At 60.3% G+C, this 230,686-nt stretch carries 199 protein-coding genes and 8 tRNA genes (2 of these 207 only partly in view); 85 read left to right on the forward strand and 122 right to left on the reverse strand.

The features are described from left to right. The 4 genes in view from hisC to ISP18_RS02350 are tightly spaced (at most 10 nt apart) and all read right to left on the reverse strand, a layout consistent with a single transcriptional unit that may run on beyond the window. Nucleotides 1–939, reverse strand: the 5' portion of a protein-coding gene (gene hisC, locus ISP18_RS02335; RefSeq protein ID WP_380016627.1) for a histidinol-phosphate transaminase. 138 nt of this gene lie to the left of the window's left edge; the window shows 939 of its 1,077 coding nt (coding positions 1–939); the start codon lies at nt 937–939; its stop codon lies off the left edge, out of view. Continuing rightward, a complete protein-coding gene (gene hisD, locus ISP18_RS02340) occupies nt 936–2,243 on the reverse strand; it encodes a histidinol dehydrogenase (protein ID WP_380016629.1) in 1,308 nt (435 codons plus the stop codon). Before hisD ends, hisC begins: the two co-directional genes overlap by 4 nt. 10 nt (nt 2,244–2,253) lie before the next feature. Further along, nucleotides 2,254–3,147 (reverse strand): ATP phosphoribosyltransferase, encoded by an 894-nt coding sequence (gene hisG, locus ISP18_RS02345; RefSeq protein WP_380016631.1) that lies wholly within the window; start codon nt 3,145–3,147, stop codon nt 2,254–2,256. Continuing rightward, nucleotides 3,144–3,479: a YerC/YecD family TrpR-related protein gene (locus ISP18_RS02350; protein WP_380016633.1), complete on the reverse strand. Its 336-nt coding sequence runs from the start codon at nt 3,477–3,479 to the stop codon at nt 3,144–3,146. Before ISP18_RS02350 ends, hisG begins: the two co-directional genes overlap by 4 nt. A 160-nt stretch (nt 3,480–3,639) precedes the next feature. Between ISP18_RS02350 and ISP18_RS02355 the strand changes: the two genes are divergently transcribed. Beyond that, on the forward strand, nt 3,640–4,275 hold the full coding sequence (locus ISP18_RS02355; RefSeq protein WP_380016635.1) for a DUF998 domain-containing protein: 636 nt from the start codon (nt 3,640–3,642) through the stop codon (nt 4,273–4,275). On the opposite strand, the gene ISP18_RS02360 is transcribed toward ISP18_RS02355, so the two are convergent. From ISP18_RS02360 to hisS, 3 genes are all read right to left on the reverse strand, one after another. After that, nucleotides 4,272–6,164, reverse strand: a complete 1,893-nt coding sequence (locus tag ISP18_RS02360) for an HAL/PAL/TAL family ammonia-lyase (protein ID WP_380016637.1) — start codon at nt 6,162–6,164, stop codon at nt 4,272–4,274. The genes ISP18_RS02355 and ISP18_RS02360 overlap by 4 nt on opposite strands. A gap of 47 nt (nt 6,165–6,211) precedes the next feature. After that, on the reverse strand, nt 6,212–6,508 hold the full coding sequence (locus ISP18_RS02365; RefSeq protein ID WP_380016639.1) for a GIY-YIG nuclease family protein: 297 nt from the start codon (nt 6,506–6,508) through the stop codon (nt 6,212–6,214). 175 nt (nt 6,509–6,683) lie between these two features. Next, nucleotides 6,684–8,057 (reverse strand): histidine--tRNA ligase, encoded by a 1,374-nt coding sequence (gene hisS, locus ISP18_RS02370; RefSeq protein ID WP_380016641.1) that lies wholly within the window; start codon nt 8,055–8,057, stop codon nt 6,684–6,686. 162 nt (nt 8,058–8,219) lie between these two features. Here hisS and ISP18_RS02375 point away from each other — a divergent pair. Then, nucleotides 8,220–8,296: transfer RNA gene (locus tag ISP18_RS02375), tRNA-Pro, on the forward strand. Nucleotides 8,297–8,468: 172 nt separating this feature from the next. Here ISP18_RS02375 and ISP18_RS02380 read toward each other — a convergent pair. Together ISP18_RS02380 and pdxR are read right to left on the reverse strand one after the other, a co-directional pair. Next, complete coding sequence (locus ISP18_RS02380) at nt 8,469–9,443, reverse strand: hypothetical protein (protein ID WP_380016643.1); 975 nt, start codon at nt 9,441–9,443, stop codon at nt 8,469–8,471. A gap of 372 nt (nt 9,444–9,815) precedes the next feature. Further along, entirely contained in the window at nt 9,816–11,294 is a 1,479-nt protein-coding gene (pdxR, locus tag ISP18_RS02385; protein WP_380016645.1) for a MocR-like pyridoxine biosynthesis transcription factor PdxR, read from the reverse strand. Between the two features lie 131 nt (nt 11,295–11,425). Between pdxR and ISP18_RS02390 the strand changes: the two genes are divergently transcribed. From ISP18_RS02390 to ISP18_RS02400, 3 genes are read left to right on the forward strand one after another with little or no spacing between them, the layout of a single operon-like run. Next, nucleotides 11,426–11,632 (forward strand): hypothetical protein, encoded by a 207-nt coding sequence (locus ISP18_RS02390; protein ID WP_380016647.1) that lies wholly within the window; start codon nt 11,426–11,428, stop codon nt 11,630–11,632. A 50-nt stretch (nt 11,633–11,682) separates the two neighbouring features. Further along, complete coding sequence (locus ISP18_RS02395; protein WP_380016649.1) at nt 11,683–12,621, forward strand: transporter family protein; 939 nt, start codon at nt 11,683–11,685, stop codon at nt 12,619–12,621. Between the two features lie 36 nt (nt 12,622–12,657). After that, nucleotides 12,658–13,419, forward strand: coding sequence for a class I SAM-dependent methyltransferase (locus ISP18_RS02400; RefSeq protein WP_380016651.1), 762 nt, complete (start codon nt 12,658–12,660; stop codon nt 13,417–13,419). A gap of 239 nt (nt 13,420–13,658) precedes the next feature. On the opposite strand, the gene ISP18_RS02405 is transcribed toward ISP18_RS02400, so the two are convergent. The 11 genes from ISP18_RS02405 to ISP18_RS02455 all read right to left on the reverse strand — a co-directional run bounded on the left by ISP18_RS02405 (nt 13,659) and on the right by ISP18_RS02455 (nt 24,730). After that, nucleotides 13,659–14,471, reverse strand: coding sequence for a ferritin-like domain-containing protein (locus tag ISP18_RS02405; protein WP_380016653.1), 813 nt, complete (start codon nt 14,469–14,471; stop codon nt 13,659–13,661). 205 nt (nt 14,472–14,676) lie between these two features. Next, nucleotides 14,677–16,152, reverse strand: a complete 1,476-nt coding sequence (purF, locus tag ISP18_RS02410; protein WP_380016655.1) for an amidophosphoribosyltransferase — start codon at nt 16,150–16,152, stop codon at nt 14,677–14,679. Nucleotides 16,153–16,159: 7 nt separating this feature from the next. Then, a complete protein-coding gene (locus tag ISP18_RS02415; protein WP_380016657.1) occupies nt 16,160–16,762 on the reverse strand; it encodes a CvpA family protein in 603 nt (200 codons plus the stop codon). Between the two features lie 25 nt (nt 16,763–16,787). Continuing rightward, entirely contained in the window at nt 16,788–17,732 is a 945-nt protein-coding gene (locus ISP18_RS02420; RefSeq protein WP_380016659.1) for an SPOR domain-containing protein, read from the reverse strand. A 172-nt stretch (nt 17,733–17,904) separates the two neighbouring features. Further along, nucleotides 17,905–19,173 carry a bifunctional tetrahydrofolate synthase/dihydrofolate synthase gene (gene folC, locus ISP18_RS02425; protein WP_380016661.1) on the reverse strand — a complete coding sequence of 423 codons (1,269 nt, stop codon included), beginning with the start codon at nt 19,171–19,173 and terminating at the stop codon, nt 17,905–17,907. A 252-nt stretch (nt 19,174–19,425) separates the two neighbouring features. Beyond that, complete coding sequence (locus tag ISP18_RS02430) at nt 19,426–19,575, reverse strand: hypothetical protein (protein WP_380016663.1); 150 nt, start codon at nt 19,573–19,575, stop codon at nt 19,426–19,428. 220 nt (nt 19,576–19,795) lie between these two features. Continuing rightward, on the reverse strand, nt 19,796–20,545 hold the full coding sequence (locus tag ISP18_RS02435; RefSeq protein ID WP_380016664.1) for a slipin family protein: 750 nt from the start codon (nt 20,543–20,545) through the stop codon (nt 19,796–19,798). Then, nucleotides 20,542–21,945: an NfeD family protein gene (locus ISP18_RS02440; RefSeq protein ID WP_380016666.1), complete on the reverse strand. Its 1,404-nt coding sequence runs from the start codon at nt 21,943–21,945 to the stop codon at nt 20,542–20,544. Before ISP18_RS02440 ends, ISP18_RS02435 begins: the two co-directional genes overlap by 4 nt. Before the next feature lie 198 nt (nt 21,946–22,143). After that, complete coding sequence (locus ISP18_RS02445) at nt 22,144–23,805, reverse strand: PQQ-dependent sugar dehydrogenase (RefSeq protein ID WP_380016668.1); 1,662 nt, start codon at nt 23,803–23,805, stop codon at nt 22,144–22,146. A 206-nt stretch (nt 23,806–24,011) separates the two neighbouring features. Continuing rightward, nucleotides 24,012–24,236, reverse strand: a complete 225-nt coding sequence (locus ISP18_RS02450; protein ID WP_380016670.1) for a hypothetical protein — start codon at nt 24,234–24,236, stop codon at nt 24,012–24,014. 68 nt (nt 24,237–24,304) lie between these two features. After that, nucleotides 24,305–24,730, reverse strand: a complete 426-nt coding sequence (locus ISP18_RS02455; RefSeq protein ID WP_380016672.1) for a hypothetical protein — start codon at nt 24,728–24,730, stop codon at nt 24,305–24,307. 181 nt (nt 24,731–24,911) lie between these two features. Between ISP18_RS02455 and ISP18_RS02460 the strand changes: the two genes are divergently transcribed. Beyond that, the gene (locus tag ISP18_RS02460) at nt 24,912–25,100 is read left to right on the forward strand and encodes a hypothetical protein (RefSeq protein ID WP_380016674.1); all 189 of its coding nucleotides are present in this window, start codon (nt 24,912–24,914) and stop codon (nt 25,098–25,100) included. Between the two features lie 173 nt (nt 25,101–25,273). Here ISP18_RS02460 and ISP18_RS02465 read toward each other — a convergent pair whose 3' ends face one another. The 7 genes from ISP18_RS02465 to ISP18_RS02495 form a co-directional block, all read right to left on the reverse strand. Next, entirely contained in the window at nt 25,274–27,640 is a 2,367-nt protein-coding gene (locus ISP18_RS02465; protein ID WP_380016676.1) for a winged helix-turn-helix domain-containing protein, read from the reverse strand. 82 nt (nt 27,641–27,722) lie between these two features. Next, nucleotides 27,723–30,074 carry a winged helix-turn-helix domain-containing protein gene (locus tag ISP18_RS02470; RefSeq protein WP_380016678.1) on the reverse strand — a complete coding sequence of 784 codons (2,352 nt, stop codon included), beginning with the start codon at nt 30,072–30,074 and terminating at the stop codon, nt 27,723–27,725. Nucleotides 30,075–30,174: 100 nt separating this feature from the next. Next, entirely contained in the window at nt 30,175–32,376 is a 2,202-nt protein-coding gene (locus tag ISP18_RS02475) for a hypothetical protein (RefSeq protein ID WP_380016680.1), read from the reverse strand. 8 nt (nt 32,377–32,384) lie between these two features. After that, nucleotides 32,385–33,287 (reverse strand): PilW family protein, encoded by a 903-nt coding sequence (locus ISP18_RS02480; protein WP_380016682.1) that lies wholly within the window; start codon nt 33,285–33,287, stop codon nt 32,385–32,387. Further along, the gene (locus ISP18_RS02485) at nt 33,278–33,718 is read right to left on the reverse strand and encodes a hypothetical protein (RefSeq protein WP_380016684.1); all 441 of its coding nucleotides are present in this window, start codon (nt 33,716–33,718) and stop codon (nt 33,278–33,280) included. The genes ISP18_RS02480 and ISP18_RS02485 overlap by 10 nt, the downstream gene beginning before the upstream one ends. Next, nucleotides 33,702–34,196 (reverse strand): pilus assembly FimT family protein, encoded by a 495-nt coding sequence (locus ISP18_RS02490; RefSeq protein ID WP_380016686.1) that lies wholly within the window; start codon nt 34,194–34,196, stop codon nt 33,702–33,704. Before ISP18_RS02490 ends, ISP18_RS02485 begins: the two co-directional genes overlap by 17 nt. Before the next feature lie 3 nt (nt 34,197–34,199). Further along, nucleotides 34,200–34,616 (reverse strand): prepilin-type N-terminal cleavage/methylation domain-containing protein, encoded by a 417-nt coding sequence (locus ISP18_RS02495; protein ID WP_380016688.1) that lies wholly within the window; start codon nt 34,614–34,616, stop codon nt 34,200–34,202. Nucleotides 34,617–35,059: 443 nt separating this feature from the next. On the opposite strand from ISP18_RS02495, the gene ISP18_RS02500 reads away from it, so the two are divergent. From ISP18_RS02500 to ISP18_RS02515, 4 genes are read left to right on the forward strand one after another with little or no spacing between them, the layout of a single operon-like run. Further along, nucleotides 35,060–35,530, forward strand: coding sequence for a roadblock/LC7 domain-containing protein (locus ISP18_RS02500; protein WP_380016690.1), 471 nt, complete (start codon nt 35,060–35,062; stop codon nt 35,528–35,530). A 42-nt stretch (nt 35,531–35,572) separates the two neighbouring features. After that, on the forward strand, nt 35,573–35,932 hold the full coding sequence (locus ISP18_RS02505; protein WP_380016692.1) for a roadblock/LC7 domain-containing protein: 360 nt from the start codon (nt 35,573–35,575) through the stop codon (nt 35,930–35,932). Nucleotides 35,933–35,941: 9 nt separating this feature from the next. Then, nucleotides 35,942–36,889 (forward strand): hypothetical protein, encoded by a 948-nt coding sequence (locus ISP18_RS02510; protein ID WP_380016694.1) that lies wholly within the window; start codon nt 35,942–35,944, stop codon nt 36,887–36,889. Continuing rightward, on the forward strand, nt 36,882–37,412 hold the full coding sequence (locus ISP18_RS02515) for a GTP-binding protein (RefSeq protein WP_380016696.1): 531 nt from the start codon (nt 36,882–36,884) through the stop codon (nt 37,410–37,412). The genes ISP18_RS02510 and ISP18_RS02515 overlap by 8 nt, the downstream gene beginning before the upstream one ends. 379 nt (nt 37,413–37,791) lie before the next feature. Here the strand turns inward: ISP18_RS02515 and ISP18_RS02520 are convergent, their stop codons facing one another. Then, nucleotides 37,792–38,841: an AraC family transcriptional regulator gene (locus ISP18_RS02520; RefSeq protein ID WP_380016698.1), complete on the reverse strand. Its 1,050-nt coding sequence runs from the start codon at nt 38,839–38,841 to the stop codon at nt 37,792–37,794. A gap of 998 nt (nt 38,842–39,839) precedes the next feature. Then, nucleotides 39,840–41,477 carry a glycoside hydrolase family 28 protein gene (locus tag ISP18_RS02525; protein ID WP_380016700.1) on the reverse strand — a complete coding sequence of 546 codons (1,638 nt, stop codon included), beginning with the start codon at nt 41,475–41,477 and terminating at the stop codon, nt 39,840–39,842. Between the two features lie 596 nt (nt 41,478–42,073). Here ISP18_RS02525 and ISP18_RS02530 point away from each other — a divergent pair. Both ISP18_RS02530 and ISP18_RS02535 read left to right on the forward strand, forming a co-directional pair. Continuing rightward, nucleotides 42,074–43,300 carry an SGNH/GDSL hydrolase family protein gene (locus ISP18_RS02530; RefSeq protein ID WP_380016702.1) on the forward strand — a complete coding sequence of 409 codons (1,227 nt, stop codon included), beginning with the start codon at nt 42,074–42,076 and terminating at the stop codon, nt 43,298–43,300. A gap of 547 nt (nt 43,301–43,847) precedes the next feature. Next, nucleotides 43,848–44,777, forward strand: a complete 930-nt coding sequence (locus ISP18_RS02535; protein ID WP_380016704.1) for a hypothetical protein — start codon at nt 43,848–43,850, stop codon at nt 44,775–44,777. 267 nt (nt 44,778–45,044) lie between these two features. Here ISP18_RS02535 and ISP18_RS02540 read toward each other — a convergent pair whose 3' ends face one another. From ISP18_RS02540 to ISP18_RS02560, 5 genes are all read right to left on the reverse strand, one after another. Next, on the reverse strand, nt 45,045–45,740 hold the full coding sequence (locus ISP18_RS02540; protein WP_380016706.1) for a DUF3313 domain-containing protein: 696 nt from the start codon (nt 45,738–45,740) through the stop codon (nt 45,045–45,047). Between the two features lie 285 nt (nt 45,741–46,025). Continuing rightward, entirely contained in the window at nt 46,026–46,751 is a 726-nt protein-coding gene (locus ISP18_RS02545; RefSeq protein ID WP_380016708.1) for a nucleotidyl transferase AbiEii/AbiGii toxin family protein, read from the reverse strand. Continuing rightward, nucleotides 46,748–47,053 (reverse strand): hypothetical protein, encoded by a 306-nt coding sequence (locus ISP18_RS02550; RefSeq protein ID WP_380016710.1) that lies wholly within the window; start codon nt 47,051–47,053, stop codon nt 46,748–46,750. Before ISP18_RS02550 ends, ISP18_RS02545 begins: the two co-directional genes overlap by 4 nt. Nucleotides 47,054–47,148: 95 nt before the next feature. After that, on the reverse strand, nt 47,149–47,745 hold the full coding sequence (locus tag ISP18_RS02555; protein ID WP_380016712.1) for a TetR/AcrR family transcriptional regulator: 597 nt from the start codon (nt 47,743–47,745) through the stop codon (nt 47,149–47,151). A gap of 157 nt (nt 47,746–47,902) precedes the next feature. After that, nucleotides 47,903–49,609 carry a S53 family peptidase gene (locus tag ISP18_RS02560; protein ID WP_380016714.1) on the reverse strand — a complete coding sequence of 569 codons (1,707 nt, stop codon included), beginning with the start codon at nt 49,607–49,609 and terminating at the stop codon, nt 47,903–47,905. Between the two features lie 389 nt (nt 49,610–49,998). On the opposite strand from ISP18_RS02560, the gene ISP18_RS02565 reads away from it, so the two are divergent. Beyond that, nucleotides 49,999–52,011, forward strand: a complete 2,013-nt coding sequence (locus tag ISP18_RS02565) for a sulfotransferase (protein WP_380016716.1) — start codon at nt 49,999–50,001, stop codon at nt 52,009–52,011. A 227-nt stretch (nt 52,012–52,238) separates the two neighbouring features. Here the strand turns inward: ISP18_RS02565 and ISP18_RS02570 are convergent, their stop codons facing one another. Beyond that, the gene (locus ISP18_RS02570) at nt 52,239–52,517 is read right to left on the reverse strand and encodes a DUF1161 domain-containing protein (protein ID WP_380016717.1); all 279 of its coding nucleotides are present in this window, start codon (nt 52,515–52,517) and stop codon (nt 52,239–52,241) included. A gap of 56 nt (nt 52,518–52,573) precedes the next feature. Then, nucleotides 52,574–55,069 (reverse strand): YadA family autotransporter adhesin, encoded by a 2,496-nt coding sequence (locus tag ISP18_RS02575; RefSeq protein WP_380016719.1) that lies wholly within the window; start codon nt 55,067–55,069, stop codon nt 52,574–52,576. Nucleotides 55,070–55,721: 652 nt separating this feature from the next. On the opposite strand from ISP18_RS02575, the gene ISP18_RS02580 reads away from it, so the two are divergent. Continuing rightward, nucleotides 55,722–56,972, forward strand: a complete 1,251-nt coding sequence (locus ISP18_RS02580; RefSeq protein WP_380016721.1) for an alginate lyase family protein — start codon at nt 55,722–55,724, stop codon at nt 56,970–56,972. Nucleotides 56,973–57,116: 144 nt separating this feature from the next. Here ISP18_RS02580 and ISP18_RS02585 read toward each other — a convergent pair whose 3' ends face one another. The 6 genes from ISP18_RS02585 to ISP18_RS02610 form a co-directional block, all read right to left on the reverse strand. After that, nucleotides 57,117–57,986 carry an SGNH/GDSL hydrolase family protein gene (locus tag ISP18_RS02585; protein ID WP_380016723.1) on the reverse strand — a complete coding sequence of 290 codons (870 nt, stop codon included), beginning with the start codon at nt 57,984–57,986 and terminating at the stop codon, nt 57,117–57,119. Nucleotides 57,987–58,167: 181 nt separating this feature from the next. Further along, nucleotides 58,168–58,917 carry a 3-keto-disaccharide hydrolase gene (locus tag ISP18_RS02590; protein ID WP_380016725.1) on the reverse strand — a complete coding sequence of 250 codons (750 nt, stop codon included), beginning with the start codon at nt 58,915–58,917 and terminating at the stop codon, nt 58,168–58,170. Between the two features lie 58 nt (nt 58,918–58,975). After that, nucleotides 58,976–61,780 (reverse strand): TonB-dependent receptor domain-containing protein, encoded by a 2,805-nt coding sequence (locus ISP18_RS02595; RefSeq protein ID WP_380016727.1) that lies wholly within the window; start codon nt 61,778–61,780, stop codon nt 58,976–58,978. A 199-nt stretch (nt 61,781–61,979) separates the two neighbouring features. Further along, nucleotides 61,980–64,367, reverse strand: coding sequence for a GH92 family glycosyl hydrolase (locus ISP18_RS02600; RefSeq protein ID WP_380016729.1), 2,388 nt, complete (start codon nt 64,365–64,367; stop codon nt 61,980–61,982). A gap of 417 nt (nt 64,368–64,784) precedes the next feature. Next, nucleotides 64,785–65,162 (reverse strand): DoxX family protein, encoded by a 378-nt coding sequence (locus tag ISP18_RS02605; RefSeq protein WP_380016731.1) that lies wholly within the window; start codon nt 65,160–65,162, stop codon nt 64,785–64,787. A 125-nt stretch (nt 65,163–65,287) separates the two neighbouring features. Continuing rightward, entirely contained in the window at nt 65,288–66,160 is an 873-nt protein-coding gene (locus ISP18_RS02610) for an NmrA family NAD(P)-binding protein (protein WP_380016733.1), read from the reverse strand. A gap of 314 nt (nt 66,161–66,474) precedes the next feature. Here ISP18_RS02610 and ISP18_RS02615 point away from each other — a divergent pair, with 314 nt between their 5' ends. Then, entirely contained in the window at nt 66,475–66,939 is a 465-nt protein-coding gene (locus tag ISP18_RS02615) for a winged helix-turn-helix transcriptional regulator (RefSeq protein ID WP_380016735.1), read from the forward strand. A 101-nt stretch (nt 66,940–67,040) separates the two neighbouring features. Here the strand turns inward: ISP18_RS02615 and ISP18_RS02620 are convergent, their stop codons facing one another. The 5 genes from ISP18_RS02620 to ISP18_RS02640 all read right to left on the reverse strand — a co-directional run bounded on the left by ISP18_RS02620 (nt 67,041) and on the right by ISP18_RS02640 (nt 75,094). Further along, complete coding sequence (locus ISP18_RS02620) at nt 67,041–68,183, reverse strand: hypothetical protein (RefSeq protein ID WP_380016737.1); 1,143 nt, start codon at nt 68,181–68,183, stop codon at nt 67,041–67,043. 170 nt (nt 68,184–68,353) lie between these two features. Further along, the gene (locus ISP18_RS02625) at nt 68,354–69,076 is read right to left on the reverse strand and encodes an AraC family transcriptional regulator (protein ID WP_380016739.1); all 723 of its coding nucleotides are present in this window, start codon (nt 69,074–69,076) and stop codon (nt 68,354–68,356) included. 189 nt (nt 69,077–69,265) lie between these two features. Further along, nucleotides 69,266–70,714: an efflux transporter outer membrane subunit gene (locus ISP18_RS02630; protein ID WP_380016741.1), complete on the reverse strand. Its 1,449-nt coding sequence runs from the start codon at nt 70,712–70,714 to the stop codon at nt 69,266–69,268. A gap of 19 nt (nt 70,715–70,733) precedes the next feature. Further along, nucleotides 70,734–71,876, reverse strand: coding sequence for an efflux RND transporter periplasmic adaptor subunit (locus ISP18_RS02635; protein WP_380016743.1), 1,143 nt, complete (start codon nt 71,874–71,876; stop codon nt 70,734–70,736). A gap of 14 nt (nt 71,877–71,890) precedes the next feature. Continuing rightward, entirely contained in the window at nt 71,891–75,094 is a 3,204-nt protein-coding gene (locus ISP18_RS02640; RefSeq protein ID WP_380016745.1) for an efflux RND transporter permease subunit, read from the reverse strand. Between the two features lie 157 nt (nt 75,095–75,251). On the opposite strand from ISP18_RS02640, the gene ISP18_RS02645 reads away from it, so the two are divergent. Next, entirely contained in the window at nt 75,252–75,932 is a 681-nt protein-coding gene (locus ISP18_RS02645) for a heavy metal response regulator transcription factor (RefSeq protein ID WP_380016747.1), read from the forward strand. After that, nucleotides 75,933–77,330: a heavy metal sensor histidine kinase gene (locus ISP18_RS02650; RefSeq protein ID WP_380016749.1), complete on the forward strand. Its 1,398-nt coding sequence runs from the start codon at nt 75,933–75,935 to the stop codon at nt 77,328–77,330. Between the two features lie 42 nt (nt 77,331–77,372). Here ISP18_RS02650 and ISP18_RS02655 read toward each other — a convergent pair whose 3' ends face one another. Together ISP18_RS02655 and ISP18_RS02660 are read right to left on the reverse strand one after the other, a co-directional pair. After that, nucleotides 77,373–77,822, reverse strand: a complete 450-nt coding sequence (locus tag ISP18_RS02655; protein WP_380016751.1) for a cupin domain-containing protein — start codon at nt 77,820–77,822, stop codon at nt 77,373–77,375. A gap of 114 nt (nt 77,823–77,936) precedes the next feature. After that, the gene (locus ISP18_RS02660; RefSeq protein ID WP_380016753.1) at nt 77,937–78,551 is read right to left on the reverse strand and encodes a TetR/AcrR family transcriptional regulator; all 615 of its coding nucleotides are present in this window, start codon (nt 78,549–78,551) and stop codon (nt 77,937–77,939) included. Between the two features lie 111 nt (nt 78,552–78,662). Between ISP18_RS02660 and ISP18_RS02665 the strand changes: the two genes are divergently transcribed. After that, on the forward strand, nt 78,663–79,634 hold the full coding sequence (locus ISP18_RS02665; protein WP_380016755.1) for an SDR family NAD(P)-dependent oxidoreductase: 972 nt from the start codon (nt 78,663–78,665) through the stop codon (nt 79,632–79,634). A 374-nt stretch (nt 79,635–80,008) separates the two neighbouring features. Here ISP18_RS02665 and ISP18_RS02670 read toward each other — a convergent pair whose 3' ends face one another. Further along, nucleotides 80,009–80,920, reverse strand: a complete 912-nt coding sequence (locus ISP18_RS02670; RefSeq protein ID WP_380016757.1) for a LysR family transcriptional regulator — start codon at nt 80,918–80,920, stop codon at nt 80,009–80,011. Nucleotides 80,921–81,129: 209 nt separating this feature from the next. Between ISP18_RS02670 and ISP18_RS02675 the strand changes: the two genes are divergently transcribed. From ISP18_RS02675 to ISP18_RS02685, 3 genes are read left to right on the forward strand one after another with little or no spacing between them, the layout of a single operon-like run. Continuing rightward, the gene (locus tag ISP18_RS02675) at nt 81,130–81,708 is read left to right on the forward strand and encodes a YceI family protein (RefSeq protein WP_380016759.1); all 579 of its coding nucleotides are present in this window, start codon (nt 81,130–81,132) and stop codon (nt 81,706–81,708) included. Nucleotides 81,709–81,729: 21 nt separating this feature from the next. Then, on the forward strand, nt 81,730–82,335 hold the full coding sequence (locus ISP18_RS02680; protein ID WP_380016761.1) for an FMN-dependent NADH-azoreductase: 606 nt from the start codon (nt 81,730–81,732) through the stop codon (nt 82,333–82,335). Between the two features lie 39 nt (nt 82,336–82,374). After that, nucleotides 82,375–83,280 carry an NmrA/HSCARG family protein gene (locus ISP18_RS02685; RefSeq protein ID WP_380016763.1) on the forward strand — a complete coding sequence of 302 codons (906 nt, stop codon included), beginning with the start codon at nt 82,375–82,377 and terminating at the stop codon, nt 83,278–83,280. A 527-nt stretch (nt 83,281–83,807) separates the two neighbouring features. On the opposite strand, the gene ISP18_RS02690 is transcribed toward ISP18_RS02685, so the two are convergent. The 3 genes from ISP18_RS02690 to ISP18_RS02700 all read right to left on the reverse strand — a co-directional run bounded on the left by ISP18_RS02690 (nt 83,808) and on the right by ISP18_RS02700 (nt 86,544). Then, nucleotides 83,808–84,929, reverse strand: a complete 1,122-nt coding sequence (locus ISP18_RS02690; RefSeq protein ID WP_380016765.1) for a serine/threonine-protein kinase — start codon at nt 84,927–84,929, stop codon at nt 83,808–83,810. A 527-nt stretch (nt 84,930–85,456) separates the two neighbouring features. Continuing rightward, nucleotides 85,457–85,786, reverse strand: coding sequence for a hypothetical protein (locus ISP18_RS02695; RefSeq protein ID WP_380016767.1), 330 nt, complete (start codon nt 85,784–85,786; stop codon nt 85,457–85,459). Between the two features lie 74 nt (nt 85,787–85,860). Beyond that, entirely contained in the window at nt 85,861–86,544 is a 684-nt protein-coding gene (locus tag ISP18_RS02700; protein WP_380016769.1) for a hypothetical protein, read from the reverse strand. Nucleotides 86,545–86,857: 313 nt separating this feature from the next. On the opposite strand from ISP18_RS02700, the gene ISP18_RS02705 reads away from it, so the two are divergent. The 4 genes from ISP18_RS02705 (at nt 86,858) to ISP18_RS02720 (ending at nt 89,364) form a co-directional block, all read left to right on the forward strand. Further along, the gene (locus tag ISP18_RS02705) at nt 86,858–87,346 is read left to right on the forward strand and encodes a DUF417 family protein (RefSeq protein ID WP_380016771.1); all 489 of its coding nucleotides are present in this window, start codon (nt 86,858–86,860) and stop codon (nt 87,344–87,346) included. A 92-nt stretch (nt 87,347–87,438) separates the two neighbouring features. Beyond that, nucleotides 87,439–88,191, forward strand: a complete 753-nt coding sequence (locus ISP18_RS02710; protein ID WP_380016773.1) for a GntR family transcriptional regulator — start codon at nt 87,439–87,441, stop codon at nt 88,189–88,191. 1 nt (nt 88,192) lies between these two features. Next, entirely contained in the window at nt 88,193–89,053 is an 861-nt protein-coding gene (locus tag ISP18_RS02715; RefSeq protein ID WP_380016775.1) for a sulfite exporter TauE/SafE family protein, read from the forward strand. Further along, nucleotides 89,050–89,364, forward strand: coding sequence for a DUF1634 domain-containing protein (locus ISP18_RS02720; protein ID WP_380016777.1), 315 nt, complete (start codon nt 89,050–89,052; stop codon nt 89,362–89,364). The genes ISP18_RS02715 and ISP18_RS02720 overlap by 4 nt, the downstream gene beginning before the upstream one ends. A gap of 89 nt (nt 89,365–89,453) precedes the next feature. Here ISP18_RS02720 and ISP18_RS02725 read toward each other — a convergent pair whose 3' ends face one another. From ISP18_RS02725 to tpiA, 4 genes are all read right to left on the reverse strand, one after another. Continuing rightward, nucleotides 89,454–90,812, reverse strand: coding sequence for a glycoside hydrolase family 2 (locus ISP18_RS02725; protein ID WP_380016779.1), 1,359 nt, complete (start codon nt 90,810–90,812; stop codon nt 89,454–89,456). 374 nt (nt 90,813–91,186) lie between these two features. Continuing rightward, nucleotides 91,187–91,271: transfer RNA gene (locus ISP18_RS02730), tRNA-Leu, on the reverse strand. A gap of 16 nt (nt 91,272–91,287) precedes the next feature. Beyond that, nucleotides 91,288–91,767 (reverse strand): preprotein translocase subunit SecG, encoded by a 480-nt coding sequence (gene secG / locus ISP18_RS02735; RefSeq protein ID WP_380016781.1) that lies wholly within the window; start codon nt 91,765–91,767, stop codon nt 91,288–91,290. A 26-nt stretch (nt 91,768–91,793) separates the two neighbouring features. Next, the gene (gene tpiA / locus ISP18_RS02740) at nt 91,794–92,546 is read right to left on the reverse strand and encodes a triose-phosphate isomerase (RefSeq protein WP_380016783.1); all 753 of its coding nucleotides are present in this window, start codon (nt 92,544–92,546) and stop codon (nt 91,794–91,796) included. 113 nt (nt 92,547–92,659) lie between these two features. On the opposite strand from tpiA, the gene ISP18_RS02745 reads away from it, so the two are divergent. Then, nucleotides 92,660–93,475 carry an SDR family NAD(P)-dependent oxidoreductase gene (locus ISP18_RS02745; protein WP_380016785.1) on the forward strand — a complete coding sequence of 272 codons (816 nt, stop codon included), beginning with the start codon at nt 92,660–92,662 and terminating at the stop codon, nt 93,473–93,475. A 253-nt stretch (nt 93,476–93,728) separates the two neighbouring features. Here ISP18_RS02745 and ISP18_RS02750 read toward each other — a convergent pair whose 3' ends face one another. The 5 genes from ISP18_RS02750 to orn all read right to left on the reverse strand — a co-directional run bounded on the left by ISP18_RS02750 (nt 93,729) and on the right by orn (nt 99,101). Further along, complete coding sequence (locus tag ISP18_RS02750) at nt 93,729–94,439, reverse strand: VIT1/CCC1 transporter family protein (RefSeq protein ID WP_380016787.1); 711 nt, start codon at nt 94,437–94,439, stop codon at nt 93,729–93,731. A 387-nt stretch (nt 94,440–94,826) separates the two neighbouring features. Next, entirely contained in the window at nt 94,827–95,786 is a 960-nt protein-coding gene (locus tag ISP18_RS02755; RefSeq protein WP_380016789.1) for an isopenicillin N synthase family dioxygenase, read from the reverse strand. A gap of 159 nt (nt 95,787–95,945) precedes the next feature. Beyond that, nucleotides 95,946–97,304 (reverse strand): phosphoglucosamine mutase, encoded by a 1,359-nt coding sequence (gene glmM / locus ISP18_RS02760; RefSeq protein ID WP_380016791.1) that lies wholly within the window; start codon nt 97,302–97,304, stop codon nt 95,946–95,948. A 325-nt stretch (nt 97,305–97,629) separates the two neighbouring features. Next, the gene (gene folP / locus ISP18_RS02765; RefSeq protein WP_380016793.1) at nt 97,630–98,535 is read right to left on the reverse strand and encodes a dihydropteroate synthase; all 906 of its coding nucleotides are present in this window, start codon (nt 98,533–98,535) and stop codon (nt 97,630–97,632) included. Further along, a complete protein-coding gene (orn, locus tag ISP18_RS02770; protein WP_380016795.1) occupies nt 98,532–99,101 on the reverse strand; it encodes an oligoribonuclease in 570 nt (189 codons plus the stop codon). The genes folP and orn overlap by 4 nt, the downstream gene beginning before the upstream one ends. Before the next feature lie 194 nt (nt 99,102–99,295). Between orn and sbcB the strand changes: the two genes are divergently transcribed. Further along, nucleotides 99,296–100,744 carry an exodeoxyribonuclease I gene (sbcB, locus tag ISP18_RS02775; RefSeq protein WP_380016797.1) on the forward strand — a complete coding sequence of 483 codons (1,449 nt, stop codon included), beginning with the start codon at nt 99,296–99,298 and terminating at the stop codon, nt 100,742–100,744. A 194-nt stretch (nt 100,745–100,938) separates the two neighbouring features. Further along, nucleotides 100,939–101,625, forward strand: a complete 687-nt coding sequence (locus ISP18_RS02780) for a DUF2461 domain-containing protein (protein ID WP_380016799.1) — start codon at nt 100,939–100,941, stop codon at nt 101,623–101,625. Nucleotides 101,626–101,854: 229 nt separating this feature from the next. On the opposite strand, the gene ISP18_RS02785 is transcribed toward ISP18_RS02780, so the two are convergent. After that, nucleotides 101,855–102,751 carry a LysR family transcriptional regulator gene (locus ISP18_RS02785; RefSeq protein ID WP_380016801.1) on the reverse strand — a complete coding sequence of 299 codons (897 nt, stop codon included), beginning with the start codon at nt 102,749–102,751 and terminating at the stop codon, nt 101,855–101,857. Between the two features lie 101 nt (nt 102,752–102,852). On the opposite strand from ISP18_RS02785, the gene kdgD reads away from it, so the two are divergent. The 8 genes from kdgD to ISP18_RS02825 all read left to right on the forward strand — a co-directional run bounded on the left by kdgD (nt 102,853) and on the right by ISP18_RS02825 (nt 113,752). After that, nucleotides 102,853–103,785 (forward strand): 5-dehydro-4-deoxyglucarate dehydratase, encoded by a 933-nt coding sequence (gene kdgD, locus ISP18_RS02790; protein WP_380016803.1) that lies wholly within the window; start codon nt 102,853–102,855, stop codon nt 103,783–103,785. 2 nt (nt 103,786–103,787) lie between these two features. Then, nucleotides 103,788–105,356, forward strand: a complete 1,569-nt coding sequence (locus ISP18_RS02795; protein ID WP_380016805.1) for an aldehyde dehydrogenase (NADP(+)) — start codon at nt 103,788–103,790, stop codon at nt 105,354–105,356. 48 nt (nt 105,357–105,404) lie between these two features. Next, the gene (gudD, locus tag ISP18_RS02800) at nt 105,405–106,757 is read left to right on the forward strand and encodes a glucarate dehydratase (RefSeq protein ID WP_380016807.1); all 1,353 of its coding nucleotides are present in this window, start codon (nt 105,405–105,407) and stop codon (nt 106,755–106,757) included. 42 nt (nt 106,758–106,799) lie between these two features. Next, a complete protein-coding gene (locus ISP18_RS02805) occupies nt 106,800–108,098 on the forward strand; it encodes an MFS transporter (RefSeq protein WP_380016809.1) in 1,299 nt (432 codons plus the stop codon). A gap of 10 nt (nt 108,099–108,108) precedes the next feature. Continuing rightward, entirely contained in the window at nt 108,109–110,520 is a 2,412-nt protein-coding gene (locus ISP18_RS02810; RefSeq protein ID WP_380016811.1) for a glycoside hydrolase family 31 protein, read from the forward strand. Between the two features lie 191 nt (nt 110,521–110,711). Further along, nucleotides 110,712–111,920: a porin gene (locus ISP18_RS02815; RefSeq protein WP_380016813.1), complete on the forward strand. Its 1,209-nt coding sequence runs from the start codon at nt 110,712–110,714 to the stop codon at nt 111,918–111,920. Nucleotides 111,921–111,931: 11 nt separating this feature from the next. Then, nucleotides 111,932–112,858: an SMP-30/gluconolactonase/LRE family protein gene (locus ISP18_RS02820; protein WP_380016815.1), complete on the forward strand. Its 927-nt coding sequence runs from the start codon at nt 111,932–111,934 to the stop codon at nt 112,856–112,858. Between the two features lie 66 nt (nt 112,859–112,924). Then, nucleotides 112,925–113,752, forward strand: a complete 828-nt coding sequence (locus ISP18_RS02825) for an NAD-dependent epimerase/dehydratase family protein (RefSeq protein ID WP_380016817.1) — start codon at nt 112,925–112,927, stop codon at nt 113,750–113,752. 274 nt (nt 113,753–114,026) lie between these two features. On the opposite strand, the gene lysS is transcribed toward ISP18_RS02825, so the two are convergent. The 4 genes from lysS to asnB all read right to left on the reverse strand — a co-directional run bounded on the left by lysS (nt 114,027) and on the right by asnB (nt 119,078). Then, entirely contained in the window at nt 114,027–115,547 is a 1,521-nt protein-coding gene (gene lysS, locus ISP18_RS02830) for a lysine--tRNA ligase (RefSeq protein ID WP_380016819.1), read from the reverse strand. Nucleotides 115,548–115,651: 104 nt separating this feature from the next. After that, nucleotides 115,652–115,966, reverse strand: a complete 315-nt coding sequence (locus tag ISP18_RS02835; RefSeq protein ID WP_380016821.1) for a hypothetical protein — start codon at nt 115,964–115,966, stop codon at nt 115,652–115,654. 38 nt (nt 115,967–116,004) lie between these two features. After that, nucleotides 116,005–117,130, reverse strand: a protein-coding gene (prfB, locus tag ISP18_RS02840; protein ID WP_380016823.1) for a peptide chain release factor 2 whose coding sequence is annotated in 2 segments (ribosomal slippage) — nt 116,005–117,054 and nt 117,056–117,130 — 1,125 coding nt in all. Because the reading frame shifts where the segments join, the coding sequence is not laid out codon by codon here. Between the two features lie 277 nt (nt 117,131–117,407). Then, nucleotides 117,408–119,078 (reverse strand): asparagine synthase B, encoded by a 1,671-nt coding sequence (gene asnB, locus ISP18_RS02845; protein WP_380016825.1) that lies wholly within the window; start codon nt 119,076–119,078, stop codon nt 117,408–117,410. Nucleotides 119,079–119,497: 419 nt separating this feature from the next. Here asnB and ISP18_RS02850 point away from each other — a divergent pair, with 419 nt between their 5' ends. Further along, nucleotides 119,498–120,985 carry a DcaP family trimeric outer membrane transporter gene (locus tag ISP18_RS02850; protein ID WP_380016827.1) on the forward strand — a complete coding sequence of 496 codons (1,488 nt, stop codon included), beginning with the start codon at nt 119,498–119,500 and terminating at the stop codon, nt 120,983–120,985. 22 nt (nt 120,986–121,007) lie between these two features. On the opposite strand, the gene ISP18_RS02855 is transcribed toward ISP18_RS02850, so the two are convergent. From ISP18_RS02855 to abc-f, 4 genes are all read right to left on the reverse strand, one after another. Further along, entirely contained in the window at nt 121,008–121,373 is a 366-nt protein-coding gene (locus tag ISP18_RS02855; RefSeq protein ID WP_380016829.1) for a SpoIIAA family protein, read from the reverse strand. A 115-nt stretch (nt 121,374–121,488) separates the two neighbouring features. Next, nucleotides 121,489–123,210: a single-stranded-DNA-specific exonuclease RecJ gene (gene recJ, locus ISP18_RS02860; RefSeq protein WP_380016831.1), complete on the reverse strand. Its 1,722-nt coding sequence runs from the start codon at nt 123,208–123,210 to the stop codon at nt 121,489–121,491. Next, the gene (locus tag ISP18_RS02865) at nt 123,207–124,124 is read right to left on the reverse strand and encodes a phosphoglycerate mutase (protein WP_380016833.1); all 918 of its coding nucleotides are present in this window, start codon (nt 124,122–124,124) and stop codon (nt 123,207–123,209) included. The genes recJ and ISP18_RS02865 overlap by 4 nt, the downstream gene beginning before the upstream one ends. A gap of 1 nt (nt 124,125) precedes the next feature. Continuing rightward, entirely contained in the window at nt 124,126–126,024 is a 1,899-nt protein-coding gene (abc-f, locus tag ISP18_RS02870; RefSeq protein WP_380016835.1) for a ribosomal protection-like ABC-F family protein, read from the reverse strand. Between the two features lie 306 nt (nt 126,025–126,330). Here abc-f and ISP18_RS02875 point away from each other — a divergent pair, with 306 nt between their 5' ends. The 9 genes from ISP18_RS02875 (at nt 126,331) to ISP18_RS02915 (ending at nt 134,049) form a co-directional block, all read left to right on the forward strand. Further along, nucleotides 126,331–126,672, forward strand: a complete 342-nt coding sequence (locus ISP18_RS02875) for a hypothetical protein (protein ID WP_380016837.1) — start codon at nt 126,331–126,333, stop codon at nt 126,670–126,672. 299 nt (nt 126,673–126,971) lie between these two features. Next, the gene (locus ISP18_RS02880) at nt 126,972–128,009 is read left to right on the forward strand and encodes an agmatine deiminase family protein (RefSeq protein ID WP_380016839.1); all 1,038 of its coding nucleotides are present in this window, start codon (nt 126,972–126,974) and stop codon (nt 128,007–128,009) included. A gap of 10 nt (nt 128,010–128,019) precedes the next feature. Beyond that, the gene (locus tag ISP18_RS02885) at nt 128,020–128,769 is read left to right on the forward strand and encodes a helix-turn-helix transcriptional regulator (protein WP_380016841.1); all 750 of its coding nucleotides are present in this window, start codon (nt 128,020–128,022) and stop codon (nt 128,767–128,769) included. Nucleotides 128,770–128,843: 74 nt separating this feature from the next. Next, complete coding sequence (locus ISP18_RS02890; protein ID WP_380016843.1) at nt 128,844–130,187, forward strand: dicarboxylate/amino acid:cation symporter; 1,344 nt, start codon at nt 128,844–128,846, stop codon at nt 130,185–130,187. Between the two features lie 74 nt (nt 130,188–130,261). Beyond that, on the forward strand, nt 130,262–130,789 hold the full coding sequence (locus ISP18_RS02895; RefSeq protein WP_380016845.1) for a YbhB/YbcL family Raf kinase inhibitor-like protein: 528 nt from the start codon (nt 130,262–130,264) through the stop codon (nt 130,787–130,789). A 196-nt stretch (nt 130,790–130,985) separates the two neighbouring features. After that, the gene (locus tag ISP18_RS02900; RefSeq protein WP_380016846.1) at nt 130,986–131,876 is read left to right on the forward strand and encodes a carbon-nitrogen hydrolase; all 891 of its coding nucleotides are present in this window, start codon (nt 130,986–130,988) and stop codon (nt 131,874–131,876) included. A 94-nt stretch (nt 131,877–131,970) separates the two neighbouring features. Next, nucleotides 131,971–133,203, forward strand: coding sequence for a TraB/GumN family protein (locus ISP18_RS02905; RefSeq protein WP_380016848.1), 1,233 nt, complete (start codon nt 131,971–131,973; stop codon nt 133,201–133,203). Nucleotides 133,204–133,344: 141 nt separating this feature from the next. Next, entirely contained in the window at nt 133,345–133,677 is a 333-nt protein-coding gene (locus ISP18_RS02910; RefSeq protein ID WP_380016850.1) for a c-type cytochrome, read from the forward strand. A 21-nt stretch (nt 133,678–133,698) separates the two neighbouring features. Further along, entirely contained in the window at nt 133,699–134,049 is a 351-nt protein-coding gene (locus ISP18_RS02915; protein WP_380016852.1) for a c-type cytochrome, read from the forward strand. 51 nt (nt 134,050–134,100) lie between these two features. Here the strand turns inward: ISP18_RS02915 and ISP18_RS02920 are convergent, their stop codons facing one another. Next, entirely contained in the window at nt 134,101–134,709 is a 609-nt protein-coding gene (locus ISP18_RS02920; protein ID WP_380016854.1) for an NfuA family Fe-S biogenesis protein, read from the reverse strand. A gap of 141 nt (nt 134,710–134,850) precedes the next feature. On the opposite strand from ISP18_RS02920, the gene ISP18_RS02925 reads away from it, so the two are divergent. Together ISP18_RS02925 and ISP18_RS02930 are read left to right on the forward strand one after the other, a co-directional pair. Continuing rightward, on the forward strand, nt 134,851–135,192 hold the full coding sequence (locus ISP18_RS02925; RefSeq protein ID WP_380016856.1) for a 4a-hydroxytetrahydrobiopterin dehydratase: 342 nt from the start codon (nt 134,851–134,853) through the stop codon (nt 135,190–135,192). Then, nucleotides 135,189–136,694, forward strand: coding sequence for a CPBP family intramembrane glutamic endopeptidase (locus ISP18_RS02930; protein ID WP_380016858.1), 1,506 nt, complete (start codon nt 135,189–135,191; stop codon nt 136,692–136,694). Before ISP18_RS02925 ends, ISP18_RS02930 begins: the two co-directional genes overlap by 4 nt. On the opposite strand, the gene ISP18_RS02935 is transcribed toward ISP18_RS02930, so the two are convergent. Next, nucleotides 136,672–137,640 (reverse strand): RluA family pseudouridine synthase, encoded by a 969-nt coding sequence (locus ISP18_RS02935; protein ID WP_380016860.1) that lies wholly within the window; start codon nt 137,638–137,640, stop codon nt 136,672–136,674. The two genes, ISP18_RS02930 and ISP18_RS02935, sit on opposite strands and share 23 nt — an antisense overlap. 337 nt (nt 137,641–137,977) lie before the next feature. On the opposite strand from ISP18_RS02935, the gene rne reads away from it, so the two are divergent. Then, the gene (gene rne / locus ISP18_RS02940) at nt 137,978–141,109 is read left to right on the forward strand and encodes a ribonuclease E (protein WP_380016862.1); all 3,132 of its coding nucleotides are present in this window, start codon (nt 137,978–137,980) and stop codon (nt 141,107–141,109) included. 83 nt (nt 141,110–141,192) lie between these two features. Here the strand turns inward: rne and ISP18_RS02945 are convergent, their stop codons facing one another. Then, a complete protein-coding gene (locus tag ISP18_RS02945) occupies nt 141,193–141,843 on the reverse strand; it encodes a response regulator (protein ID WP_380016864.1) in 651 nt (216 codons plus the stop codon). 245 nt (nt 141,844–142,088) lie between these two features. Between ISP18_RS02945 and ISP18_RS02950 the strand changes: the two genes are divergently transcribed. From ISP18_RS02950 to ISP18_RS02960, 3 genes are all read left to right on the forward strand, one after another. After that, nucleotides 142,089–142,328: a hypothetical protein gene (locus ISP18_RS02950; RefSeq protein ID WP_380016866.1), complete on the forward strand. Its 240-nt coding sequence runs from the start codon at nt 142,089–142,091 to the stop codon at nt 142,326–142,328. Nucleotides 142,329–142,425: 97 nt separating this feature from the next. Then, nucleotides 142,426–142,512: transfer RNA gene (locus ISP18_RS02955), tRNA-Leu, on the forward strand. A 225-nt stretch (nt 142,513–142,737) separates the two neighbouring features. Continuing rightward, the gene (locus tag ISP18_RS02960) at nt 142,738–143,769 is read left to right on the forward strand and encodes a YncE family protein (RefSeq protein WP_380016868.1); all 1,032 of its coding nucleotides are present in this window, start codon (nt 142,738–142,740) and stop codon (nt 143,767–143,769) included. A 273-nt stretch (nt 143,770–144,042) separates the two neighbouring features. Here the strand turns inward: ISP18_RS02960 and ISP18_RS02965 are convergent, their stop codons facing one another. Next, nucleotides 144,043–145,431, reverse strand: a complete 1,389-nt coding sequence (locus tag ISP18_RS02965; RefSeq protein ID WP_380016870.1) for an ATP-binding protein — start codon at nt 145,429–145,431, stop codon at nt 144,043–144,045. Further along, nucleotides 145,428–146,093: a response regulator gene (locus ISP18_RS02970; RefSeq protein ID WP_380016872.1), complete on the reverse strand. Its 666-nt coding sequence runs from the start codon at nt 146,091–146,093 to the stop codon at nt 145,428–145,430. The genes ISP18_RS02965 and ISP18_RS02970 overlap by 4 nt, the downstream gene beginning before the upstream one ends. Before the next feature lie 139 nt (nt 146,094–146,232). Between ISP18_RS02970 and ISP18_RS02975 the strand changes: the two genes are divergently transcribed. After that, the gene (locus tag ISP18_RS02975; protein WP_380016874.1) at nt 146,233–147,201 is read left to right on the forward strand and encodes a quinone oxidoreductase family protein; all 969 of its coding nucleotides are present in this window, start codon (nt 146,233–146,235) and stop codon (nt 147,199–147,201) included. A gap of 32 nt (nt 147,202–147,233) precedes the next feature. On the opposite strand, the gene ISP18_RS02980 is transcribed toward ISP18_RS02975, so the two are convergent. After that, nucleotides 147,234–147,584: a 2-hydroxyacyl-CoA dehydratase gene (locus tag ISP18_RS02980; protein WP_380016876.1), complete on the reverse strand. Its 351-nt coding sequence runs from the start codon at nt 147,582–147,584 to the stop codon at nt 147,234–147,236. A 408-nt stretch (nt 147,585–147,992) separates the two neighbouring features. Between ISP18_RS02980 and ISP18_RS02985 the strand changes: the two genes are divergently transcribed. Further along, nucleotides 147,993–149,651 (forward strand): MASE1 domain-containing protein, encoded by a 1,659-nt coding sequence (locus tag ISP18_RS02985; RefSeq protein WP_380016878.1) that lies wholly within the window; start codon nt 147,993–147,995, stop codon nt 149,649–149,651. Between the two features lie 18 nt (nt 149,652–149,669). Here the strand turns inward: ISP18_RS02985 and ISP18_RS02990 are convergent, their stop codons facing one another. Further along, the gene (locus ISP18_RS02990) at nt 149,670–150,164 is read right to left on the reverse strand and encodes a hypothetical protein (protein ID WP_380016880.1); all 495 of its coding nucleotides are present in this window, start codon (nt 150,162–150,164) and stop codon (nt 149,670–149,672) included. 337 nt (nt 150,165–150,501) lie between these two features. Between ISP18_RS02990 and ISP18_RS02995 the strand changes: the two genes are divergently transcribed. Beyond that, nucleotides 150,502–150,909: an H-NS histone family protein gene (locus ISP18_RS02995; protein WP_380016882.1), complete on the forward strand. Its 408-nt coding sequence runs from the start codon at nt 150,502–150,504 to the stop codon at nt 150,907–150,909. Nucleotides 150,910–151,238: 329 nt separating this feature from the next. On the opposite strand, the gene ISP18_RS03000 is transcribed toward ISP18_RS02995, so the two are convergent. Then, nucleotides 151,239–152,531, reverse strand: coding sequence for a pectate lyase family protein (locus tag ISP18_RS03000; RefSeq protein WP_380016884.1), 1,293 nt, complete (start codon nt 152,529–152,531; stop codon nt 151,239–151,241). 299 nt (nt 152,532–152,830) lie between these two features. Between ISP18_RS03000 and ISP18_RS03005 the strand changes: the two genes are divergently transcribed. Continuing rightward, nucleotides 152,831–153,421, forward strand: a complete 591-nt coding sequence (locus ISP18_RS03005) for a dihydrofolate reductase family protein (protein ID WP_380016886.1) — start codon at nt 152,831–152,833, stop codon at nt 153,419–153,421. A gap of 166 nt (nt 153,422–153,587) precedes the next feature. Here ISP18_RS03005 and ISP18_RS03010 read toward each other — a convergent pair whose 3' ends face one another. The 4 genes from ISP18_RS03010 to ISP18_RS03025 form a co-directional block, all read right to left on the reverse strand. Further along, nucleotides 153,588–154,538, reverse strand: a complete 951-nt coding sequence (locus tag ISP18_RS03010; RefSeq protein ID WP_380016888.1) for a hypothetical protein — start codon at nt 154,536–154,538, stop codon at nt 153,588–153,590. A gap of 183 nt (nt 154,539–154,721) precedes the next feature. Further along, entirely contained in the window at nt 154,722–156,377 is a 1,656-nt protein-coding gene (locus tag ISP18_RS03015) for a hypothetical protein (RefSeq protein ID WP_380016890.1), read from the reverse strand. A 182-nt stretch (nt 156,378–156,559) separates the two neighbouring features. Further along, the gene (locus tag ISP18_RS03020) at nt 156,560–157,795 is read right to left on the reverse strand and encodes an argonaute/piwi family protein (protein WP_380016892.1); all 1,236 of its coding nucleotides are present in this window, start codon (nt 157,793–157,795) and stop codon (nt 156,560–156,562) included. A gap of 221 nt (nt 157,796–158,016) precedes the next feature. Beyond that, entirely contained in the window at nt 158,017–159,927 is a 1,911-nt protein-coding gene (locus tag ISP18_RS03025) for an SIR2 family NAD-dependent protein deacylase (protein WP_380016894.1), read from the reverse strand. 106 nt (nt 159,928–160,033) lie between these two features. Between ISP18_RS03025 and ISP18_RS03030 the strand changes: the two genes are divergently transcribed. Then, entirely contained in the window at nt 160,034–160,486 is a 453-nt protein-coding gene (locus ISP18_RS03030; protein ID WP_380016896.1) for a hypothetical protein, read from the forward strand. Between the two features lie 194 nt (nt 160,487–160,680). On the opposite strand, the gene ISP18_RS03035 is transcribed toward ISP18_RS03030, so the two are convergent. From ISP18_RS03035 to ISP18_RS03055, 5 genes are all read right to left on the reverse strand, one after another. Next, nucleotides 160,681–160,770: transfer RNA gene (locus ISP18_RS03035), tRNA-Ser, on the reverse strand. Nucleotides 160,771–160,888: 118 nt separating this feature from the next. Further along, complete coding sequence (locus ISP18_RS03040; RefSeq protein ID WP_380016898.1) at nt 160,889–161,266, reverse strand: LrgA; 378 nt, start codon at nt 161,264–161,266, stop codon at nt 160,889–160,891. Continuing rightward, the gene (gene serS / locus ISP18_RS03045; protein ID WP_380016900.1) at nt 161,263–162,543 is read right to left on the reverse strand and encodes a serine--tRNA ligase; all 1,281 of its coding nucleotides are present in this window, start codon (nt 162,541–162,543) and stop codon (nt 161,263–161,265) included. The genes ISP18_RS03040 and serS overlap by 4 nt, the downstream gene beginning before the upstream one ends. 92 nt (nt 162,544–162,635) lie before the next feature. After that, on the reverse strand, nt 162,636–163,211 hold the full coding sequence (locus ISP18_RS03050) for a hypothetical protein (RefSeq protein ID WP_380016902.1): 576 nt from the start codon (nt 163,209–163,211) through the stop codon (nt 162,636–162,638). Nucleotides 163,212–163,527: 316 nt separating this feature from the next. Further along, a complete protein-coding gene (locus ISP18_RS03055) occupies nt 163,528–164,868 on the reverse strand; it encodes a replication-associated recombination protein A (protein ID WP_380016904.1) in 1,341 nt (446 codons plus the stop codon). A 307-nt stretch (nt 164,869–165,175) separates the two neighbouring features. On the opposite strand from ISP18_RS03055, the gene ISP18_RS03060 reads away from it, so the two are divergent. The 3 genes from ISP18_RS03060 to ISP18_RS03070 all read left to right on the forward strand — a co-directional run bounded on the left by ISP18_RS03060 (nt 165,176) and on the right by ISP18_RS03070 (nt 169,140). Continuing rightward, nucleotides 165,176–167,428, forward strand: a complete 2,253-nt coding sequence (locus tag ISP18_RS03060; protein ID WP_380016906.1) for a TonB-dependent receptor — start codon at nt 165,176–165,178, stop codon at nt 167,426–167,428. Then, nucleotides 167,428–168,153, forward strand: a complete 726-nt coding sequence (locus ISP18_RS03065) for an acid phosphatase (protein ID WP_380016907.1) — start codon at nt 167,428–167,430, stop codon at nt 168,151–168,153. Before ISP18_RS03060 ends, ISP18_RS03065 begins: the two co-directional genes overlap by 1 nt. A gap of 90 nt (nt 168,154–168,243) precedes the next feature. Beyond that, nucleotides 168,244–169,140 (forward strand): LysR family transcriptional regulator, encoded by an 897-nt coding sequence (locus ISP18_RS03070; protein ID WP_380016909.1) that lies wholly within the window; start codon nt 168,244–168,246, stop codon nt 169,138–169,140. Between the two features lie 256 nt (nt 169,141–169,396). On the opposite strand, the gene ISP18_RS03075 is transcribed toward ISP18_RS03070, so the two are convergent. Next, nucleotides 169,397–170,065 carry a peroxiredoxin-like family protein gene (locus tag ISP18_RS03075; RefSeq protein ID WP_380016911.1) on the reverse strand — a complete coding sequence of 223 codons (669 nt, stop codon included), beginning with the start codon at nt 170,063–170,065 and terminating at the stop codon, nt 169,397–169,399. Between the two features lie 216 nt (nt 170,066–170,281). On the opposite strand from ISP18_RS03075, the gene ISP18_RS03080 reads away from it, so the two are divergent. Beyond that, entirely contained in the window at nt 170,282–171,031 is a 750-nt protein-coding gene (locus ISP18_RS03080; protein ID WP_380016913.1) for an SDR family NAD(P)-dependent oxidoreductase, read from the forward strand. A 45-nt stretch (nt 171,032–171,076) separates the two neighbouring features. After that, a complete protein-coding gene (locus tag ISP18_RS03085; protein ID WP_380016915.1) occupies nt 171,077–171,616 on the forward strand; it encodes a carboxymuconolactone decarboxylase family protein in 540 nt (179 codons plus the stop codon). A gap of 247 nt (nt 171,617–171,863) precedes the next feature. Here ISP18_RS03085 and ISP18_RS03090 read toward each other — a convergent pair whose 3' ends face one another. The 3 genes from ISP18_RS03090 to ISP18_RS03100 all read right to left on the reverse strand — a co-directional run bounded on the left by ISP18_RS03090 (nt 171,864) and on the right by ISP18_RS03100 (nt 175,786). After that, nucleotides 171,864–172,544, reverse strand: coding sequence for a YoaK family protein (locus ISP18_RS03090; protein ID WP_380016917.1), 681 nt, complete (start codon nt 172,542–172,544; stop codon nt 171,864–171,866). 9 nt (nt 172,545–172,553) lie between these two features. Further along, entirely contained in the window at nt 172,554–173,219 is a 666-nt protein-coding gene (gene lolA / locus ISP18_RS03095) for an outer membrane lipoprotein chaperone LolA (protein ID WP_380016919.1), read from the reverse strand. Nucleotides 173,220–173,452: 233 nt separating this feature from the next. Continuing rightward, nucleotides 173,453–175,786, reverse strand: coding sequence for a DNA translocase FtsK (locus tag ISP18_RS03100; protein WP_380016921.1), 2,334 nt, complete (start codon nt 175,784–175,786; stop codon nt 173,453–173,455). 248 nt (nt 175,787–176,034) lie between these two features. On the opposite strand from ISP18_RS03100, the gene trxB reads away from it, so the two are divergent. The 3 genes from trxB to aat all read left to right on the forward strand — a co-directional run bounded on the left by trxB (nt 176,035) and on the right by aat (nt 179,128). Continuing rightward, a complete protein-coding gene (trxB, locus tag ISP18_RS03105) occupies nt 176,035–176,994 on the forward strand; it encodes a thioredoxin-disulfide reductase (protein WP_380016923.1) in 960 nt (319 codons plus the stop codon). Between the two features lie 257 nt (nt 176,995–177,251). Next, on the forward strand, nt 177,252–178,391 hold the full coding sequence (locus ISP18_RS03110) for a GNAT family N-acetyltransferase (RefSeq protein WP_380016925.1): 1,140 nt from the start codon (nt 177,252–177,254) through the stop codon (nt 178,389–178,391). Next, nucleotides 178,388–179,128, forward strand: a complete 741-nt coding sequence (aat, locus tag ISP18_RS03115; protein ID WP_380016927.1) for a leucyl/phenylalanyl-tRNA--protein transferase — start codon at nt 178,388–178,390, stop codon at nt 179,126–179,128. The genes ISP18_RS03110 and aat overlap by 4 nt, the downstream gene beginning before the upstream one ends. Nucleotides 179,129–179,168: 40 nt before the next feature. Here the strand turns inward: aat and ISP18_RS03120 are convergent, their stop codons facing one another. Both ISP18_RS03120 and ISP18_RS03125 read right to left on the reverse strand, forming a co-directional pair. After that, nucleotides 179,169–179,978 (reverse strand): HD-GYP domain-containing protein, encoded by an 810-nt coding sequence (locus ISP18_RS03120; protein WP_380016929.1) that lies wholly within the window; start codon nt 179,976–179,978, stop codon nt 179,169–179,171. A 261-nt stretch (nt 179,979–180,239) separates the two neighbouring features. Then, a complete protein-coding gene (locus ISP18_RS03125; protein WP_380016931.1) occupies nt 180,240–182,177 on the reverse strand; it encodes an acetyl-CoA hydrolase/transferase C-terminal domain-containing protein in 1,938 nt (645 codons plus the stop codon). Between the two features lie 197 nt (nt 182,178–182,374). Here ISP18_RS03125 and ISP18_RS03130 point away from each other — a divergent pair, with 197 nt between their 5' ends. From ISP18_RS03130 to ISP18_RS03165, 8 genes are all read left to right on the forward strand, one after another. Beyond that, nucleotides 182,375–182,599, forward strand: a complete 225-nt coding sequence (locus tag ISP18_RS03130) for a hypothetical protein (protein WP_380016933.1) — start codon at nt 182,375–182,377, stop codon at nt 182,597–182,599. Further along, nucleotides 182,600–182,860, forward strand: a complete 261-nt coding sequence (locus tag ISP18_RS03135; protein ID WP_380016935.1) for a hypothetical protein — start codon at nt 182,600–182,602, stop codon at nt 182,858–182,860. Between the two features lie 358 nt (nt 182,861–183,218). Further along, on the forward strand, nt 183,219–183,962 hold the full coding sequence (locus ISP18_RS03140; RefSeq protein ID WP_380016937.1) for a hypothetical protein: 744 nt from the start codon (nt 183,219–183,221) through the stop codon (nt 183,960–183,962). 375 nt (nt 183,963–184,337) lie between these two features. Then, a complete protein-coding gene (locus tag ISP18_RS03145; RefSeq protein ID WP_380016939.1) occupies nt 184,338–185,069 on the forward strand; it encodes a hypothetical protein in 732 nt (243 codons plus the stop codon). Between the two features lie 520 nt (nt 185,070–185,589). Next, nucleotides 185,590–186,339, forward strand: coding sequence for a hypothetical protein (locus ISP18_RS03150; RefSeq protein WP_380016941.1), 750 nt, complete (start codon nt 185,590–185,592; stop codon nt 186,337–186,339). 225 nt (nt 186,340–186,564) lie between these two features. Further along, nucleotides 186,565–187,929 carry an exodeoxyribonuclease VII large subunit gene (xseA, locus tag ISP18_RS03155; protein WP_380016943.1) on the forward strand — a complete coding sequence of 455 codons (1,365 nt, stop codon included), beginning with the start codon at nt 186,565–186,567 and terminating at the stop codon, nt 187,927–187,929. Between the two features lie 255 nt (nt 187,930–188,184). Continuing rightward, nucleotides 188,185–189,834, forward strand: coding sequence for an acetolactate synthase large subunit (locus ISP18_RS03160; RefSeq protein ID WP_380016945.1), 1,650 nt, complete (start codon nt 188,185–188,187; stop codon nt 189,832–189,834). Nucleotides 189,835–189,836: 2 nt separating this feature from the next. Then, nucleotides 189,837–191,267, forward strand: a complete 1,431-nt coding sequence (locus ISP18_RS03165) for an aldehyde dehydrogenase family protein (RefSeq protein ID WP_380016947.1) — start codon at nt 189,837–189,839, stop codon at nt 191,265–191,267. Nucleotides 191,268–191,317: 50 nt separating this feature from the next. On the opposite strand, the gene ISP18_RS03170 is transcribed toward ISP18_RS03165, so the two are convergent. Further along, entirely contained in the window at nt 191,318–192,277 is a 960-nt protein-coding gene (locus ISP18_RS03170) for an AraC family transcriptional regulator (protein WP_380016949.1), read from the reverse strand. Nucleotides 192,278–192,452: 175 nt separating this feature from the next. On the opposite strand from ISP18_RS03170, the gene ISP18_RS03175 reads away from it, so the two are divergent. Next, nucleotides 192,453–193,514, forward strand: coding sequence for an NAD(P)-dependent alcohol dehydrogenase (locus ISP18_RS03175; protein ID WP_380016951.1), 1,062 nt, complete (start codon nt 192,453–192,455; stop codon nt 193,512–193,514). Nucleotides 193,515–193,560: 46 nt separating this feature from the next. Here ISP18_RS03175 and ISP18_RS03180 read toward each other — a convergent pair whose 3' ends face one another. Then, on the reverse strand, nt 193,561–194,319 hold the full coding sequence (locus ISP18_RS03180) for a YdcF family protein (RefSeq protein ID WP_380016953.1): 759 nt from the start codon (nt 194,317–194,319) through the stop codon (nt 193,561–193,563). A gap of 93 nt (nt 194,320–194,412) precedes the next feature. On the opposite strand from ISP18_RS03180, the gene ISP18_RS03185 reads away from it, so the two are divergent. Together ISP18_RS03185 and ISP18_RS03190 are read left to right on the forward strand one after the other, a co-directional pair. Further along, complete coding sequence (locus ISP18_RS03185) at nt 194,413–195,012, forward strand: IMPACT family protein (RefSeq protein ID WP_380016955.1); 600 nt, start codon at nt 194,413–194,415, stop codon at nt 195,010–195,012. Between the two features lie 52 nt (nt 195,013–195,064). Beyond that, nucleotides 195,065–196,837: an ABC transporter transmembrane domain-containing protein gene (locus ISP18_RS03190; protein WP_380016957.1), complete on the forward strand. Its 1,773-nt coding sequence runs from the start codon at nt 195,065–195,067 to the stop codon at nt 196,835–196,837. Nucleotides 196,838–197,011: 174 nt separating this feature from the next. Here ISP18_RS03190 and ISP18_RS03195 read toward each other — a convergent pair whose 3' ends face one another. The 7 genes from ISP18_RS03195 to ISP18_RS03225 all read right to left on the reverse strand — a co-directional run bounded on the left by ISP18_RS03195 (nt 197,012) and on the right by ISP18_RS03225 (nt 203,676). Further along, nucleotides 197,012–197,215, reverse strand: a complete 204-nt coding sequence (locus ISP18_RS03195) for a cold-shock protein (RefSeq protein WP_324942588.1) — start codon at nt 197,213–197,215, stop codon at nt 197,012–197,014. 167 nt (nt 197,216–197,382) lie between these two features. Beyond that, on the reverse strand, nt 197,383–198,132 hold the full coding sequence (locus tag ISP18_RS03200) for an S-methyl-5'-thioinosine phosphorylase (protein ID WP_380016959.1): 750 nt from the start codon (nt 198,130–198,132) through the stop codon (nt 197,383–197,385). Nucleotides 198,133–198,216: 84 nt separating this feature from the next. Further along, complete coding sequence (locus tag ISP18_RS03205; RefSeq protein WP_380016961.1) at nt 198,217–198,783, reverse strand: hypoxanthine-guanine phosphoribosyltransferase; 567 nt, start codon at nt 198,781–198,783, stop codon at nt 198,217–198,219. Continuing rightward, nucleotides 198,780–199,787: a beta-N-acetylhexosaminidase gene (gene nagZ, locus ISP18_RS03210; protein ID WP_380016963.1), complete on the reverse strand. Its 1,008-nt coding sequence runs from the start codon at nt 199,785–199,787 to the stop codon at nt 198,780–198,782. The genes ISP18_RS03205 and nagZ overlap by 4 nt, the downstream gene beginning before the upstream one ends. Then, on the reverse strand, nt 199,787–200,320 hold the full coding sequence (locus tag ISP18_RS03215) for a CYTH domain-containing protein (RefSeq protein WP_380016965.1): 534 nt from the start codon (nt 200,318–200,320) through the stop codon (nt 199,787–199,789). Before ISP18_RS03215 ends, nagZ begins: the two co-directional genes overlap by 1 nt. Nucleotides 200,321–200,329: 9 nt before the next feature. Further along, nucleotides 200,330–201,643 carry a 23S rRNA (uracil(1939)-C(5))-methyltransferase RlmD gene (gene rlmD, locus ISP18_RS03220; RefSeq protein ID WP_380016967.1) on the reverse strand — a complete coding sequence of 438 codons (1,314 nt, stop codon included), beginning with the start codon at nt 201,641–201,643 and terminating at the stop codon, nt 200,330–200,332. 119 nt (nt 201,644–201,762) lie between these two features. Next, nucleotides 201,763–203,676, reverse strand: coding sequence for a translocation/assembly module TamB domain-containing protein (locus tag ISP18_RS03225; protein ID WP_380016969.1), 1,914 nt, complete (start codon nt 203,674–203,676; stop codon nt 201,763–201,765). Between the two features lie 150 nt (nt 203,677–203,826). Between ISP18_RS03225 and ISP18_RS03230 the strand changes: the two genes are divergently transcribed. Further along, nucleotides 203,827–204,570 carry a response regulator gene (locus ISP18_RS03230; RefSeq protein WP_380016971.1) on the forward strand — a complete coding sequence of 248 codons (744 nt, stop codon included), beginning with the start codon at nt 203,827–203,829 and terminating at the stop codon, nt 204,568–204,570. Here the strand turns inward: ISP18_RS03230 and recO are convergent. The 11 genes from recO to ISP18_RS03285 all read right to left on the reverse strand — a co-directional run bounded on the left by recO (nt 204,557) and on the right by ISP18_RS03285 (nt 216,550). Continuing rightward, complete coding sequence (gene recO, locus ISP18_RS03235) at nt 204,557–205,267, reverse strand: DNA repair protein RecO (protein WP_380016973.1); 711 nt, start codon at nt 205,265–205,267, stop codon at nt 204,557–204,559. The two genes, ISP18_RS03230 and recO, sit on opposite strands and share 14 nt — an antisense overlap. 37 nt (nt 205,268–205,304) lie before the next feature. After that, on the reverse strand, nt 205,305–206,240 hold the full coding sequence (gene era, locus ISP18_RS03240) for a GTPase Era (protein WP_380016975.1): 936 nt from the start codon (nt 206,238–206,240) through the stop codon (nt 205,305–205,307). A 133-nt stretch (nt 206,241–206,373) separates the two neighbouring features. Beyond that, the gene (gene rnc / locus ISP18_RS03245; RefSeq protein ID WP_380016977.1) at nt 206,374–207,033 is read right to left on the reverse strand and encodes a ribonuclease III; all 660 of its coding nucleotides are present in this window, start codon (nt 207,031–207,033) and stop codon (nt 206,374–206,376) included. Nucleotides 207,034–207,035: 2 nt separating this feature from the next. Beyond that, a complete protein-coding gene (locus ISP18_RS03250; RefSeq protein WP_380016979.1) occupies nt 207,036–207,524 on the reverse strand; it encodes a DUF4845 domain-containing protein in 489 nt (162 codons plus the stop codon). 24 nt (nt 207,525–207,548) lie between these two features. Continuing rightward, nucleotides 207,549–208,448 (reverse strand): signal peptidase I, encoded by a 900-nt coding sequence (gene lepB, locus ISP18_RS03255; protein WP_380016981.1) that lies wholly within the window; start codon nt 208,446–208,448, stop codon nt 207,549–207,551. Nucleotides 208,449–208,460: 12 nt separating this feature from the next. Continuing rightward, entirely contained in the window at nt 208,461–210,251 is a 1,791-nt protein-coding gene (lepA, locus tag ISP18_RS03260; RefSeq protein ID WP_380017608.1) for a translation elongation factor 4, read from the reverse strand. A gap of 164 nt (nt 210,252–210,415) precedes the next feature. Further along, on the reverse strand, nt 210,416–211,897 hold the full coding sequence (locus ISP18_RS03265) for a DegQ family serine endoprotease (protein WP_380016983.1): 1,482 nt from the start codon (nt 211,895–211,897) through the stop codon (nt 210,416–210,418). Between the two features lie 149 nt (nt 211,898–212,046). Then, a complete protein-coding gene (locus ISP18_RS03270; protein ID WP_380016985.1) occupies nt 212,047–212,706 on the reverse strand; it encodes a sigma-E factor negative regulatory protein in 660 nt (219 codons plus the stop codon). Next, a complete protein-coding gene (gene rpoE / locus ISP18_RS03275; protein WP_380016987.1) occupies nt 212,703–213,299 on the reverse strand; it encodes an RNA polymerase sigma factor RpoE in 597 nt (198 codons plus the stop codon). The genes ISP18_RS03270 and rpoE overlap by 4 nt, the downstream gene beginning before the upstream one ends. A gap of 162 nt (nt 213,300–213,461) precedes the next feature. Next, nucleotides 213,462–216,062, reverse strand: coding sequence for a putative bifunctional diguanylate cyclase/phosphodiesterase (locus ISP18_RS03280; RefSeq protein WP_380016989.1), 2,601 nt, complete (start codon nt 216,060–216,062; stop codon nt 213,462–213,464). Continuing rightward, nucleotides 216,059–216,550 (reverse strand): hypothetical protein, encoded by a 492-nt coding sequence (locus ISP18_RS03285; protein ID WP_380016991.1) that lies wholly within the window; start codon nt 216,548–216,550, stop codon nt 216,059–216,061. Before ISP18_RS03285 ends, ISP18_RS03280 begins: the two co-directional genes overlap by 4 nt. Nucleotides 216,551–216,720: 170 nt before the next feature. Here ISP18_RS03285 and ISP18_RS03290 point away from each other — a divergent pair, with 170 nt between their 5' ends. After that, a complete protein-coding gene (locus tag ISP18_RS03290) occupies nt 216,721–218,802 on the forward strand; it encodes a 3-hydroxyacyl-CoA dehydrogenase NAD-binding domain-containing protein (protein WP_380016993.1) in 2,082 nt (693 codons plus the stop codon). Between the two features lie 226 nt (nt 218,803–219,028). On the opposite strand, the gene ISP18_RS03295 is transcribed toward ISP18_RS03290, so the two are convergent. The 5 genes from ISP18_RS03295 to ISP18_RS03315 all read right to left on the reverse strand — a co-directional run bounded on the left by ISP18_RS03295 (nt 219,029) and on the right by ISP18_RS03315 (nt 224,070). Next, the gene (locus ISP18_RS03295) at nt 219,029–219,586 is read right to left on the reverse strand and encodes a DUF2058 domain-containing protein (protein WP_380016995.1); all 558 of its coding nucleotides are present in this window, start codon (nt 219,584–219,586) and stop codon (nt 219,029–219,031) included. Nucleotides 219,587–219,615: 29 nt separating this feature from the next. Then, on the reverse strand, nt 219,616–219,828 hold the full coding sequence (locus ISP18_RS03300; protein WP_380016997.1) for a SlyX family protein: 213 nt from the start codon (nt 219,826–219,828) through the stop codon (nt 219,616–219,618). A 2-nt stretch (nt 219,829–219,830) separates the two neighbouring features. Next, the gene (locus ISP18_RS03305; RefSeq protein WP_380016999.1) at nt 219,831–221,174 is read right to left on the reverse strand and encodes a UDP-glucose dehydrogenase family protein; all 1,344 of its coding nucleotides are present in this window, start codon (nt 221,172–221,174) and stop codon (nt 219,831–219,833) included. Nucleotides 221,175–221,327: 153 nt separating this feature from the next. Continuing rightward, nucleotides 221,328–222,134 (reverse strand): FKBP-type peptidyl-prolyl cis-trans isomerase, encoded by an 807-nt coding sequence (locus tag ISP18_RS03310; protein ID WP_380017001.1) that lies wholly within the window; start codon nt 222,132–222,134, stop codon nt 221,328–221,330. 169 nt (nt 222,135–222,303) lie between these two features. After that, nucleotides 222,304–224,070 (reverse strand): cation:proton antiporter, encoded by a 1,767-nt coding sequence (locus ISP18_RS03315; protein ID WP_380017003.1) that lies wholly within the window; start codon nt 224,068–224,070, stop codon nt 222,304–222,306. 159 nt (nt 224,071–224,229) lie between these two features. On the opposite strand from ISP18_RS03315, the gene ISP18_RS03320 reads away from it, so the two are divergent. The 3 genes from ISP18_RS03320 to ISP18_RS03330 all read left to right on the forward strand — a co-directional run bounded on the left by ISP18_RS03320 (nt 224,230) and on the right by ISP18_RS03330 (nt 224,536). Then, nucleotides 224,230–224,305, forward strand: a tRNA-Ala gene (locus ISP18_RS03320). Between the two features lie 8 nt (nt 224,306–224,313). Next, a tRNA-Glu gene (locus ISP18_RS03325) sits at nt 224,314–224,389 on the forward strand. A 70-nt stretch (nt 224,390–224,459) separates the two neighbouring features. Beyond that, nucleotides 224,460–224,536: transfer RNA gene (locus ISP18_RS03330), tRNA-Asp, on the forward strand. A 72-nt stretch (nt 224,537–224,608) separates the two neighbouring features. Here ISP18_RS03330 and ISP18_RS03335 read toward each other — a convergent pair. Together ISP18_RS03335 and ppsR are read right to left on the reverse strand one after the other, a co-directional pair. Next, complete coding sequence (locus ISP18_RS03335; protein ID WP_380017005.1) at nt 224,609–225,073, reverse strand: DUF1249 domain-containing protein; 465 nt, start codon at nt 225,071–225,073, stop codon at nt 224,609–224,611. 19 nt (nt 225,074–225,092) lie between these two features. Further along, complete coding sequence (ppsR, locus tag ISP18_RS03340) at nt 225,093–225,908, reverse strand: posphoenolpyruvate synthetase regulatory kinase/phosphorylase PpsR (protein ID WP_380017007.1); 816 nt, start codon at nt 225,906–225,908, stop codon at nt 225,093–225,095. A gap of 224 nt (nt 225,909–226,132) precedes the next feature. Here ppsR and ppsA point away from each other — a divergent pair, with 224 nt between their 5' ends. The 4 genes from ppsA (at nt 226,133) to ISP18_RS03360 (ending at nt 230,529) form a co-directional block, all read left to right on the forward strand. Continuing rightward, nucleotides 226,133–228,508: a phosphoenolpyruvate synthase gene (ppsA, locus tag ISP18_RS03345; protein WP_380017009.1), complete on the forward strand. Its 2,376-nt coding sequence runs from the start codon at nt 226,133–226,135 to the stop codon at nt 228,506–228,508. Between the two features lie 115 nt (nt 228,509–228,623). Next, entirely contained in the window at nt 228,624–229,322 is a 699-nt protein-coding gene (gene lepB / locus ISP18_RS03350) for a signal peptidase I (RefSeq protein ID WP_380017011.1), read from the forward strand. Nucleotides 229,323–229,395: 73 nt separating this feature from the next. Next, nucleotides 229,396–229,485: transfer RNA gene (locus tag ISP18_RS03355), tRNA-Ser, on the forward strand. Nucleotides 229,486–229,827: 342 nt separating this feature from the next. Beyond that, nucleotides 229,828–230,529 (forward strand): PP2C family protein-serine/threonine phosphatase, encoded by a 702-nt coding sequence (locus ISP18_RS03360; protein WP_380017013.1) that lies wholly within the window; start codon nt 229,828–229,830, stop codon nt 230,527–230,529. Between the two features lie 51 nt (nt 230,530–230,580). Here the strand turns inward: ISP18_RS03360 and dnaQ are convergent, their stop codons facing one another. After that, on the reverse strand, nt 230,581–230,686 hold the final stretch of the coding sequence (gene dnaQ / locus ISP18_RS03365) for a DNA polymerase III subunit epsilon (protein ID WP_380017015.1). The gene runs 614 nt beyond the window's last position; the window shows 106 of its 720 coding nt (coding positions 615–720); the start codon falls outside the window, past its right edge; it ends in the stop codon at nt 230,581–230,583.

Raw genomic sequence — 230,686 nt, forward strand, 5'->3', positions numbered from 1 at the left:
CTGCAGCAGGCGCTGATACACGGCGCCGGCATCGTCGAAACGTACAGCCAGGAAATTGGCATCCGATGTCAGCACCTCACGCACACCCGGAAGCCCGGCCAGTGCATCGCGCATGAGTACACGCTGCTCGCGTACGATAGCGATATGCTCGCGCGCAGCGACCTGCCCAGATGGTGACAGTGCCACCAAAGCTGCCGTTACGCATGGCAGCGGTAGCGGATAAGGCTGCATGATGCGCCTAATCAATCCGATCACCTCGGGGTTTGCTACTAAGGTGCCGATGCGCGCGCCGGCCAGTGCCCAGGCTTTGGACAAAGTGCGCAACACCGCTAGGTGTTCGTAGCGCCCGATCAGATCGATCGCGCTAGGCTGATCGGAAAACTCGATATACGCCTCGTCCACCACCAGCAGCGCCTTGCCGGCGAGCGCCTGCGCCACGCGTTCGATATCGTCACGCGATATCGATTTGCCGCTGGGGTTGTTCGGTGTGCACAAAAACACCAGCTTCACCGCCGGCGTGATTGCGGCAAGTAACGCTGGGACATCGAGACTGAAATCCTGCGCCAGCGACACCTCGATCACCGCTGCATTCTGGATACGCGCGCTGACCGCATACATACCGAACGTCGGCGGCTGGATCACGACGGCATCCTGACCAGCGCGGCAGAAGGCGCGTACCAGCAAGTCGATCGCCTCGTCACTGCCGCGCCCTACGCACAATTGCTCGCGTTGTACACCGTAAAGCGCCGCCAAAGCCTGCAACAAGGCAGCCGGTTGCGGATCGGGATAACGGTTGCAGCCAAGCGCCGCATCACCCGCCGGCTCCCACGCTGATTCATTGGCGTTGAGCATGATCTGCGCGCCACCTGCTTCCATCCGCGCCGAGGAATACGGCTGCAGCGTGCGAATTTCCGGCCGCGCCAGGTCCAGTACGCTCATAAGTGTGTCCCCAGTGCAGCCAGCCGCAACGTGACGGCGCGGCGATGCGCTTCGAGCTGCTCGGCCTCCGCCAGCGTGGCGGTGCACGGGCCGATCGCACGCAGGCCGTTGGGATCCAGCTCCTGCACCGTAATCTGCTTCAGATAACTGGCTACCGATACGCCACTGTAGCTGCGCGCGTAACCGTAAGTGGGCAGCACGTGGTTGCTGCCGCTGCAGTAATCGCCCACGGATTCGGGCGTCCACGCGCCGACGAAGATCGAGCCCGCACTTTCGATGCTGGATACCAGGTCACGCGCGCCGCTGACCTGCAGAATCAGGTGTTCCGGCGCGTAGCGATTGCTCACTTCCACCGCCTGTGTCAGCGAATCCACTTCGATCAGCCGGCTCTGCGCCAACGCCTGCTCTGCGATGGCCCCGCGCGGCAACTGCGCACATTGGCGATCCACTTCGGCAGCCGCCTTGTCCAACAAGCTCGTTGAGGCACTCACCAGCACCACCTGCGAATCCGGTCCGTGCTCGGCCTGCGACAGCAGATCCGCCGCGACGAACACGGGATTGGCCTGCGCATCGGCAATCACCAGTACTTCGGAAGGTCCGGCGGGCATGTCGATGGCCGCACCATTAGGGTCGGAAGATACCTGCAGCTTCGCCTCGGTAACCCACGCGTTGCCGGGGCCAAACAGCTTGTCGCAACGAGGAACGGTTTCCGTGCCGTATGCCATCGCTGCGATCGCCTGCGCGCCGCCGATCTTGAATACGCGATGCACGCCTACGGTACGCGCTGCGAACAGCACCGCTTCATCGCAGGTACCGTCCGCGCGCGCCGGTGAGCAAAGCACCACGTCGCGGCAACCGGCAATGCGCGCGGGCACACCCAGCATCAGCGCCGTGGAAGGCAACGGTGCACTGCCTGCTGGCACGTACAGACCGACGCGGTTGATCGGGCGCAAGATGCGCTCCACTCGCACGCCGACGGCTGTATTCACACCTACCGGCTGTGGCGCGGATGCGCTATGAAAGGCTTCGATGCGAGCGGCGGCTTCGCGGATGGCTGCTTTCAATTCCGGTGCTAGCTTGGCTTCGGCTGCGGCGAATTCCGCTTCGCTTACTTCGATGGCATCCAGCGTGCAGCGGTCGTAGCGCGCGGAAAGTTCACGCAAGGCCGTGTCGCCCTTGGCGCGTACTTCGGCAATGATTCGCTCGACGCCATGACGCAATTCTTCTGCGCGCGATTGTGCGGGTCGCGCCAATGCATCGCTGCGTTCAGCTTCGCTCAAGTTGTTCCAGTTGATTCGTTTCATGCAGAAGCGCTCAAGCAAGCATTTTCTCAACCGGCAGCACGAACATCTCACGTGCACCGGCTTTCTTGATTTCTTCCAACTGCCGCCAGCTCACTTCACCGGCGCACAGCGCCTGCAGCATCAGCTGATCGGGCTGCCCCGCCACCGGCAGCAACGTGGGCTGCGGACCACCCGGCAGCAATCGCGTGACCGCCTCGAGCGAAGTGCGCGAGGTCTGCAGCAGCAACAGGCGCGACTCGCGTACCTGGATCACACCATCCAGGCGCTTGAGCAATAGCTCGACCATGTCGCCGCGTTCGTCCGTAGGCAATGTTTCCGGACCGGCCAACACGGCTTCGCTTTGCAACAACACGTCTGTTTCGCGCAACTGATTGGCCACCAGCGTGCCGCCGCTTTGCACCAGGTCGCAGATCACATCGGCAGTGCCCAGCTTGGGCGCGATCTCCACCGAACCGGCCAGCGTGATGACGGATGCATCCACACCCTGCTCGCGCAACCAGATACCGAGCAGACCCGGATAGGAAGTAGCGATGCGCAGACCGGCCAGATCCTTGGGCTCGTTGTAATCCATCTCCTGCGGCACGGCGACGGAAAGGCGGCAGCGGCCGAATCCCAGCGAGCGCCATTCCGTGAGCGCAGCGGCGCCGTTACCCGCGCCGCCCTTGAATTCGTTGAGCACATTGCGACCGACAATGCCCAGCTCGCACACACCTTGCGCGATCAGGCCGGGAATGTCGTCGTCGCGGACCAACAGCAGATCCACCGGCTCGCCTTCGCCGAAGCAGAACAGCTTGTCGCGGCTCTGGCGGAAGGTAAGGCCGCAGCGGTTGAGCAGATCCAGCGCTGGCTCGGTCAGCCGACCGGATTTCTGCATGGCGATGCGCAGGCGATCCCTTGGTTTCATGCTCGTGCCCTTTTCGCCGCCGCGCGGGCGCGCGAGGCACGTGCAGCCGCTGCGAGATAGCCGCCGCTGCCCTGGTTCAGATAGCGCGCCACGCGCCCGATGGTGGTGATGCTGACTGCGGTGCGCTCGTGAATCTCTCGGTAGGACACGCCTTCGAGCAGATAGGGCACTACGCGCCAGCGATCCACCAGCACTTCCAGCTCGGCTGGCGTACACAGATCGTTGAGGAAAGCGTTCATCTCCTCCACGTTCTTCAACGAGAGCAAGGCACGGCACAGGCTGAGCCTGGCGGATTCTTCCGGGGTTTCCGGGTCGATCGATCGGCGCTTCATAATGTACTAATGCGTTAACACAGTGGAACGCATTGTAGTGAGCCGTTGCCGTTTGCGCAAGCCGCCGCCCAAAGCGAGATCGGCGCACCTATACAGGGCATTCTGCGCCCGTATCATTGGCGGCCGGGCGGTCCCTACCTACCCCCAATATGGAGACTTCATGCCCAACGGACTCCCCTCTCCCGCCATTCGCCCTGCTGCCTATCTGATGATGATGGCGGTGATCGTGTTTGCAGCCGTCTGCGGCGCCGCGCAGTACTGGCGCACAGACTTGGACCCCATCGCTGTCCCGCTGAGCATCTATCTCACCGGCCCAGGCGGTGCATATGTGCGCATGACGTATTACCTGATGGGCGTGGCGCTGTTCGTGTTCGCCATAGGTGCTTATCGGGCGACGGTGGCGCCTCTGCGCAGCGCATTGGCGCTGATGCTGTTCGCCGCGCCCGGGCTGTTGCTACCCGTCGTGGCGATGACGGAGCTGTTCAAAGGCACGGTGCATGAAAGCCTGGCCGCGTTGATCCACGGACTGGCGGCACAGTCGACCTTCCTGGCGTTGAGCTTCGGCATGCTGTTGCTTTCCAGCCGCTGGCGTCGCGATCCGCGCCTGAGTGCGAGTCGTTATCTGGGTATGTCGCTCGCGTGGCTGGCTACCACCGTGCTCTGGCTGCAAGCCTTCGCACCAACGCTTCCGCATGGGTTGATGCAGAAGCTGCTAATCATTTTGATACTGCTGTGGCTGGGTTGGGCCGCACGCCAGTTACTGCGTGCGGCTCGTCCCCAGCAAGCGGGCGCTTAGACGCCCGCGAAAGCCCGCTTCTGCACCAGCTCGCACACGGTACGCACGTCACCATCCATCGCGCGATCGCGATGGATGAAGCTGATGCGCTCACGCAACGTTTCGTACGCTTTGCGCACCGATTCACCCGCATGGAATTCGCCCACTTCCGCCAGCGCTGCGGTGAGCTGCTTCACTTCTTCCACGAATTGCGCGTAATGCGGATGGTCCTCGCGCGGCGCATTCGTCACCTTGGAGGCCAGCGCCTGCCAGTTGCCGCGCGCGGCCAAGCGGCGCGCAGCGTTGAGCATTTCCTGACGATAGTCCAACGCCTGAGCGGCGGTGTACAACTCCAACGCCAGCACGTGACTGAGGTCTTCGGTCATTTCCAGCACGTGGCGCGCCTCGTTGGCGCCCATGGAAACATGATCCTCGGCGTTCGCGCTGGTCGGCACCGAATACACGCTGGCCGGATGTGCGCGCGTGGCGAGATCGTTCACCAGCGCCGCGGCCGTGTACTGCACGATCATGAAGCCGGAATCGGTGCCGTCTTCGTTACCAGTGAGGAAGGCCGGCAGGCCATCATTGGTGGCCGGGTCGACCAGCTTGTTGAGGCGACGCTCGGAAATCGATGCCAGCACGGGAATCGCCGCCTTCACATAACTCATCGCCAACGCAAGCGGCATGCCGTGGAAATGGCCGGCGGAGATCACCTGCTCCTCGATGTGCGCAGCGTCGGTGTTGTCCGGGAAGATCAGCGGATTGTCGGTCACCGCGTTCAATTCGATATCGATGATGCGGCAGGCCTGCGCCCAGGCATCGCGCACCGCGCCGTGCACCTGCGGCATGCAGCGCAGACAATATGCATCCTGCGGCTGGTGCTTCTTGCCACCTTTGAACGGCAGGAAGCGGCTATAGAACGCCTCGCGACCGTGACGCTGGTTGGCGGGCACCCAGTCCCAGCCAATGTCGAAGCTCAGCGCCTGGTCTTCCGGCGTGCTCCACGCATCGGCGCTCCACGGGCGGAAGCGCGGCACCAAGTGATACGGGATATCGACCAGCGTTGAGCTAGTAAGCAGCGCGCGCACATGATCGGCCGCCTGCACCTGGCCGGGATGCGGGCGCAGCGCATGCACTTCCGGACGCAACGCACCACTGCGGCCGGCGAAAGCATCCAGCGTCATCGAAGCGGACAGATCCGCCACGTTGAGCAGATATTCCAGTGTATCCAGCGCCAACACCGCGGTAGCCAGCATCTGCGCCGTGCCGTTGTTGAGCGCCAGGCCTTCCTTGAAGGATAGGCGGATCGGCTTCAGGCCGGCGCGCTTCAGCGCTTCCGCACCCGGCAGGCGCTCGCCTTGATAGAACGCCTCGCCACCACCGAGCAGCACGATCGCCAGATGCGACAGCGGCGCCAGATCGCCGCTCGCGCCCACCGACCCTTTCTCCGGCACCACCGGAATCACGTCGCGATTGAGCATCTCGGTCAGCGCTTCCAGCGTCTCGACACGGATACCGGAATGACCGCGCATCAGCGTGTTGATGCGGATCACCAGCAACGCGCGCACCACATCAGTGGCGAACGGCTTGCCCACGCACACAGCATGCGTAGTAATGAGGTTGTGCTGCAGCTCTTCCAGCAACGTGCCTTCCGGCTTGTGCGGATTGCCGCCTGGCAACTCGTCACGCAAGCGATAAGCACCCAGCAATTTATCCGCGTTGCTGCCGAAGCCGGTGGTAACACCGTAGATCGGCTCACCGCAGCTCACCTTCTCCGCCAGAAAATCCGCCGCACGCTTTACGCGCAGCAGTTGCCCGGCATCGAGTCGCACGCCGTAGCCATAACGTGCCACGGCGACGAGTTGTTGGCGGCTAAGGCTATTGCCGTCGAGGAGGATGGTTTGATTCACAAGGGCTCCAACGTGTTGTCATGCCGCCATGAGCGAAGAGCTATGGTTCAATCCTGCAGATTGTCCCAAAGATCGCGCCATGTGGGGTTAGCTGTTTCGATCAATTCGAGCTTCCATGCGCGAGTCCATTTCTTTAGTTGTTTTTCGCGGGCGATGGCAGAGGGGAAGTCCAGGTGACGTTCAAACCAGACCAGCTGCTTCACGCCATAGCGCTTGGTAAAGCCGCCACCTAAGCCCTCGCGATGCTGCCATACACGGAACTTAAGATTTCCAGTGACGCCGACGTACAACGTGCCGCGTTCGCGGTTTGCCATGATGTACACGGCGGGTTGCTTCGGAGCCATTCCCGCTTCTTTTCGTCATCCATGATGCTGGTACTTGATAACAACTCCACTGTTCCTCAAGGCCGTCATTCCCGCGCAAGCGGGAATCCATTTTCGCTTTGTGCCGAAGATCAACATGGATTCCCGCTTACGCGGGAATGACGGCAGGAGAGATTGAGGCACCGAAATAACAACCTCACCCCATCACCGCCGCCTGCTCCAATTCCACCCGTAGCGTCTTCACCAACTCCGTACGCGCCACTTCGAACTGATCCTCACGACGCAAATCCTTCACCGTCACCACGCCCTTGGTCAGCTCATCCTCGCCCAACACGATCACGAAACGAATGCCAGCGCGATCGGCATACTTGAACTGCTTGCCGAGCTTGCCGCCTTCCAGCACCACTTCCGTGGCGATACCGGCCGAACGCAACTCGCTCGCCAGCGTCAGATATGCCGGAAGCTGCGCGGCATCCATCTGCGTGACAAGCACATCCACCGTGCTGTGCGCCGTATTAACCAGGCCAGCATCACGCAACTGCCAGTAAAGGCGCGTCAAGCCGATGGAAATACCCACGCCCGGCAAGTGCGATTTGGTGTATTGGCCGGCCAAGTTTTCGTAGCGACCGCCGGAGCAGATCGAACCGATCTGCGGGTGATCGTTGAGCGTGGTCTCGTAGACCGTACCGGTGTAGTAATCCAGGCCACGCGCAATCGACAAATTCAGCGCGTAATGCGTTTCCGGCACGCCGAAATCGTGGATCAAGCCCAGCACTTCCTTCAACTCGGCACGACCCTGTTCCATTGCCTCCGGACCAGAGCCCAGCGCATCGAGCTTGGCGAACGCATCCTGCAACGAGGTCGAGCGCACCTGCACGAAAGCCAGAATCTTCTGCGCCGCTTCCGCACTCAGGCCGAATGCCTCGCCTGTGAGAGTTTCGCGCACGTAATCCGCGCCGCGCTTGTCCAGCTTGTCCACTTCGCGCAGCACCAGCGTCTGCTGCTCCGGATCGGTCACACCCAGGCTCTCGAAATAGCCGCGCATCAACTTGCGGTTGTTGAGCTGGATGGTGAACGGGCCGATGTTCAGCTCGCGGAACACACTGTAGATCACCGCCGGCAGCTCGGCGTCGTAGCGGACAGACAGACTGTCCTTGCCGATCACGTCGATGTCGCACTGATAGAACTCGCGGAAGCGCCCGCGCTGCGCGCGCTCACCACGGTACACGCGCTGCATCTGGTAGCGGCGGAATGGAAAGCTAAGGTCGTGCTCATGCTCGGCCACGTAGCGAGCGAGCGGGACAGTAAGGTCGAAGCGCAAGGCCAGTTCCGGCTTCTCACCCTGCTCCAGCGCGCCGGTGGACTGCACGAAATACACCTGCCGCTCCGTCTCCCCACCGGTCTTGGTCAGCAGCACGTCCGAATACTCCATCACCGGCGTCTCCACCGGCAGGAAACCGAAGCGCTCGTAATTGCGACGAATCACGTCGAGCATGCGCTGGAAAGCAATCTGGTCGAGCGGCAACAGCTCGAGCACGCCGGGCATGGTGCGGGCCTGGGTAAGCGCCATGGAATCCTCTGCTTGGGGGTGGAAAACGCCGCAGAACGGCAGCCCAATAGCGTAACAGATGCACCCGCCCGACCCTCCCCGCCACGGCACGAATTCCGGCATCTACGGCGGCCCAGACCTGTTGCCAACCTTACCCCATCCCGTTAAGATACGCGGCTCCCGCGGGGTGTAGCTCAGCCTGGTAGAGCGCTACGTTCGGGACGTAGAAGTCGCATGTTCGAATCATGTCACCCCGACCAATGTTTCTAAAAAAGCCGGCCTAGCGCCGGCTTTTTTATTTGACTTGAACTCAACATCTTGCACAGTCCGACGTCATTCGCCGCCGCGCCGACGACGGATGTCTCGCTTGCGCCAGTCGCCATCAGATCTAGCGTTCAAAGCAGGCAGATGAACAGAGGCAAGAGGCCCCGGTCACTCGTTACCCTTGATCTTGACGGTATGCACGGGACGGCACTGGCTGCCATCGCAGTCGATCAGCACGCCGTAGCTACCACAAGGCGCGACGAAGGTTGAATCACCATTGTCTTGAATGGCCCCACATCCCATCTGGCTTGCAACATCCCGCGCCATTGACGCCATCGCTGCGCTGGCTGCGGAGACCTGGGTGGGTGCTGCCGCAACCGCAGGAGTGGGCGATGCTGCAGTTACGTTGGCGGTAGCGACAAGTATAGGCGTGGGCGTGACCACAGCAGGTGTCGTGGAAGCGACCGCCGCCACTAACGGAGTGCCGACATCGTAATGACTAAGGTGGTTCCTGATCGCCAACTGCACTGCACTCGCTAGTGGATCCTGGTCACCATGCTTGTGCATCGGTGCAAGCGTGCGTGTGAATACCTTTTTCCCGCCAATATCCGTATCGATGTAAACGATGTAGACGGCTGCCTTATCCGGATTCTCGGTATGCGTGAAAAATCCACGCTGATATTCATCGTTTGCCGAGCGATCAAATGTTCTTTCATCAAAAATTTTCGTCTGGGCCTGCACATCATGGTCGGACAAAGCATTCGCTACCAGCGCACCCACTAAACCGCCAACGACCGCTCCGGTCGTGCCCGCCGTGAGCTGCGACTTGTTGTTTTGGTAAACGACAAAATGATAGACATCCAATTCAGGTGAATTCCCTTCACTCTTGAACTTCTCGAAAGCCTGGTACTGCAGCAAGCGAACCGGCGACGGCGACAATCGCTCATCTCCCGTTCGAATGATGCCGTATTTATCGTTACTGATAAGTAGGCTGAATATGTTTTTGTCCTTTTCGTTGGCAGGTCGCATGTCGCGCACCAACAGCGAATCCGATTTGGCAATATCGGGCACATTGACCTTTGTTACTACCGGTGCGCATGCAGCACACATCAACGATAAAAGAACAACCATCGCTCTTTTCATAGATCCCCTGTTTGATCTGAAGTAGAACAATCAAAAGCAATCAAAGCTGTCGGCACATGGCCTTCTGTTTGATCGCCATCCGTGACCAGGCACACCATTCAAACCGCACAGCGTCTAGGCTGTCAGCGCAAGGAAAAATCAACTCGGCCGCCTTATCGAGCAAAGGCAACCAGACACCAATCGCGCTAATCAGCCCAAAATAAGCCAGGAAACACGCAGCGTTTCATATCAATACCGCCCCATCCTGCATCCCCTGATCCCCTGTTGCAGCGCAGTGCGCGCAGCACAACTAAGTTCGAGGATAAGCCATGAATATGTCAATACCCGTGCCTGAAAGCCTTCCTTCGCATCATTTTGCGATGAGCGCTCGTATCAAAAGCATGACCTGAGCCGCCGTATTCCATCTGCAATCTCAAGAATGCTAGCCCCTGAGTAACCAAGGATCACCCCGCCCCGCTTGGGCGGCTTTGCGTAGCAAATTGACAACGGCCGCGTGGAGATACCCAGCTTGGCCGTTTTGATGGAGAGTGCGACGTCGTCGATGCCGCGCGGCAGCAACGCAGTGAGCTGCATACCGGCATGAGTGCCGATGACTTCGAGTTTGTCGTCCATGTATTGATCGATCGCTTCGAGCAATGCGGTGCGTCGCTCGAGATACAACGCACGCATGCGACGGATGTGTCGTGCGAATTGGCCTGTGCGGATGAAGTCGGTGAGTGCGGCTTGGTAGAGGGTGGATGAGAAGGTGTCGAAGGCGTCGCGGACGGTGGCAAAGGCGGGGATGAGGTCTTTGGGGGCGACGATGTAGCCGACGCGCAGTGCGGGGAACATCACTTTGCTGAAGGTGCCGACGTAGATGACGCGGTCGTCGGTGTCCATGCCTTGCAGCGATGCAAGTGGACGGCCGCCGAAGCGGTATTCGCTGTCGTAGTCGTCTTCGATGATCCATGCGCCGGTGCGTGCGGCCCAGCTTAGAAGCTGCATGCGTCGTGCGGCGCTCATGGTGACGCCGAGTGGAAATTGGTGTGATGGGGAGATGTAGATGAGGCATGCGTTTTTGCTCAAGCGGATGCCTGCGTCGACATTCAAGCCTTCGTCGTCCACGGGTACTGGAACAATATCCGCACCGACAGTGCGTAATGCTTGCCGCGCGCCGGGATAGCCAGGGTCTTCCATCCACACGCGATCCTTTGCTTCCAGCAGGGCGTGCGCGCAGATCTGCAAACCGTGTTGCGAGCCGGTAGTGATGAGTATCTGCGATGCGTCACAGCGCACCGCGCGTACGGTGCCCAGGTATTCGGCGATGGCTTCGCGCAACGGCAGATGGCCCATCGGGTTGCCGTAGACCATATGGTCGATAGGCGGTTGGCGTGCGTATCGATTGACCAGCTTGGACCAGGCGACGATGGGAAAGTGATCGATGGCTGGCAGGCCGACGCGAAACGCACCCTGGTTGTCGGCCCAGGTTTGCGGTGGTGTGCGCAGTGTCGCAACGCGTTGGGAAATTCTGCGCGGCGCGCTTGGAACCATGCGAGGTTGTGATGCACGTTGTGTTGCATTAGTGAGTTTCGGCACTTCGCCGGGTATCGAACGCGCGACGCAGGTACCGGCACCGACGAAGGTTTCCAGATAACCCTCCGCGTACAACTGCTCGTACGCACTCAGTACCGGAATGCGAGAAATGCTGAGCTCGTTTGCCAGGCTGCGTGTGGAGGGTACGCGCTGCCCTGGCCGCAAACGGCCATCGATGATGGCGCGGCGAAACCACTCGGACAGTTGGTCGTACATGGGCACGCCGCCGGAGGCATCCAGGGCGACCGGGGGAAGGAAACCAGCGGATAGTCGTTTCATACCGGGGACCTTAAAGTGATACCGAGACCACAAAGTGGTCATATCGGATCATACTCAAGTGGCTATTTTCGCGAACCACTGGCGAGCTTACTTTCTGCCTTACGCGGCCGAGGCCGCCGGAAGGTTGGGTCATGAAAACGCTCCGCAAAGCTTCGTTCTACTGTGTGCTTGGGTTGGCGACAGCAATGCTTTGCCCTGCTCCGCTTTCGGCGCAAGCCGCATCGAATACCGCGCAGATGGCGCCGGATTCGCATCGCCTCGAGCAGTCGTTCTCTGACGACAATGGCAAAACATGGGAACAGAACTTCGTTGCAAATCTCACACGGATCAAATCATGACTGCGAGGCGGCGCGCCGGACTTTGCTCTCTGTTGTGCATGTTTGGCTGCATGACGCAGTCCATCCCCACATTCGCACAGACAGCACCGGCGCCGCCGCCCGCTCTATCGACGCAGGAGTCGATGAGCGATGCGTGGTGGACTGGTCCAATGCTGGCCAATTCCGCCGAGACACTGCCGCCGGGGCATTTTCTATTTGAGCCTTATCTCTACGACATCCGCACTCCGCACACGGATAGCTTTGGATCGCGTACCTACATTCTCTACGGGCTTGTCAACAATCTATCGATCGGGCTGATTCCTGTTTTTGGCTATAACAAGGTCAGCAACGGACCGAACAGCTCGGGCGTAGGCCTCGGCGATTGGCAGCTACAGGCGCAATACCGGCTCACCAAATTCCATGAAGGAAGCTGGGTACCCACCGTTGCGATCCAATTGCAGGAAACACTGCCTACTGGGAAATACGATCAGCTTGGTAACCGGCCTGCCGATGGCCTAGGTAGTGGAACCTATACCACCACGGTGGCGATCAACTCGCAGACATATTTCTGGTTGCCGAACGGTCGCATTCTGCGCACGCGCTTGGACATATCCGAATCGTTTTCACACAGCGCGCATGTGAAAGGCGTCAGTGTGTACGGTACAGACGAAGCGTTCCGTGGCAGCGTGAAACCCGGCAATGGATTCTTTGCGGATCTCGCCTTCGAATACAGTCTTACGGAACGGTGGGTGCTGGCGACGGACTTCACCTATGGCCACAACGACAACACACGCGTGACCGGTCTGGATTTCGCGGACCCGAGCAACGTGCCGTTTCCGCAAACCGTTCGCGTGAACTCTGGATCGAGTTCGGCCTTCGGTATCGCACCTGCCATTGAATACAACTGGACGCCGGCTATTGGCGTATTGCTTGGTACGCGTATCATCTTTGGCGGACATAACAACGTCGGCAGCGTAACGCCCGCCATCGCCCTCAATTACGTGTATTGAAGGTGATATGGTCACCGCACCCATGGGAGATCACCGATGAAAACCCAAGCTTTCTTCGTCACCGCTTTGACATGCATGTTGTTCGCTGGCCTGCCAGCCAAAGCGGCACCCGGCGTGCCTTCCTATATCTCCGCTGCCGTCGCGGACGCTACGCGCCCTGCGGATGAAAAGGCGCAAGATGCCGACCGCAAACCCGCGGAAGTTTTGGCGTTCACCGACATCAAGCCTGGCGACAAAGTAGTGGATCTGATGCCAGGCGCGGGCTACTACACGCGTATCTTCAGCAAGATCGTCGGACCCAAAAGCATTGTCTATGCGCTGCAGCCGACGGAAATGGACAAGGCGTCACCCCAGCGCTTAAAGAGCCTGAAGAGTTTCGCAGGTACCAAGGACTACCCGAATGTCGTGATCTTGGTGCAACCCATCGGCGCCATGCAGATGCCCAAGGGCCTGGATATGGTCTGGACGTCGCAGAACTACCACGACTTGCACGACCCCTTCATGGGTACGCCGAACATGGCGAAGATCAACAAGACGATCTACGACGCGCTGAAGCCGGGTGGCATCTATGTCGTGCTTGATCATGCTGCAGCGGCGGGAACTGGTACGTCGAAGACGAACGATCTGCATCGCATCGATCCTGCTGCAGTGAAAGCGGAAGTGACGGCGGCGGGATTTGAATTTATCGGTGAGAGCGATGTGTTGCGCAACCCGGCCGACGATCACACGTTGGCGATTTTCGACAAGGCGATCAAAGGAAGAACGGATAAATTCATTTATAAGTTTCGTAAGCCGTAGTGTATTTGCCTTATTGAACTCATTATTCGCCACACATTCGCGAAAATGTTCGGCACTCCCTCGTGGTCATTCCGGCGAAGGCCGGAATCCAGTTTGAAATGCGTCCGAAGGACACAAAACCGATTTTGGGTGCTTCGCACAGCGTATTGAAACTGGATTCCGGCCTTCGCCGGAATGACGACAAGGCAAGATCGGACATTGCTGCAAGACGATCATGCCTGTCGCGAATAATGAAAAGCTCAATAGGTTGCCAGTGCCAATTCAGTAAGACGATCAAGCTCAGCTTCGTCAAAGCCCGCTTGCAAACGCGCAGGACGATTGAACGGTCCGCGCAAGTTGCGCCCCATGTAATCGCGAACCAGATCGAGAAAGGTTTCGCGCGCGTTCAAGCCATCACGCTCGCAACACCAGCGAAACCAGCGCGTGCCTGCAGCGACGTGTGCAACTTCCTCGCGCAGAATCACTTCCAGTATGGCAATGGTGGGTTCATCGCCCACAGCGCGCAGGCGTTCGATCATGCCAGGCGTTACGTCCAGTCCTCGCGCTTCCAACACACGCGGCACCAGGGCCATGCGGGCGGTATCGTGATGCGCGGTTTTTTCGGCCATTTCCCATAAGCCGTTATGCGCGTCGAAATCGCCGTAAGCATGCCCGAGTTCGGCAAGACGGTTGGATAGCAAAGTGAAATGGCGTGCTTCGTCGTTGGCGCAGCTGGCCCAGTCGCGGTAGTAATCCGGAGGCATGCCGCGGAAGCGGTAGACCGCGTCCCAGGCGAGGTTTATCGCGTTGAATTCGATATGCGCGACGGCGTGCACGAGTGCCGCGCGGCCTTCGGGTGTGCCGAGGCCGCGATGCGGTACTTGGCGTTGAGGAACAAGTCGTGGCAATGCAGGACGACCCGGTTCGCCAATGGATTCAGGAACAGGTGACGTGGGATCAGGGCGCAGTTCGCCAGCTTGCAACGCATCCCAAGCCGAATGCGTGAGGTAAAGTTTCTCGGCGGGGTCTGTGGTGTCGAGGCAGCGCTTGGCGGCGGTGTGTAGGTCGCTCATGGTTTTTGGGGTTTGCACCTCAACCTACAATACACATGGCCGTCATTCCCGCGAAAGCGGGAATCCATCTGCTCTGATGCCAAAAGCAAAAATGGATTCCCGCTTTCGCGGGAATGACGGCCTTGAGAGTGAGCGGCTTGATGGCATTCATGGCCCCTCACCCTGCCCTCTCCCCCGAGGGGAGAGGGAAAAAAAGCAACAAGCGTTACGCGCTGCGGCGAGCCGCTTTTGCATCGTCCGAACGCAGCATTTCGATCTGTTCCAGGTAATGCTGGTCGAGGCCGGTGATGTATTCGCCGGAGAAGCACGACGTGTCGAAGTGCTTCAGGTTTTCGTTGCCGTCCTGCACAGCCCAGATCAGATCCTTCAGATCCTGGTAGATCAGCCAGTCGGCGCCGAGCATCTTCTCCACTTCCTTTTCCGTGTGGCCGGAGGCGACGAGTTCGGCAGCGGCTGGCATGTCGATACCGTACACGTTTGGATAGCGCACTGGCGGCGCGGCGGAGGCGAAGTAGACGTTTCTGGCGCCGGCATCACGCGCCATCTGGATGATCTGGCGCGAGGTGGTGCCGCGTACGATGGAATCGTCCACCAGCAGCACGTTCTTCTTGCGGAATTCCAGTTCCACCGGGTTGAGCTTGCGGCGCACGGATTTCACGCGCTCGCCCTGCCCCGGCATGATGAAGGTGCGCCCGATGTAGCGGTTTTTGACGAAGCCTTCGCGGAACGGCACACCGAGCATTTCGGCGAGCGAACTGGCGGCCGTGCGCGCGGTGTCGGGAATCGGAATCACCGCATCGATGCCATGATCGGGGCGCACGCGCAGGATTTTCTCTGCCAGTTTCTGGCCCATGCGCAAGCGCGCCTTGTACACCGACACGTTCTCGATCATCGAATCGGGGCGCGCCAGGTACACGTATTCGAAAATGCACGGGGCATGCACACCGGCTTCCGCACATATGCGGGTGTGGAGCTGACCATCGTTGGTGATGAATACCGCTTCGCCCGGCGCCACGTCGCGCAGGCGCTTGAAGCCGAGAATGTCCAGCGCCACGGATTCGGATGCCAGCGCGTATTCGCGCCCTTCCGACGTGATGCGCTCGCCCAGCACCAGCGGGCGAATACCGTTCGGATCGCGGAAGCCGAGCAAACCGTAACCCAGCAGCAGCGCAAGGCAGGCATAACCGCCGCGCGCGCGCGCGTGCATACCCGCCACCGCCTTGAAGATGTGATCCGGCGTGAGCGTCATGCGGTCCTGGATCTGCAGTTCGTGCGCCAGCACGTTCAGCAGTACCTCGGAATCGGAATCGGTGTTGATGTGCCGGCGGTCGTCCTCGAACATCTCGCGCCGCAGCGTTTCGGTATTCACCAGGTTGCCGTTGTGCGCAATGGCGATACCGTAGGGCGAATTCACGTAGAACGGCTGCGCCTCGGTGGCGCCTTCGGAACCTGCCGTGGGGTAGCGGCAATGGCCGATGCCGACGCGGCCGCGCAGCCGATTCATCGCAGACTGGCTGAACACATCGCGCACCAGGCCGTTTTCCTTGTGCAGACGCAAACGCGCACCGTCCACGGTGGCGATACCGGCGGCGTCCTGCCCGCGATGCTGCAGGACGGTGAGGCCGTCATAAAGCGCCGATGCCACCTCGGTGGTACCGACTATGCCAATGATTCCGCACATGGTGTTGCTACCCGTTAGTGTGATGCGTTGCGCCGGTCGCGCTCGAAGCGGCAGCCGGAGAAGTGGTGCTGTGCGCCGGCGCGTTGCCCGGCAGCAAATTCGGCAGATGTACCGGGAAATTTTCCGGGTGTAGATGCTGGCGCACATTCGGCGGCATTTCGTGTTCCAGCCATGCCGCCAAGCTGTTGAATTGCGGCAGCAGGGTCGATTGCTGCCACATCGGTTCGCGCGCGAATCCGGTCTGGTCAACCAAAAACACCAACAGCGTCACCAGCAACAGGCCGCGCGCAAAACCGAAAATCATGCCGAGCAGGCGATCCGTGCCGCCCAGCCCCGTGCTGTCCACCAGCGTCTGGATTGCGAACCGCACCAGGGCGCCGACGATCAGCACGGCGATGAAGCATAGGCCGTAACCGACCAGGACACGCAACAGCGGCGTTTCGATCGAGTGCTCGAAGTGCGCCGCCACCGCCGGGCCGTACGTCCAGGCCACCCAGAAGGCGGCAATCCACGTTACCAGCGCCAGCACCTCGGATATGAGGCCGCGCCACAAACCCACAAGGACCGACAGCGCCAATATCGCGATGATGATGAGGTCGACCGCGTTCATGATGTCGCTTCCGGCGGCAAAGGTTTCACTTGGCGCTGACGATGTTGCCGTCAAGGCCCAGCTTGGCCTTGATCTGGTCGCGCAGCGACACCGCATCGCTGCGTTGGGTCTGCGGGCCGGCGCGCACGCGCCACAGCTGCTTGCCGCCAGCGTTCACCGTATCCACGAAACCATCGAAACCGTTGGCGCGCAGCTTGTCGCGCAAGGCCAGCGCATCGGACTGGCTGCCCATGGCCGCAATCTGCACCGCCCAGGCGCCTGCCTTCATCGGCGTACCCGCGGCCGGCGCTGGCACATCGCCCTGCGGGGTCGTGGCGCCGCTTTCCAGGCGGGCCGGAATACCGGGAACGGCCTGGGTGATCTTCAGCCGCGCGGCTTCCGCCTGGGCGCGGGTTTCGAACGGGCCGGCGCTCACCAGGGTCAGCGTCTTGCCGGCGCGCTGGATGGGCTGGCCGCCCACCGGGTAACCCATAGCGCGCACCTTCTGCATCAGGCGATTGGCGCCGTCCGCCGCATAAGCGCTGAGATTGACCGCATAAATGCCGCGTGCGGCGGTGGCCGGCGGCGTATCCGGAATCACCGGCGAAGCGGGCTGCTGTTGCGGCGGCGGCGTGACCGCCGGGCGATTCGTCGCCGCGGTCTTCGGTGGCAAGGCGGGGATGACTGGCTGCGCCGGCGCCTGGATCACTGGTGCCGCAGTGTTGGTGGCCGCCGTGTTCACCGGTGTCATGCCTTCCACGTTCGCCGCTGTGCTGGCCGGCGTCGGCGCCGCACTGGCAGCGGAGGCCGCGCCTTGGCCGGAAAGGCTCATGGTCTTGGTTTGCAGGTCGCGATCGGGTGCCGGGGGAATCGCCAGGCTTACCGACTGATCCGTGCTTGTCGTCGACGGCGACTTGCTCGAAAACATCATCGGCACGAACAGGATGGCCAGCGCAATGAGTACGGCGGCTCCCAACAGGCGTGTGTTCAAGACGGACTCCAGACAACCAGCTTGTGCGTGACGCGGCGGATTATACCTGCCCCTGCCAGTCTTTATGACAAATGGTGTTCTGCTATCGCAGCACCGCGAAGTGTTGGGGTTCGGCTTCGCCTCACCGCCAACCTACAACTGATCCCAAGCCGCTCCCGAAGGAAAGCGGCAGCTAACTGCCAGCACCACTCAGCACCGCTGAAGCGACAAAAAACGAGCCGAACGCAAGAATGCGCTCGCCACGCCGCGCCGAGGCACGCGCGGCAGCCAACGCCTGCGAAACGTTGTCGTGCGTGTCGAAACCGGCGCGCGGCAGTACCTGATGCAATACGCCGGCCAGCACGCTGGCGGGCAGCCCGCGCGGCGTATCCTGGTCCAGGCTGGCCAAATGCCAATGTGCAATGCGTGAACCCAGCGCGGTCATCACACCACCTACGTCCTTGTCGGAAAGCGCACCGTAAACGGCATGCACGCGACCGGGCTGCGTATCCAGCCAATCCGCCAGCGCACGCGCCGCCTGTGGGTTGTGGCCGACATCGACGATCAGCTCCGGACTGCCGCCCAGCGACTGCAAGCGTGCCGGCGCGCGCGGGAAATGCATGCCCACTGAGGCGATGCGCTCCAACTCGACCGGATTCACTGCCTGCAAGGCATGCAGCGCGGCGATCGCCGCCGAGGCGTTCGTATACTGCACGGGCGCAGCAAGTTCCGGCGCGGGCAGATTCAGCACCGTGCCATCGTGGTGATGCCAGCGCCAGCGATGCGCTTCGTGTTCCACGTAGAAATCGTGCCCTGCCCGCTCCACGTGAGCCCCTTGCTCTGCAAGCGCTTCCAGCAGACCTTTCGGTGGCTCGGTTTCGCCCACGATGGCGGGTCGGTCGCGGCGCGCGATGCCGGCCTTCTCGCGGCCGATGCTGTCGCGATCCGGCCCCAGCCATTCCACGTGATCCAGATCCACGGTGGTGATGATCACCGCGTTCGCGTCGATGATGTTGACCGCGTCGAGACGTCCGCCCAGGCCCACTTCCAGCACGGCCGTATCCAGATCTGCGCGTGCGAACAGATCGAGCGCGGCCAACGTGCCGAATTCGAAATAAGTCAGCGAAATATCTGCACGCGCCAGCTCGATGCGCTCGAAGCTCTCCACCAATGCCGCATCGTCGGCATCGACGCCGGCGATGCGGACGCGCTCGTTGTAGCGAATGAGATGCGGCGAGGTGTAGCAACCCACGCGCTGCCCTGCCGCGGCCAGCATGGCTTCGAGAAACGCCACCGTGGAACCCTTGCCGTTGGTGCCACCCACGGTGATCACCCGTCGCGCGATCGCAGGTGCGCCCATGCGTTGCCACACGGCGCGTACCCGATCCAGCCCCAGGTCCACGCCAAGTGCATGGATGCGTTGTTGATAGTCCAGCCATTCGGCAAGGGTGGTGGGTTTCACGCGTAGCTCCGGTTCAAGCTCGCGCAACATAAAGGCAGTGGCGTTCTTGCACAATCCTTTTTGATGTTCAGCGTGGGAGGGACTTACATCCTTTTGCAGTGATGTCTGCTCTCCCTCACCGTCATTCCGGCGAAGGCCGGAATCCAGTTAGATACGCCGTGCGAAGCACTCAAAATCGATCTTGTGTCCTTCGGACGCATATTTGACTGGATTCCGGCCTTCGCCGGAATGACGGTGAGCCCCGGGCAAGTCTTACCGAATTGCGTGGAACGCCCAGTACATGGCAAACGCCGTCCAGAACATGCGCTGCAACGCCTTGCCCGCCAGAAATGCAGCCAGCAGGCCGATCAGCCAGGGCATGTATTTGTCGAGCGTGCTGCGCGTGTCGTTGATGGTGTTCATGGCTTGTCCTCCCGCACCCCGGTGGTGCGAGAGGAATCATCTGCCGCGAAGGTCGATGGCGGCAGGCGCGGGCGTCATGGGTCGGATCTGACACTCGTCATCCCGAAATTTCCATGGGGCGTCATTCCCGCGAAAGCGGGAATCCATTTACTCTGATGCAAAAGCCGAAGATGGATTCCCGCTTTCGCGGGAATGACGGCCATGTGAGTTACGTGAGATGTCATGCGCCTTTATCGAGCAGCGGCTTGATCAGATCCAGCGGCAGCGGAAACACGATGGTGCTGGATTGTCCACTGCTGGACATGCTCGCCAGCGTTTGCAGATACCTCAGCTGCAACGCCTGCGGTTGCTGCGCCAGCATGGCCGCGGCATCACGCAGTTTTTCGGAGGCTTGCAGTTCGCCATCGGCGTGGATCACTTTCGCGCGGCGTTCGCGCTCGGCTTCGGCCTGGCGGGCGATGGCGCGCACCATAGTTTCGTTGAGATCCACGTCCTTGATCTCGACGTTGGTGATCTTGATGCCCCAGGGGTCGGTCGCCTCGTCGAGAATCTGCTGCAAACTGTGATTGATCGAATCGCGCTGCGAAAGAATTTCATCAAGCTCATGCTGGCCGAGCACCGAGCGCAAGCGCGTTTGCGCAAGCTGGCTGGTGGCCTGATAGAAATTCTCCACTTGCAGCACCGATTTGTCCGGCTCCATCACGCGGAAATACACCACCGCGTTGACGCGGACGGAGACGTTGTCGCGGGAGATCACATCCTGCGGCGGCACATCCATCACCGTCACGCGTAGATCCACGCGTATCATTCGCTGCACCATCGGTATCAGGATGAACAGCCCAGGCCCCTTGGTGCCGGTGTAGCGGCCCAGCGTCAGCACCACGCCGCGCTGGTATTCCGGCAGCACCTTGATCGACGAGGACAGCAGCGCAATCAGGAAGATCACGATAACGCCAGCAAAACCGATCATGAAGATTCTCCTTCGCCCGTGCGTCGCGCGGCCACTCGCAGCAGCAAACCTTGACGGCCGATCACCCGCACTTGCGTTCCGGCGGGAAGCGCCGCCTCGCTTCGCACGCGCCAGCGTTCACCGCCGATGCGCGCCCATCCTTCACCGCCCGCCGTGACGGGCTGCAGCAATTCACCAGTGTTCTGCAGCATCTGTTCGTCGCCGTTGAAGGCGCGTGCACGACGCGCGCGCATCACCAGGCGCAACAGCATGGCGAGTAGCGCCATGGCGCAGAAACCGAGGCCGGCGATCACGCCGAGATTCACCGAATAGCCCGGCACGTCGGTGCGAAACAGCATGATCGAACCTAGTACAAACGCGATCACGCCGCCCACGCCCAGCACGCCGGCAGTAGGTATGAATACTTCCGCCAGCAACAAGGCGACACCCAATGCCATCAGCGTCAATCCGGCGTAGCTCACCGGCAGCAGTTGCAGTGCATAAAGGCCGATCAGCAGACAGATGCCGCCGGCCACGCCCGGATAGAACGAGCCGGGATGGAACGCCTCCAGAATCAAGCCGTAGATACCTGCAAGCAGCAGTACGTAGGCGATAGTGGGATTGGTGATGATGCCGAGAAAGCGCGCGCGCCAGTTCGGCGGGTAATCGCGCAACGGCAATCCACGCAGGGCAAGCGTGATGTTTCCGCCATTTATACGCACCGTGCGGCCATCCGCCTGGGCCAGCAGCGCTTCGCTATCGGGCGCCACGAAATCAGCCACGTGCTGCGCAACGGCCTCGCTGGCGGTAAGCGTGGCCGCGCCGCGCACTGCTTGCTCTGCCCAGGTAGCGTTGCGTCCATGCATCTGCGCGAGTGAGCGGATGGTGGCGATCGCATCGTTGAGTACCTTGTTGCTTTCGGCATCCGCCGCGGCGTTGCCGGCCTTATCGCTCGATTTGCTGGACGAAGGTGCCATGTTGTCCAACGGCGCGGGCATCGGCGTACGGCCGCCGATGTCTACCGGCGTAGCTGCACCCACATGAGTGGCCGGTGCCATCGCCGCGATCGGGCAGGCATAGAGAATGTACGTGCCCGCCGAGGCAGCGCGCGCACCGCTCGGCGCCACGTAGCCCAGCACCGGAATCTTCGCCGCAAGAATGCCGGCGATGATGTCGCGCATCGATTCCAGCAAGCCGCCCGGCGTATCCATCTGCAACACGATCGCCTTCGCGCCATCGTCCGTGGCACGTTGAATAGCGCTGTCGACGTATTCGGCGGCGGCCGGGCCGATCGGGCCGTTGAGTTCAATGCGGGCGACAAAAGCTTCGCTGGCTGGCGCCTGCGCCATCGAGCGCGTCCAAGCCAACGCCAATGTAGCGCCTACGATGGCACCCCACACGATCCATCCTTTCCGTGACATGGCTTTGGTCTCCCGACCGACATGCTCACCGTGCAGCCGTCGGGGGCGGCGGCTGTGGATAGGATATTACGCCGATCGATGGAGCCGCGTAGGTTGGGGTGAGCGGATGCGAACCCCAACAATGACGCGCCGGTCATGGATGGCGATGCTGGGGTTTGCACCCCAGCCTACGCGAATCATTCAAGTTCTGCGCAATGCTTATTGCCCGACGTAGTCCACGCGCCACACCGAATTCGAACCATCATCGGTCACCAGCAGCGAACCATCCGGTGCGGTGGTAAGGCTGACCGGCCGGCCCCACACTTGCCCATTCGGCAGCACAAAACCGGTGAGAAAATCCTCGTATTCGCCGCTGGCTTTGCCGGTGTGATGGCGCGGAATGCGGATCACTTCGTAACCCACGCGCGTGGCCTTGTTCCAGGAGCCATGCTCGGCAGCGAACAGATCACCCTGGTAGTCGGCGGGAAAATGGCTGGCTTCGTAGAAGGTGATTTGCAGCGAAGCGTTATGCGGCTGCAGCAGTACATCGGGCGTGAGCACTTTGTCTTTCAGCTCCGGATGCTTGCCCTGATGGCGCGGGTCCTGGTGACCGCCCATGTACCACCACGGCCATCCGTAGAAACCGTCTTCGCGCACCGAAGTGATGTAGTCGGGCACGAGGTTGTCGCCCAGGCCGTCGCGCTCGTTGACGGTGGTCCACAGCTGTCCGTTCTTCGGATCGATCGCGATACCGGATGGATTGCGAATACCCCACGCATACCGGCGCCGGTTGGAACCGTCGGGATTGAACGCGAGGATGTTCGCGCGGCCTTTCTCCGCGGAGGTGGTATCCGGATCATCGACGTTGGAAGCCGAGCCCACCGCGACGAACATCGTCTTGCTATCGAGCGAGAACGCGATGTCACGCGTCCAGTGTCCGCCGCCAGGCAGATCGGCAATATGCTCGGCCGCACCGCGTGCCTGGAGATCGCCATTGCGATACGGAAAACGCAGCACCGCATTCGTGTCGCCGATGTAGATCCATTGCGGATTCGGGCCGACCGGGTAGAACGCAATGCCGTATGGCTGGTCGAGATGGGCGGCGAACACGGCGGTTTGCGCGGGTTTGCCGTCCGCGGTCATGCCACGATAAACGCGGATCTGACCGCTTCCGCTTTCAGCAAGAAAAATATCGCCGTTGGGCGCGGTGCGAATCACACGCGGCGTATCCAATCCTTCCGCATAGAGATTCACCTTGAAGCCCGGCGGCGCTTTCGGCAGCGCTCCTTCGGGACGCGAAACCATCTGCGGCGCGTTGCCGGCCGAGCCCGTGGCGTAAGGCGCAGGAAGGTCGGCGACCGTGATCTTGCGCGACTTACCCGGCGCTTCGTAACGGAAGTCGGTAAACGGCGGAGTCGGCGGCGGCGTGGTGATGGACGAACCGGTAACGACGCTGGCTCCCGCCGCGGGCGCTTTCACGGTGGGCAACGTCTTCAGGTACGCCACGATCTGCCAGCGCTCTTTTTCCGGCAGTGCCGCCCAGGACGGCATGCCATCCTTTACATCGCCCTTGGTAATGAACCAGAACAGCGCGCCTTCCGTCGCTTGCTGCGCGGGCCCTTGCCGCAGCGCGGGAATATTGCCGGCGCCCTGCCCCACGCCGCCGTGGCAACTGGCGCAGTTCGCCGCATAAAATTTGCCGCCGGCGCTGATCGCATCGGCTTGCCCTTGATACGGATTGGCGACCGAAGCGGCAGCACTCGGCACGTGATGGAATGTCTCTTGCGCAAGCGCCACGGTGGACAGCAGCCCCAGGCAACCGGCCAAGGCAACATGAAGCGCGCGGGATGATGCCGACGACATCGAAAAATACATGGCCATAAGCCGCCTCTGATCGCGATGAATGCAGGGAGATGACACAACGCCATCCATGCGTCGCAAGCCGCAACGGATTGTCGGGCGTTTGTCGTTGCACAGGAGTGCACGATGCTACGGAAAGATTGCCCGATCGCGTCACCCTGCCATAGGTCATGCCCGATCGCAGAGTCTGTTGAATGTCTCTGCGGGGGACATTGAACAGGCTCTCTTTAGGCTTCCGAATCGTCGTCGGGCTCCACGTCGATTTCACGGAAGTAGTGATCGATCAGGTTTCTTGCCTCTTCTTCCCAGCGCGAGGGACCGCCCGCGGCCACGATGTGGCGCCGAGGATCATCGGGGAAGTGGATGATGCCGCTGCGGGAATCAGCGCCGCCGTTGTATTCGTGCGTGAACTTGATGCCGCGATATTCGCCGAACTGCTGATCGGGACTCATGGATGAGGTGCCTGCCGGTGGTGGTGCATCAGCAGACAAGTGTAAGTGAACACGACCTCGATGAAGACTTATCCGCCTCCTGGCACGCGCTGCCGAAGGGAGATGGGCTCATCAGAAAGCCGCCTGCGCACGTTCCGCACATGGGTGACGCTGGGTGCCAGTGGCCGATGGTCAGAAATTGACACACTCAGCACGCCGAGCGCGATGCCGATCAACGTCAGCGCCAGACCGGAAGGCACTTCGCCAAGAAAACGCACCAACTTGGCAGCGCCGTACCAGGAGTGCGGATTGTTCACGAACGTGCACGCATCCGGGCAAACGCCGCGAATCCACGCCATCACGGGCGGCTGCTTTGTCCAATGCCCATCGTGCAGCCACTGCAAACCCTGGAAGCCCAGCCACAGCACCGAGATCATGTTCAGCATCACGGCCCCTAGCCACAGCGAAAAGGCTGTTCCCTCCCGGGCCAGTTCCGTAAAACGCGTGGTTGTCATGGCAAAGCACCTGCGAATTTGCGTCGTGGGATGCATGAGTTCATGCATATCCTGTGCCCTAGCCTGTACTGCCGAATGATTCAGAAAAACGAGGATGCTTCACGGCTCAAGTCACCCGCCCCGCTGGCCGATATGCCATCACGGACCTCGCGTCCGCCTCACACTGCAAGGGGAACGTGCCATGACCCTGTCGGTCGTCCAAGACCTGATGCTGCACAACCTTTCCTGCCCCCAATGTCGCGCCAGCGAGCCGTGCTTGGTCGCCGAGCACATCGAGGACAGCTGGCCCCGGCGCGTCGCTCTGGAGGCCGCCGCCAGCCTGCGCAAGATCACCAACCTGGATGAAAAACAGGCCGTGATGGCTTCGTAGCAACCAAAGAAATAATGGCCCATAAGGACAACGGCTTGGCCCTGTCCTGCAAGAGACGTCCGCCGGGCTCACCCGTAGACTGGAGCCACATCCACCCTTGACATCAGTCATTCAGACTGACGGCGCTGACGTGATTTCCGCTTCCACGTCAGCGCCTTCTTTTTTTGCGCCTTTCAGAATTCGACCGCCGAGGCGGCCGTCGGCAACGGTCGGTCGCCAGCCAACTGCTGCGCCTTGCTGCGGGATTTCTCCCAGGAATCGGTTTGGCCCAGGGCCTGGTAGACGCGCGCTTCCACCCACGCAGCGCGCCAGTCGACGTCGCTCCAGGCGGAAAGCCGGCCACTCACTGCCACCGCCTGATCCACGTGCCCCGTATCCAACAGCGCCAGCGCGTACGCCTTACCGACGCTGACGATCACTTCAGGCACGCCCAGCTTGTCCGCCAGGTCCATCGCAAGCTTGAACTGTTCGATCGCCTTATCGCGGTTACCGTCGATCCAGGCTTGCGCGGCCATCGCGCGCAACGCGTAGATATGTGTCCAATCGCTCTTCACCGGCAGGCGAGATTCCCAATCCACCATGGCGGCAATCTCGTGCCTGGCTTGGTCGATCTTGCCGACGCGCTGCAGTGCTGAAATGCGGGTCAGCCACGTCTCGGCATAATCGCGCTGATCGTCCTCTTCCAGGACGGGCGTGAGCGCGTTTGCCGCCAGCGTGGCAGCGCGCTCATTGTCGCCATGATCCAAGGCCAGCCGGGCCAGCCATTTGTATGCCTGGGCGCGCAGGCCGGGTTCTTTTTCCGGGCCGATATCGCTGAGCACGCGCTCCAGCAGTGCCTTGGCTTCGGCGGTACGCCCGTTGTCGGCGAGCGCGGTGGCGCGCAGCCAAGTCATCTCATGGCGCATATCGTCGCCGATGAAACCGAAATCCTTGCCCTTCTCCTCCAGCGGCCAGAAGCGGTCGGTGGTAGCCAGTTCGTCCGGAAACTTCAGCAGCATCTGCTGCGCATAGGCCAGGCCGTCCAACGTGGAAAGCAGCATCGAGCGCATGCCCATGCTCACGAACTGATCGTAGGCGTGCTGCATCAAGGTCGCCGCCGCTTCGGGCTGCGAGCGACGCAAGGCGAGATCGCCCATGACAAAGTCCGACTTGGCCACGCCCACCAGGTCGCCGGCCACGGCATAGTTGACGCGTGCACGGCCAATATCCGCGGTGGCTTCCTCCAGCTTCCACGTGTAGTCGTTGGCGCGGGCACGATTGAGATAGGCGGTAGCCAGGGCGCCGAAATTTTTCTGCCCTCGCAGCGTGCCTACCGCTTCGTCGAGCGCAGCCGAGCTTTCCGCCCATTTGCGCTGGTCCATGTAAATGCTGCCCAGCACGGTGAGGATCTCGCCGCGCAGTACGGGTTCCTGATTGCTCGGCAATTGTTTCAGCAGTGCTTCGAGCTTCTGCCGGCAGGAATCCATCTTTGCATCATCGCAATCGAGCGAAGCCCACAGGTAGGCAACCTCGTGGTTATTGCGCACCTCCGGCGGCGCCTTCTCGATCAGTTCGCGCGCTACCTGCGGCTGACCGGCCAGTCTGGCCGCGTCGATGCGCTGCAGATACTGCGCCACCGAGCCGCCTGATGAAGCCGAACCGTTGCCGGAGGTGTAACCCAATTGCGCTAGAAGCAGATCACTGGCTGTGTGCGCGGCCTCCATGACGTCGTTGGACGACGCCTCCGCTTTCCACGTGCGCCCGTCCTGGCTCCTCGCATCCAGGTGCACGCGCCAGCGATCGCCCGACAGTTCCGCACTCGGATGCACCACCAGAGCGAATGCGGAAAGCTTCGCGCCGGACGCATCGTTGCTGTCCCTGAGCAAGTCCAATACCGCCTGGCTGCTTTCCGTAGGCACCTTCGCGTCGCGCAGGCGGGAGGCGATCATGTCCATCATTCCCAGGTGCAGCCAGTTCCAGTCGTCAGGCGCCTTCACGTCGACTGGCAGCACTACCGCCGCACTGCGATTGAACTGGAAATTCGGCGTGGCGACCCGGCTGCTGAGCCGTTGCCATCCGGCGTAGACAAGGCCAAGCAAAAGCGTGCAGGCCAATGCAATGAGTAGGGGTCGACGAATCGGCGACGTCTTCCATCGGCTACCTGTTGCGGCCTCGTCGCCGCGCGCATCGTCCACCACCATCGGCGCGGCTTCAGGGAGTGCAGGCGTCTGCTGCAGTACTTGCGTCTCTAGCATCCAGCGATAGCCGACTCGCGCTACGGTCTTGATGCAGCGCTGTTCGTTGCCGGCATCACCCAGAGCGCGACGCAAGCGCACGATGGTTTGCGCGAGCAGATTGTCGCTGACGTCGACGCGCCCCCATACCGCGGAAATCAGCTCGTCCTTACCGACCGGACGCTCGCGGTGCTCGATGAGATAGACCAGGCAGTCAAATGCGCTCGCCGCCAGATCGATCGGCTCACCGTTGCGGCTCAGCTCGCGCGCAAGCGGGTTGAGCCGAAATTCACCGAAGCAATAAGCGGTCGCCCCCGTGCTCGTCATTGTACTTGTCTACATCGAGCCATTCGTCAGCATGATACATGCCAGCCACCGGCTTGGCTGTGGGGTTGATAGCAGAAGTTGCCTAGAACACCGCCATCACCGACGCCGGCAACACCCGATCGCCCGCAAGCTGCTGTGCCTTGTTGCGAGCCTTCTGCGCCGAAGCGCCTTGCCCCAACGCTTGGAGCACGCTCGCTTCTACCCGGGCTGCGCGCCAATCGGTATTAGTCCAGTCGGAAAGGCGGCCGCTGACGGCTACTGCCTGATCCACCTGCCCGGCCGCGAGCAGCGTTAACGCATAGGAGTGGCCGACGTCGACGATGACATCCGGCACGCCCATGGTGTCCGCTGCCGCCATGGCGAGCTTCAATTGTTCGAGCGCCTGGTCATGCTGCCCTTCGCTCCATGCCTGGGCAGCTTTCGCGCGCATCAGCCAGATCGAAATCAAGTCGTCCTGCTTCGGCAGGTGCGCCGCCCATGCCTGCATGGCGGCAACGTTGCGCCTGAGTTCGTCCGTTTTACCGACACGCTGCAGTGCCACGGTATTGACGAACCACGCCTCGCCGTAATCGTGCGGATCATCGTCTTCCTGCAAGGTCGGCCCGGTCATCGCCTTGTCTATCCAGGACAACGCGCCCTGCACGTCGTCGCGTTCCAACGCAAGCTTGGCTAACAAGGTGTCCACGCCGGCGCGCAAATCCGCTTCCTCTTTCGGATCCAATTCTGCTCGCATGTGTTCGAGCAACGTGCTGGCATCGGATGTGCGGCCATTATCGGCAAGCGCCATGGCACGCATCAGGGTGAGCTGATGGCGCACGTAGTCGTCGAGAAAATCCATGTGCTTTTGGTCGAACGGCCAGTAGCGGTCGGTGGTAGCCAATTCTTCGGGAAACTGCAGCAGCATTTTCTGCGAGTAGGCCAAACCCTGCAGTGCTGAGGAAAGCAACTGCCGCATGCCCATGCGTTGGTACTGCTCGTAGGCGTGTTGCATCAAGGACAGCGAAGCCGCGAACTGGCCGCGACTTTGCGCCATCATCCCCATGGCGAAATCCACTCTGGCCTGGCCTATGCTGTCGCCCGCCAGCGTGAAGTTGATGCGCGCACGGCCGAGATCAGACGTGGCTTCGTCAAGCTTGCCCCCGAAAAAAAGCAGGTGAGAACGATCCAGATAGGCGTTCGCCAAAGCTTCGGTGTCTTTTTGACCCTGCAGAATGTGCACGGCTTCGTCGAGCGCTGCCTCGCCTTCGGCAAACTGATTTTTGCGTCGATACGGAAACCACAGCGCAGTGAGTACCTTGCCGCGCAGGACGGGATGCTCCTTGGCGGACACTTGCTTGCGCAACTCGGTCAGCGATTGCTCGCAGGGATCGAGCTTTCCTTCGTCGCAATAAAGCTCGGCCTGAGCAAAGGCAAGCTCGGGTGTACGGCGCAAGTTGGGCGGCGCGCTTTCGATAAGCTGACGCGCAAGTTCGGGTTGCCCCGCAAGCTGTGCTGCCTCGATGCGCAACAGGTACTCCTGCGAACCACCGGATGCCTGCCTGCCGGACGGCCCCTCGAAACCAAGCTGAGCCAGCAGCAGATCGCTCGCCGCACGCGCGGCAGCCAGCACGTCACCGGATGACGACTCCGCCTGCCAGCTTCGTCCGTCTTTGCTCTTGGCATCCAGATGCACATGCCAATGGCTGTCCGACAGTACAACATGCGGCGTCACCACCAGCGCGAACGAAGCAAGTTGGGCATCTCCACCCGATTGACTGAGCAGATTGAGTACGTCCTGGCTGTTCTCGGTGGGCACCTTCGCGTCACGCAACCGGGTGGAAAGCAGATCCATCAATCCCAGGTGCAGCCATTTCCAATCGTCGGGCGCATTCACTTCGGCTGGCAACACGATCGCCGTGCCCTGATTGAAATGCATGGGTGCCGGAGCCGGCCTGAAAGGGCCGCCCTGCCACACCAAGTAGCTCACCGCCAGCACGACCGTAAGCAGCAGCGCCACCAGAAGCGAGCGCCGTACGTGTGGCGTACGCGGATGCGCACCATGCATGCCGACGTCATCGCCAGCAACGGCAGCATCCGCTTGCAGCGGATTCTGCGGTAGCGTGTCGGAAGCCGTGGACGCCACCGTCGTATCCAGCATCCAGCGATAACCTACGCGCGCCACGGTCTTGATGCAGCGCTGCTCGGTGCCTGCATCGCCCAGCGCACGCCGCAGGCGCACGATGGTTTGCGCAAGCAGGTTGTCGCTGACGTCGGCGCGTCCCCATACTGCCGAGATCAGCTCGTCCCTGCCCACCGGGCGCTCGCGGTGTTCAACCAGATACACCAGGCAATCGAACGCGCTGGCGGCGAGCGCGACTGGTGCGCCGCTGCGCGTCAATTCCCTGGTAAGAGAATTAAGGCGGAAATCGCCGAAGGAATAAACTGGAGTCCCCATGAGCGGAATTTTACCACTCACTCGGGGTGATAAATTTATTCAAACACGCCGGCGGATATGCGGGGCACCACAATTTTCCTTATGGTCATCGCGGCCTAACTTATAAATAACGCGTCCAGGTGATCGTGCTGGTGTTGCTGCCGCTCGAGTTGGGATTGGACGACGTGCAGCCCTGCATGCAAGGCACCGTGCCGGGATGGTAGGTGCCGGGTAGCTGGCTGAAGTCGATGGTGGTCTTGCCGCTCAGCTGGTTGCTGGACGTATCGTTCGGATTCTGCGCCGCCGCGGTGATCGAACCGTTGACGCTGGTGTCGCCGCCGGTATTGAACGTGCTGCCCGCCATCACGCTGCCATTGACCACGGATTTCGCGCCCAGGTTGATGGTGCCACCGGAGAACGTGCCGTTGACGTAGCCACCAGCCAGCAGCGCCACGTTGCCGATGGCGTTATCGATCAGCTGCTGCTTCGTGGTATCGCACAGATTAGTGGGATACAGGCCGTCGAAATCCTGCTTCTGGGTCGTGTCGTGAAGCGTGAGCCACGACGGTGTGGCGTTGGTGCACATCTCGTCGTAGCCGGCATAGTTCGGCGCATCGATGCGTACGGCACCGCCGGTATTGATGTTGCCGGTAGCGATGGCCGTATCCATGTAGCCGCCGCCATTGAAATTCAGATCACCCTGAAACCAAAGAATGCCGCGCACCAGGCTGATGCCGCTCGTGGTCCACACGCCGTTGCTGTAGGAAAGGCAGCCGTTCTCTTCCGACTGGCCCTGGCACACGGTGCGGCCGGGCGTGGTCGGCTCCTTGCACTGGCCGATGCCGTTACTGTCGAGACTGCCCGGAATCAACTTGGTACACAGGAAATTCTCGTAGCCACGGTATTGGCCATTGGCATTCAAAGGAGGATACGAGCCGACGTAATACGTGCCGTTCTGGATGCCGTTGATGTTGGACACGGTCACCTGCATGGCGCCGTTGACCATCTCGAACACGTAATTGGCGGCCGACTTCAAGGCGTACGCGTCGACGGCGGGACGGTCGATCGTCACCGGCGGCAGCTTGGGAACCGTAATCGTCGGTACAGAGACCGTGTAGCCTTTCTGCTGCGTGACATTGACTTGCAGATTCCAGAAATTCTGCTTGGTCAGCGTGCCGCCGATCGTGCCCGTCACGCCCTGCCAGCCGTTGGCAGTGAGGTTGCCACCCGCCTTCAATGATGCGATCTGGCCGCTGTTGATGTTATCCACCACGTCACCCGGCGTGACCACACTGTCCACACCCTCGCCATTCAACGTGATCGTGCCGCCGGCTGTGATCGATGTGCTGTGATTGCTGCCCGCATACGTCACATCGCCATTGGCCTGGATGCTGTTGACGCCACCGCCGGTACCGGTCCAGCTGACATTGCCCTGCGTGGTGATGCTGGTAATGTTCACCCCGCCCGCATTCACGATCACGTCGCCGATCGACGTCACCGTCGAAGCACTGCCGCCGTTGAACGTCACGCTGCCGTTGGATTGGATCACGAACGGCTTGGCGCCTCCGTTGATCGTCACATTGCCTAGCGCGCTGATCTGGTCCGCACTGGCCGCACCGGTCACGTCCACGTCGCCGTTGGCGTAGATCTGGTTGACGTGAATACCGCTGCCCACCGATACGTTGCCGGTCGCGCGAATGCTGTTGACGCCGGTTACCGAAGCGTTGTCCAAGCTTACGTTGCCTTCCACGTTCAAATTAGCATTCTGTGCGCCGAGCACGCCGATGCCACCGCTCAGGTTCAGATCCTTGTAGAAGTTGAGCGTATTGATGTTGACCGTGGAGCTGCTGTTGCTGTTGCTGCTGCTATTGCCGTTGGTGGGATTGGGCGTAACGCCATACACCACCTGTAAGGTGGCCTTGCTGGCAGCCGGCGTACCTGTCGCCGATGCGGCGGTGAGGTTGGCCACTACCTGGTAGACCGTGGTGCTCTTGCCGGACACCGTCGCGTTCGTCTGCGTGACGTTGAGAATGTTGACGCTGAGGCTGTCGCATCCGTCCACTTTCAACGCGCCCGTTTTCAAGCTCGTCATGTCCGCCACGGCGAGATAGCGGCGCACTACTTCCGCGCCCGTCCACGTCGAACCCTGCGCAGGCGTGATCGAATGCAGACTAAGCTGGCCTTCCTGCGAACCGCGCATCACGTGCACCACGCCCATGGTGGTGACGGTCATCGCCAAGCCCACCAGCAACACCAGCAGCAGGTTCATCACGCCGCGTTGGCGAGACGGCGAGGCGTGCATATTGGCGCGTCGCTTGATCATGAGGTTCCTTACGGCTTGAAATTGGGCAGACATACCGAGAAGGCCGGTATGTTGATCACGGCCGAACTGTTCGAGAGCGTGGAGCTGGAGATGGCGGGCAAACCGGCAGCATCGGAGGTGCTGGGTGTGCTGGAAGACGTCGCGGAAGATCCGGAAAAGCTACCCGTGCTAGAGAAATGGCTCAAGCCATCATGGTACCCATCGCCGGAATGGTCGTTCACCGAATTTTCTGAATTGCCGGAGCTGTCCGAACTGCTCGAACCATTCGACTGCCCCGCCTTCTGCTGCGCTTGCGTCGGCAAGTAGTAACTCACCTGAAAACTGCTGCTTGGCGCCGTCTGCTGATAGGGAAAGCAGCTGCCTGGCGTCGCCTGGAAGATCGACAGCGGCCCCAAGTTGCGGGCTGATGCCAGCTGATTCGTCTTCCAATTCACCCCCTGCCAGTTGGCGGCGCTCTTGCAACTGGCCGGCGTCAGCCATAGCAATCCTTGCGTGGTGACAAGTAGACCTTCGCACTGATAGCCAGCCGGATCCGTCGTACCGGAAGCAGCGGTGGGATTGAAACCCCAGATCACGGCATTGCCTGTCACCGTCGAGCTATACGAGCCCACGGCGGTGCCCTTGAGCTTGCCGTCGGACAACGCGGCGTTACTCAGTACCACCAGATCGGTGCCGATAGCGGCATTGGTGATACCGAAGCCCGCTTGCTGCATTTCCTGCTGCGAGACCAGCGAGCCGGTGGCCACCTGTCCATCGCGCACAGCCTGTTTCTCGACGAATAGGGAACTGTTAACGACATTGCGGTACAGCGTCAGCATGGCGGCAATGCTGAGCAAACCGACCACCAGGCCAACCAGCGTGCTGATCAGGGTGAAGCCGGATGCTCGCCGGTGCGCATGGATCAGGAACATGCCGACTGCGCCTGTATCATGGCGGTAGTGTCCGTCCCGACCATGATCGAGCCTTCGAACGCAGTATCGCTATGGGGAATGCACAGCACCACGCTGGACGGCTGTGTCACCGATACGCCGCCGATAGTGACCGAAGCGGCCGACAGGCATTGCACAGTGACCGGATGCACCGTATTGGTCAGCGGCAGCACGACCTTGGCCAAACTGTTATTGCTCTGACCGGGACACAGCGACGAGCCGTACTGCTGCAGCATCAGGCGCATCTGGCTGGCCGCTATACCATCCAAGCGCGCATTTTTCGCACCCACTTCCATGCGCGTGGTCGCGTATATCGTGCCCGCGCCGATGAAGCTCATGACGAGCACACTGATCAATGCTTCAAGCAGCACATCGCCGCGCTGCGATTTTTTCCGATCACGGCAGCTGTACATTCAACGTCTCCTCCGATCCCACATTGACATCCAGCCACGCTTGCGTGCACGAAAGATTGCTCACGGACGTGACCAACGCGACACCACGTTCGTTGTAAGCCACGCACTGAAACGGAATGTTGGTGGTGGTCAACACGACGGATGCATCGGAAGACAACGGCTTGGTCCACTCGATGTTGGCGCCGCACGCGGTGTTCTTCGTGCCGGCGGATACCACGCTCAGCTTTCCTCCGATTAAACAGACCGCGGCAGCCGGCAACGTCTGATCGGTAAGCCCTTGCGGATTGCGGAGCGCCAACGCCTTCGCGCGTCCCAACGCTTCATTCAAGATGTTGGCGGCATCGCGCTGATGCGCTGACTGCACCCATTCGCGAGCCAGCGGAACGCCTAGCGTAAGCAGAAAGGCGACCAGGCCGATGGTGACCATCATTTCGATCAGCGTAAATCCCTTCGTTTTGCCGTTCCTATGCATCGTCATGGCTCACCAGGTCGTTACGGAACCACAGCCAGCGACACCACCCGTGGCCGTTTGATCAAACGTCAGCACGCACGTCGCAAGCGATCCGCTTGTACCTGTCGCCGTCAAGGTGTACGTCGTGGCGTCGGAGTTGAGGGTGTAGGTAAAGTTGTTCTTCTGCGATGGACGCCAGCCCGCGTAGGCATTGCTGATTTCATCCGCGCTCTTGAAGCTGTGCGTGCCATACACCAGATTCCGCTGAAGCTCGTTCTCGAGATTGAGCGCCAGCGCATTCAGATCGGTCTTGGCCGCCTGCACTTTGCTTCGGGTGATGTAATTGCCGTAGGTGCTCATCGCGATCGCTGCAAGAATGGCGATGATCACGATCACCACCATCAGCTCGATCAAGGTGAAGCCGCGCTGCATGCGCGTACTCTTCATGATTGTTCTTCCTTATCTGTTCTGCTGTGCGTCGTCGCGGATGCGTCCTTCACAGCTTTGTTTCGAGCGGAAAACGCCGGACAATTGACGTCATTCGTCACTTTGCGACGCGACAAGAATCGATGCGTACCGGCCACGCGACGATCCCTTTCTTCGCGGCGTCCCCAATGCCGGACTGCGATGCGTTTGCTCGAATTCGGTTGTAAAAAATGGTAGGTCTCTGATGCCAAGTTATCCATGGCATTACGCAGCCCAATCTCTGTCACAGTGGGACATGCGACACGGTTTCTTTTCTGGCTTTTCCACTGTTCGCAGCAGCGTGACCCCAACTGACAGTTAATCGACCCGCAAAGGCGATGGTCGTCATGGCGCTGTGAAGCGATGATGCGCTCCAACAAAATGCGATCGCGATGAAAAGGCGCAGCCGAGCGCAGCACGCTTTCGTGACATCCCCCTACGGTCACGCCACCGCCTGGTTGAATCTCATGCACGAACCCCAAGCAGTCAGCACCGCCTTCAGACGGATGGCTGAGCTTCGCGCCATCTGTGACAGAGAGCTGGCTGACCTTTGCCAGAATTATCCGGAGATCAGCCTTGCCGTCGTGGCCACCGCCGATGCGCGGCTGATCGGCATGCGCTCGTCCCTGGTGCAGAACGGCCATCGCATTGCGGCCATGACCGGATCGCTGCTTGGCCTGTGCGAAACGCTTGCCAGAGAGCTTTCCGTCGGCGCGTGCCAGTCCACGGTGGTGTCCATGGAGGACTACACGTGCATCTTCGTGCGCATTGCCGATCCGCGTCATCCATTGGCGTTGGCGATCGGTGTGGGCCACAACATCATGCTCGCGCTGTCGCGCCGCATCGCGCTGGATCTGGCCGCGCGCATAGCCCAGCACGTGCAGGACATCGCATAAGCGCGCACACCTTCCTATCACCTTATCTACGGAACCCATGACATGAGTCATTTCAGCCTCGAATCGCTGCGCAGCATTGACGGTTACATTGCTGGCGCGTTGGTCGACGATGACAGCGGCATGCTGATGGCGGGCGACAGCACTGCCTCCATCGATCTCGAACTGGCGGCGGCCGGTAACGCCGAAGTGGTGCGCGCCAAGCGCAAGGTCGCCGCGGCGCTGAAGCTCGACGACGTTATCGAGGACATCCTCATCAGCCTCGAACGCCAGTACCACTTGATCCGTCCGCTGACCACGAACAAGCACGTGTTTCTGTACGTGATCATCGATCGCCAGAAGTCGAACCTGGCGATGGCTCGTCATCATTTGAAGGCGTTCGAGAAAACGCTCGATTTCTCCTGAACCGGCGCCATGACGGAAGAAAACATCAAGCACATCAAGATGGGCGTGGCCGGCCTCTCCGAAGAGCTGGAGTTGCGCCTGTCGCTCGCCTGTGGCTTGCTGGCTGCCTCGCAGGTCCATGTCGAGATCCAGAATTGGAAAGGCAGCGAAAGCGATATCCTCGTGGCCGACATCGACAGCGGTCACGGCCGCCTGGCGTATGAATTGGCCATGCGGCGCAAGCTGCCCGTGATGGTGTTTCCACGCAGCGGCGATACCGGAACCACCTACCCGGCCAAGCTGGACCGCGATGCACCCGCCGCTGCGCTGGCACGCGCCCTGCACGAAAAACTGCAGCCTTCGCCCGAAGCATCGTCCGACAACGTGCAAGGATTCTTGGGCATCTGCATCAGAGAGGTCGGTTGCAACCAGGATCTTTTGGTGAAGCGCGGCGGCATTGCGATGGTCCTGCGCCATGCGGCCGGCCGCATCCTCACGCGTTCGGTCAGCGATCTGTCCGCGGCAGAAACGCGTTTGATGGACAACGCGTGGCTGTGCGTGACGCGGCCGGCGAACGACCCGCACCAACACGAATGGCTGGTATCGCGCAGCCTGGATGGTTTTCTGATCAAGGCCTGCCTCAAGCATCAGGCTGCACTGCCCCCGCTCGGCGGCAAGCTGTATCGACTGGCGCGCTGGCCCGACCTGGGCAGTGTTACCGATGATCAGGACACGCTGCGACTGTCTGCCCTGCTGCAGCGCTCGGCGTGGTCCGCCGGTGCGCTGACAAAACATACCGAGCTTGCCGCGGAGCACGTCAACGCGTTCTTCTGGGCGACATTGGCCAGCGGCGCGCTTGCGTGCGCCGACGGCAACATGGTCAAACCCACTGAACCCCCGACGCCTTCCTCGGCGTCCTCCCTCATTCAACGCGTTGCACGGCATTTCGGGCTGAAGCTGGGTTACTCGCATGCTTGATTCTGAAAAGACAATCAAACTCCTGTTCGTCGGTCCGCTCGGTTCCGGCAAAACCACCGCTATTCGTGCCATTTCCGATACCCCCCCTGTGTCGTCGGAGATGCCTTTGATGGATGCCGCGCCGAACGGGAAAACCAGCACGACAGTGGCTTTCGACTACAGCACCATCCAGCTCAATCCGGACGAGACCTTGCACGTGTACGGCCTGCCGGGTCAGGACTACTTGGATTTCATGGGTACGATCGTGGGACCCGGCGCACTCGGCGCGGTGTTGCTGCTGGATGCTTCGTCGCAAACGCTGGAGCAGGATTGCCGTTCGTCGGTCGAACAACTGGCACGCATCGATCCAAACCTGCACTTCGTGATCGGCATCAGCAAGACCGATGTTACGCCCGGGTTCTCGATGGAAGCGATGTACGCACTCGCGCGGCGTATGAGTTTGTTCGTGCCGATCTTCTGCATCGACCCGCGCGATCCGGCGCATGTAAGGCAATTGGTGCGGGCGTTGTTGTATTTGCTGTAGCTCACCCACACTCGCATGCGTGGATTGGAATCTTGCGAATGATTCTCCTGAGTGAGCCCCTCTCCCTCCGGGAGAGGGTGCCGACAGGCGGGTGAGGGTTCGGGCGAAGCGCAGTACACACTTCTCGTGCAAGTCTTTGTCATCGCGCGCTGCTCGTACCCTCACCCCAACCCCTCTCCCGGAGGGAGAGGGGCTTACTCGCCGCTTCAATCCAGCGCAAACAACGTCACTGCTCCATGCAGAGTATGCGTGCACGGTTCGCTGCAATGTGTCGGTCATGGCAAGCACAGCTCCCCATCCCAGTCGAGAACGTCAACCGACGCAATGAAAAACTTGCGTAGCCGTCATTCGCGCTTACGCAAATAACGGCCTAAAAAAATCAAGCCGCAACCACCTGCGCCACCGCCCCACGCTCCAACTTGTAAGGCAGCTTCGAGCGATACTGGCTGGGCGATTCGCCGGTCCAGCGGCGGAAGGCACGCGTGAGATTGGCCGCATCCGAATAACCGCGGCGATTGGCAATCTCGTCGATCGTCATCGTGGTGTTCAGCACGTCGCGGAGTACTTCCTGCTTGCGCGCTTCGTCCACCAGCTGGCGGAAGTTGAAACCCAGGTGACGCAGCTTGCGTTTCAAGGTACGGCTGGACATGCACAGCGCCTGCGCCACTTCTTCCATCCCTAAGTACGTGCCGTCTTCCAGCGGCAGCAGACCCTTGATGCGCGCGATCAGGCAGTTGTTCTGGCCCAGCGCGATGCGCTCGCGCTCGCACTGCTGTTTGATCTGGCTACACACCAGACTGTGCGCGGTCGGCAACGGCAGATCGAGGTAGGTGCTGGGCATGCGCACCTGGCACAGCCCGGTGGAGAAGCGCAGCTTGGGCAGGCGGCCGGCGTACGCCGACGTGTAGGACGGCTGTTCGTCCTTGAACCACATTTCCACGTCCGGCAATTCGCACTGCGCAAGCTGCTCGGCGAGGCGCGCGGTCATGGTGGCCAGGCGCTCCAACGCGCAGTTGCGCAACAGGGCACCGGGGGCCAGGTCCTGGATGTTCAGCTCTGCCAGCCCGTCGTGTTCGTGCAGATAGATGCAGAACCCGGTGGTACGCACATCCAGGTAACCGCTCCACAAGCGCAGCGCCTCGCGCAGGGTGCGGCAGCTCATCAGGCCCAACCCCAGAATGCCGTGCCAGGTGAGCGTGCTGCGCAGACCCAGTTCGAAGCCGAGGCCGGGGTCACCGGTCAAGCGCACCGCGTTTTCCAGCAAGGCCGCATCCTGCTGCGTGGTCAGGCGAAGGTCGCCGTCCAGCTGCGCCGATCCGATACCCGTTTCCGCCAGCGCCAAGTCCCTGCCGATGTTCCGCTGCTCCAGATACTCGAGCAGGCCAATCGCATATTCCGCGGAGACATCGCCCCGGTACCACTCGTTCATGTCCAACCCTCGTCTTCACGCCGAGGCCAGTCGACCCAGTTTCGACCTGTCAGCCTCTGCAGCGGGGTGGATCATCGGGACGGGACTCCCGACACGCATGCGCTTTGCGTACGCGGAGCATGCTTTTGCTATGACAAGGTTTCAGATCAATGGGTTAGACGAGAAAAAACAGGCTTTTGAATCAGGTTTTTGCGGGCGGAAATGTCCAAAAACATGTCTGGTGATGTCCGGTGAGGACCAGTAAACGGGCAAAAGTGCCATTTGTCATGCACAGTGAGGGCTTCAACAAACGTGATTGGCCGACAGATGGCAGTAGATGGTTCGGCAGCAACCTGGGCTGCGTAGGAGTAGCACCCTCTCCCTCCAGCCTAATTGGCGTCGAACCTCAGCCATCCCTGCTTTTGGCTCGTCATCCCAGCGAAAGCTGGGATCCAGTGACTGTAAACCGCCTGAAAGGCGCTGGATCCCAGCTTTCGCTGAGGTGACGATGAGGCACGGCTGAGATTTGGCACTAATCAGGCCGGAGGGAGAAAGATAAATTCCTGACGCGGCCAAGCTTCATGAAATTTCACTAGGGACCAGGCACTCCATATATATGTCACCCGCCCAAGCCAGGAGCGCCCCCTACCCGACCCAAGTTCCATGCCGGGCAGCGTGGAAGATGAAAGGCCCGTTGGAACAGCAAATCGTCCCAACGGGCTAATGGGGTCTTTAGTACAAGCCTCTAGACTGTCAATCAGTCAACCGCATCCCTGCATCCGCTCCGGCACGGTGTTTCGCGGACTTCCGCGTCGCGAGTCGCAGGGAGCAGCCTCATGCATGACGAGATCTCCCCTCAGAGCCGGTTGGACTGGCGGGGCCGGTGAAGTGCTTCCTGACTTCGCCGGCCCCGTTTTTATTTGTGGCGCACTGCCTCACGCATGTGCGCATCGCTGGCACCGCGTGCTTTTCGGCCCTTCAAACACCTGGCAAGCGTCCATGCTCGCCAAGTACTTCCGTCAGATAGGCGAATTCGCCGACACGCTGCTGTACGGCACGAATGCGTTGCTGCAATCGACCGGCGCCGGACTCTCGGTGATCGAACCGGCAAACGTCACGCCCTTGCCATGCTGCTGCACCAGGTTCTGCACAAAGCTCACCGTGCCCGGACCGAAGGTGAAGGCCGTATTGGCCGGCAGCACGCTCGGGCTACCGTTATGGCCTTTCATGTAAGTGGTCGGCTGCTCGCCGTCGAATTGCACGTTGTTCAATGCAATTTGCAGCGGATATTGCGCGTAGGCGACGAATGTGGCCTGACCACCGCCATATGCAGCACTGCCCATATTGTGGAAACCGTTGACAGTGATGTTCTTGAACGAGGGATAGAGCTTCTTCTTGGTCGAGCTGTAGTACGTATCGAATGCCATTGGCTGGCGCACGTTGCGCACGCACACGTTTTGGTAGGTCACACCGTCCACCAGGCCACCGCGCGATGCGTCGGACTTGATGCGGATGCCTACGCCATTGGAACTGTCATAGCCATCAACGCTGAGGTCTTCCACCGTCACGTCGCTGACGCCGGTGTTGGTTTCGCTACCGATCGACAAACCATGGCCGTAATACAGATGATTGTGCGCAAACATCAGATGATGCGAGCCCGAACCCGAGCCGGCCTTCACCGCCACGTGATCGTCGCCGGTGCTGATATAGGAATACGCCAGCAGCACGTGGCTGGATTCACCCGGATCGAAGCCATCGGTGTTCTTCACCGTGTCCGGCGTGAAGCAGGTCGCGTAGGTTCCCGACACCTTATCGGGTGTTGTGCCTTTCTTGCAGGCATAGCCGGGCTGGGTATAGGCCAGGCTCGGCGAAAGAATCTTGATTCCCCAGGCAGTCACGTTATCCAGGCCGTCGAGCGCGAGGTGGAAGTTCGGCGAGTTCTGGAAAGTCACGCCGTACAGCGTGAAATTGCTGCCACCGTTGATGTTGAGCAGGCGCGGATTGTGCTGCGTGACGTTGGATGTCTTGGTCTGATAAGCCACGTCCCACCAAGTTTTCACGCCAGCATTGGGGCCTTTGCTCAGCACGGCGCCGCCACGTCCATCGATCACACCTTCGCCGACAATGCCGCTATTGACGACGTGACTGGCACTGATCAGCGCATAGCACGACGATGCGCTGTTCGTGTTGGCGATGCCACAGATGCCCAAGCCGCTGTCGTAGTCAGACGGATTGCGCGAACCGAACACCGTCACGCCCTTGTCGATCCACAGCGTGACGCCAGATTGCAGCGTGATCGGCCCGATCAGGAAACCGGATTCACCATGGTTCCCAGCCACCAGCTTCACCGCCCCGCCACCTTTAGCGCGACAGTCATTGATCGCGTTTTGAATGTTGGCGGTATCCGGCGCGGATTGGGTCGGATCGCTGTCGACCGAAGCATCCAGCACGCCGTTGACCGGCTTCTGCGTTGCCGGAATGGACGTGCACACCGCGCTGTTGGCAGGCAGCGACGGCTCGTTGATGACGCCCCACGACGTCTGCACGCCAGTGGACGTCTGCGCCGCACAGGCGAAGGCGCCGGTGAACGCGAGCGTGCCCAGCACAGTGCGTACCGTTCGGGATAACAACTTCTGCGACAAAGGATTGGTTCTCACGCAAATGCCTCGTGAAATAAAAGTGAGTGACGAACAGCCGTACGTAGCCTAGAAGGCATGCTGAAAGACTTGTTATCCGAAGAGGTCAATCCGCCAGTCCCGCAGGGACAGATATGTGGATTCGTGATTCGCTGCAGAAAGAAAATCAAAATGTCATGCAAGCAATGGCGCATGCGTGACGGCATAGCACGGCTCGCGCTGACAACGAATGCGGACTCGTATCAGATCGCCGCTATATCCGAATGCTTCTATCGCTGGATGCAATACGCGTAGCGCCTACAGTGCACAGATGACATTTTTCAGTCATAGCGTGACCAATCGTCGCTTCGAGCGCGTCCTGCACAAACTGGGGTTTTCCGATCGAACCTAGTCAGCCGTTCATGCCGCACCATGCGGTCTGGATGACGCGTGACATCAAACGGCTCGTCGCCTATGCGAAGGGCCTTCCATTTTGAGGCGCCGGCCGGTGCTTTTCTGCATTGCAACAAACACTTGCTGCGCGCATGCCTGAGAAATTTTGTAATACCCGATCGCAGCTAAGTTAATCGGGCTTTTGCTATACGTGCCCGCTGCAAAGACCACATGGGAGGAGCGGCATGCGTCATCGGGTATTGAAATGGGTGTTCACCGGATCGGTTTCCGCAGTTTCGGCTTGCGCGATGGCTGCCAGCGGCGCGGATCATCGCGCGTGGGTCGACGCCTGGGCAGCAGTGCCGGATACCGCCGGTCCTGTCTTGAATGCACAGACGGTACGGCAGATCGTGCGCACGAGCGTAGGCGGTTCGGAAGTGCGCGTGCGTCTTTCCAACCTGTTCGGGAGCGTGCCTATCACGCTTGGCCCGGTGCACGTGGCCCTGAGCGCCAAGGAAGCGGATACGGTGCCCGGCAGTGATCACGCGCTGCTGTTCAATGGAAAGCCCACCGTCATCATCGCCAAGGGTGAGAGCGTGCTGAGCGATCCGGTGAAGATGGATGTGAAAGCCCTGCAGGAGCTGGCGGTGAGCATCTACGTACCGGCTGATACGCAATACCATGCAGCAACCATCCACAACGCCGGCCTAGCTACCGCATATATCACCGAGAGCGGTGATGCCACCGCGGCAGAGCAATTTCCGCGCGAAGAAGTAAGCGGTAATCGCTTCTTCCTCACCGACGTGGAAGTGGCCGGTTCATCTGCTAAGCGCACGCTCGTCACCTTCGGTGATTCCATCACAGATGGCGTGGGCTCCACAGTGAATGCAAACGAGCGCTGGCCGGATTATCTCGCCGCACGTCTGCAAGCTGATGCAAAGTTGTCATCCATTGGCGTTGCAGATGCCGGTATCGGCGGCAATCGCATTCTGCACGACAACTTCGGACCCAGTGCGCAGGCACGTTTCGATCGCGATGCGCTGGACAAGCCGGGCGTGCGCTGGATTGTGTTGTTGGAAGGTATCAACGACATCGGTGGCTCGGGTTACGCCTGGGAAGCGAAGGACAAGATCACCGCCCAACAGTTGATCGACGGCATGAAAACGCTGATCGCCCGCGCACATGCCAAACACGTGAAGATCTACGGAGCCACATTGACGCCTTACGGCGGCAACGGCTGGCCGTATCACAGCGTGGCAGGTGAAAAGACACGTCAGGAAGTGAATTCGTGGATCCGCAGTTCCGGCGCATTCGACGGCGTGGTGGATTTCGACAAGGCGGTTCGCGATCCGGCCGCGCCGGAAAAGATGCTCGCTGCGTACGACAGTGGCGATCATTTGCATCCAAGCAGTGCGGGTTATCAGGCGATGGCCAATGCGGTGGATTTGCGGTTGTTTGCTGATAAGCCGTGAGCGTTTTTAGCGGGCTGTACTCGCAACGTTCAAACGGCTCCCTCCCCTGCTTGCAGGGGAGGGCTGGGGTGGGGTGGGGTGAACACTTGCCTCAGACCTTCCCGCAAGTGTTCACCCCCTCCTAACCTCCCCCTGCAAGCAGGGGGAGGGACCACTTAGCAAGTTGCACGCAAGTCATAGCCATCACGACAGACAGAAAAACACTTCTTCAAAACATTTTTCTGACCATGTGCTTCTATGGAATGACGACTCACTTCGAATAAGCATTTGCGTACAGAAACGGGGCGCCAACATGGCCCGAAACACCTCCAAAGCTGTCCTTTAAGGACATTCCCACGGCCACTTTTCCGCACCGCGATATTGACCTCAACTGACAGTTAATCGACCTAAGTAGCGATAGCGGTTATAGCCGCTAGCAGCGATGATTTCCCTGCATTCTTCATACGCCTGATAACACCCAGGCTCGAAATCGTCGCAACCCGAATGCAAAGGCATGCAGGTTTTTATAGGGGAAAACCTGCAGGTGCCGCATCGGGAGGAACAATTCATGAAAGTTCATATCGGTTTGGCCGGCCTTCCCTACGAAGTCGAACTCAGGTTCTGGCTCGCCTGCAAACTCCTGATGTCCTCATCCACGTCCGTTCAGTTGCACAAGTGGGACGGAAAATCGTGCGACATCCTGATCACGGATCTGGATAGCGAACAAGGCCAGATCGCCTACGAACTGGCCATGCACAGCGACACGCGCGTGCTGTTTCTGAGCAAGGATCAATACATCGAACATCCTGCCGGTACGCGCATCGACAAACACGCCACGGCATCGGCCATCGCCAAGACGCTGGAGAATATGCTTGCTACGTCATCCGACCAGGATGGCGCACTGCAAGGTTTGCTCGGCATTTGCCTGGTGCAAGGTGGTAACGGGCACGAAGTGATGGCCAGCAACGGAACCATTTCCGTGGTGCTTCGCCAGGGCACGCGGCGGATTTATGCCAGTTCGAGGGACGAACTCGAAGTGGCGAAACTGCAACTGCTCGATGCGTCCTGGGCCAGTGTGTCGATCACAGCACCCTGCGAATATCAATACGAGGGATTGGTTTCGGAAAGCCTGGACAACTTCCTCGTTTCCGCCTGTCATCATCATCGGTCCAAGCTTGCTCCGATCAGCGATGCAGCTTATCGGCTCAAACTTTGGCCCGATCTCATTGCCTTTCCGGACAACAAAGAAGCACGGCGCTTGTCTTCTGCGCTTTACCGCAAGGGTTGGCACGTGGAACAACTGGCTGAGCATTGCGGCGTTTCCAGCGAAACGGCCCATGCATTCTGCTGGGCAATGCAAGCAAGCGGCGCACTGAAGCTGGACGATGGCAGCCAAGACGTTGCCATAGAACCGGTCAACGAAGTCCTGCCACCGATACCGCTAGTGCAGCGGGTGGTGCGGCACTTCGGGCTAAAGACGCGGCAGACGCATGCCTGATGTTCCGCTTTGCGGATGACGGCTTCGAAAGACCGATGCCTGGTACCGCAATGCGGTGATCGGCGTAGGCAATCCCAAGGTGGCGGTGTATCGCTTGCCGAACATGGGTGAACTTGTGCATGCATCCGGTGCGGATTATCGCGAATAAGCTGTGGGACTCACCGCAGAATTGCGGCTACCACGCCGACGTCGTCGGCGTGGACATGCGCCCGTTCGTCGCCTACGCCCCATGCAAAACACGAAAACGAGCAACGTGCAGGGCCAGGCTCAATGTGACCTGGTAATACCGTCCATCGGTGCAGCATCACTGCTCAATTGCTCGGCCAGCGCATCTGCACCTTTGTCGATGCCGACGCGTGCCGCCTTCAATGCACCGAAACTGGCGCCCACGTTCATCGCATTCGGATACTGCTTGGTGACGTAAGCACTGAGCAATTGCCGCGACAACGCATCGTAGATTTCCACCGAGTAGATCACCGAGCCGTTCATCATGCCTTCCTTGCCGCGAATGGCCTGCACGCTGTTGTACATGCCGCCACCGATGTCGAACTTCGTAAACGTGCCGAGCACAGGCGTGGTGGTTTTCGCGCCGGTGAGCGTCAGCTTGATCTGCAAGGTACCGGGGCCCGGCTCGTTCACCAGTTCAAAGCGCGTACCCAGTTTCTCCGCGAACTTGGTCTGCATGTAGCTGGCAAGCGCGTTCTTGTCTTCCTCGCTCATACTGCCGAACTGGTTGTCGGCGCCCCGATACACCGCCACTGGCTCCAGCATGATTTTCCGGTATGAGCGCCAGCTCACCGGCGTGTCATAGCGATACGGCACGCGGCTGTTGTGTGAGTCGGGGCTCAGATACGAGGATGATGCGATGCCGGAATAAGGAATCGGCTTCACACTGGCGCAGCCGGTCATAGCTACGCAAACGGCAGCAGCTAGCCATAGCCGCCTGTTGGTCGACTTGTTCATGGGGTCTCCGTGTTGGGGGCGGCGCCTGCTGCCAAGGGAAAGGCCGCAGCCACGCCTGTACTTACGCGGGACCCAGGCTAACAGCAGCTCTTTCCATTTGCAAACCGTCTGGTCGGTTTTTATTTAACACCAACGCGGCGGGCAAAATTAGCTGCTCCATACGAAGCTATGTCGCCAAACGCATGACGTGCAGAGCCCGGTAGGTTGGGGTGACAACCCCAACATCGCGATGGATGGAAGCTATCGTACGTTGGGGTTCGCATTCGCTCACCCCAACCTACTCACTCATGATTCAGCAGCACCAGGCAAACGCCGGTGTGCTTCGTCGCCACGCTCCAGATAGATATCCAACTGCTTCTTGGCCCAATCGATCGTCCTACCGAAATCGGGAAGCGAAGGCGCCAAGATGGCGTGCCAAAGCATCATTGCCCGCGACGAGTGGCCGATGCTATCCAGCGCCAGACGGATGCCATCGGCGCGTTTCTCCAGCAACTTGCCCATGCCAGCAACAGGGATGACATCCGGCCGCATGGTTTCGATTGCCCACCAATCGAAAAGGTCGCGAGGCGTGAGCGTCGCCCCACGAAAAAACAGCTTCTTCGCCAATACTTCTGCCATGGGGTCTAGCGCGAACGCCGTATCGGGCTCGGACTCAGGAGGCAAGTCCAGCAGCCGCGTACGGACGATGAAGTCGATCTCCCCTTCAGGAAAACGCAGCTTGAGATAATCGGCTGCTTCCTCGTAATCGGCAGTCAACGCCTCCACGTGATCGTTCAGGCGCGGCGTCAGATATCCGATCCATTGAGCATCGGTGAAGAAAAGATCGATATCGTGACTCATGCGGTGATTCAACGTGAGCATGAGTCGGGTGCCCCCTCCAAGTAGAGGCTTAAAATCACGACCGCTCTTTTGCGAGATGTCAGCCACAATGCGCCTGGCCACTGCTTCCAGCACGCGCCAGCTACCCGCAGCACGGAACTTGGCGAGTTCCTCGACCGAAATCTCACTCACAACATATGCTCGACGGCGTGTTCCCAGCTAGCCACCCGAGGCATGGATGCAGCCAGGGATTCTCGATAGAGCTGCTCCACATGCGCGAGGTCGGCCTTGGCTTCCGCGGCTGCATGAAGGATCAACTGAGGCGACAGTTCGGCGAATAGACCACTGATCAGTGCAGCGGCATGTGGGGAGTCCGATAACGGAGCCACTGAGCCCTTTCGCAAAGCGAGCGCCAGTTGATCCGCCGTGAGGATATTCCCCACCGGAACGTTGAGATGCGTAACCACCAGGTCGAGCCAGTGCTGCGGATTCATAGCTTGCGTCGCTCAGATCGACGCGATCACCCTATAGCGGTGATCGCAAGGAGTCAATAGAAAAGCCTTTTACGACAGCGACTTATAACCATGCCTCAATGCTTGCCAGAAGCCTTCTTTTTGGACGAAGGTGCGGCGCGCGATGACTTCTTGGCAGTCGCCTTCGCATGCGCCAAAGCCGTCCATTTGTCATCGTCCATCAAGCGACGAAACAGGCGTTCACGCTCCGTCTCGGAAAACGGACTGGTTCCAAACATTGCCGAAAGCAGTAAGCCCTGGGCAGCCGACCAGCGTAGTAGCGCCAGCTCCGGATCGACCGCTTCGGCCTTGATGCGTTCGACGCGATTACGGGCGGTTTCTCGGCTCAACGCAAGCAGCTCCGGCTCTTCCACCAGCGCGGCCACGATGGCGTGAGCTATGGAATATGGCTGGTGCGAAACTTCCCTGATCTGTGCTATTTGTTCCATCAGAGCGGTTTTATGTTGAGCGGTATTCCCCTTCGACGCGGCAACCGGCGAAGCATCATCGAAATACTTGATCTGGTGTTCCAGCAAAGCCCTCAGCACATCAACTTTGCTGGGAAACTGATGCATCACCCCACCCTTGCTGAGCCCGCTTTCGCGCGCTATTGCGTCGAAAGTAAGCCGCCCCGGACCATCGCGGGCGATGATAGTGAGCGCTGCCTGGATCACCGCCTGGCGGGTGCGTTCGGAACGGGAGGGGTTGTCCATAAAGAAGCCGGTGCGATGAAATGCGAAACGCGTATCCGGCAACTATACATCGCATGGCTCCCTCCCCTGCTTACAAGGGAGGGAGCCACGTTCGACAGGCTAAAAAAATCCCAGCGTTTTACTTGGTTCCCACCAGGGCCGAAATGAAGGCCGGCCCGATCGGACTACCCCAGCCAGTCACCAGGTCGAAACCGGCCACGGCCTTGAAGCCGCCGTTGCTGCCGCTGGTGATGTCGTGGAAGTAGCTGTGGTAGTTCGAACCCACGCCGAAGTTGTAGAGCGCGGTATTGAGGAACCCGATATTGCCCACGCCATTCGCTGCGGCTTGCTGATTGGCCAGCGCAATCACGCCGGCCAAACGAGGTGCCGCATAGCTGGTGCCGCCTACACCGGTTTCCAGCTGGCCGTTGCTGTAAGTGGGATTGTCGAAATTGCCTTCCAGCGCAATATCCGGATCGTTGCGATATTGGGTCGATCCTTTATTGGTGCTGTTAATCACGCCGCTCAACTGCTGATAGCTCGGGATCGCATAACCGGCCGACGAAAGATAACCGCCGCTGCTATCTGCCCACGCGGTTTCCGATGCCCACGAACCGCCGGCACCATTGGTGGTGAGATCGGTGGCGCCGACATCGGTAATGTACGGATCCAGCGAAGGCGCAGCCCAATTGCTGGTGGTGTACGAGCCCGCATCGCCGCTTGCATTCACGAAGGTCTGGCCCTGCGCCTGGAATTGCTTGTAAATGGAATCGTCGCTGCTGCCGAAATCGCCGCCGCCCCAGGAACTGGAAATCACCGAGGCGGTGTCGTCGCTGGCCATCTGATTGAGGATGTCACCGGCACTGCTGCCTTCGTAGAACAAAATCTGCGTAAGGCCCGGTGCCATGCCAGCCAGGTTGGCGATATCCAGGATCTGCTCACCGTCGCTGCACGAACTCGAACCCGTGCTCGGATTGGTGCATGCACCATTGAAACCATTCACCAGCACGTTGTTCACCGGCACGCCAGGATCGCTTGCGCCGGTTGCAGAGTAGTAGCCACTCAAGTCGCTGCTCTGATAACCGTCATACGAAAAGATGGCCGCGGTCTGACCGGCACCGGTCAACGAGCCGGAACCGTAATAAGCAGCGCGAATGTCGCTGGGCAGGTAATTGCCGCTGGGGCCCGAACCGCTGGCATGCGCAATCACCGCCTGTGCCGAGGCAGGATGACGGCGCATGTGCGTGAACGGTCGCACGTAGTTGTCCAGGCCGTTGACGTGCAGCAGTTGCACGCCAAGATCGAGCGTTGGCTCACGATCCGGTGCGAAGAACAGGCGATTTTCCGTCGGATGCTGGTATTGGCGCATCGTTACATGCAAGGCACGATTGACGTCATTCACGCTGCCCTGCACGTCGACGATATGACGGTTGGCCGTGGTGGCGGTCACCGTTAAATGGTTGGCCTTCGCCCACGCCACCACTTTGTCGTAATCAGCCTGGCTCGGCTCGAAACGCGTGGTGAATTCCTTCGAACTCAGGTAATGATGGTAAAGCGAACTGCTGGGATCGTAGAGCTGCGCAATCAGGCTATCCAACTCGCTTTCGTTGCGCAGTGGCAATACCAGGCCGAGCTTAAGCTGCTTGTTGGTCTCCAGCACTTTCGCGCTAACGGCCTGGCCGGAGTGAATGACGGCCGGCACGTGACCCTGCGTCAGCAAAGAAAAAGCGCCGTGCGTAGCACTCGCTTGACTGCTTTGTGTTCCCATTGCCAATGCACCGGCAATCAACAACGCCGGCAAAGTGTGCTTGAAACGCGACAGCTTGTTTCCAGAAGAAAAATGCATAGTCCAATCTCCCCAAGTACGCAGGCGTGAGCCTGGCTTGATCCGTGGTTGGGCACGAACGGTCGCTGATATATGCCATGCCTTGCCGGTGACGATGTGCTAGTTCCGTGCCGTAAGGTTGAGTCCCCTGTATTCCGTTTCCGACAAGCTCCGCTTGCATGGCGCGCTTCTTATACCGAAGAGGTGCGTGAAAGTTTGATGATGTGAGGCGTTTTTTGCGCACTGCTTCAAACGCAGCAGCATAATTTGCGCTAACGTAAGCGATACGTAAGCCCCACGATGGCATACACGCTTCATGCCATCGCAGCCAGGCGCACGTTTCTTTGTTCCTGCACTCGCGCCCGATCGCCAGCTCCGTTACACCCATCACTAAGACGGTGCCTAGATCCATGTCACAAAAAGCCACGTCAAGCACAAGCAACACGCCCGACAAGCGGGATATCGAAATGCTGGTCGGTCTGATCAGACAGCGACAGCCCGTCCAGGCTGAGGCCATGGCGCGCAGGCTCCTTGATATCCATCCTTCTCATGGCGCCATCTGGCAAGCGCTTGGTGCAGCGCTGCATGCGCAGGGTCGATTCGCCGAGTCGGTCGATGCGCAACGACAAGCGGTAACGCTTTCGCCGTGGGATGCTGTCGCGCATTACGTGCTCGGCGAAAGCCTGATGGCGACGCGGCAACCGGAATTGGCCGCGGAAAGCTATCACCTTTCCCGCAGCATCAAGCCGGATTTTACCAATGCACATTTCAAGCTGGGCAATGCGCTTGCAGTGCAGAGTCGCCTGGATGAAGCGATCGATGCCTATCGCAGCGTGCTCGCCATCCAGCCGGACTTCAGCGAGGCACATGCGAACCTCGGCTTTACTCTGATGAGTGCGCATCGATACGTGGAAGCTGAACCGCATTTGCGCAAAGCGCTGCTCGCGCATCCGAACAGTCCGCCCATCCACAACGCGTTAGGCGTAGTGCTATACGGGCAAACTCGCCTAACGGAAGCCGCAGAAAGTTTTCGCCGTGCCATCGTACTCGTGCCGAACGATGCCGAAGCGCATGCCAATCTCGGCAACGCGTTGCGGGAACTTGGCCAGTTCGCCGAAGCTGAAGCTAGCTACCAGCGCGCCATTCTGCTTAACGATCAGTTCGCCAGGGCGTACTTCGATTTCGGTGGGCTGATGTACGTGCAGGAACGCTATGCCGAAGCCGAACAGCACTATCGTCGCGCATTCGAGCTGAAGACCGATTACGCGGAAGCTTGCAACAACCTCGGACGAAGCATCCGCAGGCAAGGCCGGCTGGATGAAGCACGCGGCTATTTCGAAACCGCCTTGGGCATCGATCCGGAGTCGGTCGAGGCCTATTGCAATCTTGCATCGCTGCGCAGCTTCACGCCGGCGCATACGGAACCTGCAAGGCTGGAAAAACTCGCGTTCAAGCTCCCTTCCCTGTCGGAACACATGCGTATCCGCTATTGGTTCTCGTTAGGCAAAATGCGCGAGGATCTGGGTCACTACGACGACGCGTTCGACGCCTACGCACAAGGCAGTGGCCTGAAATACACCCAGCTTGCACCAAATGAAGCCGCCAAGATTGCGCTGATCGACAATCTACGCGCAACCTTCGACGCGCGTTTCTTCGCGAGCCGTCCAGCCCCCTCTTCTTCGGGCAAGGCGCCAATCTTCATCGTGGGTATGCCGCGCTCGGGCACCTCGCTGATCGAGCAGATTCTTTCCACGCATCCCGACGTGTATGGCGCCGGTGAATTGCCCGATCTGGAAAACATGCTCTTCGCACTGGCCACCGAAGCCGGCACACCGGTCGAAGCCTATCCGGAAGTGGCCGCCCGCATGACGGCGGAACAACTGTTGCGCCTGGGCGAGGCGTATACCGATAACGTGTGGAAACTGGCACCGCATGCCACGCGCATCACTGACAAGATGATGGCCAACTTCGCGCACGTGGGCATGATCCATCTGATGCTGCCCAGCGCGAAGATCATCCACGCCATGCGCGATCCCATGGATTCGTGCTTCTCTTGCTACGCAACGCTGTTTTCCAGGAACAATCTGGACTTCACCTATGACCTCGGCGAAGTCGGACGCTATTACGTGCGCTACATCGAGCTGATGAAGCATTGGCAGAACGTGCTGCCGCCCGGTTCGATACTGGAACTTCGCTACGAAGACATGGTGGCCGATACCGAGGGCCAGGCACGCCGGCTGCTCGATTACGTAGGGCTGCCGTGGGATCCGGGCTGTTTGAGCTTCCACGAAAACCAGCGTGTGGTCAAAACCGCCAGCGCCGCGCAGGTACGGCGTCCGGTGTACAAGTCTTCCGTGGCGCGCTGGAAACACTTCGAAGCACACCTGCAGCCATTGCTGGATATCGTGAAGGAATACCGGTAGCCCACTGCTGCCGACTGCATCTTTGCGAAAAGGCCCTCATTTCCTTGAGCCGTCATTCCCGCGAAAGCGGGAATCCATCTTGCTCTGATGCATACATTGAAAATGGATTCCCGCTTTCGCGGGAATGACGGCCATGAGGAAACTGACTTTTATGGCGACGTACCGGCTACGTGCTGCAAAAAAAATGGGGCGCCATGTGGCGCCCCAATGACTGTCGGATCTTGCGCTTACTGCCCGCTGGATGACGAAGACGCAGGTGCCGCGGCAGCATCGGTCTTGTCGGCGCTCTTCGCCGCTCCACGCGTATAGACGATGACCTTGTCGCCACTGCACTGACCGACCACTTTGCCGTCGCCGGCCTGATCTTTCGAAACTACTTCCAGCGTGTAGTTCGATACGTTGTTGGCTTTGATCTTGGCGTCGATGCTGGACTTCACGTCATCGCAAGACGCATGCGCAACGAACGTCGCGGACAGCAATGCCATGGCGATAAACAGGTTCTTCATACAGACCTCTCCGTGGGTGGTGAACGTTACGCGAGTGTAGAGCAGCGACAACACGCTTACCAAGTGACTGCCGCGCCCACGCTTGCACCGACATCGCCACGTGTGTTGCCGCTCATGTTTAGCTTGTAAACCCAGCGCCCACTTTCCGAAACCGTTGACACTCCAACCGCCATACCAGTCTGGCCATGAAACGCGCCGAACGCTACGGCCGCTGCATTCTGATTCGGCTGATATGCCTGCGGCAGACCCGCCATCGCCATCGCCGAGGCGACCCCCGCATTGGCCCGCAATGACACGGTATTGAGATTCTGGTCGATGCCCTGCAATTTCTGATCGATGTAGTTCTTCGCCCAGCTCTCGGCAGTCCGCACGCCCGTGTTCAACTGACCGACGTTGGCCGCATCGCTCGACGCCGTGCCATTGGCAACGTTGTGGATTTGCGTGGGCGTATCGCTGGAACCGAGCGTGACACTGCCGTAATCGACGCTGCCATCGCTGTTCTTGTCGTATTGAACGGAAGCCGCCTGCGCGGCATTGAGCTGGCTGACGTTAACTGCATCGGCGGCGGCAGTACCATCCGCCACGTTCGTCACGCGACGCTGCTGTGTGGTGCTTCCCACCGACACGACGTTCGATTGACCGCTATCGGTGGAACCAGCACCGATCGCTACCGAATTGGTACCCGTCGACGTGGCATTCGCGCCAATGGCGACGCTGCCCGTAGACGAAGACGTACTGCCGCTGCCCACGGCGAGGCTGTTGTCGCCAGACGCCGAAGCCGCCGGTCCATGTGCAATGGCATCACTGCCCGTGGCGGAACTGCCTGCGCCGGTGGAGTTGGTCTGCACATACTTGCCCGTGGTGGCTTGCTTAGCCGAAACGCTGCTGACCGTGTTGCTCAAGTTCTGAATGGCCGTCGCATTGGCGCTCGCCTGCTGGATCGCACCATCGACCGAGCTGTTGATCTGGTTCAGCACGCTTTGCACCGAGGCATACGTATTGCCGCCGTAGCTGAGGCTTGTGGTCAACACGCCGGTAGCAGCGTCGTATGCGCTGCCGCCGCCCAAGCCCAACGCAACGCTGTTGCCTAGGTTGCTCACCAGGCTGCCCAGCCCCGTCACCTGGCCGCCCAGGTTGCTCATCTGACTGACGACGCTGGTAATGGCCTGGTTGGTCGCGTACAGCTCCGATCCGTTCACGGCATCGGTGCTCGCTGCACTCACACGACCGGCCGCCACGTTGGTGATAGTTCGCTCGCTGCCGGAAGCTCCCACACTCACTGTGCTGGTCGGGCTCGTACCAGCTACTGCATAGTTGTTGCCGCCCACCGTCATGCTGTTCGTACCAACTACCGTCGCAGTGGTCGAACCCGAACCCAGTGCCACATCGCCCGTGTTAGCCGTTGCCGATGCCCCGTTACCAATAGCGACCGCACTCGCCTTCGAAGCATTGGAAACCACGCCGATGGCTACCGCACCGTTAGCGGTCGAATTGGCGTTCGCACCGATGGCGATGGACTTGGTTGCCGTCGACGTAGCCGTGTCGCCCAAAGCAAGCGCCTTGGTGCCCGAAGCGAGCGAATTGCCACCGATCGCCGTAGACGAGCTGCCCGCGCCGTTGGCTCTTGGTCCGATCGCTACCGCAAAGCCGTTGGCGGGATTGCCATCGGTGCTTAACGAGCCACTCGCCGTAGCGTTGGCACCGAGCGCCAGCGCATTGCGACCGCTGGCGTTGGCGTTGAAGCCCACGGCAGTCGCATCGACGTTGCTGGCGCTTGAGGTATCACCCACGGCGACGGCGCTAGCACCGCTGCTGTTGCTCTTGTTGCCTATGGCCATGGCATTCGTAGCCGATGCCGATGCGCTGACGCCGACCGCAAACGCACTCGCGCCCGTAGCATTCGATGCATTGCCCAGCGCCACCGCGCCTTGGCCATTGGCGACGTTCGTGTTTCCAATCGCCACCGCGCCACTGCCATTGGCCGTATTGTTCGCGCCCACTGCCACCGCACCGGTACCGGCAGCCGAATTCGGATCACCGATCGCCACCGCACCGTTGCCGTTGGCGGTCTGGCTTTCGCCCAGCGCCACCGCCCCTGTTCCCCCTTTCACCTGCGAATTGTGTCCTCCGGCGATCGAACCCGTACCCGCGCTTGACGACACCGTATTACCGTCACCGATTGCCACGGTGGAAGCTGCCTGTGCCAGCGATGCGTTGCCGATGGCCGTCGTATTTGTCGCCGTAGCCGTAGCCGCCACGCCCAAGGCCACCGAACTTTGTCCGGACGCCGTCGTCGCCGTTCCGATGGCAATGGCATCGCGCCCCGACGCGCGTGCGCCGCTGGCCCATGCATCACCGATAGCGATCGCCCCGGCATTGTTGGCTTGCGCACCGGAACCGATCGCCGTGGCCATATTTATCGCCGATCCGTCGCCGGCCGAGACGGCGCCGGCACCAATGGCCACGTCGTAATTGTTGGTGGCCTTTGCGCTATTACCTACCGCAACGCTATTGGTCGTCGCCGCCAGTGCGTTTTGGTTTACGGCAGTCAATAAACCAACCGCAACGCTTAACGCGCGGAGATAATGGTTCGACAAAATCATTTTCACTTTCATATTCGGAGACCTCGACGGACTCGCGCAGCTGCAACTTAGGGGCGCACGGTTTTCACGCGCCGGTATATGGCGCGTACATCCGTGCGGAAATCCTTATGCAAGGCGTTTAGAGAAACGTCGGCGTGATTCGGCCGGTGCTGATGCTTTACGCATCAACACATATCATTTTCAAAAAGGACGTCCATGGCGCCGTTGGCATCCATGTACCCAGTACAGATTACGGCGCCATCGTAGATAAATGTGATGGGCGTCACCATGTGGTCAAGCGGCCCATTATCTGTCCTTACGGGACGGACACGGGAATGGCGTTTGAAACTGGAAAAAATGCGGCTTACAGCGTATTTCCGATGGCCCGCCGGCACTCCCGAACGTACCTGAAGAGACTATTTGGCTGAATTAGTGCTCGTGAAATCGATATTTCACAGCAGGGCCATAGACTGGTTATACCGTGCACAGCACGAAGCAATTATCACAGCTCAAGGGCATGTCTTTTCAGGACGAACTTCGCGCAGCATGACAAGCCAACTCCTGAGTATGATGCGCGGCGTGCATTCATCCGCCTTTGCATTTTTTTGGAGCCGAGCGTCCCATGCGTTTCAGTCGTCACCATCTTTCGTTCTGCCTTATCGGCTTGCTCGGTGCCGCTACCGGTTTTTCCGGCTATGCGATGTCCGCGCCCAACGATAGCCGTACAGCATCAAAGCCACACGCCACTGCAGACGCTGCTAATCACTCGTCGCAAGGCTTCGTGCATCCAGGTTTGCTGCATACCGAAAGCGATTTCGATCGCATGAAAAAGAACGTGATGCAAAACCGTCAACCCTGGATGCAGAGTTGGCAGATCCTGACTGCCAATCGACACGCTTCGCTCGACTCAAAACCGAATGCGCAAGCGATCGTCTATCGCGGCTCAGATCATGTCCATCATGAAAACTATGCCGCGCTATTCAATGACGCCGCCGCAGCCTATGCGCTGGCACTGCGCTGGAAGATATCCGGTGACGATGCCTACGCGGACAAGGCCGTGGCGATCTTGAATGCATGGTCAAACAGCTTGACCTCGATCGACGGCAGCTCGGATCGCTTCCTGGCATCGGGCATCTACGGATACGAAATGGCGAACGCCGCCGAGATCCTCCGTACCTATCGCAATTGGAAGCGTCCGGAATTCCAGCGTTTCCAGGCCATGATGCTCACAGTGTTCTACCCGATGAACCATGATTTCCTGACCCGGCACAACGGCGCCAAAATCGACCACTACTGGGCCAATTGGGACTTGGCCAACATGGCGTCGATGATGGCCGTAGGTGTGCTCACCGATCGTCGCGACATCTACGACGAGGCCGTGATGTATTTCAAGCATGGTCAGGGTAATGGCTCCATCGAGCATGCCGTCTGGAAGCTCTATCCGGATGGACTCGGACAAGTGCAGGAAAGCGGACGCGACCAAGGTCACAGCATGCTCGATATCGCACTGCTTGGCGCTATCTGCCAGATGGCATGGAACCAAGGCGATGACCTGTTTGGCTACGACGACAATCGCGTGCTACGCGGCGCCGAATATGTCGCTCAATACAATCTTGGCGAAAACGTACCCTACACCACGTACACGAACAGCGACGTCACCCAAACCGAGATTTCTTCCGCGGCACGCGGGAACGGGCGGCCGATCTGGGAACTGCTTTACAACCACTACGTCGTGCTGAAGAAGCTCAAAGCACCGCATATTCAGACGTACGCAGAAAAAGTCAGGCCGGAAGGCGGTGGCGGAAATTACGGGCCGAACAGCGGAGGTTTCGATCAGCTTGGTTATGGCACGCTGACGTATACGCTTCAATAAAGGCGCCACTAGCTCACCCCTACTCCGCGTAGGGTCTGGAAAAAAACCTCAGATCCGTCGTCCCGGCGAAAGCCGGGACGACGACAGTGAGGCAAGCTCTTACAAATCTCGTAGGAAGAAGCGAGAATTTCGCTACTGCAGACATCAAGGCGCCGAAGACAACGCCTGCTTGATCGCCTGCTTCGCCAGCTTGTCCATCACCGCATATCCATCCGGGTTGGGATGTACGCCATCAATCGCCAGCTTGGCGATGAAGCCGCGATGACCATCGTCCAGCGACGAGAAATAGTCGACGTAGACCAGACCATTGTCCTTCGCGTACGACTTGATCCAGTCGTTGAGCGTGCGAATGGTTTCGACAGGCTGGATGGACCGCCTCCAGGGGTAGCTGGCCACGGGCGTGATCGTGGCAAGAATCACGCGGATGTGATGGGCCTGTGCCAGCTCCACCATGCTCTTAATGTTGCTCTCGATCGTTTCGATCGAGGTCGGGCCGGTATTGCCGGCAATGTCGTTGGTGCCGGCAAGAATGTGCACCACGGCCGGATGCAGATCGATTACGTCCACGCGAAAACGCACCAGCATCTGCGGCGTGGTCTGCCCGCTGACGCCGCGGTCGATTACATCGTTGGTAAAAAGACCCGGATCCGCATCGATCCATGATTGCGTGATGGAATCGCCCATGAACACGACACGATGATCAGAGGCCGGCGCCAGCTTGACGTTCGCTTCGCGATAGCTGCAAAGGCTGCCGAAGTCGTAGTGCATGCGCTGGTCTTCCCAGGCTTTGGATGCAGCGGCGATGGCGGCCTGTGAGGAACGATTCCTTAGCGCAGGACCGGCTGGGACCTCGGGTGGCGGCAGGAGTGCGGAGCAGGGGTTGTCCATCACGCCTACGGATTCGGCGGGTGCTTCGGTCGCGGATGAGGTTGCCGGTGGCGATGACTGGGCTGCGTTGATGCTGCTTGCAAGCGCCATGGTCAGGACGAAGGAAAGCGGTGCCGAAACCTTCACGTTTGAATCTCCCCATTGTTTGGCAGCAGACCGCGAGGTCCGCGCGAGAGTTCCATATCCTTTGCTCGCGACGATTCTTCCATCAGACCTCATGCCGTCATTCCCGCGAAAGCGGGAATGACGGCCGGGCAAAACAAGGCATCTCAACAAGAACGTAGGTCCATCGCGAATCCAACAATACCTACAACTTCCTAATCTTGATATCCCTAAACCACAACCGTATCGGCGTTACACCCTTGTCCTCAGTGCCTTGCAACGAAACATGCCCTTCGTGGAACGTTGCGAAATCAGGCCACGCCTTGAATTTAGTGCGCGCCACCAGGCGCTTCCAGTCATCGTTCCACAACTGCGTGTCGACCACCTTGTGACCGTTCTGGAAGAACTGCACGTGTCCATGGTCGGCAATGATCTCGAAGTCGTTCCACTGCGGTGACTCGTTCACCCATTCCACGTCCGAGGAAATCAAGTCGAACAGATCGCCGGATCGCTCATATAGAACACGACTATCGGGCTTGGTGCATGCAAGGTCCGCAATCTGCATTTCCGGACCGGTTTCGAAGGTGTAGCGATATTTAGGTGATTCGTGCACGTAGAACATCACGCCGCTGTCTGCGCAGGGGCTCATTTTCCACGATAGCTTCAAGTCGAAATTAGCGAATTCAGCATCGGTGACCAGGTCCTGGAAATCCGCCTCCGGGTCGCTGGGTTGCTTTTCCAGCAGGATCGCGCCATCGCTCACCTTCCAATCCTTGCCCGGTGCCTTTTCCAGGTAGGAATGCCAGCCGCCGAGGCTTTGGCCGTCAAACAACAGTTGCCAGCCCTGCGCCTTTTCTTCCGCAGTGATTGTATTGTGCTGCTGGGCATGCGCCATGTCGCACACGACGAAACCGAAGACAGCCACCGCGATTGTTACCAAGTTCTTCTGAAACATGTGTTACCTCGCAAATGTCGCGTAGTGCCGCACGCATCGTACGGCACCACGCCACTCATCAGATACCCAGATCGAAACCCACATCCAGGTACACGGAACGCCCCAGGGCGTTGTAATCAAACTGGTCGAAATACGGCCAACTGCTGTTGGTGGTATCCGTCGGCGGATGCTTGTTGAAGATATTGTTGGCGGTTAGCGAAACGGTGGTCTTGGGTGTCACCTTGTAGCCCACGCTACCGTTGAAGGTGATCCAGGGGCCGATGTTCGGCCGGGTACCGGCGTAGTTCCAAGTGGTGCCGTCCCGCAGACCATACAGGGTGCTGCTCCAGTTGCCGATGTTCCAGGTTATCGTGCCGCTCACGCGACTCTTGAACTCATCGTTGTTGCCACAGCACAGGTAATTGAGCACCGGATCGCCCGCCTTTTGTTGATAGGTGTGCTTGAGCTCGTCGTAATAATCGAGGCCAAACAGGAACGAACCGAAACGCCCGGTTTCCAGCCGATATTTCACGCTGGACTGAATACCGGTTTGATGCTCCGAAGCCACGTTGATGGGATAGGTATTCACCTGCTTCACAGTATTGGCATTCACCGGATCGGAAGCCGGATAACGCTGCACCTCGGCCAGCACCTGTTGGCAGGTCGGCGAGTTGATGTCGTATGTCTGCTGCCCGCTATCCGACACGCCGAGCCGGCAGTTGGCCTCCTCCTGCAGGATTTGATCGGTACTCAGCGTCACCACTTCGTTGCTGACGCGGATCGCGTCGTAGTCCACCGACCAGCTCAGGCGGTTGTCCGACGTGGACCAGACGAAGCCGGCGGTGAAGGTTTTAGCGGTGATGTCCATCAATCCCGTATTGCCCGACGTCACGGCAAGAATCGACAAGCCGTTGTACGGACACTGACCGTACGTGGCCGAGTTGTAGCCGGCGAGGCGACACTTGTAGTAATCCGTATTGGTGCTGTAACCGCTGCTGTGCGCGGAGAACAAGTAGAACAGATCGGGTGCGCGGAACGCCGTGGCATAGCTGCCACGAATCAACAGCGTATCGAACGGCCGGTATTCCAGGCCAAGTTTGTAGGTGGGCCGGCCATGTCCCCGGTTACCGTAATCGAACTTATCGAAGCGCGCCGACACGTCGGCCGTGAGCTGCTTGAGCAAGGGCACCTGCAATTCGCCGCCGAAAGCAAACTGGCTGCTCGCACCGCCCGCCGTCGTGGTGCCTCCGATGCCGCGGAAATAGCCTTCCGCAGCGAGTGGACTGGCGGAGGCATTGGAGAAACGCTGGTTGCTGGTTTGCGCAATCACAGCGGCGCCAACGTCACCTGCTGGCAAGGAGAACAAGCTGGTGGTATTGGCGGTGAACGTTTCGTTTTGCGTCCAGGAGGTGGAAGCGGCGCGGTCGACAGCCGTAAACGCGTTGTATAGCGCGGGCGTAATCGGCTGATATAAACGGTTGAGGTTCGGCGCATAGATCGAATAGCCGTTTGAATCGACGCCCAGTTGCGGCCCGAGGTAATACTGATCGACACCGTTGTTGGCAAGGAAATCACGTGACTTGCGCACCAAGTCGGTCTGCGACCGGTTGTAGTAGGCGTCGTAGTTCCAATCATCGAACAGCTCGCCGCGTACACCGATGCTGACGTTGTACGTCTTGGTGAACACATGCTGCTCACCCGCATCGGAACCGGCTTCCTCCGGCGCGAAGATACGTTGCCATTCTTCATATCGTCCGGTGGTTTGGTCGTAGAATGTGTTGTTCCAGAACGGGCTTCCGCCCACGTAAGTAGGGTTGCTGTAGCTGTACAGCGTATCCGCATACAGCGTGGTGTGGTCGTTGATGTGATAGCGCAATTGCAGAAGGCCATTGGCATCGGTTTCGTTATTGGAAAGCGTGGCGTAACTGACGTTCTTCGGGCTGCCGCAGTAATAACCCAGGCCCGGGCGATAGCTGTAGGTGGTGCTGCCGCCATACAGGTAACTCAGAGGGGCGCACGTCGCGGCACCTGGATCGATGTATTGATCAATGCCAGAGTTCAAACGCAGAAAGGTGCGAGAGTTGACGCGGCCGCTCGGATCGGGATCGTCATTGTAGGAACTGATGTAGCCACGCTGGTAGGCCCAGATGGGATTTTGCTTCGACAGCTGCACGCCGCCGCTCACCTCCAGATTGCCCCAGGTATGCCCGGAGCTGATCTGTAAACGCTTGCTGGCGCCGCCGCCATTGGAGTAATCGCCATAGCGAAAGGCGACGTGCGTGCCCTCAATGTGATCCTTCAGCACGATGTTGACCACACCCGCGATTGCCGCCGAACCGTAGATGGAAGACGCACCGCCCGTCAGCACATCGATGCGATCGATCAGTCCAACCGGAATATTGGCGATGTCCGTAATGTTGGTACTGCCGTTATAGGCCAGCGGATAGCTGGCCATGGGCCTGCCGTTGAGCAAGGTCAGAGTGAAATCCGGACTCAAGCCGAACAGGCTGATCGTCTTGGCTGCCGGCGTGAAACCGCCAGTGAACTGCGGATCCTGCACCGAACCGTTAGCGACGGGGAGCGAACGCAAGGCATCGTAGGTATCCACAAAGCCCTGCTTTTCGATGTCCTGGGCGGTAATGGTGGTGACCGGCGTGGGACCTTCGACCTGCGGCTTGGGAATCAGCGAGCCGGTGACCTGCACGGCCTGGAGTTTCTTGGGTTTAGTCTTGGAAGATTCCTGATTGCTGTTTTGCTGGTTGCTATTGGAACTGTCTGTTGTGGGGTTTTGCTGCTGCGGTGGCGCAGCGTCCTGTGCGAGCGCCTGTGCAATCGAACAAGCCAACAGCGATGTCGCGAGTACGCATACCCATTGGGTCTTCATTATGTTGATCCCTCCCTTCACGTCACAGTGAATGCGCCGCAATACGACGACGCCCCAGACGCTCCCTATCAACCGCACCCCGTACTGAGTTACTGCTGTGCTTCCCCTACCGTTCCGGGCTACGTGCTCCTTGACTCCCCGATCGATTGCTCCGCCTTTCAATCGATCCAAATGCTTGTCAAAAAAAACGCCTTCCGACTCAACTTCCCGAGGTTGAAAAAGAAGGCGGCGCGTTTGCCGGTTTGCTACCCCAAGCGCTGTCGATGGAATGTTGAAGTTCCACATGCAACTTTCCGCCGTGCTCGGCAAAACTCGCCGGCAACCACGGCTTCGCATAGGCATGCCCGTCTACCGACAAGGCATGGATGAAACGGTTCTCTGACGAGGCGTTCGGCGCTTCAATCACTACGTCGCCACCCTCGCGATGAATCGCGGCATGTGGAAACAGCGGGCTGCTTACCAGCAATTCCGCTCGGCCCGGAATTTCCGGATAAAGACCCAGCGCTGACCACACGTACCAAGACGACATCTCGCCCAGGTCGTCGTTGCCTGGAATGCCATCGGGTGCATTTTTCCAGTAACGCTCCAGCACGGTGCGAACCGTGTCCTGCGTTTTATAGGGCTGCCTGGCAAAATCGTAGAGCCATGGCGTGGCAACTGACGGCTCGTTGTTCAATTCCGCGTGCATGGGGCCGGCGTTGGTCACCGCCCAGTTGCCGTGCTCATCGTGAAAGAAACGATCGAGCCGTGCGCTTGCTTGCGCATCGCCACCCATCGCTTGGAACAGGCCATGCACGTCGAACGGCACCATCCATACGTAGACGGCCGCGCTGCCCTCTACGAAGCCGTCGTCGGAACTCGGCGAAAACGCCGGCCAGCTGCCGTCGACGTTGCGATTCTGGATATAACCGACCTTGGGATTGTAGAGACTGCGCCAATAGCTCGAACGCGCCAGAAAGCGCTGCGCGTTGGCTGAATCGTGTACATCCTTCGCTAACTGCGACAATGCGAAATCCGCCGTGGCATCCTCTAGCGTTTCCGCCGCGCCGCCCCAGGCATGCGATTGGGTGGCGATGTAGTGCAACTTCAACCATTGATCAAGCGACGGACGCTGGCCCACGCATTCCACGTTACAGCCGTCGTCCGACAGGTCGTGCGCGGTAGGCTCGGTGGCTGCACGCACCAGTGATGCATACGCAGCTTGAAAATCGAAACCACGCCCGCCGAAGGCATAGATATCCGCCAACGCAGGTACGGAAGGATCACCGCTCATCACGTGCGTGCCACCGCTGTTGTGCGTCCAGCGATCCCACTCACCATTGTTCTGCTGCGCCTGGTTGTAGAGCGACTGCGCGATGTCGCTGCCGACGCCGGGCAGTAGCCAGGTTACGAGCTGCAGTTGGGAGCGGTAGACGTCCCATCCTGAGAAATTGGCGTACTGGATTTTCTGCGCGCCTGTCACGCGATGCGTTTGCTGATCGAAGCCGCGGTATTCGCCGTTGACGTCGCTGAACACGTTTGGATGCAACAGCGAGTGGTACAACGCGGTGTAGAACACAGTTTGCTGTTCCGCGCTGCCGCCGTCGATCGCGATGCGGCTGAGCATATCGTTCCAGGCATCATGAGCATGTCCGGCCACCTGCTCCACATCAGCATCCTGCGAAATTTCCGCCGCAAGATTGGCGCGCGCATTGTCCAAGCTCACGTAGGAAATGCCGACGCGCACGTGGACCGGGCCCTTAGCGGGATCGAAGGCCACCCATGCGCCGGAGCCCTTGCCCGGAGTCGGAAAGCCTTTTGCGTCGTAACCGGTGCCACCTTTGGCAGTCGTGCCGTCGGGATGGACCGACGCATCCTGCCACGTGCCCTTTGCCGTGAAGGACTGATCAAATCGGGCTACGAAATACAACGTGTAATAACTGCGCTGGTCCGCCTTGGCCAGGTAGCCGCAGAAATTGCCACTGGTGACCGCGCCGCTGATTGTTCTGTTTACGGAATCGACATCAACGGACGCATCGCTGCTGCCCACTTCCGAATCGGAAACGCGGATCAGCAGATTCGCCGGCTGACCATCGGGAAAACTGAAACTCGCCATGCCGCTGCGCGTTGCGGCCGCCAGCGTCACCTGCACGCCATTAGCAAGTTTTACCTCATACCTGCCCGGCGTAGCGCGCTCGTCTTCGTGACGGAAGTCGGCGGCATAACGCTCGTCTTTCGCATCTGTGACGGGCGAGATCGTGATCGGCATCGTTACCGGCATCATCGGCACGTCGCCGCTCGCACCCGCGCACCCTGCTCCGGACAGATGCGTCAGGCTGAAGCCGCGGATACGCCTGGCGTCGTACTGATATCCGCTGGGCGAGGCGGTGCGCGCGTGCTTACCGCGCGTGTTCTCCGGACTCCACTGCAGCATGCCGAAAGGCATCACGGCGCCGGGGTACGTGTTGCCGCCGTTGCTGCTGCCGATCAGCGGATTGACCTTGTCCGCGGGCTTTGCAGTCGCCTGGCCCAGAGCGCAAGAGCTTGCAAGAATCAGCAAGCTTCCGATGAGAGCTGGCGTGATGCGGTGCTGCGAAGTGAAGCCCATACCGGAGTCGCCCGATGAAATGAAGTGATTTAGATCGATCTAAATCCGAAATCAAAAAAATGCGCATGCGCGCCTTCACTCCATTTAGACGCCTATACGCTTTTCGATCTTGCTGTCCCTTCAGGCCACACGGTAATACCTTCTGACTGGATGGGACATATGACCATAGGCATATGCGACGCAGCCGCCACCATGGCGGGCTCGCTCGACGAGATCGCGCGCTATTCGGCACCGTCAACGTATCTGAGTGATGAGCTGATCGCCGCTATCAACGATGATCGGCCAGTTATTACGCTCTCATTCGCAGCCACATGCGACGCGGATTGCGGATTCCGATCGAGTTGAACACCGATTCCGGTAATTACTGAATTGGCCGCTGGTGCTGACCATGGCTTGTGCTGTCAACAACAGTAATAGCTAAGCATTTCGTTTAGTGCTGTCAGTCACGATGAGCCGCTTGCGCCAGCTTATCCAGCCGACCAGAAGTGACAATGTCGCCGCGACGAGTGGTGGCACAGCGTGCCCGTATTCGCCGTGGAGGATGACGGTCGCTGCCGCGGCAAACATGACAGCGCAGCCCAGCGCCGAGCCTAACAAGCGAGTCGGCGCCCGGAAAAGCAGAATGGCAGCAGTGAGTTCCAACGATCCGGTCACGAAATGGAACCAGCGCGGGTATCCCCATTTGAGATATTCCTCGTAGATAGATCCCGGCGCGACGATGTTGCTGAGTGAACCCACGACGAAGAACGCGGCAAGGGCTAAGGGTAAGACTTGGCGCCAAGAGATTTTAGACATTAGTACGACCTTGGATGACGAGTTTGCTAAGGAAACGGGCTGTTTTGGCCTCTCTGCCAGAATCGCGATGGATGCGAGTTTTCGGAATAGATTCCGAAAGTCGCATCGATCGCTGATCCCTGGCCCTACGCTGTAGCGGCCTTCTGGGCCGCCGCGAAGACATCGCGTGCGGACGTCGTGCCCGGTACGTGCTCCGTACCCTCGACCCCAAGATGCATCCAGCCTAAGTTGACGGCGTCAAACATCGCTTCGGCCGGTCCCGTCTGGCCCTTCGGAATGCCGAGCTGCTCGAACGCTGCCGGCCACCCGGCCCGCGGGATAGCAAAAGCTTTGACGTCGACTTTCAACACTTCACCCAATTGTGTCGCTACTTCATCCGCGCTGACCATCGAACCGAGCTCGATGACCCGATGCGCCAACCATGCCGGCCCGGTCAGAAGCGCGGCGATCTCGGCGCCGATGTCATGGGTCGCGACCATGGTCGATTTGCGATCTGTCGGGTTGTAGTAGACGGGGAGCGTGCCACCTTGGGCAACATGCAAACCGTAGAGGAAGTTTTCGAAAAACCCGCCGGCGCGTACATAGGCGATCGGCAATGTCAGATCGCGAAATCCTTGCTCCAGAAGCGACAGGGCCGTGATCATCCCCAGCCCGCTGGTTCTGTTCGCACCCATGGATGAGAGTGCTACCACCCGCGGCGGTGCTGCCTTCGCAAGCGCACCGACGTAGTTTGCAATCACAGCCTTCGCTTCTTTGTAATCAGCCGAAGGCGCCCATTCAGATGGCAACATGACAAACGCGCCTTCGACATCTTTAAGCGCCATCTCAATGGCTGCCGCATCATTCCAGTCGCCGTCGACCAGTTGCACGCCTTCGTCGGCCCACTTCGCCGCCTTTTCACGATTGCGGACCAGCGCGCGTACTTCTTTACCTTGCGCTAACAGATGCTTTGCCGTTGCGCCGCCAACTTTTCCCGTAATTCCCATGACTAAAAACATGAGCGTTCTCCCGATCTTTAGGATTTATGTACGTAAAGGCCAACTAACAGGCAGGAATTCCTACCGATACGCTTTAGTTGGAGTAAGTGACTCCAAACCATAGCCCCGCTCAATCGTCAGACGGCGAAGCCGCTCCAAACGTGATCCGCCTGCATGCCGGAGCCAGTGACGAGAAAGCGCGCGGGAACAGATGGGGACATGAAGACTCCGTGAGCGGGAGACTTATTTACTTGGGGTAGGTCTACTATAGAGACCGCTGTCGCGTACCGTAAGCAGGCAGTTTTTTGTAACCAGCAGATTTCGAGGAATTCCGCATGAGCAACGCATTGAGCGCCATCGAACGATTTAGTCGATATCCGTTAGGCGAGTCCCAGTCCGTCTGCTGCCCGGTGCGCGACGTGCTCGACCGTATCGGCGACAAATGGAGCATGCTCATGATCATGGCTCTTGCGATGCGACCGCACCGCTTCGGCGAGCTTCACCGCGCTGTCCATGACATTTCCAAGCGCATGCTCACTCAGACCTTGCGCGATTTGGAGCGCGATGGACTGATCACCCGCCATGTTTTTCCGACCAAGCCGCCGGGCGTTGAATATCGGTTGGCCCCGCTGGGCCAATCGCTGCTGGAACCGATGGCGGGCCTCATTGAGTGGGCGGATCGTTGCTATGGCGACATCCATGCCGCACGCGCCCGCTTTGACGGCACGCACGGTGATGCCCCGCGTCAGGCTTTTTCTACTCGATCAGAGGTGCCGCCTGTTCATAAGAGCATGGCGTGAGGCTCGGTTGACTAGAGAGCGGACTGACAGGCTTGAGGAAGAAAACCGGGCGCGACACGTGGCGCGCCCGGACACAGGCTAGTGATCCGCGTCGTTTACGATTACTTCGGATAGGTAAGAGGAGTGCTTACACAGCCGACGCCATAAACCCTCCCGCCACGAGCGTCGTTCACATTGGCCGTCATCGACATATTGCCAGCCTGCTTCTCGACGTTAACTCTTGCAGCGTTGTACATGTCCCGGAACAACTTGGAGATGTGAGCCCTGTTATCGATTCGTCCACTAGCATGGACATCGATATTGGTGCGATTGTCCCTGCTGTAGGGAACGGCAAACTGATACGCAAATGCACTGTCGTTGCCGTGACCAGGATAGGGCGTGAATACAAAGACACCCTCAGCTCCGTAAAAGCCGACCCTCTTTTCGGCGAAGAAAATCCCCGCCGCCACCATGGTTTCATCGTCGTTCTTTGCCACCTGCCGAGCTTTCAACTGGATCTCTGGTGAATCGATCTTGTCGGTGAGAGGCACCATCATGAAGCGCTCGGTCGTACCGTGCTCCATATACAAATTGCCACCGTAGTATCCATTCACGCTTTTGCGCCAATCAGGCACGTAGTAATTGGTGTCGGTATCGTTGAGCACGAGACCGATAATTTTTTTCGGGTTGGACACGAGAAGGAAGTAAAGGATGCTGGCTGCCGCCGTGGCCGCGGCGGCGATGGCTGATCCAAGCCCCACCTTTCTTACCGCCAATGTCAACGCGCCTTTGAGTGCCTCGCCAGCCCATAGATTTTTGATTGTCGCAACCGCCATAGGGGCGCCAACGGCAAGAAGGGCACCACCGAGCGTCTGAGCTGCGAAAGCCGCTGGAGTGGTGGAACTCATCATTGCTTCAAGACTCTTCAGAACAGTTTGGACCCAATCGACAAGCTTCTGGCCACCGTAGTTTCTGACAACGAGTGCGTTGTAGCGTGAGATAAAAATGTTGGGTTCTACTTCGACAGCGGCATAACTGAAGGCGGTATCACTCCCATCCTCGTTGGAAAAGCCATCGTAAGCGTTCAGGCCCTCGACCATTCGCTGACGGAATTCGGCCATGAACTCCGTATAGGAGTAGCGACGCGCATTGAAAAGACTTTTCAGTTCAACATGGAACCTGCTCTCGATGGATTCGATGAACTGAAACATGTCGTCGTAAAGCTGTTGCTCTTTTAGCTCGTGTTCGTCGTGTTGCTCAGTCATAAGTTGCCCCTTTGGTAGTGCGCCACATGCGCCTAGCAACCGTAGCGATGCGTTACCAAGTGGGGCATCCCAAATTTTGGGGATTTACAGATATGGAAAAGCCTTGCCTAATTCGTCACATATTTCATCACGAACTCTTCGCATTCTTTGTGCTTCGCATTTCGCACATGTCACCCTAGCCTGCCCTCTTCCTCGTTGCTCTTGGCCACTGCTCGGTATACCCGCGGCGACATGCCTACCGTAGCCTTGAATTGCCGCGCAAACGCGCTCTGATCCACGAAGCCGCACGCCATGCCGATCGCGGCCACTGTTTCCTCGGTATGCAACAGGCGCATGGCGGCTTCGATGCGCAGCTTGGTCAATACTTGTTGCGGGGTAAGCTGGAATACACGGCGGAAATGCCGCTCGAGTTGCGCGATCGAAAGTCCGGCCGATTCCGCCATCGCCTGCACGCGAACGCCTTCGGCATAGTTTTCCTGCATGTAGGTCAGCACGCGCTTGAGGCGGGCGTAGATGGGATGTTTGCCATCGGGAATACCCAGATCGCGCGAGATGCCGATCAGGCCCTGAACTTTGCCGCGCACCAGCAAGGGTCGCTTGCAGGTGATGCACCAACCGGGCACGCGACTGGCGAAGATGTGTACCTCGAGCTGGTTCTCGATGACTTCGCCAGCTAGCACGCGCTTGTCCTGCGCGGCATAGGAGCCGCCCATGGTTGCAGGGAACAGTTCCGTCACCGATTTGCCGATCACGTCGCTGCGCTGCTTCAATCCCAGCCGGCGCACCAGGGTAAGGTTGGCATGCGTGTAGCGGCCTGCGGGGTCCTTGATGAAGAACACCACGTCAGGAAGTACGTCAAACAAGGGTTCCAATTCTTCGGCGGAAATCTTCATGGATTTCGAATGCTGAAATGCACTGCGACTATCCTCGCAAAGGATCGATTCGGACAAGGTGCGATGCATCATGCAAGGCGTTTGCGCATAACGGCAAGTGCCCTTCACTGCACCAGCGCACACGGCGCTTCTACAATAATTGTGCCGAATTCCGCATCCAAGTTGCGCAAACCTTACAACAAGAAGGCATCAATACTCGCCCCACGCCCCGCCCAGTGCCTTGATCAACCCGACATCCGCCGCAAACTGGCGCCGCGACAGCTCCACCTGCGCGCGTACCTGCGCAAGATTGACGCTTTGCGTGGACACCACTTCGAGATAATCGGTCGCGCCATCCTGATAGCGCACCATCGCCAGCTTGGCGGCGCGTGACGACGCATCCACCGCGCGCTGCTGCGCGATCGATTCATCGGCAAGCACATGTTGCGACGTCAGCTTGTCCTCGACTTCCTGAAACGCGCTCAACACGGTCTGGCGATAGTCTGCCGCTGCGGCATCACGGCGTGCCTCGGCGGCAGAGAGTTCCTCGTGCCTGCGACCGCCGTCGAACAAGGTACCCACCAAGGCTGGGCCGATCGCCCAGAAACGGCTGGGCAACATGGCCCATTGCGAGAAGCGCGAAGCTTCGAAACCGCCGGTGGCGGAAAGCACGAGATCGGGAAAGAACGCCGATGTCGCTTCACCAACATCCGCGTTGGCTGCAGCAACCCGGCGCTCCGCAGCAGCGATATCGGGACGCCGCTCCAGCAGCGTGGATGGCAAACCGGCGGGGATCGTGGGCAACGGCAAGGTTTGCTCGACTGGCGCTAGGCTGAAGTTTGCCGGCGGCACGCCCATCAGCACGGCGATGGCGTGCTCGCGTTGTGCGCGGACTTCGCCCAGATCGATCCACTGCGCCTTGGCGACTTCCAATTCCGTTTCGGCTTGCTGCAGTTCCGATTCGGAAGCGATGCCGCCGTCGAACTGCGTCTGCACTAGTGCCCTTGCTTGGGTGTAATCGTCTACCAGTTGTTTCAGCAATGTGGCTTCTCTATCCAACTGGCGCAGATCGACATAGTCGAGTGCAAGCTCGGCATGCATGCTCAAGCTGACCGAAGCGAGATCCGCTTGGCTCGCCTGCGCGCGTGCTTTGGCGGCGTCCACCGCATGCCCGATACGATCGAACAGATCGGGCTCCCACGAAGCCGTCACCCCTGCGGAATAATCCTGTACGGTACGCCCGGCCAGAGAATGGCCGACGACATTCTTCGAGGTGTGATCGCTACTCGCACTGGCGCCCGCGGTCACTTGAGGTAGATACGACGACTTCGCCACACCCACCATCGCCTGCGCCTGTTGCAGATCGGCCAGGCTCTTTTTGATGCTCTGATTGCCGACGCTGAGTTTCGCTTCCAACGCATCCAGAGTGGGATCGCCGAATACCTTCCACCAGTCGCCGTCGTCGGCGTTCTGCGGTTGTGCTCGCTGCCACCCTTGCGGAGGTGGCTGTTGCGGATTGCCAGCTTCCTTGAACTTCGCCGGTACGCTGACAGAAGGACGGACATAGGCAGGCCCCGGCGTACAGCCCGCCAATCCGGCAAGACCCAAGCACGCAGCGAAGGCGTAGCCGAACTTCATCGATGGTTTGCGCATAGTCATGACTGATCTCCGCGCAGCGTCAAGCCTGATTGGCCGGATGACGATTGATGCGCACGGCCTGCCCCGCGCTGATCGCATCGCTGGGATTGGCAATCACCTGCTCACTGCCTTGCAGACCGCTGCAAATTTCCACATGCGTGCCGAAGTCGCGGCCCAGCGTGACCGTGCGCAGACGCACCACGTCACTCGCGTCGACGACGGCAACCTGCACACCCTGCGGCCGGAACAGCAAGGTATTGGTGGGCAGCGAGAGACCCGGCGTCGCATTGCTCAGGCTCAGGCTGACCTGCGCAAATGCGCCGGGCAGCAGCGTGCCATCCGGATTGTCCATGTCCACTTCCACCCGCAACGTGCGACTGCGCGGATCGATCGCACCGGCCGTGCGCGCGACCGTGCCTTGAAACGTGCGTCCGGGATATTGCGACAGCGAGAGCTGCACCGCAGTACCGGGTGCGACATAGGCGGCATCGTCCTGCGGCACGTTCACGAAGATGCGCAGGCGATCAGTTTGCGCCAACTCGAACAGCGCAGCAGGCGGCCCGCTATTGCCCGCATCGATTAGCGCACCGTTGTCCACGTTGCGCACCGTGATCACGCCATCGAACGGCGCATACACCTTCTCGTACGACTGCAATTGCTCCAGCCGCGTCACGTTCGCCTGCGCCGCGGCTAGCGTGGCTTGCTTGGCCTTCATGATGCTCACGTTCTCTTCGGCCGCCTGCTTGGATACGGCATTCTTGCTGAGCATGTCCTGCCAGCGATCCGCCGTGACCTTGGCCATTTGATAGTTGGCCGCCGCCATCGCTGCATCCGAGCGAGCCTGTTCCAACTGCGCATCGACTTCAGGCGCGTCGATCTCGGCCAGCAGTTGGCCGCTTTTCACATGCGTGCCGATATCCGCGTACCAGCGCCGCAGATAACCACTGGTGCGCGCGTAAATGCCGGCACGCTGATAAGCCTGGATATCGCCGGGAAGCAGCAGCACCTGTTGCGCCGGCGCACGCGTGGGCATCACCACCGAGACGGTGGGCTTGCTCAATGCCTCCGTCTGTTTGGCGACATTGTCGCGTGCTGCCAGGCGCGGCCAACCGCCGATGGCCAGCGCCGCGCCTGCGACGAGCACTGCCAGGAGTACGAGCTTGCGAGAGTGTGAGAGATACATGAGAGTTGCTCCAATCAAGCCGATGGTTGCGGTGCGGGCAGCGCAGGCCTGCTTGCTGCCGCCTGGCGCGCACGCAGCCATTGATGGACAGCGGCAAACGCGGTCGGCACGAACACCAGGGTGGCCACCGTGCCGAACAACAGGCCGCCGATCACGGCGCGTCCGAGCGGCGCGTTCTGCTCGCCACCGTCGCCCAGGCCGAGCGCCATCGGCAGCATGCCGATCAGCATGGCGAGCGCAGTCATCAGCACCGGCCGGAAACGCGTGCCGCCCGCTTCGAATGCGGCTTGCAGCGGTGTGGCGCCGGCCGCTAGACGTTCACGCGCGAAGCTCACCACCAGGATGCTGTTGGCGGTAGCGATGCCGACGCACATGATCGCGCCCGTCAAAGCCGGCACGCTCACGGTGGTGTGCGTGACGTACAACATCCACGTGATGCCGGCCAATGCACCCGGCAAGCCGCTGATGATGACCAGCGGATCCACCCACGACTGGAAGTTCACCACCATCAACGCATACACCAACATCACCGCGAACAGCAGGCCCAACAGCAAGCCCTGGAATGACGACTGCATGGTCTGCACCACGCCGCGCACGGCAATGCTGGAACCCGCCGGCAAATGCGCTTCGGCCTGTTTCACCAACCGATTGACATCACCGGCCACCGCGCCGAGATCGCGCCCTTGCACACCCGCAAAGACATCGATCACCGGCTGCACGTTGTAGTGCGATACCACCGCATCCTGCGAGGTGCGCGACAAGCTGCTTAGTGAACCCAGGATCGGCGGCAAGCCTTGCTGGCTCGTGCCGCTGCCATCGCTCAACGGGATATTGCCCAGCGCCTGCAGCGAATCGATGGTGTACTGCGGCGCTTCGGTCATAAGCGGATAGCTCACGCCGTTCTTGGGATTGAGCCAGAAATTAGGCGAAGTCTGCGAGCTGCCGGACAGCGCGATGAGCAGATCCTGTGCGATCGTGCGCTGCTGAAAACCGGCTTCGATAGCCTTGACGCGATCGACGTCGACGTTGATGGATGGCGCATCGTCCGGTTGCTGGATACGCGGATCAACCAGGCCCGGTACCGTGCGGAACGCGCGCAATAGGCTCTGCGCCACCGGACGGTTGCCTGCACCGTCCTTGCCCACGATTTGCACGTCGATCGGTGCAGGCAGCCCGAAATCCAGTGTTTGGCTGATGATGTCCGCCGGTAGGAACGAGAACGTGATGCCCGGGAAATCCTGGTTGAGACGATCACGCAGCAGCGTCACGTATTGCGCGGTCGGGCGGTGATTCGCCTTCAGGCTGACCAGAATATCGGCGTCCGACGAACCCACGGGCAACGATGAGTCGTAGGTCATATTGATGCCGCTGACCGGCAAGCCGATGTTGTCCAGCACGGTATCCAGCTCGGACGCGGGGATCAGCGTGTGAATACGCTGCTCCACCTGGTCCACCAGGCGCGCGGTCTGTTCGATGCGCGTGCCGGTGCGGGCGCGCAAGTGCAGACGAATTTCGCCGGTGTCGGAGGTCGGGAAGAAGTCGCGTCCAAGCAGCGGGATCAACAGCAGCGAACCGGCGCATACCAGCGCGAAACCGAGTGCAACACGCTTTGGCTGTGCAATGGCGCTGTGCAAAACATTCCGATACTTGCCATGCAACGCATCGAAACCGCGTTCGAAGCGCTGCTGCAAACGGCTCAGCGCCTGGAACCGCCCTGCTCCCGCTTCACCGCCCAGCGATTCGTGCTTGAGCAGATACATCGCCAGCGTGGGAATCAGCGTACGCGAGAAGAAGTAAGAAGCAAGCATGGCGAACACCACCGCCTCGGCTAGCGGCACAAACAGATAGCGCGCCACGCCGGACAGCAGAAACATCGGCAGAAACACGATGCAGATGGAAAGCGTCGACACGAGAGTAGGCAGCGAGATCTGCGCGGAAGCATCAATGATCGCCTGCATCAGCGGCTTGCCCGATTCGCGATGATGACTGATCGCCTCGATCGCCACCGTGGCATCGTCCACCAGAATGCCAACCGCCAGCGCCAGGCCACCGAGCGTCATGATGTTGATGGTCTGCCCAAGTGCAGACAGCACGATCAGCGACGTCACCACCGAGAGGGGAATGGTGATGGCGATGATCAGCGTGGAACGCCAACTGCCAAGAAACAGCAGGATCATCATCGCGGTCAGTGCCGCGGCGATCACGCCTTCGCGCACCACGCCCGCTACCGCAGAGCTCACGAAAATCGATTGATCGGATACCGGCTTGATCTCAAGCGCCTTCGGCAAACCGGCCGCGATCTTTGGCAGCAGGTCCTTGACGTTGCGAATGATGTCCAGCGTGGAGGCGTCACCACTCTTTTCCACCTGCAACAGCGCCGAGCGTGTGCCGTTGACGCGCACGATATTGGTCTGCGGCGTGAAACCATCGCGTACCGTCGCCACGTCGCGCAGATAGATCACGCCACCCGGCGTCGCCTTGATCGGCATCTGGTTGAGCTCGGCCACGGTCGCCGGACTGCCATTCATGTTGACGTTGTATTCGAGCGCGCCGATCTTGGCCGTGCCGCCTGGAAGAATCAGATTCTGCGCATTCACCGCGTTGACGACGTCGAGCGGAGAGAGCCCGCGCGCCTGCATCGCCTGCGAGTTGATATCGACCATGACCTGGCGCACCTTGCCGCCGAACGGTAGCGGCACGGCGGCACCCTGCACCGTCGCGAGCTGAGTGCGGATGAAGTTGTTGCCCAGGTCGTAAAGCTCCTGCTCGGACAGCGTCTTGCTGGAAAGCGCGAGCTGCAGAATCGGTACGGTGGAAGCGTTGTAAGAGATCACCAAGGGCGGCAAGGTGCCCGGCGGTAGCACGCGGATGATCGACTGAGCGCTCGACACCGCCTCGGCGATCGCGCGGTTGATGTCCGCGCCCTGGTGGAAATACACCTTGATTACCGATGTGCCGTTGACGGTCTGCGATTCGACGTGCTCGATGTTGTCCACGTCGGAGGTGAGCGCACGCTCGAACGGCGTGGTGATCCGATTGGTCATGTCATCGGCGGAAAAGCCGTTGTAAGTCCAGACGATGCTCAGCACCGGAATATTGATGTTGGGAAAAATGTCCGTCGGCGTACGCAGGATCATCAGTGGCCCGATGACGGCCAGCAGCAGAGCCAGGACGATGAAAGTGTATGGGCGGCGCAGCGCCAGATGAACGATCCACATAGCGAACCCGTAACCAGGCGCAAGGCCTGCGAAGCTGAGGATGGCTGAAGGCTAGATCGCGGGTGCTTGCCGGGCACTGACAGGCACCTGACGATTCTGTAATCGCGGCAAGTGCGGCATATAGCTATGATTCGTCCGGAACAAGGCGAGAACCTCTATGCGTCTGCTTGTTGTCGAAGACGAGAAAAAAGCCGGCGAGTACCTCAAGAAAGGGCTCGAGGAATCCGGTTTTACCGTCGATATCGCCACCAATGGCATCGACGGCCTGCACAACGCCCTCGAAGAAGACTATGCGCTGATCGTGCTGGACATCATGCTGCCCGGCATGGACGGCTGGGAGGTGTTGAAGCGGCTGCGCGCCAAGCGCGATACGCCCGTGCTGTTCCTTACCGCGATGGACGAGCTTGAAGAGCGCGTGAAAGGACTGGAACTGGGCGCCGACGATTATCTGGTCAAGCCGTTCGCCTTCGTGGAACTGCTGGCACGTATCCGCACCCTGCTTCGCCGCGGGCCGCCGCGCGATATCGAGCATATGCACATCGGCGATCTGGAAATCGATGCGGTTCGCCGGCGCGTGCGGCGCGGCGGCCAGCGCGTCGAACTCACCCCGCGCGAATTCTCGCTGCTGCAACTACTCGCGCGCCGGCGTGGCGAAGTGCTTAGCCGCACGCAGATCGCCTCCTACGTGTGGGACATGAATTTCGACAGCGACACCAACGTGGTGGAGGTCGCCATTCGTCGCCTGCGCTCAAAGATCGACGACGGCTTCGACGTGAAGCTGATCCATACGGTGCGCGGCATGGGTTACGTGCTGGATCTCGAACACGAGGACGAGTGAATGCGCCTCTCGCTCACCGCGCGACTCAGCATCACTTTCGTGGTGATCACGGTGGCCTGCTTCAGCGTGGTGGGCTTTCTGCTGTTCAAGGCGGTGTCCCGGCGCATTTATATCCACGACCAGACCAATATCATGCTCGATGCTCGGCATCTGCGCCGTCTAGCCGAGGAGCTGCAATCGCCCGATGACGTGATCGAGCACAAGGATCGGCTGATCGCGCTGGTGCTCGGTGACAACGCGAACGGTTTGCGCGTGACTGATCGTCATGGGCGCCTGCTGATCGATCACGTGCCCATGGAGTACGAGCTGGTCATGCAGCCCGTGATTCCCGACGACCAGCGCATCGTTCCGGAAAGCATTCAATCCTGGACGGACCGGAACGGCGACGAAGTTCGCGGCGTCGCCACCGCTGCCACGCTGAAGAATGGCGATTCGGTCACCATCGCCGTGGCACGATCGCTGGCGGACCGCACGGCTCTGCTCACCAAGTATCGCAGCGACGTCGCCCTGTCCCTGCTTACCGGGTTATTGGTCGCGGTAGCACTGAGCTATCTGCTCGTACGCCGCGCGCTGCGGCCGCTCCACGCCATGGCGGAAAGCGCTTCGGCCATCACCGCCCAGCGCCTGAGCACGCGCATGCCATTGAAGGATGCGCCCACCGAACTGCTCGCCCTGTCCACGTCGTTGAACGAAATGCTCGCCCGCCTGGAACAGGGTTTTGCGCGCGTATGGCAGTTCACGGTGGACCTTGCGCACGACCTCCGCACGCCAATCGGCAATTTGCGCGGCGCTAACGAAGTGGCCTTGAACCGGCATCGCTCCATTGCCGACTACGAAGCATTGCTCGGTTCGAATATCGAAGAATGCGACCGCGTCAGCCGCACCATCGAAAGCGTGCTGTTTCTCGCCCGTGCCGAAAGCCCGCAGTTCGCGCTGCAGCGGGCTCTGCTCGATACGAAGGAGGAGCTTCATCGCATCGCCGACTATTTCGAAGGCATTTCCTCCGAAGCCGGCGTCACGATTCATGTCGATGCATCCGCTACCGTCCATGCCGACCGCGACCTGTTCCGCCGCGCGGTCAACAACCTGCTCTCCAACGCGCTGCGCTACACGCCATCCGGCCACGCCATACATCTTCGCGCCGCAAGCACCGAACAAGGTGTGGACGTTTCTGTGGAAAACCCCGGACGCGGCATCGCCCCGGAACATCTGGACAAACTGTTCGACCGCTTCTATCGCGTGGACCGCTCACGCAGCGATTCGGCCAATTCCACCGGACTTGGCCTGTCGATCGTCAAAAGCATCATGGAATTGCACGGTGGTTCGGTTTCAGTGCAGAGCAATCCGCAGGCCACCTGTTTCACATTACATTTTCCACGCGTCATTCCTGCCGGATAGTTGCAGGACGTGAACGCAGCCACCGTCTGCTCGCAAATTAATTTAAAGATCCACGTAAGCCTCGTCCTTACCGGCTATATAAAGTCTCACGCCTTTGCGCGGGTAATCGCAGACGTCATGCTCCAGCCGTTGTCCAACGACGAAGAACACCAACGGCTCATTGCCTGTATTGGTAAGAACATGCGCAGGCCCTCCTCGCGCAAAGCCGAGAAAATCACCCGCACCCACGCTGCATACCTGATCCCCGATCGTGGCTTCGCCATGGCCGGAAAGGATGTATAGACATTCCTCTTCGTAGAGATGCCGGTGATATTCCGATGACTCGTGGCCCGGCATGATCGTGATGATGAGCGCGCCAAGCTGGGTCAATCCGACTGCATCGCCAACGGACTTCTTGTGGCGGATGGCATTGGGGTTGAGGTCATGAACGGAAACCTTGGCGCTCATCGCTGCTATATCGGCAGCGGTCAATAACTCGTTGGGTTGTTTCAAAGTCGCATACCTCTTGTCTATGCAGCGTTCGCGTCACTTGGCTGCGCCAAACCCAGCGCAATGAATTTGCTGCTTGTGTGCTGCGCGTAGCGCATTTGATGGGCACGATCTGTGTTACTTGATCAGTCCGGCGATAAGAATGTCGATCAGACGATGCGCTCTCGACACCGCATCCGGCCCGTTGTCGGTATTCGCAAATCCGTACAAGGCGTACAGAAGGTCCAACGATTGGACGTCTTTCTTGATGTCGCTGTTTTCGATGGCGCGCTTCACCAGAAGATCGGCTGAGGTTCTTACGAATCCCGAGGAATACGCCCTCAGTTCCGACGTATCGCAGGTCGAAGCGTCGAGCGCCGGCAAGATGAGTTTTTTTGTCGCGACGTAGTCGACGAACACCCGCATCCAGGCACGCAGTGCTTCAACGGGCTCCATCTTTTCAAGCAACGCCGATGCAACTTCACCGAGCTGTTCGGCTTCCTGGCGATAGACCGCCTCCAGGATGGCGTCACGCGTAGGGAAATGCCGGTACAGCGTGCCGATACCGACGCCAGCGCGACGGGCGATCTCCTCCAGGCTGACGTCCGCCCCGTGCTCCGCGAACGCAGCTTTCGCCATCTCCGCCAGCCGGCGGCGGTTGCGCGCTGCATCAGCGCGGGGCTTTCGCGTTGTTTTTAAAGCTTTTTCTGGCCTTTCCACAGGCAGCCCTTGAAAAGCGGAGGACTCCTCCACATAAAATATCCGGAGGCTGTCTCCGGTTGAGTGGCCATGATAGCCGGCCAGGCGCCCAGTGGTATCGCGGCAACCAATCCAGGTCCGCAACAATCAAGCAGTGAGGCAACGATGAGCAAGTCATTTAATGCAACCTCGACGACTGACCAAGTGCTCGAGGGCGTGGATTTAGCAGGGAAGCGTGTACTGATTACCGGCGTATCAGCCGGGTTGGGCGTAGAAACGGCGCGATCGTTGGCAACACACGGCGCTTACGTCGTCGGTGCGGTGCGTGACGTCACCAAGGCCAAGGCCGCCACACAACGTGTGCTTGCCGATGCAAAAACGCCCGGTGGCCTTGAGCTGATCGAGCTCGATCTGGGTTCCTTGGCCAGCGTGCGCAAATGTGCCGACAAACTGCTGGAGAAAGGCGAGTCTTTCGATCTGGTGATTGCCAATGCCGGCATCATGGCCTGTCCATTTGGCCACACCGCGGATGGATTCGAGCTGCAGTTCGGCACGAATCATCTGGGGCATTTCGTGCTGGTGAATCGCATCGCGCCGTTGATGAAGAGTGGCAGTCGGCTGGTGAACCTCTCTTCAGCGGGTCACCGCTATTCGGATGTGAATTTGGACGACCCCAACTTCGCGCGCACGCCTTATACCGAATTCGGCGCGTACGGTCGTTCCAAGACAGCCAATGTGTTGTTTGCCGTCGAATTCGATCGGCGCTACAAGCAGCATGGCATTCGTGCAACGGCCGTACATCCCGGTGGTATCCGAACCGAATTGACGCGTCATATGGATGAGGCTGCCCTTCAAAAGCGCATTGATGAAGTCAACGAGCAGAACAAGGTGGCCGGTAAACCGCTCTTTCAGTGGAAGACGATCGAACAAGGAGCGGCCACTACGGTCTGGGCCGCCGCAGTCGCGAATGCAACCGACGTGGGCGGACGCTATTGCGAGGATTGCCATGTTGGCGAGCTGGTGATCGGCGAAGAACTCGATCTGGCGAGCACCGGCGTGAGGCCGTATGCGCTGGATGCCGATCGTGCGAAGGCGCTGTGGGCGAAGAGTGAGGAGATGGTTGGGGAGCGTTTCTGAGGGCTTTGGCAATACTGCCTCTCACGGCCGTCATTGCTGCGAAAGCGAGTACGCGAGGAGAGCACATGGATGTGCTCGGATTTGGGGAGCGAGGAATCCATCTTGCTTGCGTTGATGCATCCATTGATATGGATTCGCGACGATCACCTAGTCGTCGTTGACCAGCTTCGCTGTTGTAAAGCGCCTCGGCGAAGACCGAAATCTATGGCCAGTGCGAAGCATGGATTCCGGCCTTCGCCGAGGCGCTTTACAACAGCGAAGCTGGTCAACGACGACGGGGTAAGACTGAGGCTTTTGGCGGTGAATGCATCACTTTCGATCGGATAAAAAACGTGGGGAAACCTAAGGTTCTGACCTGCTATTTATGAGCCGGCCTAGTTCTGCGAAGAGCTTGGCATCACTTCGCTCAGTTTCTCCCATAGAAAATCGGCGAACACCGCTACCGCGGGTGGCACCGGTGGGCGGCTTGTGTATACCAGCTGCAGGCCGAGTTCAGTGCTTGCACGCCGATAGCTTGGCAACACACGTACAAGTTGCCCCAGCGCGATGAAGGGTTCCGTTATCAACTGAGGTAGCAGCGCAATACCCAGCCCGGCCACACAAGCGTGCGCTAGCACTCGCATGTCGTTGACTGCGAACCGGCTGTTGATCGACACCTCCTGAGTACCGCGCGGTCCCTGCAGACGCCACGTGTTGCGTCCCTGGCGATTGGAAATCGTCAGACAGTCGTGTTCGGCCAGTTCGCGCAGCGTGCGCGGCGCAGGGCGCCGTTCCAGATAGGCCGGACTCGCCGCAAGGATCAATGCATTCGACGCGAGCCGACGTACCTTAAAACCGCTACCGGTCTCGATGCCCATGCGCAACGCCAGATCAATGCGCTCGGCGATCAGATCGGTCGGCGTATCGTCAAGCAGGAAGTCTATGCGGATGTGTGGATAGCGCGTGTAGAACTCGGCCAGCCATTCCATGCGGAAGATTTCAAACAGGCCGAGCATCGCAGTAACGCGAACTGAGCCGGACGGTGCCTGCATATCTGCATGGAGCCGCTCGATCTCGAAGATCTGATCAAGCGCCGGCGCATAGCGCTCGAACAGTGCCTGACCTTCCGCGCTCGGCGCGAGTTTGCGTGTCGAGCGATGGAGCAGGCGTGTGCCGAGCTGCCCTTCGAATTGATCGATGCGCCGACTCAACGTATTTGCCGGCATGCCCAGACGCCGCGCCGCCTCAGAGAAGCTGCCGGCGCGGACCACCTGGACGAACATCGCCAGATCATTCAGGTCGAGCATTAGATTTCTCCAAAAATGGATTAATCAAATCCTATTTTACCGTCTTGTAGGGAATGCCTTCAATCCGCATTTTTGCGGTGTCACGCAGCAGGCGCCCGTTTCTGGACTGCCCGCATGGCGAATCAATGCGCTGCCGACTAAGCGCGGCGGCATTGCATCACCCGATTCCGCGCAGGGGCGCGGCAACTTAATGGTTTAAGGAGATTGATTTGAAAAAGCATCTGATGATCGCGACTAGCGCACTCGCCGCGTCACTGTCGTTTTCGGCATTCGCGGGCGTGTCGACGTATCAGCTTGATCCGGACCACACGTACCCGAGCTTTGAAGCCGATCACCTCGGCGGTGTGTCGGTATGGCGTGGCAAGTTCGACAAGTCGCAAGGTACGGTCACGCTCGATCGCTCGGCACACACGGGCACGGTGGAAGTGACGACCGACATTGCATCGGTCCACACGGGCAACACGAAGCTCGACCAGCTTGTGCAGTCGAATCAGTTCCTCGACGCATCGAAGTTCCCGGAAGCCACCTACAAGGGCACGATCCAGTTCGAGGGCGACAAGCCGGTCGCTGTCGTCGGCAATCTGACGATACACGGCGTGACCAAACCGCTGACGCTGACGATCAACTCGTTCAAGTGCATACAGCATCCGATGCTCAAGCGCGAAGTATGCGGCGTCGACGCAGTCGGCGAATTCGATCGCGGCGATTTCGGCGTCGACTATGCCAAGGCGTACGGCTTCAGCCTGAAGACCAAGCTGCTCATTTCGGCCGAAGCACTCAAGCAGTAAGCCCATTCGGAGATAAGTCTCATGAAACTGCTACACGTAGATTCCAGCATCCTCGGGCAAGGCTCCGTCAGCCGTGATCTATCCGCGGATGTCGTCGCGACCTTCCAGGGCCGCCATCCCAACCTTGCGGTCACGCGTCTCGACCTTGCCGCCACACCGATCGGCCATCTGACGGCAGCGCACCTCGCAGCTGCTCAAGGCGCGCCGATCGACGACGCATTGAAGTCCGATGTAGCCATCGGCCAGCTCGCGCTCGAGGAGTTCCTGGCAGCCGACATCGTGGTCATCGGCGCGCCGATGTACAACCTTGGCATTCCGTCTCAACTGAAGGCGTGGATCGACCGCATCTCCATCGTCGGTAAGACATTCAGTTATGGAGAGCACGGCCCGATCGGACTGTGTGGCGACAAGAAGCTGGTCATCGCTTCATCGCGCGGCGGCATTTACAGCGAAGGCTCCCCTGCTGCCGTCTTCGATCATCAGGAAACCTATCTGAAAGTGGCTTTCGGCTTTCTGGGCATCACGGATATCACCTTCATTCGCGCGGAAGGTGTGGCGATGAGTCCCGAGGCACGCGATGGGGCCATCGCCTCGGCGAAAAAAGAGAGCGCCGCGATTGCTGCGTAAGGCAGCACCGCCTCAACACATACTCACTGGAGAACAACCATGTCGAACACGCAGAAGCTTATTGCCGTCGTCGGCGCAACCGGCCAGCAAGGCGGTGCCGTTGTGCGCGCACTGCAGGCGAGCGGTCAATTCAAAGTGCGCGCGTTGACGCGCGATCCGGCCAAGCATCCGGGGCTGGGTGACGAAGTCGTTCTAGCGGACTTCAATCGTCCGGAAACACTTAAAGCTGCGTTTACCGGAGCGCACGGCGTTTTCCTGGTAACCAACGCTTGGGAAGCCGGTGCGGATGAGTCCAAGCAGGCACTCGCCGCCGTCAACGCGGCGAAAGACGCCGGCGTGCAGCACTTGATCTGGTCGACGCTGCCAAACGTGGAGACGATCAGCCACGGCAAGATCCATGTCCCGCATTTCACAGACAAGGCGAAAGTCGAACGTATCGTGAGCGAAGCCGGATTTGCTTACCACACGTTTGTGATCGCTCCGTTCTATTTTCAAAACCTGCTCGGCGCAATGGCTCCGCAGAAACAAGCCGATGGCACCGAGGGCTGGGTACTGCCGCTTGATCCCGGTCGGCGGGCCATCCACATGGGTGACATCACTGAACTCGGCCGCATCGTAGCTGGAGCGTTCGCGCAGCCGGAACTCGCGGGGCATGGTGAACATTTACCGCTTGTCGGCGATTTCTTGAGCTTCAACGAAATCATCGCCACGCTGAACCGCCAAGGCCATGCGTTCTCATTCACGCAAGTTCCGCGCGAAGTTTTTGCTGGCTGGTTCCCGGGCGCCGAGGACATCGCAGCGATGCTCGCCTACTTCGAAGCGCACACGTATCTCGGCTCCGATTCGCGCGATGCGATCGCGCTGGCAAACAAAGTCGCCGGTCAGCAGCCGACGAGTTTTGCTGCGTGGGCTAAATCGAATTTCGTGATTCCTGTAGCTGCCTGAAAGCACGCCCTCCGAACGAGAGGGCTCCTTGAAGTGCAAGAAGAACGGATGAGCGCTCGCTGCTGCCATCGAGTCCGCCCCGCGCCTGCCCGTCATCGCCGCCTGAACTGTTCGAAGTGCACTCATCAAACACGAACGAGCTAATGATTGGTCACTTCAACAGAATCTTGAAGCTATCCAACCTCGCCGTGATCTTTCAAATCGCCTGATCGTCATCCCAGCGAGGCGCTTCACAACAGCGAAGCTGGTCAAGCTGGGATCCAGTGACTTTGATGCCACAAAGACGCTGGATCCCGGCTTTCCTGGCTCCTCAAAACCGGTCACATCCATGTGTCCTTTCCTCGTGTACTGGGATGACGAGCAAAAAACGTGAGAATACCTCAGGGTGTAAACCCAACATTGCGATGCATGTGCGCATAGGAATGTTAGGGTTTACACCCCAACCTACGCACTTGGACAGCGATTGTGTTTTGAACGAACGCAGGACCTATTCCTAAAAGTCCTCGGGCTCCGGTGTTCTTTACCCTTCAGCGAACTCTCAAGACTGGAGCAGCTCGTGGGTATGGATACCCAGGATAAAGGCTGAAGTTAACCCTTTGTCCGACCGCCGGCGGGCCGCCGAAAAACTCACTGAGATGGAAAAACAAGCGTTGCTGGATATTTAAATCCTCGATGTAACCGGACTTGCCCTTAACGCCACTTGGGTAAGGAACCGCGTATGACTTCACTACCCCCATATGGCGATCCGCAGTTGAATAACACCATGAGCCACAACTTCGCAAGACATCTTCTGCCGTCGGCCTGCTCTTGGGGTCGACTTGAATGCAAGAAGTAATAAGGGACCACAAATCCTTCTCTAGTGCCGCGGTCGCTACATGCTTCCCAAAGGCAATCGGGTGTGTCAGCTCAACCTTTCCGCTCTGCTCAGCACGGACTACTTGTGCAATCGCTCCTCGGCCGACACCAAACGGAGTTTCTCCCGTGACCAACTGGTAAGCGATGCATCCCAGAGCCCAAATATCCATGGGCTGTCCTGCCCCCTTCCAGTCTGCCCAGCATTCCGGCGCCATGTAGGGCACAGCGCCGAGCAAAGTATTTGACGTAGTAAGCGTAGACTGGTCCTGCTCGAAGCGCTGCATCTCTACCGCGAGTTCACTTTCTGCCAACTTCGCGATACCGAAGTCAGTCAGTTTAATGAGACGCATCCCGGGATCCTGAGATGTCATCACGTTCCCAGGTTTCAGATCCCTGTGGCAGATTCCGACCCTGTGGGCCTCATATAGAGCACGTGCGATGTTGTGGATGACGTGCGCAGCTAAGGATGGATCGAGAAAATAAAAATCAGCAGCTAATCGCTTACCTAAATCAGAACCGCCGATAAACTCTTCGACCAAATAAGTGCGCCGTTCGTCTTCGAAATAGTCAAAGGTTGCGGCCACGTTGTGGTGACTAATTCGCGCCCCCATCTCGGCACCGCGTTGGAATCTTCGGTCGCTGACGCCGCCCTTGGGCGTTTTCACAACGACCTGTCGGCTGAGCGCCCTATCTTTGCAAAGATAGACCTCCTGCATACCGCCTGAGGTCAAATACTGCTCTATTACGTAACGCCCAATCAGAACGTGGCCATTGGGAATCAACGAATCACTCATAGAACGAGCTCAGGTTTTGAGGAAATAAAAGTAACCCACTGGCGATCAGAACCAAGATCCGGAGTGCCGTAAGTAAGCACGCATGCGTCGTGTAGAATCGCGCCAGGTTGAGCCAGGACATTGTTGATATATACAGAGCCGGCGACGGCCGTCACACGAAAGGAAAGTCCGTCATAGGTGACTCGCAGGTCCCTGAGCCATCGTTCCGTGATTGTCATACAAAGTGGCCCTGCGGGCACCCCTTTCCCAGGCATCCAACCCAACGCTACCCTGCTTCCCGGTGCTTCTATAAGGTTAGCCGGATCTAGCGTTGACTTTGGCAGGAGGAATGCCGGCGACCGCGGAAATTCCTAGGACTTCGCTTCCGGCCCGAGATGGTCCTGAACTTCACTTTTTCCGGGTGTCGTGTTGAGACAGCGAACCACAGAAGTGACTGCCGTCGCCCCCTATTCCAGCCCATAAGCGAACCGACTTATTGTTACGGGAGTTTACGGAATTCGGATTCGCAGTTCGTGAGCGATCTTAGGTCACAAGGTGATGGTGCTCTCGCCCATACCTCTCGCCAATCGATCAAAGACCAACGCCTTGAACCGCTCCACGCCAGCCTCGATGCCGATCTTGATGCGATCATCCAACGGGTGCCAGATACCATGTTCGCCACGTTTGGCTGCCGTCCTAACGAAGCCGTCCGGAGTGATTTCCACTTCCAGCTCCAGGGCGTCCTCGTGACCGCGGACGCCGACAATCCACATGCCTTGTTTGACGTCGTAGTGGCTAACATAGCCATCCTCGGACACAGGCCCCGACCTGTAGGTATAAACCAATCGACCGTTCCGGACCTCGGCTAATCGCAGCATGTGATTCCCCCTATGGTAAGCCGATGATAGTAGGGCCGGGTTTGGGTCGAGCAACAAAGGGGTCAGAACACCTTTTACGAGCAGTTGGGATTACCATCCCAGCCTACGCGCTGTCTTGCTCGTGAACTGTCAACCAGACGCAACAGCAGCACGATGAAGCCTGCGTAGGCGTATTGCGTGCGTGATACGCCGGTTCCATAGGGGAACCAGATGCCTGGCACACCCATGCGGGTGAGTTCCGCTGCGAACAAGCCGATCCCGATCAAGCATGCCGCAACCAGCGCCAACCACGCAGGCCATCGCGGCTGTCGCATGACACCATAGCCAATGATCCATAGATAAAGCGCTACGAAGATTAGACGTATGCCGGATACCAGGAAGGGGCCGATCGCCTTGAATACGGGGCTTGCATCCGGATAGAACCATGGTCGATCGATCAGAGCAGCCATCATGTAAACCAGTGTCAATATCAGCAGGACACGCGGCAACCACGAAGGCTTCCATCCAAACCAATCTCGCCAGGCCATCACCCAGGCAGCTAGCGCCAGAGATACCAGAAGCACAGTCGTGACGATGTCATAGGTCCGCAAGCTTTCGGCATGCGTCCAAAAGAAAATCACCTGATTGGCGCGCAGCCATGCCGTAAGCAGAAGAGCCGTAACGAGCCAACGATAAGCATCGCGCGTGCGGCAGGCGGCCAATCCGCATACCAAGATGGCCAGCAACACGAAAGTCGCGGGTTCAATGGCGTCGACCACTCACTGGTCGCGTTAAGCATCTGAAGGCAGCCACCTCATCACAGGTGGCCGCTGCTTTCTGAGGCCCTCGCAGGCCAGCGAGCAGAAGAAGGCAAGCCTTAACCAGATGTATTTGACATAGAGACATAATGATGTCATGATATCTCTATGTCAAATACGGACTGGCATAAGACACCTCATCCCTTTGAAGTCGAATGCTGGCTAGCACCCAACTGCCTGGGCGATGACCGGATCGAAAAGCAACACGGACTAGACGGACCTGAATTCCCCTCCAGTTGATCTGCTGGGTGACCGACGAAAGAAGAGGAAAGTTATGTTTAAAGAATTCAACATTGCTGAGAGGGGGAGTGGCTCATACAGACTGCTTGCCATTCTTCGATGGGTGATGGTTTTAATTTTTGTGTCGTTCGGTATCCAGAAATTTACGCCGCAATCAGCGGAAGGCATCGCCGTATATATTTCCCACAGCCCATTTGTTTCCTGGCTGTCCATATTCGGAATCCGGGGCGAGGCTTATCTGCTTGGCGTGGTCGAATTGACAACGGCTGTGTTGCTTGCAGCGGGAGCATTCATCCCGGTTCTGTCGGCCATCGGGTCCTTGATGGGTGTTGGCACTTTCATGATTACGTGGTCGTTTTTCTTTACAACGCCGGGAGTGGTCAAATGGAGCCTGTCCACAGATCCTATCGCCTGGAACCTTGCGGGCGAATTTTTATATAAGGACATCGTGCTCCTTTGCGTTTGCTTGGTCCTGTTTTTAGCATCTCTGCCAAAATCGTTGATCGGCCTTCGAGCAAAGTAAATTTCTGCCGCGTCCGTCGAGCGTTCGACTGATCCCAGGTCGGTGCTCATGCAGGCATTCGTTGATGTTCCAAGGGAGGTTACAGTTTTAGCATGTCCGAAAATCCCTCAACACGCCTCCCGCTTTACGCCCAGGTTGAAGATGCGCTCGCCGCTCGAATTTCGAGCGGCGCGCTGCCTGTTGGAACGCAATTGCCATCGGAAGAGGAGCTGAGCCAAGAGTTTGGTGTCAGCCGTACAACCATCCGTGTGACGATCCAGAACCTTGTCCGCCAAGGCCTGGTCGAGATCAGGCGTGGTCGCGGGACGTTTGTGGCCTCGCCGAGGATGGTGCAGGAACTCACTGAATTGACGGGCTTCGTCGAAGATATGCGAGCCTTGGGCCGGACCGCGACAGCGCGAGTGCTCAGCCGAGAGGTTGTTCAGGCCACCGCCTACGTCGCTGAGAAGCTTTCAATTCCTGCCGGAACAACGGTAGTGCAAATTCGGCGCGTTCGATTATCGGATGGTGTGCCGCTTTCCTTTGACGAAACCTATCTGCCAGAGGAACTCGGCCGCCGAGTGATCACCGATGACCTCGCCAACGAACCCATCTTCACTCTGTTGGAAGATCGGTACGACACTCCCCTGGTCGAAGCGGAATACGTTTTGGAAGCCAGCGTAGCTGAGCGCACTGTTGCCAAGGCGTTGGAAATCCCTATCGGTAGTCCGATCTTCTTGATCGAGCGTACATCGTACGCCTCAGGACATCGTGCCGTTGACTATGAAAGGCTGCATTACCGAGGGGACCATATTCGATTCAAGACTCGCCTGGCTCGACGCCGCGTTACCCGTGCATCGAAGTGAAATGCATATGCTGACCACGTCTGTTCTGGAGCTTTTTGGTATTTCGTTTGGAGCAAGTGCCTTGGGCGGCGCACTCGGCATGGCCAGCGGCATCTTTATCGTTCCCATTCTGACCATCGTCATGGGGATGGATGTTCATACTGCGATCGGAGCCAGTCTTGTCTCCGTGATCGCTTGCTCGTGCGGAAGCGCTTCGTCGTTCCTCAAGGAGCGCCTTACGAACGTGCGGCTCGCGATTGTGTTGGAGACAGCAACCACCCTCGGAGCCGCCAGTGGCGTACTGCTTTCCGGCGTCGTTCCGGTTCCCGTTCTCTATACGATATTTGCCGCGGTTCTTCTCGTATCTGCTTGGCAGATGCAGATGCGCCGGCGGGTCATAGCGACACCTCCTTCTGAGGGATCACCGCGCGGGTGGATGCGCCGGCTTGATTCTGCCTACCCGGATCGCACCATCGGCGGCGATGTGGCTTATCAGATAGATCGCCTGCCGATGGGTCTTGCCTTGATGTATGGCGCCGGACTGTTGTCGGCACTCCTCGGAATCGGCAGCGGTGTCCTAAAGATTCCGGCCATGGACACTGCACTTCGCTTGCCGATCAAGGTTTCGTCGGCGACGTCAAACTTCATGATCGGAGTGACGGCGGCCGCGAGCGCCGGCGCTTACTTCATGCGTGGTGCGATCGTATCCACGATCGCAGGGCCGGTCGCTTTGGGGTCGGTGGTCGGTTCTCTTCTGGGGGCGCGTCTCTTGGTGTTTATCTCACCAGGCAAACTTCGCCTGGTTTTCGTGGCTGTGCTGCTGGTTTTGGCGATTCAGATGATCCTCGCTGCGTTGAACATTCATGGCGGGTTGGAGACATGACGACGGCAACCTCTGGCACGCTTGATCCGTTGAACAATCGTTTGGCTCGTCTTCTAGGTCTTGGCAGTTGGGTATCATTCGGGCTCATTGCGGCAGGCGTGACGCTGGAAGTGCTCGGGATAAACGCGCACGGAACTGGCACCCAACTTGTTTCCGCCGGAATCGTCCTTTTGATTGCACTGCCAACCTTGTGCGTTGCGAAGATGGGGATCTGTTTCCTGTTTCGCAGAGAGCTTGATTTCGCCTTCATCGCGGCCCTTGTTTTTACGATTACGATTGCATCGACTCTGTTCGGGACTGGCATTGGTTGATCACAGTGAAGTGGCTCTTTTCTGAGCCAACTTCGGTGATCGCTTCTGGCCTATCCACGCAGACCTTGAAAAAGGGATCAGAACACTTTTTACGAGCCGTTGGGATTAATATCCAAGCCTACGCGCTGTCTCGCTCGTGAACTGTCAACCAGACGCAACAGCAGCAACGCGAACAGCAGCACGATGAAGCCTGCGTAGGCGTATTGCGTGCGTGATACGCCGGTTCCATAGGGGAACCAGATGCCTGGCACACCCATTCGGGTGAGTTCCGCTGCGAACAAGCCGATCCCGATCAAGCATGCCACAACCAGCGCCAACCACGCAGGCCATCGCGGCTGTCGCATGACACCATAACCAATGATCCATAGATAAAGCGCTACGAAGATCAGGCGTATGCCGGATACCAGGAAGTGTCCGATCGCCTTGAATACGGGGCTTGCATCCGGATAGAACCATGGTCGATCGATCAGAGCAGCCATCATGTAAATCAGTGTCAATATCAGCAGGACGCGCGGCAACCACGAAGGCTTGCAACCAAACCAGTCTCGCCAAGCCAGCACCCAGGCAGCTAGCGCCAGAGGTACCAGAAGCACAGCCGTGACGATGTCATAGGTCCGCAAGCTTTCGGCATGCGTCCAGAAGAAAATCACCTGATTGGCACGCAACCATGCCGTAAGCAGAAGGGCCGTAATGAGCCAACGATAAGCATCATCCGTGCGACAGGCGGCCAATCCGCATACCAAGATGGCCAGCAACACGAAAGCCGCGGGTTCAATGGCATCGACCACATAGCCTTTGAAGGTCTGCAGCCATTGCGCCTGATGTAGCAGATCGATGTCATCCTTGGTGCCGAGCGTCGGCGCGATATGGATACCGCCACTATCGTCACCGGCATCAACCGGGTCCATCCATACGCGCAGGGCGATCAGATAAGAGCGAGTCGTTGCCGATGATCCCGGCAATGCAAAAGCAGTCGGCTGCACGCTGTATACGGTAGGCGTCTTACCGGCAAAGATGCCTGATCCGCCCAACAGCTTCCCATCGACATAAAGCTGATAGGTCGTATCGACATCCGTAGGTCCGGCCAGTGCAAGCGGTGTGTTGCCGCCGCTTTCAACGGTGACGCGCAACCGATACCAGGCATAGCCGATGTAGCCAGGGTGACCACGCAGGCTCCATCCTGAAACGTAACCCGGCAATCCGACATCGCTATCGTGCGCGCCCGGTGAGGGTGTCAGGTCGACGGTTTCCCAATGGCTGTCGTCGAAGTCCGGAGAAGCCCAGCGAAGGTCGTCTCCGGTGGAAAATCGCCAGGGGCCGTTCAAGGCGACGGCAGCGTGGTCGAGGCGGACAGTGGCAGTGGTAGGAGGGTCGGCCAGTGCAACACCATTCAAGCCGACAAGTGCGGCAAGCGTGACAAGACAAGTCAGCCATCCTGCGTGTCGCATTGGGCTACTCCGGGAAAGCCATAGGACTGGGGATATCTTTCGGCTTAAGCGCTGCTAACTAGGATCGCTTACTCCAACGGGCTTGGCTACCCATTGCAACTCAATCAACAGAAATGTTCGACCACGCTAGCTTATGCCGCGCGAGGATGAATCTGTTTAAGTGCATCACCCAATTCCCGACGTGCGCATTCCAACTCGTAATGCTGCTGGAGATTCAGCCAGAACTCGGCGGAGTTACCGAAATAGCGAGAAAGGCGCAGTGCCGTATCTGTCGTGAATTGGCAGCGTCGCGGACACAATAAAAAAACCCGCCAAGCGGCGGGTTTTTTCTTTTCGCTACGGAATCCTGGATCAGGACTTCCGTAGCTTTCGATTGGTGCCCAAGGGGGGACTCGAACCCCCACGACTTGCGTCGCTACCACCTCAAGGTAGTGCGTCTACCAATTCCGCCACCTGGGCTGACGTGCTTTCGATTTTAATGCTTGCTCGTTGTTGCTGCTGCCGGGGCCGTGGGAACGGGGACTTCGCCCTGCTGCGCCTTGGCCGGGGCCGGCTGGGCCGTTGGGACCTCGCCGTTGCCTGCCGGAGCGACCGGCGCCGGCGTCGCTGCCTGCGGCTGGGCCGGGGCGGCGGGCTGCGCATTTTGCGGTGTCGCGGGCTTGTTGCCAAGAGCCGCCATCACGCCGAGATCGTTGCTGGCTTGCTGCTGACGAATCGTGCCGCCGTTCACCTTCAAGTAGATACCCATGCCGAGGCTGAGCGCGAAGAACAGCGCGGCGAGCACAGCGGTGGAGCGCGACAAGAAGTTGGCCGAGCCACGGGCACCGAACACGGTAGCCGATGCGCCTGCGCCAAAGCCGGAACCTGCATCGGCGCCTGCGCCGCGCTGCATGAGGATCAGCACGATCATCGCTGCAGCGATCAGGATGTAGAACACGCTGAAGATGACGAACATGAGGTCTCGCGTAGGGTTCGATGTCGTTAACGGGCGGCGTTGCAGATGGCGAGGAATTCGGAGGTCACGAGCGATGCACCGCCGATCAGCCCCCCATCCACGTCCGGCTGCGCAAAAAGCTCTGCAGCGTTGGCCGCCTTGACGCTGCCGCCATAAAGCAGCCGAGTCAGACGGGCGATCATAACATCCTCCCGCGCCAATTGGCTACGGATGAACGCGTGCACTTCCTGGGCCTGTTCCGGGCTGGCGGTCTTGCCGGTACCGATGGCCCAGACCGGCTCGTAGGAGATCACGGCCGTATCGAAACTGGCGACACCGTTCAGCGCCAGCACCGCGTGCAACTGCTGCTGGATCACCTCCATGGTTTGCCCGGCCTCTCGCTGGTGCAGGGTCTCACCCACGCAAAGGATGGGGGTGAGTCCGGCGGCGCGCACCGCAGCGAACTTGCGGGCCACCTTCTCGTCGCTTTCCGTATGGTGATGCCGGCGCTCGGAATGGCCGACCAGCGCCCAGCGGCAGCCCACGTCCGCCACCATCAAGGCAGAGACTTCGCCCGTATAGGCGCCCTGCCCTTGATGCTCGCTGACGTCCTGCGCGCCGAAACCGACGCCGGACGTGCCGTATTTGTCGACAAGCGATGCGAGGTATGGATACGGCGGCAGAACAAGCACGTCGATGTCATTGAGCGGAGCGGCCTTGCCGATCTCTTCCACCAAGCCATCCGCCATGGAACGGCTGCCGTGCATTTTCCAGTTACCGGCGACGAGTTTTTTACGCATGCCCGCATCCGTTGCTAACGAAAGCTGGCAAGCTTAACCATCGCACAGAGGTACGGCAACGCGCGTGCTATGGGCCTTTTCATTTATATCGATCTACTTAGGAAAAAATCTTCATGACGAAAGCCCGCCCGCTTAGCCTGATCACTGGTGCATCCGCCGGCATCGGCGCCGCCTTTGCCAGCGCGCTCGCCGCGCGTGGACACGACTTAGTGCTGACGGCACGACGTACTGATCGCCTGGAAGCGCTGGCGGAAGAACTGCGCGGTCAACACGGCGTCAACGCCACCGTGCTTACCTGCGACCTGGCTGATCCGCATGCGGTGGAGCAGCTTTGCACGACATTGGAAGAGCGCGGCTTACAGGTGGACTGGCTGATCAACAACGCGGGCTATGGCGTGCCTGGTCGCTTCGATCAAAACGATTGGCCGGTGCATGCGGATTTTCTGCGCGTGCTGGTGACAGCGCCTACGGAATTGGCGTGGCGTTTGATTCGCGGCATGCGAGAGCTCGGTTATGGACGCATCGTGAATGTGGCGTCATTGGCTGGCCATGTGCCGGGTACGGCGGGACATACGTTGTATGCGGCGAGCAAGGCTTACATGATCAAGTTTTCGCAGTCGCTGGCGTTAGAGAATCAGGAGCTAGGCGTGCATGCATGCGCGCTTTGCCCAGGCTTCACGCGCTCGGAGTTTCACGATGTCACTGGCACGCGTTCGCTGGTGAGCAAGATGCCGGCGTTCATGTGGCAGAACGCGGAAGCAGTGGTGCAGGAAGGTATCGATGCAGTGGAGCGCGGTGAAGCGGTGCATGTGACCGGGTGGTTCAATCGCACGGTGAAGAGTTTGTTCAAGCTGATGCCGGATCGACTGGCGTTGAGGATGTCGGCGAAGCAGTCGAAGCGGTATCGGGCGCAGGATTCGGCGGGGTGATTCGTTGTCTGCCTTGCGCAGAGCGTCAATCGACGCGCTCGTCATCCCGGCGAAGGCCGGACGGAGCGCGAAGCGCGAAGAACGTCCGCAGGACGGCCCCGAAGAGGTGAGCGAAGCGAATCATCCAGTCGAAATACATCGTGCGAAGCACATAACCTTCTTGATGTTGAGTGCTTCGCACAGCATGTTTGTACGGGATTCCGGCCTTCGCCGGAATGACGGTGAGGCGAGCACCGTCATCAGGTAAACATAACTAAGACGCACCAAGCCAATGCGCAAGCAGAAATGCTACTGCTGACGCCAAGCCACCGATCAGCACCGTCTGCAATGCACTGCGCCATGGATTCATGCCGGTAAAACGTCCCTTGGCTGCACCGAACAGCGCCAGCGCAATACCGGTGCAAACGATCGATACCTGCAGCGCAGGTTTCAACTGCGCGATCAACATGTACGGTGCCAGCGGCACAAGGCCTCCGATCACGTACGCGCCGCCGATGGTGGCGGCGCTGCGCAAAGCCCGGCCAGGTTGCGGCGTTTCCAATCCAAGTTCGAAGCGCATCATGAAATCCACCCAGGCTTCGTGATCCTTGCGGAAATGCGTGAGGATCGGTTCGCAAGCCGTGCGATCCAATCCGTAGTTCTTGAAGATATCCACGATTTCGCGTTCTTCCTCGCGCTGCAGGTCGCGGATTTCACGAAACTCGCGGCTGCGTTCGGAATGGTAGTGATCGATTTCACCGCGCGCGGCGAGATAACCGCCAAGGCCCATGGCGATAGCTCCAGCTGCGATTTCCGCCACCCCCGCCACAACGACGACGCGGCTCGCCACGTTGGCGGCGGAAAGGCCGGCAGCTAACGCGAACGGCACGGTGAGGCCATCGGCCATACCCAGTACTACATCGCGGACGGTGTCGGACGCGGCGAAATGCCGTTCCTTGTGGGGATGACGGTGGGTGGCGGACATGCAACAAGGCTCCGGTGATCGAGCGAGACTTTAGCCGGTTATTGGCTTGCGCCAGGGCAATGAGACGTACACGCATTGGCTTTTGCAATGCTGCACGAGCCCCTCTATCTCCGGGAGAGGGGCTGGGGTGAGGGTACGATCAGCGCGCGAGCTCAACGACTTGCGCAAGAAGTGATTATCGCGCTTCGTCCGAACCCTCACCCGCCTCTCGGCACCCTCTCCCGGAGGGAGAGGGACTCACTTAGCAAGCTTCTTTAGTGCGCTTTCGCTGAGGCGCTTCACAACAGCGAAGCTGGTCAGTGACGGCTATGAGGGGTGCCAAGCTTCTCGCAAGATTGGCCCCTCACCCCAACCCTCTCCCCAGAGGGGAGAGGGAGTTGTATCGCCTCAGATCAACTTAATCTCACGCAATCGCTGCATCAGATACTCATGTGAGCTGATCGACGTGTCGTAGCGGCGCGGATTATCGGGCGTAATGCACTGAGGCAGCGGATCGAGCACCACGTCCGGGTTGGGATGCAGGAAGTACGGCACCGAATAACGCGGCTTGCGCGCGTTGGCGTTCGGCGGATTCACTACGCGATGCGTGGTTGAGGGATACACGTGGTTGGTCAGGCGCTGTAGCATGTCGCCGATGTTCACTACGATGGCGTCGCCTTCAGTGGTGATCGGCAACCACTCGTCTTCGCGCGTGAGCACTTCCAGGCCTTCGGCGCTGGCGCCCACCAGCAGGGTGATGAAGTTGATGTCTTCATGCGCACCCGCGCGCACGTTAGGAATGTTTTCTTCGGTGATCGGCGGGTAATGGATCGGGCGCAGGATGGAGTTGCCCTGGTCGATCTTGTCCTCGAAGTATTCCTCCGGCAGATCGATGTGCAGGGCCAGGGCGCGCAGCACGCGGCTGCCGAGCAGATCCAGCGCCTGATACAGCTCGTAGCTGTGTTCGCGGAAGCCTGGCACTTCGGCCGGCCACAGGTTTGGCGGCATCAGTTCGGCGAAGCGTGAGTTGCGGTCGAGCTCGCGCCCGATGTGCCAGAACTCCTTCAAGTCCGGATAGTGGCTGTCCTTGGCCGTTTCGATTTTGAACGGTGTGTAGCCGCGCGCGCCGCCGGTGCCGGGCACGTGGTACTTCATTTTGGTTTCGGCAGGCAGCGCGAAGAAACGCTGGAAGGCGTTGTATGCGCCGTCGATCAGTTGCGTCGAAATGCCGTGGCCGCTGATGCAGCAGAAGCCAAATTCGCGATAAGCCGCGCCGAGCTCGGCGACGAACGCCGCGCGATCAGTGTCGTAGCGGCGGATATCGAGGGTGGGAACCTTCTTGGCGGATGTGCGGGCAGATGTGTCCATGCTGTTTCCAGGTTTGGCGTGCGGTCTATTTGTGTTCCGCCACCGCAGGGGCGGTGCACGTCGGGCCTCGGAACTTGTCCGCGTAACGCCAGACAGCTCCACTCCATGGCGACCTGGGCATCTGTTCGTAGCGCCGTGCCGAAAGCCGGCGCTACTGGTTCACGATCGTTCGGTGGCGGATTTTACGACGTCCGCGAGGCGTTCGGCCATCTGCCGCACTTCGGCCTCGTCGGCCGCTTCCACCGTGACGCGCACCAGCGGTTCGGTGCCGGAAGCACGCAACACCACGCGCCCGCGTCCGAGCAGTGCTTGCTCGGTATCGGCCAGGGCCTTGCGCACTGCGTCGCTGTTGAGCGCTTCGCGCGCGCCGACAGCGCGCACGTTGATCATCACCTGCGGCATTTTGATAAGGCCCTGGCGCGCACTGGCGAGGTCCTGGCCGGAAAGCTTCAGTGCTTCGAGCAGCGCCAGCGCAGCGACGATGCCATCGCCGGTGGTGGCGCGATCCAGGCACAGCAGATGGCCGGAGGTTTCGCCGCCCAGCACGCCACCGTGCTCCTTCAGTTTCTGCAGCACGAAGCGGTCGCCCACGTTGGCACGGATCAGTTCCACGCCCAGGCTGGCCAGGGCTTTTTGCAGGCCGTAATTGCTCATCAAGGTGCCCACCACGGGGCCTTTCAGCATGCCGCGCGCGTGCCAGCTGCGCGCCAGCACGTAGAGCATGTCGTCACCATCGCCCAGCACACCGTTGCGATCCACCATCTGCACGCGATCGCCGTCGCCATCGAAGGCGAAACCGATGTCCGCGCCCTGCTCCACCACCGCGCGCTGCAGCGTCTGCGGATGCATCGAACCGACGTTCTGGTTGATGTTGAAGCCGTCGGGCTTGTCGCCGATCACGTACACATCAGCACCCAATTCGGCGAACACCTTCGGCGCAACCTGATAGGTGGCGCCGTGTGCGCAATCGAGCGCGATCTTCATGCCAGCCAGGCTGAAATCTTCCGGCACGGTGGATTTGCAGAATTCCGCATAGCGCGTGACGGCGTCGGTCACGCGTACCACCTTGCCGAGGTATTCGGAATCCACGGTGGCGAATGGCGCTTCGGTTTCTGCTTCGATCGCCGCTTCGATCTCGTCGGAAAGTTTTTCGCCATCGGTGGAGAAGAACTTGATGCCGTTGTCGTAGTGCGGATTGTGCGAAGCGCTGATCACGATGCCCGCATCCGCACGCAAGCTGCGGGTGAGATAGGCCACTGCTGGGGTGGGCATGGGGCCGAATAAGCGCACATCCGCGCCGGCCGCAGTCAGGCCGGCTTCCAGCGCGGATTCGAACATGTAGCCGGATGCGCGGGTGTCCTTGCCGATCAGTACCAGCGGACGACCGGATGATTTCTTTTTCCGGCCCAGCACGACGCCCAGTGCACGCCCCAGGCGCAGCATGAAATCCGCACTGATGGGCCACTGGCCCACGCGGCCGCGAATGCCGTCGGTACCGAAATATTTGCGTTGATTCATGCGGTTCAGTCTTGGGAGGACAGGGACAGGAAATAGGGACAAGGGTGTCGGTAGGGCGTGAATGCTACACCGCTTGCGGCCTGTTCCTTTAGCTTCAATTTATGCGGGAGCCTGTGCTCCTTCGCCTGCGCAGCACTTCTCATTCCCTCTCCCCTCCGGGGAGAGGGCTAGGGTGAGGGGCAAGGCTTGCGGGAGCCCCGACGTATGTGCGGATGGCGCACTTTGCTTTTATGCCTTGATGAAGGACCGGGCAAGGTTGGCCCCTCACCCCAACCCTCTTCCGCATCCTTAATCAAGGACGGGGGAGAGGGAGCTGATCGTGCTTTTACTCATCATCCGGCCAAATTGGCATTTTGGGTTTGTCGTGCCGCTCGGGCGTATCGCCGGCTTGCACGGCGTGCCATACCTTGAGGGCATCCACGGTGGGCGCCACGTCGTGCACGCGCACCATGCGTGCGCCGCGCTGCACGGCGATCACTGCGGCGGCGACGGAGCCTGCGGCGCGTTCGGCCGGTTCCGTGCGGCCGGTGAGCGTGCCGATCATCGATTTGCGCGACAACCCCACGTAGACACCGCTGCCTAGATCCGCAAAGCGCTGCAATTTGCGCAGCAGCGCAAGATTGTGTTCCAGGTTTTTGCCGAAACCGAAACCGGGATCGACCATCACCTTGCGTCGATCGATGCCGGCCAATTCGCAGGCAAAGAGGCGATCCGTCAGAAAGCGATGCACTTCGCCCACGACGTCGTCGTAATGCGGCTCGTCCTGCATGCTGCGCGGTTCGCCTTGCATATGCATCAGGCAGATCGGCACGCGCAGTTCCGCCGCGGCGTCCATCGCGCCTTCGCGACGCAGAGCGTACACGTCGTTGATCATGCCGGCACCCGCCGCCACCGCGGCGCGCATCACTTCCGGCTTGGAGGTATCGACGGCAATCGGCAGCGACGTGTGCGCCACGAGCTGCTCGATCACCGGAATCACTCGCTGCAATTCATCGTCGACGGGAACATCCGCCGCGCCCGGGCGCGTGGATTCCCCTCCGACGTCGAGCATGTCCGCGCCCTCTTCCGCCAGACGCAGGCCGTGCGCCACCGCGGCGTCCAAGCTGGCGAACTGGCCGCCGTCAGAGAACGAATCGGGCGTGACATTGATGATGCCCACCACGCGGGGACGATCGAGCGTCAACGGACGGCCGTTGCAATCGAGTACGGTGGCGAACAGCTCGCTGATCATGCGCTTTGTTCCACACCACCCAGCGCACCCATGAACTGGCGGTAATAACGCAGCTCGTCGATGGAATCGCGGATATCCGACAGCGCGGTATGCGCCGATTCCTTAGCGAAACCGCGGGCGATCGTCGGTGCCCAGCGCCGCGCCAGTTCCTTCAAGGTGGACACGTCCAGGTTGCGGTAATGGAAAAAGCGCTCCAGCTGCGGCATTTGCCGATGCATGAAGCGGCGATCCTGGCAGATCGAATTGCCGCACATCGGCGATTTGCCCGGTAGTGCCCACTGCTTGAGGAAGTCCAGCGTGGCCTTTTCCGCGTCGGCATGCGTAGTGGTGGAGGACACCACCTGCTCCCAAAGGCCGGAGCGGCGATGCTGATTGCGGTTCCAGCTATCCATCGCCTCCAGCCGATCCATCGCATGACGGATCGCGAAAACAGGCCCCTCGGCCAGAATGGTCAGGTCCTTGTTGGTGACGATGGTGGCGATTTCGAGAATCGAATCGTTGTCGGTATCCAGACCGGTCATTTCCAGGTCGATCCAGATGAGGTTGTCTTCGTTGGCTTGGCTCATGCGCCCTCCTGAGCAGAAGTCTAGCAAAGCGGGGAACGGGGAATAGGGATCAGGGAACATGTGGTACGCGTGGGAATCGGGTTGGTCGCCGTTGCAGGCTCGGCAAATTAAGACCGACAAATAACGTACTAGCGTAAAACTGCGCGTTCCCCGTTCCCTGTTCCCCATCCCCCGCTCCACCTATCATCTGGCCCATGCACACCCTCTTCTGGCATGACTACGAAACCTTCGGGATCGACACGCGCCGGGACCGGCCTATCCAGTTCGCCGGCATCCGTACCAACCTGGAGCTGGAAATCGTCGACGAGCCGGTGATGTTCTACGCCCGGCCGCCACGCGAGATGCCGCCCAGCCCGGAATCCTGCCTGATCACCGGCATCACCCCGCAGCAGGCGGAGAGCCAGGGGCTGATCGAAGCGGATTTCGCCGCGCGCGTGCACGAGCAACTGGCCGTGCCTGGCACCTGCGGCGTGGGCTACAACTCGCTGCGCTTCGATGACGAATTCACGCGCCAGCTGCTGTATCGCAATTTCTTCGAGCCCTATGCGCGCGAATGGGAGAACGGCAACTCGCGCTGGGACCTGATCGATCTGGTACGCATGTGCGCGGCCCTGCGCCCGGAAGGCATCGTGTGGCCCACGCACGAGGACGGTGCGCTAAGTTTCAAGCTGGAGCACCTGGCCACTGCCAATCACTTGCAGCAGGCACGTGCGCACGATGCGCTTTCCGACGTGGAGGCGTTGATCGACCTGGCCCGCCTGATCCGCGTGCGCCAACCACGGCTGTGGGACTGGCATTACGCGTTGCGCCGGAAGCAGCGCGTGTTCGAGCTGCTCGACGTCACGGCCATGACGCCGCTGGTGCATGTGTCGTCACGCTATCCGGCCAGTCGCTACTGCCTGGCGATCATCGTCCCGCTGGCAGTGCATCCGGCAAGGCCGGGCGAAATCATCGTCTACGATCTCTCACAGGATCCAAGCGACCTGCTTGCGCTGGATGCCGAGGACATCATCGACCGCATGTTTACCGCGCGCGCCGATCTGCCCGAGGGCGTGGAGCGCATTCCGTTGCGCACCGTGCATGCCAATCGCTCGCCGGCGCTGGCGCCGCTTTCCGTGTTGAAAGGTGTGGATCTGACGCGACTGCAGTTGGATGTGGACCGCTGCCTGGCGCACGCCGATACGTTGCGTGCCGCCGTGAACCTGGGCGAAAAGCTGCGCCGCATCTTCCAACTGGCGGCCGAACTGCCGCCACCGGAAGATCCGGAGCTGGCGCTCTACAGCGGCTTCCTGCCGGATTCGGACAAGCGCCTGCTGCGCGAGGTGCGCGCCACGCCGCCCGAGCAATTGGGCCAGCGCCGTTTCGATTTTCGCGATGCGCGCTACCCGGAATTGCTGTTCCGCTACCGCGCGCGCAATTGGCCCGAAACATTGACGCCGGAAGAGCGTGAACGTTGGGATACCTTGCGCACCCAGCGCCTGACGCGCCCCACTCCGCTCACCACGCTTACGCTGCCCGACTATTTCGCCAAGCTGGCACTGTTGCGCGATGATCCGCTTGGGCGCGATAAAGGGGCTTTGCTCGATCAATTGCAAGTGTGGGGCGAGCAGCTGGCTGCTGAAGTGGGTGTTGCTCACGCATAATCCCATGGCCGTCATTCCCGCGAAAGCGGGAATCCATGTTGCTCTAATGTCAAAGACAAAATGGATTCCCGCTTTCGCGGGAATGACGGCCATACAAGGTTGGGATGAGCTTGCGACCCCCAACATCGCCATGTGTGTCACCATTATTGGGGTTCGTATGCGCTCACCCCAACCCACCCGAGAATTGAACCGTTATGCCACGCGCCTATTTTTCGCCCGCGACATTCCGTTTCCTGAAAGCCCTGGCCCGCAACAACAACCGCGAGTGGTTCCAGAAACACAAGGCCGAATACGAACGCGACGTGCGCGATCCTTTTCTGGAACTCATCACCGACTTGCAGGCGCCACTGGCGAAGATCAGCCAACATTTCCGCGCCGACCCGCGCAAGATGGGCGGTTCGCTGTTCCGCATCTATCGCGACACGCGGTTTTCGAACGACAAGGAACCGTACAAGCCTTGGGCCAGCGCACGCTTTTTCCACGAGCGTCGGCACGAAATTCCAGCGCCGTCGTTCTATCTGCACATCAAGCCCGGCGATTGCTTTATCGGTGGCGGCATATGGCATCCGGAGCCGGATGCGTTGAAGCGCATTCGCGCCTTTCTGGCGGATAACCCGACTGCGTGGAAGCGTGCTACCCAAAGCAAGACGTTTCGCGAACACTTTGCGTTCTGGGGCGAATCGCTCACGCGGCCGCCGCGCGGGTTCGACCCGGGGCATGAGCTGATCGAGGATTTGAAGCGCAAGGATTTTGCGGCGGGCGAGCAGTTCGATGAAGCGCTGGTGTGTTCGGCGGAACTGTTGCCGTTTATGGTGGCGAGCTATAAGCGGATTGCGCCGATGATTGATTATTTGTGTGCGGCGCAGGAGTTGGACTTTTAGCCCTCCCATAAGCCCCAACCTGATTGGCATCGCGTCTCAGCGTTGTGTTGCCCTCATTCCGGCGAGGCGCTTCACAACGGCGAAACGGATCGAGCTGAGTTCCTGCGTCTTTGGCGCCATCAAGTCATGGAATCCCGGCTTTCGCTCACTACTGTCCAGGGAAAGCTTTTCCGGCAAGACAATGGCTCATGAAACACAGATGTTGAAGCAACTTTGCTGCAATACGGACTTAGGGCTGCTCAGCAAGGGTTCGCAGCAGCACGTCCTTCACAGCATTGAAGACGGGATTGTCGTTGTCTTTTCGATAGGCAAACAATAACTCCACCGGCTTGGCCGGCACGGTGGCCATGGGGCGATAGATCACCCCCGGAAACTGCAGTAAAGAAGCCGTAGCCGGTATCAATGCTGCACCGATGCCTGCCCGCACCAGCGCCAGCATGGAGTGAATCTGGCTTACGTATTCGACGATGTTCGGCTGCACGCCCTTGCGATCAAACAGATGATTGACCAGTTGATGGAAGTAGCGCGCCTCATACGGCGAGTACATCAGCATGGCGCGTCCATGACAGTCCTTCAGCGTCGGCTCCGCCGGCCACTGCTGCACAACGGATTCAGGGATGGCAAGCATCAGTGATTCACGCGCACAGGGCAGCGCGATCAATTCGCTTTGCTCGACGGCTGGCCTTAGCAGGCCGATATCGATCTGGTGTCCATCAAGCGCTTCCAACTGCGCGCTGCTGACCATTTCCTTCAGCACCAGGCGCACGTCGGTGGACATCGCGCGTACCGCGCTGACGAGCGCTGGCAGCTTGCCGTAGCCGACCGCAGCGGTGAAGCCGATGGCCAGCACCCCTTCCGTCCCAAGCGCAATACGACGCGCGCTGACAGCGGCTTCCTCCGCCATGCGTAGGATGCGTGCAGCGTCCGGCAAAAAACTCCGGCCCGCAGCAGTCAACTGCACGACCCTATTGCTGCGATGCAACAGCTCCGTACCCATCTGATGCTCGAGTAGACGAACCTGCCGGCTCAGCGGCGGTTGCGTCATATGCAAGCGTTTTGCAGCACGCCCGAAGTGCAATTCTTCCGCGACTGCAACAAAACAACGAAGCTGGCTTAGCTCGAACATTGATTCAAAATTTGTATTGATCAAATCAAGGCTTAGTTTGGACTTGCGCCCCTGCCGAGTGCAACAGTCGGGGCCCCCTCCCGGCATCGCGAACGACCTTCATGTCCCGTCACACACCCCACGAATTTGCCAAACAGATCGGCGCTGGCCTGCTCTCCTTTCCTGTCACGCCGTTCAAGTCCGATTTGTCGTTCGATGAAGCCGCGTATCGCTCCCACTTGAGCTGGTTGTCCCAGTATCAGGTAGCAGGACTGTTCGCGGCTGGTGGCACCGGTGAGTTCTTTTCATTGACGCCGTCGGAAGTCGGTCGCGTGGTGCGCACGGCTGTTTCCGAGATTGGTGGCAGTGGCGTCCCGCTGATCGCGCCAAGCGGCTACGGCACGGCCATGGCTAAGGAGTACTGTCGAGCTGCGGAAGATGCCGGCGCGGATGGCATCCTGTTGTTGCCGCCTTACCTTACCGAGGCATCCACCGACGGCGTGGCCGAACACGTAGAACAGGTATGCAAATCCACAAGCCTGGGTGTGATCGTTTACAACCGCGCCAATCAGGTGCTGGATGAACATGCCCTGGCGCGCCTGGCCGATCATTGCCCGAACCTGGTGGGTTTCAAGGACGGCATCGGCGACATCGAATTGATGACGCGCATTTACGCCAAGCTGGGCGATCGCCTGACCTATGTCGGTGGACTGCCCACGGCGGAAACGTTCGCGCTGCCCTATCTGACCCTGGGCGTCACCACCTACTCCTCGGCCATTTTCAACTTTGTGCCGGAATTTGCGGTGTATTTCTACAAGGCAGTGCGTGCCGGTGACCACGACAAGGTTTACCGCGCCTTGAACGAGTTTGTGCTCCCCTATATCGCGATACGCAACCGCAAGCGTGGCTACGCAGTGTCGATCGTCAAGGCCGGCTTGAAAGTGATCGGCCGCGATGCCGGTCCGGTGCGTCCGCCGCTGACCGACCTTACCGACGCCGAGTGCGCCGATCTGTCGGCGCTGGTGGCGCGTCTTCCCAAACTGATGGAGGCGTAATCATGTCGCTGAGCGGAAAGCTGTTGCTGGGTGCCGCACAAACGATGGGCAGCGCGGGAACTTTCCACGCTGTCAATCCGGCGACGGGTGAAACCTTGGAGCCTTCCTTCGGCCTGGCCACTCACGACGATGTCGAGCGTGCCTGCCAACTGGCGGCCGGCGCTTTCGATACGTATCGCGAAACGGAACCCGAGGTCCGTGCGCAGTTTCTGGAAACCATCGCCACACAGATCGAAGCGCTGGGTGATGTCCTGATCGAGCGTGCGATGGCCGAAACCGGCTTGCCACGTGCCCGGCTGGAAGGTGAGCGCGGACGTACCTGCAACCAGTTGCGCCTGTTTGCGACCGTCGTGCGCGCGGGCGATGCCACCGGCGCACGTATCGATCCAGCCCTGCCCGAACGCAAACCTCTGCCGCGTGCAGACCTGCGCATGCGCCGCATCGCAGTCGGTCCGGTGGTGGTCTTTGGCGCCAGCAATTTCCCCCTGGCCTTTTCCGTGGCTGGCGGCGATACCGCATCGGCGCTGGCGGCGGGTTGTCCGGTGGTGGTCAAGGCGCACTCGGCTCATCCGGGTACATCCGAACTGGTGGGTCTGGCGATTCAGCGCGCTGTGGCGCAATGCGCCCTTCCCGAAGGTGTTTTCTCCTTGCTGTTTGCGCGCAAAAACGTAGCGAGCGCGCTGGTCGCCCATCCGCATATCCAAGCCGTGGGATTTACCGGCTCGCGCGCTGGAGGCCTTGCACTGCGGCGCATCGCGCTGGAACGCCCGCAACCGATTCCTTTTTATGGCGAACTGAGTGCGGTCAATCCGGTGTTTCTGCTGCCGCACGCGCTGGAAGCTCGCGGCGCGGCGCTGGGTCCGGCATTCGTTGCATCGTTGACACTTGGCGCGGGGCAGTTCTGTACCAATCCCGGCTTGCTGTTTGCCATCGACAGTCCTGGATTGAATGCATTTGTCGACGCTGCCGTCGCCGCACTACAAACGGCAAGCGCACAGACCATGCTCACGCCAGGCATTCAAGAAGCTTATGAACAAGGCGTCGCGCAGCTAGCAAAAGAGCACAACGTGCACTGCCTGGCGCGTGGCCAGACCGCTTCGCAACACACGGCGCAGGCTGGTTTCTTTGCCACCGATGCAGGCAGCTTCATTGCGCAGCCGAACCTACATGAAGAAGTCTTCGGTGCAACCGCTCTGCTGGTGCGTTGCAAGGATGCCGCTGAATTACGCGCCCTGGCTGAAACCCTGGAAGGCCAGCTCACCGCAACGCTGCATTTGGACAGCGCCGACACCGCGCTGGCAGGCACGCTGCTGCCCGTGCTGGAGCGCAAGGCAGGACGCATCCTTGCCAATGGTTGGCCCACTGGCGTGGAGGTATGCCATGCAATGGTGCATGGTGGACCGTGGCCGGCTACTACCGATGCGCGCAGCACTTCCGTAGGCACCGCTGCGATCGAACGTTTCCTGCGGCCAGTGTGCTACCAGGATCTGCCGCCCGCACTGCTACCCGCTGCCGTACAAGACAGCAACCCGCTGAAGCTGCGCCGGCTCATCGACGGCCAGTGGCACTGATCCGGTCAATCTCCTTCCACCGCACCTTGACGTCGTCTGGAACAAACCATGAATCACCACGCCTATGATGCTGCCAGCCGCACGCCGCCCATCACTCGTCTGCAAGTGATCCCAGTGGCGGGACGCGACAGCATGCTGCTCAACTTGAGCGGCGCGCACGGTCCGTTTTTCACACGCAACATCGTCATTCTGGAAGATTCAGAGGGTCGCCTAGGCGTCGGTGAAGTACCGGGTGGCGAAGCGATCCGGCAGACACTGGAAGACGCGACGCCGCTGGTGGTTGGCCAATCGATCGGCGCCTACAACCAGGTGCTCAATACCGTGCGCCGGCAATTCGCCGATCGGGACAGCGGTGGACGTGGTCTGCAGACCTTCGATCTGCGTACCACGGTGCATGCGGTCACCGCGCTGGAAAGCGCCTTGCTGGACCTGCTTGGTCAACACTTGGGTGTCCCTGTTGCGGCATTGCTGGGACAAGGACAGCAACGCGCCAAAGTGCCAGTGCTCGGCTACCTGTTCTTTATCGGTGATCGCACGCGCACCGATCTGGAATACTCGGATGGAAGCGATGCCTCCGACGACTGGACGCACCTGCGTCATCAACAGGCACTGACAGCGGAAGCCGTGGTGCAGCTGGCCCAGGCCGCACGTAAGCGTTACGGCTTCAAGGATTTCAAGCTCAAGGGCGGCGTGCTGCGCGGCGACGAGGAAATGCAGGCAGTCATCGCGCTGACCGAAGCGTTTCCTGACGCACGCATCACGCTCGACCCCAATGGGGCGTGGTCGCTGACTGAAGCCATTCGCTTGTGCCGCGACAAACGCGGCGTGCTGGCCTATGCGGAAGATCCCTGCGGTGCAGAAGGCGGTTATTCCGGACGCGAAGTGATGGCCGAATTCCGCCGCGCAACCGGATTGCCGACCGCCACCAACATGATTGCAACCGATTGGCGCCAGTTGAGCCATGCCATTCAATTGCAGGCCGTCGACATTCCGCTGGCCGATCCGCATTTCTGGACCATGCAAGGCTCGGTGCGCGTCGCGCAGCTATGCGATGAGTGGGGCCTGACCTGGGGTTCGCACTCCAACAACCATTTCGACATCTCGCTGGCCATGTTCACCCATGTGGCCGCCGCCGCACCCGGACAGATCACCGCGATCGATACCCACTGGATCTGGCAAGACGGTCAGCGCCTGACCCGCGAGCCCTTGCGCATCGTGGACGGCGACATCGACGTGCCGACCGCGCCGGGACTGGGAATTACGCTGGATATGGCTCAGATCGAACAAGCCCATTCGCTTTACTTGCAGCACGGACTTGGTGCACGCGATGACGCCGTCGCGATGCGCTACCTGGTGCCGGGCTGGCAATTCGATCCGAAACGCCCCTGCCTGGTGCGCTGACACAACACACCACAGAGTTCCAAAAGGGAGAGGGAACAGATTGTGAAAACCATCAAAGGACTGCGCTGGTGGATCATCGCTTTGGTGTGCCTGGGCACCATTACTAACTACCTTGCACGCAATTCACTCGGGGTATTGGCGCCGCAGCTGAAGACCGAACTCGGCATGAGCACGGAGCAGTACTCCTATGTCGTCGGCGCCTTCCAGGTCGGCTACACGATTATGCAGCCGGTGTGCGGATTCATCATTGACCTGATTGGCTTGCGCATCGGTTTTGCGCTGTTCGCCGTGTTGTGGTCGGTGGCCGGCTGTCTGCACGCAGGCTCCGTGGGCTGGTTTTCGCTGGCCAGTTTTCGCGGCCTGATGGGGCTTACGGAAGCGGCCGCCATTCCGGCCGGCATGAAGGCTGTGGCGGAATGGTTTCCCGACAAGGAAAAGTCCATCGCTGTCGGCTATTTCAACGCAGGCACGTCGCTGGGCGCCTTGCTCGCGCCACCGTTGGTGATCTTTATCTCGCTGCGCTTCGGCTGGCAAACCGCCTTTGCGGCCACCGGAGCCCTTGGCTTTGTATGGGCTGCGCTGTGGTACAGCTTTTACCGCTCTCCGCGCGAGCACGCCCGGCTATCTTCCACCGAGCGCGACAAGATCCAAACTGGACAGGCTCGGCCAGTCAATGCATCGCGATCCAAACGGCCGGTGCGTGAGGTCATGACGTCGCGACGCTTCTGGGCCATCGCGCTACCCCGTTTTTTTGCCGAGCCCGCTTGGCAGACCTTCAGCTTCTGGATTCCGCTGTACCTGTCCAGCGCAAGACACATGGAGCTCAAGGAAATCGCGATGTACGCCTGGCTGCCGTTTCTGGCGGCGGACCTGGGCGGACTGGCCGGCGGTTATTTGTCGCCGTTCCTGATGAAACATTTCCGCGTGCCGTTGTTGTGGTCGCGGGTCAGCGGCGTGGTGCTGGGCGCCATCATGATGATCGGGCCGGCCTGTATCGGCCTCGTAGCGTCGCCTTATGAAGCCATCGCGCTGTTCTGCATCGGCGGCTTCGCGCACCAGATGATTTCAACCCTGGTCAATACGCTCAGCGCCGACGTATTCGATCCGGAAGAAGTCGGCACGGCCAGCGGCTTCGCTGGCATGGCCGCATGGATCGGCGGACTCAGTTTCTCGTTGATAGTAGGCGCATTGGCCGACACCGTGGGCTACGGCCCCTTGTTCGGCATGATGGGCACCTTCGACCTGATCGGCGCAGCTTTGCTGATCTGGCTGATCCGCGGTCAGTCGCAACAGGATCGCGCGACGCAGCTCGTGAAACAGAAAGTCCTTGCATCTCAATAAGGCGATATCCATGTCATTACTGCATCCGCCTCGCTTCCAGCTTCACCCCCAGGAGCAACATCACCTTCGCCTCGTCAGCGACAATGGCGCGGCGCTTGAACTGTTCGTGTTGGAACAGGACATTATCCGCGTACTGGTATTGCCCGATGGCGAGCTGCGTGGACTGCCCACGTGGGCGATCGCACCGGGCATGGAAGATGTGCCTGTGCATGGGCGCGACCGATGGGATCTCAGTGGCTTCACCCTGCCCTCGTTCGACGTGCAGGTCAACGATGAAACGCTGCGCGTGCAAACCGAGGCCATCCGCCTGACAGTCGAACTTGCTGGCGGACGCTGCCATTGGGAGCTGCAACGCAACGGACAGTGGCACACCGTGCTGACGGACCGCGCTACCCAAGCCTACAACTTCGGTTATTGGGATGAGCAGGTCTATCACTATGTACAGCGCCAAGCCGATGACATGTATTTCGGACTGGGCGAGCGCGCCGGCGAATTGAACCGCGCTGGCCAGCGCTACGAGATGCGCAATCTCGACGCTATGGGCTACAGCGCACGCAGCACCGACCCGCTCTACAAGCACATTCCGTTCTATTTGACCTGGCAGCCGGAAGCGGGCACGGGTTTCGGCCTGTTCTACGACACGCTGGCCGATTGCAGCTTCGACATGGGGCGCGAGCTGGACAACTATCACGGCCACTACCGCTACTTCGTAGCCAAACACGGCGACCTCGACTATTACTTCATCGCCTCGCCGGATACCCCCTTGCACGCGGTACGCCGCTTTACCTGGCTGACCGGCCGTCCGGCATGGATGCCACGCTGGGGGCTGGGCTACTCCGGGTCCACCATGACCTATACCGACGCGCCCAACGCGCAGGCGCGCATGGATGAGTTTGTCGAGCACTGCCGTGAGCACGACATTCTGTGCGATTCGTTCCATCTGTCGTCGGGTTACACCTCCATCGGCAACAAGCGTTATGTGTTCCACTGGAATCGCGATAAATTTCCGGACGCACGTGGTTTTGTCGACGGCTACCGCCAGAGCGGCATCCGCCTTTGCGCCAATATCAAACCTTGCCTGCTGCGCGATCACCCTGCCTTTGCTGAAACCCAGAAAGCAGGCTTGCTGGTGTGCGATGCCAACGGTGACCCGGCCTGGGTGCAGTTCTGGGATGAAGTGGGCGCCTACCTCGATTTCACCAACCCCGACACCATCGCATGGTGGAAGGCGCAAGTAAAAACCGCCCTGCTCGATTACGGCATTGCATCCACCTGGAACGACAACAACGAGTTTGAATTCTGGTCGCCGGATGCGTCGGCGAAAGGTTTTGGCAAACCCTATCCGGCGCACGAAGCCAAGGTTTTGCAGACGATGCTGATGATGCGCGCATCACGCGATGCGCAGCGCGAGCACGCGCCGGCAACGCGGCCGTTCCTGGTGTCCCGCTCGGGCGGCGTGGGCATGCATCGCTATGTGCAAACCTGGTCGGGCGACAACTACACCTCCTGGGAAACGCTGCGCTACAACCTCAGGATGGGTCTTGGATTGGCCTTGTCTGGCATCTCCAATATCGGGCACGACATCGGCGGTTTCGCCGGCCCGGCACCTTCACCGGAATTGCTGGTGCGCTGGGTGGCGTTTGGTGTGTTCATGCCGCGCTTTTCCATCCACTCGTGGAACGACGATCACACCGTCAACGAACCCTGGATGTATCCGGCGGTGACGTCTCACATCGCCGCGCTGATCAAACTCCGCTACCACTTGATTCCCTATCTGTACGAACTGCTGTGGCAATCGACGCAAGCCTATGAGCCGGTGCTGCGCCCAACCTTCGCCGAATTCCCTGCCGACCGCCGCTGTTATGACATCAACGACGACATGATGCTGGGCTCGTCCTTGCTGGTGGCGCCGGTGGTGGAGTCGGGACAAGCCACGCGCGACGTCTACCTTCCGGCCGGAACGCGCTGGGTGGCTTATTGGACCGGCGAGTCGTTCGAAGGGGGGCAAACCGTATCGCTGCCGGCACCGTGGGAGCAGCCCGTCATGCTCATTCGCGAAGGCGGGGTGATTGCGCTCAACACGGCCGAGCAGCATTTCGATCAGCGCGCCGACCAACGCGGCTTCATGGTCGTACCGGTTGCCGGCATCGGCGAGGCAAGCGGTGGTTGTATTGAAGACGATGGCGAAACCGAAGCCTGGCGCGATGGACAGCAAGGTTGCTGGCAGATTCGCGCCATTTCGGATCTACAGAGCATCGCGCTGACTGTCACCCGCGAAGGATGCATGCCTGCCCATACGGATACCGTCGAGCTCTTGCTGCCAGCCAGCGAAACACGGCAACTGCATGTGTCAGGCGCGCGCATTCTCAAGCAAAGCGTGATGCACGGCTGGCACAAGCTGAGTTTGCAATGTGAGCACTAGGGGTGCTCCGAATAAATCAGCGTCCCAGCGAGACGCTTCACAACAGCGCGGCTGGTCAAACAGGGGCTCGGCGACTTCTATGTGCTTAAAGACACTGGGTCCCGGCCTTCGCCGGGACGACGAACCCGGCATGAATCAGAGTTTCCCTGGGAACGCCGGACGGATTGGAAGCACCACACAAGGACGAAAGCATGAAAAACGCAGGAAGCCGTCTTTCCATCAAACGCGCTAAAACGTGTATTGCGCTGTTGGCGACCAGCGTGTCACCCGGTGCCTGGGCGGAACTAACGTATTCATCGCAGAAAGCCTCCGTCACCTTCTACGGAGTCGTCGACGTCGCCTATGCCTACGTCAGCAATCGCGACGGCCACGCGGATAACACCTATATGGCCCAGAGCAATTTGCTGGCCAACAAGTTAGGGCTGTCTGGCACGTACGACTTCAACGAAAACACGCAAGCGTTGGCCAGGGCAGAGACCAACCTGGATGTACGCAAGGGCAAACTCGGCGCACCCGGTGTCTTTTTAAATCGCCAGGCGTTTGCCGGCATCAGCGACAAGCGTTATGGCACGCTGACCATGGGTCGCCAGTACACGCCTTATTTCCAATACGTTGGCGGCCAGGGGCCTGCCAACGTGCTGACCGGCGCCACCGGCACGCATCCGGGTGACATCATCGCGATGGATACCACCCTGCGCCTGACCAATGCATTTACCTATGCCTCTCCTAAAATCCGCGACTGGCAAGGCAGCGTGCAATACGGATTGGCGCGACGCATCGGCAATGGCTGGAATGGCGGCAGCCTCAGTGCCGCCGTCCGTTACGATCATGAAGGGTTTGCCTGGTCCGCGGGCTACGTGCAACTCAATAAGCTGGCAACCACCAGCGCAGTCGCCACGTTTGCCATGAACGCGCCGATCAACCGAGGTTATGCATCGGCCGACAATGCCAAGCTGCTTGGCACCGCTGCACGCTACCGCTTCGGTAAAAAGATGGTTGGCCTGAACTATGCCAATATCCGCTATGCGCCGGGTCCGGCATCCCTGTTCACAGACACGGCCGTATTCAACAGCTACGGCATCATTTCCAACTACGCTTTGACGCCGGCCATGACCCTCGCAGCAGGATACAGCTACACCGCCGAAGCGGCCTGCAACGGCTTGAGCTCGCTGGCACGATATCAGCAACTTTCATTGGAACAGTTGTACGTGCTGAACGAGTATGTCGCGTTGTATGCCTTGCAGGCCTATCAGAAAGCCAGCGGCAAAACCTTGCGTACCATCGGCGGCGTCAGCACCATCGTCGACGCAACCGCTTCGGTCGGCGACTCGCAGAACGGCATGCCATCATCCGGCCCAAGCCAAGGCGTGGCCATGCTTGGTGTGCGTTTCAAGTTTTAAGGACACGTGACATGCCGATCTACGATGCCGTCGAACGTATCACCTCTCCCGTCAGCGAACCGGCCGGTGTGGGTGAAAGCCCGGTATGGCGTGCGCAGGAATCCGCCTTGTATTGGGTGGATATCCCCGCCTGCAAGATCATTCGCCTGCATCTGGAAACCAGCGCACGCAGCGAGTGGGTGCTACCGGAAAAAGTCGCATGCATCACCTTCGACCAACAAGGTACGGTGCTTGCCGGCATGGAAACCGGGCTTTTTGCGGTGGACTTGCCCGCTCGCGGCAAAGATCATTCAGAACCAGCGCACGCCACGGTTCGCAGACTGGCTGCGCCGGTCTTCGCAGCACCCGGCATGCGTTTCAATGATGGCCGCTGCGATCGACAAGGCAACTTCTGGGCCGGCACGATGGTGCAGGATATGGCACAGGCCCAGCCAGCCGGTGCGCTGTACCGCTTCGACGCACAAGGAGACTTGTCCGCGCCGGCGATCGACGGCTTGATCGTGCAGAACGGATTATCCTGGTCGCCCGACGGACGCACCATGTACCTGTCTGACTCCCACCCTTCCCGACGCCTGATCTGGGCTTTCGACTATGACATCGAAACGGGCGAGCCAAGCAGAAGGCGTGTGTTCGCGGATCTGAACCATTTCGTGGGAAGGCCGGATGGCGCCGCTGTCGATGCGGACGGTTGCTATTGGATCTGCGCCAACGATGCGGCGCGTGTGCTTCGCTTTACGCCGGATGGCCGGCTTGACCGCAGCATTGAGCTGCCCGCGATAAAACCCTCGATGTGCGCGTTTGGCGGACCGGCACTCGACACCCTGTTCATTACCTCGATTCGCCCTGCCGAGGGTGCCAGCGAACACGATGGCCACGTGTTTGCGGTACGCCCCGGTGTACGCGGCTATCCGGAAACCGCCTATGCCGGCGTGCTTTGACGTGCTGCTGCGCCGTCGCGTCATGCCAGGTAGTTTCTGCTCACCCTGCACGTGGAGCAAACGCTCATGACATCTGATCCACTCGCCCAGATAAGTACGCATTGCCACCGCCTGTTGTTGACCGGCGCAGCGGGAAAACTCGGCAACGTACTGCGCACGCGCCTGAAGCGCTACGCCGATATCCTGCGCGTATCTGATATCGCAGATCTCGGCACTGCCCTCCCACAAGAAGAACTCGCGCCTTGCAACCTTGCCGACAAAGAGGCCGTGCACGCACTGGTCACCGGCGTTGACGCCATCGTCCACATGGGTGGTGTATCGGTAGAGCGACCGTTCGAGGAAATACTGCCCGCCAATATCCAGGGCACCTATCATCTTTACGAAGCTGCACGACGTCATGGCGTCCGGCGCGTCGTGTTCGCCAGTTCCAACCATGTCATCGGTTACTACCGGCAAGGTGACGTTATCGATGCAAATGCCCCGACAAAGCCCGATGGTTATTACGGCATCAGCAAGGCATTCGGTGAGCAGTTGTCACGCTTCTACTTCGATCGCTACGGCATTGAAACGGTCTGTCTGCGCATCGGTTCCAGCTATCCGGAACCGATCGATCGGCGCATGCTGATCACCTGGCTGAGCTACGACGACCTGGAGCAGTTGATTTGCCGCGCCTTATTCGTTCCTGGCGTCGGGCACACGATTGTCTATGGCATGTCTGCGAATCGCGATGCGTGGTGGGATAACCGGCAGGCAGCGGCGCTGGGGTATACGCCCGCCGACAGTTCCGAACCGTTCCGCGTCCATTTGGAGTCGACGCCGCCGCTTCCCGCCGATGATCCGGCGGGCTGGTATCAAGGAGGTGGCTTTGTGAAGGTTGGCTCGTTTGGAGACTGAGCGCAGCACGCCGTGAATCGGCCTAAAGGCATTTGGCCCCACGCAATCTCGCCTCGAACTTCAACGAAGCCCAGACCGGCTCCCTCCCCCCTTCGGGGAGAGGGTTGGGGTGAGGGGCCACGGCTTGCGTAGACGTTTGAACCCTTTAAACCGTTTTTGGCTTCGATCTCCGCGACACCATCGAGCATGGCGCGAGGTTGCCCCTCACCCCAGCCCTCTCTCCGGAGGGGAGAGGGCGTAGCAAGCTTTTAGCAATGTGCAAAAACGCAGAGCTTTACGCCTCGGGACGCATGTAGGGAAACAGCAGCACGTCGCGAATCGACGACGAGTTGGTGAAGAGCATCACCAGCCGATCGATGCCGACACCAAGACCGCCGGTCGGCGGCAAGCCCACTTCCAGCGCGCGGATGTAATCCGCATCGAAGTGCATCGCTTCGTCATCCCCGGAGTCTTTCGCATCCACCTGCGCCTGGAAACGCGCGGCCTGGTCTTCCGGATCGTTCAATTCGGAGAAGCCGTTGGCCAGTTCCTTGCCATTGATGAACAGCTCGAAGCGGTCGGTGATGCCTTTGTCGACATCGTTCTCGCGTGCCAACGGCGACACTTCCACCGGGTGATCGATGATGAAGGTGGGTTGCACCAGGGTGTGTTCCACCGTCTTCTCGAAAATTTCCAGCAGCAGCTTGCCCCAGCCGTAGCCCGGTTTTACCTGCGCGCCCAGGCGCTTGGCATGCGCGGCCATCGCTTCGCGATCGCGCAGTTCCTCGCGCTTGATCTCGGGATTGAGTTCCAGCACGGCGTCTTCCATGCGCCAGCGGCGGAACGCGGGGCCAACGTCGATCTCGACGCCTTCCCAGGAAAGCTTGGTGGTGCCTAGTACTGATTTGGCCGTATCGCGAATCACCGACTCGGTGAGGTCCATGATCTCGTGATAGGTGGCGTACGCCTGGTACAGCTCCAGCATGGTGAATTCGGGGTTGTGCCGGGTGGACACGCCCTCGTTGCGGAAGTTGCGGTTGATCTCGTAGACGCGGTCGAAACCGCCCACCACCAGGCGCTTCAGGTACAGCTCCGGCGCTACGCGAAGAAACAGATCGATATCCAGCGCGTTGTGATGCGTGATGAACGGACGCGCCACGGCGCCGCCGGGGATCATGTGCATCATCGGCGTTTCCACTTCCATGAAGCGGTACGGCTCGGCTTCCAGCCACTTGCGCATGTAGCCGATGATCTTCGAGCGCAGCATGAAGGCGCGGCGCGCTTCCTCCGTGACGATCAGGTCGACGTAACGCTGACGGTAGCGCTGCTCCACATCGGCCAGGCCGTGCCATTTGTCCGGCAGCGGGCGCAGGCTCTTGGTGAGCAGGCGCAGCGTTCCCACCTTTACCGACAATTCGCCGGTCTTGGTGCGCATCAGCAGACCTTCGGCGCCGACGATATCGCCGACATCCCAACCCTTGAACGCCTCGTACGTGGCCTCACCCACCGTGCCCTGGTGGATGAACAGCTGGATGCGGCCAGTGAAATCCTGCATCTGCACGAAGCTGACTTTGCCTTGCACACGCTTGAGCACGATGCGACCGGCGACTTTCACGCGGCGTGCCAGCGCTTCGATGGCTTCAGCCGTGTGCTGCTCCTTGTCGGCGAACTCGTCCTGCAGATCGCCCGCAAATGCGTCCACTTTGAAGTCGTTCGGGAAGGCAATGCCCTGCTCGCGCAGCGCGTTCAACTTCTCGCGGCGCTCAGCGATCAGCTTGTTTTCGTCGACGATCGGGTTTTCGGTTGCTTCGCTCATGGAGATTCCATTGCTGCCGGCGCTCATTGGAGTGCCGAACATTTCTATTTATCTATCGCTGATTGCCAAACAACGGGATGGCTTTCTTCCGAAAACGCCGCTCGTCAGTCGTCTTTGCCGAACACATGCTTGACCGCGTGCTTGGTCGCATCCCAACCCTTGCGCGTGCCATGCCCAATGCCCTGGCCGGCTTCCTTCGCGCCATGTCCGATGCCTTGGCCCGCTTCTTTTGCGCCATGACCGATCGTTTTGGCAACATGCGCGGTTGCGTGCCCCACGTCGCGAGCGCCGTTGCCGATAGCATGTCCGGCGTTCTTCGCATCCTGCTTGACACCCTGGTCGGCTGCGTTCGCCATGTGGCTGAAGAACACCAAGCTTGCGCATGCAAACAGAACTGCGTAGATCGTCTTGCCGCTCATGCTGTGACTCCTCGGTAGGTGGTCAGGCATCGCCATCATCACGCATCGACGCGCTTGGCGCCGGCATCCAGGCCCGCTTTCAGGCTGGCTTCCACGAACTCGTCCAGGTCGCCGTCCAGCACCTTCTGCGTATCGGTGCGCTCGATGCCGGTGCGCAGATCCTTGATGCGGCTCTGGTCCAGCACGTAGTTGCGGATCTGGCTGCCCCAGCCGATATCGGACTTGGACGCTTCCAGCGCATCCTTTTCGGCATTGCGCTTTTGTATCTCCAGTTCGTACAGCTTGGCGGCCAGCATCTTCATGGCGCGGTCGCGGTTGGCGTGCTGGCTGCGCTCAGTTTGGCAGGCCACTACCACGCCCGTCGGAACGTGCGTGATACGCACGGCCGATTCGGTCTTGTTGACGTGCTGGCCACCGGCGCCGGACGAACGGTACACGTCGGTCTTGAGGTCGGCCGGATTGATCTCGATGTCGATATCGTCGTCGACTTCCGGCGACACGAACACCGAGGTGAAGCTGGTGTGGCGGCGGTTGTCGGAATCGAACGGGCTCTTGCGCACCAGGCGGTGCACCCCGATTTCGGTTTTCAGCCAGCCGTAGGCGTAGTCGCCTTCCACGCGGAAAGTGGCGGACTTGATGCCGGCCACATCGCCCGCGCTCACTTCCATCAGCTCGGTTTTCCAGCCGCGCGATTCACACCAGCGCAGGTACATGCGCAGCAACATTTCGGCCCAGTCCTGCGCCTCGGTACCGCCGGCACCAGCCTGAACGTCGACGAAGGCGTTCGTTGCATCCATCTTGCCGGAGAACATGCGCTGGAATTCCAGCTTGCTCACCTCGGCGTCAAGCTTGCCGACGTCGGCTTGTATGGATTGCACGGTGGCCTCGTCGCCGTCGGCGGCGGCCATTTCCAGCAGTTCGCCGGCGTCGGTCAGGCCTGCGGTGATGCGGTCGATGCCGCTGACAATGGTGTCGAGGCGGGCGCGTTCGCGGCCCAGCTCCTGCGCGCGCGGCGGGTCGTCCCACACGTTGGGACTTTCCAGTTCGCGGCTTACTTCTTCCAGACGCTCACGCTTGGCGTCGTAGTCAAAGATACCCCCTAAGCGACTCGATGCGACCGGTGAGGCCCGCGATCTGCGCGAGGATCGGATTGGTTTCGATCATGGTGGATAGAACCTGATGGGATGGCGCCTGAGGGGCGCGAGATAAACGGTAATCGTAGCAAAGCCGGCACGGAGGCGCCTAGTTGAGGGTGGAAATGGAGAGGCTTGCGATGATCCCACCGTCCGCCTCGCCGTCATTCCGGCGAAGGCCGGAATCCAGTGACTTGGAATTGCCTAAAAGGCTCTGGACCCCGGCTTTCGCCGGGGCGACGATGAGGTGTAACTGAGATTCGACGCTAATCAGGTCCCCGGAGAGGAGAAGAAGAAACAGCGTGCGATTACGGCACAGCCTCCAACGCATTCGCATGCACCCCGCGCACAGCACGTCCGGACGGATCGGCCATCGCTGCAAACGCCGGATCCCACGCCAGCGCCGCGGGCGATGAGCAGGCGATCGACTTGCCGCCCGGCACTGTCGCGGCGGAGGCTTCGCCGGGGAAGAATTTCTCGAAGATGCGGCGATACAGATAGGCCTCTTTCGTCGCCGGCGTGTTGAAGGGATAGCGGGAAGCGGCGGCGGCGAATTCGCGATCGCTTACCGCCTGCTCGGCGTGCGCTTTCAGACCGTCGATCCAGCCATAGCCCACGCCATCGCTGAATTGCTCCTTCTGTCGCCACAGGATGGATTCCGGTAGCGCACCGGCAAAGGCTTCGCGCAGCACGGCTTTTTCGATGCGCCCGTTGCCGGCCATCTTGTGCGCGGCATCCATGCTCATGGCCGTTTCCATGAATTCCAGATCGAGGAACGGCACGCGCGCCTCCACGCCCCACGCCATCATCGACTTGTTCGCGCGCAGGCAGTCGTAGCTGTGTAGCGCGTCGAGCTTGCGCACGGTTTCCTCGTGGAAGGCTTCGGCCGAAGGCGCTTTGTGGAAATACAAATAGCCGCCGAAGATTTCGTCCGCCCCCTCGCCGGAAAGCACCATCTTCACCCCCATCGCCTTGATGCGCCGGGCCAGCAGGTACATGGGCGTGGAGGCGCGGATGGTGGTGACGTCGTAGGTTTCGATGTGGCGGATGACTTCCGGCAATGCATCCAACCCTTCCCAGAAGTTGTAGACGAAACCGTGGTGCACGGTACCCAGTGCATCAGCCACCACCTTTGCCGCGGCCAGATCGGGCGAGCCTTCCAAACCGATGGCAAAGGAATGCAGGCGCGGCCACCAAGCTTCGCTGCGGTCGTCATCTTCCACGCGCTCGCGCGCAAAACGTGCCGCACAGGCGGCAACCAGCGAGGAATCCAGACCGCCTGACAGCAGCACGCCGTAAGGCACGTCCGTCATCAACTGACGATGCACGGCCTGCTCGAACGCTTTGCGCAATTCGCCTGGGCCGTGGCCTTTCGTCGCCACGTAATCACGCCACGGACGCTCGTAATAGCGCTGCAATTCCCCTGTGGCGTTGTCGTATACGTGTCCCGGCGGAAAGGGTGCGACGTCCGCGCACACGCCAACCAGCGCCTTCATCTCCGAGGCCACGCATAGCCGCCCTTGCGCATCGTGGCCCCAATACAGTGGACATACGCCGATGGGATCACGCGCGATCAAGTAACGCTTCGCATCGCCATCCCACAGGGCGAACGAAAAAATGCCGTTGAGCTTGTTGAGGAAATCCGCACCGTGTTCGCGGTAGAGCGCGTTGATCACTTCGCAGTCCGAACCGGTGGTGAAATCGTAGCCGCTGTGCGCGCGCAGCTCGCGATGGTTGTAGATCTCGCCGTTCACTGCCAGCGCAAGATGGCCGTCGCGCGAGCGCAGCGGCTGCGCGCCGCTGGCCGGATCGACGATGGCCAGGCGCTCGTGCACCAGGATCACGCCGGTGTCCACGAATACTCCGCTCCAATCCGGCCCGCGATGGCGCTGGCGCTGTGACAGCTCCAGGGCCAGCAGGCGTAAGGCGGCCAGGTCGTCGCCCGGCTGAAGATCGAACATTCCAAAAATGGCGCACATGGTGGATTTCCTTTAGTTCGCTCGGTGAGTAAAACGCTGAAAAACAAAAGGGCCCGCACTTTGGCGGGCCCTTTTGCGTGTGTATGGTTGGTTCTTTCGTCTACACGCTGGCCCACCCGCGGTTGCAGGTATTGTTATTAGCGTTGTTATTCAGGAACGTTGCAGCCACGGCAGCATCGACCGCGAGGGCGGCGAAATTTTGTGGGTGGCGGGCAAGGAAGGCGTGCATGGGGCCGACTACAGCACAAGCCGGAACGGTGCGCAAGCCGTCACGCGCCGTGCACATCCTGCCCGACCAACCGCTTTCCTTCACGTCGCCTTGCCTCTCTGCTTGCTGAGATTTCACGCCGGCCAAGGGTTCTGGGGAGACCGGCCTGACTCCCACCATGTAAAGCGCGCTTCCATTCGAGGGACGAACCATGGGACGGACGAAGTGCTTGGGCAGCTTGCTGACGTTTGCCTTGCTGTCGCCTGCTGCGTTTGCGCAGGACCAGACGCAACGGCTGCAGCAGGAAGTGGACGAACTGAAGACAACAGTGCAGGCCCTGCAGGCCGAGGTGAAGGCGCTGAAAGCGGAACGGGTGCAAACCGTCACGCCGACCACCCCAGCCGCGGCGCCCGCGCCCTCGGCGTCGCCTACCGCAGCGAGTGCCGCCGCCACGCAGGTTACCGAGGTGCCCAGCACCCAGGTGGATGCGCTCGGGCTCTCCCACGCGGAACGCTCGCCGCTGCCGCCCCAGCAAAGCGTGTCCGAGGACCAGGATTCCGCCTCGCGCATCGACAACGAAGCGCCACCTACCGATCCGGCGCTGCAAGGCTTCATCCAGATTCCCGGTACGGAGACCATCGCCCGCATCGGCGGCTACGCCAAGCTGGACATGATCTACGACACCCGCAGCATCGGTTCACCGGATGCGTTCGCCACCTCGGCCATTCCGGTGCCCGCGCCGCACGACAACAGCGGCAACTTCAATCTGCAGGCACGCCAGACACGCTTCAGCCTGGACATCCGACGCCCGACCATTTTCGACGAAACGCTGCGCTTCTATTTCGAGAACGATTTCTACGGCGGCGGCAATGGCCAGTATGGTTTCCGCCTGCGCCAGGCTTATGGCCAGCTCGGCAACACGTATGCGGGTTTCGGCTGGTCGTCCTTCACCGACGTTGATGCGATTCCCGATACGCTGGATTTTGCCGGTCCCAACAGCGTGATCGCGACGCGGCGCGCGGGCATCCATCAGTTCTTCCATCTGGGCGAAAGCAGCAGCCTGACGTTGGCTGCCGAACAGCCTTCCTCCGAGGTAAGCGCCTTCGATCCTTCGATGAACGTGCATGGCACGCAACACATGCCGGACGTGATCGCAGCGGTGCGGACCGAACAAAACTGGGGCCATCTGCAACTGGGCGGCCTGGTGCGCCAGCTCGGTTACAGCGACAACGAACAGAACCGCCGCATGCTGGCAGGCGGTGCGCAGCTGACCGGTTCGTTCAAGCTGGGCAGCTTTGCCTCCTACGGCGACCTGCTGATGTTCGGTCTCAACTGGGGTAAAGGTATCGCGCGTTATCTCAACGATCTGGGCGGCGCCAATCTGGATGCCGTCGTAAGCCAGGACGGCAGGCTGCATATATTGAGCGAATGGGGCGCCTACGCCGGCTATACGCATTACTGGAGCGAAAACTGGCGCAGCAACTTGGTCTATGGCGCGCTGCGTATGCCGCGTTCATCCTGGCTCGGCGCGACCGATTTCCGCGACAGCAATTACGGTGCAGCCAATCTGCTATGGACGCCTGCGCCCACGCTCACCGTAGGTTTGGAATTGCTGCACGGCCGGCTGGAAGTGCAGGACAACCGTTACAACACCGATACGCGTATCCAGGGTTCGGTGCAGTACAGCTTCATCAAATAGCCAACCTACCATTGCGGCGGCTTCAGATGGAAGATGCCCAACGAATCGCTTCATCCAGTTCGGCGTCGGAGAACAACTTAAATTGCGTGGGCATGGCAAATCCGAACATGCTCGACATCACGCGAACCCAGCCGACATCCGTGACCAGCGCCGTGCGCTCCCAGCCGCTGATGTGGCGAAAACCAAGCTTTACGTCGTCCCACATCGCACCGGGGGCGAAGCCAGTGAAATCATCACCGATGTGGATCAACAGGCGCAGCTTGCGGTTCAACGCAAAAGCCGCCTCGATATCCGGCACCATCACTTCCTCGTAGTCCTGCGCGGTCACCAAGCCACGCATGCGAAAACCGAGGACACCCGCCGGCAGGGAAGGAAGTTGCTCGATCATGACGATGCTCCTTGGTGCTTCGCATGTGAACTATCCAAGTGCCATTTAACCGCAAGCTCAAGTGAAGTCGTGTGAAATTTTTCGGTGACTCACTGCTGTGTAGTCGGGCGCACCGTTACACCGGTTCCATGTAACGCAACAAAAGCCGTGGCGATTCCCTGCCCTGCCAGTCGTTGATGGTCAGCTCATATGCCGCACGCAGCATCGGCGGCGGCGGTTTGCCGTCGTAGGCATTGAACATCACCGCGTCGTGCACGACATCGTCGCGCGGATCGCGCAAGCTAAGGCGCAAATGGCGCTCACCCATCGGACGCCAGCTGAAACATTCGAAGCGGTTCTCGAACACCGGCTCGGGAAACGCCTGACCCCATGGGCCGGCATAGCGCAATGTGCGCGCCATCTCCAGCGTCAACATGCCGGCAGGCATCTCGCCGTCGGTGTAGAGCACCGCCTGCAGTTGTTCTTCGCTCAACCATTCGCGTGCCACCGCGTCGAAGGCTTCGGCGAAACGTGGGTAATGCCGCGTAGGCAGGCTCAAGCCGGCGGCCATGGCGTGGCCGCCGAAGCGCTCGATCAAACCTGGATGGCGCGCATCGACCACCGCTAGCGCATCGCGGATATGAAAGCCGGCGATGGAGCGTGCCGAACCGCGCAGGTGATCAGGATCGTCCTCGCCCGCCGGCGCAAAAGCGATCACCGGACGATGCAGGCGCTCTTTCAGTTTGGATGCGACCAAACCTACCACGCCCGCATGCCAACTCGGTTCGAACAAGGTGACGCCGACGGTCTGCACATCCACGCTGGCTGCGCCAGCCACCATCACTTCCGCTTCGGCCACCATCGCCGCCTGCAGATCGCGTCGCTCCTGATTGATGGAACTCAGGAGCTGCGCATAACGGCGCGCTTGCACGGCATCGTCGGTGAGCAGGCATTCCACACCGATTCGCATGTCTTCAAGCCGTCCGGCGGCATTCAAACGCGGGCCAAGCGCATAAGCGAAGTCGCTGGCGCATAGCGAGGCCACGCTGCGCTGGCTGGCCTCGATCAAAGCCAGGATGCCGGCACAGCCGCGACCGCTGCGAAGCCGTTTCATGCCGGCTTCGACCAGCACGCGATTGTTGAAATCCAGCGGCACCAGGTCGGCCACGGTGCCCAGCGCAACCAGGTCCAGCAGAATGGATAGATCCGGCTCCAGCTTCGAGGCGAACCAATCCAGCTCGCGCAGATGCGCGCGCAAGGCCAGCAGCACGTAGAACATCACGCCCACGCCAGCCAGCGCCTTGCTGGGAAAGCCATCGCCCTGCACGTTGGGATTCACGATGGCATCCGCCTCCGGCAGATGATCGCCGGGCAGATGGTGATCGGTGACGATCACACGCATGCCGCGTGCACGTGCGGCGGCCACACCGCTTACGCCGGCGATGCCGTTGTCGACCGTGACGATGAGTTGCGCGTGCGACGGTAAGGACGCCACCAGCTCCGGCGTGAGTCCGTAGCCATGCACGAAACGGTTGGGCACCACGTAATCCACACGCTGTGCGCCGAGCATGCGCAAGCCGCGCACGGCGACCGCGCTGCCGGTGGCGCCGTCGCAATCGTAGTCGCCAGCGATCATGATCGATACATCGTCGCGGATCGCTTCAGCGAGCAGCGCGACGGCCTGTTGCATACCACTCATCTGCTGCGGCGCGAGCAAGCGGTTTAAACGATGCTCGGCCTGCTCGGGGCTCAACACGCCACGAGCGGCATAAATGCGCTGCAGCACCGGATGCACGGCATCGCCCCAACCTGCCGGCTCGCCCAGCAGCGGGCGTCGCTTCAATATTTGCAGGGTCATATTGCGCGCCGCCGCCAGAAGCGCAGACGATGCCACGGGCGATACAGCCAGCGTTCGCCGCTGGCAAATGACAACAGCAGCGGTGAGCGTTTGCCGAGTGTCTGCAAGCGCGGCCACCAATCCGTCGCGATGGCATCTACCGGTTGATCCTGCAGATCGATCAACCAACCCTTTTGTGCTGCATCCACTGTCGCGGTACCGCGCTTTTGCATGGGAACGCCGGCACGCTGCGCCAGCGCCAGCAACAGCACGTCTTCGCCGATCACGCCATGCAACGCAGTTTCTACACGCGACGGCAGGACGCCACCACCCCAGAACCATAGACTGTTGATCGGCGGCAAGCCGTGCTCGCGTCGGCGGGCGTTATGCGGATGCTGATGCAGCAGCACCTGCACTTCGTTGAACAGCACGCGCCAACGACGGGTTTCCGGGCCTTGCGGCAGATGTTCGTAGAGATCTTCGCCAAGCGCTTGCTCCGGCGCGGCGAAGTCGGGCAGCGGCATCTGCGTGGACAAACGCAGGTGCCAGCGTTGCGGTGAAGAAATCAGCAACGTCATGCCTTCGTCGGCGAAGATCGGCCGCAAAGGTTCGGCCAACACGTGCGCTTCGTCCATGCTCAACGGCAACTGGCCGCAGGCCATCAGCCGCGCGCCGCTCATGTCCGGCTGCACCCAGGCGGGATCGGCGCTAAGCCAGCAGGCATCGGCAGCATCGCCGGCAAGATGCTCGCGCGTCAGCGCTGCCGCAGGGATGTCGCCGTCGCATTGAAAATAGGACGCCAGGCCGCCGAGGTATCCTTTTGCACCGTCCGGGAGACGATCGCTTCGTTGCAACAACACTCGCAGCGGATGCGTAACATCGAAACGCTGCAGATTGGGCAGCCAGCATTCCACGTGATGCGATGCAGTCTCCATCTTACGCTGAGGCTTCCAGCAGTTCGTACAGCTCCAGCCATTCGGCTTCGAGCGTTTCCTTCTCCTTGCGCAGCTCCGCCTGGCGCTGGCCGAGTTTCATCAGCTCAGCAGTCGAGCCGTTATAGGTTGCCGGATCGGCAAGCTTCTGCTCCAGCTTGGTCAGTTCTTCATCGATCGCGGCGACACGCGCTTCAATCTTTTTTATGCGCTGACGCGATGCTTTTTCGCTCTCGCGCTGCGCAGCGGCCGCGCGGCGGCGGTCGGCGGCGGATTCCGCCGGTTTGGCTTCCGCCTCCGCTTTCTTCGGCGCGCCGCCACGTGAGCGCAGCCAACGGGCGTAATCGTCCAGATCGCCGTCGAACGATTCGACTTTGTGGTCGGCGACGCGCCAGAAGCTGTCGCAGACCATGCCGAGCAGATGGCGATCATGTGAAACGAGCACGAGCGCGCCGTCGAAGTCGGCCAACGCGTCGGCCAAGGCTTCGCGCATGTCGAGATCAAGATGGTTGGTCGGCTCGTCGAGCAGCAAGAGATTGGGCTTGTCCCAGGCAATCAGCGCCAACGCAAGGCGTGCACGTTCGCCGCCAGAAAAACCATCGACGGATTCAAACGCGCGATCGCCGGCGAAATTCCAGCCGCCGAGGAAATCGCGCAACACCTGCGCGGCGACGCCGGGCGCTTTGTCCTGCAGATGATCGAACGGGCTGGCGCCTTCGCGCAGGCTTTCCACCGTGTGCTGGGCGAAGTAGCCGATCTTCAGGTCTTTGTGCACCTTGCGTTCGCCACCGAGCGGCGCGAGTTCGCCGACCAGGGTCTTCACCAGCGTGGATTTGCCCGCGCCGTTGGGCCCGAGCAGACCGACGCGTTCACCGGCTTCCAGGCGAAAACGCACGTCGCGAAGAATGACTGCCGGCGGCTGGCCTTGCTCACCTGGGTAGCCGGCTTCCACTTCTTCCAACTGCAGCATCGAATCCGGCAACCGCTCCGGCACGGCGAACTGGAAGTGGAACGAACGCTCCGCCCGCACCGCTTCCGTTCCGGCCATCTTTTCCAGCCGCTTCATGCGCGACTGTGCCTGCTTGGCTTTGCTGGCCTTGGCCTTGAAGCGATCGATGAAGGACTGCAGATGCGCACGCTCGGCTTGTTCGCGCTCGTGTGCGATCTGCTGCAGGCGCAGTTGTTCGGCGCGCTGGCGCTCGAATGCGCTGTAATTGCCGGCGTAGAGCTTGGCCCTGCCCTCGTTGAGATGCAGGGTGTGGGTGATCACGCCGTCGAGGAATTCGCGGTCATGCGAAATCACCAGCAAGGTGCCCTGGTAGCGGCGTAGCCATTCCTCCAGCCACAGCACGGCGTCGAGATCCAAGTGGTTGGTGGGCTCGTCGAGCAGCAGCAGATCGGATGGCGCCATCAGCGCGCGGGCCAAGTTCAGGCGCACGCGCCAGCCGCCGGAAAACTCGCTGACGGCACGCTCGTGCGTGTCCGGGCTGAAGCCCAGACCATGCAGCAAGCGGCCGGCGCGGGCGCGGGCGTCGTAGCCGTGGAGTTCTTCGATGCGATGATGCGCACGCGCCATCGCCTCGGTGTCGCCACGCGCTTGCGCATCCAGTTCGTCGCGCAAGGCGGTCGCCAGTTCCACATCGCCGCCCATCACGTACTCGATGGCCGGGTCCGGCAAGGACGGCGTTTCCTGCGCTACCGAGGCAAGATGCAGCCTAGCCGGCATATCCAGTTCGCCGGCATCGGCTTCGATCTGCCCTTGCAACGCGGCGAACAGGCTGGACTTGCCGCAGCCGTTGCGGCCCACCACGCCGAGGCGCCAGCCGCTTTGGATGACCAGGTCGATATCGGAAAGCAGCAACCGGCTGCCGCGGCGCAGGGCGAAGTGGCGGAACGCAATCATGAGGAATCAGGCTAAGACCGGGCGGAGGCACCCGAAGCCGTACATCATAACGGTCTGGGACGCTCTGATTCATTCTGCGTGGGTGTCACCGGTTCTGTCTGTTCGCAGATCATAGGGCCGTCGGCGAAGGCAGACTGGCCGTCTGTCGAGACGACGGACCGAAGAGATGCGGACAGACAGAGCCGGTGACGCCTGCGCAGGATGGATCAGATCGTTCCTGGTTCACATCTGTGGTTTTTGCTCGTAGCACGGCGCTGACAGTTCTGCTACAACGGCGCAGCAACGCTTTGTGCGGAGAGGGGAATCATGTTCAAGCATCGCTACACCCTGCCCTTGCTGGCAGCCCTGGCCCTCGCCGGGTTGACCACGTCGCAGGCTGCCCACGCCCAGGACACGCTGCGCCAGCGCGTGCAGGAAGAGAAAGGCATGAACCTGCCGGCTCGCGGGATGAGCATGGCGCAGGTGGAGAAGAACTACGGTGCACCGCTGCGCAAGCTCTCGCCGCGCGGTGGCGATTCGGCTCATCATCCCACGATCAATCGCTGGGAATACGCCAATTTCATCGTGTACTTCGAGAAGAGCCATGTGATTCATGCGGTGTTGAATACGCCGGCGGGGAACAATCGCAGTCCGGATGCGGTGAACTGATCTTCGCGATCTCTTCTGCTTCTGCATGAAGATGTCGCCAGCGAGATACCCACATTCGTCATTCCGGCGAAGGCCGGAATCCAGTTTCAATACGTCGCGCGAAGCACTCAACATCGGTTTTGTGTCCTTCGGACGCGTATTTGGACTGGATTCCGGCCTTCGCCGGAATGACGACGACGCAAGTTCAAGCATCAGTTAGATAGCAGCGCCTCGCGCAATAGCCGACGGCATCGTAAACTTCCACACTTGCCTGCCCGGCTTCGCGCCGGGCGATTCCCCTTAGCGCGAGTGTCGTCCCCATGACCGATTCCAGCTTGCGCCTGCCGGCCGAATGGGAGCCGCAGGCCGCCGTGTTGATTGCCTGGCCGCATGCCGGTACTGATTGGGCCGAGCGGCTCGAACAGGTGGAATCCACGTACACCGCGCTGGCCGCGGCAATCACCCGGTTTCAGCCGCTGATCATCGTGGTGGCCGATGCGGGCTTGCATGCGCACGTCACGGCGAAACTGCAAGGCGCCAACGCCGATCTCTCGCGCATCAGGTTTGTGGAGCTGCCCTACGACGACACCTGGTTACGCGACTCCGGCCCGATCACCTTGCGCAGCGAAGACAACCGGTTCCAGCTCACCGATTTCCGCTTCACCGGCTGGGGCGGCAAGTTCGGTGCGGAGCAGGATGACGCCTTGATCGCCGGATTGGTGCAAGCCGGCGTATTCGGTTCGGCCGGGCACAAGCGCATCGACTGGGCGCTGGAAGGCGGTGGCATCGAAAGCGATGGCACAGGCACTATTCTCACCACCTGGCGCTGCCTGGTGCAGCGGCATCCGGAGCAGTCGCGCGATGACATGAGCGCGATCCTACGCGACAGCCTGCACGCCAAACGCGTGCTGTGGCTCGATTACGGCTATCTGGAAGGCGACGACACCGATGCGCACATCGACACGCTGGCGCGTTTCGCGCCGGGCGATCGCATCGTCTATCAGGCCTGCGACGATGCAAGCGACGTGCATCACGCCGAACTTACGCGCATGGGCGAAGAGCTGGCTGCATTGCGCACGCCGGATGGCAAGCCGTACACGCTGTATCCGTTGCCGTGGGCCAAGCCAATCCTCGACGACGGTCGTCGGCTTGCAGCGTCCTACGCGAATTACCTGATCGTCAACGGCGCTGTGCTGGTTCCTGCCTACGGCGATGCAGTCGATGACGAAGCCGCGCGCATCATCGGCACGGCGCATCCCGGTCGCATCGTGGTGCAGATTCCCTGCCGCCCGTTGATCTGGCAGAACGGCAGCCTGCATTGCATCACCATGCAGCTGCCGGCGGGCCTGCTGGGTTAGCAACGACTGCATGAGCGTTGCGCTGCTGCATTACTACGCAAGGCGCCATCAACGCATGGCTGCGGTGCCGTTCGACGATTTCATCGTGGCACGCATCCAGAGCGGGCAAAAGCGGCTTGCCGACGGCACGCAGCGTTCGGCGATGGAACCGGGCCACTATCTGGTAGTAACGCCCGGCACGCTGCTGAACGTGGAAAACCTGCCGGCCGGCGACGTGCCTTATCGATCCAGTTGCATCGCGGTGTCGCGCGAATTGCTGCAGAAGACATGCCCGGCGGATGCTACGCCGACACGCTGGGCGGTGCTGCCGCCGTATCCCATGCTGGATCAAGCATTCGCCCATGCCGAGGCGGGGCTGCAGCAGCAATTGCCAGAAGCCGTATTGGTACATCGCGTGCGCGAATTGCTGGAAGCGCTAGGCCTGGGTGGTTTTCGGCCAGCGCTGCATGAGTCTGGCATCGCAGAACGCGTACGTCTCACGATTGCCGCCACGCCGGAACGTGCATGGCGTGCTGAGGACCTGACCGCGCAACTGGCGATGAGCGCGGCCACGTTGCGGCGCAAGCTCGCCGCCGAAGGCACGAGTTTCCGCGCCGTGCTAGAAGAAGTGCGCCTGTGCCGCGCACTCGCCTTGATCCAAACCACCACGCAACCGCTCAAGCGCATCGCCGAGGACTGCGGATATCTTTCCGCTTCGCGCTTTGCCACGCGCTTTCGAATGCGCTTTGGCACGCTGCCGTCCGAATTGCGCGATGGATAAGCTCGCGGCCGACCGACGCAACTCGCAAAAAGTGATACGTTAACGCCCGACTTGGGCAAACACGGACTCACCGGATGAGCACTGTTTCCAAATCGCTGGCCACGCGTATTCTCTGGGGTCTGATCATCGGCGTGGTGGCCGCCATCGTTACGCTAGGTGTCGGGGAATTCCACCCCGGCACGTTGAGTGCTGCACAGCGCGTATCCTCTGCCGTGTTCGATCCGTTCGGGCAGATCTTCCTGCGCATGCTGTTTTTCGTGGTGATCCCGTTGGTGTTCGCCTCGCTAGCCTCCGGGGTGGCGCAACTGGGACGGCTTGATCGTCTGGGGCCACTGGCCTGGCGCACGTTTGCGCTGTTCGCCGCCAACATGCTGATTGGCGTCGCCCTCGGCCTTTTGATGATGAACCTGCTGCAGCCCGGCCATCATCTCGCGCCTGCAGCCAAGGATCTGCTGATGCAGCAATACGGCGGCAACGCGCAGCAGGCGGTGGAGCGCTCGCAAGCGCAGCCGGGCATGACGCTGGCTACGCTGGTGGATATGTTCATGCCGCGCAATCTGCTCGGTGCCTTCGTCGGCAACAACCGCAACGCGCTCGGCGACGTATTGCCGTTGATCGTGTTTGCGATCTTGGTGGGCGCCGCTGCCACGCAGTTGGACGAAGCCAAGCGGTTGAAGCTGCAGTCTGCGCTGGATCTCATCAGCGACGTGATGACCGGCATCGTCGGTTTCGCGCTGAAGCTTGCGCCTTACGCGGTGCCGGCGATGATCTACAGCGTGATCGTGAAAGTGGGGCCCGGCATACTGTTGACGCTTTCCGTGTTCGTGATCGGTTGCACCTTGGCACTGGCGTTGCAACTGTTCGGCACCATGTCGATGTGGCTGCGCGTGTTTACCAAACGCTCACCACTGACTTATTTCCGGCAGATTCGGCCGCTACTGGTAACCGCGTTTTCCACCAGTTCCAGCAGTGCATCCCTGCCCGCCTCACTGGCGTTGGCGCGTGATGAATTGAAGCTGGCGCCGAGCACGGCAGGTTTTGTGCTGCCGCTGGGCGCCACCATGAACATGAGCGGCACAGCCTTGTTCGAAGGTTGCGTAGTGCTGTTCGTGGCGCAGACGTTCGGTGTGGAGCTGTCGCTCAGTCAGCAATTCGTGCTGATGCTGCTGTCGGTGCTGAGCGCGGTGGCGGTGGCCGGCATCCCGGGCGGCTCGCTGCCGTTGATCGCGGGCCTGCTGGCTACTTTCGGTGTACCGCCGGAAGGTATCGGCATCGTGCTGGGTGTGGATCGCATCCTGGACATGCTGCGCACCACGGTGAACGTGGGCAGCGACATCGTTTCCGCTACCGTCGTGGATGCGCAGGTGCGCAAGATCATTCCGCTCGGCGAGGAAAACGTGAGCGTTTCAGGCGATTGATTGCGCGCCGCATGGCAGGTGAGCGGCAAGCGTCTGCGTATTCTGCGAGGCACGTTCACACATGAGTGCCTTCCATGCTTCGTACGATTGCCGCCCTGTTCGCCGCCAGCGCCGTTGCCGCACACGCCGGCGATTTTTCCTTGCGCGTTGACGCCGCCGACGCCAGCGGACACATCGCGCAGAAATACACTTTCAACGGTTTCGGTTGCACCGGCCAGAATCTGGCGCCGGCGATACATTGGCAACGGCAGCCGGCCGGTACACGCAGCTTCGCCATCACCGTGTACGACCCGGATGCACCCACCGGCAGCGGCTGGTGGCATTGGGTCGTGATCAACCTGCCCGCTTCGGCCAGCTCGCTGCCGGAAGGTGGCGTGCTGCCGACAGGTGCGCGCGGTGTGCACAATGATTACGGCACTACCACCTGGGGCGGCCCCTGTCCGCCTGTCGGCGACAAGCCGCATCACTATGTGTTCACCGTGTATGCGCTCGACGTGCCGCAGCTCGATGTTCCCGACAATGCAACAGCCGCGCTGGCGGGTTTCATGGTGCATGGCCACGTACTGGGCAAGGCGCAGCAGACGCTGACTTACGGAAGGTGATGAGAAGCGGGGAACGGGGAACGGGGAACGGACAATTTCTCGCGATGAGGGTCTTTGCAGCAAGGCCATATTCTTCATCCGCTAACGCGCACTACAAGCTTCACACTCGCCAAAAGCTCAGCGTTCCCTGTTCCCCGCTCCCCGTTCCCCTACAATATGCGTTTCTCGCCGTACCGACGATCAGGAAACGCCCCGCATGACCCGCAAGACACTCAAGGTCGCGCTGCTGCAGGAGACGCACCGCGGCAGCCGCGACGCCAACCTGGATGCCATCGAAGCTGGCTTGCGCGAAGCTGCCGCGTCCGGTGCCGAACTTGTGCTGCTGCAGGAGCTGCACAACGGCCCGTATTTCTGCCAGCACGAATCGGTGGACGAATTCGACACGGCGGAGACGATTCCGGGCCATAGCACCGCGCGCATCGGCAAGCTGGCCGAAGAGCTGAAGCTGGTGGTGGTGGCCTCGCTGTTCGAAAAGCGTGCCGCCGGGCTGTATCACAACACAGCGGTGGTGTTCGACCGCTCCGCGGCGATCGCCGGCAAGTATCGCAAGATGCACATTCCGGACGATCCGGCGTTCTACGAGAAGTTCTACTTCACGCCGGGCGATCTGGGCTTTGAACCGATCGACACCTCGGTGGGCCGCCTCGGCGTGCTGGTGTGCTGGGATCAGTGGTATCCGGAAGCGGCGCGGCTGATGGCGCTGGCCGGTGCAGAACTGCTGCTGTATCCCACTGCCATTGGCTGGGATCCGAACGACGAACAGGCCGAAAAGAGCCGTCAGCGTGAAGCGTGGATCACCGTGCAGCGCGGCCACGCGGTGGCGAACGGCCTGCCACTGCTGGCGTGCAACCGCACCGGCTTCGAGCCCGATCCGGCCGGCGTAGGCGCGGGCATCCAATTCTGGGGCAACAGCTTCGTGGCCGGTCCGCAGGGCGAATTCCTGGCCCAGGCCGACACCGACCAGCGTCAGTTGCTGGTGGTGGAGATCGATATGGCGCGCAGCGAACATGTGCGCCGCATCTGGCCGTTCCTGCGTGACCGCCGCATTGATGCGTACGGTGATCTGCTGCGCCGTTTCCGCGATTGATTCACACCGCGGCTCGCAAGTCGGCACGCGCCGGCTTGCGCCCTGCATCCCACACCCCCATGCTGGGCCTATTCCCCAAGCCACTCCCTTTCGCATGAGCGTTCCCGAAACCGATCTTCGCCCCATGCCTGACCTCCGCGGCCAGCCGATCGAACGCGTACAGCGCGACGGGGTGGAATACGTGGTGCTGGGTACCGCGCACGTGTCGCGCAGCAGCGTGGAGGCGGTGCAGGCGCTGCTCGCCAACGAATCCTTCGACGCCATCGCGGTGGAGCTGTGCGAAAGCCGCGCCCAAGGCATGCGCGATCCGGAAGCGTTCAAGCAGATGGATCTGTTTCGCGTGATCCGCGAGGGCAAGGCCGGCATGGTCGCAGCAAGCCTAGTGCTTTCCACCTTCCAGAAACGCCTAGCCGATCAGTACGGCATTCAACCCGGCGCCGAAATGAAAGCGGCGATGGACGGTGCCACCGAACGCAACGTGCCGCTGTGGCTGATCGATCGCGAAGTAGGCACCACGCTCAAGCGCGCCTGGCACGGCGTGGGTTTCTGGCAGCGTTTCGGCCTGCTCGGTGGTCTGCTGGCCAGCGTATTCGAGCGCGAGACGATCGATGAGAAAGAAATCGAGAAGCTCAAGCAAGGCGACATGCTGGAAAGTGCCTTCAGCGAGTTCGCCACCGAATCGGAACCGCTGTACCGCAGCCTGATCGCCGAGCGCGACGCTTACATGGCGGCACGCCTGCGCGAGGAAGCCGGGCGCTCCGTGACAGCGAATCCGTGCAAGGTGCTGGTAGTGATCGGCGCGGGACATCTAAAAGGCCTGTGCGAGCACTTGCGCATTCAGCAGGCCGACCCGAGCGTGACAGTCGCCGAACTGGCGCAGACGCCGCCCAAGGCGCAATGGCCAAAGTGGGTCGCCGTCGGGCTGGTGCTGCTGGTGTTTGCCGCGATCGGCTACGCCTTCCATCGCAACACGGCGCTGGGCGCGCAAGCCCTGCGTGACTGGGTGCTGTTCACCGGCGGCTTCGCCGCGCTGGGCGCATTGCTGGCACGCGCGCATCCCTTGAGCATTCTCGCCGCGTTCGTCGCCGCACCAATCAAACCGTTCCGGCCCGGCATTCCCGCCGGCGGCATCAGCGCCATGGTGGAGGTGTGGGTACGCCGCCCCCGCGTGGCGGATTTCGAAAGCCTGCGCGACGACATCGTGCACTGGAGCGGTTGGTGGACCAACCGTGTAGCGCGCACGCTGCTCAACTTCTTCCTGGTGAGTTTGGGCACCATCGTCGGCGAATACTCCGCCGGCATTCACATCCTTAAGAGCCTGTTCTGATTTGCCGCAGCGCGCCACGCGCTGCGCGGCTTTTTGTCGCTCCCCACCGCCTGCTGCGCCCATTGTGACGGCTGAGCGGCAACCTCTATACTCGGTCAAATACGTTGCATGCATCCGCTGGAACCTGAGGGGATCCTATCGATGGTTCGACTGCAATTGTTGTTTGGCCTCACCGCCGTTTCCGCTGCCCTGATCTGTTCCAGCCCTGCCCATGCAACGGGCGACAAGGCCAATGGCCGCACGCTCGTCTATACCTGCAACGGTTGCCATGGTGTTCCCGGCACCAACAACGCCTATCCGCAGTATCCGGTGCCGAAGATCGTCGGGCAGAACGAGCAATACCTGATCAGTGCGCTGCATGAGTACAAGTCGGGCGATCGCACACACCCGACCATGATGGCGCAGGCGCAGAGCCTCTCCGAGCAGGAGATTCAGGACATCGCCGCCTATCTTTCCAGCATCGCTTCGAAGTAAAGCCCCAAGGATTCCATCTGCATGAAACGCGCGCTTACGCTGCTCTCGTTCGGTATGGCTCTTGCGCTGGCTTCGGCGCCGCTGCTGGCCGCCGGCAATGCCGCCAACGGCAAGGCCAAGGCTGCCGCCTGCTTCGCCTGCCATGGCGCCGACGGCAATGCGGTCGATCCGCAATATCCGCGCCTTGCCGGTCAGTACAACGAATACGTCCAGCAGGCATTGCACGAATACAAGGACGGTCGCCGCAATAACCCGATCATGAAAGGGTTCACCGCGACGCTTTCCGATCAGGATATCCAGGACATCGCCGCGTATTACTCGTCATTGTCGACGAAGCTGGATACGTTGCAGGGGCACGTGCAGGGCGATTGACTTGATTACTCCCTCTCCACGGAGGGGAGTAGGGAGAAAAGCAGCAGCACGTCAGCCCATCGCGGACTGCCCTTCCTTCTTGCTGTAATACGGATTGGCACCGCCCTTGTGGTCGGTCGCATCACGCACAGCGGTGATTTCCGGTACGCGTTCGCGCAAGGTTTTCTCCACGCCATGCTTGAGCGTGACGTCGACCATGCCGCAACCATGGCAGCCGCCGCCGAACTGCAGCAGCACCACGCCATCGGCGTTGACTTCGAGCAGGCTTACGCGGCCTCCGTGCGCCGCGATGCGCGGGTTCACCTCGGCATCCAGTACGTAACGCACGCGCTCGACCAGTCCCGCTTCCATGCCTGGCAGTTCGCCCTTGATCTTCGGTGCGCGGATATTGAGCTGGCCACCGGTCTGATTGGGTTCGTAATCGATGGTGGCGCTTTCCAGCCAGCGTGCGCTGTCGCCTTCGATGTAGAAGTTGAAGCCCTGGCATTCCACTATCCACTCGCCGCCGGTGAGTTCCTGCGGCTCACAGAATTCCAGCTCGCAGTCGGCAGCCGGCGTGCCCGGCGAGGTGACGCGCAGGCGGATGCCTAAGCCATCGATGCCTTGCGGGGCGAGTAGGCGCAGAAAATGTTGCTGCGCGCGTTCGGAAATCTCGATCATGCCTGCTCCGGAACCACTAGTTTCAAGGCCCGCGCGGGTCGGGCTCTATACCGCACCATTTTAGTCCTGTTTCGCAGTGAATGTTCGTACTGAGTATTTTCGCGTACAGTTTCGGCGTTTGAGCGCACGATGGAGATCGCCATGACCGCCCTTCCGCTATCCGCCCAGCACTGCCAGCCGCGCAAAGGCAAGGAGCACGCGTTGGACGAGACAGCCGTTGCCGCGCTGTTACCGCTGGTGCCCGGCTGGAAGCTCAGCGCGCAAGGTGACGCCTTGGTGAAGGATTTCCGCTTCGAGAACTTTCATCACACGTTGGGCTTCATCAGTGCGGTGGGCTTCATGGCCAATCATGAGGACCACCATCCGGATATCGAGGCCGGCTACGGGCATTGCAAGCTGCGCTGGTCGACGCATGACGTGGGCGGTTTGTCGTTGAACGACTTCATCTGCGCGGCGCGCGTCGACGCCCTGCTCGAACGTTGATCAAAACCGAGCGCATCCGGACCGCGTGGGCATTTGCCGGCTACCTGCTGGTCGCCATCGTCGCCTGCGTGGCGCTCGGCTGGCTGGCGGCGCGGATAGCCGCCAATCAGTTGCTCGACCAGGCCCAGCAGCAGCTGGCTCGCGTAGAAACCGGTCAGCCGTTGTGGCGATGGCAACTGCGCAAGCCGCACGACCTGATCGCAGGACGTGCGTTCGGCAACGCCACGGTAGCGCTCGACGGTGGCGCGCTGCGTATCACCGGCGAAGATGGCAGCCCTTTCGAACTGGGATTACCGATTGCATGGTCGCTGGATCTACGGCACTGGCCGATCCTGCAACTCGAACTGCAAAGCAGCGCCGCGGGCACGCTAGGCGTGGTATGGCAAGGCAGCCAGACGCCTGCATGCCTGGCGCTTGCCGCCCGAGCGCTGACGCCTGACACACGCAGCCTGCGCGTCGACTTGCGCAGCCTCGACTGGAAAAGCGCTGACCACAGCAATTGTGCAACACCAGGCATCGCGCAGATGCTGCGTTTGCGCATCCAGCTTCCCAGCCATGCAAGTTTGCGCATCGCCTCGGCGGAGCTGTTGACTACCGAGCCGATGCCGCACTTGCAGGATGTCTCTATCGACTTGCCGGAAAAGGTAGAACTCAGCGAACAAACCGTCGACCGTGCGCAGCACTGGCCCATGCCGTTGTTCCGCCTGCCCGATGACGCCAGCACGGAAACCATGCTTTCGCTGCGCGACCAGTTGCGCGCCCGCTGGCCCGCGGCGCTGATCGTGCCGGCTGATGCCGCACCGCAAGCAACGCCAACCGTCTCCGCACACACAGCTGTAACGTGGATCGCCTGCGCCATATATCTCGTTGCCCTGGCCTGGCTGGTATGGCGACCCGTGAAAGGTCGCTGGCGCCCTTGGATCGAGATCACCGGCTGCCTGCTGGGTCCGCTATGGCTGGTGATGGGCTTGAACTGGGGTTTGCGCCCCACGCCGCTAGGCTTGGCAGCGTTCGGTGGCGGGTTGGCCTATGCGCTGGCGATCGAGCGCCGCCATTTGCAAAGGTTGTGGCGCTGGCCTGCAGCGGGACGCGACTGGTTGTGGCCGCTGACCATGCTGCTAGTTACCACGCTGCTGATTCTTTTCTATGGTCACGCGTTACGCCCGCTGCCGCTGGGACACGTCATCGCCTATTTCGCATGGGCCTGGCTGCAGCAATGGTTGATGCTGATCGTGCTGCTGCGACGCTTCGAGCAGATCTTGCTCCGGCCGGGCTGGGCGATTGTTCCGGTGGCCTTGGTGTTCGCGCTACTGCACACGCCCAACGGCATGTTGATGCAGCTGTGCTTTGTCAGCGAGCTGTGGTGGGCATGGTGCTTCCTGCGCTCGCGCAGCGTGCTGCCGATCGCGCTGGCGCATGCGACTTGCGCCTTGCTGGTGGAATCGGGTCTGACCGGCGGCCTGGTGCGCTCGCTGGAAGTTAGCGCGCGCTTTTTCCTTTAGCGGCAAGCGTATCCAGAACATTCTTCAGATCTTCTGGCAATGGCGCGGAAAAGCTATAGCTGCGGCCATCCAGCTCGAACGCCAAGTGCGAGGCGTGCAGAAACAATCGATTCAATCCCTTTCCACGGAGGCGCTTGTTCGCTTCCTTATCGCCATATTTGGCGTCTCCAGCCAGCGGATGGCCGATGTGCGCAGCGTGCACGCGGATCTGATGGGTGCGGCCTGTGCCCAAGGTGGCCTGCATCAGGCGCGCGCCGGGGTATTGCTCCATCTCGCGGAAAAAAGTGAGCGACGGCTTGCCATCATCCGCCACCCGCACCATCCGTTCGCCGCCCTGTAGCACCGACTTCTTCAGGGGCGCATTTACATCGAACTTTGCTTTCTGAGGATGTCCCACCATCAGGCAGAGGTACTGCTTGGTGACCTCACCGGCACGGATCGCCGCCTGTAGCCCGGTCAGCCCGGCACGGGTTCGCGCGAACACCAGCACTCCGCTGGTGTCGCGGTCCAGACGGTGCACCAGTTCCAGGTGATCCTTCGGGCGGGCCTGCCTAAGCAGCTCGATCGCCCCGAAGCTGACCCCGCTACCGCCGTGGCTGGCCATGCCGGACGGCTTATCGATCACCAGAAAGTGCTTATCCTCGAAGATCACCGCATCGGCCACGGCCGCCAGTGCCCCCTCGGGAGCGCCCTGCTCAGCTGGGCGCTCGGCCACCCGCACTGGCGGGATGCGCAGCATATCGCCCTGGCTGAGACGCGTATCTGGCTTGGCGCGCTTGCCGTTCACGCGCACCTGCCCGGTGCGCAATAGCCGGTAAATCATGCTCTTGGGCACCCCTTTGAGCAGGGTCACCAGGGCGTTGTCGATGCGCTGGCCATCGCGCTCTGGACCGATCTCTACTTGACGCACCCCTTGAGGTACATCGGGGGAAGTTGCCGTCTGCATTGAAAAAAACCTGGGGTGAGAGGATACTCGCACAGCGCTCAGCCCGGTCCCCCGACATCCGTTGAGGACTAGGCGCCCGCCTGTTACGCCGGCGAGGTTTGCTCCGGTCGGCCATCTTGGCAGCCGGTCGCAAACACCCTTTCATCGTAACGGTTCGGGTAGCCGCTTGTCCGGTTTTGTTAGCCAGGCAGTGCGGCGTGCGTGCAAAGAATCATCCCGGTATCGGGAACGTTACCGTTTATTTATGCCGCTTTACCGCAGCGGCGCGATCCCCGGATAGGCCGCCACGCCAGGCGCCACCGCGGCGCGCGACGCGCGGCCAAGCCGAGGAATCACAATGAAAAGAATGTTGATCAACGCAACTCAGCGTGAAGAGTTGCGTGTGGCCATCGTAGATGGCCAAACCCTTTACGATCTTGATATCGAAATCCCCTCCCGCGAACAGAAAAAAGCCAATATTTACAAAGGCCGCATCACTCGCGTCGAACCCTCCCTCGAAGCCTGCTTTGTCGACTACGGCGCCGAACGCCACGGCTTCCTCCCCCTGAAGGAAATCGCCCGCGACTACTTCACGCCGGGCCTGGATCCTTATAAATCCAACATCCGCGATCTCCTTCGGGAAGGCCAGGAAGTGGTCGTCCAGGTGGAGAAGGAAGAGCGCGGCAACAAGGGCGCGGCGCTGACCACCTTCATCAGCCTGGCCGGCCGCTACATGGTGCTGATGCCGAACAACCCGAAGGCGGGTGGCGTCTCGCGTCGCATCGAGGGCGAAGACCGACAGGCGCTGAAGGAAGCCCTCGAGCATCTCACCGTCCCTGACGACATGGGCCTGATCGTGCGCACCGCCGGCATGGGCCGCGACGCCGAAGAGCTGCAGTGGGATCTGGACTACCTGCTGGCCACCTGGAAAGCCATCTCCCAGGCCGCCAGCTCCCAGAAGGCGCCGTTCCTGATCTATCAGGAATCCAAGCTGTTCATCCGCGCCCTGCGCGACTACCTGCGCAACGACATCGGCGAGATCCTGGTCGACGAGGAATCGCTCTTCCAAGATGCCCGCGACTTCATGCAGCAGGTGATGCCCAACGCCCTGCGCAAGCTCAAGCTGTACAAAGACGATACCCCGCTGTTCTCGCGCTACCAGATCGAAACCCAGATCGAGAGTGCATTCGACCGCAGCGTGCGCCTGCCTTCCGGTGGTTCGATCGTGATCGATCAGACCGAGGCGCTGACCGCCATCGACATCAACTCCTCCAAGTCCACCAAGGGTGGTGACATCGAGGAGACGGCGTTCAATACCAACCTGGAAGCGGCGGCGGAGATCGCCCGTCAGTTGCGCATTCGCGACGCCGGTGGCTTGATCGTCATCGACTTCATCGACATGGACAGCCCCAAGCATCAGCGTGAAGTCGAGGAGCGTTTGAAGGATGCGGCCAAGCTCGACCGCGCGCGCATCCAGATCGGTCGTATCTCGCGCTTCGGCCTGCTGGAGATGTCTCGCCAGCGTTTGCGTCCGTCGCTGGGCGAGGCCACGCAGATCGTCTGCCCGCGCTGCGAAGGCCACGGCCACATCCGCAGCGTGGAGTCGCTATCGTTGTCCACCCTGCGCTTGATCGAAGAACACGCGATGAAGGACAACACCGGCCAAGTGCTGGTGCAGGCTCCGTCGAGCGTGGCCAACTTCATGCTCAACGAAAAGCGCGCCAGCGTGGTCGAAATCGAACTGCGCAACAAGGTGCACGTGGTGATCGTGGCGGACGACAAGCTCGAAACGCCGCATATCGAAATCCAACGCATCCGTGAAGCGGACATGGGTGAGCACAGCAAACCCAGCTATGAGCGTCTCACTGCGGAAGAAGCCAACGTAGTGCGCAAGATGGGTCAGATGCTGGGCAGCAGCGAGCAGCCGGCTGTCAGCGGTATCTTGCCTAGCAGTCCTGCCCCGGTGCGTGAAGAAGAGCCGGCCACTGCGCCAGTTGCCGCTCCGGTGGCGAAGTCACAGCGCCAACCTGCCCCGGCCCCCGCACCGGCCGCATCGCAAGGCGGTTTCCTTTCCAAGCTGTTCGGCATGTTCCGCGGCAACGGTGCCGCCGTACCAGCACCCGCCCCTGCACCGGCCGCTCCCGTACGGCAGGAAAGCACGCGCGGCAGGCAGGACAACCGCCGCAACGAACAGCGCGCACGTGGCGAGCAGCCGCAGCGCCAGAATCAGCAACGCGAAGGCCGCGGCGCACAGCAGCAGCAAGGCAAGCATCAGGGCCAGCGCCAGCGCGGTGAACAGCAGGCGCAAGCACGCCAGCAGCCGCAGCAGGAGCGCAATAAGCAGGAACAGCCGCAGCGCCAGCCGAAGCCGGCACAGGTGAGCGAGGCTGCCGCAACCGAGCAACGCAGCAAACCGCAGAACGTCGAAGCAACCAAGCAGCCGCAGCAGGAACGCCAACCGCGTCAGCCGCAGCTGGAGCGGGCACAACAGCAGGCGAATCCGCCAGTTGCCACCAAGCCGGTGGAAACGCAGAAGCCTGCTGAGAAGCCGGCTACTGAAACCGCCGCGCCTGTCACTGTCGCTACTGTCGAAGACAACAGCATCGCTGCCGAGGCCGCGACCACGATGGAAAGCGCCGGCCAGTCGCGCCGCCGTCGCGGCCGTCGCGGTGGCCGTCGTCGTCGCCGTCACGAAGGCGCAGTCGCCGGTGCCGTGCAGAACGAACAGCTCGACACTCAGGATCTGGACGACGAGGATCGCGACGATCCGTCCGCGCTGGAAGCGGAGGCGCCGCAGGCAAAGCCTGAGTCCGCTACGCCGGCCGTTTCGCACGCGGTCGTATCAACGCCGGTGGACGAAGCACCTCACGCTGCTGCTCCGCCCGTAGAAACCCATGTGCCGACGCCACTGAAGCCAGCAGTCGTCGACGAAGCGGAAACCATCAAGGCCTCCTCTGTCGAACGGGAAGCCGCTCCCCTCGTGGCCGATGAGGATCACGCCGCGGCGCCGCTCATCGTCGCGCCAGCACCGGTGCCGTCATCGTTCAACCTGCCCGTGCTTCCGCCTATTCCGGCGCACGAAGCTGTGGCGGAAGAAGCACCAGTGGTTTCCGAAGAAACTGCGACGGCTCAGTCGCATGAGGAGACGCCGGTAGCTCAGACTGAAGTAGTCACCGTTACGGTGCCGCACGAAGCTGAGCCGGCTGCGAACGAAGCAAGCGTGGTTGAATCGATCGTCACTGCTGAGGTGAAGCACACGGACGAGCCGGTGCTGGTCGAGCCCCCTGTCGCTGAAACTCTCGAAGCGCCGGTGATTGTGACACCCGCGCCCATCATCCATCAGCCGGAACAAGGCGACCTACTCTCCGCGCCGCTACGCCAGCATGCGTCGACCGGCCATGAAGCTCACGAAGAAGCGAAGAAGCCGCCGGCAGAAGCAGAAGAAGAAAACCTGCAGCTCGGCCAGCAACGCGATAATAGGCTTTCCTGACGCGTCGCTTCTCCGTACGCACAAACGAAAGGGCCGGACACTGTCCGGCCCCTTCGCTTTCTGAAGTACGCAAAAAGCGTCGCTCAGTTTCCGACCTGGTTATTGTGCGTATCCAGCAAACCGTGCACGGTCATCAGATGAGCGAGGCTGATCACGTGATCCACCTGCAGCTTTTCCATCAGCCGTTGCTTGTACGTGGATACCGTTTTCGGACTCAGGTTGAGCTGTTCGCCGATAGCTGTCAGCGCCTTGCCGCGTACTAGCATCATCGCCACTTCGAGTTCGCGGCTGGACAACACGTCGAACGGGGAACCTTCGCCATCGAGCGTGGCCAGCGCCAATTGCTGTGCCACGGCCGGAGCGAGGTAGCGCCGGCCGCCAGCCACCTGACGCACGGCATTGAGCAGCTCTTCGGCCGCGCAGCTCTTGGTGAGGTAGCCGTGCGCGCCGGCATCCAGCAACCGCTTCGGAAAACGGGCATCTTCTACTACCGTCACCACGATCACATGCGTGGGCAGGTTGGCCCGCACGATGCGCTCAGTCAGCTCGATGCCGCTCATGCCAGGCATGTGTACGTCGACCAGCGCGATGTGCGGCTTGGTGGCACGGATCAGGCGCAGCCCTTCTTCGGCTGTCCCCGCTTCACCGCAAATGCGAATGTCCGGCTGCTGTAGGATCATCCTGAAGCCGGTTCTTACCAGCTCGTGGTCGTCCACGAGTACAACGTCAATCATCTTGCGCCCTCCCTGGTTAGGAACTGTGCCTCAGCAAAGTAGGCGGGTCGCTGACACATTGCAAGTGTGTAACCCCTCGTTTCGCAAGGATTTTCCATATACCGCCGATACCCACAGTTCAAGTAGGAAATTGCCTACATACACGTCCTAATTTTGATGCCATCATTCGCTCGATTGCAGTTGAAGTCACGTGTTCCGCTACACCCCAGCAAGGCTAGTTAGCACTAACCCAATGGAGCGTACCGATGGTGATCTACTCGCTCAGGCAGTCGCCGGACGGAGATTGGAGTATCCGCCGAGAATCGGCCACCCTGTTCAGTCAATTAAGGCTTGGCCCCGCCATCCAGTTGGCGCGCGAAGCCGCCCGCGACGAGCACAATCGCTCCGGGCGCGGCACCTGCGTGGAAATGCCAGGCCCCACCTCCACCATCCGCCTCGCGCAATACGCGCGTCCGGGTCACCCGCTCGAAACCGCAGTGGCCTGATCTCGGTCCAAACAAAACGGAGCGCGCCGCTCCGTTCACACCCGGGCGCATGTTACGATCTGCGCGCCTGCAGCCGGTCATTCGGCAGCTCCCTCCAGCCCGGATGGCGAAACAGGTAGACGCAAGAGACTTAAAATCTCTCGGGGGCAACCCCGTGCCGGTTCGATCCCGGCTCCGGGCACCAGTGCCATCAGGCGATCAACTTCCATTCGATCGCTTAACGCGCGCTCTTTTCTTGATGGTTCACCCACGGCGAGCAGATTTCAGATCTGCTGCATCGCTCATGCGCGAGCGGTAGTGGGCAATGCATCACATCGACGCATTGTCCAGACTCCAACACGCATTCTAAGGAAGCCATAAGTAAGCCGGCGCAAGCTTGCCGGACTCTATCCTCAGCGAGCTTGCCCCTATGCTTCGGCCTCTTGTTATCGCAGTACTCGCATCCCTGGCAGGCGTTGCCGCCACTTCGTCCGTGGCGGCTCATACCACGCAACCTTCCATCGCCGTGATCCATCACCTGAAACTGGGTGGCACCGGTGGCTGGGATTACCTCAACTTCGACGCGCAGCGCCGGCATCTTTTCGTCAGCCGCGGCGATCGCGTGCTGGTAGTCGACGTGGATCACGATAAGCAGATCGGCACTATTCCGAACACCGATGGCGTGCATGGCATTGCTGTCGCACAGGATCTGCATCGCGGCTTCACTAGCAACGGCAAATCCGACTCGGTAACCGTGTTCGATCTGGACACGCTCAAACCCGTTGCCACCATCAAGGGCACCGGACAGAAGCCGGACGCCATTCTGTATGACAGCGCTTCGCACCACGTCTTTACTTTCAATGGCAAGAGTGGCGATGCCAGCGTCATCGACCCGGCGAAGAACGCCGTTATCGCCACCATCGCCCTGCCCGGCAAGCCGGAGTTTGCCGCCGCGGACGGCAGCGGGCATGTCTACGTGAATATCGAAGACAAATCCGAACTGGTGAAGATCGACAGCACGACCAACAAAGTGTTGAACACTTGGCCGCTGGCACCATGCGAATCACCGAGCGGACTGGCCATGGATGCTGCGCATAGCCGCCTGTTCTCTGTGTGCGACAACCAGGTGATGACGGTACTGGACGCGCGTGATGGCCATCACGTGGCCGCGGTGACGATCGGCGATGGCCCGGATGCCGTGAGCTTCGATGCGGGCGAAAACCTGATCTACAGCTCCAATGGCGAAACCGGCACGCTGACCGTGGTGCATGAAGATGATCCGGATCACTACACGGTTGTGGCTAACGTGCCGACGCAAATAAGTGCACGCACGCAGGCGTTGGATCCGGACAAGCATCGCGTTTATCTGTCGTCTGCGCAGCTCAGTGACAAGAAGGATGCGCGTGGACATCGGCAGGCGGTGCCGGATAGTTTCACCGTGTTGACCGTGGGCAAGCCGTAATCTTCGCGTCGTCATACCGGTGACAGCCCACTGCTGTCCGGAGAAAGTTGCATCGCCCGGTATAGGTGCCACCCCAACCCCTCTCCCGGAGGGAGAGGGGTTGGGGTGAGGGTACGATCAGCGCGCGATCACAAAGACCTGCGCAAGACATCAGCACCGCGCTTCGTCCGAACCCTCACCCGCCTCTCGGCACCCTCTCCCGGAGGGAGAGGGATTCACTTAGGGAGTTTCTTAGAAGGCTCCCCCTTCCCTCTTTGCCAATGGGAAGAGGGATCAGATTTGCGGAATCGCCACCCGCACCCGCAAACCACGCCCCGAAGGCGCATCAAGCAACTCGATCGTCGCGTCATGCAACTGCGCTGCACGTTGCACAATGGAAAGACCCAACCCGTAACCGTCGCCACCACTCGACTCACGATGAAAGCGCGCGAACACGCTCGCACGCCGTTCCAGTGGAATACCAGGGCCGTTATCGATCACTTCGATCAGCGTGGCTCCCTGCGAGCGACGCAGCGATAACTGCACCTGACCACCAGTGGGCACGTGATGCATGGCGTTTTCGATGAGATTACGCAGCAAGGCAGCGAGCGCGGCCTCGTAGCCTTGAATCTTCAAGCTGTCATCGTGCTCGGCAAACGCGAATTCCACACCGCTTTCGCCGAGTAATGGCGCCAGTTCGTCGATCACGTTCATCGCTACGGCGATCAGGTCGACTTCACCACGTTGCCCGGCTGCGGCGCCGGCTTCCAGGCGGGCCAGAGCCAGCAGCTGTTCGATGCGTCGGGTCAGTCGCGCCAAGCCGGATTGCGCGCTAGTCAGCGCCGCCGACGCATCCGGTGGCAGCTGTGTGGCCATCGCGCTGTCCAGATGGATGATGGTGGATGCCAGCGGCGTACGCAGTTCGTGCGCCACGTCCGCGCTGAAGCGGCGTTCGCGCTCCAAGGCGTCTTCCAGGCGTTCCAATTGCATGTTCAAGGCATCCACCACCGGCTGCAATTCCTGCGGCGCGTGCTCCAGTTGAATGGGCTGGCGACTGCCGGGTGCGCGTGATGCAAGCGCCTGTCGCAAACGTTCCAGCGGTCGCAAACCACGTCGTACTGCCCATCCCACCAGTATCGCCAGTAGAGGCAAGCCGACAAATTGCGGCAAACCAAGATCGAGCCAGAGCGCACGCGTGATGTCGCGCCGACTGTCATCGCGTTCACCCACGCGAACGACCACATCGTTGACGTCGTCGACCAGCGTAAAGATGCGCCAGCCGTAGCCTTCGAAGAAGTGATCATCGAAGCCGGAAACAGGTGTCGACGGCAACGGCAGCTGCGCAAAATTCGCCGTAGTCAGGCGCATATGGTTGTGCATGTCGAACACCTGGTAGCCCACTTCGGCTTCGTAGGTCCGCGTGTGCAACAACTGCTCTTCGGCCTTGCGTCCCAGAATCGGCACCACCAGCGAGCCCAGCTCCGGTTTGCGCAGTGCTTCCACACCTGCCTGTCGGATCAGCACATCCAACGTACGCGCCGACTGCGCCAGACGTCCGTCCAGCAATTCCCGTGTTTCCTTCAAGGCACGGTGATAGCTGTACAAACCGAGCGGCAGCAGCACGGCAATCAGCACGGCAATGATCATCCAGCGCAGCCGATCGCGCAGACTTAGCCGCTTCACGTGGGATCTCGCGGAATCATGTAGCCCACACCGCGAATGGTGCGAATGGCATCGAAGCTGAGCTTGCGGCGCAGCGCGTGAATTTGTACTTCCAGAGCACTGCTGCCGACGGCGCTGTCCAATCCATACAAGGAATTTTCCAAATGTTCGCGACGCACGATGCGACCGGCGCGTTCCATCAAAATACGTAGCAGGGAAAATTCGCGACGCGTGAGTTCGACCCGATTGCCACGGTATTCGGCTTCGCACGTACCGATATCCAGGCTGATCACACCGACATCGATGCGATTGGCAGCCAGTCCTTGCGCGCGGCGCGTGAGCGATCGGATGCGCGCGCTGAGTTCTTCCACGTGGAACGGCTTCACCAAGTAATCGTCCGCACCGGCATCAAGGCCGCGCACACGCGCTTCCAATCCATCGCGCGCCGTCATCACGATCACCGGCGTGTTGACGTGCGAGCGGCGCGCTTCGGCCAAGACTTCCAAGCCGTCTTTGTTGGGCAGGCCCAGATCCAGCAGCACCAGGTCGGCGGTCTGATCGCGCATGGCCGCCAGCGCCTCGCGCCCATCGCGCAGCCAGGTCACAGCATAGGAAAGCCGTTCCAATGCCAGCCGAATGGCCTCGCCCAGTTGCAGGTCGTCTTCGACCAGAATGATGTGCATACCTCGTTTACCTTCGTCCTACCTTGCTGGAGGTATTGTCCCAAGATGCCATTGTGCGCAGATTAGCTTAGGGCGGTCTTACCGGGCTTTCTCCGCGCGGCTTGCCTGCCATTCACCATCGTCCGGCCAGGAGACACCCATGAAAGCCCTGCGCTTCACCCGCCACGGAACGCCGGATGTCCTGGAATACGCGGATGTCGCCACGCCCGTTGCCGACGCGGGAACCGCCCTGGTGCAGGTGTTGGGCGCATCGGTTAATCCGAGCGACGTCAAGAACGTGGCCGGCCAATTTTCGCAGACGACCTTGCCGCGCATTCCAGGCAGGGATTTCAGCGGTGTCGTGGAAGAAGGGCCGCTCGCCTGGCTCGGCGTGGAAGTATGCGGTACCGGCGGCGATATCGGCTTCATTCGCGATGGCACACATGCCCAATACATTCGCGTGCCGATAGCCGCACTGGTGCGCAAACCCGCCGCGCTCGATCACGCGCAGGCATCGGCTATCGGCGTGAACTTCGTGGTGGCGTGGCTGGGCGTCGTGGACTACGCGCAGCTGCGCGAAGGTGAAACCATCGCCGTGATCGGCGCGGGCGGCGGGGTCGGCGGCGCGGTGACGCAGATCGCCAAATCGCTGGGCTGCCGCATCATCGGCATCGACCGGCACCCGGTGGACGCAAGCTCGCCGGCCGGCAAGCGCATTCATGCCTTCGTGCCGTTCGACGGACACACCGTCGCCGGCGTGCGCAGCCTGGAAGGCCTGGCTAATGGCGTGGACGTGGTGTTCGACAGCGTAGGCGGCATCGCCTTCGAAACCGCGCTTGGCCTGGCCAAGCGACGCGGACGCGTGGTGGAAATCAGCGCCACCGGGCATCGGCGGGTGGAGTTCGATCTGGTCGATTTCTATCACAACGAAACCCAACTGCTAGGCGCTGACAGCGCCAAACTTGGCGTGGTGGAATCGGCCCGGCTGATGCAGGCGGTGGCGCGGGGCTTCGACAACGGCAAGTTCGATGCGCCAGTGATCGCTCACCGCTACGCGCTCGCCCAGGGGCGGGATGCTTACGCGGCGGTGGCCGAAGGCACGCCCGGACGCGTCGTCATTGTGCCCTGAGCGGCAGGTTTTCCCCCAACAGCCCGAGCGCCTTAAGGCTGTGCGCCAGTACTGCCCTTGGGTTTGCGCCCACGGCGAGGTTTGGCTTCGGTCTGCGCGATCAACCCCTGCAGGTACGCAATACCCTCGTCTTCCGGGAAAAAGGACACCACGTCCGCCACGGTCAGATTGTGACGCGCGCGCAACGCCAGAAATTCCTGTTTGGCTTGCTCCATGGCGGACAAGGCGGCCTGTTTGGCCGTCGGCTTCCTGGTCTTGGGCGGCGGCGGGGGCGGCGGCGCACGCTGTTCGATCTCCTTTTCGAGAGCCGCAAGTTCTTCCTGGAAGCGGCGAAAGGCATCTTTCGGGAGAGTCATGGTAACCGGGTGTGCTACGGGACTCATGATTATCTCATACAGAAGCGGCCCTTCCATCGCCGGCACCTATTCGATTTTGAACGGGATTGACCGCTAAAGGCGGAAAACGACCTGTCAGCACAGGCCAGACGTGCGCCTTCGCGCACAGCAACAAGTGCGTCTTCGACGTTCCCCGATAAACATCCGTTTGGAGCGTGCAAAAGCGTGACGCAGGCGCCGGTTCCGTCTACGGGCCTTCACGTTTCCAAGCACCCCGCTGCGTATGATGGCCATCCAAACGCCGTCCTTGCCGCGAGACATCGAAAGGCATGCTGCTACACCAGAGCAGGTACGCGTACTTGGCACAATCTTAGCTTTGCATGTCTTGCACCATGGGAAGTCATATCGCTATGGACGGCTGGCCGCGGTTATCGAAGGCTACTCAGGGGTGCACCGATGCTGAAATCAATCGCTGAAAACAAGTGGCTGCGGCAGGTGGCGGTTTTCGTCGCATATGGGGCAATCTTCGCGCTATTGCGGCCTAATTCGAACGGCATCTGGCACATTACCAGTGGCCTGCGACTTAGCTGCCTGCTGCTGCTTCCCTATCGTTATTGGCCGGCCCTTGCGCTGGCCGAACTCGGCCCGCTGATCTACTACAACTCGCCAGAGCAAGCGCCGTTCGGTCAGATGTGGTGGATCGGCAATTCCATTCCAGCCATTTTGTATGCCATGCCTGTCGTAGCATGGTGCAAACGCAGATTGGGTCTCTTCCCCTCCAAGCACCTAATAAGAGCCAAGGCACTGCTTATATGCATTGCGCTGGCGGCGGCTGTTTGGACGGCTACCGTGGTGCCCGTGCTGCTCGTCGTGGTGCAGCCTACAGGGACTCCGAATCCTTACCATTTTCACAGCATAGAGATCGTGCAACTTTTCCTGGGTCGGTACGCCGGCATTCTCACTATTTTGCCTATCGCCCTGGCACTCAAACTGCAAAGACCTCAGCCCTTACGCGCACGCCTCGTTAGTTGGGCAGGTAATCGACTGGTGCAAGAATCCATCGTGTTGTTGCTACCGACGCTGGCCGTGCTTTACTGGGCCAATCGACATGCGCCGGTGGAGATCAAACCAGTCATACACATGACGATGTTTCTTCCAGCGGCATGGCTAACCATGAAGCATGGCTGGCGTGCTGCTGCGATCGGCACTGCTGCCGCTATCAGCTGCATCTTCCTGGGTATGGAATCCCGCGTCGATGACCTAGATGTGATCGGCGCACAAGCCTTCATTGCTTTCTCCGCCACCTGCCTGTTTGCGCTGGGCGTTCGTGTCACCATGCAGAACGCCGCGGAAGAGCAGGAACAGATCAGTGCGAAGACAGCCGTCAAAGTCGCGCAGCAGGGTATGTATCTGTGCGAGCTACGTATGCGCCAAGCCGCACAAACACTCGAACAGATCGGCGGCACGTTGCAATTGACGCAGACGCGACTGCTCAACCGCTTCAAGCACATACTGCCGCCCATGGAAGGCCAGACCTATTACAAGCAGATGGCGACCACGCAAAGCCAGGTCTACCAATTAGTCGAATCCATGCATCCCTCGGCTTGGCGCGAGCGTGGCCTGCCGGCTGCCTTGCGCGAAACCATCGGGCGCTCTCTGGACGGGGCCGACATCGCCTACCGCTTCGAGTTGCAGGGCCGCGGCCTGAGCCAGTTGTCTTCTGGCGTGCACGCAGCCATCTATCGTCTGGCCTGCGAGGCTGTGGTGTATGTGTTTGCGCAGCAGGCCTGGTTGACCATCACTATCTCGTTACGCGGCGGCTTCACCCATGGCCAGCGTTGGGCCGTGCTGCGCGTCGAAGGTTATACCGATCACGCCGAAGCCGACCTTCCCATGCAGAAGAAACAGGAAAGCCAGCACTTGGCCGCCAAGCTGGGCGCTAACAGCCTGGGCGTAATGGCGATGCGAGACTACGCTCGCCTCTACAACGGCGAACTCCACACGTTGACTCAAACTAATGTGTTTCGTGTCACCGCGCTGATGCACGATGTAAGTCAACGCGTGCCGGAGTCGCTCGCAACGTCCCCTGCCTCGCTCGAACTGTACATTCGTTGATATTTCCCGTAGGAATCGTCAGCTACCCGTTCCAACGCTCATGATGGCCTGCGAGCAATTGACCGGATTCGTACAAATATCTTGAGTAGTAGCCGGTGTAACGACGTTGAGCTGCACCGCACCCGTACTTGTCGGTGTGGCCGTGATACGCGTACTGCTATCGCTATAAACCGTTTCTGCGTTTGCCGCCGTGGCAGGAATTTGCGCATGCTGCGCAGTGACGTACGGCGCATCCACGCCCACCGGCAACACCAGCACGACCCGATCGGCCATCGCCACCGCGCCACGCACCGTGCCGTTCAAATCGTTTACCTGGATATAGCGAATGCCGTCGCGAATAAATACGTACACGTGATAGTGCGGACTGACGCTGACATCCGTGGCATTCGGCCACGACTGCCCCAGCCCGGTCGCGGGCGCCTGGTAGGCAAACGCCGAAGTGGACAGCAGCGCTGCAAACAATATCGATATGGCGCCTGCGCGCGAAGCAAAACCAGATGGCTTACGGAACATAAAACCCCCTCTCTGTCCGGAGTGCGGCAGGAATTGCCGACGCGGAATGTAGCACCCTGACGTGTGTAAACCGTGCAAATGCCGTTATCCGGCACCCCCTTATAACGGGCCAGGGCATGGTTATTGAAATGGCGACTCTGTTCTCTTTTTTACTGAGATAAAATCGCCTATTGCAATTAAATCGAGAAAAACGCACTGTATTTCGGCAGGCATCTGCTGAAAAATGCCATTGAACAGGTCTATTTAACCTGTTTGGCTAAGACAATTTGCAAATTTCGTTCATCTTGACTAATTTGATGCTTGGCACCGTCCATAAATATCCCAATAAGGACCAAACATGGCCATTGACCTGAAAACCCTTTCACCGAAAGAACTCCAATCGCTTATTGCCAACGCCGAAGCGCACATGCAGGAAGCCAAAGTGACCCAGATCCAAGAAGTGCGCAGAAAGATCGATACCCTCCTCCACAACGCCGGCCTGACCCTGGCAGACGTTTATCCCACCCGCGGCGGCAAGGCCAGCAAAGCCGGCAAGCGCTCGGTGGTCGCCCCCAAATACCGCAATCCGGAAGATGCCTCGCAGACCTGGTCCGGACGCGGCAAGCGCCCGTTGTGGGTGGTCGCCGCGCTTAAGCGCCGCGGCGTGACGCTCGACAACCTTCTGATCGATGGCGCAAGCAAGCGCAAGGCGCCGGCGAAAAAGGCTGCGAAGAAGGCAACGCGTCGCAAGGTCAAACGTCGTTGATACGTGTGGCCTCCCCCTCTCCCCCGGGGAGAGGGTTGGGGTGAGGGGCCACGCTCGCCAGATCTTTATCAAAGCAAAAACAAAGGCGCGATTTTCGCGCCTTTGTTTTTTCCTTTCTCGCTAGCCCTGACGTCTCGCATGGCGCCGAACATGATTAGCATCGCGACTCAGCGACATCGGTAGCTTAGTTCGTCACCCCGGCGAACGCCGTGGCCCAGCGACTTTGATGCACAAAGACAGAGCAAGACTATTGCTGTTTTGTGCCATCGCCAGCCCGGCCAGGTATCGGCCGCCCAGGCTGCATATAGCCATCCATCTTTCCCGCTTGTTCAAAGATGACCAGGGCCTGCTTGAGCCTGGACGACGGAAGGAACGTTGCTGGCCTCGTACGACTTGACCGATTTCAAAGGCAACATAGCCTTGACTGCCGACAGCACTTGCTCGTTCTGGTCAAACCCGCTGAGATCGGATGCTCCCACTGCAATGTTAGTGCCGCACTTGCGACCAAGTTCTTTGGCGCACAGTTGCTGTGCGGAAGCATTGCTCTTGCCGTCAAGGAGACCAAAAACACTTCCTACTTGAGTGAGGTTCGAATTCTTGAGGATCGGCACACTAACCTGATCGTAGTAATTGCCTTCAACGAGAACGTTCATGCCGTTGAAGGCATTCAAGGCATGCCAGCAGCCATTCTGGAAATAATTGTTCACGATCTGGAAGACGCCATTCCCTGTGATGATTGGTGCCCGGCCAGCGAAGTTGTGAACCCAATTGTTCGCAATCGTGACACTTTGAACACTGTTAGCGCCGGTCTCGAAAAGCATGTTCCAGTAATGGTCGCTATTACCAAAAGCGGCGTAAGGACTACGTCCGTCAAAATCGTTCCATGAAACTGTTACGTGCGTTACCGAGTCAAAGCCGGCGGCAATCATTTGGCGTCCGATCATGTAAAACCGGTTGTGGTCGATCCACACATTATCGACGCCACTCAAGGTGATGGCGTCGCCGGCGAAGATGACGCTTGGATTGATCTCAGTGATCGTCAGGTTGCGGATAATGACGTTGTTGACGTTGACCAGCCTGAGTCCTCTGCCCTCGATGACGCCTGCGGCACCTACCCCGATCACCGTCTTATTGGAGCCAACCAGCAACGGTTTGCCCCCGACCTTGTCATAGGCAATCTGCGATTCCTTATGGCCATTGCAATGCGTATCGCGGCTATTTAGAAGCACCAGCGCCTCGGCCTTATTGGGGTACGGATAGCAACCGAGTCCGGATGCGGTGCCTTCTTCGCCACGGAAGTCGATCGTCCTATCGATCACGATGGTTCGCGGCGTGTTGTCGCCACAAAGCCCTGCTGCGTTGAGCTCATGACAGAGCTCGTGTTTCAGCTGATCCGTCGTGGAGACAGTGACGACCTCTCCCCGAGCGCCACCCGTTGTGGCATGCGCAAATCCTTCCGGAACATTCGAGCTGGCGATGGCAACCTCCGCCACACAGGTGAAAGCCATGAGCCCCATGCCTGCAAGGGTCCTTACAAACCTGGCGTATTTTGATGGCATTGACTTTGCTTTCTTGCGAGGGGCGCTGATCACTGGCAGTGACATGTGGGTGCGTATACGCATGCGCGCTCATGCGCCAAGAAAGCCTAAGTAGCGAGGAGCTACACGTACCATTCACAAGGCAGCCATATGGCTATCTTTTTGAGACAGCGACACCATTCGGTGAATTGCGACACATGGGAATCCAGAGAATCACATTCGAACTATCCGCTGCCGCGAACGCATCGATATTCGAGCGACTCCAGGTATGGATTCCAGTGGACAACTTGTCGAAATCCGATCTCGCCGTTCGTCCTAATAGTGACGAGCAGGGTAACTAGCCCAGCTGACGCAGCGACACAAACCCGTGGTGGAGATTCAACATGCGCAAGCTCAAAATCATGGAACATATTTCGCTGGACGGCGTGATCCAGGTAGCCAATGGTCCGGACGACAGCGACTTCCCCTACGGCGACTGGACCGCACCGTATCGCTCTCCTGCTGGGCTAGAGAAAGTCCTTGCGATGTACGGCGAGACCTTCGATCTGGTGATTGGCCGCCGAACCTACGATCTGTGGTCGGGTTTCTGGCCGAAAGCACCGAAGAGTCCGATGGCGGATCGCCTGAACGTGGCGACGAAGTATGTCGTCACCCACCGGCCGGAGAGCCTGGCATGGGGCCCCGTCGAGGGCATTGGACCGGACCTCGTGGAGAGCGTTCGTGGCATCAAGGCGAAGGACGGTCCGGACCTGATCCTCGCGGGAAGCTCGACGCTGACTTCGGCGCTGCTTGAGCATGGGCTGGCGGATGAGGTAGTTCTGCTGGTCAATCCTGTCCTGCTGGGCAAAGGAAAGCGCCTTTTTGCCGAGGGAACTCCGCCGCGCGCCTTGGCGCTGGAAAGCTCGCATACGACGCCGACTGGCATCGTCGTGAATATCTTTAAGGCCGCTGGGCCTTTGCAGAACCTTAGATAAGGAGTGTCTCGGATGCTTTTCATGATGATGTGATACCCAAAGGTATGGATCAGCCGCTCCGGATGCCACTTCCAACAAATCAGTAGAGACAGACTCCCAGCAAAGCTAGGAGCCTTCCGATGGACTGTTGATGCCGTCGATGAGACCTCGAACTCGGAAGCAATTGTCAAAAGCTCAAGTTCTGGGTTCTAGACCGAGCTTGACTGGCAATTGCCTGTACTGTCTCAGCTACAGTGCCCGCTCCTTCAACATGTCTGAGTGTGAATTCGAGCAAAGGTAGGTAAAGCATCGTCAGCAATTTGTGGGCAAGAACAAGCGTGACACCAATGAGCTCCGCCAGATGGTGGGCACTGGCGACAAACCTCAAATCGTCGGAAGCCAAAACAATCTGAGGCCCTGGAGGGACCGCAGAGAGCATAGAGGCGGTGCCTCCATGAACCATGTCCGAGAGTGCGCTATAAAATTCGTCGCACTCGCCAAAGAACGCTTCCAATCCGACTTTATCTTCCTTCCTAAAGTGATCAACCTTTCCTTTGAAGGTTGGCTGCGGATCTGCGTAAAGCGTCGAATCCTGCTTGAGCCTGTTCGAAAGCGCGGCAAACTGGTCGAGTGCGGCTACCAACGCAGGGTCATCCAAATGAGCCCCCATTGACGACCATTTTAACTTACGCAACGAGTCAAGCGATTCCGCAAGCTGCTTGTTGTACAACCGTATATCCATCTTCCAGTACAGAAGCGACGATCTAAAAGTGCTGTCCAAAATGCCGCGAGTTGACAAGGCAAGCGATAGGAAATCTGTAGTTTCGGCTGCATTAACAACATCGCGATGCGTGATGTTTTCCCAAAGTCGTGTCGCAATGCCCAAGTGAATCGCCTGTAGGCCGAGATCGTTATCAAGTCGCAAAGCCACATTACGCAGATAAACACAAGCATCGCAATCGTCCCCATGATCGGCATCATCAATGGCAACCTTGACACCCTTCGCCTCAGTTAGGAATTCCTTCAAATGCTTCAGAAGGAAGCCAATCTTGACTCGCATATCACCAAAATCGCGCAACACCGTCGGGATAACGCCTTGGTGCGCTTTAAGCAAAAGTAGGTTATGAGTAAAAGGCACGCGCTAGGTCTCCAATGAAGTCTGTTATCCGGTAAAGGAATCTGATCCCTTATATGCTGTGACGCGCCGCTTCGGCGATAGCATCCAACCGCGTCTCTTTGAAAATTCAAAGGCGGCCCACTCGGCGAAGGTTAGACTGCAAGCATCGCCGGAAGATGGGTCTGTGCAAACGATGCCAATTGCTCATAGCATGCCGCTGTCGCTGAGCAAGGATTGCCGGCAGGTTTTGAAGGTTTTGTTCCCAAGCTGTCCGGCATAGTCGATGACGTAAGGCGGCGTTGGGATCGCGGACTGGCTCGATGTAGCACCATCGCACTGGTAGATTTTGATCTGCCAATCACTGCCTGTTGGGGAGATTTCCGCCCACTGACGCTTGTTGCCGGCGACATCAATCGCGACAACGGATCCCGGTTCCGCGAACACGTCCTTGTAGGTGGAAGCCACACGCATGAGAATTCCCGCGCGCGAAACGCTGATGAACCGCTCCGCTCCGACGTTGACCTGCCATCGTAGGCGCCATTGTGGATTGGCGTCTTCGCTGGGGATTTGGCTGATCGTGACGAGCTCCTTGTGCTCCTTGCGCTGCGCCGCCGCGGTGAAAGTGACCGGCTTGCCCTGCCGGTATTCATCTTCGTGGTCCGCCGCCACGAGAAGCTTGCGGAAGGCGCCGCCCGACAAGGCCGTCGAGTTGAACTCCCACCGAAAATCCGGTTGCGGGATGGTGTCGTTGGCATAGGTTCCCCACATCCACATGCCCGCATGGCCCATCGCCCTGGCCGCCAGGAAGGCGTAAAACAAATTGGCATGGACCTGGAGATCATGGATCGAAGCGTCCGATCCGGCTTCGGCAATAATGACTTTCTTGCCGGGAACGATACGCCGCAGATAAGCGATCAGGTTAACGACCCCAGTCGTGACGACCTGCGGGTCGACGCTGGCTTTTGTGTATTCGTGGACGTTGATATAGGGCTCCTCAGCCAAGTCGCCAGCGGCATCCAGGCTGTGCGCCACCTTTTCGTTCCAATAAGCAACGCCCGAATAGATCGGAATTTTGCGAAGCGATGGATCACGCGCATAGAGTGCGCCTCGGATTCTGGCGATGGTGCGTCCAAATTCCGGTTTCTGCGTCTCGACAAAATTGGGTTCGTTGAACATTTCCAGCGCACCCAGAGCCGGAAAGGATTTCAGATACTCGGCCATCCGGAAAAACCGGTTCGTAAGATGCGCCGAGCGTGTCGCATCTTCGAATATCGCTTCCGGCTGGACACTGCCGAAATAGCCGTTCTGGAAACTTTGCTCACACGGCGCCGGAGAAGCAGCAGCCCCACTGAGCACCAAGTGCGTCTGACGATACTGCTTCCAGCCCGAAACCGTCGCCGACCGCTTGTCCTCGGAAGACGGTAGGCCGGCGAAGGTTCCATTGGCCGTATCGGCCATGACGATAACGACCGAAATACCCTCCTTCTGCGCTTGTTGCAGCAGGATGCGGCTAATGGTGAACCATGCCGGATCAAGCTCGCCGTTTGATTGATCCTCTGGATCGCGAGCGCATCGATATTGCGGCCAGACATCGCTTACGAACCAACGGACGGTACGACCGCCATCCATCTTGACCGAATGCAGAATACCCGCCACCTGTTCCGTCAGATCCTCCTCCGTCTTGCCTGGCTCCGTGGGATTGATGAGCGCTTCGTCAATATTTTCGCCATAGCCTAGCGGGTCGAGATTGCCGGTAGCATGAGACTGACGGGGCAAGGCCAGCAGAAGTAATAGGATGCTAGCGAAAATAAATCTCAACCAATTGGGTGCGCTCGGAAATATTGACTTTTTTGTCATCATTTTCTTCCCCAAATGGTTGAATTCATGACCACAGCCCTTTTCGACCTTTCACGTGTTGAATCTAGCTCCACTGGACTGGGAGTCCTATTGGAAAGTGCGGCAGTTACTGCGGAAATGGCCGATCGCTACACGCGTTCACGGTCACTGAGCATTGCATCCGCACAAATGCTTGCTTTCACGCACTACATGAAAAGTCGATACGGATAAGCACTTCCTGGCAAATCAGGCACATTGGCAATCGTCTTGGCCAGTTTTTGCGAGTATCGAATCGTCACAGGCACGGGGTCATAGAGCGCATCGTTGTTCCAATCCATCTTAGTCAGCGCTAAAGCTTCATGTGCGATTAGGTCCAACGGCCCCGAACCCGCATGGCGGGTCACGATGATGGGGCGTGGAATACTTTTACCGCCTTGGTAGTACGCCCCGTTGGTTGATGCTCCTGGGGCATTTCCCGCGACCCACACAAAGCACGATGTCTCCGACCTTGCTTGCACAATGCCTCGTGGCACTGGGTAGCCATCTGGCTTCGTCGGTTTTGGCCCAGAAGGATTGGCAACCATCCACACGCCACGCCAAGCGGTGTTACTCCCAATCTCGATGCATTCAAACTCAGGGATACCGGCCGTCGCCTCTCGTGCCCCCTGAATTTCCTCGCCGCGAAAGGAGGTTGTCTTGTGAATGACCAGACGCCTAGGAAGCGCGCCACCATTCCTACCCTGATAGATTTGAAGACTGCGTGCGAGCACTGCCCTCATGTCTGCACGGCTTAGAAAAGGATTCTTCTTTGCCTCTGACAGATTCAACACAGGATCTCTAGCTTCAAACGCAACGAACTGCATCCCACCACCGTCCATGTCGAAGACTTGAGAGCAACATGTAACGTAGTGTGTGCCTTCCCCGTGCTTCCTTAGAGCATAAGCAAGTCCGATGTATGCAGTGCCCTCTGGAATCCCCGCCATTGGCGCCAGTTTCCAAGGAGTGCCCCCTGCCTTGACGTACAACGCAATGGCAAGGCGCCAGGCAATCGAAGCCGCCGAGGTTTGGGAAAATGCAAATGCTCGGTCATTGATGACTTGCGTTGGAATGCCAAATCCTGCGCCCAAAGCTTTTAGCACATCGTGGGCGTTGAACGAGTCTGTTTTTAACGCATGGCCCCACGCATCAGGAAGATGAACCACCACCACATCAAATTCTGACCTGACCAACTCCAGATTGCTTAACGCGCTCCGAAAGGCAGCGGCCAAACGTTCCTCTGAGCTACCTCCGAATGGAAGTTCATCGATAGAGTCTGGCCAAAGGACACGGGCTGACTGAGGTGCCGCGTGAACAGGTATGCTAAATAACTTCTCAAACCCAGGATACCTTGGAACATAATCCTTACGGTCAGTCGGTGCGTGTGGTTTCTGTATGAGCTTCATCAATGCAACCACTCGGTCCCAACCAGCCTTTGGTCCCACCACCGCCACACGAAGCTTTGGCGTATAGGTTGTCAACGACTTCTTTGAGAATGGTCCGAACTTCGTCAATCCACGTAGAGGATGAAGGTCCCTCGCCCGTGCGTCGTCAGGCGAGAAAGACAAAACAGGCTCTTCCAGCAATTGGAAGGAAGGCAACTTAGCGTCAGCAGCAGGCGAGGTCACTATCGCCCTCCGTGAAAATAGGGGTGATCATGGGATGGACGACTCCATGCGGTGACCGCTCCGATCTGGAAAACAGCGTCAATACCCTGCCCGTCTTCCAGCCAAAACGCCCGCCCTTCTCCCTTGAAGAGACCAGACCATGCGTTGATGATGGCTGACCATTTTTTGTTGTAGCGCTGTGCCCAACGCTCACGCAGCCAATCACCAGCAGGACTTGGCTTCCATTGAAAGCTTCTCGGCTCGCCTGGAGAGGGTTCCCCATCCGTCGACTCTTCCGCTTCTTTAGGTAAGTCAACACTGGTGTAGGGGTCGAAAATGCACCACCAATGAGAGGCAGCTTGCTCAAGCCGAATGCGTACTGCTTCATTGAACGGACACCCAAGTTTGGGGATGTTTCCATGGAGATCGGCACCATAGGCCGCCTTCATCGGGCTGAGGGCTTCCAGTCTCTTTTTAAGTCGCTCTTCATCTTCATTCGGATACCCAGCTGACACCAAGACGCTGTGTCCCCGCGCCTGCAACCGGGGATGAAGCGGGCGCCCTCTGCACAAGGCCCTGGTCAACGCATCGTAGAGCAAACCTAGTGCCCAGCTATGGGCCAAAGGGTTTAGCTCAACAGTTCCAGCGAGCGTGGGCCCAAACTCAGCAAGAGCACTCAAGAGCCCTTCATCTGAACCGAAAGCGGCGTACTCATTTCCTGCGACGGCGACAGTGGCCCTAGCCTTAGCCTCACTTAAGCGCTTGCGAATTTCGGAGATTTTGGCTGGCTTTTGCAAAAGGAGTCGACGAGCGACTGTAGGGAGCGTAAGTACCCGAACTGCTGAACATCGAAGGATTAGGGCATCAAGAGCTTCGTGGGTCGGTAGCGGTACGGGTCTGACAATGGGCGACGCTTCCCCTGCATGAACGTGTTGCTCTAACACCTCATCCAAAGAGACAACATCAGCGATGTCACCTCCAAACTCGTCAAAGTTTTGGGACTGGACAATATGGGCTTCGACTCCTTTCGATATGCTGGTCAGCAAGAGCTCCTTGACAGCAGGCAAGAGTTCGGACGGTGACCTCGTTACCCAATAGATACCGCCCGGGAAAGAAGCGCTTTCCTTCAGAACATCGTTCAAGGCAGCCATAACCGAGGCATCCCGACCGCTATACCCGATGATGATTAGCGCAAACCTGGAACAGGCTTCGACTAGCACGGCACGCATGCGAGCATCCTGCTCTGCCAACTCCCCTTCCGTATTCTTCAACTCAATGGACTGAAAATCGCCATGGATTTTCGCCAGAAGCGGCCAATCATTTTCTGCCAAACAACGCTTTGCACGTTCTGCTGAATCGATGGCAGCCACAACCAGATTTCGTCTCTTAGCAGGTTCGAGTAGCTGACCCGCAACAGTCGTCGCTGTCTCCACTAAGTTGTCAAAGTTGGTAGTAAAAACACACGGTGTATGGCCTGCCGACAAAAGGCTCGCCAGAACTCGGTGAGCGAAAGATGGACGTCCGAGCTTCACTTGGCTGTCGATATAAGCTCGACGATCCCTTTCGCTTGGATAAACCGCCTCAAATGCCTTTGCGTATTCCGTGGTATCACCTGTGGGTGGCAAAATTGCCTGGCGCTTGAAGAAGTCGTCAATACGTTCGACCCATAGCGGGTCAGTTGCATCCACTTCGCGACGAGGAAGTTTGGTTTCCTGGCAAAACAACTGCGCCTTGAAATCACGAATCATTGCGTAGCCAGTAGGTATCCCCGCGCTTGCGGAAGCACCAGCGCCTAGAAACCACGCATATTGATTCGGTTGAAGTGCAAATTTGGCTGCAAACTGCTGTGCCGTAATGACTGGGATATCCAATTCCCACCCCGCCCCTGTTATTTCTTGGAGCAATGGTGCACCCAACGCGTCAACATCCACAACCAATTGCTATGACTAAAGTTTTTCGAAAATCCATCGACGGATAATCTGCATTGCCAATGCTCCAGAACATTCGCAAACAGTCCCGAAACGTGAAGGAAACGTGATGAATTACGCACTTGGCAAACAGCCACAAACAAAGGAAGACCGCTGGGAACATCTCACTGCGCTTGATGATGAGCTGCTAAAGGGTGGTGTCATCCTTTCCGAATGGTGCACCTTCATCATCAGAGATTCCGACATGGCTTTCGTTGGAGGCGCTCATCTCTCCTGCATCTTGACGGCGGTATCTGGTATCGAGACGTATCTCCGCTCTGAATACGGCACTGGCAAAGATCGCCTAATGGACCTCATCAACAACTCCCTTATCGACCAGAACCTTAAAGACGACATCCATCGGTTACGACTGTATCGGAACAAGTGGGTCCATGTCGGAGAACCCTGGGACGACGAACTCCCCCTTACCCGGCCAGAGCAAATCGAACAGGAATTGGAGCAGATGGCGTTCTTTGCTGTTAAAGCCCTCAGGAACACCATCTACGAAAACCAGTGGGTCTGAAGTAAGAAATACCTGGCTTCACGGGTGAACAACGTCCTATTTCGCAGAACCCTTCCGCGCTTCGCGCTCCAGGGCCAGCCTGCGGCTGTCCAAATTCGTTCCTGACGAATTTGTCGAACCGTATGGGTTCTCATCGAGCCACTCTCTCCGCCACCCAATAAAAAAGCGCCCTATGTGGGCGCTTTTTTATTGGGTGGCGGAGAGAGTGGGATTCGAACCCACGGTAGGCTTACACCTACGGCAGTTTTCAAGACTGCTGCCTTAAACCGCTCGGCCATCTCTCCGTGTTTTTGTGGCGAGTCCAGTGTCTCTAGACTTAGGAAGTCGCTGGGCCCCGGCTTTCGCCGGGGTGACGGAATCAGCGTATGCCGATCCGACTCGCTTGTGAGGGCGACAATCCTATCAGGAACCACGTGCCCGCGGACCATTCGTGCCCTTGCGGGACAGCGCCACCAACGCCCAGATCATGATTGCCACCGGAATCAGCCCGCCCAGCAGAGGGAACAGCGTGGCTGGGTAGCGCAGCACCATGGGCAGGAGTTGCGTCGCGGTGGCGAAGGCGATGATCCACAGGCGCCAGCTGCGGCGCTTGCGGGCGATCCAGAAGCTGGCCACCGTCAACACCAGTGCGATGGAGCTGAGCACGAGGTCGATGGTGGGCAGTTCCCACACGCTGGCGAAGCTCAGGCGCGTGCCGATCACGGAGGCGAGCACGACTATGAGGAAATAGCTGGAGTAGAACTCCACCCTGTTCCACGAGTGGCTCGCCTGCGTGTTCATGCAATCTTCTCCGCGCCGGCCATATAGGGGCGCAGCGCTTCGGGTACGGTAATCGAGCCGTCGGCGTTCTGGTAGTTCTCCATCACGGCAATCAGCGTGCGGCCTACGGCGAGGCCGGAGCCGTTGAGGGTGTGGACCAGTTCGGGTTTGTTGGTTTCCGGGTTGCGCACGCGTGCCTGCATGCGGCGCGATTGGAAATCGGTGCAGTTCGAGCAGCTGGAGATTTCGCGGTAGGCGTTCTGGCTGGGCAGCCATACTTCAAGGTCATACGTCTTGGCGGCGCTGAAGCCCATGTCGCCCGTGCACAGCATCACTTTGCGATACGGCAGTTCGAGCTTCTGCAGCACTTTCTCGGCGTGACCAACCATTTCCTCGAGTTGCGCATAGGAATCGGTTGCACGCGCGATCTGCACCATTTCCACTTTTTCGAACTGGTGCTGGCGGATCATGCCGCGCACGTCGCGGCCGTAGCTGCCGGCTTCGGCACGGAAGCATGGCGTGTGTGCGGTGAGGCGCAGCGGCAACGCGTCGGCATCCTGGATGGTGTCGCGCATCAGGTTGGTCAGCGACACTTCCGCTGTTGGAATCAGGTAACGCTTCGTGTCGCCGACCTGGGTGGCGAACAGGTCTTCTTCGAACTTGGGCAACTGACCGGTGCCTTGCATGGTGTCGGCATTCACCAGCAGCGGCACGTTGCATTCCAGATAGGCGTGTTCGCGTGTGTGCAGATCGAGCATGAACTGCGCGAGTGCGCGATGCAGTTGCGCGAGTTGGCCGCGCATGACGGTGAAGCGTGCGCCGGAGAGCTTGGCGCCGGTTTCGCCATCCAGCCAGCCGTGACGCTCGCCAAGGTCGACGTGATCTTTTACCGGGAAATCGAAGCCGCGCGGCGTACCCCAACGGAGCACTTCCTGGTTATGGTTCTCGTCTTGACCCAACGGCACGGACTCGTGCGGCAGGTTGGGAATGCCCAGCGCGATCTCTGCCAGTTTGGCTTGCACTTCGGCCAGTGCGTGTTCATTGGCTTTAAGTTTGTCGCCGATGCCGGCGACCTCGGCCATTAGCACGGCAACGTCCTCGCCTTTAGCCTTGGCCTGGCCGATGGCCTTGGAGCGAGTGTTGCGCAGGTTCTGCAGTTCCTGCGTTTCGGTGGAGAGCTGCTTGCGTTGGCTTTCCAGCGCTTCCATGGTGGCCACGTCAAGCGTGAAGCCTCGGGTTTCCTTCAGGCGCTCGGCGGTTTCGGCCAGGCGCGAACGCAGCAGTGCGGGGTCCAGCATGTTGGGATCCGAAAATGGGGCAAGAAAGCGGGATTATGGCCGTCGGGCCGCCGCGGTCGCAACGCGGCGGCCGATGACGCTCCGTATCCGACTCAGGCTGCCTTGCGCTCCCGCCGTCCCAGCCACCAGGCCATCACCGCGCCGGCCAGCAGCCAGCCGATAAGCTGTTCCAGCAGCGCGGCCCAGATCAGCGCATCGGGGAATCGGTACCAGTTCCAGTACGGCACCAGGGTGCTCAGCCAGGCGAATAGCACCGCGGCTGCAGCAAGCCCCATGCGCTTACCGAAACTGAAGGCGGCCAGCCCCATCACGAAGGCCAGCGCCAACGAGGCCAACGTGTCCGACGCCCATTGCCGCGGAAGCTGACGGCTCATGTTGGTCATGTCTTCGCCTTGCGGCAGGTAGACCACCCATGCGAAGGGCGACGTCTGCGTTTTCTGCGCATAGACGGTTCTGGCGGCCTGATCGTTCCATTGCTTGGGATCGAAGCTGGGCAGGATGTAGACGCCGGGCGTTGGGCCCAGGCCTTCGTGCAGGCTACTTAGCACCACGTCCTCATGGACGGGCTGATGGATGCCGGGGTTGCCCAGGCCCAGCATCATGTGCGCGACAGCGCCCCATATGAACATGACGATGCCGCCGAAGATGGCTGCGACGAGTATGCGCATGGCTCTGCCCTCCCCTTGTGGATGGTGGGATGCAATCTAGGAGCAGTTTGGTGGGAGCGCAAATTGAGTCGTGGCAGATGGCCGAACGCTTGTCGTCCCGGCCTTCGCCCATTGCTGTCCGGGGAAAATAAAATGTCAGGGGAAAAATATCTCGCGTGGTGACTCGCGCTCGAATTTCTCCTTGAACTTCAACGCTACCGATTCGTCATCCCAGCGAAAGCTGGGATCCAGTGACTTCGAACCGTCTGAAAGGCGCTGGATCCCAGCTTTCGCTGGGATGACGAGCAAAAAAAGCAGCCCGTAGGCTGGGGCGGCTCTATATCTTTCGCGCCTGCTTTCGCGCTTCACGCAAGGCCAATAGCTTCTCGCGCAACTTCACTTCCAAGCCCCGCTCAACTGGCTCGTAGAATTCGGTATCCATCAGCGCATCAGGCAAGCACTGCTGATCGAGCGCAATGCCGCCTTCCGCATCGTGATCGTATTGATAGCCTTTGCCGTAACCCAGGCCTTTCATCAACTTGGTGGGCGCATTACGTAGATGCATCGGCACGTCCAACGTGCCGGTTTTGCCGACTACTTCGCGGGCCTTGTTGTACGCCATGTACGCAGCGTTGCTCTTAGGCGCTATCGCCAGCCAGATCGCCAGCTGCGCCAAACCCAGTTCGCCTTCCGGGCTGCCGAGGCGTTCGTAGGTATCCCACGCATCCAACGCCATGCGCCAGGCGCGCGGTTCGGCCAGGCCGACATCTTCGACCGCCATGCGCGTCATGCGGCGCGCGAGATAGAGCGGATCGCAGCCACCATCGAGCATGCGCGTCAGCCAGTACACCGCAGCATCGGGATCGGACGAACGCACGGATTTGTGCAGCGCCGAGATCTGGTCGTAGAACTGTTCGCCGCCTTTGTCGAAGCGGCGCGTGCGATCGGCCAGCACTTGTTCGAGCGTCGCCTCATCGATCACATGGCCGTCCGCCAGCTCCGCTGCAATTTCCAGCAGCGTGAGCGCGCGGCGTACGTCGCCATCGGCGGCCCGTGCGATCAGGTGCAAGGCCGAATCGGCTATTTCGAGTTGCAACGCGCCTAGTCCGCGCTCCGTATTGCTGAGCGCGCGCTGCAAGGCAGCCACGATGTCGTCCACCGACACGGCATCTAGCACATGCACGCGGCAGCGTGACAACAACGCCGAGTTCAATTCGAATGACGGATTTTCGGTGGTGGCGCCGATAAAGATGATCACGCCGCGCTCGATGTGCGGCAGAAAGGCATCCTGCTGCGCCTTGTTGAAGCGATGCACTTCGTCGACGAACAACACGGTGCGCCGCCCCTGCGCAAAGTTGACCTCAGCTTCGGCCAGCGCCTTGCGCACGTCGGGCAGCCCGGATAGCACGGCGGAGATCGCGCGGAAGTCCGCATCGGCATAGCGCGCCACCAGTAATGCCAGCGTGGTCTTGCCACAACCCGGCGGCCCCCACAACACCATCGAATGCACGCGACCGGCTTCCAGCGCGCGCCGCAAGGCCTTGCCCGGCGCCAGCAGGCGCTGCTGGCCGACGATGTCGTCGAGGGTGCGTGGCCGCATGCGTTCGGCCAGGGGCTTAAGTTCCTCCGCGTCGGTGCCGAACAGTTGCGGGGTGCCTTGTACGTCGCTTCGATCCATCGACCGATGATAGGACATCCGGCGTGGAGGGCTTAGTCAGGCAAGCCGCTTGCTGTCTTGAAAGCATGCCGATTATGATCTTAAAATCATTTATTGCGCTAATTGTTCATGGCTTATCTCAAGCTTAATTCAGCTAATTCATAAGCCCCCTTTTTATTACATCAATAATGCAAGGCTTAGCTCAGCCTTAGCGCATTTTCTTTCGCGCTATAAAATGCGTCACTTTAATGTAATTGTTACTGAAATGTAATAAAGCATCTTTACGGTGTCGGTCTTTCTACAACCCTGCCGATACCGGAAAAAAACAATGACGTCATCGACACTTGCGCTGTACCGCCGTTCGTCGATTTACCTCGCCATGGGCCTTGCATTGGCCATCGCCACGCCAATCCACGCTCAGGACGCAGCCAATAATGGTAATACCGCAACCAGCGGCCCCAGCGCTGTCGATAATACGGATGACAGCACCTCTTCAAAAAATGCCAAAACCCTCGCCGGCCTGCAGGTAACGGCTAATTCCGCGGTAAGCGCCGTGGCTATTACCCAGGGCTCCACCGTGGCCACGCAGCCGCAGTCGATCATCGGCAGCACGTACATCCAGGAAAACTTGCCGCCCACCGGCGACTACACCGACGCCGCCGCCATCGCGCCCAGCGTGTACACCGTGGCGCCGAACGGCTCCGGCTTGATGGAAACGGCGGTCGTTTCCATTCGCGGCTTCCAGGACGGCCAGTACAACGTGACGTTCGATGGTATTCCGTGGATGGATTCCAACGACTTCACGCACCATTCCACCTCGTACTTCACCAATCAGGAAACCAGCACCGTGGTGGTTGATCGCGGCCCAGGTACGGCCGCGACGCTTGGCAATGCCACGTTCGGCGGCACCATTTCGGTGGATTCGATCAACCCGCAGAATCAGTTCAACGTCAACCCGTACATTAGCTTTGGCAGCTGGGACACTGCCGTGGAAGGCGCCCGCATCGATACGGGCCGCTTCACCAGCAGCGGCACCAGCGCTGTGATCAACCTGCAGAACAGTACGTCGGACGGCTACCTCACTTATGCCGGTCAGCGCCGCCAGAGCGTGTTCGCCAAGGTCGTGCAGCCGCTGGGCGAAAACACCACGCTGACCTTCGCCGCCCTGTGGAACAACCTCAACCAGTACGTGCCGTTCGGCGCCACCAAGGCGCAGATCGCGCAGTACGGCGTGAACTATGCGCTGAACAACGATCCGACCAGCCAAGCCTACTACCGCTACAACAACGACAAGATCGACACGAACATGGCCTACATCGGCCTGCATTCGGAGTTCTCGGGCTGGACGATCGACAACAAGACGTACACCTACGGCTACAACCACTTCGGCTACAACGGCGAAGATCCGAATGGCGAAACCCCCAATGGCACCGCCTATAGCCCCACCGACGTGCCCGGCCAGCACATGCGCAACACGAACCGTTCGTGGGGCGACATCTTCCGTCTGAGCAAGGAAATCGGTCCGGGTGAAGCACGCACCGGCGTGTGGTACGACCATCAGGACGACATCCGCTGGCTCTATGAATTCGACGACACGACTAACCAGTTGAATCCAGTAATCAATCCCGGTGCCTCGACCTTGCAGCTGGCTTCGGCCGATCGCCGCATGAATGACTCGCTGGTCACCATCCAGCCGTTTATCGAATATCAGTGGAACATCACCGACAACGCCTACTTCGTTGGCGGCGTGAAGTACAACTACTTCAAGCGCAACCTTGACGCTCCGGTGAACCAGAAGACGGAAACCCCGCTGAACTATTCCAAGGACTGGAACGCCACCCTGCCATCGGTCGCGTTCCACTATGCGTTCACCTCGAACTGGACGGCCTACGCACAATGGGCCAAGGGCTTCCTGGCACCTAACCTCAACCTGCTCTACGTGTCGAATCCAGCCTTCTCGGACAGCGCCGTGGCACCGGAAAAGACCACCAACATCCAGCTCGGTACTACATGGAGCAGCGACCGCCTTACGCTGTCGGCTGACGTCTACAAGATCAACTTCAACAACTTCGTCCAGAGCCGCAAGGTTGGCGGGCTCACCTATTTCTATAATGGTAGCGGCGTGCACTACAAAGGCGTCGAACTGGAAGGCACCTACATGCTAGGTGGCGGTTTCAGCGTTTACGCCAATGGCTCGCTCAACCGAGCCATTCAGATCACCGACAACCTGTGGAACGCGAATACGCCACACAAGACCGCCGCGCTAGGCTTTATTTACAACAATGGCCCGATCTACGCGTCGCTGGTCGACAAGTTCGTCGGCAAGACCTACTACACAGCCAATTTCATCGATGACACGCCGATCGGCGGCTATGCAGTGACCAACTTCGCCGCCAGCTACAAGTTCGATCCGCACATCACCGACGTGAAGGATTTCAAGATCGGCGTGCAGATCAACAACCTGTTCAACAACACGACTGTTAACGCCTTGGCTGGCACCACCGGCGCTGATGGCACACCGCTGTTCTTCACCATCCCAGCCCGCAACTTCAACTTCACCGTTTCGGCCGATCTTTTCTGATGAAACGCTACGCATTGTTGTTGTCAATGCTTGTGATCGGCCAGTCCGCACTGGCCGCCGGCGACGGCACTCCTTCCGCCATCGTCGAAGTGTCGAACCTGCTGCCGCCTCCGCCGGCAGCAGGTTCGACGGCGGCTCAGCGCGATCTTCAAGCGGTGCTGACGGCGCAGCAAACACGTACTGCGCAAGACATGGCAGCGGCGAAAGCGGATACGGAGCGCTCCGTATTTCGCTTCGCCGACACGCTCGGCTCCGGCATGCAGCCGGCCGCCTTGCCGAAAACTACCGCGTTCTTCGAACGTGTCGCCGTACTCGACAAGGCTTCGGTGAAAGCCGCCAAGCTGTATTGGAAACGGCCGCGTCCTGCGGTTGTTTCCAGCCAGGTGCATCCATTGGCCAAGGAAAAGCCGGATGACTGGAGCTATCCCAGCGGACACGCGACGTTCGGCTACACCACGGCGGTTCTGTTGGCGAACATGCTGCCGGAAAAACGCGCGGCGATTTTTGCGCGGGCGGATCTTTATGCGCAGCATCGCATCGTGATGGGCGCGCACTTTCCCACTGATGTGGAAGCGGGACGACTGGCCGGCACCGCGATGGCGGCCGAGATACTGCGCGATCCGCAGTGGCAAGGCGATTTCAACGCAGCACGCAGCGAGTTGCGGCATGCGTTGGGTTTGCCGTCAAACGCAGAGCCTGTCGGAGAGGCAGCCTCGGTGCATTGAGTCGCGTATCCCTCGCCTCTCTTCCCAGGATCATCCGTCGCGACAGCACCAAGACGCGGCGGTATGATCCCGGCTCATCGAGGGAGGGCTATGGACCGATTCATCGCGATGGAAACCTTTGTGTGCGTGGTGGAGGCTGGTTCTTTTTCGGCCGCCGCACGCAGGCTCCATGTCGGACAGCCGGCGGTTTCCAAAACCATTGCCCAGTTGGAAGAAAAGCTGGGCGTTCGCCTACTGCTGCGTTCCACGCGCGGACTCACGCCGACCGAAGCGGGCTTGCAGTATTACGAACGCGCCAAGCGATCCATCGAGGAAGCCAACGAAGCCGAACTGCTTGCGCGTGGCGCCGGCACGGGGCTCACCGGGAAACTCCGCGTGGGCGCGGCAGTGACCTTCGCCAGTCTGCATGTGATACCGCATCTCAAGACGTTTCTGGCAACGCATCCCGATCTGCAGATCGAGATCGTGCTGGACGACCGCCAGATTGATTTGCTGGAACATGGCATCGACGTGGCCTTGCGCATGGGCTCGCTGGGCGACTCCAGCATGACGGCCAGGCGCCTCGCGCAAACCCGGCGCGTAGCACTCGCTACGCCCGCCTATCTGAAGGCCCATGGCGAGCCGAAGACACCGGCAGACCTGGCTCGCCATCAGGCCGTCGTCTACAACCCAAGCGGCGGCCCCGGCATCTGGCATTTCCGGCGCGGCGAAACGGAAGCCTCTGTCGCCGTGTCCGGTCGCATCCACGTCTCGGCTGCGGAAGGCGTGCGCGCCGCGGTGCTGGCAGACATGGGCATCACGGTTGCTTCGGATTGGATGTTCTCCGAGGAAATCCGTAGCGGCGCGGTGAAGATCTTGCTCGACGAGTGGAGCTTGCCTGTCATCGATTTGTGGGCCGTGTTTCCTACTGGGCGCATGGTGAGTGCGAAGGCACGCGCATTTGCTGATTTTGTGGAGGCGGTGCTCGAGGAGACTGCTTCGCGTTGAGTGGGTACCCGCATTAGCGTCGAAGCTCAGCTGCGCGGCGATATGACTCCCTCTCCCCTCCGGGGAGAGGGCTGGGGTGAGGGGCGAATCTTGCGATAAACCAGCTCCGCTGCAGCCAAACAACGCCACAATGGTCACGCAGCCATCGAGGCTTCTTCGCAAGATTGCCCCCTCACCCTAACCCTCTCCCCAAAGGGGAGAGGGGATGAATGCGTTGCACAACTGAACTTCGACGCCAATCAAAAGGCAAGATCAACTACGCAACGCTGTACTGCTTCAACACCGGCAACAAATCTTCCGGCTCGGGCCGCTGCGTGTAATCCGGATTGACTTCGGCGTAGACGATGTTGCCATCCGGCGCGATCACATAGCGCGCGGGAATCGGCAAGGTCCAGCTATCGTCGTCATTGAATGCCGGCAGATGGTTCTTGAGCCGTTTGTAGAGCTCAACCAGATAATGCGGCAACGCATAGCGGATGCCGAACGCCGCCGCGATGTCGTTGTGCGCATCGCTCAGAATGGGAAACGTCAGGCGGTTCGTGCGCAACGACTTGAGGCTGTTCACCGCAATCTGCGGCGATATCGCCACCAGGTTCGCGCCAGTTGCACGAATCGCGGGCAGCGCCGCTTCCAGCGCCTGCAATTCGAAGTTGCAGTACGGGCACCACACGCCGCGATAGAAGCTGATCACCAGCGGACCTTTCGCCAGCAGTTCCTGTGAAGAAACCGGCTTGCCGTAAGCGTCGTTCAAGACGAAGACGGGGGCCCTGTCACCGGCTTTAGCGGCGCGGCCTGCCTGGCCGGATGCGATCAGCTCGGCCGTGGCGCGCTCCATGATGGGGTGGATGTCCGACGGCGCATTGTAGGGCGGCTTGCCGGCGCGAAAATCGGCTTTGAAAGCGTCGAGTGTGGCTTGGAGTGACATGGTCCTGCTCCTTCAAATGGGAAGTGCGGTCCATCTTGGTCATCCAGCTGTGCATGCGGAACGCAGGTACTACGCATAGCTTTCATTCCCATCGGGAATCCCACGCCACCTATTCCTGGCAGGACTTATAGCTATCACTCCGCGCTTTCTAGTGCGGCCCCGACCCGTGGCGCACAGTTCGCTCCACAGACATCCCACCCGCTTCAGGAGCCCATCATGAATACCCCTGTCGTATTGATCACCGGCGCACTCAGCGGTATCGGTCGCGCCACCGCCATCGCTTACGCCAAGGAAGGTGTGCGCATCGTGGTCAGTGGCCGACGCGAAGAGGCCGGCAACGCCCTCGCTGCGGAACTACAGGCCATGGGTGCGCAAGCCGAATTCGTGCGCGCCGACGTGCGCTTCGAAGCCGACGTGCAGAATCTCGTCGCGAAGACCGTTGCACGTTTTGGACGGCTGGATATCGCCATCAACAATGCCGGCACCGAAGGCCGGCTCGGCCCGATTACCGAACAATCCGTCGAAGATTACGAAAACACCTTCGCCAGCAACGTGCTCGGCACATTGCTGGCGGTCAAACATGAAGTGCAGGTGATGCAGACGCAGGGTTCCGGTTCGATCGTGAACCTGTCATCGATCGCCGGGAAAGTCGGCATTGCCGGCGCATCCGTCTACGTGGCGAGCGAGCATGCCATCGAGGGCATCACCAAGAGCGCTGCGCTCGAAGGCGCCGCTATCGGCATTCGCGTCAATGCCGTGGCGCCGGGCCCGGTGGCTACCGACATGCTCGACCGTTTCGTCGACAGCAACGAAGAAGCCAAGGCGCGTTTCCTTGACTCGATGCCTGCAAAGCGCGCCGCAGAGGTGGATGAAATCGTCCAGACCATTCTGTTCATCGCGGGCAACAAAGCGCGCTATCTCACAGGCCAGTCCATCGCCGTCGACGGCGGCTACACGGCGCAATAAGCCTTCGTCTTTTCCTATCTTGTTTCATCAACCAGGAGCACGATCATGACCATCATCAACGTCCCCACCCGTGACGAAGTCTCACCGGCCAACCAGGCGCTGTTCGACAACCTGAAGAAAAACCTTGGCATGGTTCCCAACCTGTACGCCACGCTCGCGCATTCCGAACACGCACTGGGTAACTACCTCGCCTTCCAGAACGCCAAGAGCAGTGTCACGGGCAAGGCTCGTGAAGTGGTCAACCTGGTCGTAAGCCAAGTCAACGAATGCGAATACTGTCTGGCTGCCCACACAGCGATCGGCAAGATGCATGGCTTCACCGATGCGCAACTGCTCGAAATCCGCAGCGGCACGGCGCACTTCGATGCCAAGCTCCATGCACTGACCCGCCTGGTCAAGAGCATCGCCATCGGGCGCGGTCATGCCGAACCTGCGCTGATCGACGCGTTCTTCGCGGCCGGCTGGAGCAAAGAAAATCTGGTCGACGTTATCGTGATCATCGGCGACAAGACCGTCACCAACTATCTGCATGCGGTAACCAAGGTGCCGGTGGATTTCCCTGTCGCGCCCAAGCTTGCGGCTTGATGCGCGGGACCATGCGTAGCGCATAGGTATCTACACAACTTTTCGTCGTGCTAGAGCTTGTCCGGTCGTCATTCCGGCGAAGGCCGGAATCCAGTTCAAGTACGCGTCCGAAGGACACAAAACTGCTTTTGAGTGCTTCGCACGGCGTATTAAAACTGGATTCCGGCCTTCGCCGGAATGACGACTGGGTGAGTTTGAACATAGAAGACGCGTGTAGATACCCGCGCCGTGGGAGAGAGGTTTTTATCTAGAGACCGCCGCCTGACTGCCGAAAGAAGAAATGGCGGTAGATCGCGTATCCAAGGCCCACCACTCCGATGAGCGTCGCGGGCACGAACAACACGCGCTCCTGAATGTGCAGGAAGCCCAAGGAACCCAGTATTGCCCCGAGAATGAAATTACCAGACACCAGCAGGCACACATGGATGCGCAGCGTATCCACTTTCAGGCCACGCAGGCGTTGACCGAGATACATGCCAAGGTCGGTGAAGATGCCGGATAGGTGCGTGGTGCGGAGCGTAGCGCCGCTGTACGTGCTCACCATGGCATTCTGCAAACCGCAGGCAGCGGAAGCCAGATAGAGACCGAGATCGTTGGCATCGTGAATCAGCGGCGTGGCCGCGAACAGCAGTAACGATTCGATCATCAACACCACGCCATAGCGGCGGCCAAGCTGCAGCGTGCGTTGTTCGACGATGAAACCGCTCACCATTGCGCCGATCAGAAACGAAGCGATGCTCATCGCCCAATGCAGCGCTTCGGGCAGATCGCCATGCGCCATTGCAATGCCGAGCACAGTGCTCGTGCCGGTGAGGTGCGTAATCGGCTGGTGCCGAAAACACAGATAGCCGACCGCATTGATGCAACCGGCGACCAGCGCCAACAAACCGCCGCCGATCCATGCCCAACGCGGCAGTTGGCGGATCATGCGAAGGTGTCAGTTCTTCAGCGGCTGCGTGGTCAGTTCCGGCAGATCGCCGATCACGTCTGCGCCCTTGGGCGGCGTGAAGTTGAAATCCTGCGCAGGGATGTCCGGATTGCGCTTCCAGTTCAAGAAACGGATGTCGGTGATGGCGCCAAGCTGATCCTTGAACTGCATGCGCGCCAGGCCGTTCGCATCGAAGCCAAGATCGGCGTAGTTGAATTGCGGATCCTTCGCGGTGGAGGTGAGCCGCAGCCACACCAGGCCATCGTGCTCGCCCTGCTCGATAACGTGGAATTCCTTGTCAAGTTGCGAGAGATCAGTGAGCACGGTCAGCGGGCTGTGCGATTCCTCGGTGTCCTGCCGACGCACGGTGACCTGTTCCAGGTCCGGGTCGTACAACCACACGCGGCTACCGTCGGCGACGATGGTCTGCTTGTACGGCGCCAGCGTATCCCAGCGAAACTGGCGCGGTGCTTCCAGCACCAATGCGCCATTGCTAGTTTTGCCGGCCTTACCGTTGGGGTCGGTCAACGTCTGCGTGAAGTTGCCGGAGAGAGCGTGCAGTCCTTGGGCGAATGCATCGAGCCGCGCACGCGCCGGGCCGGTGGCGGCTTGGGCGATGCTACTTGCGAGCATGATCAGCGCGGCAAGAAAAGCTGCAAAGTGGAAGCGTTTCATGGATTCCTGTTCCTGATGTACCGGATGCGGCGAGTGTGCGGCTGGGAGGCTTAATGCAGGTGTGATGAAACTTTCCTGAGTGAGCCCCTCTCCCTCCGGGAGAGGGTGCCGAGAGGCGGGTGAGGGTTCGGGCGGAGCGCGATGATGGCCTCTCGGTCGAGACTCCAAAGTCACGCTTCGATCGTACCCTCACCCCAACCCCTCTCCCGGAGGGAGAGGGGCTAGTTGGCACCTCAATGCTTCGGCGGCGGCGGCGCCAGCACTTCACGGTTGCCGTTATGCAGCGGCGCGCTTACCACACCATCCTGCTCCATCTGCTCGATCAGACGCGCGGCGCGGTTGTAGCCGATGCGCAGATGGCGCTGCACACCGGAGATCGACGCACGGCGCGTTTCGGTGACGATGCGGACGGCCTTGTCGTAGAGCTGCGCCTCGGCGTCGCCGCCTCCTTCCTCGCCATCCTGCGGCAGGCCGGATTCGTTGATGAACTTGCCGTCGCTGGTGGCCTGCACTTCTTCCAGCACGCCTTCGATGTATTGCGGCGCGCCCTGCGACCTCAGCCAATTGACCACGTTGTGCACTTCATGGTCGTCGACGAAGGCGCCGTGCACGCGGTCAGGCGTGGCGGTGCCGGGCGGCAGGTAGAGCATGTCGCCGTGGCCGAGCAGGGTTTCCGCACCGGATTGATCGAGAATGGTGCGCGAGTCGATTTTGCTCGATACCTGGAACGCGATGCGCGTAGGAATGTTGGCCTTGATCAGGCCAGTGATCACGTCTACCGACGGGCGCTGCGTGGCGAGGATCAAGTGCACGCCCGCGGCGCGCGCCTTCTGCGCCAGACGGGCAATGAGTTCTTCCACCTTCTTGCCGACGATCATCATCATGTCGGCGAACTCGTCGATGATCACGACGATGTACGGCAGCGGCTCCAGCGGCTCGGCCACCTGGTTGGGCATGTCGGGATTCGCCTTGAACAACGGATCCACGATAGGTTGCCCGTTGTTCTCGGCATCCTTGATTTTCTTGTTGAAGCCGGCGAGGTTGCGCACGCCCACCGCGGCCATCAGCTTGTAGCGGCGCTCCATTTCGGCCACGCACCAGCGCAGCGCGTTGGCGGCTTCCTTCATGTCCGTGACCACCGGCGCGAGCAGATGCGGAATGCCTTCGTAGACCGAAAGCTCCAGCATCTTCGGGTCGATCATGATCATGCGCACGTCTTTGGCGCTGGCCTTGTACAAAAGGCTCAGCACCATCGCGTTCACCGCCACGGATTTACCGGAACCCGTGGTACCGGCCACCAGCAAGTGCGGCATCTTGGCCAGATCGGCCACCATTGCACGACCGCCGATGTCCTTGCCCAACGCCAACGTCAGCGGCGATTTCTGCTGGTCGTATTTGTCGGAGCGGAGGATTTCGGAGAGATAGACGATCTGCTTCTTGGCGTTGGGAATTTCCAGGCCAATCACGTTCTTGCCCGGAATCACGTCGACCACGCGCACGCTGACCACGGAAAGGCCGCGCGCGATGTCCTTGTCCAGGCTTGATACCTGGCTGCCGCGCACGCCCGCAGCCGGTTCCAGTTCGAAGCGGGTGATCACCGGGCCGGGATACACGCCCACCACCTTGGCCTCGATCTTGAAGTCCTTGAGCTTTAGCTCGACTTGGCGCGACAGCACTTCCAGCGTTTCTTCCGAATAGCCCGGGCCCTGCACCGGCGCTTCGTCCAGCAACGACAGCGGAGGCAGTTCACCCGGCTGCGCAGCGCCGACGAACAGCGGAATCTGCGTTTCCACGCGCGCGCGTTCGCTCTTTATCACCGGCGCGGCTGGCGCCTCGATGCGTACCGGTTCGCGCTTGGCCTGCTTGATGGCTTCGGTCTTCTTCACCACTTCGCGCTCGACGCGCGCCTGATGCGCGGCGATCACTTCTGGCGCGCTGCGCAGCTTACCGCCGAACCAGCCGGCGAGCTTCAGTACACCCTGCCCAATCAGATCCATCAGCTTGAACCAGGAAAGCCCTGTGGCAAAGGTAATCGCGACAAGGAAGATCGCCAGCAGAAACAGCGGCGCACCCTTCTCGCCGAAGGCACTAACCAGGCCATGGCCGATTCCACGGCCGATCACACCACCCGGCCCTTCCGGGGCCATCGTGCTATCCCGGAAAATGATCCAGCAAAGCCCCGGCGCTGTGATGAAGAAGAACACCGAGCCGATCAGCCGCAGCGATGGTTCCCATGGCTGCACGCTGCGCATGCCGTGGTTGCGCAGCACCTGCACGCCCAGGAACAGCAGCAGCAAGGGGAAGCAATACGCCACGCTGCCGAACAAATAACGAAGCAGATCCGCGATATAGGCGCCGACAGTGCCGCCGAGGTTATGCACATGGCCGCTGGTATCGGCGTGCGACCAGCCTGGATCGGCTGCGTCGTAGCTGAAGAGGCACACCAGCAGGTACAGCGCCAACGGCAACAGCAACAGCGCGCCCGCTTCGCGCAGGCGGCGCTTCACTTCCTCGCTGAGGCCGGTCTTTTCCTTTGTTTTTCGTACGTTTGCGCTGCGCGCGGCCACCGGGGTGTGTTTCCTTCAGATTCGTATGGATATACGCGATGCAGTGTAACAAGGGGTGCGGGATCAATAGCGAGGGCGCAAGTCATGTCGTCCACAGGTCAGGTTCAGAAACGACGCCCGCAAGTCAACCTTGAATAGACCCTGCGACTTCCCCATCCTTGCGGACTCCCCGGACGGCCCGTGAAGGCCTTTCCGCAATCCAAGAACCATCCTGACAAATCGCCAGCAACCCCTTAAGGATTATAGCAATGACCACCCCCAAACATAGCCGGCTGCTGATCCTCGGCTCCGGTCCTGCCGGTTACACCGCCGCGGTGTACGCCGCGCGTGCCAACCTCAAGCCGACCATGATCACCGGCATGCAGCAGGGTGGACAATTGATGACCACCACGGACGTGGACAACTGGCCTGGCGACGTGAAGGGTGTGCAAGGCCCGGAACTGATGCAGCGCATGGCCGAGCATGCCGAGCGCTTCGAGACGGAAATGGTGTTCGACCACATCCACTCGGTGGACCTCAAGCAGCGCCCGTTCCGCCTGAAGGGCGACTCGGGCGAATACACCTGCGACGCGCTGATCATTGCCACCGGCGCCACCGCCAAGTACCTGGGGATTCCCAGCGAGGAGCACTACAAGGGCAAGGGCGTATCGGCCTGCGCCACCTGCGACGGCTTTTTCTTCCGCGACCAGGACGTGGTCGTCGTCGGCGGCGGCAACACCGCGGTGGAAGAAGCGCTGTACCTGGCCAACATCGGCCGCAAGGTGTACCTGGTACATCGCCGTGACAAGCTGCGTGCCGAGAAGATCATGCAGGACAAGCTGTTCGAAAAAGCCGCCCACGGCAAGATCGAGCTGGTATGGAACCACAGCATTGCCGAAGTGCTCGGCGACGCATCGGGCGTGACCGGCGTGCGCGTGAAGGATGTCGACAGCGGCGTCACGCGCGACATCGAAGCCACTGGTTTCTTCGTCGCGATCGGTCACACGCCGAACACCGGTATATTCGAAAGCCAGCTCGATATGCACGACGGGTACATCAAGATCCGCAGCGGGCTGGAAGGTATGGCGACGATGACCTCGGTACCCGGCGTGTTCGCCGCGGGCGACGTGGCCGATCATGTGTATCGCCAGGCGGTGACGTCGGCGGGTTTCGGCTGCATGGCGGCGCTGGATGCGGAGCGGTGGTTAGATCAGAACGGGAAGGTTTGAGACTCTTGCTCCCTTCCCCATGAAGGTCACGGGATCTACAACTTCTCGATATGCCTAATTGCGCCTCACCGTCATTCCGGCGAAGGCCGGAATCCAGTCTAAATACACTGTGCGAAGCACTCAAAACCGTTGCTGTGTCCTTCGGATGCATGTTTGAACTGGATTCCGGCCTTCGCCGGAATGACGATGCGGCACGATCCAGCTCTATGGAGAGTGGTACAGGTAGCTGTGCTTTTTGGGAAGGGAGCTAAAAAGCAGTGATCGAAGCCCGCTTCCACGACAGCATCGACGATATCCCCGCCACAGCTTGGGACGCATTGCGTCCCGACGACAATCCCTTTCTTTCGCACGCCTTCCTCGCCGGCCTCGAACGCAGCGACTGCATTCGTCCCGAATGGGGCTGGCAGGCGCATCACCTTGGGCTTTATCGCCACAGCACCTTGATCGCAGCCGCACCGCTGTACCTGAAAGGCAACTCGCATGGCGAGTTCGTGTTCGATTGGAGCTGGGCCAGCGCGTGGGAAAACGCGGGCGGCCAGTACTATCCCAAGTTGCTCAACGCAGTGCCCTACTCGCCCGTCACCGGGCCGCGCCTGCTCGTGGGTACCGATCCCGCGCAAGCGCTCGCCTTGCGCGAACTGCTGGTGGATGCCATGCAGCAACAGGCGGCGCGACTGCAGCTTTCCTCCGTGCACACCAACTTTCTCACCGAAGAAGACCTGCCCGCCTTCGGTGATGATTGGATGGGGCGCAGCGACGTGCAGTTCCATTGGCACAACCAGGGCTATGCCGATTTCGAAGCATTTCTGGCCGCGTTGAACCACAAGAAGCGGAAGAACATCCGGCACGAACGTAAGCGCGTGGCCACGCATGGGCTGCAAATCGGTATGGTCGGTGGCGCAGAACTGAGCATGCGCGAATGGCGGCGAGTGCACGCGCTTTATACCGACACATTCGATGCCAAGGGCAATCACGCCGCGCTTACCGAAGCATTCTTCCAATACCTGCGCAAGGAATTCGGCAACGCGGTACAGCTCGCACTGGCGCGGCAAGACGATGAGATCGTCGCGATGGCGCTGATGCTCCGCAGCGCCACCACTTTGTACGGCCGCTATTGGGGCGCCAGCGTGGACCTGCCAGATCTGCATTTCGAGCTGTGCTATTACCAGGGCATCGATTACGCGATCACGCACGGATTACAGTGTTTCGAACCCGGCGCGCAGGGTGAACACAAGTTGGCCCGTGGCTTCCTGCCCATACGCACGCATTCGCGCCATTACCTGCTGCATGAGGGCTTTCGCAGTGCCGTACGCCGAGCGCTTGCGCACGAATGCGAGAGCATGGACGCTTATGCCGAGGAACTACTCGAACATAGCCCTTACGCCCAGCCACCATGATTCGCCTGCCACGGCTCGACGACCACGCCCCGGACCGCTTCCCCGATCCGCGCCATGCCCTCATCGAACCCAATGGCCTACTTGCGTTTGGCGGCGATCTTTCTCCGCCGCGGCTACTGACGGCGTATGCACACGGCATCTTTCCCTGGTTCAACGAAGGCGAACCGATCCTGTGGTGGTCGCCCGACCCACGCTGCGTGTTTCATACCGATCGCCTGCGTCCCAATCGCAGCCTGCGCCGGGTGCTAAAAGACAAGGCATGGCACGTTACCGTGGACCGCGCCTTCCGCCCGGTAATGGAAGCCTGCGCCGCGCCGCGGCCCGGCCAGTTCGGCACATGGATTAGCCCGGCAATGATCGACGCCTACGACGCGCTGCACGACCTGGGCTTCGCACATAGCGTAGAAGTGTGGGAACAGGAGCGCCTGGTGGGCGGCATTTACGGCGTTTCCATCGGGCGGTTGTTCTGCGGCGAATCGATGTTCAGCGCGGAGAGCGGTGGATCGAAGCTGGCCTTGTGTGCGCTGGCCGCGCTGCTGCGGGAATGGGAGTTTCCGCTCATTGATGCACAGGTGAGCAATCCGCATTTGCTTGGGCTGGGGGCGGTGGAAATGTCGCGCGACGCGTTCCTTGGAGAAGTCGCGGCATTGGCTTGCGCGTCGTTCGATCAGGGCCGATGGCAGAAGCTGCCCGTTGTTCCTGCGCAATGCATTCTGGATGGGAGGTCTTTTACGTGATGGGATTGCTCGCGTCGGTGAAGCAACCTCGCGTAAATGCCTATGAATTGAGCGCCAACGCTTTCAATTCTGCATAGTTGTCGAGAAACAACTGCACCAGATACGGGTCCAGTTGACCTCCTGCCGCATCGCGCAGATAGTGCAGCACGTCCGGCTCAGGCCATGCGGGTTTGTAGACGCGCGGAAAGCTCAGCGCATCCCATACGTCCACCACACTGAAGATGCGCGCCGCGAGGGGAATCTCCTCGCCTTTCAATCCCTGCGGGTAACCGGTGCCGTCCCAGCGCTCATGGTGACTGTATGGGATGGCGCTCGCGCCGCGCAGAAAATCGATCCGCTGCAGCATGTCGTAGCCCATGTGCGGATGCGTGCGCATCAGTCGCGTTTCGTCCTCATCCAGCTTACCGGGCTTGATCAGGATCGCATCCGGCAAAGCGAGCTTGCCGATATCGTGCAGCAGCGCGCCGAACTTCACATCGCGCAAGGCTTCATCATTCAGCCCGGCTCGGCACGCCAGGCCGAGCGCCATGCGTACCACGCGCTCGGAATGGTCGCTGGTTTCCTTGTGCCGGATATCCATGGCTTCCACCAGCACGCGCAAAGCTTGCTCGTGACTGTCGAGCAGACGGTGATTGGCTTCCGCCAGTCGGTGAACCGTGCGACCGATCATCCAGTACAGCAGCAGTCCTGTGCCAAGAACGAACAGCCAGCCCTTCAATATCTGATAGAACACGATGCGCCGTGGATCGTGCACCAGGGCACCCAGCAGATGCCCGGAGAACCAGATATATATCGCCGAGACCAGCACATAGGTGCCGGCGGTACGTAGCTGTGGACTGAGTCTTTTCACGGTCAGTGCGCGTTATGCGAGCAACCCTCGCAATTCGAGCTTGGTCCGTTCACCCATGCGAACCGGGTGCAGCGCCATGTCATTGCGCCGGCGCAAACGCTGTCACGAACTGATACCAAGGTCACGACCTTGTTCCCCCTGGAACGTCATCGAAAGGGCATTCTGCCACCCGCGAAGTGAAGCATGCTGTGCGGCTTTGCGCAAATTATCCGACGATTCTTTTTTACGTGGGTCGCAGCAGTGCTGGCGCCGATCACGTCATCAGCGCCGCAGCGCTGTCTGCAACAAGCGACGCTGCAAGCGATCCGTCAACTTGAGCGCCGTGGCCAAGCCCATGCGATCCAGCGCGGCCGCTTCTTCCGCAGTCGCTTCACCGGGCTTGCATAGCGCTTTGAACAATTGCCAGCGACCCTTCCATGTGGCACTGGACGATTGCAGCCATTCCAAAGCAGGCACCAGGCGCTGTTCGACTTCGGTGAAATCGCTGCCGAACGGAAACCTCGGCAATAAGCCCTTTTGCATCGGCTTGGCCAAGGCTTCGTGCAGTGCTTCGGGGCGATGCTTGCGCCAGGCTTCGGGAATCTTGAAATCCGCGGCCAGTTTGCCGTGCGATTTGGCTTCCGCCGCCAGCGCGTCGATAAAGCGCGCGTCACTGATCGCCAGCATGGCCTCGATGCATTCGCTGTCGCTCTTGCCGCGCAGATCAGCCGCTCCGTACTCGGTCACCACGATGTCGCGCAGGTAGCGGGGAATGGTGGTTTGCCCGCCATGCCAGCGGATATTGGTTTCCACGCCGCTTTTGCCAATGCGTGTCGCGCGCTGCAGCAGCACGGAACGGCCATCGGGCAACTCGTGCGCCATGGCGACGAAGTTGTATTGACCGCCTACGCCGCTCACCACGCGGCCGTCTTCCAACGTGTCGGAAACGGCCGCGCCGAGCAGCGTGGACATCATGCAGGTGTTGAAGAAACGCGCACCGCGTCGTTGCAGCATGGCCAGCGCCTGATGATCGCCGTACAGCTGGTTGACGTTGGATACCGGGCACATGTCGATCGCGTCGGGATCGCTGCCCGTGGTGGTTTCCAGCCAGTCGTAGAGTTCGCGCGAGCCGAGGAAGAAGGCACCGCGCAGGTAGTGTCCGCCGGGCACATCGCCCGGCAACCGTCCTGCGGCGGCGGCACGTTCCAACGCGAGGTTATCCCAGCTGCGCCGCTTGAGAATGCCGGCCTTGGCCAGATACATCAGGCCGTCCATGATCATTTCGCTGCAGCCGTACAAGCCGGTCTTGAAGCCGCCGAGGCCGCCGATACGCGCGGCAAGCGCGTGCGTGGCGCCGCGCGGATCGAGCGCGAGCAGCGTCTTGCGCCAAGAGACGTTGTCCTGATGTCGCAGCAGCAATCCTTTGACCAGCGCGTCGGACAACGCGCCGATGCCGATCTGCAGGCAGCCGCCATCTTTCACCAGCGCACTGGCATGCAAGCCCAGCGCGTATTCGACGGTATCCACCGGCATGCGCGGCACGGCAAACAGCGGTGGCGAGGATACCGGCGCAAGTTCGATGTCGAAGAAATCCTGCGACACTTCCGCCGCACCGGCGATGTACGGCAACGCGGGATGAACCACCGCCACACACAACGGCCGTGCCTTGCCCGCCGCCTTCACGCGATCGAGAAAATCCAGCGTGAGATCGGGATTGCACGACAGGCTGTAACGCACACCGGCAGGCGTTTCTCGACGCGAGACGAGTTGCACCAGCAGGTTGATGTCCTGCACCACCAGATCGCGCGCCACGTGCGTGTAGTTCTGGCTGATGTAGTTGCGCTGCGCGCTGGCCGAATGCAGCAGCGCGCCCGATTGCATGTAGAACTCGTGCACCGCTACGTTCGGTGGCAGCTTGCCGTGTATCTGGTCGATCGCATACTGCGGGTCGACGTAGTCGGTGCCGAATTGGCGCTCCACGAAGGGATCGAGAAAGCGCGCCTCCAGCCCGTTCTTCGCCCGCGGACGGGTCAGTGATAAGGCGGTGTACAAGGTCATCGATCGCCAGGTGTCGGCCAGCATCAGGCCGTACAGCGCATTGAGCAATCCATGCGGCTTGCCAAGGCCCAACGGCGCCGCCACGCGCAAGTCGGCTCCCAGCCGCTCGACGATCAGCTGCGCGCACGCATCGATGTCCGTAAAGCGCTGCTCTGGCAACATGGCTTGATCATGCCAGAAGTTGAGGAATGGGGAATGCTCCTCACCGAAGCCCATGTAATCTTCAAGGCCGTCATTCCCGCGAAAGCGGGAATCCATCTTGCTTTTGGGCATTAAAAAATGGATTCCCGCTTTCGCGGGAATGACGGCCATGGGGATTATGAACTGTCCTTATTCTCCGCTCCTTAATACTCCCCCGCATGTCCTCCCCTTCCGCACCAAACCGGGTACTCGCCGAACAGGCATTGAGCCGCGCCGCCGGTGCGCCCCTGTTGGGTGGCAACAAGGTCGATCTGCTGATCGACGCGCAACAGCACTTCGATGCCTGGCTGACCGCCATCCGCAGCGTGGCATTGCGTGGTACTGGAGAACTACATCGTCCGCGACGACAAAGTAGGCCGCGCGTTTCGGGATGCCTTGGTTGAGTGTGCGCACAGCCGCAAAATGTCGGCGGCAGTTCCGGCCGCACCGCCACCGCCGGCGCGCTGCGCATCGCCAACACCATGGGAGCGGCGCTCACCGATCGCCGCGTGCTGGACGATATCGAAACCGGTGCGCTGCTGAGCGTCACGCTGCTGCTCATGGCGCTCGCGGTGATCGCTGCGCTGTGGCCCGTCGTGGTGGCCTGGCCGCTCGCGGCGATTTCCATCTGGTTGGTGATCAATACCTGCATTCGTGCATGGTGAAGGCGAAAGCGGCATTTGCGGCGGCGGCGCGAAATGCACGAATCCGACGACACATGATCGCGCCTCGTGTCACTTCCCAATAACCCTAACAACAAGGGAAGTTGGAAGTGAGGCGACAGTTGAAAAAGGGGGACAGGTTGCTCGCTGCTTTTCATCAGGACACATACACGGAACATTGAGTTGGTCCTGATTACTCTTCGCCCGAGCAAACAGGGCGAACTTTTTGATTTGGTACATGCGTAACCCGCCAGTCTGCTCGACTCGCCGGGGATATTCAGGCGGCTTTACGAAACGCGTTGCACCCCGCCGATTGTGCTCGGCTCATTCAACGCTGTCGTAGCCAAACGAGGAGACACTTATGAAGTCGCACCTCAAGAACACGTCCATCTTCAAGATGGGCGCTACCAAGGCGATCCATGTTCTGACTGTCGCAGGCGTGACAGTGCTAGCGGCACTTCTGGTTTCCATCCCAGCACCCGCTTCAGCGACTACCCCGGTTGCACTTCAATGTCAGGTGAGTACAAGCGGTACTAGCAACACCATCGCCTGCTCCGGCACGCTTCCACCCGATGTCACCGGAGTCTTGAATTGCCAATCGCCAAACGTGGTCAGCGACAATAACGGGGCGTTTACCGTCGCCCCAGCCAATTGCTCCGGCAACGCCTCGCTCGCAGGGGTCAACGTGACCGGAACACTAAGCGCCACCGTTCTCACCATCGACTCCAACAGTGGGGTGATTACTGCGAGCCAGGGGACTGGCACACTCACCTATAGCCAGGGCCTATCAAGCCTGACCGCGAGCTGCCAAGGCGCGCTCCTCTCGCAGACTTTGTCGCCGCTTGCACTCAACATTTCGGACGGCACGTGTAACGTCAACGTCGGCGTGCTCGGCATCGGTACTGCACAGATCACTACGCAGGGCGGGTCGATCAGCGCAACGACGTCACCGCCCTTGATCCTGTCGATCAATAGTCCGACGGCTAGCGTCAAAACCTCTGTGCTCGGCCTCGTCTTAAATATCACCTGCGGCGAGTCCATTAACGTCAACTTGAACCAGCTCATACCGATCACCGTCCCACTAGCTCCTTGCGGCGGGTCGTAAGCGTCTGCACGCAAGCTCGGTCAAACGAGTAGGTTGGGGTGAGGGAATGCCGAACCCCAACATTGCCATGTGTGTGGATCATCCAATGTTGGGGTTCACGTTCGCTCACCCCAGCCTATGTCGCCAGGAATGACGAGGCGACAGCTGTAAAACGGGGACAGGTCACGCCCCGCTCTTCGTCGCAGCACATATACGGAACCTTTAGTTGACCCTGGTTACATTCCGTCAGAGCAGACAGGGCGACCCTTTCGATGTGCGCGATTCGTCAAGTCTGCTCGCCCCCGGGGATATTCAGGCGTCCTTACAAAGCGTATTACACCCGCCGATTGTGCTCGGCTACCTAACGCTGTCTTACACCATATCGAGGAGGCACCTATGAAGCTGCACTCCATTTTCAAGTTGAACGCGGCCAGTGCACTCAGTGTGCTGGCTATCGCAGCTTTGACTGCATCAGCTGCACTTCTGAGCTTTATCCCGGTCCGCGCTGCAGCGGCACCTACCCTTGCGCTGCAATGCCAGGTGAGTCCCGACCAGAACGGCGTGGGCGTCACCCTCAGTTGCAACGGCGAGCTTCCCGATGGCAGCAACATCAACCTAGTTTGCAACGCTGGGGTGATCACCGAGAACAATGGCGAATATAAAGCCGGAGGAGGAACTTGCAACATCGGCGCCGGGCTCGCAGGGATCACCTTATCAGCAACCCCGGACGGCTTCATTCTTGTCACTCCGAGCACAGGAACGATAATCGTGACCAATGGAGGGGAAACCGTTACCGTCAATGGTCTCCTGGCAAGCGCGGCTGTATCCGCCTACGGCCAGGGCATCACGGTGACCTTGTCGCCGCTTTCAGTCAGCGTCCTGAATACCGAGATCACTACCTCCGTCAAACTGCTAAACACTATCAACGTTGCAAGTATTGCCGTTCAAGGTAACGTGGCGTCGGTCGGTATAAACGGCTCTACTCTCACAATCAGCGGCCCTAATCTCAGCTACAACGGCGATGTAGCTGGCCTCATTTTGTTCACCGGTGCTTGTAACAACACCGTTACGGCCAATCTCGGCCTGCTCATCCCAATCGTCGCTCCGGCACTCTCTTGCGGCATATAAGGCATAAGATTGGACTATTAAGCCTTCACGAACTGCAAACCACGCGAGCTAAAGCCGGAAATACCTTGCACTGACCGGCGTTGGTTGTAACCCGGTCAGTGCGACTCCTGAGCAAACGGCATTTGAAGCGTCTGCGCGAAATGCACGAATCCGATGAGTAAATGTAGGTTGGGGTGAAAACCCTAATATCGGGATGTTCACTCATGGCGCTATTGGGATTTGCACCCCAGCCTCGTGTCACTTTCCGGTAGCCCCGCACAACAAGGGAAATTGGAAGTGAGGCGACAGCCGTAAAACGGGGACAGGTTGCACTCTGCCTTCTATAACAGCACATATACGGAGCGTTGAATTAGCCCTGGTTACGCTGCTTGCGAACAGACAGGGCAACCCTCCATCGTGTGCGATCCGCCAAGTCTGCTCGACCCAGCCGGGGATATTCAGGCGTACTTACGAAGCGTGTTACACCCGCCGATTATGCTCGGCCATTTAACGCTGTCGTAGTCATATCGAGGAGGCACTTATGAAGCTGCACCTCAAGCGTATGTCCATCTTCAAGTTGAAGGCAACCAGAGCGCTCAGTGTGCTGGCTGTCGCAGCTTTGGCGGTATCGGCCACACTTCTGAGTTCCATCCCTGTACGCGCTCAAGCGGCAAGCTCCGTTCCACTTCAATGCCAGGTGAGTAGCCAGGTCGGTACCAACGGTATTAGCTACGCCATCGTCTGCAGCGGCACGATTCCCGGTGGCAGCGTAGCCTTGAATTGTCAGTCACCAAATGCGATCAGCGACAACAACGGCGTGTTCACCGTCGCGGGAAGTTGCTCCGAAACCATCGCGCTTGCAGGGGCCAACATACCTGTAACGGTGAGCGGCACCGGCATCGAGATCAATTCGAATAACGGATCGATCACTGTGGCCAGTGGGGCTGCCACAGTTACCCTTGATGATGGCCTGTCAAGCGCGACTGCGTCGTGCAGCGGAGCCGCCCTCTCGGAGACCTTGTCTCCGCTTACGTTCAACAACCCAGGCACGTGCAGCGTCGCCACCAGCGTGCTCGGTATCGGTACTGCACAAATTACTGGCACTGGCGGTTCAACAATCAATGTGACCAACTCACCGAACCTGGTTCTCACGATCAACAGCCCTAGCTTCACCGTCAGTGCTTCGTTGCTCGGCCTCATCAATACGAGCACCACCTGCGGCACCTCTGTTGCCATCAATTTAAGCCAGATCTTCCCCATCACCATTCCCGCCCTTTGCAGCGGGTCGTAAACGTCTGCACGCAGCCTCGGTCAAACGAGTAGGTTGGGGTGAGGCGAATGCCGAACCCCAACGTTGCCATGCGCATGGACCATCCGATGTTGGGGTTCGCGTTCGCTCACCCCAACCTACCTCGCCTGCAATATCAGTCGCTTACTGAACGTGAATGATGCGTCGCCTGCACATCGTGCGCCAATGCAATGTTCCCCAAGCCTTTCGTGCTAGTCTCCCGCCTCCATGCACGCGCCCGACGACTTCAACGAAGGTGCCGGCCAGCCGCCCCGGCACGTACTTACGCCCAGCACGCTCAACCGGCTGGTGCGCGGTCTGCTGGAAGATGCGCTGCCGCTGGTGTGGATCGAAGGCGAGTTGTCCAATGTGGCGCGGCCGGCTTCCGGTCATTTGTATTTCACGCTGAAGGACAGCACGGCGCAGGTGCGCTGCGCCATGTTCAAGCCCAAGAGCGCGTGGCTACGTTTCAAGCCCACCGACGGTATGCACGTGTTGCTGCGCGCGCGGGTTGGTCTGTACGAACCGCGCGGCGAATTCCAGCTCGTGGCCGAACACATGGAGCCGGCCGGCGAAGGTGCGCTGCAACGTGAATTCGAACGGCTGAAGGCGCAGTTGGATGCCGAAGGATTGTTCGCACAGGAACGCAAGCGCGCCCTGCCTCGCTTCGCGCGTCGCATCGGCGTGATCACATCCGCTACCGGCGCGGCGATTCGCGACGTGCTCAGCGTGCTGGCACGCCGCTGGCCGCTGGTCGATGTCGACGTATTGCCTGTGCCCGTACAAGGCCGCGAAGCGCCGCCGGCCATCGTATCGATGCTGCGCAAGGCTTCCGCCAGCGGTCGTTACGACGTGATGCTGCTGACGCGCGGCGGCGGTTCGCTGGAAGATCTGTGGGCCTTCAACGATGAACAGGTGGCGCGCGCCATTCACGCCAGTGTCGTACCGGTAGTCAGCGCGGTAGGTCACGAGATTGATTTCAGCATTTCCGACTTCGTTGCCGATTTGCGCGCACCCACGCCATCCGCTGCGGCGGAATTGCTGGTTCCCGACATCCTTGCGCAACGGCGGCATCTTGAACAGTTGCGCCAGCGCCTCGCCGCCATCCATGAGCGCCGCCTGCATGCGCATATCCAGCGCATCGATCACCTACTGGCGCGTCTACAGGCGCAGCGACCTCAGGCTCGACTGGCGCGCGATCGCGACCGCTTGCAGCAATTGCATCGTCGCCTGCTTGCCTGCCATTCGGCGCAGTTCACACGCAAGACGACTCGACTCGATCGCGTCTATGCACGCCTGCTCGCACAACATCCACGCCAACACGTGATGCTGTTGCGGCAGCGACTCGAACAACACGCCCTGAACCTTCGGCACTTGATCCAGTACAGGCTGCAGCGGGAACGCCTGAATCTGCAACATGCCGCTCGTACGATGCATGCATTAAGCCCGTTGGCCACGCTGGAACGCGGCTATGCGATCTTGTTCGATGCGGAGGGTAAGGTGCTGCATTCGGCGCAGAACGTTGCCGTGGATACGCCGTTGCGCGCGAAGTTGGCGGATGGTGAGTTGGCGTTGCGGGTTAGCAAGGAATAACCAACTTCTCGGCGCGGCTTATTTTGCCTCACCGTCATTCCGGCGCAGGCCGGAATCCAGTTTAAATATGCGTCCGAAGGACACAAAAACTGATTTTGAGTGCTTCGCACGACGTATCTAACTGGATTCCGGCCTTCGCCGGAATGACGAAATCAAACCCTGCGGCAGATCCATTCTTCACACGAATCAAACGCATCCCCGCACGAATCGAACATTGGAGTAGATATAGCATCTGTATCTTCAAGGAGATGGTGCATGAAAGCTGCATCCCTGTTCGTTAAAGCTTTGGAAGCCGAAGGCGTGAGCCTCATCTTCGGCGTGCCGGGCGAGGAAAACCTCGATATGGTCGAGGCGCTGCGCGAATCGTCCATCAAGTTGATCGTCACACGCCACGAACAGGCGGCCGGCTTCATGGCGGCGACCTGGGGACGGCTTACCGGTGAAGCAGGCGTGGCGCTGTCCACTCTGGGCCCGGGCGCCACCAACCTGGTGACGGCCGCGGCATACGCCCAGCTCGGCGCCATGCCGATGCTGATGATCACCGGCCAGAAACCCATCCGCACGCACAAGCAGGGCTTGTTCCAGCTGGTCGACGTAGTAGACATGATGCAGCCGCTGACCAAGTACACACGGCAGATCGTGTCGGCGGAGACGATTCCGGCGCGCATCCGCGAAGCGTTCCGCCGCGCCGAAGAAGAACGCCCCGGCGCAGTGCACCTGGAATTGCCGGAAGACATCGCGCGCGACAAGGTTGAAGATTACATTTTGCTGCCCACCGAGTACGCGCGCCGGCCATCACCCGACGATGCGGCACTGGTGCAAGCGGCCGAAGCCATCAGCAATGCGAAGCGTCCGATCCTGATGATCGGCGCGGCCTCCAATCGCCAGCGCACCGCGGTCGCCTTGCGCGCCTTCATCGACAAGCTCGGCATCCCTTTCTTCACTACGCAAATGGGCAAGGGCGTGGTGGATGAGGATCATCACCTGTGGCTCGGTAATGCCGCGCTTTCCGACGGCGATTTCGTGCATCGCGCCATCGACGCGGCGGACGTCATCGTCAACGTCGGGCACGACGTGGTGGAAAAGCCGCCGTTCTTCATGCAGCGTGGACGGCGCACCGTCATCCACATCAACTTCTCGTCGGCGGAAGTGGATACGGTGTATTTCCCGCAGATCGAAGTGGTGGGTGATATCGCGCATACGGTGGAACGGCTGACCGATGCGTTGAGCCCGCAGGAACACTGGGATTTCCGCTATTTCAACAAGGTGCGCGAGGCTTTCCAGGCGCAGCTTGGCCAGTACGCCGACGAAGCGCGCTTCCCGATGCATCCGGTACGCGTCGTGGCCGACACGCGCCGCTACATGCCCGATGACGGCATCCTGTGCCTGGACAACGGCATGTACAAGCTGTGGTACGCGCGCTATTACAAGGCGCGCCAGCCCAACACCGTGCTGCTCGACAACGCGCTGGCCACCATGGGTGCCGGACTACCTTCCGCCATGGCCGCGAAAATGGTGTATCCGGAACGCAAAGTGCTAGCGATCTGCGGCGACGGCGGCTTCATGATGAATGCGCAGGAGCTGGAAACGGCGGTGCGCCTGAAGCTGGACCTGGTGATCCTGCTGCTGCGCGACGACGCTTACGGCATGATCCGCTGGAAGCAGGCCGAGATGGGTTACGCGGATTTCGGCATGCAGTTTGGCAATCCCGATTTCGTGCGCTTTGCCGAGGCGCATGGTGCGCACGGACATCGTCCCGAGAGCGCGGACGAATTCCTTCCCATATTGAAACAGGCCTTCGATCAGGGCGGTGTGCACCTGATCGACCTGGTCATCGACTATTCCGACAATCATCGCGTGCTCGACGAGGAAATCCGTCGTTTGAGCGCAGCCGTGAAGGAGTGATCATGCTCGAGAAAACCTATCCCTACTACCTCGCCAACGAACCGCGCACTTCCTCGACCATGATGGAGGTGTACGACAAGTACAGCGGCGAAATCGCCACGCGCGTGGCCATGCCGGACGAGCAAGCCACGGAGGAAGCAATCCGCGCTGCCGTGCAGGCGGCCGGCCCGATGAAGGACTTCCGCCCCTGGGCACGGCAAGCTGTGCTGCAGCACTGCGTGACGCGCTTCCAGGAACGGTACGACGAACTGGCCATGGCGCTGTGCATCGAAGCCGGCAAGCCGATCAAGGATGCGGCTGGCGAAGTCACGCGCTTGATCGAAACCTTCCGCATCGCTGCGGAAGAAGCGGTACGCGTGAACGGTGAAACCTTGAATCTGGAACTTGCCTCGCGCCTGGACAACTATCACGGCTACACGCGGCGTGTGCCGTTGGGGCCGGTGTCGTTCATCACACCGTTCAATTTCCCGTTGAATCTAGTGGCGCACAAAGTGGCGCCGGCGATCGCCGCGGGCTGTCCATTCGTGTTGAAGCCTTCGGAGAAAACGCCGATCGGCGCACTGATCATCGGCCAGGTGCTGGCGGAAACCGATCTACCCAAAGGCGCGTTTTCCGTGCTGCCGCTGGATGGTAAGCACGCCACGCCGCTGGTGGAAGACGAACGACTGAAGCTGCTTTCCTTTACCGGTGGACAGATCGGCTGGGATTTGAAAGCGCGCGCTGGCCGCAAGAAAGTCACTCTCGAACTGGGGGGCAACGCGGCTTGCATCGTGGATGCCGATCAGCATGCGCATCTGGACAAGGTGGTCGAACGGCTGATCTTCGGCGCGTTCTATCAATCCGGACAAAGCTGCATCAGCGTACAGCGCATCTATGCGCACGTATCGCTTTACGAAGAGCTGAAGCAGCGCCTGGTCAATGCGGTGAAGCAGCTCAAGGCCGGCGATCCAAAGGACAAGAATGTCTTCCTTGGGCCGATGATCGACGAGGCCGCCGCGCAGCGTCTGGAAGGCTGGATCAACGAGGCACAGCAAGCTGGCGGCAAGCTCCTGTGCGGTGGTAAACGCAAGGGCAACATGCTGGAAGCCACCTTGATGGAAAACGTGCCGAAGGACACCAAGGCCAACCGCATGGAAGCGTTCGGGCCGTTTGCCATGCTGGTGCCGTTCGAACGCATCGACGACGCCTTCGCGCTGGTCAACGATTCGGACTACGGCTTGCAGGCCGGCATCTTCACCGACAGCCTCGATCATGCGATGCGCGCGTGGAACGAACTGGAACAAGGCGGCGTGATCGTCAACGACGTGCCGAGTTTCCGCGTGGACAACATGCCGTATGGCGGCGTGAAGCTCTCCGGCATCGGGCGCGAAGGCGTGCGGTATGCGATCGAGGATATGACGGAGATTCGGTTGATGGTGGTGCGGGGGGCTTGACCCTCGCGCCATACATCGTAGGTTGGCGGTGAGCGTATGCGAACCCCAACCTACGCAGAAACATCAAGCTCCGCGCATTCTCCAAGCGGCGCCATCGCCCGCAACCGCATCACATCCCGCAACGGCGGCGCGCCATGCTGCCGACTGTATTCACGACTGAACTGCGAAGGGCTTTCATACCCGACACGATGCGCAGCAGTCGCCACATCGCAACCTTCGGTTAGCAGCAGGCGGCGCGCTTCATGCAGGCGCAGCACTTTCTGATATTGCAGCGGACTCATCGCGGTGATCTGGCGGAAATGGTGATGCAGCGACGACGCGCTCATGTTCACCATGCTGGCTAGTTCGGCGATGCGCAGCGGCCTGTTGTAGTGCTGCCGCAGCCAATGGATCGCCCGCGCAATCTGCTGCCCCTGCCCGCCCGCCGTGGCGATCTGCGCCAAGCGCGTGCCCTGTTCGCCGGTGAGCAGTCGGTAGATCAGTTCGCGTTCGATCAGCGGCGCCAGCAGTGGCAGGTCGTCAGGCGCATCGAGCAGGCGTACCAGGCGCAACAAGGGATCGAGCACGTCCGCGCTCGCCGGACTCAAGGCGATACCGCGCGCGGTGACCGTGGTTGATTTGGGCAGCTTCACTTCGGACAACCACTCACCGATGCGTACCGGATCCAGGCGCAGGGTGATGCACAGGCACGGCTCCTGCGGCGAGGCGCGCACCACCTGCGCGGTGACCGGCACGTCGATCGAATTGATCAGGTAATGTCCGTATTCCTGCTCGAAGCGGTCCTCACCCACCAGCACGTGCTTGTTGCCCTGGAGCAGCAGACCCAGGCAAGGCTCGTACATGGCGCAGCTGCGGTCGCTGGGTGCGTCCGCGCGAAAGAACGACAGGGCTGACCAGGCTGTGCCGGTCACGCCTTCGACCTGAGCGTATCGTTCAACGAGGGCTGTCAATTCCTCGTAGCTCTGCTCGAGGCGGCTTGGTATCTCGATCGGCTTGAGCTGGCTGTTCATGCGGGAAAGCACTTGTCGATAACGAGCGCAGATTGCCTGTTCCTGCAGACCATGGCGAGTGCCGAGGGGGCAATTTGCAGGATCATGCAAGCATTCAGCAGGATTCGGCTACCGCGATTTTGCTGCACTGCGCATACTTTCGCCCCGATGCCTTCCTTCCCTTCCGGAGAACCGCATGACCCTCAGCATCCGCGGCTATGCCGCGCACTCGGCCACCACCCCGCTCGCCCCGCACCAGTTCGAACGGCGCGACCCGCGCGCGGACGACGTGGTGATCGACATTCTTTACTGCGGCGTTTGCCATTCCGACATCCACCAGGCCCGCAATGAGTGGGGCGGCTCCCAGTATCCGCTGGTGCCCGGCCACGAAATCATCGGCCGGGTGGCTTCGGTAGGTGCGGAGGTCACCGGCTTCAAGCCCGGCGACATGGTCGGCGTGGGCTGCATGGTCGACTCCTGCCAGCATTGCGACGCCTGCAACCAGGGCCTGGAGCAGTACTGCAAGGAGATGCCAACCTTCACCTACAACAGCATCGACCGCCAGGACGGCCGCATGACCTACGGCGGCTATTCCGAGCGCATCGTGGTATCCGACAAGTTCGTGCTGCGCGTGCCCGACGGCGTCGACCCGAAAGCCGCCGCGCCGCTGCTATGCGCCGGCATCACCACCTGGTCGCCACTGCGTCACTGGAACATCGGCGAAGGCCACAAGGTGGCGATCGTCGGGTTGGGTGGCCTCGGCCACATGGGCCTGAAATTTGCCAAGGCGCTCGGCGCGGATGTCACGCTGTTCACCCGCTCGCCCGGCAAGGAAGAAGAAGCGCGCCGGCTGGGCGCCGATCACGTAGTGCTGTCCACCGACCCGAAGCAGATGCAGGCCGTCGCCGGTCACTTCGATTTCATTCTCGACACGGTGCCGCACCAGCACGATCTCAACCCCTACCTCGCCACGCTGAAGTTGGATGGTGTGCACGTGCTGGTGGGCCTGGTGGAACCGATCAATCCGCCGGTGCATGCGGGCGGGCTGATCTTCGGCCGTCGCTCGCTGGCCGGTTCGCTGATCGGTGGCATTCCCGAAACGCAGGAAATGCTGGATTTCTGCGCCAAACACGGCATCGGCTCGGATGTTGAGATGATCACCATACAGGACATCAACACCGCTTACGGACGCATGCTCAACAGCGATGTGCGGTATCGGTTCGTGATCGACATGGCGTCGTTGAAGAACGCGGCGTAATCCGATGTATCCCCTCTCCCTTTTGGGAGAGGGGATACATGTGCGATCAAGGCGCCCCATACCTGCTTGGCGGCGCATTCCACCCAAACGCGTTGTACATGTAATACGTAAGCACGCCCAGGTATTCGTGCGAGGCGGCTTCCGTCAGTGACATGTTCCAGCCGTTCGGGAACCAAGTGAGTCTTGCATCCAGATAATCGGCACGCACCGGCAGCGCATCGATGCCGAAATGCTCGAAGAACTTTTGCGCACGGCGCAGATGCACGGCGGACGACACCAGCACCACACGCTGGGGCGCATACGCTTTCAACATGGGCTGCACGAACTGCGCGTTCTGCCAGGTGTTGAAACTGCGCGTTTCGAGCATGAGGTCGGAACGATCAACGCCCATACCCAGCAACACCTCGCCATAGGCCGCCGCTTCCGTCGTGCCGTTGCGGAACGGATCGCCGCCGCTGACGATCAGCTTGCAATCGTTGCCGCTCTGCTTGCACGCACGGTATAGCGTGTAGCCTTCCGTCAATCGCCCGCCAGCGAATACTGTGGGACCGACTTCCCCCGTGGCGGCGACGCGCGACGTGCCAACGCCCAGCACCACGATCGCATTGCGTGAGGCCCAGGTCACCGTGGGCCGGGTCGCATATGGCGCCTGCAGATGCACCAGCAACCACGCCGGCAAAGGTCCGCAGCCGCTCGCCACGAACAGCACGAACGCCAAGCCGTAGAACACCCAGCCGCCACGGCCGCGGCGAATGCGGCTCACCGCAAAACCCAGCACGCAAAGCAGAAACAGCAGTAACAACATGCGCGCCCATTCCCGTCAAAAAGCGAAAGCGTAGCGCAAGTCGTACGGCACGCCATGTGACTGTAGCCGGCGATTTCGCCTAACCTGCGCAGCATGACTGCGATGTTGCACACCCTTGTCGCCCCTTTCCAGCACAGCGAAGAGATTCGCAAAAGCCGCTTTCTCGCCCAGGCCGCGCCCGTGGATACGCCGCAGCAGGCACTGGCCTATGTGCAGCAGGTGAGCGACGTCTCCGCCACCCACAATTGCTGGGCGTATCGGATCGGCCAAGACTATCGCTTCAACGACGACGGCGAACCCGGCGGTACGGCCGGCCGGCCCATCCTGCAGGCCATCGAAGGTCAGGTTATCGACCGCGTCGTGGTCGTGGTGACGCGCTGGTACGGTGGGATCAAGCTCGGCGCTGGCGGCCTGGTGCGTGCTTATGGGGGCACGGCCGCCGAATGTTTGCGCCTGGCCGAACGCACGCCGATCCTGGCGATGACGCGGCTGGGCGTGCATTGCGACTTCGCCGAGCTCGCACTGATGAAGGCGCGACTCAAGGAGCTCGGCGCGGAGATCGAACAGGAAAGCTTTGATGCTGTCGGTGTCACGCTACATCTGCGCCTGCCCGCCGACCGGGCCGTCGAGGCCAGGGCGCGCATTGTTGATATCAGCCGCGGGCGACGAGAGGCCTATGCGCTGGATGATTGAATCGCCTGGCGCAAGCCCCATCTCAAGTCGGTCCTGACTGCGACGAGGCCTCATGAGTACGATCCCCGCGAACGATCCCAAGCCCCCTCGTCGCATCGGTTCTCTGCGGCTGCTCTGGCCCTTCATGAAACCGCACCGCACGCTGGCGGTGGGTTGGCTGATGTTTCTGGCCATTTCCTCCGGCGCCACGCTGGTACTGCCGATGGCGGTGCGGCACATGATCGACCACGGCTTCCGCAACTCCAGCACCGCGGCGATCAACACCAGTTTCATTGGCTTGTTTGCGGTGGCGCTGGTGATGGCCTTTGCCACCGCCGCACGCTACTACTGCATCACGCTGTTGGGCGAACGCACGCTGGCCGCGCTGCGCTCGAATCTGTATGCGCATGTGATTCGCCTGGACGTCGGGTTCTTCGAACGCAATCGCGTGGGCGAGCTGATTTCCCGCCTCGGCACCGATACCGAAGTGGTGCAGGCGCTGGTCGGCTCGGGTATTTCGGTAGCCTTGCGCAGCGCGGTGATGCTGATCGGCGCGACGGTAGCGATGATCTGGACCAGCCCGCGTCTCGCCGGTCTTACTGCGCTGGTGATTCCGGCGGTGGTACTGCCGATCCTGATTTTCGGGCGTCGCGTGCAGAAACTTTCGCGCGCCAGCCAGGATCGTCTCGCCGATGCGGCGGCGGTCGCCAATGAAACGCTCAACGCAGCGCCCGCGGTAAAAGCCTATGCGCGCGAAGAGATCGAAAGCGATCGCTACGGCAATGCGATTGCACGCGCACTGGCTACCGCGCGTCGCCGTATCGGCATGCGCACCGTGCTGACGGCGGCGGTGATCGTGCTTTTCTTCGGCGCGATCACGCTGGTGCTGTGGGTGGGTGCGCGCGACGTGCTGGCCGGCAGTCTGGATGCTGGCGTGCTGGCGCAGTTCGTGGTGTATGCCATGCTTTCCGGCGGCTCGATGATGGGCCTGTCCGATGTGTGGGGCGACGTGCTGCGCGCAGCCGGCGCGATGGAGCGCATCGGCGAGTTGTTCGGCGAGGAAGCGACGATTGCCAACCCACCGCATCCGCAAGCATTGCAGCGGCCGGTGCGCGGCGCGCTGCGTTTCGAAGACGTCGAATTCCATTACCCCACGCGTCCGGATGCGCCGGCCCTGCATCAGTTCAACCTGGACATTCGGCCTGGCGAAACGGTGGCGCTGGTCGGGCCTTCGGGTGCAGGCAAGAGCACGGTGTTCGCCTTGCTGCTGCGCTTCTACGATCCGCAGCACGGGCGCATCCGTTTCGACGGTATCGATCTGCGCGCCATGACGCTGCCCGAATTGCGCGGCGCGATTGCGCTGGTACCGCAGGAAACAGTGATCTTCGGCGGCACCGCGGCCGACAACATCCGCTTCGGCCGCCAGGACGCCAGCGATGAGGAAGTGCGCGCCGCCGCCCGTGCCGCCGAGGCGCACGATTTCATCCAGATGCTGCCGGACGGCTATGGCGCGGAACTGGGCGAGCGCGGTGTGCGCTTGTCCGGCGGCCAGCGCCAGCGCATCGCCATTGCGCGCGCGATCCTGCGCAACGCACCCTTACTGCTGCTGGACGAAGCCACGTCGTCGCTGGATGCGCAATCGGAAGCAGCCATCCAGCAGGCGCTGGAACGGCTGGAAAAAGGCCGCACTACCCTGGTGATCGCGCATCGTCTTGCCACGGTGCAACGCGCGGATCGCATCGTGGTGATGGATGGTGGACGCATCGTGGCGCAAGGGACGCACGAAAGCCTGTTGGCAGAAGGCGGACTCTATGCCGAGTTGGCAAGGCTGCAGTTTGTAGCGTGAGCTATGGGGCGCCGCAGGTCGATGTGGAGCTCACTTCGCTCGCCCGGCAGGCAGGTTTCATTTGCATCGATCCAAGTCTTGCCCCTGCCGGCACTGACTCGCAAAAAAAAAGAAAGCCTTGCTCAGGACAAGGCTTTCTTTAAACAACTTGAGCCACAACGGCCTAGATCAAGTTTATACAGGCTGGACGTTGGAAGCCTGCTTACCCTTCGGGCCATTGGTCACTTCGAACGTAACCTTCTGACCTTCTTGGAGGCTGCGGAAGCCCTTAGCATTGATCGCCGAGAAGTGGACGAATACGTCCTCGGCACCATCGTCCGGCGCAATAAAGCCAAACCCCTTGGCGTCGTTGAACCACTTAACCGTACCGCTAGACATTGCGTGAACCTCTGAATCTTTAAGGACTGGATGCACCAAGTCTCTGCGAGAACCACCTCTACCCCTAGGTCCGCCGCCCCTGGCACAGCGAAAGTATCTGCATGTTTTCAGGTAAAGCGCAATATGCACTGCAGCTGGTAGGAAATATTCCGAGACCCATCCGCTGTTTAGCTTGTGAGCAATTCGGCAAGAATGGGGGGTACCTCCGCGGTCGCCGCCGCCAAGTGCGCGAAGATTTCTTCGATGCTGATTTCGGCCTCGTCGCCGCAACCGGCGGCGAAGTTGGCGACCAGCGCAAGGCACGCGTAATCCAGTTCGAGCTCGCGCGCCAGGGCAGCTTCCGGCATGCCGGTCATGCCAACCAGATCACAGCCGTCGCGCTTCATGCGCGTGATCTCCGCGCGGGTTTCCAGACGCGGTCCCTGGGTGGCGCCGTAGCAGCCGCCGTCGATCACCTCGATGCCCGCCTGTTTTGCCGCGTCGATCAAGGCGATACGCAAGGACGCGGTATACGGTTCGCTGAAATCGATGTGCTTGACCTCGGCGCCTTCCACGTCGCAAAAACTTGTATAGCGGCCGTGGGTGTAATCGATGATCTGATCCGGCACGACGATGGCGCGGGGCCCCATGTCATGACGAATGCCGCCGACTGCATTCACCCCGACCACCCGGCGCGCGCCAAGATGATGCAGCGCCCACAGGTTCGCGCGGTAATTGACGCGATGCGGGGGCAAGGTATGGCTCTCCCCGTGGCGGGCGAGAAAGGCGATGCGCCGACCGGCGAAGTCGCCCACCACCACATCACCGGAAGCCGGGCCATAGGGGGTATCCACGCTTTGCCGCGTGGCGTTTTCCAGACCGGGAAACTGGTACAAGCCGCTGCCGCCGATCACGGCGAGGTCGATGGGGTGAGTCATGGCGAAATTCCTGTTGTTCGTAGGCGGCGCGCACGGCGATGTTGGGGTTCGCATCCGCTCACCCCAACCTACGGCGCTACGTGATTATTCTTTCAGTGCGTAGATGGCAGGCAGATTACGACCTTGCTCGTAATAATCCATGCCATACCCGAACACATAGCGATCGGGAAGATCCACACCATTGAAATCGCTTTGAATGCCTTCGACGCAGCGGCCGTGCTGCTTGCGGCAAAGCGTGGCTACCAGCACGCGCTTTGCACCGCGGAGCATGCAATCCTCGCGCACGGCCTTGAGGGTATGGCCTTCGTCCAGAATGTCATCCACTAGCAACACGGTGCGCCCTCGCAAGGACACGGAAGGCTCGCGCAACCATTGCAATTCGTTGCCGCTGGTCGCGCCGCGGTAACGGGTGGCGTGCACGTAGTCGAACTCCATGTCTGTGCGGATCGACAGCGCAAGCTGCGCGCCGAACATCAACGCGCCGTTCATCACGGTAAGAAACACCGCGCGCTCGCCATCGAGCGTGGCATCGACGGCACGGCCCAGGTGGGCGATAACGGTTTCCAAATCTTCCCGCTTGAACAACAGGTCGGAGCGGGTCAGCGCTTCGGCCAGAGAAGGAACGGCCTGGGTGGGTGAGGATGTGCTCATGGCAAAAGGTCCAATGCGGTAACACGCGCGACGAATTGATCGCGCTGCGGATTGTCGAGCAGGCTGGCCCAGGTCGAGCCGACCGCGCCGCGCAAGGCGGCAATGCGTTGCACGCTGGCTTCGGCAGGCGTCGGCATGGCGGCGATGGCTTCTTCCACCACATCCGGGAAACAGGCGAGTACCAGATCGCAGCCCGCCTGCAGATGTCCACGTACGCGTTCGGCGACACCGCCTGCGACGCCGGCGGCGGCCATGCTGATGTCGTCGCTGATTACCGCGCCGTCGAAACCGAGTTCCCCGCGCAGGATGTCGCCGATCCAGCGGCGCGAATAGCCGGCCGGCTGGTCGTCCACCGCGGGATACACCACGTGCGCCATCATCACGGCTTCGGCATGCGCCGAAAAACCTTCCAGGAAAGGACGCAGATCGTCGCGGCGGATGTCGTCCAGCGTGCGCGGATCGATCGCCTGCGCCTTATGCGTATCGACGGCCACCGAACCGTGACCGGGAAAGTGCTTGAGCACCGCCGCCATGCCGCCCAGGTGGATGCCGCGCACGTAGGCGTGGATCAGCTCGCCGGCAATCTCTGGATCGGCATGAAAAGCGCGGGTGCCGATCGCGGCATTGCCACGCGCCAGGTCGGCCACCGGCGCGAAACTGAAATCGATACCGCTGGCGCGCAGCTCGCTCGCCATTACCCAGGCATGTTCCTGGGCCAGTTCAATGGCTTGGGCGGGATCGCGGTCATACACCGCACCGATCTTTGCCAGCGCTGGTAGGCGGGTGAAATCATCGCGGAAGCGCTGCACCGGCCCGCCTTCCTGATCGACGGCAAGTAGAAAATCTTCGCCGGTGATGTCGCGAATCGATTCAACCAAGGCGATCAGTTGCTCGCGACTTTTGTAATTACGCGCAAACAGAATCACACCGGCCACACCAGGCGCGGTGAGCCACGCATGCTCGTGCGGCTGCAGTTCGGTCCCGGCAATGCCGATCAGCAGCATCAGGCGTTCTCCCCTGCTTTTGCATCGGTGGCGTCGCGTTCACTGTCGTTCCACTCGGCGAACGGACGCTCGATCAGATTGACGTTGTAGTAGCGCGCCAGACTGCTGACCTCCCGCCCCAACCATGCCGGGCGCGGAAACGAGGCATGCACGTCGGGCAGTTCCACTTCCGCCACGAACAGTCCGCGATTGGCGCCGAGGAATTCGTCGATCTCGAACAGCCAGCCGTCAATCTCGACATGATGGCGGATTTTTTCGAGCACACCGTTGCACAAGGTATCGAGCATGGTTTGCGCATCGTCGAGCGGTAGCGGCAATTCGTATTCGGCGCGCGACACGCCCAGCTCCACCGACTTGATATTCAGCCACGCCTTTTCGCCGCTGATGCGCACACGCACGGAAGCACGCGTCATACCTTCGCGCAGGGCGCGCACGTCCACCAGGTAACCTTGCGCAATATGCATGGTGGACGTTACGGCAGTACGCCAGTCATCGCCGGCAAGCAGGAATTTGCGTTCGATTTCGATACCCATCGGCGGATATTACCTGCGTTCGAACAGCGCGATGGATTCCACGTGCGCGGTATGCGGAAACATATCCATCACACCGGCCGCCTTCAGGCGAAAACCATGCTGGTTGACGAGAATGCCGGCATCGCGCGCCAGCGAGGCCGGATGGCACGATACGTAGACGATGCGCTTCGTTTCCTTGTGCGGCAGATAGTCCAGCACCTTGTCCGCACCGGCGCGGGGCGGATCGAGCAGCAGCTTGTCCCAGGGCTTGCGTGCCCAATCGGTACCGCGCTGATCCTCGAACAGGTTGGCCACCTGGAAGCGTGCATTGGTGATTCCATTGCGCGCTGCATTGTCCGCAGCGCGCGCCACCAGTCCGTGCTCGCCTTCCACGCCGGTGACTTCGGCCACGCGACGCGCCAACGGCAAGGTGAAATTGCCCAGGCCGCAGAACAAATCCAGCACGCGATCCTGCGGCTGCGGATCGAGCAGCTCCAGCGTGCGCAGCATCATGCGGCGATTCAAACCGGCGTTGACCTGCACGAAATCGAGCGGCTGGAATTCGAGTTCCACGTCGTCCACGCCTTCGCCGGCGGGAACGCGAAAGGCCAAGCGCGGATGCTCCGGCCACAGCGGATGGACGCTGCTGACACCGCCTGGCTGCAAATAGATAGCGAAACCGTGCTGCTGCGCGAAGGCTACCAGTTTCGCCCGATCGCTTTCGCTCAAGGGTTTGAGATGACGGAAGACGAGCGCGATGGTGTCATCGCCCGCGGCAAATTCGATCTGCGCAATATCAGCCGCGGCCTCCATGCCACCGACGAGTTCCCCCAGCAGGCCGATCTTCGGTCCAAGCGCGGGATGCACGACATCGCAATGGGTGATGTCGGCGACGAAGCGCGGGTTGCTTTCTTCGCGGAAGCCCACCAGCACGCGTCCCTTCTTCGCCACTGCGCGCACCGACAGACGTCCCTTGCGGCGATAGCCCCAGGCCTCGTCGGTAAGCGGCGGCAGCCAGCTTTCCGGTTCCACCTTGCCGATGCGCGCGAAGTTGTCCACCAGCACACGCTGCTTGGCTTCGATCTGCGCGGCTGCATCCAGATGCTGCAGCGAGCAGCCGCCGCATTGTCCGAAGTGGCTGCAGCGCGGTTCCACGCGATGCGGCGAGGGGGTGAGAATCTCGATCGTTTCCGCCTCGTCGAAATTGCGATGGCGCTTGCGGATGCGCAGGCGCACCTGCTCACCGAGCAGGGCACCGCTGACGAATACTGTCTTGCCATCGATACGGGCCACGCCCTGGCCATCGTGACTCAGATCGGTAATGGCGACTTCAAACTCGTTCATCGGCACTCTGGAAATGGCGCTTGCGGATCGCAGGCGACCCGGCAGATACGCAAATGGAAAAGGACATGGACCTGGCTGGCCCAGCTAGCTGTACATGATACCAGCCGCCATGGCTGGGCTTAGCGCTCCGCCACCGCGCCCTGCGTGGCCACCTTCAGGCGATGCACCAGCAGCGGCCAATCGATGCGGTTCTGAGTGCCGGTCACGTGCACGTACGGCAAGCCGGTGCCTTCCACGATCGAATAGCCGCCAGCGTCACCGTCGAGGCCGCTCAGCGTGCAAACGCCGTTCTGCAGGCTCATGTCGATACCCATGCGCTTGTAGTTCGCGGCCTTGAACAGCTTCAGTACCGCACCCTGCAGGCCACTCGCCGGAGAGCCCCCGGTGACGATGGAAAGATTATTGGCAGCACGCAGGCTGATGCGCCCGCCGCTCTGCGCCAGCAGGGAGGCTTTGAACGTCACCGGGCTGCCGCCGACGAGTTGCAGGCCATCGATGGTGCCGTCCATGCGTCCGCTCATGGCGCCGAAATTGAAAGTGTCAGACAGCGGGGCAAGATCGATCTGGTGTAGCGTCACATCGCCACCGAGTGCGGGACTGGCGCTCAACGGCTGCTGCACCGTGATGTGATCCACCGCCGCTGTACCGCCGAAGGCCTTGATGGTCAAGCCGCCCTCCAGCGCGTAGCGATCGCCGATCCAATGCATGGAGGAAATGTTGCCGTCCAGCGTACCCACGAGCGGCATCCAGCCGAGCGCCTGGTTGAACGAGGCCAGATCCACGCCTTCGATATTGCCGGCAAGATCGAAGCGCTCCGGCTTTGGCGCAGCAGGCCGCCAGTCGAACTTGGTGAAGCGCACGCGCCCTTTCCACACAGGCCATTCCAGCGGCGTTTGCAGGCTGAGTGCCCCATCCCGGCTATGCCAGCGGGCCTGCGCCGGCCCCCACGTGAACTGGCGCAGCGCCAGCTGATTCCAGGCGAGTGTGGTGGTCGATTTTTCGCCTTGCGCCGACCAGTCGAGTTCACCGCGCAACCCGTTCGCTTGCAGTTGCCCTGCGCCATCGGTGACATCCAGCCCGTCGGTATGAAAGGCGAAACTGCGCAAGCTCTCGCCAGCATAGTCGATGTGTCCGTCGAGTTGCCCGGTGAGCTGCAGTTGAGGCTCAACAAGGTTGTCCAGCCAGGGCTGGCCGTACCGCGCGTAGGCGGTGGGAAAGTGTGCCTGGAAATGATCCAGCCTGAGTTTCTGCAGGTTGCCCTTGGCATCGATCGCCACGGCCCCTTCCAGTTGCAGCGCGTCGGCATCGTCCATGCGCAAATGATTGATCGCGAGCCCGCCATGTTCGGAGCTAGCACCCAGATCCACCACCACGTCATGCGCGGGCAGTTTTGCCAACACCGGACCGAACTGCAGCTCGCCGCCATGGACACCACCATTCAAGGTGAGCTGCGCGGGGCCCGACGTGGCATCGAGCGTGAAACGCGCATGCCCGTTCAAACCTTGCCCTGCCGCGCTGCCGGCAGGCGTGGCGTATTTGAGTTCGGCAAAGGTGACGTCGCCGGATGACTGAAAACCTTCGTTCCGCATGTCCAGGGCAAGATCCGCATCGAACTTGCCGCCCGTAACGCGTGCGGGCCAGACCGTTGCGAGCAGCCCTTGCAACCAGCCGGCCGGCAGGTTACGCAGGTTGATCTGTGCATGGGTCGGCTGATCAAGCGGGAACGCCGCGTCGACGTGCGCCATTCCCTGGTCCGCATGGATCTCCAGCGTGTTGGCGGAAGCGTCCACCACCAGATTGATCCCCGCGTTGCCGAGCGCGCCGCCCGGCGCGCCGCTGAGCTGCACGGTGCCGTCGAACATCCAACGCAACTGGATATCGCGTCGCAGATTGCCATTCATCGTTACGCCGACCTTGCGCCAGCCGAGGCTCGGGATATCCGCCTTGCCGGCGCGCAGGCTGACTTGCACGGTATCGGGCGTCGAACCGGGAGTGAGCTGCGCCCGCACGTCTTGCAGGCTTACCCCGGGCATGTCGATTCGCTTAGCGACGACGACGGTGTCGGCCCACGCGGGCGCGGCCCACAAAAGGGTCCAGAAAGCGCAAACGACGAGTGGGCGGCGGAATGAAAACATGGAGGGGCCATTCTGCCAAACTAAGCTGAACGATACGGACACGGAACCATGCCGTACCCATCCACTGATGCCCTGCCCGCTTCCACTACCGAACCTTATGTGCTGGTGGCCGACGACGACGCGCCCACGCGCTGCTTTCTCGGCGATGCCTTTCGCCAGTTCGGTGCCCGCGTTGCACTCGCCGCCACCGGTAACGAAGCACAAGCGCTGACGCAGAACGAAACCTTCGATTTGCTGGTGCTGGATTGCCGGATGCCCGATGCCGGCGCGGTGGAGATCCTCACCCATTTGCGCAATAGCCCGGAAGCGGGTTCGGTCTGGAGCCCTGCCGTCGCCAGCAGCGCGGAGCTGGATGCCGAGGCGCAGCAAACCCTGCTCGCGGCTGGCTTTCATGCCGTGCTGCCCAAGCCTTGCTCACTGCGGGATCTGCGCAATCTGCTGGCACTGGCCACGGCCGGCCGCCGCAACCTGCCGGTGCTGGACGATGGCGTGGCCTTGAACACCAGCGGCACGCCGGCGGTGGTCCAGGCGCTGCGCGGTTTGCTGCGGCAGGAACTGCTGGCCATCTGCCAGGAGCTGGACGACCTGAGCACCGATACCAAGGCATTGGAAGCGCGCCTGCACAAGCTGCGCTCATCGTGCGGATTCTGCGGTGCCGCGTCGCTGTCCGAACACATCGTGGCGCTGCAGCGTCATCTGAAACTGGAACATCGCGGAGCCATGCTGCCGCTGGCGGATTTCCGCCGCTCGGTGCAGCAGACGATCGAAGCGCTGCACGTCAACGGCGCGTAAGCGCACCGCGCAACACGCGCCATGCACGCAGTTCGACGCCGCCGAGATGGAAGCGGATCAATTCGCGCATCATGCCGCGCAAGGCATGCAGTCCTTGTGCGTCAGGTGTGCGATCTTCGAACAGTGCCAGCAGATCATCCCCGCGCAAGGCGTGTGGCTCGTTTGGGCTGCAACGCACGGCGCCGTGTTCGGCGCGATACGCATACAGCACGTCGGACTGCAAAGGCTCGCCGGTATCCGCATCTACGTCGAGCTGCAAGGCGTAGCCAAGCGCGCCCAGCAAATCACGCTCGAAGCGTCGCAAATGCCACGCCAAGGATGTTCCTTCCACCAAGCGTGCAAGCGTTTGTGCGTAGGCGTGATAAAGCGCCGGATGCGGATCCTGCCGCTCGGTTAGCCGTACCACCAGTTCGTTGACATATAGACCGGCCAAGCCCGCATCACCTGACAAGCGAAGCGGCGATGTGGTGGATTCGGCGCTGCGCAACGTTGCCAATTCGCCGCGCAATTGCAGATCCAACGCCAATGGTTGAAACGGTTCCAGTTGCGAACGCTGCAATCGGCCACGCTGGCTGCGTACGCCGCGCGCAACAACGCCGAGACGGCCATGATCGCGCGTCAGGCATTCGAGCAGCAAAGATGTTTCGCGGTAGGGGCGCGAATGCAAGACGTAGGCAGGCTGTTGCTCGATGAGCATGACGGCTCAGCTATTCGATGTGTCGCGCCAGTGATCGCTAATCGGTATAACCAAACTGCTTCAACATCGATTCGTCATCCGCCCAGCCTTCGCGCACCTTCACCCATAGCCGCAGGAAGACCTTGCGTTCGAACATGCGCTCCATGTGACGGCGCGCCGCCGTGCCGATGGCTTTCAGTTGTTCGCCGCCCTGGCCGATGACGATGGCTTTCTGGCCATCGCGCTCCACCCAGATCACTGCGTGGATTTCCGCCACGCCGTCGGGGCGGTCCTTGAACTGCTCGATCTCCACCGTGGTGGCGTACGGCAGTTCCTGATTGAGGCGCAGCATCAGCTGCTCACGCACCATTTCTGCGGCGAGGAAGCGCTCGCTGCGATCGGTGATCTCGTCCTCGCCGAACGCCGGCGCGCGTACTGGCAGGCGCGCAAGAATATCTTGCGTGAGCACATCCAGGCCCTTGTTCTTGAGCGCGCTGACGTAATGCACGGCATCGAAGCTGTGTTTTCCGGTGAGATCGGCGACAAAGGGCAGTAGCGCGGCTTTGTCCTTGCTAAGGTCGACCTTGTTGATCGCCAGCAGGCGAGGAATGCTCTGGTCGCCAAGCGCTTCGTAGAGCGCTTCGTCCTCATCCGTCCAGCGTCCGGCCTCGATCACTTGTACGGCCAATTCCACTTCGCTGAGCGCCGAATGCACGGCGCGGTTGAGGCTGCGGTTCATCGCCCGCTTGGCGCCGCGATGTAGGCCCGGTGTATCCACGTAAAGAATCTGCCCGGCCTCGCTGGTGGCGATGCCGAGGATGCGATGGCGCGTGGTCTGCGGTCGCGGGCTGACGATGGACAGGCGAAAACCGATCAACGCATTGAGCAAGGTCGACTTGCCGACATTCGGCCGGCCCACCAGCGCCACGACGCCGCAGCGGAAATCCGGATGCGGCAGTTCGTTTTCGACGTTGTCGTCGCGTTCGTCGTTCATGTGCGCGGGTACTCTTCGTAGTCGGGTATAAGCATGGCGCTGCGCGCTCGCAAACGCCACCATGGGTGGCATCGGCGCCATGTCGAAACATCACGTTTGTTTGGGAGAAGCGGCCGCTGTGCGGCCGCGTGGGTCACTGTTCTTCCTGGGCACCCGCCAGGCGGGCCAGCACGACCTCGGCGGCATCCTGCTCGGCCAGCCTCCGGCTGCTGCCGCGCCCGGAGGCGGCCACGGCTACCGGCTCGCTGATCACACAGCTCACCTCGAAGGTGCGCGCGTGCTCCTCACCTTCGGCTGCCACCAGTTCGTACTGCGGCAACGGCCAGCCTTGCGCCTGCAGCCATTCCTGCAGCCGGGTCTTAGCATCCTTGGAGGCGCGCGGCAAGGCCGCCACACGATCGGCGAACAGCGTGCGCACGACCGTCCGGCAGGCGTCGAAACCGCCATCCAGGTAGACCGCTGCGACCAGAGCCTCGAAGGCGTCGGCCAGGATGGAATCGCGCCGGAAGCCGCCACTCTTGAGCTCCCCGGAACCGAGCTTCAGCTGTTCGCCTAGTTCCAATTCACGCGCCACGACGGCCAGCGCCTGCCCGTTCACCAGTTGCGCGCGCAAGCGCGACATGTCGCCTTCGGCGGCCTTGGGATGGGTTTCGTAGAGCATCTCGGCGATGATCGCCCCGAGCAGGGCATCGCCGAGAAATTCCAGACGCTCGTTATTGGGTTTGCCCGCGCTGCGATGGGTCAGGGCGAGCGCGGCCAGCGAGGGGTCGCGAAAGTGATAAGGCAATTCCACTGCTATTGTGCTGGAGCAACATTGCCCTGCACGGGCACGCTCTTTTGGAAATGGATCAGGAAATCGATGTTGTACATGAAGGGAACTTCCTTGTCATAGCTCACGCGCAGCTCATTGCCGCTGGCGCCCTGCCCCATGGTGATGTCACTGGGACTGATCGTCGCGTCGTCCACGTACTGGAAGTCGAGCTTTCTTATCAGTTCACGTCGAACCTGGTCCAAAGTTTTGCCGTCCACTCCTTCGGTGGCCATCTGGTTCATGGCCTTGACCACGCCCGCATATTCGGAATATGCCGGTACCAGCTTCATCGCCATGTAGGCAAAGAAGCCTGCTACCGCCAGCACCACAATAAAGCCGATGAGCGTGATGCCCGACTGTTTCGATTTCATAGTCCCCTCGCTATGCCGCTGGCGCGGCCCCTGTTCCGGATTCAAACCCCATGAGCGCGTACTTTGCCCGGTCCGCGCATGCATCGCCAGCGACACGTTCACGATTCCGCCAGCACACGGCCTGCCTCAATGGATGACTGTGCCGACGCGGTGGAAATCCACGGTACCGGTACCCCAGCCCTTCCAGCTGAACCAGATCATGAAGGCCTTGCCGACCAGGTTTTCCTCCGGCAGGCAACCCCACCAGCGGCTGTCCTCGCTGTTTTCACGGTCGTCGCCCATCACGATGTAGCAGTTCGGCGGTACCACCGAGGGCACACGCGCATTGGGAATCGGCGGCGTAGGCCCACGCGCCGGCATGCGCGCGATGAGATGGTTAACCGGGCCGAGCTGCTCGCTCCAGATCGAGGCGTTGTAATACAGCAACTCGTTGTCTTCTTGGCGCGCTGGGTTGCCCTTGAATGGACCCAGTTCCGTATCGACCACTGGCTTGCCGTTGATCACAATCTGGCTGTCATGCACTTCAAGCGTGTCGCCAGGCATACCAATCACACGCTTGATCCAGTTCTGGCTGACCACCGGCGCATGTGGATCGGCGCAGGTGATGTCGCCGCTGCGCACTGTCTTGCCGTTGTCGTTCTGGCAGATGTAACCGGGAAAGCGGAACACCACCACGTCGCCACGCTTGGGTTCACCGTTGCCGACCACCTTGTTGTTAAACGCCGGCAAGCGCAGACCGTAGGCAAACTTGTTGACCAGGATGAAATCGCCTACGTCCAGCGTCGGCATCATCGAACCGGACGGAATACGGAACGGCTCGGCCACGAAGGAGCGCAGCAGCAGCACCACGAAGATCACCGGGAACAGCGAGCGGGCCCAATCCACGGCCGCCGGGTCCCGATATTCCTCGTTCGACGCGGCGAAGCGCGCTTTGCGCCGCTTGTAGAAAAGCAGGCGATCGAGACCCCACACCACACCGAACAAGACGGTGAGGGCGAGCAGAATGGCCGAAAAATCGAAATCCATGCGTTGGCTCCGCTATTTGTCCACTTTGAGCACGGCAAGGAAGGCTTCCTGCGGAATCTCAACCCGACCGACCTGCTTCATGCGCTTCTTGCCTTCTTTCTGCTTTTCCAGCAGTTTCTTCTTGCGGCTGACGTCGCCACCGTAGCACTTGGCGAGCACGTTCTTGCGCAGCGCCTTCACCGTTGAGCGCGCGATGACCTGCGCGCCGACGGCAGCCTGGATCGCCACGTCGAACTGCTGGCGCGGAATCAGATCCTTCATGCGCTCGACCAGGTCACGGCCGCGGCGGTCGGCCTGGCTGCGATGCACGATCAAGCTCAGCGCGTCCACGCGATCACCGTTGATGAGCACATCCACGCGCACGAACGGACCGGCGTCGAAACGCTCCAGGTGGTAGTCCATGGAGGCGTAGCCGCGCGACACGGATTTGAGCTTGTCGAAGAAATCCAGCACCACTTCGGCCAGCGGCAGTTCGTAGCTGATCTGCACCTGCGTGGCGAGGTACTGGATGGAACGCTGCACGCCGCGCTTCTCTTCGCACAGCGTGATGATGTTGCCGATGTAATCCGGCGGCGTGAGGATATTCGCGACGATGATCGGCTCGCGGATTTCCTCGATCTGCGTCGAAGGCGGCAGATGCGCGGGATTGTCCAACTTGAGCACCGAGCCGTCGCTCTTGAGCACTTCGTACACCACCGTCGGCGCGGTGGTGATGAGGTTCAGATCGTATTCGCGTTCCAGGCGCTCCTGCACGATTTCCATGTGCAGCATGCCAAGGAAGCCGCAACGAAAGCCGAAGCCCATCGCCTCGGAGCTTTCCGGCTCGAAGAACAGCGCGGCGTCGTTGAGACGCAGTTTGTCGAGCGCTTCGCGCAGTGCGGGGTAATCGTCGGCCGCAACTGGAAACAGGCCGGCGAACACGCGCGGCTGCATGGTTTGGAAACCGGGCAGCGGATGCGACGCTGGCTTGCCAGCCAGAGTGAGCGTATCGCCCACCGGCGCGCCGTGCACGTCCTTGATGGAGGCGGTGATCCAGCCCACTTCACCGGCAGAGAGCTTGTCCAGCTTCTTGCGCTTGGGCGTGAACACGCCCACTTCGCTCACTTCGTGCGAGCGGCCGGTGGACATCACCAGCAGCTTGTCGCCAGGCTTGATCTCGCCCTGCATCACGCGTACCAGCGACACCACACCGAGATAGTTGTCGAACCAGGAATCGATGATCAGCGCCTGCAGACGATCGGTATCGCGCGGCTTCGGCGGGGGAATGCGCGCGACGATGGCTTCGAGCACTTCCACCACGTTCTGGCCGGTCTTGGCGCTGACTGCGACAGCGTCGGTGGCGTCGATGCCGATCACGGCCTCGATTTCGCCCTTCACTTTTTCTGGATCGGCGGTGGGCAGATCGATCTTGTTGAGCACCGGCACCACTTCCAGCCCCTGCTCCACTGCCGTGTAGCAGTTGGCTACCGATTGCGCTTCCACGCCCTGGGCGGCGTCCACCACCAGCAACGCGCCTTCGCAAGCAGCTAGCGAACGGCTTACTTCATAGGAAAAGTCGACGTGACCGGGCGTATCGATGAAGTTGAGTTGGTAGGTCTTGCCGTTCCGCGCCGTGTACGGCAGCGACACAGACTGAGCCTTGATGGTGATGCCGCGCTCCCGCTCGATCGGATTGCTGTCCAGCACCTGGGCCTCCATCTCGCGCTCGGCCAACCCGCCGCAAATCTGGATGATGCGGTCGGCAAGCGTGGATTTGCCGTGATCGATATGAGCGATGATGGAGAAATTGCGGATCAGTTCCATGGGCACGCTGTCAACTTCCCGCCTCGCGCGATGCAAAAGGCCGGCTATCGCCGGGATGGCGATATTAGCCGGTCATTATCGCATGGTTTGAGAACGCCGGCCCAGGACGCCGTTGACCCACATAAAGAAGACCCGCCGGTGCGGGCGGGTCTTCATGCAGCAGATCAATCGTTCTTGTCGCTGGGAATGGTCAGCGCTATGAAGTTGTTGGCATCGCCGCGCCGCACCAGCAGCAGCATGGTGTCGCCCGGCTTCACGCCTGCTGTGGCAGCGCGGAAAGCTTCGACGCTGCCCACCTTCTTCTGATTGACCATCAGGATCACATCGCCCGGCTGCAAACCGGCCTGTGAGGCCACCGGACCGGTGACGTTGGCAATGGCTACGCCCTCGCCCGCCTTCAGGCCGAGCTGGCCGCGCGCAGTCGAATCAATGTTTTCCACACTCAGGCCGAGCGCATCGGATCCAGTACTCGGCGCAGCCTTGCCCAGCGCAGAACGGGCGCTCTGATCGCGCGGCATGGTGCCGATGGTGGCATCGATGGTCTTTTCCTTGCCGTCGCGCATGATCTTGATCGGCACCGAGCTACCCGGCTTCGTCATGGCGACCAACGGCGGCAGGTCCGTACCCTGCACGATGTCGTGATCGTTGTAGGAAAGGATCACGTCGCCCGATTGCAGGCCGGCCTTCTGCGCTGCGCTGTCAGGCGTCACGCTGACCACGATCGCACCTTTCGCGCTATCGAGCTTCAGCGCCTTCACTACATCTTCGTCGACCGGCTTGATCTCCACGCCCAGCATGCCGCGCGTGACATAGCCCTTGGTCTTGAGCTGGTCGACCACGTTCATCGCCAGATCGATCGGAATCGAGAACGCAACACCCTGGTAGCCGCCGGTGTCCGAATAGATCTGCGAATTCACGCCGACCACTTGCCCTTGCAGATTGAACAGGGGGCCGCCCGAGTTACCACGATTAATTGGTACATCGGTCTGGATGAAAGAAGTGCTGGGCTGATCTCCGGCACCGAGGCTGCGTCCCACCGCGCTCACGATGCCTTGCGTCACGGTGTAGTCGAAACCGAACGGTGAGCCGATCGCGAGCACCCACTGGCCGGGCTTGAGCAAGCGCGACTCGCCAATGGTCACCGTTGGCAGACCGCCGCCTGCGTCGACCTTCAGCAGCGCAATGTCATAAGTGGGATCGGTGCCGACCACCTTTGCGGTGAGTGTGCGGCGATCCTGCAGGCGTACGGTCACGACGTCGGCGTGATCGACCACATGGTTGTTGGTGAGGATGTAACCGTCACTGGAAATGATGAAGCCCGAACCCAGCGAAGTGCGTGCCTGCTCTTCCGGTGACGGCATCATCGGCATGCCGAAGAAGCGGCGGAAGATTTCCGCCTGACCAGGATCGATACCTTGCAGCGGTACGCCGCCGGCGCTCTTCGGCCGGCGGCCGGAATACTTAGCTTCCACGTGGACCACGGCAGGGGCGTTTTTCTCGACGATACCGGTGAAATCAGGCAGGCCACCAACCGTTGGGACAGCCTGTGCCCACGCCGTGACGCTCGGCGCGATGACACCCAGCCCTAAGGCACAGCCCAGCAGACCACTGAAAAGACGGCTCTTGACGAGACGGGAATAACTCATGACTCCTCCTCGGGTTCTAGACGCCCCTCTTCACGCTCCAGGGCTCAAAGGGTGGAACGGGAGGGAGGGGAACAATGAAGAAAGCGAAAGGCCTAGGCGGCCAGCGCACGGAAGCGGTGAGCGGTAACGCTCACCGCTTCATAGGCTATTTAACGCGCGCCTTGTACGGCAGGCCGGGCCTGAGGCGTATCGATCAACAGCAGATAGCTGCCATCTTGGTTGTTCAGCGCCTTGTAGCCATGAATGGAATACGTCTGACTGGGATAGCGCTGAAACAACGGATTGTCGGCCGCATCGCCGAGCGTGACGGAAGCGCGCTGGCTCAATGCCGAAGCCGAATAAGGGCTCAAAGACGGTGGCACGGCGGCCAGCACGTCGTTGCTAGTGCGGATGGCGTTGGCCGCGGCGAGCGAGGCAACGGTACGCGCGCCCGGGGATGCTTTGGCACTACCGTTGGCCGCAAGTCGGGCCGGCCGCTCGGAATCGGGAGCGGTCGGCTGCGACACCATCAGTGCCGCTACCGCGACGCTAGCGGCAATCGCGCCGCCCAGGGACAGCCGCAGCCAATCCCGTTTCGGTGCCTTGGCCACCTGCTCGCCTTCGATCGCGGCCATGACGCGCGCCGCGAAGCCGTCGCCGGTCACCGTTGGTAGCTGACGACGCAGACTGTCACCCACCACGTGGTAGCGCGCCCAGGCATGCTGCAGCGAAGCATCGTGGTCGAGCCTGCGCAGCAAGAAGCGCAGTTCCTCCCTGGACAGCTCACCGTCCATGGCCGCGGAAAGATTTTCCATGTTTGCTTCACTCATGACATTCGATCCTCGCGGTCTGAAAGCAATGGCCGCAGCTTTTCATCGATCGCCTCGCGTGCCCGGAAGATGCGCGAACGCACCGTTCCGATCGGGCAGCCCATGGCCTCGGCAATCTCTTCGTAGCTGAGGCCTTCCACTTCACGCAAGGTGATGGCCGTCCGCAGCTCCTCGGGCAAGGCTTGGACAGTGGCGAACACTGTTTGTTCAATTTCCTGGCGCATTAATTCGCGTTCGGGTGTGGCCCCTTCCTGCATACGGTCGGCGCCCGGTACATACACAGCATCCTCGATCGCAATGTCGTCGGTCGGCGGCCGGCGCCCCATCGCCACTAAGTGGTTCTTGGCCGTGTTCACGGCAATTTTGTACATCCAAGTATAGAAAGCACTCTCGCCGCGAAATGAGCCAATCGCCCGCCAGGCCCTAATGAAAGCCTCCTGGGCGACATCCTCACATTCGGCCGCGTTGTGCACGTAGCGGGAAATGAGGCCGATGACCTTGTTCTGGTACTTGCGCACCAGCAGGTCGAAAGCGCGCTTGTCCCCATTTTGTACACGCTCAACCAGCGCACTATCGGTTTCGTTGTCGCCCATCCGGGCCCTCTCCTTCGTCACTGGACCATACCGGGATGTCGTCCGTCGGATGGGTGAGCTGCTCTGACCCGCTCCGCGCCTGCAAGTTCAGCACGCGGGAGCTGTGTCCATCAGCATTTTAAGATAGGGCCGGCCAGATGTGGCTCAAGCAGGCATACGCGGTTATGCCGGAACCGCAGAGAGGCCCTGTCCGGATAAGAGCCGCTCGCGTTCGCCCAGCAGGCGCTCGAAGCTGGTCTGCGGCAAGGGCCGGCAGAACAGGTAACCCTGCAACTCATCACAGTGATTGGCGCGCAGGAACTGCAGGTGCTGCTCGATCTCCACGCCTTCGGCCACCACCCCGCGCTTCAGGCGATGCGCCATTTCGATGGTGGCACGCACGATCGCCTCGTCGTCCGGATCGACGCCGATGTTGCGCACGAAGCTCTGGTCGATTTTGATGCGGTCGGCGGGCAGCTTACGCAGGTAGTCTAGTGAGGCGGCGCCAGTGCCGAAGTCATCGATCGCGATGTGGCAGCCCAATTTGTGTAGCCGCTGCATGTTTTCCATCAGGTTGGGCGCGGCCTTAATGCTGATGCTCTCGGTGACTTCCAGCTCGAGCAGACCCGGATCGAGCCCGGTTTCTTCCAGTACGTCCGCCACCACTTCGGGCAAGTCCGGCTGCATGAGCTGCACCGCCGAGAGATTCACGCCCAGCCGCAGGCGCAAGCCGAAACGGTCGTCCCACTCCTTGGCCTGCTTGCAGGCGGTGCGCAGTACCCATTCGCCAATCGATACGATCAGCCCGGTTTCCTCCGCCAGGGGAATGAAGAAGCCGGGGCCGATGTTGCCCAGCTCCGGATGCTCCCAGCGCAGCAGCGCCTCCATGCCGACGATGTCTTCGCTCTGCGCATTGATCTGCGGCTGGTAGAACACCCGCAGTTCGCCGTTGCCTTCGGCATGACGCAGCCGCGCTTTCAAGGCGGCGTTCTGCTGCTCCTGCGCGGGGCTGACGTCGTAGACGCGATAATTGTTGCGACCCTTGCTCTTGGCCGCGTACATCGCTTCGTCCGCATGCTTGAGCAGCGTTTCGGCATCGAGCGCATCTTCCGGGAAGAAGCTCACGCCGATGGATGCGGTCACCTGTAGTTCCGGACCATCTTCCAGATGCAGCGGCGCTTCCATCAATTGCACGATTTTTTCCGCGACGCGTAGCACGTCGTCGGTCTTCACGATGTGGCGCAGCACGATGGTGAATTCGTCGCCCGCGTAACGCGCCACGGTGTCGGATGCGCGCACGCTGCTGCGCAGCCGTTGCGTGACGGCGACTAGCACTTGATCGCCCACCGCATGACCAAGCGTGTCGTTGATGAACTTGAAGCGGTCCAGGTCCACGAACAGCACGGCGAAGGTTTCGCCGGTGCGATTTGCTTCGCGAATGATTGTATCCAGGCGATCGTTGAACAGCAGGCGATTGGGCAAACCCGTGAGCGCATCCAGCAAGCCTTCCGCACGTCCCTGCTCGCGCGTGCGCCGCAGTTCGAGCATATGCGCGAAATGCGCGGCAACGCAATGCAGCACGGGTTCTACGATGCCCGGTTCGCTGAATGGATGACGGCTGCCTGCCAACAGAGCGCCCAACACGCTGCGCCGTTCGTCCAGCAAAGGCAGGCCGACGAATCCGCGCAGGCCCAGCAAGCCAATCAGCGGGTCGACGTCCGCCAGTCGGCGGGCGTCGTTCGGATGCATCAGCGTGCGGCCGCTGAGCACCAAGCGCAGCGAACTCTGCAACTGCGGCCCCGGCCATATCTGCTCCTCGCCACGCCAGCGCTGCACGATCTGTGCAGGCACACTGCTTTCCTCCGGACGCGCAGACCACACGGCGAGGTAATCCAGTTCCATGTCATCCATCAGCAGCCGCGCTGCTTCCGGCACACTCGCATCATCGTGCGTACCGGTTAACAGGCGCGCCAGCACCGCCAAAGCGGCCCCTGGGCGCACGCTGGCGCTGGCGCTGCGGAACAGCAATGCCACCATGTCGCGTCCGTTGTGGCGCACGCGACGCAGATTCGCTTCGCCGGTATCGTGCCCGCGCACCGATTTGCGCCGACATGCCAGCCAGCGCCGGTCCAGGTCGAACAGGGCTTTTTCCAGGCCGACGGTTTCGAAGATCAATACTTCGGACAGCGGCGTACCAGTCAAAAGGCTATTGGCCAGACCGCTGTGCCTTACGTAAGCGGGGTTGGCTTCCACCACGCGCTCGGCAGCCGGATCGACGATGAGCCAGTCGCCATCGCCATCCTCAAACACGAAGCGATAGTCGTTGGCGGCAACCGGCACGGCGGCCAGCGACGGCACCTGCGGCGTGCGCGCAGCGGGCTCCACAGCTGGCATGTGCTTTCGGCTGTGCAATTGCTCCCAGCGGGCGATCAGTTCCGTGCCGATCTGGGAGGCGTACAGCCAGCCATCGATGGCCGCAGGCAGCTGCGTGGGCTTGATCGTGGCGTCGTCCACCAACACGGCAATAATGGGCGCATCTACGCACGGAGGCAGCAGGCGCAGCTGTTCGCACAGCGTGGCACTGGAACGTCCATCGCCTTCGAACACCACGACGATCAAGGCCAGCGGCTCGCGTCCTTCCAGCAGGATGGCCGCGTGCGTGGTATCGCGCGCGGAATGGATCATCGGGTGGCCTTCGCGATCGAGCACATCGAACAGCGCGCGACGAAGTTCGCGCTGGGACGCCACCAGCAGAATGCCTGCCTGAAAAGCGACCGCGGTCACAGCAACCAGCGTCCATCACGCAGGCGCGGACGCTGGACCGGATCCGCCGCGCCACCCAGGTGCACGGCGACGTCGTCGATACTGGAAACCAGCGCTGCAGGCGCATCCAACAGCACCACCCGCCGCACATGCCCGGCCGGCGCGCGAGCCATTTGCCGCAGCAGAGCGCTGTCCGTCGGCACAAGCGGCAAGGGAAACGGGGCAAGCAGGTAGACGCCGAAATGGATGCTTTGCTGGATATAGCGCAAAGCGTTGCCCACGCGCTGCGAACCAGGAATGAGCGCGTGCGCCTCGCGCAGGTTTTCCATTCCAACGTCAGGCCGCCAGACGTAGACCGACTGCCCGTTGAGGCGTGCAATGGCGCGAAATTGTTCTATCAGGGCCGCACTGTCGACGTGCTCAAGCACGACCAGCCCACCGGGTGCGGTCAGGATGCGCTCGTAGATATCGCTGCCGGCAAGCGGCGCGGGGGCCATCAGGGAAGTCATACCGCCCAAAGGGAAGTTGTCGCAACTCGTACGTTACGCGGTCGCACGCGAAGCGCAATAGCCCAAGCGCCGAGGCGTGATCCATCCGGCATACCGGCCCGAATGGTACGTCTCGCAATCATCGCTGCGGGACGGTATGGTGAACCTCTCCCAAGCCATCCCCTATCCCCATGTTCGAAGGATTGCGCTTCAATCACTGGAAAACGAGCCTGGACGACAGCGGCATCGTTACCCTCACCCTGGACCGCGCCCACAGCAGCGTCAACGCGATTTCCCGCGAGGTGCTGGACGAGCTGGGGCAGATCGTGGAACGACTGGCCATCGAGAAGCCGACCGGGGTAATCATCCATTCGGCCAAATCGAACGGCTTTGCGGTTGGTGCGGATGTCAAAGAGTTCGTCGAATACGCCCGGCAAGGCACCGTGCTGGAGAACATCGAGAACGGCCAGCGCGTGTTCGAAGCGCTGGCGCGCCTGCCCTGTCCCACGGTGGCCGTGGTGCAGGGCGCCTGCATGGGCGGCGGTACCGAGCTGATCCTTGCCTGCCGGCAGCGCATCGCCGCCGATGACGAGAAGACCCGCATCGGGTTGCCGGAAGTGATGCTGGGCATCCATCCCGGCTGGGGTGGATCGGCCCGCTTGCCGCGCCTGATCGGCGCAACGGAAGCGCTACCCGTGATGCTGACTGGCAAGGCGCTTTCCGCCCGCAAGGCTAAGGCCCTGGGCGTGGTCGACCGGCTGGCGCGTCCCGACGAACTGATGGCGGAGGCACGCGCCCTGCTGCGCCATCCTCACGCACGTCCGTTCGCGCAACGTGCAACGGCCTGGGCGACCAACACCTGGCTGGTGCGCCAGATCCTCGCGCCTATGGTGATCAAGCAGACCGCCGCGAAGGTGCGCAAGGAGCACTACCCCGCGCCCTTCGCGCTGATCGATGTGTGGAAGCGCGGTGGTAGCAATATCCAGCAACGCTTGAAGCTCGAAGCACGCTCGGTTGCCAAGCTGGCGGAAACCTCCACCGCGCGTAATCTCATCCGCATCTTCTTCCTGCAAGAACGCCTGAAAGGCCAAGGTAGCGGCGTCGATGCGGCCATTCGTCACGTGCACGTCGTGGGCGCAGGCGTGATGGGTGGCGATATTGCCGCGTGGGCGGCGTTCAAAGGTTTCGACGTGACGCTGCAGGATCGCGAGATGAAATTCATCCAGCCTGCGCTGGATCGCGCTCGCACGTTGTACGAGAAAAAGCTCAAAACGCCTGAAAAAGTGGAAGAAACCAGCCGACGCCTGCGCGCGGACGTAGAAGGCGCCGGGGTGGCGCACGCCGATCTCGCCATCGAGGCGATCTTCGAAAATCCGGAAGCGAAGGAAGCGCTGTACGCCACGATCGAGCCCCAGCTGAGCCAAAGCAATGGAATCCTGGCTAGCAACACGTCGTCGATTCCACTCGACGAACTGCGCAAGGGATTAAAGGCGCCGCAGCATTTCCTGGGCCTGCATTTCTTCAACCCGGTGGCACAGATGCCGCTGGTAGAAGTGGTGCGTCACGACCGGCTCGATCCTGCAGTCGAGAAACGCGCCATGGCCTTCTGCAAGGCGATCGGCAAACTACCGGTGGCGGTGAAAGGCACGCCGGGTTTCCTGGTAAACCGCATCCTGATGCCGTACTTGCTGGAAGCGCTGCGCCTTTACAACGAAGGCGTGCCGGGACCGGTGCTCGACAAGGAGGCCAAATCCTTCGGCATGCCGATGGGGCCGATCGAACTGGCCGACACCGTGGGCCTGGACGTCTGCGCTTCAGTCGGCAAGGAGCTGGCGCCGTTCCTGGGCCTGGAACTGCCACCAGGACTGGAAGAAAAACTCGAAGCCGGCAAACGCGGCAAGAAGGACGGCCAAGGCTTGTACACCTGGCAGGACGGAAAGCCGCAGAAGCCGCAAGTGGATCCTGACTACACGCCGCCGCCGGATCTGCAAGATCGCATGATCCTCGCCATGGTGAACGAAGCCGTCGCCTGCCTTGGCGATGACGTGGTGGATGATGCCGACCTACTCGATGCGGGCGTGATTTTCGGCACAGGGTTTGCGCCGTTCCGCGGTGGCCCGATTCAATACGTGCGCAGCGAAGGCGCCGAGAAGATTCGCCAGAAACTCGAAACGCTGGCGAAGCAGCATGGCGAGCGCTTCCTGCCGAAGAACGGCTGGGAGCATCCTGCGTTGAGGCAGCAGGTGGAATTCGAGGTAGCGGCTGCCGAATAAGTTCTTTCGTCAGCCCGAACTTTGCAGCGCCACCTTCCACTTCCTCACCGTCATTCCGGCGAAGGCCGGAATCCAGTACAAATGAGCAGTGCTAAGCACTCAACATAGAGTTGGTTTTGTGTGCTTCGCACGACGTTATTCAAACTGGATTCCGGCCTTCGCCGGAATGACACGCGCTTCGAATTGAAGCAGTGGCATAAACCTTCCAGAGCGTCTTACCGACAACTCACCACATCAAATCATCCGGTATGCCATCGTCATCCACACCCGCCGCTGCCGGATCCACCAGCAACGCCACCAAGTGCGGATCGAGCTCGCGTATCTGCTCCGCCACGGCCTGCGGTACCAACAGATAACGGCCGCCGTTTTGCACGACACCCAGCTTGCCGGCGTTGAGGTCGGCGAGTTGCGCAGCATCCACGTACACGCGGCGAATCTTGCCGCCGTATTCGAAGTGGCGCACCTGATCGGCATCGGCCTTGTTGAGCAGTTGGCCTTCGAGCAGCTTCTGCACGTTCGCTTTGCGCTCGCGCTTCAGGCGCGCCTGCTCGGCCGCTTCCTGCTCGACGCGCTTGCGTTCTTCGGCGTCCTTCTGCGCGCGGATGGCGTAGGCCTTGGCCAAATCGATTTCGCCGTCGCTACGCGCGGGCTTCGGCTTGTGCGGCGGCTTGCCCTTGGCGGGTGAAGCGTGCGGCCTGGGAGCGGTTTGTTGCGGACGTTTCTCGTCCTTAAGTTGCTTGACGATGCCGCTCTTTAAGAGCTGATCTCGCAGTGAATCGGCCATGATCGAATCCGGTATAGCGTAATGCGTTTTTAGTAATGGGGCGGTGGCGGTTCGCTGTGCGAATCAGGGTCCTGCCCCAGCCGCACAGTTTCCAATTCGTTGCGCATATCGCGCACCAGGCGCTCCAGCGTCGCGATGCGCAAGGATTGCTCCGCATCGGCCGCCACCAGTGCCTGGACGGCATCATCGATAAAAGCGAGCCGAACTTCCAGTTCCGTAAGACGTTCTTCGGCGCTGCTCATGATCACTCCGGACGCGCCACGCTGCGTCCACGTCCGATACCGTAGTAAGCCAGGCCTGCCTCTTCCACCACGGACGGCTCGTATAGATTACGCCCGTCGAAAATCGCCGGCTCCCTGAGCATCGCGCGAATGCGGGCGAAGTCCGGACTGCGGAAGGCTTTCCACTCCGTGACGATTGCGAGCACATCGGCGCCGTCCAGCGTCTGATAGGCGCTGTCGCAGAGCACCAGGTCGCTGCGTTCGCCATACAGGCGGCGCGTTTCCTCACGTGCCTCTGGATCGAACGCGCGCACTTTGGCCCCGGCTTCCCATAGCGCTTCGATCAGCCGACGACTGGAGGCCTCGCGCATGTCGTCGGTGTTGGGCTTGAAGGCCAGCCCCCATAGGGCGATCGTACGTCCGCGCACGTCGCCGTTGAAGTAGCGCTGGATGAAGTCGAACAGCTTGATCTTCTGGTCGTGATTGACCGCCTCCACCGCACCGAGCAGGCGTGCGTCGTAGCCCACCGTGCGCGCGGTGCGCTCCAGCGCCTGCACGTCCTTTGGGAAGCAGGAGCCGCCATAGCCGGCACCGGGATAGATGAAGTGGTAGCCGATGCGAGGATCCGAGCCGATGCCCTGGCGTACGAGCTCCACGTCCGCGCCCACGCGCTCGGCGATGTTGGCGATCTCGTTCATGAAGCTGATCTTGGTCGCCAACATGGCGTTGGCCGCGTATTTCGTGAGTTCGGCCGAACGCACGTCCATCACCACGGTGCGATCGTGATTGCGATTGAAAGGCGCATAGAGCTTGCGCAGCAGGGCAATAGCGCGCGCGCTCGAACTGCCCATCACGATGCGATCGGGGCGCAGGCAATCTTCGACCGCGTCGCCTTCTTTCAGAAATTCGGGATTGGAAGCCACGTCGAAATCGATCTCAACGCCGCGCGCCGACAGCTCCGCCGCCACCGCTTCGCGCACGCGATCGGCCGTGCCGACCGGAACGGTGGATTTGTTGACGATCACCGCATAGCGATCCAGGTGCTGCCCGATGGATCGGGCCACACTCAGTACGTACTGCAGGTCAGCGCTGCCATCCTCGTCCGGCGGCGTGCCTACGGCAATAAAAATGATCTGCGCGTGTGCGATGGACTGCGCGGCATCTGTGGTGAATTCAAGCTGCCCATTGGCATGATTGCGCCGAACGATCGGCTCGAGGCCCGGTTCGAAGATAGGGATCTCGCCGCGACTCAGTCGCCCTACTTTGTTGTCATCGATATCTACGCAAACGACGTGGTTGCCCATCTCGGCCAGGCAGGCTCCGGTGACCAGGCCCACATAGCCGGTACCAAAAATGGTGACTTTCATCGTAGGGGATCAACGCCTTGTTGGGGGGCGAGGATTCTAACAGCCCCAAAAGAAACGCCTATGTCAACGACACAGGCGTTTGTGGCTCTGCAAAGCGAACGGGGCGCGAATCATTCGCGCCCCGTTCATGCAAAGCTCTTTCTATCGCGACGATTACTGACCGTCGCTGCCGCCACCGCCACCCTGCGGAGCGCCGCCAGCGCCGCCCTGCGCAGCGCCAGCCGGTGTCGGGCCGGTGCTCACCAAGGTGACGTCGAAGATCAGCGTAGCGTTCGGCGGGAACGGACGGTTCGGTTCCGCACCATAAGCAAGGTTCGGCGCAATGAAGAACTTGTAGTGGCCGCCCACCTGCATCAGCTGCAGACCTTCGCGGAAGCCCGGGATCACGCGAGCCAGCGGAATCGAGGTCGGTCCCGGCGGATTGTTCTTCTCGGAACTGTCGAACACTTCGCCATTCACGAAGGTGCCCTTGTAGTTCACCTTCACGGTGTCGTTCGGACCCGGACGGGCGCCGGTGCCCTGGCTGATCACCTGATACTGCAGACCGGAAGCAGTGGTCTTCACGCCCGCAGCGCTCTTGTTCTTGGCGAGGAAGGCGTCGCCTTCAGACTTGTTCTTGGCGGAGGCCGCATCGAACTCGGTCTTGGCCTTGTTGCGCAGCTGCGCTTCGAAGGCCTGGGCGGTGGAATTGAATTCCTGCTCGCTCATCGGCGGCTTCTTGCCGGAAAGCGCGTCCTGAACGGCCTTGGCCACGGTCGCCGGATCCACGGCGTCACGCATGATCGGCGGCACGGAACCAGCCAGCTCATAGCCGACCACGGTGCTGGCCTTGATCTTGTCAACCGTACCGGTGGTGCTCGTGCTGCCAGCGCTGGACGTCTGGGCCTGCGCGCCAGCGGTCATGCCCAGCACAACGGCCAGCGCAGCCGCCGTCAGCGTGGGTCGCAGAAAATGCTTCATTTAGTACTCCCTAGTCATGGATATGCCGGCGTGCCGAGCCGGACCTCCCCCCAACATGGAGGCTGGCCCCGCATTGTGCGGTGTCCAGTTCGGTCTTGGCAACGACGATTCAAGGTTGACCCCCGGTACTGCGAAAAGTTCAGGCGCGTAATTGTGCACCGATCCTCATTCAGCTTGATTCGTTAGGAGGAGATGAAGGCTTTTCCAGCGTCTCCCGCAGCGCAGCCTGCAACCTTGCATGGACCTTGACCAGACCACGCCACAAAATCACTGCGAACAGCACGCACACTGCAACAAGAGAAAGCGCTACACCGCGCGGCGGCAAGATCGTCGAACCCAGGACACCCACCAGCAACGCCAGCACCAGCAGCGTGGTCAGCGGAATCAATTTCGCAAGAACCTGCCGGATCGCCTGCGTATACGACCCGGCGAAACGTTCGCGTATGCCCAGCTCCGCCAGCAGCATTCCCAATGCTTCGGCTTTGCGATAGACCGCGATCAACAATGGCAATGACAGAAACAATGCGCACGCCCAGATCACCGAGTGGCGCATGTCGCGGCTGAGGCCCCAGCGCTCGAACCAGGCCGTGTTGTGCGCGTTCACATAAGCGCCGATCACGAACAGCGTCACCACCAGTGCAATGTTCACCGCGATATGCCACAGCAACCGGCGAAACATCTGCGCCAGCACAGCGTTTTCATTGACGGGCCGAAGATTTTCCAGCCAGCCGCTGTAGCTGCTGATCAGCAATCGCAGCGGCCGCGGAATCACGTGCTTTCCTATCCGCGCGAACAGATCCGCCGAACGAAGGAGATACGGCGAAGCCACCATGCAAATCAAGGCAGCCGCCACTGCGGTCGGATAGATGAAATCATCCACCGCGCGCAGCGTGAGACCGAGCGTGGCGATCACAAACGAAAACTCACCTATCTGCGCCATGCACAAGCCGGCGCGCAACGACGTGCGCAGATCGTGCCCGATCAAGAACATCCCCACGCTGCAGATCACGCTCTTGCCGAGCATGACGGTCAATGCAATACACACCGCGGGCAGCGCGTAATGCACAAGTTGGGACGGGTCGATCTTCAAGCCGATCGCCACGAAGAACAGCGCCGCGAACATATCCCGCAACGGTTCGACCAAATGCACCACGCGCGCCGCGCTGCGAGCCTCAGCTACCACCGCGCCAGCCAGAAACGCGCCAAGCGCCACGCTGAAACCCAGCCACGCGGCCAGCAAGCTGGTGCCGAAACAAATGCCGAGCACGCTTACCAGCAATGTTTCATCGCGATCGAAGCGCGCCACGTAATCCACCAGCCGCGGCAATAACAGTAGGCCGACGATCATCCCCGCCACCACGAACAAGCCCAGGTGTCCCACCACGCTGATGGCCGTTCCCGTTTCCACCGTGCCGCTGATGGCGATCGCGGTGAGCAAGGTGAGCAGCACGATGGTGAGCATGTCTTCGGCCACCAGCATGCCGATCACCAACCGCGCGAACGGCCATTGGCGAAAACCGTTCTCCATCAACGCGCGCGTCGCCACCATGGTGGAGGACAGCGCCATGATCGAGCCCAGGAACAAAGCATTGCGTCCACCCCAGCCGAACAGCAACCCAAGCTGATAGCCAAGCCACAACATGAAACCCACTTCGATCACTGTGATCAGCAATAAGGTGCCGCCCACCTGCCGCAACTTGCGCACGCTGAACTCAAGCCCCAGAGTAAACATCAGCAGCACGACGCCCAGGTTGGAGATGTCGCTGATCGCACGCGGATCGGCCACCAGCACACCCGGCGTATGCGGACCAATCACGATGCCGGCGAGGATGTAGCCAGGAAGCACAGGCAGACGCAACCGCTGGAACAGAATCGTCGTGGCGCCTGCCACGAGCATCACCAGTGCAAGGTCGCGAATGAAGCCGATGTCGTGCATGCCGCGCTCAGAAAAATGTCTCGATCACAGCTTAACCTGATGCAGCGACCACGCTGCGCACAACGCAGCTTGCGCGAGTGTCCATCGGCGATGAATTTTCTTCCAAAAAGAGCTTGACGGATTTGTGAACCCACCCTATTCTTTCTGGCTTCCAGCGGCGGGGCCATAGCTCAGCTGGGAGAGCGCCTGCATGGCATGCAGGAGGTCGGCGGTTCGATCCCGCCTGGCTCCACCAACACATACGTCCCCATCGTCTAGAGGCCTAGGACATCACCCTTTCACGGTGGCGACCGGGGTTCGAATCCCCGTGGGGACGCCACTCCAACCCGATCATCGGGGCAGAGTGGAAATGGATTTAGTGGGTTGGTTGCTGGTTAGCTGTACAACGTGGAGCGGTAGTTCAGTCGGTTAGAATGCTGGCCTGTCACGCCGGAGGTCGCGGGTTCGAGTCCCGTCCGCTCCGCCATTTGTACCCAAGAAGCCCGCGTCTTGCGGGTTTTTTGTTGCCCGTTTTCCGGGCTCCCTTTCCCGATGATTGCTACTTTGGCACCCGTTCCAGCGTGCCCGCCGAATGCCCCTGCTCGGCCAGATATTCCAGCCAGCGCGTAAGAAAACTATTCATCTGCAGCCGATGCTGGAACACCGAATGTGCCGGCGGAAACGGCCCCAGCACCTGCCACAGGTGGCGGCCCGGATGGCAATGCAACGCCTCGGCCACATGCGCGTCGCTGTACATACGCAACTGCGCGGACGGCGCGCGGCGCCCAGTCTGGACATCGAGGAAACCGTAGGTGAGCTCCAGTTCCACCGTGTACGGGTGGCGTTCCTGCAGCACCAAATGCACCGGCAGGCCATCGTCGACATCCGATACATAGTCGCCCAGCTCCAACTGCTGCGGCGCGAACAGGCGCGTCAGCCGATGATAGTTCTCGGCATACAACCCCATCAGGAACTCGAAGCGTCCTGGTAGCAAGGCGGTGCGGCGGTCGAGTACGGCGCTCATAAGGTTGGGGGTGGCTCCTTCAATACATGGTTTTTTCGATACCGAACTGATCGAGGATTTTGCTCGCAATCTCTTCGATCGAAACGTGCGTGGTGTTGAGATATCCAATGCTGCCCTGGCGCATCAACCGATCGGCCTGTTCCAGCTCCCAGCGGCATTGCTTTAGGGTCGCATATCGGCTGCCCGGGCGTCGCTCTTCGCGAATCTGCGCCAGGCGCTGGGGTTCGATGGTGAGGCCGAACAGGCGATGCTTGTAAGGGCGCAGGCGCGCCGGGAGCTCGAGCTTTTCCAGATCCTCCTCGGTCAGAGGGTAATTGGCGGCACACACACCGTAATGCAAGGCCATGTACAGACAGGTGGGCGTTTTGCCTGAGCGCGACACGCCGATCAGGATCAGGTCCGCCTGCGCGTAATCCACCGACAGTCCGTCGTCATGGCTGAGCGCGTAGTTGGTGGCGTTGATGCGCGCCTCGTATTTGGCGAAATCCACCAAGCCGTGAGAACGGTTCACCGCGCCGGAATGGCGCGTACCCAACTCATCTTCAAGCGGACCGATGAACGGCGCGAATACGTCCAGCATCAGCGCGCCGCTGGTAGCCACGATCTCGCACAGCGCCGGATCAGCCATGGTGTTGACCACGATAGGCCGTTGCCCGCTTTGCGCATACCGCGTCTTGATGCGCAGCGCGGCATTCTCCGCTTTCTGCGCATTGTCGATGAACGGCAGGCGATGCTTTTCGAACTGCACCCCTTCGAACTGGGCAAGAATGCTGTTCCCGATCGTCTCGGCCGTAATACCAGTGGAATCGGAAATGAAAAAAACTGAGCGTTGCATGCGTATTCCGTGGGCTATCCGGATCCTTGCTTTGCACCATAACCCATGCATGAAGCCGTGTCTTTGTTTGACTTTGGCCTGACTGGTATGCAGGTGGCGCGGCGCGCGACGGCAATGGTCTTCTTGTGCCGCGCACCATCGACAGCGGACAATACCAGTCTTGCGCAGCCGGTTTTGTCCCCGCGCCGCCCCCGCTTTTCCATTGAGCTCTTGAGGAGACTCCCTTGAACGATCTGGTGCTTTGGCTTGACCAATTGCGCATGACAGACCTTGGCAAAGTCGGCGGCAAGAATGCGTCGCTTGGCGAAATGATCGGCAATCTCGCCCAACTTGGGGTGTCGGTACCCGGCGGCTTCGCCACCACTGCGGATGCATTCCAGCAGTACCTCGAAAAAAGCGGTCTGTCCAAGCGCATTGCCGATCGCCTGGCCACGCTGGACGTCGACGACGTGGATGAATTGGTCAAAGGCGGCAAGGAAATCCGCGGCTGGATCGTCGACACCGCCCTGCCCGCCGAACTCGAGCAAGCTATCCGCGACGCCTACGTCAAGCTGTGCAAGGACGCAGGCGCCGAGAACATCGCGGTGGCTGTGCGTTCCTCCGCTACCGCCGAAGATCTGCCGGATGCTTCGTTCGCTGGCCAGCAGGAAACCTTCCTCAACGTGGTCGGCATCGACGATGTCTTGCACAAGGTGAAGGAAGTCTTCGCCTCGCTCTACAACGACCGCGCTATCGCCTACCGCGTGCATCAGGGTTTCAAGCACGAAGACGTGTTCCTCTCCGCCGGCGTGCAGTTGATGGTGCGCTCCGATGTTGGCGCGTCCGGCGTGCTGTTCACGCTCGACACCGAATCCGGCTTTCGCGAGGTGGTCTTCGTCACCGGCAGCTACGGCCTCGGCGAAATGGTGGTGCAAGGCGCGGTAAATCCGGATGAGTTCTACGTGTTCAAGCCCACGCTGAAAGCTGGCAAACCTGCCGTATTGCGCCGCAGCCTGGGCGCCAAGCAGCAGCGCATGGTGTATTCGGATAAACCGGGGGAGCGCGTGCGCATCGAGGAAACGTCTGCCATCGACCGCAACCGTTTCTGCATCACTGATGAGGATGTGCAGGAACTGGCCAAGCAGGCGTTGGTGATTGAACAGCACTACAAGCGCCCGATGGATATCGAATGGGCGAAGGACGGCCACACTGGCAAGCTATACATCGTGCAAGCACGTCCGGAAACGGTGAAGTCGCGTGCGCATGCCACGCAGCTCGAACGCTTTCATCTCAACGAAAAAGGCAAGGTGCTGGCGGAAGGTCGTGCCATCGGCCAGAAAATCGGCAGCGGCAAGGCGCGCGTGATCCGCTCACTGTCCGATATGAACAAAGTGCAGCAAGGCGACGTGCTGATCGCCGACATGACCGACCCGGATTGGGAGCCGGTGATGAAGCGCGCCTCGGCCATCGTCACCAATCGCGGCGGCCGCACCTGTCATGCCGCGATCATCGCGCGTGAACTGGGCGTGCCCGCGGTGGTCGGCACCGGCAATGCGCTGGAGACTATTCCAGATGGTCATGACGTGACCGTCTCCTGCGCCGAAGGCGACACCGGCACGATCTACGAAGGCCAGCTTAAGTTCGATCGCGTCACCGCCGACCTCGGCGACATGCCCGAAGCCCCGCTCAAGATCATGATGAACGTCGCCAACCCGGAGCGCGCGTTCGATTTTGGCATGCTGCCCAACGCCGGCATCGGCCTGGCGCGCCTGGAAATGATCATCGCCAGCCACATCGGCGTGCATCCGAAGGCGCTGCTGGAATACAACAAACAGGATGCTGAAACCAAGGCGAGAATCGATGCGCGCATAGCCGGCTACAAGGATCCGGTGAGCTTCTACGTCGATCGCCTTGCCGAAGGCATCGCCACCATTGCCGCTTCGGTGTATCCCAAACCGGTAATCGTGCGCCTGTCGGATTTCAAGTCCAACGAATACGCCAACCTGCTTGGTGGCCAACGCTATGAGCCGCACGAAGAAAATCCGATGATCGGCTACCGCGGCGCCAGTCGCTACGTCGATGCAGGATTCGCCGAATCATTCGGTCTGGAATGCAAGGCCGTCAAGTACGTACGCGAAGTAATGGGGCTCACCAATGTGTGGGTGATGATTCCGTTCGTGCGCACGCTCGGCGAAGGCCGCAAAGTGGTCGAGGTGCTGGCCAAGAACGGGCTCAAGCAAGGTGAGCATGAACTCAAGATCATCATGATGTGCGAGCTGCCGTCGAACGCGCTGCTGGCGGACGAATTCCTCGATATCTTCGACGGTTTCTCGATCGGCTCTAACGATCTCACCCAGCTAACGCTGGGACTGGATCGCGATTCCAGCGTGGTCGCGCATCTGTTCGACGAACGCGATCCGGCGGTAAAGAAGCTGCTGGCGATGGCGATCAAGACCGCACGTGCGCGTGGCAAGTACGTGGGTATCTGCGGACAGGGTCCGTCCGATCATCCGGACCTGGCCGAATGGCTGATGGACCAGGGCATCGAATCGGTGTCGCTCAATCCGGATACCGTGGTCGATACTTGGCTGCGGCTGGCTAAAAAGAAAGCTGCGGTATAAGCAGTAACGGGGCGATGGCAACATCGCCCTGTTTGTTTTTGGGCGTCAGAAACTTGGCCGCATCCTGGATGTCCATTCCTCGCGGGAATCTGTCCCGCAGGCCAAGGAGTACGCCATGCGCTACATGTTGTCCTTGTTATCCAGGAATAAAGGCTTCATCGTCTTCATGCTCGGCATGCTGATGTTCCGCAGCGCGCTGGCCGACTGGAACGTGGTGCCCACGGGCTCGATGCAGCCCACCATCCAAATCGGCGATCGCATTGTGGTCGACAAAGCCGCCTACGACATCCGCGTACCGTTCACCCATGTATCGCTCGTCCACCTGGCCGATCCGCAGCGCGGCGACATCGTCGTGCTCGATTCACATACCGCCAACGAGCGACTGGTCAAGCGCGTGATCGGCCTCCCCGGCGACGAAGTAGCCATGCGCGACAACGTGCTCTACGTTAACGGTGTCGCTGCCCGCTACTCACCCGCTGCCGCCAGTGGCATCCACGACGATCTTGAAGATCCGGCTCGCTATGAAGTCGAGCGATTTGGCGCCATGCAGCACCTCATCCGCCTTTCGCTCTACCGCCCAAGCGAAGCGCGCGATTTCGGCCCTGCGGTCGTGCCGGCCGGCCAGTACCTGCTGCTGGGTGACAACCGCGACAACAGCCTCGACTCGCGCTACCTGGGCTTCTTCCCACGCAAGGAGATCGTCGGACGTTCCCGCTACGTGGCGCTGTCGCTGGATCCCAACCACTACTACCTACCCCGAACCCAGCGCTTGGCGGCCCGGCTCGACGGCACTCCTGCTCCCAGGCCCGAATAACCCCGAAGCCAGTTGTCACAGCCCCTGCCAGCACGTATCATTTCCGGCTCGCGCGACCAAGACGCACCGTTTCGGAGAGGTGGCAGAGTGGTCGAATGTACCTGACTCGAAATCAGGCGTACGTGTAAGCGTACCGTGGGTTCGAATCCCACCCTCTCCGCCACTCACAAAAGAACGCCCCTCGTGGGCGTTTTTTTGTGAGTGGCGGAGAGGGGTGGCCTGATGAGAACCCATATGGTTCGACAAATTTGTCAGGAACAAATTTGGACAGCCGCAGGCTGGCCCCGGAACGCGCAGCGCGGATGGGTGAGGCCCATGGATGGGCCGAACAATCCCACCCGATATCTCGCAATATTCGTCAAAAGCGCGTTTAACGCCCTTCGGGTCGTTTTAATAGTGGTGGAGAGGATGATTCGCCACATAGCGATGTAAATCTTTCACATAGAATTTTTTGCGCCACGCCTCAGCATCCGGCATGCTGCGCGCACCCACCCGGCGGATGCTCATGATCGAATTCGGACACGGAACCCATGTCGGTTTGCGCCGCACGCGCAACGAAGACACCTACTATGCCGATGCGGCGCTTGGCCTGTTCCTGGTCGCCGACGGCATGGGTGGACATCAGCATGGTGAGGTGGCTTCTGCGCTGGCGCGAGACGCCATCGCGGAATCGGTGCGCAGGGGAAAATCATTGGCGGAAGCCGTGCACGGCGCTGCCTCACGACTGCTGGAACATGCGCAACGCTATGACGACGCCCTGCCGATGGGTACTACTGTCGCCGCCATCCGTTTTTCTGAGCAGGACTACGAAGTGGCTTGGGTGGGCGACAGCCGCATCTATCAATGGAAGGACGGCTTGCGGCAGATCAGCCACGATCATTCGCTAGTGCAGCGCCTGGTCGAAGCCGGGGCGATCGATGAGGCGCAGGCCAAGCGCCATCCGCAGCGCAATATCCTCACGCAGGCCTTGGGTATCACCGCGCTTGAGCAGTTGCATATCAGCATGGCGAAGGGCCGGCTCGAATCCGGCGTGAGCTTTCTGGTGTGCAGCGATGGGCTTACCGAAGAAGTGAATGACAGCCGCATCGAAACGATCCTCGCCCGTCGCGATCTGGCGGCGCAGGAATGCCTCGATCACTTGTTGCTCGCCGCGCTGGAAAGCGGCGGCAGCGACAACATCACGGCGATACTGGCGCGGATTCACTAGTGCGCTGATGCTCTCGCGCAGGTTGGCGCAGTCGAACGCCAATCCATCCAGCTACGCTTCCAACTCCTGCTTGCGCCATATCGATTGTCCACCCGCGCTTTTGTCCAGCGCATCCAATCGCTGCAGATGCGCACCAAGTTCATCTTCGCTGGCGCGC

Origin of the sequence: Dyella humi, from assembly GCF_044904605.1 — a bacterium.
GTDB classification, from domain to species: Bacteria; Pseudomonadota; Gammaproteobacteria; order Xanthomonadales; family Rhodanobacteraceae; genus Dyella_B; species Dyella_B humi.

Coding starts and splice junctions, on each gene's coding strand:
- hisD (WP_380016629.1), bottom strand. CDS start 2,243: ATGAAACGAATCAACTGGAACAACTTGAGCGAAGCTGAACGCAGCGAT.
- hisG (WP_380016631.1), bottom strand. CDS start 3,147: ATGAAACCAAGGGATCGCCTGCGCATCGCCATGCAGAAATCCGGTCGG.
- ISP18_RS02350 (WP_380016633.1), bottom strand. CDS start 3,479: ATGAAGCGCCGATCGATCGACCCGGAAACCCCGGAAGAATCCGCCAGG.
- ISP18_RS02355 (WP_380016635.1), top strand. CDS start 3,640: ATGCCCAACGGACTCCCCTCTCCCGCCATTCGCCCTGCTGCCTATCTG.
- ISP18_RS02365 (WP_380016639.1), bottom strand. CDS start 6,508: ATGGCTCCGAAGCAACCCGCCGTGTACATCATGGCAAACCGCGAACGC.
- hisS (WP_380016641.1), bottom strand. CDS start 8,057: ATGGCGCTTACCCAGGCCCGCACCATGCCCGGCGTGCTCGAGCTGTTG.
- ISP18_RS02380 (WP_380016643.1), bottom strand. CDS start 9,443: ATGAAAAGAGCGATGGTTGTTCTTTTATCGTTGATGTGTGCTGCATGC.
- pdxR (WP_380016645.1), bottom strand. CDS start 11,294: ATGAAACGACTATCCGCTGGTTTCCTTCCCCCGGTCGCCCTGGATGCC.
- ISP18_RS02390 (WP_380016647.1), top strand. CDS start 11,426: ATGAAAACGCTCCGCAAAGCTTCGTTCTACTGTGTGCTTGGGTTGGCG.
- ISP18_RS02395 (WP_380016649.1), top strand. CDS start 11,683: ATGACGCAGTCCATCCCCACATTCGCACAGACAGCACCGGCGCCGCCG.
- ISP18_RS02400 (WP_380016651.1), top strand. CDS start 12,658: ATGAAAACCCAAGCTTTCTTCGTCACCGCTTTGACATGCATGTTGTTC.
- ISP18_RS02405 (WP_380016653.1), bottom strand. CDS start 14,471: ATGAGCGACCTACACACCGCCGCCAAGCGCTGCCTCGACACCACAGAC.
- purF (WP_380016655.1), bottom strand. CDS start 16,152: ATGTGCGGAATCATTGGCATAGTCGGTACCACCGAGGTGGCATCGGCG.
- ISP18_RS02415 (WP_380016657.1), bottom strand. CDS start 16,762: ATGAACGCGGTCGACCTCATCATCATCGCGATATTGGCGCTGTCGGTC.
- ISP18_RS02430 (WP_380016663.1), bottom strand. CDS start 19,575: ATGAACACCATCAACGACACGCGCAGCACGCTCGACAAATACATGCCC.
- ISP18_RS02435 (WP_380016664.1), bottom strand. CDS start 20,545: ATGATCGGTTTTGCTGGCGTTATCGTGATCTTCCTGATTGCGCTGCTG.
- ISP18_RS02440 (WP_380016666.1), bottom strand. CDS start 21,945: ATGTCACGGAAAGGATGGATCGTGTGGGGTGCCATCGTAGGCGCTACA.
- ISP18_RS02445 (WP_380016668.1), bottom strand. CDS start 23,805: ATGGCCATGTATTTTTCGATGTCGTCGGCATCATCCCGCGCGCTTCAT.
- ISP18_RS02450 (WP_380016670.1), bottom strand. CDS start 24,236: ATGAGTCCCGATCAGCAGTTCGGCGAATATCGCGGCATCAAGTTCACG.
- ISP18_RS02455 (WP_380016672.1), bottom strand. CDS start 24,730: ATGACAACCACGCGTTTTACGGAACTGGCCCGGGAGGGAACAGCCTTT.
- ISP18_RS02460 (WP_380016674.1), top strand. CDS start 24,912: ATGACCCTGTCGGTCGTCCAAGACCTGATGCTGCACAACCTTTCCTGC.
- ISP18_RS02465 (WP_380016676.1), bottom strand. CDS start 27,640: ATGACGAGCACGGGGGCGACCGCTTATTGCTTCGGTGAATTTCGGCTC.
- ISP18_RS02470 (WP_380016678.1), bottom strand. CDS start 30,074: ATGGGGACTCCAGTTTATTCCTTCGGCGATTTCCGCCTTAATTCTCTT.
- ISP18_RS02475 (WP_380016680.1), bottom strand. CDS start 32,376: ATGATCAAGCGACGCGCCAATATGCACGCCTCGCCGTCTCGCCAACGC.
- ISP18_RS02480 (WP_380016682.1), bottom strand. CDS start 33,287: ATGTTCCTGATCCATGCGCACCGGCGAGCATCCGGCTTCACCCTGATC.
- ISP18_RS02485 (WP_380016684.1), bottom strand. CDS start 33,718: ATGTACAGCTGCCGTGATCGGAAAAAATCGCAGCGCGGCGATGTGCTG.
- ISP18_RS02490 (WP_380016686.1), bottom strand. CDS start 34,196: ATGACGATGCATAGGAACGGCAAAACGAAGGGATTTACGCTGATCGAA.
- ISP18_RS02495 (WP_380016688.1), bottom strand. CDS start 34,616: ATGAAGAGTACGCGCATGCAGCGCGGCTTCACCTTGATCGAGCTGATG.
- ISP18_RS02505 (WP_380016692.1), top strand. CDS start 35,573: ATGAGTCATTTCAGCCTCGAATCGCTGCGCAGCATTGACGGTTACATT.
- ISP18_RS02510 (WP_380016694.1), top strand. CDS start 35,942: ATGACGGAAGAAAACATCAAGCACATCAAGATGGGCGTGGCCGGCCTC.
- ISP18_RS02515 (WP_380016696.1), top strand. CDS start 36,882: ATGCTTGATTCTGAAAAGACAATCAAACTCCTGTTCGTCGGTCCGCTC.
- ISP18_RS02520 (WP_380016698.1), bottom strand. CDS start 38,841: ATGAACGAGTGGTACCGGGGCGATGTCTCCGCGGAATATGCGATTGGC.
- ISP18_RS02530 (WP_380016702.1), top strand. CDS start 42,074: ATGCGTCATCGGGTATTGAAATGGGTGTTCACCGGATCGGTTTCCGCA.
- ISP18_RS02535 (WP_380016704.1), top strand. CDS start 43,848: ATGAAAGTTCATATCGGTTTGGCCGGCCTTCCCTACGAAGTCGAACTC.
- ISP18_RS02540 (WP_380016706.1), bottom strand. CDS start 45,740: ATGAACAAGTCGACCAACAGGCGGCTATGGCTAGCTGCTGCCGTTTGC.
- ISP18_RS02550 (WP_380016710.1), bottom strand. CDS start 47,053: ATGAATCCGCAGCACTGGCTCGACCTGGTGGTTACGCATCTCAACGTT.
- ISP18_RS02560 (WP_380016714.1), bottom strand. CDS start 49,609: ATGCATTTTTCTTCTGGAAACAAGCTGTCGCGTTTCAAGCACACTTTG.
- ISP18_RS02565 (WP_380016716.1), top strand. CDS start 49,999: ATGTCACAAAAAGCCACGTCAAGCACAAGCAACACGCCCGACAAGCGG.
- ISP18_RS02570 (WP_380016717.1), bottom strand. CDS start 52,517: ATGAAGAACCTGTTTATCGCCATGGCATTGCTGTCCGCGACGTTCGTT.
- ISP18_RS02580 (WP_380016721.1), top strand. CDS start 55,722: ATGCGTTTCAGTCGTCACCATCTTTCGTTCTGCCTTATCGGCTTGCTC.
- ISP18_RS02590 (WP_380016725.1), bottom strand. CDS start 58,917: ATGTTTCAGAAGAACTTGGTAACAATCGCGGTGGCTGTCTTCGGTTTC.
- ISP18_RS02595 (WP_380016727.1), bottom strand. CDS start 61,780: ATGAAGACCCAATGGGTATGCGTACTCGCGACATCGCTGTTGGCTTGT.
- ISP18_RS02600 (WP_380016729.1), bottom strand. CDS start 64,367: ATGGGCTTCACTTCGCAGCACCGCATCACGCCAGCTCTCATCGGAAGC.
- ISP18_RS02605 (WP_380016731.1), bottom strand. CDS start 65,162: ATGTCTAAAATCTCTTGGCGCCAAGTCTTACCCTTAGCCCTTGCCGCG.
- ISP18_RS02610 (WP_380016733.1), bottom strand. CDS start 66,160: ATGTTTTTAGTCATGGGAATTACGGGAAAAGTTGGCGGCGCAACGGCA.
- ISP18_RS02615 (WP_380016735.1), top strand. CDS start 66,475: ATGAGCAACGCATTGAGCGCCATCGAACGATTTAGTCGATATCCGTTA.
- ISP18_RS02620 (WP_380016737.1), bottom strand. CDS start 68,183: ATGACTGAGCAACACGACGAACACGAGCTAAAAGAGCAACAGCTTTAC.
- ISP18_RS02625 (WP_380016739.1), bottom strand. CDS start 69,076: ATGAAGATTTCCGCCGAAGAATTGGAACCCTTGTTTGACGTACTTCCT.
- ISP18_RS02630 (WP_380016741.1), bottom strand. CDS start 70,714: ATGACTATGCGCAAACCATCGATGAAGTTCGGCTACGCCTTCGCTGCG.
- ISP18_RS02635 (WP_380016743.1), bottom strand. CDS start 71,876: ATGTATCTCTCACACTCTCGCAAGCTCGTACTCCTGGCAGTGCTCGTC.
- ISP18_RS02640 (WP_380016745.1), bottom strand. CDS start 75,094: ATGTGGATCGTTCATCTGGCGCTGCGCCGCCCATACACTTTCATCGTC.
- ISP18_RS02645 (WP_380016747.1), top strand. CDS start 75,252: ATGCGTCTGCTTGTTGTCGAAGACGAGAAAAAAGCCGGCGAGTACCTC.
- ISP18_RS02650 (WP_380016749.1), top strand. CDS start 75,933: ATGCGCCTCTCGCTCACCGCGCGACTCAGCATCACTTTCGTGGTGATC.
- ISP18_RS02665 (WP_380016755.1), top strand. CDS start 78,663: ATGAGCAAGTCATTTAATGCAACCTCGACGACTGACCAAGTGCTCGAG.
- ISP18_RS02670 (WP_380016757.1), bottom strand. CDS start 80,920: ATGCTCGACCTGAATGATCTGGCGATGTTCGTCCAGGTGGTCCGCGCC.
- ISP18_RS02680 (WP_380016761.1), top strand. CDS start 81,730: ATGAAACTGCTACACGTAGATTCCAGCATCCTCGGGCAAGGCTCCGTC.
- ISP18_RS02685 (WP_380016763.1), top strand. CDS start 82,375: ATGTCGAACACGCAGAAGCTTATTGCCGTCGTCGGCGCAACCGGCCAG.
- ISP18_RS02690 (WP_380016765.1), bottom strand. CDS start 84,929: ATGAGTGATTCGTTGATTCCCAATGGCCACGTTCTGATTGGGCGTTAC.
- ISP18_RS02695 (WP_380016767.1), bottom strand. CDS start 85,786: ATGCTGCGATTAGCCGAGGTCCGGAACGGTCGATTGGTTTATACCTAC.
- ISP18_RS02705 (WP_380016771.1), top strand. CDS start 86,858: ATGTTTAAAGAATTCAACATTGCTGAGAGGGGGAGTGGCTCATACAGA.
- ISP18_RS02710 (WP_380016773.1), top strand. CDS start 87,439: ATGTCCGAAAATCCCTCAACACGCCTCCCGCTTTACGCCCAGGTTGAA.
- ISP18_RS02715 (WP_380016775.1), top strand. CDS start 88,193: ATGCATATGCTGACCACGTCTGTTCTGGAGCTTTTTGGTATTTCGTTT.
- ISP18_RS02720 (WP_380016777.1), top strand. CDS start 89,050: ATGACGACGGCAACCTCTGGCACGCTTGATCCGTTGAACAATCGTTTG.
- ISP18_RS02725 (WP_380016779.1), bottom strand. CDS start 90,812: ATGCGACACGCAGGATGGCTGACTTGTCTTGTCACGCTTGCCGCACTT.
- secG (WP_380016781.1), bottom strand. CDS start 91,767: ATGTTCGTCATCTTCAGCGTGTTCTACATCCTGATCGCTGCAGCGATG.
- tpiA (WP_380016783.1), bottom strand. CDS start 92,546: ATGCGTAAAAAACTCGTCGCCGGTAACTGGAAAATGCACGGCAGCCGT.
- ISP18_RS02745 (WP_380016785.1), top strand. CDS start 92,660: ATGACGAAAGCCCGCCCGCTTAGCCTGATCACTGGTGCATCCGCCGGC.
- ISP18_RS02750 (WP_380016787.1), bottom strand. CDS start 94,439: ATGTCCGCCACCCACCGTCATCCCCACAAGGAACGGCATTTCGCCGCG.
- ISP18_RS02755 (WP_380016789.1), bottom strand. CDS start 95,786: ATGGACACATCTGCCCGCACATCCGCCAAGAAGGTTCCCACCCTCGAT.
- glmM (WP_380016791.1), bottom strand. CDS start 97,304: ATGAATCAACGCAAATATTTCGGTACCGACGGCATTCGCGGCCGCGTG.
- folP (WP_380016793.1), bottom strand. CDS start 98,535: ATGATCAGCGAGCTGTTCGCCACCGTACTCGATTGCAACGGCCGTCCG.
- orn (WP_380016795.1), bottom strand. CDS start 99,101: ATGAGCCAAGCCAACGAAGACAACCTCATCTGGATCGACCTGGAAATG.
- sbcB (WP_380016797.1), top strand. CDS start 99,296: ATGCACACCCTCTTCTGGCATGACTACGAAACCTTCGGGATCGACACG.
- ISP18_RS02780 (WP_380016799.1), top strand. CDS start 100,939: ATGCCACGCGCCTATTTTTCGCCCGCGACATTCCGTTTCCTGAAAGCC.
- ISP18_RS02785 (WP_380016801.1), bottom strand. CDS start 102,751: ATGTTCGAGCTAAGCCAGCTTCGTTGTTTTGTTGCAGTCGCGGAAGAA.
- kdgD (WP_380016803.1), top strand. CDS start 102,853: ATGTCCCGTCACACACCCCACGAATTTGCCAAACAGATCGGCGCTGGC.
- ISP18_RS02795 (WP_380016805.1), top strand. CDS start 103,788: ATGTCGCTGAGCGGAAAGCTGTTGCTGGGTGCCGCACAAACGATGGGC.
- gudD (WP_380016807.1), top strand. CDS start 105,405: ATGAATCACCACGCCTATGATGCTGCCAGCCGCACGCCGCCCATCACT.
- ISP18_RS02810 (WP_380016811.1), top strand. CDS start 108,109: ATGTCATTACTGCATCCGCCTCGCTTCCAGCTTCACCCCCAGGAGCAA.
- ISP18_RS02815 (WP_380016813.1), top strand. CDS start 110,712: ATGAAAAACGCAGGAAGCCGTCTTTCCATCAAACGCGCTAAAACGTGT.
- ISP18_RS02820 (WP_380016815.1), top strand. CDS start 111,932: ATGCCGATCTACGATGCCGTCGAACGTATCACCTCTCCCGTCAGCGAA.
- ISP18_RS02825 (WP_380016817.1), top strand. CDS start 112,925: ATGACATCTGATCCACTCGCCCAGATAAGTACGCATTGCCACCGCCTG.
- lysS (WP_380016819.1), bottom strand. CDS start 115,547: ATGAGCGAAGCAACCGAAAACCCGATCGTCGACGAAAACAAGCTGATC.
- ISP18_RS02835 (WP_380016821.1), bottom strand. CDS start 115,966: ATGAGCGGCAAGACGATCTACGCAGTTCTGTTTGCATGCGCAAGCTTG.
- asnB (WP_380016825.1), bottom strand. CDS start 119,078: ATGTGCGCCATTTTTGGAATGTTCGATCTTCAGCCGGGCGACGACCTG.
- ISP18_RS02850 (WP_380016827.1), top strand. CDS start 119,498: ATGGGACGGACGAAGTGCTTGGGCAGCTTGCTGACGTTTGCCTTGCTG.
- ISP18_RS02855 (WP_380016829.1), bottom strand. CDS start 121,373: ATGATCGAGCAACTTCCTTCCCTGCCGGCGGGTGTCCTCGGTTTTCGC.
- recJ (WP_380016831.1), bottom strand. CDS start 123,210: ATGACCCTGCAAATATTGAAGCGACGCCCGCTGCTGGGCGAGCCGGCA.
- ISP18_RS02865 (WP_380016833.1), bottom strand. CDS start 124,124: ATGGAGACTGCATCGCATCACGTGGAATGCTGGCTGCCCAATCTGCAG.
- abc-f (WP_380016835.1), bottom strand. CDS start 126,024: ATGATTGCGTTCCGCCACTTCGCCCTGCGCCGCGGCAGCCGGTTGCTG.
- ISP18_RS02875 (WP_380016837.1), top strand. CDS start 126,331: ATGTTCAAGCATCGCTACACCCTGCCCTTGCTGGCAGCCCTGGCCCTC.
- ISP18_RS02880 (WP_380016839.1), top strand. CDS start 126,972: ATGACCGATTCCAGCTTGCGCCTGCCGGCCGAATGGGAGCCGCAGGCC.
- ISP18_RS02885 (WP_380016841.1), top strand. CDS start 128,020: ATGAGCGTTGCGCTGCTGCATTACTACGCAAGGCGCCATCAACGCATG.
- ISP18_RS02890 (WP_380016843.1), top strand. CDS start 128,844: ATGAGCACTGTTTCCAAATCGCTGGCCACGCGTATTCTCTGGGGTCTG.
- ISP18_RS02895 (WP_380016845.1), top strand. CDS start 130,262: ATGCTTCGTACGATTGCCGCCCTGTTCGCCGCCAGCGCCGTTGCCGCA.
- ISP18_RS02900 (WP_380016846.1), top strand. CDS start 130,986: ATGACCCGCAAGACACTCAAGGTCGCGCTGCTGCAGGAGACGCACCGC.
- ISP18_RS02905 (WP_380016848.1), top strand. CDS start 131,971: ATGAGCGTTCCCGAAACCGATCTTCGCCCCATGCCTGACCTCCGCGGC.
- ISP18_RS02910 (WP_380016850.1), top strand. CDS start 133,345: ATGGTTCGACTGCAATTGTTGTTTGGCCTCACCGCCGTTTCCGCTGCC.
- ISP18_RS02915 (WP_380016852.1), top strand. CDS start 133,699: ATGAAACGCGCGCTTACGCTGCTCTCGTTCGGTATGGCTCTTGCGCTG.
- ISP18_RS02920 (WP_380016854.1), bottom strand. CDS start 134,709: ATGATCGAGATTTCCGAACGCGCGCAGCAACATTTTCTGCGCCTACTC.
- ISP18_RS02925 (WP_380016856.1), top strand. CDS start 134,851: ATGACCGCCCTTCCGCTATCCGCCCAGCACTGCCAGCCGCGCAAAGGC.
- ISP18_RS02935 (WP_380016860.1), bottom strand. CDS start 137,640: ATGCAGACGGCAACTTCCCCCGATGTACCTCAAGGGGTGCGTCAAGTA.
- rne (WP_380016862.1), top strand. CDS start 137,978: ATGAAAAGAATGTTGATCAACGCAACTCAGCGTGAAGAGTTGCGTGTG.
- ISP18_RS02945 (WP_380016864.1), bottom strand. CDS start 141,843: ATGATTGACGTTGTACTCGTGGACGACCACGAGCTGGTAAGAACCGGC.
- ISP18_RS02950 (WP_380016866.1), top strand. CDS start 142,089: ATGGTGATCTACTCGCTCAGGCAGTCGCCGGACGGAGATTGGAGTATC.
- ISP18_RS02960 (WP_380016868.1), top strand. CDS start 142,738: ATGCTTCGGCCTCTTGTTATCGCAGTACTCGCATCCCTGGCAGGCGTT.
- ISP18_RS02970 (WP_380016872.1), bottom strand. CDS start 146,093: ATGCACATCATTCTGGTCGAAGACGACCTGCAACTGGGCGAGGCCATT.
- ISP18_RS02975 (WP_380016874.1), top strand. CDS start 146,233: ATGAAAGCCCTGCGCTTCACCCGCCACGGAACGCCGGATGTCCTGGAA.
- ISP18_RS02980 (WP_380016876.1), bottom strand. CDS start 147,584: ATGAGTCCCGTAGCACACCCGGTTACCATGACTCTCCCGAAAGATGCC.
- ISP18_RS02985 (WP_380016878.1), top strand. CDS start 147,993: ATGCTGAAATCAATCGCTGAAAACAAGTGGCTGCGGCAGGTGGCGGTT.
- ISP18_RS02990 (WP_380016880.1), bottom strand. CDS start 150,164: ATGTTCCGTAAGCCATCTGGTTTTGCTTCGCGCGCAGGCGCCATATCG.
- ISP18_RS02995 (WP_380016882.1), top strand. CDS start 150,502: ATGGCCATTGACCTGAAAACCCTTTCACCGAAAGAACTCCAATCGCTT.
- ISP18_RS03000 (WP_380016884.1), bottom strand. CDS start 152,531: ATGCGTATACGCACCCACATGTCACTGCCAGTGATCAGCGCCCCTCGC.
- ISP18_RS03005 (WP_380016886.1), top strand. CDS start 152,831: ATGCGCAAGCTCAAAATCATGGAACATATTTCGCTGGACGGCGTGATC.
- ISP18_RS03015 (WP_380016890.1), bottom strand. CDS start 156,377: ATGATGACAAAAAAGTCAATATTTCCGAGCGCACCCAATTGGTTGAGA.
- ISP18_RS03020 (WP_380016892.1), bottom strand. CDS start 157,795: ATGAAGCTCATACAGAAACCACACGCACCGACTGACCGTAAGGATTAT.
- ISP18_RS03030 (WP_380016896.1), top strand. CDS start 160,034: ATGAATTACGCACTTGGCAAACAGCCACAAACAAAGGAAGACCGCTGG.
- ISP18_RS03040 (WP_380016898.1), bottom strand. CDS start 161,266: ATGAACACGCAGGCGAGCCACTCGTGGAACAGGGTGGAGTTCTACTCC.
- serS (WP_380016900.1), bottom strand. CDS start 162,543: ATGCTGGACCCCGCACTGCTGCGTTCGCGCCTGGCCGAAACCGCCGAG.
- ISP18_RS03050 (WP_380016902.1), bottom strand. CDS start 163,211: ATGCGCATACTCGTCGCAGCCATCTTCGGCGGCATCGTCATGTTCATA.
- ISP18_RS03055 (WP_380016904.1), bottom strand. CDS start 164,868: ATGGATCGAAGCGACGTACAAGGCACCCCGCAACTGTTCGGCACCGAC.
- ISP18_RS03060 (WP_380016906.1), top strand. CDS start 165,176: ATGACGTCATCGACACTTGCGCTGTACCGCCGTTCGTCGATTTACCTC.
- ISP18_RS03065 (WP_380016907.1), top strand. CDS start 167,428: ATGAAACGCTACGCATTGTTGTTGTCAATGCTTGTGATCGGCCAGTCC.
- ISP18_RS03070 (WP_380016909.1), top strand. CDS start 168,244: ATGGACCGATTCATCGCGATGGAAACCTTTGTGTGCGTGGTGGAGGCT.
- ISP18_RS03075 (WP_380016911.1), bottom strand. CDS start 170,065: ATGTCACTCCAAGCCACACTCGACGCTTTCAAAGCCGATTTTCGCGCC.
- ISP18_RS03080 (WP_380016913.1), top strand. CDS start 170,282: ATGAATACCCCTGTCGTATTGATCACCGGCGCACTCAGCGGTATCGGT.
- ISP18_RS03085 (WP_380016915.1), top strand. CDS start 171,077: ATGACCATCATCAACGTCCCCACCCGTGACGAAGTCTCACCGGCCAAC.
- ISP18_RS03090 (WP_380016917.1), bottom strand. CDS start 172,544: ATGATCCGCCAACTGCCGCGTTGGGCATGGATCGGCGGCGGTTTGTTG.
- lolA (WP_380016919.1), bottom strand. CDS start 173,219: ATGAAACGCTTCCACTTTGCAGCTTTTCTTGCCGCGCTGATCATGCTC.
- trxB (WP_380016923.1), top strand. CDS start 176,035: ATGACCACCCCCAAACATAGCCGGCTGCTGATCCTCGGCTCCGGTCCT.
- aat (WP_380016927.1), top strand. CDS start 178,388: ATGATTCGCCTGCCACGGCTCGACGACCACGCCCCGGACCGCTTCCCC.
- ISP18_RS03125 (WP_380016931.1), bottom strand. CDS start 182,177: ATGTTGCCAGAGCAGCGCTTTACGGACATCGATGCGTGCGCGCAGCTG.
- ISP18_RS03130 (WP_380016933.1), top strand. CDS start 182,375: ATGTCCTCCCCTTCCGCACCAAACCGGGTACTCGCCGAACAGGCATTG.
- ISP18_RS03140 (WP_380016937.1), top strand. CDS start 183,219: ATGAAGTCGCACCTCAAGAACACGTCCATCTTCAAGATGGGCGCTACC.
- ISP18_RS03145 (WP_380016939.1), top strand. CDS start 184,338: ATGAAGCTGCACTCCATTTTCAAGTTGAACGCGGCCAGTGCACTCAGT.
- ISP18_RS03150 (WP_380016941.1), top strand. CDS start 185,590: ATGAAGCTGCACCTCAAGCGTATGTCCATCTTCAAGTTGAAGGCAACC.
- xseA (WP_380016943.1), top strand. CDS start 186,565: ATGCACGCGCCCGACGACTTCAACGAAGGTGCCGGCCAGCCGCCCCGG.
- ISP18_RS03160 (WP_380016945.1), top strand. CDS start 188,185: ATGAAAGCTGCATCCCTGTTCGTTAAAGCTTTGGAAGCCGAAGGCGTG.
- ISP18_RS03165 (WP_380016947.1), top strand. CDS start 189,837: ATGCTCGAGAAAACCTATCCCTACTACCTCGCCAACGAACCGCGCACT.
- ISP18_RS03170 (WP_380016949.1), bottom strand. CDS start 192,277: ATGAACAGCCAGCTCAAGCCGATCGAGATACCAAGCCGCCTCGAGCAG.
- ISP18_RS03175 (WP_380016951.1), top strand. CDS start 192,453: ATGACCCTCAGCATCCGCGGCTATGCCGCGCACTCGGCCACCACCCCG.
- ISP18_RS03180 (WP_380016953.1), bottom strand. CDS start 194,319: ATGTTGTTACTGCTGTTTCTGCTTTGCGTGCTGGGTTTTGCGGTGAGC.
- ISP18_RS03185 (WP_380016955.1), top strand. CDS start 194,413: ATGACTGCGATGTTGCACACCCTTGTCGCCCCTTTCCAGCACAGCGAA.
- ISP18_RS03190 (WP_380016957.1), top strand. CDS start 195,065: ATGAGTACGATCCCCGCGAACGATCCCAAGCCCCCTCGTCGCATCGGT.
- ISP18_RS03195 (WP_324942588.1), bottom strand. CDS start 197,215: ATGTCTAGCGGTACGGTTAAGTGGTTCAACGACGCCAAGGGGTTTGGC.
- ISP18_RS03200 (WP_380016959.1), bottom strand. CDS start 198,132: ATGACTCACCCCATCGACCTCGCCGTGATCGGCGGCAGCGGCTTGTAC.
- ISP18_RS03205 (WP_380016961.1), bottom strand. CDS start 198,783: ATGAGCACATCCTCACCCACCCAGGCCGTTCCTTCTCTGGCCGAAGCG.
- nagZ (WP_380016963.1), bottom strand. CDS start 199,787: ATGCTGCTGATCGGCATTGCCGGGACCGAACTGCAGCCGCACGAGCAT.
- ISP18_RS03215 (WP_380016965.1), bottom strand. CDS start 200,320: ATGGGTATCGAAATCGAACGCAAATTCCTGCTTGCCGGCGATGACTGG.
- rlmD (WP_380016967.1), bottom strand. CDS start 201,643: ATGAACGAGTTTGAAGTCGCCATTACCGATCTGAGTCACGATGGCCAG.
- ISP18_RS03225 (WP_380016969.1), bottom strand. CDS start 203,676: ATGCCCGGGGTAAGCCTGCAAGACGTGCGGGCGCAGCTCACTCCCGGT.
- ISP18_RS03230 (WP_380016971.1), top strand. CDS start 203,827: ATGCCGTACCCATCCACTGATGCCCTGCCCGCTTCCACTACCGAACCT.
- recO (WP_380016973.1), bottom strand. CDS start 205,267: ATGCTCATCGAGCAACAGCCTGCCTACGTCTTGCATTCGCGCCCCTAC.
- era (WP_380016975.1), bottom strand. CDS start 206,240: ATGAACGACGAACGCGACGACAACGTCGAAAACGAACTGCCGCATCCG.
- lepB (WP_380016981.1), bottom strand. CDS start 208,448: ATGGATTTCGATTTTTCGGCCATTCTGCTCGCCCTCACCGTCTTGTTC.
- lepA (WP_380017608.1), bottom strand. CDS start 210,251: ATGGAACTGATCCGCAATTTCTCCATCATCGCTCATATCGATCACGGC.
- ISP18_RS03265 (WP_380016983.1), bottom strand. CDS start 211,897: ATGAGTTATTCCCGTCTCGTCAAGAGCCGTCTTTTCAGTGGTCTGCTG.
- ISP18_RS03270 (WP_380016985.1), bottom strand. CDS start 212,706: ATGAGTGAAGCAAACATGGAAAATCTTTCCGCGGCCATGGACGGTGAG.
- rpoE (WP_380016987.1), bottom strand. CDS start 213,299: ATGGGCGACAACGAAACCGATAGTGCGCTGGTTGAGCGTGTACAAAAT.
- ISP18_RS03285 (WP_380016991.1), bottom strand. CDS start 216,550: ATGACTTCCCTGATGGCCCCCGCGCCGCTTGCCGGCAGCGATATCTAC.
- ISP18_RS03290 (WP_380016993.1), top strand. CDS start 216,721: ATGTTCGAAGGATTGCGCTTCAATCACTGGAAAACGAGCCTGGACGAC.
- ISP18_RS03295 (WP_380016995.1), bottom strand. CDS start 219,586: ATGGCCGATTCACTGCGAGATCAGCTCTTAAAGAGCGGCATCGTCAAG.
- ISP18_RS03300 (WP_380016997.1), bottom strand. CDS start 219,828: ATGAGCAGCGCCGAAGAACGTCTTACGGAACTGGAAGTTCGGCTCGCT.
- ISP18_RS03305 (WP_380016999.1), bottom strand. CDS start 221,174: ATGAAAGTCACCATTTTTGGTACCGGCTATGTGGGCCTGGTCACCGGA.
- ISP18_RS03310 (WP_380017001.1), bottom strand. CDS start 222,134: ATGAAGCATTTTCTGCGACCCACGCTGACGGCGGCTGCGCTGGCCGTT.
- ISP18_RS03315 (WP_380017003.1), bottom strand. CDS start 224,070: ATGCACGACATCGGCTTCATTCGCGACCTTGCACTGGTGATGCTCGTG.
- ISP18_RS03335 (WP_380017005.1), bottom strand. CDS start 225,073: ATGAGCGCCGTACTCGACCGCCGCACCGCCTTGCTACCAGGACGCTTC.
- ppsR (WP_380017007.1), bottom strand. CDS start 225,908: ATGCAACGCTCAGTTTTTTTCATTTCCGATTCCACTGGTATTACGGCC.
- lepB (WP_380017011.1), top strand. CDS start 228,624: ATGCGCTACATGTTGTCCTTGTTATCCAGGAATAAAGGCTTCATCGTC.
- ISP18_RS03360 (WP_380017013.1), top strand. CDS start 229,828: ATGATCGAATTCGGACACGGAACCCATGTCGGTTTGCGCCGCACGCGC.